Annotated in this window: 235 protein-coding genes, 2 pseudogenes, 1 CRISPR repeat array and 2 riboswitches (2 of these 240 cut by a window edge); of the genes and pseudogenes, 171 read left to right on the top strand and 66 right to left on the bottom strand. The window is 29.7% G+C overall.

Annotation, left to right across the window (positions count from 1 at the left end; genetic code table 11):
- The 3 genes from ACZ5B9_RS09325 to fabD form a co-directional block, all read left to right on the top strand.
- A protein-coding gene (locus tag ACZ5B9_RS09325) for a beta-ketoacyl-ACP synthase III (protein ID WP_464422355.1) crosses the window boundary here: on the top strand, positions 1–966 show its 3' portion. The gene continues 12 nt to the left of window position 1, outside the view; 966 of the gene's 978 nt are visible here — the last part of the coding sequence; its start codon lies off the left edge, out of view; its stop codon occupies positions 964–966.
- A 49-nt stretch (positions 967–1,015) separates the two neighbouring features.
- Entirely contained in the window at positions 1,016–1,381 is a 366-nt protein-coding gene (locus ACZ5B9_RS09320; protein WP_464422354.1) for a hypothetical protein, read from the top strand.
- A gap of 89 nt (positions 1,382–1,470) precedes the next feature.
- Positions 1,471–2,367 carry an ACP S-malonyltransferase gene (gene fabD / locus ACZ5B9_RS09315; RefSeq protein ID WP_464422353.1) on the top strand — a complete coding sequence of 299 codons (897 nt, stop codon included), beginning with the start codon at positions 1,471–1,473 and terminating at the stop codon, positions 2,365–2,367.
- A 220-nt stretch (positions 2,368–2,587) separates the two neighbouring features.
- Here the strand turns inward: fabD and ACZ5B9_RS09310 are convergent, their stop codons facing one another.
- The 18 genes from ACZ5B9_RS09310 to ACZ5B9_RS09225 form a co-directional block, all read right to left on the bottom strand.
- Entirely contained in the window at positions 2,588–2,875 is a 288-nt protein-coding gene (locus ACZ5B9_RS09310; RefSeq protein ID WP_464422352.1) for a ubiquinol-cytochrome C reductase, read from the bottom strand.
- Between the two features lie 55 nt (positions 2,876–2,930).
- A complete protein-coding gene (locus tag ACZ5B9_RS09305; protein WP_464422351.1) occupies positions 2,931–4,046 on the bottom strand; it encodes a hypothetical protein in 1,116 nt (371 codons plus the stop codon).
- A 75-nt stretch (positions 4,047–4,121) separates the two neighbouring features.
- A complete protein-coding gene (locus tag ACZ5B9_RS09300) occupies positions 4,122–4,547 on the bottom strand; it encodes a hypothetical protein (protein WP_464422350.1) in 426 nt (141 codons plus the stop codon).
- A 58-nt stretch (positions 4,548–4,605) separates the two neighbouring features.
- A complete protein-coding gene (locus tag ACZ5B9_RS09295; RefSeq protein ID WP_464422349.1) occupies positions 4,606–5,382 on the bottom strand; it encodes a hypothetical protein in 777 nt (258 codons plus the stop codon).
- 137 nt (positions 5,383–5,519) lie between these two features.
- Positions 5,520–6,287 carry a hypothetical protein gene (locus ACZ5B9_RS09290; protein ID WP_464422348.1) on the bottom strand — a complete coding sequence of 256 codons (768 nt, stop codon included), beginning with the start codon at positions 6,285–6,287 and terminating at the stop codon, positions 5,520–5,522.
- 16 nt (positions 6,288–6,303) lie between these two features.
- The gene (locus ACZ5B9_RS09285) at positions 6,304–6,966 is read right to left on the bottom strand and encodes a DUF6683 family protein (RefSeq protein ID WP_026747980.1); all 663 of its coding nucleotides are present in this window, start codon (positions 6,964–6,966) and stop codon (positions 6,304–6,306) included.
- Between the two features lie 33 nt (positions 6,967–6,999).
- On the bottom strand, positions 7,000–7,734 hold the full coding sequence (locus ACZ5B9_RS09280) for a hypothetical protein (protein WP_464422347.1): 735 nt from the start codon (positions 7,732–7,734) through the stop codon (positions 7,000–7,002).
- An 85-nt stretch (positions 7,735–7,819) separates the two neighbouring features.
- Positions 7,820–8,632 carry a TraX family protein gene (locus tag ACZ5B9_RS09275; protein ID WP_464422346.1) on the bottom strand — a complete coding sequence of 271 codons (813 nt, stop codon included), beginning with the start codon at positions 8,630–8,632 and terminating at the stop codon, positions 7,820–7,822.
- Between the two features lie 21 nt (positions 8,633–8,653).
- Positions 8,654–9,433 carry a DUF6683 family protein gene (locus ACZ5B9_RS09270; RefSeq protein ID WP_464422345.1) on the bottom strand — a complete coding sequence of 260 codons (780 nt, stop codon included), beginning with the start codon at positions 9,431–9,433 and terminating at the stop codon, positions 8,654–8,656.
- Between the two features lie 111 nt (positions 9,434–9,544).
- On the bottom strand, positions 9,545–10,315 hold the full coding sequence (locus tag ACZ5B9_RS09265) for a DUF6683 family protein (protein ID WP_464422343.1): 771 nt from the start codon (positions 10,313–10,315) through the stop codon (positions 9,545–9,547).
- Positions 10,316–10,416: 101 nt separating this feature from the next.
- Positions 10,417–11,178 carry a DUF6683 family protein gene (locus ACZ5B9_RS09260; RefSeq protein WP_464422342.1) on the bottom strand — a complete coding sequence of 254 codons (762 nt, stop codon included), beginning with the start codon at positions 11,176–11,178 and terminating at the stop codon, positions 10,417–10,419.
- Positions 11,179–11,279: 101 nt separating this feature from the next.
- Positions 11,280–12,059, bottom strand: a complete 780-nt coding sequence (locus tag ACZ5B9_RS09255) for a DUF6683 family protein (RefSeq protein WP_464422340.1) — start codon at positions 12,057–12,059, stop codon at positions 11,280–11,282.
- Positions 12,060–12,156: 97 nt separating this feature from the next.
- Positions 12,157–12,987 carry an amino acid decarboxylase gene (locus tag ACZ5B9_RS09250; protein WP_464422338.1) on the bottom strand — a complete coding sequence of 277 codons (831 nt, stop codon included), beginning with the start codon at positions 12,985–12,987 and terminating at the stop codon, positions 12,157–12,159.
- Complete coding sequence (locus tag ACZ5B9_RS09245) at positions 12,974–13,387, bottom strand: flagellar biosynthesis protein FliQ (protein ID WP_464422336.1); 414 nt, start codon at positions 13,385–13,387, stop codon at positions 12,974–12,976. Before ACZ5B9_RS09245 ends, ACZ5B9_RS09250 begins: the two co-directional genes overlap by 14 nt.
- 84 nt (positions 13,388–13,471) lie before the next feature.
- Positions 13,472–13,735, bottom strand: a complete 264-nt coding sequence (locus ACZ5B9_RS09240) for a hypothetical protein (protein ID WP_464422334.1) — start codon at positions 13,733–13,735, stop codon at positions 13,472–13,474.
- A 74-nt stretch (positions 13,736–13,809) separates the two neighbouring features.
- Complete coding sequence (locus ACZ5B9_RS09235; RefSeq protein WP_464422333.1) at positions 13,810–14,088, bottom strand: hypothetical protein; 279 nt, start codon at positions 14,086–14,088, stop codon at positions 13,810–13,812.
- A 27-nt stretch (positions 14,089–14,115) separates the two neighbouring features.
- A complete protein-coding gene (locus ACZ5B9_RS09230; RefSeq protein WP_464422332.1) occupies positions 14,116–14,649 on the bottom strand; it encodes a hypothetical protein in 534 nt (177 codons plus the stop codon).
- Positions 14,650–14,892: 243 nt separating this feature from the next.
- Complete coding sequence (locus ACZ5B9_RS09225; protein WP_464422331.1) at positions 14,893–15,411, bottom strand: DNA methyltransferase; 519 nt, start codon at positions 15,409–15,411, stop codon at positions 14,893–14,895.
- Positions 15,412–15,644: 233 nt separating this feature from the next.
- Between ACZ5B9_RS09225 and ACZ5B9_RS09220 the strand changes: the two genes are divergently transcribed.
- Positions 15,645–16,241, top strand: coding sequence for a lysostaphin resistance A-like protein (locus ACZ5B9_RS09220; protein ID WP_464422329.1), 597 nt, complete (start codon positions 15,645–15,647; stop codon positions 16,239–16,241).
- A gap of 58 nt (positions 16,242–16,299) precedes the next feature.
- Here ACZ5B9_RS09220 and ACZ5B9_RS09215 read toward each other — a convergent pair whose 3' ends face one another.
- The 7 genes from ACZ5B9_RS09215 to ACZ5B9_RS09185 all read right to left on the bottom strand — a co-directional run bounded on the left by ACZ5B9_RS09215 (position 16,300) and on the right by ACZ5B9_RS09185 (position 21,298).
- A complete protein-coding gene (locus ACZ5B9_RS09215; protein ID WP_464422327.1) occupies positions 16,300–16,911 on the bottom strand; it encodes a PepSY domain-containing protein in 612 nt (203 codons plus the stop codon).
- Entirely contained in the window at positions 16,908–18,272 is a 1,365-nt protein-coding gene (locus ACZ5B9_RS09210; RefSeq protein WP_464422326.1) for a sensor histidine kinase, read from the bottom strand. Before ACZ5B9_RS09210 ends, ACZ5B9_RS09215 begins: the two co-directional genes overlap by 4 nt.
- Positions 18,259–18,942, bottom strand: coding sequence for a response regulator transcription factor (locus tag ACZ5B9_RS09205; protein ID WP_464422325.1), 684 nt, complete (start codon positions 18,940–18,942; stop codon positions 18,259–18,261). The genes ACZ5B9_RS09210 and ACZ5B9_RS09205 overlap by 14 nt, the downstream gene beginning before the upstream one ends.
- A complete protein-coding gene (locus ACZ5B9_RS09200; RefSeq protein WP_021769237.1) occupies positions 18,942–19,166 on the bottom strand; it encodes a hypothetical protein in 225 nt (74 codons plus the stop codon). The genes ACZ5B9_RS09205 and ACZ5B9_RS09200 overlap by 1 nt, the downstream gene beginning before the upstream one ends.
- Positions 19,157–19,840: a DUF2628 domain-containing protein gene (locus ACZ5B9_RS09195; RefSeq protein ID WP_464422323.1), complete on the bottom strand. Its 684-nt coding sequence runs from the start codon at positions 19,838–19,840 to the stop codon at positions 19,157–19,159. The genes ACZ5B9_RS09200 and ACZ5B9_RS09195 overlap by 10 nt, the downstream gene beginning before the upstream one ends.
- Before the next feature lie 58 nt (positions 19,841–19,898).
- On the bottom strand, positions 19,899–20,486 hold the full coding sequence (locus ACZ5B9_RS09190; RefSeq protein ID WP_464422321.1) for an ABC transporter substrate-binding protein: 588 nt from the start codon (positions 20,484–20,486) through the stop codon (positions 19,899–19,901).
- Positions 20,487–20,674: 188 nt separating this feature from the next.
- A complete protein-coding gene (locus ACZ5B9_RS09185) occupies positions 20,675–21,298 on the bottom strand; it encodes a hypothetical protein (protein WP_464422319.1) in 624 nt (207 codons plus the stop codon).
- A gap of 277 nt (positions 21,299–21,575) precedes the next feature.
- Here ACZ5B9_RS09185 and ACZ5B9_RS09180 point away from each other — a divergent pair, with 277 nt between their 5' ends.
- From ACZ5B9_RS09180 to dapB, 34 genes are all read left to right on the top strand, one after another.
- A complete protein-coding gene (locus ACZ5B9_RS09180) occupies positions 21,576–21,809 on the top strand; it encodes a hypothetical protein (protein WP_464422318.1) in 234 nt (77 codons plus the stop codon).
- A gap of 367 nt (positions 21,810–22,176) precedes the next feature.
- A complete protein-coding gene (locus ACZ5B9_RS09175) occupies positions 22,177–22,398 on the top strand; it encodes a hypothetical protein (RefSeq protein ID WP_464422316.1) in 222 nt (73 codons plus the stop codon).
- Between the two features lie 358 nt (positions 22,399–22,756).
- Complete coding sequence (locus tag ACZ5B9_RS09170; RefSeq protein ID WP_464422315.1) at positions 22,757–23,206, top strand: prepilin-type N-terminal cleavage/methylation domain-containing protein; 450 nt, start codon at positions 22,757–22,759, stop codon at positions 23,204–23,206.
- Entirely contained in the window at positions 23,206–23,652 is a 447-nt protein-coding gene (locus ACZ5B9_RS09165; protein WP_464422313.1) for a prepilin peptidase, read from the top strand. The genes ACZ5B9_RS09170 and ACZ5B9_RS09165 overlap by 1 nt, the downstream gene beginning before the upstream one ends.
- Before the next feature lie 14 nt (positions 23,653–23,666).
- Positions 23,667–24,125, top strand: coding sequence for a type IV pilus modification PilV family protein (locus tag ACZ5B9_RS09160; RefSeq protein ID WP_464422312.1), 459 nt, complete (start codon positions 23,667–23,669; stop codon positions 24,123–24,125).
- Positions 24,126–24,151: 26 nt separating this feature from the next.
- Positions 24,152–24,610: a hypothetical protein gene (locus tag ACZ5B9_RS09155; protein WP_464422311.1), complete on the top strand. Its 459-nt coding sequence runs from the start codon at positions 24,152–24,154 to the stop codon at positions 24,608–24,610.
- 16 nt (positions 24,611–24,626) lie between these two features.
- Positions 24,627–25,223 carry a hypothetical protein gene (locus tag ACZ5B9_RS09150; protein ID WP_464422310.1) on the top strand — a complete coding sequence of 199 codons (597 nt, stop codon included), beginning with the start codon at positions 24,627–24,629 and terminating at the stop codon, positions 25,221–25,223.
- Between the two features lie 53 nt (positions 25,224–25,276).
- Positions 25,277–26,686, top strand: a complete 1,410-nt coding sequence (locus ACZ5B9_RS09145) for a hypothetical protein (protein ID WP_464422309.1) — start codon at positions 25,277–25,279, stop codon at positions 26,684–26,686.
- A 98-nt stretch (positions 26,687–26,784) separates the two neighbouring features.
- The gene (locus ACZ5B9_RS09140) at positions 26,785–27,351 is read left to right on the top strand and encodes a hypothetical protein (protein WP_464422308.1); all 567 of its coding nucleotides are present in this window, start codon (positions 26,785–26,787) and stop codon (positions 27,349–27,351) included.
- 30 nt (positions 27,352–27,381) lie between these two features.
- Positions 27,382–28,566 carry a type II secretion system protein GspD gene (locus tag ACZ5B9_RS09135; RefSeq protein ID WP_464422307.1) on the top strand — a complete coding sequence of 395 codons (1,185 nt, stop codon included), beginning with the start codon at positions 27,382–27,384 and terminating at the stop codon, positions 28,564–28,566.
- 169 nt (positions 28,567–28,735) lie between these two features.
- Positions 28,736–29,737, top strand: coding sequence for a D-glycero-beta-D-manno-heptose-7-phosphate kinase (rfaE1, locus tag ACZ5B9_RS09130; RefSeq protein ID WP_464422306.1), 1,002 nt, complete (start codon positions 28,736–28,738; stop codon positions 29,735–29,737).
- Between the two features lie 81 nt (positions 29,738–29,818).
- Positions 29,819–30,706 carry an ROK family protein gene (locus tag ACZ5B9_RS09125; RefSeq protein WP_464422305.1) on the top strand — a complete coding sequence of 296 codons (888 nt, stop codon included), beginning with the start codon at positions 29,819–29,821 and terminating at the stop codon, positions 30,704–30,706.
- A 40-nt stretch (positions 30,707–30,746) separates the two neighbouring features.
- Positions 30,747–31,790, top strand: coding sequence for a type II secretion system F family protein (locus ACZ5B9_RS09120; RefSeq protein ID WP_464422304.1), 1,044 nt, complete (start codon positions 30,747–30,749; stop codon positions 31,788–31,790).
- 308 nt (positions 31,791–32,098) lie between these two features.
- Positions 32,099–32,743 carry an O-methyltransferase gene (locus tag ACZ5B9_RS09115; protein WP_464422303.1) on the top strand — a complete coding sequence of 215 codons (645 nt, stop codon included), beginning with the start codon at positions 32,099–32,101 and terminating at the stop codon, positions 32,741–32,743.
- Between the two features lie 172 nt (positions 32,744–32,915).
- The gene (locus ACZ5B9_RS09110) at positions 32,916–33,650 is read left to right on the top strand and encodes an endonuclease/exonuclease/phosphatase family protein (protein WP_464422302.1); all 735 of its coding nucleotides are present in this window, start codon (positions 32,916–32,918) and stop codon (positions 33,648–33,650) included.
- A 23-nt stretch (positions 33,651–33,673) separates the two neighbouring features.
- Positions 33,674–34,282 (top strand): DUF1349 domain-containing protein, encoded by a 609-nt coding sequence (locus ACZ5B9_RS09105; RefSeq protein ID WP_464422301.1) that lies wholly within the window; start codon positions 33,674–33,676, stop codon positions 34,280–34,282.
- Positions 34,283–34,636: 354 nt separating this feature from the next.
- Positions 34,637–35,686, top strand: coding sequence for an N-acetyl-gamma-glutamyl-phosphate reductase (gene argC / locus ACZ5B9_RS09100; RefSeq protein ID WP_464422300.1), 1,050 nt, complete (start codon positions 34,637–34,639; stop codon positions 35,684–35,686).
- Positions 35,687–35,707: 21 nt separating this feature from the next.
- Positions 35,708–36,940: a bifunctional glutamate N-acetyltransferase/amino-acid acetyltransferase ArgJ gene (gene argJ / locus ACZ5B9_RS09095; RefSeq protein ID WP_464422299.1), complete on the top strand. Its 1,233-nt coding sequence runs from the start codon at positions 35,708–35,710 to the stop codon at positions 36,938–36,940.
- Positions 36,941–37,047: 107 nt separating this feature from the next.
- On the top strand, positions 37,048–37,920 hold the full coding sequence (gene argB, locus ACZ5B9_RS09090) for an acetylglutamate kinase (RefSeq protein WP_464422298.1): 873 nt from the start codon (positions 37,048–37,050) through the stop codon (positions 37,918–37,920).
- Positions 37,921–37,948: 28 nt separating this feature from the next.
- On the top strand, positions 37,949–39,136 hold the full coding sequence (locus tag ACZ5B9_RS09085; RefSeq protein ID WP_464422297.1) for an aspartate aminotransferase family protein: 1,188 nt from the start codon (positions 37,949–37,951) through the stop codon (positions 39,134–39,136).
- A gap of 89 nt (positions 39,137–39,225) precedes the next feature.
- Positions 39,226–39,774, top strand: a complete 549-nt coding sequence (locus tag ACZ5B9_RS09080; RefSeq protein WP_464422296.1) for a hypothetical protein — start codon at positions 39,226–39,228, stop codon at positions 39,772–39,774.
- A gap of 16 nt (positions 39,775–39,790) precedes the next feature.
- Positions 39,791–40,780, top strand: a complete 990-nt coding sequence (argF, locus tag ACZ5B9_RS09075; protein ID WP_464422295.1) for an ornithine carbamoyltransferase — start codon at positions 39,791–39,793, stop codon at positions 40,778–40,780.
- 103 nt (positions 40,781–40,883) lie between these two features.
- On the top strand, positions 40,884–42,128 hold the full coding sequence (locus ACZ5B9_RS09070; RefSeq protein WP_021769979.1) for a glycoside hydrolase family 10-like protein: 1,245 nt from the start codon (positions 40,884–40,886) through the stop codon (positions 42,126–42,128).
- Positions 42,129–42,392: 264 nt separating this feature from the next.
- Positions 42,393–43,289 carry a F0F1 ATP synthase subunit A gene (gene atpB, locus ACZ5B9_RS09065; RefSeq protein WP_464422294.1) on the top strand — a complete coding sequence of 299 codons (897 nt, stop codon included), beginning with the start codon at positions 42,393–42,395 and terminating at the stop codon, positions 43,287–43,289.
- Positions 43,290–43,424: 135 nt separating this feature from the next.
- A complete protein-coding gene (atpE, locus tag ACZ5B9_RS09060; protein ID WP_006803454.1) occupies positions 43,425–43,661 on the top strand; it encodes an ATP synthase F0 subunit C in 237 nt (78 codons plus the stop codon).
- 118 nt (positions 43,662–43,779) lie between these two features.
- Positions 43,780–44,274, top strand: coding sequence for a F0F1 ATP synthase subunit B (atpF, locus tag ACZ5B9_RS09055; protein WP_071125180.1), 495 nt, complete (start codon positions 43,780–43,782; stop codon positions 44,272–44,274).
- 1 nt (position 44,275) lies between these two features.
- Positions 44,276–44,803, top strand: a complete 528-nt coding sequence (atpH, locus tag ACZ5B9_RS09050) for an ATP synthase F1 subunit delta (protein WP_464422293.1) — start codon at positions 44,276–44,278, stop codon at positions 44,801–44,803.
- An 18-nt stretch (positions 44,804–44,821) separates the two neighbouring features.
- Positions 44,822–46,327: a F0F1 ATP synthase subunit alpha gene (atpA, locus tag ACZ5B9_RS09045; protein ID WP_464422292.1), complete on the top strand. Its 1,506-nt coding sequence runs from the start codon at positions 44,822–44,824 to the stop codon at positions 46,325–46,327.
- A 15-nt stretch (positions 46,328–46,342) separates the two neighbouring features.
- Entirely contained in the window at positions 46,343–47,203 is an 861-nt protein-coding gene (atpG, locus tag ACZ5B9_RS09040; RefSeq protein WP_464422291.1) for an ATP synthase F1 subunit gamma, read from the top strand.
- Between the two features lie 57 nt (positions 47,204–47,260).
- The gene (gene atpD, locus ACZ5B9_RS09035) at positions 47,261–48,658 is read left to right on the top strand and encodes a F0F1 ATP synthase subunit beta (RefSeq protein WP_464422290.1); all 1,398 of its coding nucleotides are present in this window, start codon (positions 47,261–47,263) and stop codon (positions 48,656–48,658) included.
- A 100-nt stretch (positions 48,659–48,758) separates the two neighbouring features.
- Positions 48,759–49,148, top strand: a complete 390-nt coding sequence (gene atpC / locus ACZ5B9_RS09030; RefSeq protein WP_026746987.1) for an ATP synthase F1 subunit epsilon — start codon at positions 48,759–48,761, stop codon at positions 49,146–49,148.
- A gap of 459 nt (positions 49,149–49,607) precedes the next feature.
- Positions 49,608–50,606: a DUF4912 domain-containing protein gene (locus tag ACZ5B9_RS09025; protein ID WP_464422289.1), complete on the top strand. Its 999-nt coding sequence runs from the start codon at positions 49,608–49,610 to the stop codon at positions 50,604–50,606.
- A 50-nt stretch (positions 50,607–50,656) separates the two neighbouring features.
- Positions 50,657–51,040, top strand: a complete 384-nt coding sequence (gene gloA / locus ACZ5B9_RS09020) for a lactoylglutathione lyase (RefSeq protein ID WP_006803462.1) — start codon at positions 50,657–50,659, stop codon at positions 51,038–51,040.
- Between the two features lie 120 nt (positions 51,041–51,160).
- Complete coding sequence (gene dapB, locus ACZ5B9_RS09015; protein ID WP_455036260.1) at positions 51,161–51,895, top strand: 4-hydroxy-tetrahydrodipicolinate reductase; 735 nt, start codon at positions 51,161–51,163, stop codon at positions 51,893–51,895.
- A gap of 245 nt (positions 51,896–52,140) precedes the next feature.
- On the opposite strand, the gene ACZ5B9_RS09010 is transcribed toward dapB, so the two are convergent.
- Positions 52,141–52,311: a hypothetical protein gene (locus ACZ5B9_RS09010; RefSeq protein ID WP_464422288.1), complete on the bottom strand. Its 171-nt coding sequence runs from the start codon at positions 52,309–52,311 to the stop codon at positions 52,141–52,143.
- 394 nt (positions 52,312–52,705) lie between these two features.
- On the opposite strand from ACZ5B9_RS09010, the gene ACZ5B9_RS09005 reads away from it, so the two are divergent.
- From ACZ5B9_RS09005 to ACZ5B9_RS08995, 3 genes are all read left to right on the top strand, one after another.
- Entirely contained in the window at positions 52,706–52,831 is a 126-nt protein-coding gene (locus tag ACZ5B9_RS09005) for a hypothetical protein (protein ID WP_464422287.1), read from the top strand.
- Between the two features lie 307 nt (positions 52,832–53,138).
- Positions 53,139–53,450 carry a hypothetical protein gene (locus ACZ5B9_RS09000; protein ID WP_464422286.1) on the top strand — a complete coding sequence of 104 codons (312 nt, stop codon included), beginning with the start codon at positions 53,139–53,141 and terminating at the stop codon, positions 53,448–53,450.
- A gap of 226 nt (positions 53,451–53,676) precedes the next feature.
- A complete protein-coding gene (locus ACZ5B9_RS08995) occupies positions 53,677–55,119 on the top strand; it encodes an acyl-CoA dehydrogenase family protein (protein ID WP_464422285.1) in 1,443 nt (480 codons plus the stop codon).
- Positions 55,120–55,175: 56 nt separating this feature from the next.
- Here the strand turns inward: ACZ5B9_RS08995 and gltS are convergent, their stop codons facing one another.
- The gene (gltS, locus tag ACZ5B9_RS08990; RefSeq protein WP_464422284.1) at positions 55,176–56,417 is read right to left on the bottom strand and encodes a sodium/glutamate symporter; all 1,242 of its coding nucleotides are present in this window, start codon (positions 56,415–56,417) and stop codon (positions 55,176–55,178) included.
- Positions 56,418–56,738: 321 nt separating this feature from the next.
- On the opposite strand from gltS, the gene ACZ5B9_RS08985 reads away from it, so the two are divergent.
- From ACZ5B9_RS08985 to ACZ5B9_RS08970, 4 genes are all read left to right on the top strand, one after another.
- Positions 56,739–58,199 (top strand): glycoside hydrolase family 32 protein, encoded by a 1,461-nt coding sequence (locus ACZ5B9_RS08985; protein ID WP_464422283.1) that lies wholly within the window; start codon positions 56,739–56,741, stop codon positions 58,197–58,199.
- A gap of 27 nt (positions 58,200–58,226) precedes the next feature.
- Positions 58,227–59,528: a 16S rRNA (cytosine(967)-C(5))-methyltransferase RsmB gene (gene rsmB / locus ACZ5B9_RS08980; protein ID WP_464422282.1), complete on the top strand. Its 1,302-nt coding sequence runs from the start codon at positions 58,227–58,229 to the stop codon at positions 59,526–59,528.
- Positions 59,529–59,664: 136 nt separating this feature from the next.
- On the top strand, positions 59,665–61,422 hold the full coding sequence (locus tag ACZ5B9_RS08975; RefSeq protein WP_464422281.1) for an NUDIX domain-containing protein: 1,758 nt from the start codon (positions 59,665–59,667) through the stop codon (positions 61,420–61,422).
- Positions 61,423–61,464: 42 nt separating this feature from the next.
- A complete protein-coding gene (locus ACZ5B9_RS08970; protein ID WP_464422280.1) occupies positions 61,465–62,169 on the top strand; it encodes a M48 family metallopeptidase in 705 nt (234 codons plus the stop codon).
- A gap of 105 nt (positions 62,170–62,274) precedes the next feature.
- Here ACZ5B9_RS08970 and ACZ5B9_RS08965 read toward each other — a convergent pair whose 3' ends face one another.
- The 3 genes from ACZ5B9_RS08965 to ACZ5B9_RS08955 form a co-directional block, all read right to left on the bottom strand.
- The gene (locus ACZ5B9_RS08965) at positions 62,275–62,667 is read right to left on the bottom strand and encodes a carbonic anhydrase (RefSeq protein WP_464422279.1); all 393 of its coding nucleotides are present in this window, start codon (positions 62,665–62,667) and stop codon (positions 62,275–62,277) included.
- Positions 62,668–62,785: 118 nt separating this feature from the next.
- Positions 62,786–64,435, bottom strand: coding sequence for an NAD(P)/FAD-dependent oxidoreductase (locus ACZ5B9_RS08960; protein WP_464422278.1), 1,650 nt, complete (start codon positions 64,433–64,435; stop codon positions 62,786–62,788).
- A 168-nt stretch (positions 64,436–64,603) separates the two neighbouring features.
- Positions 64,604–65,839 carry a BaiN/RdsA family NAD(P)/FAD-dependent oxidoreductase gene (locus tag ACZ5B9_RS08955; protein WP_464422277.1) on the bottom strand — a complete coding sequence of 412 codons (1,236 nt, stop codon included), beginning with the start codon at positions 65,837–65,839 and terminating at the stop codon, positions 64,604–64,606.
- A 473-nt stretch (positions 65,840–66,312) separates the two neighbouring features.
- Here ACZ5B9_RS08955 and ybaK point away from each other — a divergent pair, with 473 nt between their 5' ends.
- The 3 genes from ybaK (at position 66,313) to ACZ5B9_RS08940 (ending at position 68,638) form a co-directional block, all read left to right on the top strand.
- Positions 66,313–66,813, top strand: a complete 501-nt coding sequence (gene ybaK / locus ACZ5B9_RS08950) for a Cys-tRNA(Pro) deacylase (protein WP_464422276.1) — start codon at positions 66,313–66,315, stop codon at positions 66,811–66,813.
- 23 nt (positions 66,814–66,836) lie between these two features.
- Entirely contained in the window at positions 66,837–67,385 is a 549-nt protein-coding gene (locus tag ACZ5B9_RS08945) for a sugar O-acetyltransferase (RefSeq protein ID WP_464422275.1), read from the top strand.
- Positions 67,386–67,897: 512 nt separating this feature from the next.
- Complete coding sequence (locus ACZ5B9_RS08940; protein ID WP_464422274.1) at positions 67,898–68,638, top strand: hypothetical protein; 741 nt, start codon at positions 67,898–67,900, stop codon at positions 68,636–68,638.
- Positions 68,639–69,032: 394 nt separating this feature from the next.
- On the opposite strand, the gene ACZ5B9_RS08935 is transcribed toward ACZ5B9_RS08940, so the two are convergent.
- On the bottom strand, positions 69,033–69,743 hold the full coding sequence (locus tag ACZ5B9_RS08935; protein ID WP_464422273.1) for a hypothetical protein: 711 nt from the start codon (positions 69,741–69,743) through the stop codon (positions 69,033–69,035).
- 539 nt (positions 69,744–70,282) lie between these two features.
- Here ACZ5B9_RS08935 and ACZ5B9_RS08930 point away from each other — a divergent pair.
- The 6 genes from ACZ5B9_RS08930 (at position 70,283) to ACZ5B9_RS08905 (ending at position 76,570) form a co-directional block, all read left to right on the top strand.
- Positions 70,283–70,864, top strand: coding sequence for a TMEM175 family protein (locus ACZ5B9_RS08930; protein ID WP_464422272.1), 582 nt, complete (start codon positions 70,283–70,285; stop codon positions 70,862–70,864).
- Between the two features lie 44 nt (positions 70,865–70,908).
- A complete protein-coding gene (locus ACZ5B9_RS08925) occupies positions 70,909–71,625 on the top strand; it encodes a YjjG family noncanonical pyrimidine nucleotidase (protein ID WP_464422271.1) in 717 nt (238 codons plus the stop codon).
- 221 nt (positions 71,626–71,846) lie between these two features.
- Positions 71,847–74,162 carry a patatin-like phospholipase family protein gene (locus ACZ5B9_RS08920; RefSeq protein WP_464422270.1) on the top strand — a complete coding sequence of 772 codons (2,316 nt, stop codon included), beginning with the start codon at positions 71,847–71,849 and terminating at the stop codon, positions 74,160–74,162.
- 109 nt (positions 74,163–74,271) lie between these two features.
- The gene (locus ACZ5B9_RS08915; RefSeq protein WP_021743025.1) at positions 74,272–74,637 is read left to right on the top strand and encodes a Rid family detoxifying hydrolase; all 366 of its coding nucleotides are present in this window, start codon (positions 74,272–74,274) and stop codon (positions 74,635–74,637) included.
- 118 nt (positions 74,638–74,755) lie between these two features.
- Complete coding sequence (locus tag ACZ5B9_RS08910) at positions 74,756–75,763, top strand: DNA adenine methylase (protein ID WP_464422269.1); 1,008 nt, start codon at positions 74,756–74,758, stop codon at positions 75,761–75,763.
- Positions 75,764–75,781: 18 nt separating this feature from the next.
- Complete coding sequence (locus ACZ5B9_RS08905; protein WP_464422268.1) at positions 75,782–76,570, top strand: TRM11 family SAM-dependent methyltransferase; 789 nt, start codon at positions 75,782–75,784, stop codon at positions 76,568–76,570.
- A gap of 185 nt (positions 76,571–76,755) precedes the next feature.
- Here the strand turns inward: ACZ5B9_RS08905 and ACZ5B9_RS08900 are convergent, their stop codons facing one another.
- On the bottom strand, positions 76,756–77,502 hold the full coding sequence (locus ACZ5B9_RS08900) for a hypothetical protein (RefSeq protein ID WP_464422267.1): 747 nt from the start codon (positions 77,500–77,502) through the stop codon (positions 76,756–76,758).
- Positions 77,489–77,716 (bottom strand): helix-turn-helix domain-containing protein, encoded by a 228-nt coding sequence (locus ACZ5B9_RS08895; RefSeq protein WP_464422266.1) that lies wholly within the window; start codon positions 77,714–77,716, stop codon positions 77,489–77,491. The genes ACZ5B9_RS08900 and ACZ5B9_RS08895 overlap by 14 nt, the downstream gene beginning before the upstream one ends.
- 168 nt (positions 77,717–77,884) lie before the next feature.
- Between ACZ5B9_RS08895 and cls the strand changes: the two genes are divergently transcribed.
- The 34 genes and pseudogenes from cls to ACZ5B9_RS08725 all read left to right on the top strand — a co-directional run bounded on the left by cls (position 77,885) and on the right by ACZ5B9_RS08725 (position 112,593).
- Positions 77,885–79,495: a cardiolipin synthase gene (gene cls, locus ACZ5B9_RS08890; protein WP_464422265.1), complete on the top strand. Its 1,611-nt coding sequence runs from the start codon at positions 77,885–77,887 to the stop codon at positions 79,493–79,495.
- Between the two features lie 36 nt (positions 79,496–79,531).
- Positions 79,532–80,608 (top strand): tRNA pseudouridine(55) synthase TruB, encoded by a 1,077-nt coding sequence (gene truB / locus ACZ5B9_RS08885; protein ID WP_464422264.1) that lies wholly within the window; start codon positions 79,532–79,534, stop codon positions 80,606–80,608.
- 32 nt (positions 80,609–80,640) lie between these two features.
- On the top strand, positions 80,641–82,221 hold the full coding sequence (locus ACZ5B9_RS08880; RefSeq protein ID WP_455036273.1) for a hypothetical protein: 1,581 nt from the start codon (positions 80,641–80,643) through the stop codon (positions 82,219–82,221).
- A gap of 64 nt (positions 82,222–82,285) precedes the next feature.
- Positions 82,286–82,855 (top strand): crossover junction endodeoxyribonuclease RuvC, encoded by a 570-nt coding sequence (gene ruvC, locus ACZ5B9_RS08875; RefSeq protein ID WP_021769389.1) that lies wholly within the window; start codon positions 82,286–82,288, stop codon positions 82,853–82,855.
- Between the two features lie 49 nt (positions 82,856–82,904).
- Positions 82,905–83,366 carry a tRNA (cytidine(34)-2'-O)-methyltransferase gene (locus tag ACZ5B9_RS08870; RefSeq protein WP_036071052.1) on the top strand — a complete coding sequence of 154 codons (462 nt, stop codon included), beginning with the start codon at positions 82,905–82,907 and terminating at the stop codon, positions 83,364–83,366.
- Between the two features lie 23 nt (positions 83,367–83,389).
- Positions 83,390–84,259: a thymidylate synthase gene (thyA, locus tag ACZ5B9_RS08865; RefSeq protein ID WP_464422263.1), complete on the top strand. Its 870-nt coding sequence runs from the start codon at positions 83,390–83,392 to the stop codon at positions 84,257–84,259.
- Positions 84,260–84,375: 116 nt separating this feature from the next.
- A complete protein-coding gene (locus tag ACZ5B9_RS08860) occupies positions 84,376–84,897 on the top strand; it encodes a dihydrofolate reductase (protein WP_464422262.1) in 522 nt (173 codons plus the stop codon).
- Positions 84,898–84,934: 37 nt separating this feature from the next.
- Complete coding sequence (locus ACZ5B9_RS08855; protein WP_021769393.1) at positions 84,935–85,495, top strand: TetR/AcrR family transcriptional regulator; 561 nt, start codon at positions 84,935–84,937, stop codon at positions 85,493–85,495.
- Between the two features lie 137 nt (positions 85,496–85,632).
- Positions 85,633–86,307 carry a lysophospholipid acyltransferase family protein gene (locus ACZ5B9_RS08850; RefSeq protein ID WP_464422261.1) on the top strand — a complete coding sequence of 225 codons (675 nt, stop codon included), beginning with the start codon at positions 85,633–85,635 and terminating at the stop codon, positions 86,305–86,307.
- A 64-nt stretch (positions 86,308–86,371) separates the two neighbouring features.
- Positions 86,372–88,273, top strand: coding sequence for a methionine--tRNA ligase (metG, locus tag ACZ5B9_RS08845; RefSeq protein WP_464422260.1), 1,902 nt, complete (start codon positions 86,372–86,374; stop codon positions 88,271–88,273).
- 93 nt (positions 88,274–88,366) lie between these two features.
- Complete coding sequence (locus ACZ5B9_RS08840; RefSeq protein WP_464422259.1) at positions 88,367–89,755, top strand: SLEI family protein; 1,389 nt, start codon at positions 88,367–88,369, stop codon at positions 89,753–89,755.
- Positions 89,756–89,887: 132 nt separating this feature from the next.
- Positions 89,888–90,385 carry a TlpA family protein disulfide reductase gene (locus tag ACZ5B9_RS08835; protein WP_464422258.1) on the top strand — a complete coding sequence of 166 codons (498 nt, stop codon included), beginning with the start codon at positions 89,888–89,890 and terminating at the stop codon, positions 90,383–90,385.
- Positions 90,386–90,485: 100 nt separating this feature from the next.
- Entirely contained in the window at positions 90,486–91,406 is a 921-nt protein-coding gene (locus ACZ5B9_RS08830; RefSeq protein ID WP_464422257.1) for a DDE-type integrase/transposase/recombinase, read from the top strand.
- A 207-nt stretch (positions 91,407–91,613) separates the two neighbouring features.
- The gene (gene rpsO / locus ACZ5B9_RS08825; RefSeq protein WP_021769398.1) at positions 91,614–91,877 is read left to right on the top strand and encodes a 30S ribosomal protein S15; all 264 of its coding nucleotides are present in this window, start codon (positions 91,614–91,616) and stop codon (positions 91,875–91,877) included.
- 73 nt (positions 91,878–91,950) lie between these two features.
- A complete protein-coding gene (locus tag ACZ5B9_RS08820) occupies positions 91,951–92,814 on the top strand; it encodes a lysophospholipid acyltransferase family protein (RefSeq protein ID WP_464422256.1) in 864 nt (287 codons plus the stop codon).
- A gap of 89 nt (positions 92,815–92,903) precedes the next feature.
- Positions 92,904–93,305, top strand: coding sequence for a hypothetical protein (locus tag ACZ5B9_RS08815; protein ID WP_036071057.1), 402 nt, complete (start codon positions 92,904–92,906; stop codon positions 93,303–93,305).
- A 12-nt stretch (positions 93,306–93,317) separates the two neighbouring features.
- The gene (gene rny / locus ACZ5B9_RS08810; RefSeq protein ID WP_021769401.1) at positions 93,318–94,892 is read left to right on the top strand and encodes a ribonuclease Y; all 1,575 of its coding nucleotides are present in this window, start codon (positions 93,318–93,320) and stop codon (positions 94,890–94,892) included.
- Positions 94,893–95,097: 205 nt separating this feature from the next.
- Complete coding sequence (locus ACZ5B9_RS08805) at positions 95,098–95,877, top strand: TIGR00282 family metallophosphoesterase (RefSeq protein ID WP_464422255.1); 780 nt, start codon at positions 95,098–95,100, stop codon at positions 95,875–95,877.
- Positions 95,878–95,894: 17 nt separating this feature from the next.
- Positions 95,895–96,818, top strand: coding sequence for a 50S ribosomal protein L11 methyltransferase (prmA, locus tag ACZ5B9_RS08800; RefSeq protein ID WP_464422254.1), 924 nt, complete (start codon positions 95,895–95,897; stop codon positions 96,816–96,818).
- A gap of 121 nt (positions 96,819–96,939) precedes the next feature.
- Complete coding sequence (gene cmk / locus ACZ5B9_RS08795; RefSeq protein ID WP_464422253.1) at positions 96,940–97,605, top strand: (d)CMP kinase; 666 nt, start codon at positions 96,940–96,942, stop codon at positions 97,603–97,605.
- A 325-nt stretch (positions 97,606–97,930) separates the two neighbouring features.
- Entirely contained in the window at positions 97,931–98,212 is a 282-nt protein-coding gene (locus tag ACZ5B9_RS08790) for an HU family DNA-binding protein (protein WP_464422252.1), read from the top strand.
- 207 nt (positions 98,213–98,419) lie between these two features.
- On the top strand, positions 98,420–99,568 hold the full coding sequence (locus ACZ5B9_RS08785; protein WP_464422251.1) for a 3-deoxy-D-manno-octulosonic acid transferase: 1,149 nt from the start codon (positions 98,420–98,422) through the stop codon (positions 99,566–99,568).
- A gap of 62 nt (positions 99,569–99,630) precedes the next feature.
- Positions 99,631–100,455, top strand: a complete 825-nt coding sequence (gene trmB / locus ACZ5B9_RS08780; RefSeq protein ID WP_315287348.1) for a tRNA (guanosine(46)-N7)-methyltransferase TrmB — start codon at positions 99,631–99,633, stop codon at positions 100,453–100,455.
- An 87-nt stretch (positions 100,456–100,542) separates the two neighbouring features.
- Positions 100,543–102,087 carry a methyltransferase regulatory domain-containing protein gene (locus tag ACZ5B9_RS08775; RefSeq protein ID WP_464422250.1) on the top strand — a complete coding sequence of 515 codons (1,545 nt, stop codon included), beginning with the start codon at positions 100,543–100,545 and terminating at the stop codon, positions 102,085–102,087.
- Between the two features lie 304 nt (positions 102,088–102,391).
- Entirely contained in the window at positions 102,392–103,447 is a 1,056-nt protein-coding gene (locus tag ACZ5B9_RS08770) for a mechanosensitive ion channel family protein (RefSeq protein WP_464422249.1), read from the top strand.
- A gap of 44 nt (positions 103,448–103,491) precedes the next feature.
- The gene (locus ACZ5B9_RS08765; protein ID WP_021770321.1) at positions 103,492–104,142 is read left to right on the top strand and encodes an MBL fold metallo-hydrolase; all 651 of its coding nucleotides are present in this window, start codon (positions 103,492–103,494) and stop codon (positions 104,140–104,142) included.
- A gap of 27 nt (positions 104,143–104,169) precedes the next feature.
- Entirely contained in the window at positions 104,170–104,610 is a 441-nt protein-coding gene (gene dtd / locus ACZ5B9_RS08760) for a D-aminoacyl-tRNA deacylase (protein WP_464422248.1), read from the top strand.
- Between the two features lie 27 nt (positions 104,611–104,637).
- Positions 104,638–105,444: an NlpC/P60 family protein gene (locus tag ACZ5B9_RS08755; protein WP_464422247.1), complete on the top strand. Its 807-nt coding sequence runs from the start codon at positions 104,638–104,640 to the stop codon at positions 105,442–105,444.
- A 318-nt stretch (positions 105,445–105,762) separates the two neighbouring features.
- Positions 105,763–107,090 (top strand): annotated as a pseudogene (locus tag ACZ5B9_RS08750) (ISLre2 family transposase).
- A 39-nt stretch (positions 107,091–107,129) separates the two neighbouring features.
- Positions 107,130–108,032 (top strand): DDE-type integrase/transposase/recombinase, encoded by a 903-nt coding sequence (locus ACZ5B9_RS08745; protein WP_464423950.1) that lies wholly within the window; start codon positions 107,130–107,132, stop codon positions 108,030–108,032.
- 217 nt (positions 108,033–108,249) lie between these two features.
- Complete coding sequence (locus tag ACZ5B9_RS08740) at positions 108,250–109,248, top strand: aspartate-semialdehyde dehydrogenase (RefSeq protein ID WP_464422246.1); 999 nt, start codon at positions 108,250–108,252, stop codon at positions 109,246–109,248.
- A gap of 6 nt (positions 109,249–109,254) precedes the next feature.
- A complete protein-coding gene (locus tag ACZ5B9_RS08735) occupies positions 109,255–110,820 on the top strand; it encodes an ABC transporter substrate-binding protein/permease (RefSeq protein ID WP_464422245.1) in 1,566 nt (521 codons plus the stop codon).
- Complete coding sequence (locus tag ACZ5B9_RS08730) at positions 110,820–111,560, top strand: amino acid ABC transporter ATP-binding protein (protein ID WP_315287338.1); 741 nt, start codon at positions 110,820–110,822, stop codon at positions 111,558–111,560. Before ACZ5B9_RS08735 ends, ACZ5B9_RS08730 begins: the two co-directional genes overlap by 1 nt.
- 241 nt (positions 111,561–111,801) lie before the next feature.
- Positions 111,802–112,593, top strand: a complete 792-nt coding sequence (locus tag ACZ5B9_RS08725) for a viral A-type inclusion protein (RefSeq protein WP_464422244.1) — start codon at positions 111,802–111,804, stop codon at positions 112,591–112,593.
- Between the two features lie 156 nt (positions 112,594–112,749).
- Here the strand turns inward: ACZ5B9_RS08725 and ACZ5B9_RS08720 are convergent, their stop codons facing one another.
- The 4 genes from ACZ5B9_RS08720 to ACZ5B9_RS08705 all read right to left on the bottom strand — a co-directional run bounded on the left by ACZ5B9_RS08720 (position 112,750) and on the right by ACZ5B9_RS08705 (position 117,414).
- Complete coding sequence (locus ACZ5B9_RS08720; protein WP_464422243.1) at positions 112,750–113,778, bottom strand: glycerol dehydrogenase; 1,029 nt, start codon at positions 113,776–113,778, stop codon at positions 112,750–112,752.
- A 202-nt stretch (positions 113,779–113,980) separates the two neighbouring features.
- On the bottom strand, positions 113,981–114,607 hold the full coding sequence (locus ACZ5B9_RS08715; RefSeq protein WP_464422242.1) for an HAD family hydrolase: 627 nt from the start codon (positions 114,605–114,607) through the stop codon (positions 113,981–113,983).
- 187 nt (positions 114,608–114,794) lie between these two features.
- Positions 114,795–116,507 (bottom strand): proline--tRNA ligase, encoded by a 1,713-nt coding sequence (locus ACZ5B9_RS08710; RefSeq protein WP_464422241.1) that lies wholly within the window; start codon positions 116,505–116,507, stop codon positions 114,795–114,797.
- Between the two features lie 124 nt (positions 116,508–116,631).
- A complete protein-coding gene (locus ACZ5B9_RS08705; RefSeq protein WP_006803550.1) occupies positions 116,632–117,414 on the bottom strand; it encodes a hypothetical protein in 783 nt (260 codons plus the stop codon).
- A 131-nt stretch (positions 117,415–117,545) separates the two neighbouring features.
- On the opposite strand from ACZ5B9_RS08705, the gene ACZ5B9_RS08700 reads away from it, so the two are divergent.
- Both ACZ5B9_RS08700 and ACZ5B9_RS08695 read left to right on the top strand, forming a co-directional pair.
- Positions 117,546–118,865 (top strand): hypothetical protein, encoded by a 1,320-nt coding sequence (locus tag ACZ5B9_RS08700; RefSeq protein ID WP_464422240.1) that lies wholly within the window; start codon positions 117,546–117,548, stop codon positions 118,863–118,865.
- A 127-nt stretch (positions 118,866–118,992) separates the two neighbouring features.
- On the top strand, positions 118,993–119,421 hold the full coding sequence (locus ACZ5B9_RS08695; RefSeq protein WP_464422239.1) for a hypothetical protein: 429 nt from the start codon (positions 118,993–118,995) through the stop codon (positions 119,419–119,421).
- A 160-nt stretch (positions 119,422–119,581) separates the two neighbouring features.
- On the opposite strand, the gene pcp is transcribed toward ACZ5B9_RS08695, so the two are convergent.
- The 7 genes from pcp to ribH all read right to left on the bottom strand — a co-directional run bounded on the left by pcp (position 119,582) and on the right by ribH (position 125,700).
- The gene (pcp, locus tag ACZ5B9_RS08690) at positions 119,582–120,223 is read right to left on the bottom strand and encodes a pyroglutamyl-peptidase I (RefSeq protein ID WP_071125134.1); all 642 of its coding nucleotides are present in this window, start codon (positions 120,221–120,223) and stop codon (positions 119,582–119,584) included.
- A gap of 24 nt (positions 120,224–120,247) precedes the next feature.
- Entirely contained in the window at positions 120,248–121,189 is a 942-nt protein-coding gene (locus ACZ5B9_RS08685) for a DUF979 domain-containing protein (protein WP_455036550.1), read from the bottom strand.
- On the bottom strand, positions 121,189–121,869 hold the full coding sequence (locus ACZ5B9_RS08680; protein ID WP_455036549.1) for a DUF969 domain-containing protein: 681 nt from the start codon (positions 121,867–121,869) through the stop codon (positions 121,189–121,191). Before ACZ5B9_RS08680 ends, ACZ5B9_RS08685 begins: the two co-directional genes overlap by 1 nt.
- A gap of 148 nt (positions 121,870–122,017) precedes the next feature.
- Positions 122,018–123,238: a bifunctional 3,4-dihydroxy-2-butanone-4-phosphate synthase/GTP cyclohydrolase II gene (locus tag ACZ5B9_RS08675; RefSeq protein WP_464422238.1), complete on the bottom strand. Its 1,221-nt coding sequence runs from the start codon at positions 123,236–123,238 to the stop codon at positions 122,018–122,020.
- A gap of 37 nt (positions 123,239–123,275) precedes the next feature.
- Positions 123,276–123,953 carry a riboflavin synthase gene (locus ACZ5B9_RS08670; protein WP_464422237.1) on the bottom strand — a complete coding sequence of 226 codons (678 nt, stop codon included), beginning with the start codon at positions 123,951–123,953 and terminating at the stop codon, positions 123,276–123,278.
- A gap of 73 nt (positions 123,954–124,026) precedes the next feature.
- Positions 124,027–125,142 (bottom strand): bifunctional diaminohydroxyphosphoribosylaminopyrimidine deaminase/5-amino-6-(5-phosphoribosylamino)uracil reductase RibD, encoded by a 1,116-nt coding sequence (gene ribD / locus ACZ5B9_RS08665; protein WP_464422236.1) that lies wholly within the window; start codon positions 125,140–125,142, stop codon positions 124,027–124,029.
- A gap of 93 nt (positions 125,143–125,235) precedes the next feature.
- Entirely contained in the window at positions 125,236–125,700 is a 465-nt protein-coding gene (gene ribH, locus ACZ5B9_RS08660) for a 6,7-dimethyl-8-ribityllumazine synthase (protein ID WP_464422235.1), read from the bottom strand.
- 293 nt (positions 125,701–125,993) lie between these two features.
- Positions 125,994–126,131, bottom strand: a riboswitch (FMN riboswitch).
- Between the two features lie 215 nt (positions 126,132–126,346).
- Between ribH and ACZ5B9_RS08655 the strand changes: the two genes are divergently transcribed.
- The 5 genes from ACZ5B9_RS08655 to ACZ5B9_RS08635 all read left to right on the top strand — a co-directional run bounded on the left by ACZ5B9_RS08655 (position 126,347) and on the right by ACZ5B9_RS08635 (position 135,451).
- Positions 126,347–127,651: a leucine-rich repeat domain-containing protein gene (locus ACZ5B9_RS08655; RefSeq protein ID WP_464422234.1), complete on the top strand. Its 1,305-nt coding sequence runs from the start codon at positions 126,347–126,349 to the stop codon at positions 127,649–127,651.
- A gap of 224 nt (positions 127,652–127,875) precedes the next feature.
- The gene (locus ACZ5B9_RS08650; RefSeq protein ID WP_464422233.1) at positions 127,876–131,856 is read left to right on the top strand and encodes a PAAR-like protein; all 3,981 of its coding nucleotides are present in this window, start codon (positions 127,876–127,878) and stop codon (positions 131,854–131,856) included.
- Positions 131,857–132,026: 170 nt separating this feature from the next.
- Positions 132,027–132,188: a hypothetical protein gene (locus ACZ5B9_RS08645; RefSeq protein WP_464422232.1), complete on the top strand. Its 162-nt coding sequence runs from the start codon at positions 132,027–132,029 to the stop codon at positions 132,186–132,188.
- A 193-nt stretch (positions 132,189–132,381) separates the two neighbouring features.
- Complete coding sequence (locus tag ACZ5B9_RS08640; RefSeq protein ID WP_464422231.1) at positions 132,382–134,547, top strand: transcriptional regulator; 2,166 nt, start codon at positions 132,382–132,384, stop codon at positions 134,545–134,547.
- A gap of 22 nt (positions 134,548–134,569) precedes the next feature.
- Entirely contained in the window at positions 134,570–135,451 is an 882-nt protein-coding gene (locus tag ACZ5B9_RS08635; protein ID WP_464422230.1) for a hypothetical protein, read from the top strand.
- A 293-nt stretch (positions 135,452–135,744) separates the two neighbouring features.
- Here ACZ5B9_RS08635 and ACZ5B9_RS08630 read toward each other — a convergent pair whose 3' ends face one another.
- A complete protein-coding gene (locus ACZ5B9_RS08630) occupies positions 135,745–136,257 on the bottom strand; it encodes a hypothetical protein (RefSeq protein WP_464422229.1) in 513 nt (170 codons plus the stop codon).
- A gap of 282 nt (positions 136,258–136,539) precedes the next feature.
- On the opposite strand from ACZ5B9_RS08630, the gene ACZ5B9_RS08625 reads away from it, so the two are divergent.
- The gene (locus tag ACZ5B9_RS08625; RefSeq protein ID WP_015769847.1) at positions 136,540–136,737 is read left to right on the top strand and encodes a cold-shock protein; all 198 of its coding nucleotides are present in this window, start codon (positions 136,540–136,542) and stop codon (positions 136,735–136,737) included.
- Between the two features lie 323 nt (positions 136,738–137,060).
- Complete coding sequence (locus tag ACZ5B9_RS08620) at positions 137,061–137,918, top strand: histidinol-phosphatase (protein WP_464422228.1); 858 nt, start codon at positions 137,061–137,063, stop codon at positions 137,916–137,918.
- A gap of 76 nt (positions 137,919–137,994) precedes the next feature.
- On the opposite strand, the gene ACZ5B9_RS08615 is transcribed toward ACZ5B9_RS08620, so the two are convergent.
- On the bottom strand, positions 137,995–138,747 hold the full coding sequence (locus tag ACZ5B9_RS08615; RefSeq protein WP_464422227.1) for a lipopolysaccharide biosynthesis protein: 753 nt from the start codon (positions 138,745–138,747) through the stop codon (positions 137,995–137,997).
- Positions 138,748–138,900: 153 nt separating this feature from the next.
- Here ACZ5B9_RS08615 and ACZ5B9_RS08610 point away from each other — a divergent pair, with 153 nt between their 5' ends.
- Genes ACZ5B9_RS08610 through rlmD form a run of 5 tightly spaced genes read left to right on the top strand, consistent with a single transcriptional unit; the run spans position 138,901 to position 144,660 of the window.
- Entirely contained in the window at positions 138,901–140,046 is a 1,146-nt protein-coding gene (locus tag ACZ5B9_RS08610) for a pyridoxal phosphate-dependent aminotransferase (RefSeq protein WP_464422226.1), read from the top strand.
- A 29-nt stretch (positions 140,047–140,075) separates the two neighbouring features.
- Entirely contained in the window at positions 140,076–142,016 is a 1,941-nt protein-coding gene (locus ACZ5B9_RS08605) for a DNA adenine methylase (RefSeq protein ID WP_464422225.1), read from the top strand.
- A gap of 7 nt (positions 142,017–142,023) precedes the next feature.
- Positions 142,024–142,959 (top strand): hypothetical protein, encoded by a 936-nt coding sequence (locus tag ACZ5B9_RS08600; protein WP_464422224.1) that lies wholly within the window; start codon positions 142,024–142,026, stop codon positions 142,957–142,959.
- A 33-nt stretch (positions 142,960–142,992) separates the two neighbouring features.
- Positions 142,993–143,205: a hypothetical protein gene (locus ACZ5B9_RS08595; protein ID WP_464423948.1), complete on the top strand. Its 213-nt coding sequence runs from the start codon at positions 142,993–142,995 to the stop codon at positions 143,203–143,205.
- Positions 143,206–143,220: 15 nt separating this feature from the next.
- Positions 143,221–144,660 (top strand): 23S rRNA (uracil(1939)-C(5))-methyltransferase RlmD, encoded by a 1,440-nt coding sequence (gene rlmD, locus ACZ5B9_RS08590; RefSeq protein ID WP_464422223.1) that lies wholly within the window; start codon positions 143,221–143,223, stop codon positions 144,658–144,660.
- A 102-nt stretch (positions 144,661–144,762) separates the two neighbouring features.
- Here the strand turns inward: rlmD and nagE are convergent, their stop codons facing one another.
- The 7 genes from nagE to ACZ5B9_RS08555 form a co-directional block, all read right to left on the bottom strand.
- Entirely contained in the window at positions 144,763–146,193 is a 1,431-nt protein-coding gene (gene nagE, locus ACZ5B9_RS08585) for an N-acetylglucosamine-specific PTS transporter subunit IIBC (protein ID WP_464422222.1), read from the bottom strand.
- 328 nt (positions 146,194–146,521) lie between these two features.
- Positions 146,522–147,484 (bottom strand): transketolase family protein, encoded by a 963-nt coding sequence (locus ACZ5B9_RS08580; RefSeq protein WP_464422221.1) that lies wholly within the window; start codon positions 147,482–147,484, stop codon positions 146,522–146,524.
- Positions 147,485–148,333 (bottom strand): transketolase, encoded by an 849-nt coding sequence (locus ACZ5B9_RS08575; RefSeq protein ID WP_464423946.1) that lies wholly within the window; start codon positions 148,331–148,333, stop codon positions 147,485–147,487.
- Positions 148,334–148,384: 51 nt separating this feature from the next.
- Positions 148,385–149,734, bottom strand: a complete 1,350-nt coding sequence (locus tag ACZ5B9_RS08570; RefSeq protein ID WP_464422220.1) for a PTS ascorbate transporter subunit IIC — start codon at positions 149,732–149,734, stop codon at positions 148,385–148,387.
- A 23-nt stretch (positions 149,735–149,757) separates the two neighbouring features.
- Positions 149,758–150,027, bottom strand: a complete 270-nt coding sequence (locus tag ACZ5B9_RS08565) for a PTS sugar transporter subunit IIB (protein ID WP_006803591.1) — start codon at positions 150,025–150,027, stop codon at positions 149,758–149,760.
- A gap of 46 nt (positions 150,028–150,073) precedes the next feature.
- Positions 150,074–150,505, bottom strand: coding sequence for a PTS sugar transporter subunit IIA (locus ACZ5B9_RS08560; RefSeq protein ID WP_464422219.1), 432 nt, complete (start codon positions 150,503–150,505; stop codon positions 150,074–150,076).
- On the bottom strand, positions 150,499–152,556 hold the full coding sequence (locus ACZ5B9_RS08555; RefSeq protein WP_464422218.1) for a BglG family transcription antiterminator: 2,058 nt from the start codon (positions 152,554–152,556) through the stop codon (positions 150,499–150,501). Before ACZ5B9_RS08555 ends, ACZ5B9_RS08560 begins: the two co-directional genes overlap by 7 nt.
- A 297-nt stretch (positions 152,557–152,853) precedes the next feature.
- Here ACZ5B9_RS08555 and ACZ5B9_RS08550 point away from each other — a divergent pair, with 297 nt between their 5' ends.
- The 10 genes from ACZ5B9_RS08550 to ACZ5B9_RS08505 all read left to right on the top strand — a co-directional run bounded on the left by ACZ5B9_RS08550 (position 152,854) and on the right by ACZ5B9_RS08505 (position 158,448).
- Positions 152,854–153,189 carry a hypothetical protein gene (locus tag ACZ5B9_RS08550; RefSeq protein ID WP_464422217.1) on the top strand — a complete coding sequence of 112 codons (336 nt, stop codon included), beginning with the start codon at positions 152,854–152,856 and terminating at the stop codon, positions 153,187–153,189.
- 195 nt (positions 153,190–153,384) lie between these two features.
- Positions 153,385–153,819, top strand: a complete 435-nt coding sequence (rplM, locus tag ACZ5B9_RS08545; protein WP_018450228.1) for a 50S ribosomal protein L13 — start codon at positions 153,385–153,387, stop codon at positions 153,817–153,819.
- Between the two features lie 13 nt (positions 153,820–153,832).
- Positions 153,833–154,231 (top strand): 30S ribosomal protein S9, encoded by a 399-nt coding sequence (gene rpsI / locus ACZ5B9_RS08540; RefSeq protein WP_018450229.1) that lies wholly within the window; start codon positions 153,833–153,835, stop codon positions 154,229–154,231.
- A gap of 138 nt (positions 154,232–154,369) precedes the next feature.
- The gene (locus ACZ5B9_RS08535) at positions 154,370–154,564 is read left to right on the top strand and encodes an EexN family lipoprotein (RefSeq protein ID WP_464422216.1); all 195 of its coding nucleotides are present in this window, start codon (positions 154,370–154,372) and stop codon (positions 154,562–154,564) included.
- 75 nt (positions 154,565–154,639) lie between these two features.
- Positions 154,640–155,005 carry a hypothetical protein gene (locus ACZ5B9_RS08530; protein ID WP_464422215.1) on the top strand — a complete coding sequence of 122 codons (366 nt, stop codon included), beginning with the start codon at positions 154,640–154,642 and terminating at the stop codon, positions 155,003–155,005.
- Positions 155,006–155,026: 21 nt separating this feature from the next.
- Positions 155,027–155,116, top strand: a riboswitch (TPP riboswitch).
- 147 nt (positions 155,117–155,263) lie between these two features.
- Positions 155,264–155,575, top strand: a complete 312-nt coding sequence (locus tag ACZ5B9_RS08525) for a thiamine-binding protein (protein ID WP_071125113.1) — start codon at positions 155,264–155,266, stop codon at positions 155,573–155,575.
- Complete coding sequence (locus ACZ5B9_RS08520; protein WP_455037426.1) at positions 155,547–156,302, top strand: ABC transporter permease; 756 nt, start codon at positions 155,547–155,549, stop codon at positions 156,300–156,302. The genes ACZ5B9_RS08525 and ACZ5B9_RS08520 overlap by 29 nt, the downstream gene beginning before the upstream one ends.
- A 46-nt stretch (positions 156,303–156,348) precedes the next feature.
- Complete coding sequence (locus ACZ5B9_RS08515; RefSeq protein WP_464422214.1) at positions 156,349–157,323, top strand: ABC transporter substrate-binding protein; 975 nt, start codon at positions 156,349–156,351, stop codon at positions 157,321–157,323.
- Between the two features lie 27 nt (positions 157,324–157,350).
- Positions 157,351–158,109 carry an ABC transporter ATP-binding protein gene (locus tag ACZ5B9_RS08510; protein ID WP_464422213.1) on the top strand — a complete coding sequence of 253 codons (759 nt, stop codon included), beginning with the start codon at positions 157,351–157,353 and terminating at the stop codon, positions 158,107–158,109.
- 69 nt (positions 158,110–158,178) lie between these two features.
- Positions 158,179–158,448: a GNAT family N-acetyltransferase gene (locus tag ACZ5B9_RS08505; RefSeq protein WP_464422212.1), complete on the top strand. Its 270-nt coding sequence runs from the start codon at positions 158,179–158,181 to the stop codon at positions 158,446–158,448.
- A gap of 101 nt (positions 158,449–158,549) precedes the next feature.
- On the opposite strand, the gene ACZ5B9_RS08500 is transcribed toward ACZ5B9_RS08505, so the two are convergent.
- Positions 158,550–159,140 carry a histidine phosphatase family protein gene (locus ACZ5B9_RS08500; RefSeq protein WP_464422211.1) on the bottom strand — a complete coding sequence of 197 codons (591 nt, stop codon included), beginning with the start codon at positions 159,138–159,140 and terminating at the stop codon, positions 158,550–158,552.
- Between the two features lie 179 nt (positions 159,141–159,319).
- On the opposite strand from ACZ5B9_RS08500, the gene ACZ5B9_RS08495 reads away from it, so the two are divergent.
- From ACZ5B9_RS08495 to ACZ5B9_RS08485, 3 genes are all read left to right on the top strand, one after another.
- Positions 159,320–159,940 (top strand): EndoU domain-containing protein, encoded by a 621-nt coding sequence (locus tag ACZ5B9_RS08495; RefSeq protein WP_464422210.1) that lies wholly within the window; start codon positions 159,320–159,322, stop codon positions 159,938–159,940.
- Between the two features lie 20 nt (positions 159,941–159,960).
- Positions 159,961–160,395, top strand: a complete 435-nt coding sequence (locus ACZ5B9_RS08490) for a hypothetical protein (RefSeq protein WP_464422209.1) — start codon at positions 159,961–159,963, stop codon at positions 160,393–160,395.
- A 187-nt stretch (positions 160,396–160,582) separates the two neighbouring features.
- Entirely contained in the window at positions 160,583–161,488 is a 906-nt protein-coding gene (locus tag ACZ5B9_RS08485) for a magnesium transporter CorA family protein (RefSeq protein WP_464422208.1), read from the top strand.
- Positions 161,489–161,642: 154 nt separating this feature from the next.
- Here the strand turns inward: ACZ5B9_RS08485 and fabV are convergent, their stop codons facing one another.
- Complete coding sequence (gene fabV, locus ACZ5B9_RS08480) at positions 161,643–162,836, bottom strand: enoyl-ACP reductase FabV (RefSeq protein WP_464422207.1); 1,194 nt, start codon at positions 162,834–162,836, stop codon at positions 161,643–161,645.
- A gap of 175 nt (positions 162,837–163,011) precedes the next feature.
- Entirely contained in the window at positions 163,012–163,755 is a 744-nt protein-coding gene (locus tag ACZ5B9_RS08475) for an SDR family oxidoreductase (protein WP_464422206.1), read from the bottom strand.
- Between the two features lie 331 nt (positions 163,756–164,086).
- Between ACZ5B9_RS08475 and ACZ5B9_RS08470 the strand changes: the two genes are divergently transcribed.
- The 15 genes from ACZ5B9_RS08470 (at position 164,087) to ACZ5B9_RS08400 (ending at position 175,769) form a co-directional block, all read left to right on the top strand.
- Positions 164,087–164,794: a GntR family transcriptional regulator gene (locus ACZ5B9_RS08470; protein ID WP_464422205.1), complete on the top strand. Its 708-nt coding sequence runs from the start codon at positions 164,087–164,089 to the stop codon at positions 164,792–164,794.
- 79 nt (positions 164,795–164,873) lie between these two features.
- Positions 164,874–165,539 (top strand): deoxyribose-phosphate aldolase, encoded by a 666-nt coding sequence (deoC, locus tag ACZ5B9_RS08465; protein ID WP_464423944.1) that lies wholly within the window; start codon positions 164,874–164,876, stop codon positions 165,537–165,539.
- 261 nt (positions 165,540–165,800) lie between these two features.
- Positions 165,801–166,640, top strand: a complete 840-nt coding sequence (locus ACZ5B9_RS08460; protein ID WP_464422204.1) for an SH3 domain-containing protein — start codon at positions 165,801–165,803, stop codon at positions 166,638–166,640.
- A 105-nt stretch (positions 166,641–166,745) separates the two neighbouring features.
- The gene (locus tag ACZ5B9_RS08455) at positions 166,746–167,495 is read left to right on the top strand and encodes a DKNYY domain-containing protein (protein ID WP_464422203.1); all 750 of its coding nucleotides are present in this window, start codon (positions 166,746–166,748) and stop codon (positions 167,493–167,495) included.
- Between the two features lie 55 nt (positions 167,496–167,550).
- Complete coding sequence (locus ACZ5B9_RS08450; protein ID WP_464422202.1) at positions 167,551–168,273, top strand: endonuclease/exonuclease/phosphatase family protein; 723 nt, start codon at positions 167,551–167,553, stop codon at positions 168,271–168,273.
- Between the two features lie 19 nt (positions 168,274–168,292).
- A complete protein-coding gene (locus tag ACZ5B9_RS08445) occupies positions 168,293–169,441 on the top strand; it encodes a protein kinase domain-containing protein (protein ID WP_464422201.1) in 1,149 nt (382 codons plus the stop codon).
- 189 nt (positions 169,442–169,630) lie between these two features.
- The gene (locus tag ACZ5B9_RS08440) at positions 169,631–170,518 is read left to right on the top strand and encodes a YdbT family protein (protein WP_464422200.1); all 888 of its coding nucleotides are present in this window, start codon (positions 169,631–169,633) and stop codon (positions 170,516–170,518) included.
- Between the two features lie 111 nt (positions 170,519–170,629).
- A complete protein-coding gene (locus ACZ5B9_RS08435; RefSeq protein ID WP_369712333.1) occupies positions 170,630–171,088 on the top strand; it encodes an immunity 51 family protein in 459 nt (152 codons plus the stop codon).
- A gap of 22 nt (positions 171,089–171,110) precedes the next feature.
- Entirely contained in the window at positions 171,111–171,608 is a 498-nt protein-coding gene (locus ACZ5B9_RS08430) for a hypothetical protein (protein WP_464422199.1), read from the top strand.
- A gap of 21 nt (positions 171,609–171,629) precedes the next feature.
- Positions 171,630–172,208, top strand: coding sequence for a hypothetical protein (locus tag ACZ5B9_RS08425; RefSeq protein ID WP_464422198.1), 579 nt, complete (start codon positions 171,630–171,632; stop codon positions 172,206–172,208).
- Positions 172,209–172,293: 85 nt separating this feature from the next.
- Positions 172,294–173,475, top strand: coding sequence for a phosphopentomutase (locus ACZ5B9_RS08420; RefSeq protein WP_464422197.1), 1,182 nt, complete (start codon positions 172,294–172,296; stop codon positions 173,473–173,475).
- Positions 173,476–173,559: 84 nt separating this feature from the next.
- On the top strand, positions 173,560–174,033 hold the full coding sequence (locus ACZ5B9_RS08415) for a hypothetical protein (protein ID WP_464422196.1): 474 nt from the start codon (positions 173,560–173,562) through the stop codon (positions 174,031–174,033).
- Complete coding sequence (locus tag ACZ5B9_RS08410; RefSeq protein WP_464422195.1) at positions 174,021–174,422, top strand: hypothetical protein; 402 nt, start codon at positions 174,021–174,023, stop codon at positions 174,420–174,422. The genes ACZ5B9_RS08415 and ACZ5B9_RS08410 overlap by 13 nt, the downstream gene beginning before the upstream one ends.
- Positions 174,423–174,446: 24 nt before the next feature.
- Positions 174,447–175,097 (top strand): NUDIX hydrolase, encoded by a 651-nt coding sequence (locus ACZ5B9_RS08405; RefSeq protein WP_464422194.1) that lies wholly within the window; start codon positions 174,447–174,449, stop codon positions 175,095–175,097.
- 30 nt (positions 175,098–175,127) lie between these two features.
- Positions 175,128–175,769: an EexN family lipoprotein gene (locus ACZ5B9_RS08400; protein ID WP_464422193.1), complete on the top strand. Its 642-nt coding sequence runs from the start codon at positions 175,128–175,130 to the stop codon at positions 175,767–175,769.
- Between the two features lie 125 nt (positions 175,770–175,894).
- Here ACZ5B9_RS08400 and hpf read toward each other — a convergent pair whose 3' ends face one another.
- Positions 175,895–176,215: a ribosome hibernation-promoting factor, HPF/YfiA family gene (gene hpf / locus ACZ5B9_RS08395; RefSeq protein WP_006803647.1), complete on the bottom strand. Its 321-nt coding sequence runs from the start codon at positions 176,213–176,215 to the stop codon at positions 175,895–175,897.
- A 337-nt stretch (positions 176,216–176,552) separates the two neighbouring features.
- Here hpf and ACZ5B9_RS08390 point away from each other — a divergent pair, with 337 nt between their 5' ends.
- The 9 genes from ACZ5B9_RS08390 to purN all read left to right on the top strand — a co-directional run bounded on the left by ACZ5B9_RS08390 (position 176,553) and on the right by purN (position 188,335).
- Positions 176,553–177,221 (top strand): DNA-3-methyladenine glycosylase, encoded by a 669-nt coding sequence (locus ACZ5B9_RS08390; protein WP_464422192.1) that lies wholly within the window; start codon positions 176,553–176,555, stop codon positions 177,219–177,221.
- A 713-nt stretch (positions 177,222–177,934) separates the two neighbouring features.
- On the top strand, positions 177,935–181,741 hold the full coding sequence (locus tag ACZ5B9_RS08385) for a phosphoribosylformylglycinamidine synthase (RefSeq protein WP_464422191.1): 3,807 nt from the start codon (positions 177,935–177,937) through the stop codon (positions 181,739–181,741).
- A 193-nt stretch (positions 181,742–181,934) separates the two neighbouring features.
- Positions 181,935–183,050 carry a hypothetical protein gene (locus tag ACZ5B9_RS08380; RefSeq protein ID WP_464422190.1) on the top strand — a complete coding sequence of 372 codons (1,116 nt, stop codon included), beginning with the start codon at positions 181,935–181,937 and terminating at the stop codon, positions 183,048–183,050.
- 79 nt (positions 183,051–183,129) lie between these two features.
- A complete protein-coding gene (gene purE / locus ACZ5B9_RS08375; protein ID WP_464422189.1) occupies positions 183,130–183,609 on the top strand; it encodes a 5-(carboxyamino)imidazole ribonucleotide mutase in 480 nt (159 codons plus the stop codon).
- An 11-nt stretch (positions 183,610–183,620) separates the two neighbouring features.
- A complete protein-coding gene (locus tag ACZ5B9_RS08370; RefSeq protein WP_464422188.1) occupies positions 183,621–184,349 on the top strand; it encodes a hypothetical protein in 729 nt (242 codons plus the stop codon).
- A 25-nt stretch (positions 184,350–184,374) separates the two neighbouring features.
- Positions 184,375–185,091, top strand: a complete 717-nt coding sequence (gene purC, locus ACZ5B9_RS08365) for a phosphoribosylaminoimidazolesuccinocarboxamide synthase (RefSeq protein WP_464422187.1) — start codon at positions 184,375–184,377, stop codon at positions 185,089–185,091.
- Between the two features lie 147 nt (positions 185,092–185,238).
- Positions 185,239–186,690: an amidophosphoribosyltransferase gene (gene purF / locus ACZ5B9_RS08360; RefSeq protein ID WP_464422186.1), complete on the top strand. Its 1,452-nt coding sequence runs from the start codon at positions 185,239–185,241 to the stop codon at positions 186,688–186,690.
- A 35-nt stretch (positions 186,691–186,725) separates the two neighbouring features.
- The gene (gene purM, locus ACZ5B9_RS08355; RefSeq protein ID WP_464422185.1) at positions 186,726–187,724 is read left to right on the top strand and encodes a phosphoribosylformylglycinamidine cyclo-ligase; all 999 of its coding nucleotides are present in this window, start codon (positions 186,726–186,728) and stop codon (positions 187,722–187,724) included.
- On the top strand, positions 187,712–188,335 hold the full coding sequence (purN, locus tag ACZ5B9_RS08350; RefSeq protein WP_464422184.1) for a phosphoribosylglycinamide formyltransferase: 624 nt from the start codon (positions 187,712–187,714) through the stop codon (positions 188,333–188,335). The genes purM and purN overlap by 13 nt, the downstream gene beginning before the upstream one ends.
- A gap of 525 nt (positions 188,336–188,860) precedes the next feature.
- Positions 188,861–190,319: a CRISPR direct-repeat array (repeat unit 37 nt; unit sequence GTTAAAGTAGAGTATCCATTAAAACAAGGATTGAAAC).
- A gap of 139 nt (positions 190,320–190,458) precedes the next feature.
- Here purN and malQ read toward each other — a convergent pair.
- Positions 190,459–191,949, bottom strand: a complete 1,491-nt coding sequence (gene malQ / locus ACZ5B9_RS08345; RefSeq protein WP_464422183.1) for a 4-alpha-glucanotransferase — start codon at positions 191,947–191,949, stop codon at positions 190,459–190,461.
- Positions 191,950–192,211: 262 nt separating this feature from the next.
- Here malQ and ACZ5B9_RS08340 point away from each other — a divergent pair, with 262 nt between their 5' ends.
- The 8 genes from ACZ5B9_RS08340 (at position 192,212) to ACZ5B9_RS08305 (ending at position 200,401) form a co-directional block, all read left to right on the top strand.
- Positions 192,212–192,940 (top strand): HAD family hydrolase, encoded by a 729-nt coding sequence (locus ACZ5B9_RS08340; RefSeq protein WP_021769026.1) that lies wholly within the window; start codon positions 192,212–192,214, stop codon positions 192,938–192,940.
- A gap of 102 nt (positions 192,941–193,042) precedes the next feature.
- Positions 193,043–194,023, top strand: coding sequence for an NAD(P)-dependent oxidoreductase (locus ACZ5B9_RS08335; protein ID WP_464422182.1), 981 nt, complete (start codon positions 193,043–193,045; stop codon positions 194,021–194,023).
- A 105-nt stretch (positions 194,024–194,128) separates the two neighbouring features.
- Positions 194,129–194,773 (top strand): HIRAN domain-containing protein, encoded by a 645-nt coding sequence (locus ACZ5B9_RS08330; RefSeq protein WP_315288608.1) that lies wholly within the window; start codon positions 194,129–194,131, stop codon positions 194,771–194,773.
- Positions 194,774–194,907: 134 nt separating this feature from the next.
- Entirely contained in the window at positions 194,908–195,345 is a 438-nt protein-coding gene (locus tag ACZ5B9_RS08325; RefSeq protein ID WP_021743260.1) for a hypothetical protein, read from the top strand.
- 311 nt (positions 195,346–195,656) lie between these two features.
- Positions 195,657–198,797, top strand: coding sequence for a DNA polymerase I (gene polA, locus ACZ5B9_RS08320; protein ID WP_464422181.1), 3,141 nt, complete (start codon positions 195,657–195,659; stop codon positions 198,795–198,797).
- A 100-nt stretch (positions 198,798–198,897) separates the two neighbouring features.
- Positions 198,898–199,608 (top strand): AzlC family ABC transporter permease, encoded by a 711-nt coding sequence (locus tag ACZ5B9_RS08315; protein ID WP_464422180.1) that lies wholly within the window; start codon positions 198,898–198,900, stop codon positions 199,606–199,608.
- 38 nt (positions 199,609–199,646) lie between these two features.
- Complete coding sequence (locus tag ACZ5B9_RS08310; protein WP_464422179.1) at positions 199,647–199,994, top strand: AzlD domain-containing protein; 348 nt, start codon at positions 199,647–199,649, stop codon at positions 199,992–199,994.
- A gap of 59 nt (positions 199,995–200,053) precedes the next feature.
- On the top strand, positions 200,054–200,401 hold the full coding sequence (locus ACZ5B9_RS08305; protein ID WP_006803784.1) for an inorganic diphosphatase: 348 nt from the start codon (positions 200,054–200,056) through the stop codon (positions 200,399–200,401).
- A 16-nt stretch (positions 200,402–200,417) separates the two neighbouring features.
- Here ACZ5B9_RS08305 and ACZ5B9_RS08300 read toward each other — a convergent pair whose 3' ends face one another.
- A complete protein-coding gene (locus ACZ5B9_RS08300; RefSeq protein WP_021743886.1) occupies positions 200,418–200,927 on the bottom strand; it encodes a DUF1439 domain-containing protein in 510 nt (169 codons plus the stop codon).
- Positions 200,928–201,204: 277 nt separating this feature from the next.
- On the opposite strand from ACZ5B9_RS08300, the gene ACZ5B9_RS08295 reads away from it, so the two are divergent.
- From ACZ5B9_RS08295 to ACZ5B9_RS08270, 6 genes are all read left to right on the top strand, one after another.
- Positions 201,205–201,942 carry an amino acid ABC transporter permease gene (locus ACZ5B9_RS08295; RefSeq protein ID WP_464422178.1) on the top strand — a complete coding sequence of 246 codons (738 nt, stop codon included), beginning with the start codon at positions 201,205–201,207 and terminating at the stop codon, positions 201,940–201,942.
- Entirely contained in the window at positions 201,935–202,663 is a 729-nt protein-coding gene (locus tag ACZ5B9_RS08290) for an amino acid ABC transporter ATP-binding protein (protein WP_021768337.1), read from the top strand. Before ACZ5B9_RS08295 ends, ACZ5B9_RS08290 begins: the two co-directional genes overlap by 8 nt.
- A gap of 111 nt (positions 202,664–202,774) precedes the next feature.
- Positions 202,775–203,518 carry a basic amino acid ABC transporter substrate-binding protein gene (locus tag ACZ5B9_RS08285; RefSeq protein ID WP_464422177.1) on the top strand — a complete coding sequence of 248 codons (744 nt, stop codon included), beginning with the start codon at positions 202,775–202,777 and terminating at the stop codon, positions 203,516–203,518.
- Positions 203,519–203,551: 33 nt separating this feature from the next.
- Positions 203,552–204,328 (top strand): OmpA family protein, encoded by a 777-nt coding sequence (locus ACZ5B9_RS08280; protein ID WP_464422176.1) that lies wholly within the window; start codon positions 203,552–203,554, stop codon positions 204,326–204,328.
- 143 nt (positions 204,329–204,471) lie between these two features.
- On the top strand, positions 204,472–205,299 hold the full coding sequence (locus ACZ5B9_RS08275; RefSeq protein ID WP_464422175.1) for a Cof-type HAD-IIB family hydrolase: 828 nt from the start codon (positions 204,472–204,474) through the stop codon (positions 205,297–205,299).
- Positions 205,300–205,497: 198 nt separating this feature from the next.
- Positions 205,498–207,681 carry an RNA ligase gene (locus ACZ5B9_RS08270; RefSeq protein WP_464422174.1) on the top strand — a complete coding sequence of 728 codons (2,184 nt, stop codon included), beginning with the start codon at positions 205,498–205,500 and terminating at the stop codon, positions 207,679–207,681.
- 110 nt (positions 207,682–207,791) lie between these two features.
- On the opposite strand, the pseudogene ACZ5B9_RS08265 reads toward ACZ5B9_RS08270, so the two are convergent.
- Positions 207,792–208,178: pseudogene (locus ACZ5B9_RS08265) on the bottom strand (GntR family transcriptional regulator); the annotation flags it as partial.
- Between the two features lie 102 nt (positions 208,179–208,280).
- Here ACZ5B9_RS08265 and ACZ5B9_RS08260 point away from each other — a divergent pair.
- Positions 208,281–209,201 carry a DDE-type integrase/transposase/recombinase gene (locus tag ACZ5B9_RS08260; protein ID WP_464422173.1) on the top strand — a complete coding sequence of 307 codons (921 nt, stop codon included), beginning with the start codon at positions 208,281–208,283 and terminating at the stop codon, positions 209,199–209,201.
- Between the two features lies 1 nt (position 209,202).
- Here the strand turns inward: ACZ5B9_RS08260 and ACZ5B9_RS08255 are convergent, their stop codons facing one another.
- Positions 209,203–209,616: a GntR family transcriptional regulator gene (locus ACZ5B9_RS08255; protein ID WP_464422172.1), complete on the bottom strand. Its 414-nt coding sequence runs from the start codon at positions 209,614–209,616 to the stop codon at positions 209,203–209,205.
- A gap of 225 nt (positions 209,617–209,841) precedes the next feature.
- Between ACZ5B9_RS08255 and ACZ5B9_RS08250 the strand changes: the two genes are divergently transcribed.
- The gene (locus tag ACZ5B9_RS08250; RefSeq protein WP_464422171.1) at positions 209,842–211,164 is read left to right on the top strand and encodes a 6-phospho-alpha-glucosidase; all 1,323 of its coding nucleotides are present in this window, start codon (positions 209,842–209,844) and stop codon (positions 211,162–211,164) included.
- A gap of 396 nt (positions 211,165–211,560) precedes the next feature.
- Complete coding sequence (locus tag ACZ5B9_RS08245) at positions 211,561–213,300, top strand: glycoside hydrolase family 13 protein (protein ID WP_464422170.1); 1,740 nt, start codon at positions 211,561–211,563, stop codon at positions 213,298–213,300.
- Positions 213,301–213,632: 332 nt separating this feature from the next.
- Here ACZ5B9_RS08245 and ACZ5B9_RS08240 read toward each other — a convergent pair whose 3' ends face one another.
- Complete coding sequence (locus ACZ5B9_RS08240) at positions 213,633–214,829, bottom strand: replication initiation protein (protein ID WP_464422169.1); 1,197 nt, start codon at positions 214,827–214,829, stop codon at positions 213,633–213,635.
- 288 nt (positions 214,830–215,117) lie between these two features.
- On the opposite strand from ACZ5B9_RS08240, the gene ACZ5B9_RS08235 reads away from it, so the two are divergent.
- The 8 genes from ACZ5B9_RS08235 (at position 215,118) to ACZ5B9_RS08200 (ending at position 222,821) form a co-directional block, all read left to right on the top strand.
- Positions 215,118–216,014, top strand: coding sequence for a DUF7916 family protein (locus ACZ5B9_RS08235; RefSeq protein WP_464422168.1), 897 nt, complete (start codon positions 215,118–215,120; stop codon positions 216,012–216,014).
- A 149-nt stretch (positions 216,015–216,163) separates the two neighbouring features.
- The gene (locus ACZ5B9_RS08230; RefSeq protein ID WP_021769953.1) at positions 216,164–216,490 is read left to right on the top strand and encodes a PTS sugar transporter subunit IIB; all 327 of its coding nucleotides are present in this window, start codon (positions 216,164–216,166) and stop codon (positions 216,488–216,490) included.
- A gap of 1 nt (position 216,491) precedes the next feature.
- The gene (locus tag ACZ5B9_RS08225) at positions 216,492–217,841 is read left to right on the top strand and encodes a PTS sugar transporter subunit IIC (RefSeq protein WP_464422167.1); all 1,350 of its coding nucleotides are present in this window, start codon (positions 216,492–216,494) and stop codon (positions 217,839–217,841) included.
- Positions 217,842–218,003: 162 nt separating this feature from the next.
- Positions 218,004–218,525, top strand: a complete 522-nt coding sequence (locus tag ACZ5B9_RS08220) for a GrdB-related putative oxidoreductase (RefSeq protein ID WP_464422166.1) — start codon at positions 218,004–218,006, stop codon at positions 218,523–218,525.
- Positions 218,526–218,541: 16 nt separating this feature from the next.
- Positions 218,542–219,531, top strand: a complete 990-nt coding sequence (locus ACZ5B9_RS08215; protein WP_464422165.1) for a hypothetical protein — start codon at positions 218,542–218,544, stop codon at positions 219,529–219,531.
- Positions 219,532–219,536: 5 nt separating this feature from the next.
- The gene (locus ACZ5B9_RS08210) at positions 219,537–220,616 is read left to right on the top strand and encodes a M42 family metallopeptidase (RefSeq protein WP_464422164.1); all 1,080 of its coding nucleotides are present in this window, start codon (positions 219,537–219,539) and stop codon (positions 220,614–220,616) included.
- A 27-nt stretch (positions 220,617–220,643) separates the two neighbouring features.
- On the top strand, positions 220,644–221,609 hold the full coding sequence (locus ACZ5B9_RS08205) for a N(4)-(beta-N-acetylglucosaminyl)-L-asparaginase (RefSeq protein WP_464422163.1): 966 nt from the start codon (positions 220,644–220,646) through the stop codon (positions 221,607–221,609).
- Between the two features lie 12 nt (positions 221,610–221,621).
- On the top strand, positions 221,622–222,821 hold the full coding sequence (locus tag ACZ5B9_RS08200) for a Sapep family Mn(2+)-dependent dipeptidase (RefSeq protein WP_464422162.1): 1,200 nt from the start codon (positions 221,622–221,624) through the stop codon (positions 222,819–222,821).
- 96 nt (positions 222,822–222,917) lie between these two features.
- Here ACZ5B9_RS08200 and ACZ5B9_RS08195 read toward each other — a convergent pair whose 3' ends face one another.
- From ACZ5B9_RS08195 to ACZ5B9_RS08180, 4 genes are all read right to left on the bottom strand, one after another.
- On the bottom strand, positions 222,918–222,983 hold the full coding sequence (locus ACZ5B9_RS08195; protein ID WP_232053287.1) for a hypothetical protein: 66 nt from the start codon (positions 222,981–222,983) through the stop codon (positions 222,918–222,920).
- A 392-nt stretch (positions 222,984–223,375) separates the two neighbouring features.
- Positions 223,376–223,678, bottom strand: coding sequence for a DUF6290 family protein (locus ACZ5B9_RS08190; RefSeq protein WP_464422161.1), 303 nt, complete (start codon positions 223,676–223,678; stop codon positions 223,376–223,378).
- 31 nt (positions 223,679–223,709) lie between these two features.
- Entirely contained in the window at positions 223,710–224,543 is an 834-nt protein-coding gene (locus ACZ5B9_RS08185) for a VOC family protein (protein ID WP_464422160.1), read from the bottom strand.
- Between the two features lie 63 nt (positions 224,544–224,606).
- On the bottom strand, positions 224,607–225,104 hold the full coding sequence (locus ACZ5B9_RS08180) for a methylated-DNA--[protein]-cysteine S-methyltransferase (RefSeq protein WP_464422159.1): 498 nt from the start codon (positions 225,102–225,104) through the stop codon (positions 224,607–224,609).
- A gap of 318 nt (positions 225,105–225,422) precedes the next feature.
- Between ACZ5B9_RS08180 and ACZ5B9_RS08175 the strand changes: the two genes are divergently transcribed.
- The 7 genes from ACZ5B9_RS08175 to purH form a co-directional block, all read left to right on the top strand.
- The gene (locus tag ACZ5B9_RS08175; protein WP_464422158.1) at positions 225,423–225,902 is read left to right on the top strand and encodes an SH3 domain-containing protein; all 480 of its coding nucleotides are present in this window, start codon (positions 225,423–225,425) and stop codon (positions 225,900–225,902) included.
- 33 nt (positions 225,903–225,935) lie between these two features.
- Positions 225,936–226,337 (top strand): hypothetical protein, encoded by a 402-nt coding sequence (locus tag ACZ5B9_RS08170; protein ID WP_464422157.1) that lies wholly within the window; start codon positions 225,936–225,938, stop codon positions 226,335–226,337.
- Between the two features lie 138 nt (positions 226,338–226,475).
- Entirely contained in the window at positions 226,476–226,730 is a 255-nt protein-coding gene (locus ACZ5B9_RS08165) for a hypothetical protein (RefSeq protein WP_464422156.1), read from the top strand.
- Between the two features lie 104 nt (positions 226,731–226,834).
- Positions 226,835–227,794 carry a hypothetical protein gene (locus ACZ5B9_RS08160; RefSeq protein ID WP_464422155.1) on the top strand — a complete coding sequence of 320 codons (960 nt, stop codon included), beginning with the start codon at positions 226,835–226,837 and terminating at the stop codon, positions 227,792–227,794.
- A gap of 78 nt (positions 227,795–227,872) precedes the next feature.
- Positions 227,873–228,679, top strand: a complete 807-nt coding sequence (locus ACZ5B9_RS08155; protein ID WP_464422154.1) for a hypothetical protein — start codon at positions 227,873–227,875, stop codon at positions 228,677–228,679.
- 26 nt (positions 228,680–228,705) lie between these two features.
- Positions 228,706–229,938, top strand: coding sequence for a replication-associated recombination protein A (locus ACZ5B9_RS08150; protein WP_464422153.1), 1,233 nt, complete (start codon positions 228,706–228,708; stop codon positions 229,936–229,938).
- Between the two features lie 59 nt (positions 229,939–229,997).
- Positions 229,998–230,686, top strand: partial view of a bifunctional phosphoribosylaminoimidazolecarboxamide formyltransferase/IMP cyclohydrolase gene (gene purH, locus ACZ5B9_RS08145; protein WP_464422152.1) — the 5' end (the start) only. Its footprint extends 832 nt past the window's final position; 689 of the gene's 1,521 nt are visible here — the first part of the coding sequence; the start codon lies at positions 229,998–230,000; its stop codon lies beyond the right edge, outside the window.

Genomic DNA, 230,686 nt, shown 5'->3' with positions numbered 1-230,686 from the left:
ATTTTAGGAACAGGATCTTATGTACCTGAAAAGATAATGACAAATGATGATTTGGCAAAAATTGTGGATACAAATGATGAATGGATAACAGTTAGAACTGGTATCAAGGAAAGAAGAATTGTAGATGAAAATGAAGGAACATCCGATTTGGCATTTAGAGCAGCACAAAGAGCAATTGAAGATGCTGGAATAGATAAAAATGAGATTGATTTGGTTATTGTTGCGACTATGACTCCTGATTATGGAACTCCATCGACTGCAGCACTTGTTCAGGATAAATTGGGAATAAATGCCGCGGCATTTGACTTGAGTGCAGCTTGTACTGGGTTTGTTTACGCTTACTCTGCTGGACATAGTTTTGTTAAAGCTGGAATTTATAAGAAAGTATTGGTTATCGGGGCAGAAGCAATGTCAAGAGTAGTTGACTGGACTGACAGGGGAACTTGCATTTTATTTGGAGATGGTGCAGGAGCTGTTGTACTTGGAGAAGTCGAAAATGGAGGATATTTAGCAAACCATCTTGTAGCTGACGGTTCTGGAGCATGTGAATTATTAGTGCCTGCAGGAGGTACTAAAGAGCCTGTATCTAAAGAAAAAATTGATAATAAGGATATTTATCTGAAAATGAATGGAAGAGAAATCTTTAAATTTGCAGTAAGAGTGTTCCCAGAAACTGTAGAAGATGTACTGGCACAGGCTGGAATAACTGCTGATGATGTTGATTTATTTATTCCACATCAGGCAAATATCAGAATTATTGAGTCAATTGCAAAAAGATTTAAGCAGCCGCTTGATAAATTTTTTGTAAATTTGGATAAATATGGAAATACTTCAGCTGGATCAATTCCGATAGCGCTTGATGAGGCGATAAAGGGAGGAAAACTTAAAAAAGGCGATAAGTTTGTTGCTACTGGATTTGGCGGGGGACTGACTTATGGTTCAATTTTAGTGGAATTATCAAAATAATTGGAAAAATAAAAAAATTAAAATATAAAATTAATTAGGAGGAAAAGTTATGAATTCAAAAATCTTTTGGGGACTGGTAATCGTGGTTTTAAGCTTATTTAAATTCATACCTGAGGATATTATGAAGTATATTGTGAATTATCAGGTAGTAATGATTCTTGTAGGTATTTATTTCTTAGTTAAAAAGAAAAAACATGGATGGATTTTTCTTGGAGTAGGAGCATATTTGTATGTTACTCATTATTTATGGGAAAATTTACCGTTATTTTTAGTTCCGCTTATTTTAGGAATAGTTGTTTTCGGACTTGGTATAAAGGAAAATTCTGATAAAAAGCAATTAACTAAATTTAGCAGTAAAGATATTAAAGAATCAAAAGATGAAGAAATAGTGGATGCTGAAGAAATAAAAAAATAATTATATTTATATTTTTTATTGAAATTAAAAATTATGATTATTTGACCAATTAAAAATAATTAAAAGATATGAGAATAAAAGGAGAATTTATGTCAAAAATTGCTTTTGTATTTCCAGGACAGGGTACACAGTATACTGGAATGGGGAAAAAATTATATGATGAAGTAAATGATGAAAACAAAAAATTAATTGATGAGATTTTTAAAAATAATGAAGATGTGAAAAAAGTTATTTTTGAAGGAACTGATGAGGAGTTGAAAAATACAAAATATGCACAGCCTGCAATTGCACTATTTTCAGTTGTTTTAACAAAATTATTGAAAGAAAAAGGTATAAATGCTGATTTTGTGGCTGGACACAGTTTGGGAGAGTACAGTTCCTTATATGCGGCTGGAGTTTTAAGTGAAACTGATACGCTAAAATTGATTTCAAAAAGAGGGGAAATAATGAGCAATGCTAATATTGACGGTGGAATGGCTGCAATATTAGGGCTTAGTGCAGAAGATGTAGAAAACATATGTGGTGAAATTGATGGAATTGTGGAAGCAGTAAATTATAATGAGCCAAAACAGACTGTTATCGCTGGGGAAAAAGAAGTAATTGAAAAAAATCTTGAACTATTTAAGGAAAAAGGAGCAAGAAGAGCATTGCCTCTAGCAGTCTCAGGACCTTTCCATTCATCATTAATGAAACCTGTTGCAGAAATTTTGAAAAAAGAGTTTGAAAACTACGCTTGGAATAATCCAGCAACTCCGATTATTGCAAATACCACAGCAAATATTTTAAATTCTGCTGATGAAATTCAAAATGAACTGTATAATCAGACATTTGGACCAGTAAAATGGGTAGACACAATAAATAAACTGTCTGAAAATGGGGTTACAAAAATTTATGAAATTGGACCAGGAAAAGTATTGGCAGGATTAATTAAGAAAATTAATAAAGAAATTGAAGTTATTAATATTGAAAATGTTGAAAATCTGTAATTTCAAATTTATGTAAGACTGACTTAGAAAATTTTGTCTAAGTTTAGTTTTATTATAATAATTTTTTAATAAAAAACAACAAATGAATATAAAGTAAACTTCGAGAAAAAAATAAAAGATTATTTCATAGAAAAGCAGCTTTATCAATTTAAGGCTGCTTTACTATAAATATAAAAAATACTATTGAAAATGTTTAAAAAATTCTACTCTTTTAAATCAATCATTGAATATAATCAAAAGTTTCCAAAGTTAAATTTCTATTTCCATTTCCATAAAAATATACTTTAAATATTGTTCCTTTTGAAAATTTGTAATAAGTCTGGTCAACAAGTCCTGTAAAATTAAATGTTTTTCCTGACTGAAGACTGACACAGTTTGCGAACCTTTTGCCATCTTTTGCTATACCTCTTGAAGTTACACGACATTTTTCTACCGTTCTTAAAGTTTTTTGTGCTGCAAAATTGTAAACACTTCCTAATATTAAAAATGCAAAAATAATTTTTTTCATAATAAATCAGCTCCTATCATTGTAATTTTTAGTTATTTGTGAAAATTTATAAATTCTACCATATTACTCCCAGCCTTTTTGCAAGTTGTACATAATTTGCAGGAGGCATCCAGTATTTAATAATTTTTTTGTTTTTATTGAATACATCCAGTGCTTTTTCTTTTTCGCCTTTTTTCAGATAAACATCTATCATAATTCTGAACAGTTCATTCATCGGATGATTTCTGCTACTTTCATAAACAAATTCCGGATATTTTTTTGTATCGACATTTTTATATGCTTCAATTCCTTTTTGTGCATAATTCAATATCTCTGAATATTTATCAGGATAATTATGATAAATAAAATCTGTCATAATGAGATATCCTTTTGGATAATCAGGGAAATTTTCTATTAATTTTTGCGATATTCTTTTAAAGTTAATGTTATCAGGATTTTTTACCGGCGAGTAAAGCATTAGAAGCAGTTTATAATCATCAATTTTTGCTGTTTTATTTCTTATTTTTTCCTCTTTTTCACTGATTAAAAGTTTTGTATCATCATCATTTCCCGGCGTTCTTACAATTTCTCCTATGGTTTTATCCATTCCTTTTATTTTATAGCTGTCAAGTGAAAGAATATTTATAAACTCTATATTCTCATCATAAGGAATTTTCCATTTTTTAAGCGGATAGAAGTACTCAAATTTTACAATCATTTCTTTTTCGATATATTTTGTGTCATTTTTCTTTAATTCATTTTTCAAAAAAGAAGAGATTTCCTGTTCTATTATTTCTAGCTGTGTAGATCTGCTTTTTCCTCTTACCAACGAATTAAAGTCTTTGTTTTTATAAAATTTAGACATTGTATAGTTTAAATCGGGATATTTTAATGAAACATTTACATAAGCCAGTTTTATATCCCTTCCGTTTCCATTTTTCTGCTTCGTTAGTTCAATTTTATTTATTTTATAAGTAAGATATTTATAACTTTCTTGTGAAGTACGCCAGATATTAAACCACATTAAATGATATTCACTAACTTTTTTTGTATCTTCATTTTTTGCTGCATTGATATAATCTTCAAAAGCCGATGCTACTGCCTTTTTATCATCATTTTCAGAACTCTCGCTAATTCCACAGCTTGTTATAAACATCATTGCCAGTAAAATAAATGATATAAATCTTTTCATGATTCCTCCTGATTTTTCTAATAATAAGTTTTCTTACTTGTACTAAAAAATACTATATTTCAATCAAAAAGTAAACTATTTTTTTATATTTTCTGGAGTAGATGCCACATCTTTGGAAAATGTCATTGAAATTCCTGTATCCTGATTATACTGCACTTTTCCATTTTTTACAATAATTTCATCTGATTCCTTGCCATTTCCTACAAGAATGTATCTTCCGTTGCCCTTACTTTGCATATCATAGGTTCCTGCCTTTGTTATACAGTTCCCATTAACTACATTGTTAAGGCTTATATAGGCAATATTTCCTTTGATTTCAAAATATGAATTTTCAAAACATTCCTGACCTGCCACCTTTACAGTCTGCCCTTTTGTAGTCAGCGTTTCCACATTATATTTTCCTGAAATACTGCTTTGGGAAACTTTCCCCTTTGCTTCACATCCCATACTAATTAAAATCATTCCTGCCATCATAGCTAGATTTGTTTTTTTATTTTTCATTTTTTCACCTCTGTCTGTATTTAACTATTCAAAATTCCATCAGCTATTTCTTATCCTATTAAAATAAATGTATATGTGCTTTGCTTCCATATAACAAAACGAATGTGATAATCGGCATAAAAGGTATAAAAAGAAGCATACTCTGCATTATCTTCATTTTAAAAAGCCTAAATTTTACTTTTGGAATCTGCTTTTTCTGAATTATGTCTATCATGTTGTCCACAATTTCTGAAATTCTGTTATTTTCTATCATTATATCTGTTTGCAAAGATCCTTTTAAGTTTTTCTCAGGCACAAAACAGATTTCCTTTTTTCCGTCAAGAAGATAAATGTGAGATTTAAGTCTGATTATTCGAGTGCCAAATAGGGGAAATAATTCAGTTCCCCAGTTATAGCCCTTTATATCCAGCAGTCTTCCATTTAAATAAAAATCTTCATTTATTATCTCAAGCGTATTTTTTGTTTTTTCTTTTGGATAATAATATTTGTTCCCGTATGTTATACTTATTACAACACAGCTAAGTAAAAGCAGTATTCCAATTTTTATTCCAGAAAACATTAATATTTCTGTTATGGTAAAGCAGATAATATTTAGAAGAACTGCTTTTTTCAGATTTTCAGGCACTTCATAAAATACCGTTCCTGTTTCTGTTCTTTCACGGTAAACTGTATCAGCTGCTAAAATTCCAAGTTTTATTTTCTCTTTAGCTTCATCTTCATGCTTTTGAATAATCTTACGTAAATTTTTTTTGATTTTTCTATTTTTCATATCAAAAATAATTATTATACTCAAAACTGCAAAATATATTAATGCAAAAACTAAACTATATAGCATTTTAAACTCCCTGAATTAATAAGATATTCCTTGCAATGTTATATGAATTCTGTCAGCATCCACTTTTAAAATTGTTTTCAGTACCTGTTTTTATAAAGATAATATTGTTATACACCATATATGCTACCATTATTTTACTAAAATAAATACATATATGCTTTGCTTTTATACAAAAAAACAAGTATCACAATTGATATAAAAAGTAAAAAAAGAAGTATGCTCTGCATTTTTTTCATTTTAAAAAGTTTGAATTTTACTTTTGGAATCTGTCTTTTCTGGATTACATCAATAATATCATCTATAATTTTAGAAATTCTGTCATCTTCTATTATTATATCTACTTGAGATCTTTTTAACTGTCTTTCAGGTACAAAACAGATTTCCTTTTTGCCATCAAGAAGATAAATATGGGATTTAAGTCTGATTATTCGAGAGCCAAACAGGGGAAACAATTCAGTTCCCCAGTTATAGCCCTTTATATCCAATAATTTTCCATTTAAGTAAAAGTCTTCATTTATTATTTTAAGTGTATTTTTTGTTTTTTCTTTTAAATAATAATATTTATATCCGTGTATCATACTTATTACAGCACAGACTATTAAAAGCAATATTCCAATTTTTATTCCCAAAAATATTAATATTAGCATTATGGCAAAGCAAATAAGATTTAGAACAACTGCTTTTTTCAAATCCTTGGGCACTTCATAAAATACTCTTCCTGTTTCTGTTCTTTCACGGTAAAGTGTATCAGCTGATAAAATTCCAAGTTTTATTTTCTCTTTAACCTCATCTTCCTGTTTTTGATTAATTTTACGAAGATTTTTTCTGTTTTTTATTTGTTTCACACCAAAAAAGATTAATATAACAGCAACTAAAAAATACACTAATGCAATAATTAAATTCATTTCAGTCCCCTCCGTATTAATAAGATATTCCTTGAGCTGTTATACGGACTCTATCAGCATCCACTTTTAAAATAGCTTCAAGTATTTGTTTTCCTGCCTCCCTTAATTGAGCTGTAGTCTGTGAATTAGGATTGCTCTGATTTAAGGACTGTCCCACAGCTAAAGTCATTCCAACCATAACCATCTGGTCGTACATACTTTTTTTCTCCCTGTTGCTCATTCCGTCAAAAAATCCGCTGTTTTCAAGATGAGCCTTGAACTGATCTGCCATAGGTTTCACATAGTCATCATTAAGACTTATATTGTTATATGCCATGTATGCTCCTGCTATTACAGCCGCTACTGCTGAAGACAAATCATTTGTCGGTATTCCTACAGAATGGGCTACCTGTGGGAAAGAATCATACAGCTGTTTTAATGATGCCCTTATTTCCTTTTGCTGGCTTTTTGGATAAGTTGCAACCAATGTTTCCAGTCCATCGGTACTTCCGTCCTGTGTGAAAGTAAGTGATGATTTTCCGTAAGATTTACCTTGTGAAGATGAAGTTGTATTTAAAAGTTCCTGCATTATTTCATTTTTAAACATATCGCCATAATCAGCATGAGCTTGTCCTGAAATTCCAAGTCCCAGTGCTAAAATACTTAAAAGAAATATTTTTTTCATAAATTTTGCTTTCATAACTTTTCCTCCTGTAATTTTTTTATTTTACTATTAATTTAAATTATATAATTTTTTCTTGTTTTCCTCATATTTTTTACTATTAGTAGATTTTAACATTTCATTATCCTTTTTGGCATTTTCTAAAGCTATGTTATACAAAAGGGGATTATAGTTTTCTTTTAGAAATTTTTGGTTAACTATAAAAGTCTCTACTGCTTTTTCATTATTTCCTGACAATCTGTAAGCCTGTATCAAATTTTTTTCAATTATTTCTGAAAGTACATTATTTAATACTTTAATATCCTTGTATTCCGCATAACTCTGTTTACCATGTTTTAAAATACCTATTGCTTTTTCATAATATTCAGCACTTTCCTTATATTTTTTTTCATAAAAGAGAATATCTGCCATCACTCTGTAACCATAAGAATAATCAGGAGCATTTTTTAAAAATATTTCTGTAATTTCCTTTGTTCTTTTAAATTCACGGTTTTGATAAAATGCCACAGTTACATAATTATGGTATTTCTCAAGATTTTTGCTGTCCTTTAAAAATTCCTCTTCCGCTTTTTTTATAACTTCTTCTGATGAAACTTCTTTCTGCTTTTCTATTTCAGAGCTGTCTTTTTCTGAATTCTTTTTATTTTCTTCAGTTTTATTTTTATCGCTCTGGCTTGTATCAATATTATTACCTTTTTTTGTTTTATTTTGTTCTTGTTTCTTATTGCAGCTAAAAACAGCAAAAACTATCATAGCTATCATTAAAATTTTTTTCAATTTTATCACTTCCCCAATGGATACAGAATTTTTTATGTTTTCTATTTTCCTAACAGTCCTTCTTAAACTTTTGCTTTGTAAATATTGGCTTCACTTAATTTCCATAATTCTTACCTATCAAAGAAATCAGATATATCATAAAAGAAACATAAATCGCCACTATTAGTAAAAGGTGTAATGGATAAAAGAAATAAAACATATATTTTGTAAATTTATTATGAATACCCTGCTTTCCGTTATAAAGCCATATTATCGGCAGTGAAAATATCGCAAATATCTGTGTTTTTATAAATATTTCATTTCCAAAAAAGTTAAACGGAAATTCAAGTCCAGGCATAATAAATACGTTTAGAAACACCATTAATACAGCCTGAAATATTATATTCCTGTAATCTTTCCCCCTGAAAAAATAGAATATCAGAATAATTGCAATCCCATATCCTAAATAATCACTTCTTGCAAAATGTGCAATTGCGACAGTTAAAATGCTTATAGCAGCTTTTACAAAAAATTTTATTATTTTATTCATATTTTCTGATTTTTCCGTTTTTTCCAGTAAATTCATTCCACATAAGGCAATTCCAAAAGTCCATAATACATTGTTATATGGATAAAATACCATTATTTCTCCTCTTAATGCCAGACTTGCAAAAAGATTGAACGGAATTTCCGAAATAGCTGCAAAAATAAAGATACGTATTAAATATTTTTTTCTGTTTTTAGTCCTGTAAAATCCTTCCGTAAGCATAAAGGCAAAAATAGGAAAGGCAAGTCTTCCAAGCATATTTAACCATATCTGATTAGGAAAAAATATATTCCACAGATGATCTGCCACCATAAATGCCATTGCTAGAATATGTAGTGTAAAAGAATTTATCCCTTTAGAAAATATAACTTTTTTATCCATTTTCACTCCTATTCTATTATTTTAATAAGAAAGCCCTGATGCCGTTATTCTCACTTTGCTTGCACTTACTCCAAGAAGTCCCTCAAGCACCTTTTTACCAGCCTGTCTTAATTGAGCTGTAGTCTTTGCATTTGGATTTTGCTGATTTTCGGACTGACTTACAGCCAAAGTCATCCCTATTATTACCATTTGGTCATAAATATATTTTTTTTGGCTGTCACTCATTTTATCAAATTCAGAAACACTTTGCATAGCTTCTTTAAACTGATTTGCAATAGGTTTCATATAACTGTCATTCAAACTGACATTGTTATAAGCCATATATGCTCCTGCTACAACAGCTGCCATTCCTGTTGATAAATCATTTGTAGGTATTCCTACAGAACGTGCTACTTGCGGGAATGAATCCTGTAATTTTTTCAATATAGGTTTCACTTGGGCTCTTTTATTTGAAGGATATTGAAGAACTAAATCATCTAATCCTTTTGTATTTCCATCAGGTTTAAATGTTATTTTAGCTTTTTTTGTAGAAGTAACTGTCTTAGCACTTGTCGATGAAGATGTACTTTTTTTATTCGATGATGTTTTTTTTGACATTAAATTATTATATTCGTCTTCTCCATACATTTCCTCATATCTTTCTCTATTCCTTTTTTCTTGTTCTCTTGCATTTTTGAGCCCTTGATTAGCCATCCATTGTGCATTATAATCAATAAAAAAAGCGTGAGCCTGATTTGAAATTCCAAAACTTAATGCTACTATTACTGTTAAAAATATTTTTTTTATTTGCTTAACTTTCATAATTTCTCCTCCCGAATTAAATTATATATTTTCATATTTTTTGTTTTCTATTTTTTTACATTACCACTATATACTATGATAAAAAATTTCTTATTTTTGTAATTATTTATTTTAATAAATAAGTCCTGATGATGTTATTTTCACTTTGCTTGCATTTACTCCAAGAAGTCCCTCAAGCACCTGTTTACCTGCATTTCTTAACTGAGCAGTAACTTTTGCATTTGGATTTTGCTGATTTTGGGACTGATTTACAGCTAAAGTCATTCCTATTATTACCATTTGGTCATAAATATACTTTTTATCACTGTCACTCATTTTATCAAACTCAGTTACACTTTCTATAGCTTCCTTAAATTGTTTTGCCATAGGTTTCATATAACTGTCATTTAAGCTAACATTGTTATAAGCCATATATGCTCCCGCTAATATAGCAACCATTCCTGAAGACAGGTCATTTGTAGGTATTCCTACAGAACGTGCTACTTGAGGGAATGAATCATACATTTTTTTTAGATAAATTTTTGCTTCCGCTCTCTGTTTTGACGGATAGTTATTGACAAGATAATCAAGTCCTCTTGTACTTCCATCCGATTTAAAAGTTATTTTGGCTTTTTTTGCCGGTTTTGGTTTAGACGATGTTTGGGATGAAGACGATTTACTTTTACTACTTCCTGTACTCTTAGAGTTTGAACTCTTTTCAAGAATATCGTTGGTACCAGTAACTTGATTGTAATAATCAAATGTTCTTTTTAGGGTATCTTGTTCTATTTGAAATCCAATATAATCAAAATCATATCCTGCAAATGCGTGTGCAGGCTGCGACACAAATACTCCCACTCCAATAATTGCCGTAACAAATAGTTTTTTCAAATTTATTTTCATAATTATTCCTCCCGAATTGAATTATATATTTTCATATTTTTTTTGTTTTTTATTATCATTATATACTATAATAAAACTTCTTATTTTTGTAATTATTTATTTTAATAAGAAAGTCCTGATGCCGTTATTCTTACTTCACTTGCATTTACTCCAAACATTCCTTCAAGAACTTTTTTTCCTGCCTGTCTTAATTGAGCTGTAGTCTTTGCATTTGGATTTTGTTGATTTTGAGACTGATTTACTGCCAAAGTCATCCCTATTATTACCATTTGATCATAAACATATTTTTTATCACTATCGCTCATTTTATCATAATCAGAAATACTTTCAAATGCCTCTTTAAATTGTTTTTGTAAAGGCTTCATATAGTTATCATTAAGACTGACATTGTTATAAGCCATATATGCTCCCGCAATTAAAGCAGACATTCCTGTTGATAAATCATTTGTAGGTATTCCTACAGAACGTGCTACTTGCGGGAATGAGTCCTGCAATTTTTTCAAATAAACTTTTGCTTCCGCTCTCTGTTTTGATGGATAGTTATTGACAAGATCATCAAGTCCTCTTGTGCTTCCGTCCGATTTAAAAGTTATTTTGGCTTTTTTTGGAGTTTCTGCTGTTTTTGAAGACGAAGATGATGTACTTTTACTGCTTCCTTTATTTTTAGAACTTGAATTATTTTTATTTGAATTCGCTTTTTTCTTTTTATTTTTATAATAATCAGAAATTCTTTTTTCTGCATTAGTATATAAATAAGAATCATAACCGAACTCAATTGTTAAAGCTGAATATGCCGGTTGTGATACAAATAAACCTGCGCCAATAACTGCTGTAACAAATAGTTTTTTCAAATTTATTTTCATAATTATTCCTCCCGAATTGAATTATATATTTTCATATTTTTTTTGTTTTTTATTATCACTATATACTATAATAAAACTTCTTATTTTTGTAATTATTTATTTTAAAAAGAAAGCCCCGATGATGTTATTTTTACTTTACTTGCACTTACTCCAAGAAGTCCTTCAAGCACCTGTTTACCTGCATTTCTTAACTGAGCGGTAACTTTTGCATTTGGATTTTGTTGATTTTGGGATTGATTTACAGCCAAAGTCATTCCTATTATTACCATTTGGTCATATATATATTTTTTATCACTGTCACTCATTTTATCAAAGGCATCTACACCTTGAAGCACTGTTTTTAACTGATTTTGCATAGGTTTCATATAATCATCATTCAGACTTACATTGTTATATGCCATATATGCTCCTGCTATTGCAGCTGCCAGTCCTGAAGACAGGTCATTTGTAGGTATTCCTACTGAACGTGCTACCTGCGGGAAAGAATCCTGCATCTGTTTCAGGTATGTTCTTGCTTCCCCTCTCTGTTTTGACGGATAGTTATTAACAAAATAATCAAGTCCTCTTGTATTTCCGTCCGATTTAAAAGTTATTTTGGCTTTTTTTACTGGTTTTGGGGCTGTAGTTGAAGTTGTTGAACTTCCCGTTGTTTTTGTAGTTGTTTTTTTAGAATTTGATTTTTTCTTTGAAGAATAATCTCCTTTTTTAATGTGGCTTATTACTTCACTACCAAGTAAATAATTTCTTGTACTATTTATCACATTGTTTGTATAGTTAAAACTGTCTGACATATCATAATAAAATGCCTGTGCAGGCTGTGATATAAATAAACCTGCCCCAATAACTGCTATAATAAATAGTTTTTTCAAATTTATTTTCATAATTATTCCTCCTAAGAATTTTATTTTTTTATGATTTCTATTATTTAATTATACTGTATATTTTTTAGATTAAAAGAACATTAGAGTTTTTTATTTTCTATTTATTTTTTGATACTTTTTTAAATATAAGATTACTCTCAGGAACTCCAATATAAAGAGTTTGCTCATTATCCATAAGCGTTATTACATCGGCATTACTTAAATCGTATAAAAAATCTTTATCACTGTCGCTCAGTTCACTCTCTTTTTTCAGCAAGTTATTTAAATTATCTATTTCAAAAGAAATCCTGTGATTTTTTAAGAAATATTTTCCCGAATATTTTTTTCCATTTTTTCCTGTTATGACAACATTTCCTTTATCAAGTTTTATTGAAATTTTACTGTTTTTAAGTTCAAGCCCTGCAATATTTACAAGTGTCCATTCATTAGCCATTATTTTTTTCTCAAAATCTTCAATATTACTAAAAAATGAAAATCTGTCTTTATATTTTTCTTTAGAATATTTTTCCATATTATTTAACATAAAGCCGTCCCCTTTTTCAAAGCTGTTTTTCAAAAAATCGGGAATATCCTTTCTGTATATGAGATATACAGTTTCATAATTTTTATTATCCACATAGACAGGATAATAGCCGTAATCAGAATTTCCTAATGACAGCATAGGCGAAAGGATTGCTTTAACTGTTCCATTTTTGAGATTCTGCACCATAATATTACTGTCCTTATATTCAGTCGCTTTGAAAATAGTATAAGTGGGAGAATGCTCTATTTTTTCAGCAAATTCCCTGTCAATCTCATTGGATACACCTACTTCTAATATATATCCCTTGTCTATTATATCTTTTTTTGAAGGTTTTCCACAGGAAATAAATATTATTCCAAAAAGTAGAAAAATTATAAATCCTGTCAATTTTTTAATTTTTATCATACTGTTTTCTCCTTCCTATCAATAAATTTACACCAAGGCCCACAAGAAATATTACATCCAATAAACCTATGGCAAAATAAGCATAATAAGTTGGTAAAAATTCTTCATCTCCTGCTGATGAAACTAAATATTTATACGATATTAAAAATATTAGTATTTTTAATATTACACCAATTATTGTTAAAATTATCAAAGCCTTTTTTCCTATTCCTGTTTTTGCATAAAAATATGATAAAAATATATTAAGCAAAATTAATATAAGATTGCCCGAGTATATACCTCCAATCATTTTCAAATTACTTAAAACTGATACTTCTAATACAGCCAGAAAAAATAGTACCAGAATATTAAAACAGAGCAGATGAATAAAATATAGGCTTCCAAAAAATATTTTTTTCATTTTTCCTCCTTATTCAAACACTAATTAATCAGTCATTTTTCAATTTTATGATATGTAATATAGATTAAAATAAAATGAGAGTTTTTACTTTTCTTTTTTCTTTCCATAGATATAAAACCAGGCTACAAGAAATATAATTGATGGCAGTAATGACATAGTATAATTCCCTTTTCCAGTGTGCCCTATTACTTCACTACCAAGTATATAATTTCTTGTACTGTTTATCAGATTGTTTGTATAGTTAACATTGTCTGACGTATCATAATAAAATGCTTTTGCAGGCTTTGATACAAATACTCCTGCTCCGATAATTATTGCAATAAATAGTTTTTTCAAGTTTACTTTCATAATTTTTACTCCTTGCTTAAAGTTATTTTTTAATTTTGTGATATGTAATTCTAATTAAAATAAAATGAAAGTTTCTACTTCACTTTTTTCCTTTCATAGATATAAAACCAGGCTGCAAGAAATATAATTGAAGGCAGTAATGACATATTGCTGTTTGTTTTATTGCTATTATTAAAAACTTTGTTGTAGTTATCAAAAGTTTGCTGTAAAAGATTTTCCCTTAACGTATCGCTTGGCAAATTTGTAGGATCCATATAATAATCATACCCCATAAATGCATGTAACTGTTGTGATATAAAAATCCCTGCTCCAATAATTGTTATAACAAATAATTTTTTAAAATTTAATTTCATAGTTCTTTCCTCCTAAAATTTGATTTTTTACATTTTCTGTCTTTTAATAAAACTTATTACAAAAAAAACTATTCCTACAGCTAAAAGAGGAGTATTTTTTATTAAAATTCCAATAGCCAGAGCGTATATTCCTCCCCATGCAAATTTTTTAACGAAGCCATGTTCCTCTATCTTTTTATCAATTTTCGCTTCCATTTCTTTTAGCGTCAAAACCATATTATCAACCTTTTCTGCCATTTCCTTTTTATTTTCCCAAAGTATCTCGTCATCTTTTGTCACAAATCTCCAGCCACTTTTCAAAAGCATATTAATATAAATCTTATTATATAAAAAACTAAATACCATCAATATCAGAAACATTAGTATAGGCGACATCATATGAGATATAGCCGTTATTGCCAAAAGTATCCAGCCGGTCTTCCAATCTTTCCTATAAAACGGAACAAGAAAACCGAAAAAGAAAGTTATCCAGGAAAATCCAATTTTCACTATCTTTATCTCTTCTTCTTTGCTCAATGTTATTTCTTTTTTGAAGTAGCCATTTCCACTATTCATTTTCATATCCAAAATCCTCCCATCATTTATTTAAAAATCTTATTTCACTTTAACAATATGCTTTTTAGATTAAAAGAATATTAGAGGAAAAAATTGTTTTTATTTTTTGAATAACAAGATTTGTAATTTTCTGAATGTGAAATGCAATAAAAAAATGTTTAATAAAATTATACAAAAGAAATGAAAAAATTAAATACAGGGATTTACGAAAATGAATAATCCCTGCAAAAATGGAAAAATTGAAAAAATTTAGTAAACTACCTTCAATCCTTCCTCTTCCAGTTCCTGCTGTCTTATTTCCAGAAACTGAACATTTATCATATAGAGAATTTGAAAAAGTTCATCATTTGTGCTGATTGAATTATCTATAAAATCTCCAATAAATAACATATCCTGAAAAGCGAGTGCCTTATTTGTCGGAAGCTCCAGTAAATAATAATCTCCTTCTTCTTTATTTATTGTCTGTTTTGTAAGATATTCAACTGCATAGTCTGAAGCTGTTATATAACGGTACATATCACCATCATATTTACACCTCATTTGAAATACGACAAGCCTTCTTTCCTTTAATGCTTTAACAATTTCAGGATTTGCCACTTCAGGCGGTATTTCCTCATTTTTATATTTTTCTGTATCTTCATAAATTAATCTCGCTTTACTGTTTGTTTTTAGTTCTTTAGGAATATAGCACATAATTTTTTCAATCTGTTCCGCAGAGAGACTTGAACTAAAAAATATAAGTGCTAGTACAATAATTATTTTTTTCATTTTATTTCCTTTCATATGTGCAACATAAAGTAAAAATTTGATTTTAAAGTTGTTTAAATACATTATATAACAGAAAAAGGTTTTTCTCAAATAAAATCTTTAAAAATAGCTGAAAGTTACTTTACTACAAAATAAAATAAATAGAAATAGAATAAAATATCTCTCATTTTATTTTAATATTCTAATGGTAGATTATTTTACAAGAATAATTCATGAAAGGAAGAACAATCAGAATGGAAAAAAATATTAATAAATCTAAAATGAAAGAATTGAGACTGCTGATATTGAATACAGCCTGCTACTCAGCATTAATTATAACATCTGTAATAATTTTACTTACCGTTTTAAGTTCTTTGTTATCAAAAAAGATAATTCTTGCCGATTATTCAAAACAGTCTTTTGAAGTTAATGAACTGCTTAAATTCCTAGTATTTTACCCTATTGGGGAAGAGCTTTTATTGAGAGGACTAATACTTCAATTTTTAAAGAAAAAGACAAAATATGCCAATTTAATTCAGGCTGTAATTTTTGGAATACTTCATTTGAATCCAATTAAAATTATATACACAACAATATCAGGTATCTTTTTCGGAAATGTACGGCTAAGACCCAATCCAATCTGGTGGATAATTTTATTACATTCGACATTCAATCTTGTTTCGATATTCCTATACAAACCTTTTATGATTATAGTTGAAAAAATATTTTATCTTCAGAATATGCCAATAATAACATTAACTATCGTATTTATTCCACCTTTATTCATATTTGATTATACTCTTAAACAACTTAAAAATAAATTTAATTATGAAAAACTTTACAAAGTATAATTTTTTAACAAAAAATACCCTCTTCAGTATATCAAACTTTAGAGGATATTTTACTTTACTAATTCTCATTTACTTCCCAGTTTATTACTTCACCTGTTATAGCATCAATGTCGAATTTGTATTCTGTATTTTTATACACTATTCTTCCTTCATAAATCATTTTTCCTTTTTCATTATCCAGTTGAATATTTGTAACATTAATTTTTTTCGCACCAGTAATCCGTGCAACTGCTATTTCTTTTGCTTTTTCCATTCCAATATATTTTGGTGTTTTTCTTATTTCTGTATCACTGCCATTTGTATTAATGATTTTACCATCATCTCTTATTGTCGTTGAAGCCGATACTCGGTCTTTTTGGCTGTAACTCAGAACTTTTCCTGTATTCGCATCAATGTTATATTTGTATTTTTTCCGTTCTGTATAAAATTCTATTTCATATATAAATTTCTTATTTTCTTTATCCAGACGAATTTTAGTCATTTTTGCAGTATTTTTTGCCACTTTTGAATGGTCTAACGCAAGCTGCTTTGCCTGTGCAATCGAAATTTTTACATCAACATTCAGAACTCTTACTGTTTTAGTCTCTTTAGCTGAATTTCCATTTGCAGAAACTCCCATTACTGTAGTAAAAAATACTATAAGTAATTTTTTCAAAAAATTATTTTTCATTTTCCCTCCTTTTTCAACTTAAATACAAACGAACTTCCTTTTCCAATTTCACTTTCCACATAAATCTCTCCGTTATGTGCCTCTATAATCCATTTTACCATTGATAATCCAAGCCCTATATTTTCTGTTGTTCTGGAACTTTCCACCTGATAAAATCGCCCCCATATTTTAGGTATATTTTCTTTTTCTATACCGATTCCATCATCAATAATTTTACATATTGCAAAATCTTTATCCTGCGACAGTTTTATCCATATATTTCCATTTTCACAACCATAGTTAACTGCATTTGAAATTAAATTTACAAAAATTCTCATGATCATGGTCTCATCGCCAACAATAAAAATATCTTCCTCTATTTCAGAATGAATTTTTATATTTTTATTGTCTGCATTATGTTGCTGACTGTCAGCAATAAGATGTGCCATTTCACTTATATTTATTTTATCAAAATTAAGTTTCTGATTTCCTCTGTCCATTCTCGATAAAGTCAGAAGCTGTGAGATTAATTTTGACATCTTTTTAGTTTCATCAAGCACAGAAGAAATTGTATTTCTAGCATTTTCTATTGAAGTGAGATTTTCAAGACCGTATTCACATTCGGAAATTATAATTGACACAGGTGTCCGCAGCTCGTGTGAAACATCTGATGTAAACTGTGCTTCTCTTTCAAAGGAACTTTGCAGTCTGTCAAACATTGTATCAAATGTATTTGCCAAAGTGTAAATTTCATCATTTCCTTCTCCAATATTAATTCTTTGTGTCAAATCATTTCCCTCATTAATTTTCTCCGCAGCTCCCCTTATTTTTTCTATAGGTTTAAATGCTTTTTTTGTTATAAAGTATCCACTTATTGCTGAAAATAACAAGAAAAATGGTAATACAATCAGAGAAATTAAAACAATTGTTTCAATAATATTTTCCACTTCTGTTGCAGGAGCAATTCCACGAATATGAATAATACCATAGCCTGAAAAATTCTTTTTGCTGTCAAAAATATACCATTTTTTATTTTTATGTTTTATAATTCTTACATCATTTTTATCGGAAAAAGTTTCATCATATTCAAAATCCAATGGAATATCCCCATAAATAAATCCTGTTTCATCATCATAAACCGACAAATGAACATTATTATTAAAAATAATAAAATCATTGTCAATCGTAAGTTCACCATCATAAACTTCAATTTCATCGAATGCCGAGACTACAGAACTTTTCAAATTTTTATAAGCGTTTGCCCGTACAAGATTTTCACTAATATAAATTATTGTTATAAGAAATATGACTATAAGGCTTATCATAAGACTGATATACCAGAAAGTTATTTTGGACTTTATAGAAAGTTTATTCATTTTCATTATCGACCCTTAGGACATAACCCAATCCACGAATGGTATGAATAAGTTTCGGAGTATAGTTGTCATCGATCTTTTTCCTCAAATATCTGATGTAAACATCTATAACGTTGGTTCCACCTTCATAGTCATAATTCCATATGTGATCTTCTATTCTTTCTCTTGATAAAATTTTTCCTTTATTTCGTATCAAATATTCCAAAATCGAATATTCTCTACCTGAGAGTTTTATTAATAAATCATCTCTAAAAACTGTCTTAGCATCAAGATCGATTTTAAGATTAGCTACTGTAATTACATTGTCGGCATTTCCAGAATTACGTCTTAAAAGTACACGAATACGAGCCATAAGTTCTTCAAAGATAAAAGGTTTCACAAGATAGTCATCTGCACCGTAATCTAACCCTTTAACTTTATCATCTATATTGTCTCTTGCTGTTAAAAGTAATATCGGAACTTTATTTTTCTTTGCTCTTATTTTTTTAATTACTTCAAATCCATCAAGTTTTGGAAGCATAATATCTAGAATTATTGCATCATATTCAGTCCCTTCCACGTATCTGACTGCCTCCTCTCCGTCAAAACAGCTGTCAACTCCATAATATTCCTTTTTAAGCTTTTTTGTAATAAGTTCGTTCAACTTCTTTTCATCTTCTACAACTAGTAATCTCATTATCTTTCACTCTCTTCCATCTCCAGCAGAACACACCGATTCTCTTCACAAAATAATTTTAATTGCTCCATTTTTTCTTTTTTTTCACATTTTTTCTCACTTTCTGTGAACGGTTCATTTTTATTATACCTCATAAATGCTGTTAAAAACAGAGAGAGAATAAAAAGTTTTTTTATTGTGTTTCTGTAATTTCCAGATTTAATTAAATATTTTCTTATTTCCATTTTATTTTATCCTTATTTTTTACAGCTAAAAATGCTCCGCCACCTGTCAGTCCAGCTCCTAAAAGAATTAAAACAATATTTGCCGTGAAAACTCCTAAGATAAGAGAAACAAGCCCTCCACCAATTGATCTTGCAACAAATTTCTGTATTGTGCGATTTTTATGATTCATTTCCGTATTATTAGGATTTCCATTAAAAGAACTATCAATATTTGCATTATTTGTATCATAAAAATCATTATCATTGTTATTTTTTTTAAATTCAATAACTTCTATTTTTCCAGACTCTTGTTTTTTAAAATTTTCTGTTTCTTCTACCATCCTTTCTTTATTGCTTCTATGGGAATTATTTTTATCATTAAAAAGTATTCCATTTTTTTTCAAAACCTGCGCATCTTCTTCTGTAAACGGATGCCATCCTTGTTTAATAAGCCTTCTAGCATACATTTTATTATATATAAAACCAAATACCATCGGTAGAACAAATATCAACGGAAAAAATATCATACTTGCCATACCAATTACGACAAAAGAAATTCCAGCCACCATATAATCCTCTTTAATTAACGGATATATAAATCCTAAAAAAAATGCTCCCCATGAAAATCCAAATTTGATTTCTTTTCTTAAAACTCCGTTTTCGAGAACGGCTCTTTTTCCATTTATCTGTTTCATTAATAATCATCTCCTTTTATTCTATTATTTTTCAATATATGGCTAACTTAAGAAAAAATTACCATAATCTCATGCTTTCTGTACGTATATTATTTTTATTCCAGTAATTAGGATTTTTTGTTAAAATAGCTCTTTCGTTACCATATTCTTTCAAAATATATGGGCCTGTTGATAAAATTTTTTTAGAATCCATGTTATAGACAAAATATTTATCCTTATCTGAAATTTCTTTATTTTTGGGTGCATTTACAGGTTTTGCAAACTCTTTTAAATAGAATTTTGACACATCTTCCCATTTTTCCATATTTATTTTGTCTTTAAGTTCCACTTCTAATATTTTATCATTCACAGCTTTTATTATCAAATACTTATCTTCATAAAAACTTTTACTGTTTTTCCATTTACTGATTGTTCTCAGGAAATCTTCCGAAGTCATAGGCGTCCCATTGAAATATTTAAGATTATCTCTTAAATAAAAGATAATCTTTTTATAATCCTGTGAAATTTCCCATCTTTGTGCTAATCCTGCTACAATTTCACCTTTTTCGTTTTCTTTTGTCAGTCCTTCAAAAAGTAGCCTGTTTACTTCTGTATCTGAAGTATTAATGTTACTATATGATGCATTACTAAATGACAAATTAATCACAATATCAGATTCCTTTTTCCCAACAGAATTATCACAGGAAAAAATATTATAAAACTTATTATAAATATAATCAATTTTTTCATAATAATAAACCTTTCCGTATCAACTTTTCCTTTTATAGTCATTCAAAATCTACATCTATAACTGGCTTTCAGCGTTAACATATATAATCTTGAAAAAGGGAATTTCTATTGTATCGGTTTCCAGGTATATGCTATTTTTAATAATTCATCAATGTTGGATGTTTTTCCAATAATATCAATTAAATATACATTTCCATTATAATCAATATAATTTTTTCGAAAAGATATCCCAGTTGAATAATCAATAGATACTTGATAACCATTATAACCATTAATCTGAATTTTCGATAATTTAAGTTTTTCCTGCTCTTCCTCTGTTTTTGACATTTTGTTCAATGCTTCATTCGCCACTCCTTTGGCGTTCATATTTTCAACAGGTGTAAGATACAAAGTAATAGAGCTTTCATCATATCCAATATAAGTTATTTCTCCCTGACCTCCTGTATTTTCAAGCTGTTTCCATCCATTTCCAAGCGAAATATAACCTACTGTTCTGTTCCCAAATCTTGTCGCCTTTGCATCTGTTATCTGGTAATCCGTTTTTTCAATTTGTGATCCAGTTTGATTTTTATTATCATTCTGGGACTGTATACTTTCACCGTTTCTTTTATTCCGTTCAATATTTTCATTTGAATTTTTACTGTCAAAATCTGTATTTGAAATATTTCCACAAGACAGCATAATCATTCCTAAACTTATACTTAATAAAACTAATTTATGTTTTTTCATAACTTTCAACCTCTTTCTCAAATTTTTAAATATTGAATAGTATCTATACCTTTAAAGACATGGTATTATTAAAAGATTAAAATAAAATGAGAGTTTTAATTTTTATTCGTTATGAATTATATTTTAAATTTTTGATATAAAAATAGGATTTACAATTTATTCTTAAGTTAAATCTTTTATAAAAAATTAAATAAAAAATAAATAAGAAAACTAAAATGAAAATATTAAAGATACATGGTATAATATAAAATTTTATGAAATTTAGGAGAAATTTGGTATGAAAAATTTATTCAGAGAGTTGTTCTTAGGTTCTTTAATGTTGATTATAAATGCATGCGAATTATTTAGTCCAAAGGAATGGGTAAGGTTTAATAGAGAGGAAAATATGAAAGGAGAAGTGTGTCATAAGAATATTTGGACTGATGAAATAGAATGTAGGTATAAGAGACCATATTGCTTAAAAGATTCTAGTGGAGAAGTTTTAGAATGCAGTTCAAAACCTTATAATTAAAGATATTGTATTATCAATAAAAAAATGGAAGGAGACTTTTATGAAAGGCATTATTAAATTTTTGGTTATCGCAGTAATGTTTACTTTATTTGTTATTGGATGTAATACTGCGGGATATAGAAAAACATGCGATGAAAAGAACCGTTGTAAATACATACCTTATCTCTATAATAGAGATTAAAAAATGTAATATGTGAATGCGAAAAGGCTGATTTGGAAGTAAATTTCTAAGTACAGTCTTTTTTTATAATAAATTTCTAATCAAAAAAAAATGAATAAGGAAAATAAAATTGGAATATCAAAAACATAAGTTATACTCTAATAAAAGAAAAAATAAAAAAAATTATAAAATTTAGGAGGATTTGTTATGAAAAATTTACTCAGAGTATTGTTTTTGATTTCTTTAATGTTAAGCATAACTGCATGTGAATTGTTTAGTCCAAAAGAATGGGCAAAATATGAGAGAGGGAAGGCGAAAAGAGGGTATACTTGTGATTATCATAGAGATAGAGGATATGAATGTTACGATAAAAGACCATTTTGTAAAAGGGATTCGACTGGAGAAATCACAGAATGCACGGCAGATTAATTTTATTATATCAGAAAAAATGATAGAAAATTTATTAAAAATATTACTAAACTTTTAATTATTTCAGTAGTATTTGTGTTATTTATTGTTGGATGTGCCGATGTGCCGAATACTATGGGGAACAGAAAAACGTGTGATGAAAGAAATCGTTGTGAATGTTCACGGTATAAGTATGATAGATAGATATTAAAAAATATGTGAAAAGACTGGCTTGGAAAGCAAATTTCTAGGTACAGTCTTTTTTTGTATTATAAAAAAATTTAATAAATTTTAAAAATAATTTAATTTATATATTGACTTTTATTTAAAAATATAGTATAAATTATTAAATAAAAATTAATAAAAGAGGTGGTTAATTATGGATAAGGTTTCAAAAAAAGAAAAGAGTAAAATTGAAAAAATGAAAAAAAGGGAGAAAATCAAAGGATTAAAGGAAAGGGAAAAAGGGTTTACGCTCGTAGAGGTGATACTAGTAGTAGCGATTATTACGATAATATCGGCAATTGCAGTGCCACAAGTTGGGAAGTATTTGAATAAGGCTAATAGAAGTAAGGTAATTGGAGCAGTTGCAGAGCTTAATAATACGACAACTTCTTGGAGCATTGATCATGGTGGAGATGCACCTAAGAATTTACAGGATATTTTAACAGAGCATGGGAATCTTAATAAACTTGGAATTGGGCTGGACAGCAACGGGAAATTTAAGATTGGAAATATTGAAGGAAATGTAGTTTATCAGGATGGAGAGGTTTTTGCCAAAGTATCTGCAGGAAGCAAGGCATTTGCGGGGGAAGAAATTAGGAAATAATGAATATTGTGTTTGAAATTGTAAAATATTGTATTTTTTTTAGAATTATCTGGATTGATTTAAAAAAAAGGATTATTCCTGAAGAAAGTTTTGTTATTTTGCTTGTATTAGGATTGATATCAGCAATTCAAAATACCAATTTAGAAGGTTATTATTTGGGAATTTGTGCTTATTCAATGCCCATGGTAGTGCTTTATATTTTAGAAGATTATTTTGGAAAAACGCTGATAGGCTTTGGGGATGTGAAACTTATGATGGGGATTGGCGGTATTTTGGGATATTTGGGAGTGGATAAGATTGTAAATTTTTATATGATTTTGTATATCTTTTCCGGAATAGTTGCTTTTTTATTTTTATTTTTGAAAAAGTGGAAAAAGTATGAATATATTCCATTTGCACCGTTTATCATCGTAAGTTATGTTGTTTTTGAGATTTTTGGCAAATAAAAGTTGGGGAAAAAATGAGAAGGAATAGTGGAGAAACATTAATTGAGAGTTTGATTTCGATGTTTTTTGTAACAGTTATCATTGTGCCAGTTGCAAATTTATTTTTACAGACATTTAAAACAGACGTTAAAGTCGATAATTTAAATGAAAAGAATGTAAATATTGAAAATATGGCTGAAATATTAAAGGCAAAAAAATATAATGAAATTGTGAATTTCATTGGGAAATATGAGATTTCAAAAGTGGAAGATTTTTATAATAGATTTGCAGTTGAGAAAAAATATCAAGTTTTGAAAAATTTGGAACAAAAATGGGATAAAAAGGGCAAGTTTCAGGAAGATAAAATAAATGTCGAAATAAAGAGGACGGAAGGGTATTTTGTAAATGAGCTTGGACAGAAGGAATATATTTTTGAAATAAATATTGATAAAATAAGGGATTATTATTTTCCAAATATTGATGAAAATAGTTAAAAAATTAGTTTGTAGGAGGAAAATAAATGAAAAAAAGAGAAGGATATTTATTAGTGGAAATATTAATAAGTATGTTTATATTTTCTGTTCTTGTATTCGTAATTTCTGTGTTCTTAAAACGTGTAGTTATTGTAGAAAAGGCAAAGAAGGATAATCAGAAAATGTATGAGAAAATGTATTTTTCGATGGATAAAATTGTTTTGGATATAAAGAACAGAGATATTCAGAGATTTTCATATGAGGGAGAGAATAATAATATTTTTGTTAAAGAAAATCAAATAGTTTTTAAATTGAATGAGCTATTTTACAAAATTGAATTTGATAAAGGAAAATTGTATATTTCTGATGCAGAAAATTTAAAAAAGTTTGGAAGTAGAGCAGAAGTTGGGAAATTTCGTGAGGCAAAGTTTGAGAAAGTGGGAGAAGTACTTATTATTAAGTTAAATAGTGATAAAAATGATAGTGTTAGGGCTGTGAGAATTTAAATTGAGGTTTTGGATAATGGGGAATAGATATTTTAGGTTATTGAAAAATATAAAACTTGGAGGAAAAAATAAGAATATAAAAAAAAATGAGGGAGCTAGCCTTGTTTATGTTTTGGTAATTTTGTCAATAATTTCAGCATTTTCAATTAATTTTGCTTACTATGTTCGACAGAAAAAGGAAATGGTGTTTTTGAAAAGCCAAAAGGAAAATAATGTCGAGAAGAAATATTTGATACAGAAGGAAAATCAGAATGTAGAACGAATTTTGAATAAAGGGGTTTTATTTGATGGGAATACAGTTTTGTTAGATAGGAGAGAGCGATATTTTGATAGTGCTTTAAAAAAAGATGGGCAAGCTGTTGAGATAAAAAATTTGATTTTTTTAGCAAAAGATACTGAAAGTGTTGGGAATTACAAGGTTAAGTCAATAAGGGACAGCAATGATAATGAATATTCATTACCGCTTGAAGAAAATAAGGTTTATAGTGAATTGAAACTTATTTTTGCAAGGAAAATTTTGAATGAAGAGATATTGTTTCAGGAAAAGGTAGAATTTAGGAGATTAAGTTCACTAGAAGTGGAAATGAAGGTTTTGGAATCAGGTTTTTTATAGAACTGTTCAAAATGGAATGCTTAGAAATAAGATAAAATATTAAAGGGGGAGTGATGGGAGACAGAATAAAAATATATATAAGAAGTAAAAATAAGATTTATATATATTTTAACGAAGAAATATATTTTTTTGAAAATCAGGAACTAGAAATGGCTTTAGAATCGTTTATTGAGGAAAATCAGACTGAAAAAAATACTAAAGTAACTGTAATTTTACATTTTTCATATTTTTTATTTAGTAATTTTGGAGAAAATGTGGAAGAATCTGATAAAAAAGAAAATAATATTGAAAAGTTAGCGAAAAAATCTGTGAAATTGGAAGATGTTTCGGAAATTTTTAAGAAAAAGATTAGTTTTGTAAATAGAAAATTAGTTATAAATCATTTTGAAAATCAATTTTTAGATATTTATTTGGATAAAAGGGAGATTAATAAAGTAAAAAATTTCCTGAAAAAATATTCTATGGTAATTTCGGAGCTGAAAATAGATTTTGATGCTGTTTATAATTATTATAAGGACGGAAATTTTGAAATAAATCAGAGTGAAAATTTTGAAAATGAAAATAATTTTTTGAAAAATGAAGAAAATTTTCAGAATGTGATAGGAAATTTTGAAATTGTCCAGAAAACAGGAATTATTGAAAATTCAGATATTGATAGAAATTTTGGTGAAATAGAGGAAATTGATATAAATGAAGAGAGTAGCGATAATCAAGAGATTTTTAGCAATGGTGTAAAGTCAGGGAATAAAAGTGATAGAATAGAGATTTTGCAGATTGGGGAAGAAAATAGCCTTAGAATTTTAATTGTGGATGAGAAAATTACTGAAATAGAAAAAATTGAGTTGAAAACTGAGGATGTGAATGATTTTGAAAACTTTGATTTTGGAGATATGAAAGTTGTCGGAAGTGGAGAAAATGATGTAAAAGTTATATTTACAGGGGCTGAACTTTCGGATAGTCCTGATTTTGTGAATAAAACGGCAATTTTTGATAAAGAGAGTGTAAAAAATATAAAATTTTCTGATGTTGTTATTGCTGGAATTTGTATCATTGCGTATTTTGGGATTTATAATTCAATTCCACTTCAGAAAAAAACTGTTGAAAATGAAATTATTCAGAAGGAGATAAAATCGCTGGAAAAGGACTATTTAAATAAGAAGGCTGAGGAAATTCCAGATTATTCAAAGGAGCTTGCTACATTTCGTGAAATTGATGGTGCGATAAAAAGGCGAGAGTATTATTCGGTTATAAAATTTTTGGTTGAGAATAGCAAAAATGGGATTGACTATACAAAAATTAATTATGAGAATGCAAAGTGGACTGTACAGGGGGAGATGGAGAATTTTAATAATTTTGAGAGATTTGAGAATAATATTTTGAGAAAATATCCGAATTCTGAATTGGGGTATTTGAAGGATAATGATACAGCGACTGTTTTTGAATATGTGGTTGAGTCTTTTTAAAATGAAATGTGTAAAAATTAAATAGATTTAGGATTTTAGGTAAATAATCGAAACTTGAAGTTTTTTTGATTGAATAAAAAAATATAGGAAGAAATAAAATGATAAAATTGAATTTGAAAATATTAATACTTTTGGCTGGGATTGTTTTTATGATGGTGAATATTAATAAAAAGTATGGGAAGTATAAGGAAGTTTTGAGTAACAGGAAGATTTTGATTGAGAATAAAAGGAATCTGGAAAGTAAGATTGTAGATGTAATGGAGGAGAAAAAGTCAGAACGTGAAAGAATTATGGGAGAATATAATCAAATATTGGCATTAACTCAAAGATTGTCGTTTTTGTCGATAAAAAATGAATCTGAATTTAAAAAGATGATTTATGTGTTTTCGCATGACAGCGGGCTTAAAATGAAGGAAATCTCAAAATCGGAAAATGTGTGGGAACGCAATGGGTATAGGCTCAAATATATTCATTTTACGATGTATGGAAGTCTTAATGATTTTGGGAAGTTTATTTATTTTGTGAATAAAAGCAGAAAATATATTGATACTTCCAAAATGTTTATGGAACTCACGAGCGATGGATTTAAAATTTCGCTTGGCTTTATAGAGAAAGTTATAGACAAAAAGAAAATTAATGCTGAAAATAAAGGGAAAATTGCATAAATCACATATTTGAAAGTGGGGATTAAAATTTTGAAAAAAAAGAGAAGTTACAGATTGTTAATTGTTTGCTTTTTGGCTTTTTTGCTTGCTTTGAGTAATATTTTTGGAGCGAAAGCGGCTGATTATGTGAATAAGAGCGATGTGGAAAATGCTAAAAAAATATTTATTTATGAAGTTCCGAAGAAAGTGCAGGCTGAAAAAAAGGAAAATAGTGATAATAAGGGGAAAAACAGTAATAAAAAGGATAATAAAGATAATAATCCTGTAACTAAAAAAGAGGAAAATAAGAATCAGGGACAGAATCAGAATAACGCACAGCAGACTGTAAAGGAAGTTAAAAAGAAAACTGGGGAAGTTGACTTGGAATACAGAAATGTGAAAGATATTACCGAGGCACTTAATGGATTTTTTGGATTTGAAGTTATTGGAATTGATAATAAAGTAATTTTTAGTGGAGATGAGAGTAAAGTTGAGGAGATGAAAAGGATTATAAAGTCGCTGGATAAGGAAAAGGAGCAGATTATAATAAAGGGAACTATAATTGATACAAGTTCAAATCTTTTTGAGCGCCTTGGAATTGACTGGAGCATAAATAGTAATAATTCTAATGCGACTAAGGATAATCTGGTGGCAAAATTTTTGAATGGAGAAGTTTCGATTGCGTCAATTTTTTCAAAAGGAGGACGATTTTTAGGAATAGATTTTAACTTGCTGAAGGAAAATGGAGATATACGGATTGAGGCTATGCCGACACTTATGATTATGGAAAATGAGGAAGGGGAATTAAAGGTTACGGAGGAAGTGCTTGTTGGAGAAAAAAAGACTACAAAGAAAGATACAGAATATGTAGAGCCAATTTTTTCTGAAGCAGGTATAGTCTTTAGGATAAATCCTGAAATTAGAAAAATTAATGGAATAAAGAAAATTCTGCTTAAAATTGATACAGAAATAAGCAACTTTAAGCTAACTTCAAGCTATAACGCATCTTCTGGAGCTAAACAGAAGAATCAGACTAAAACAACAATTACGTTGAATAATGGTGGCTCAACTTTTATTGGAGGGCTAAAGCAGGATGTGAGCAAGGAAACGATAAGAAGAGTGCCGGTGTTATCAAAAATTCCTATAATTGGTCCACTGTTTAAATATCGACGTACTAATAGGGAAATGAGGGATATTTATATTGAAATTGAGGCAGTAATTCAAGATAAAACTTAATAAAAAAATAATCATTTTAAACTTTTTTCAGTTCAAATGAAAAACTTTACAAATTATACTGAAAATTTCCAAAATATGTAGTATAATATTAAATAAAGACTAAAATTAAAATTATAATTATAATTTAAAACAGTAAATTAATGAATTTGAATTTAAGGAAAGGATAAAGATGATTTCAATTCAAAGGCTTGAAGAAATAATAAAAAAATTTAGTAGTGTTAGAATAGCTGTAATTGGTGATATGATGCTAGATGAGTATCTAATTGGGAAGGTTAACAGAATTTCTCCTGAAGCGCCTGTTCCAATTGTGAATATTGAAGAGGAAAGATTTGTGTTAGGGGGAGCTTCAAATGTGGCGAATAACTTGACTTCGCTTGAAGCAAAAGTTTTCGTTTACGGAATAATTGGCAATGATGCAAATGGAGAAAAATTTATAAAGGAGCTTGAAGATAAAAATGTGAATCCTGCTGGAATTGTGAAGGATGAAACCCGTCCAACAATTATTAAAAGCAGAGTTTTGTCACAAGGTCAACAGTTACTTAGATTGGATTGGGAAAAAGATGCTGATATTTCAGAAGATATTCAAAATCAGCTTTTGGAAAACTTTGAAAAAAACATTGAAAATATTGATGCAGTATTGATTTCTGATTACAATAAAGGATTGCTTACAAAACATTTATCAGAAAGAATTATAGAAATAGCAAAAAAACATAATAAAAAAGTAATGGTTGATCCAAAACCGCAGAATTTTAAAAATTATGTTGGAGCAACTTCAATGACTCCAAATAGAAAAGAAATTTTGGATTATTTTGGAATGAAAAAATTTACGAGCGAGGAAGAAATTGCTGAAAAAATGGCTCAGTTAAAGGATGATTTAAAACTGGACAGCGTTGTGCTTACTCGAAGTGAAGAGGGAGTTTCGCTGTTTAGAACAAAACATAAGAGGATACCGACTGTGGCAAGGGAAGTTTATGATGTTACAGGGGCTGGAGATACCTTTATATCGACATTTTTACTTTCGATATGTGCTGGAGCGGATTTGTATGAGGCTGGGGTAATTGCAAATATGGCATCTGGAATTGTAGTGGCAAAAATAGGAACAGCTACTGCAATGCAAGATGAAATAATAGAATTTTACAAGGATAATGACAATATATTAAAAAATATATAAAAATGAAATGTCCTTTAATTTAAAGGTTTTTTAAAATAAAAAAATACAAATAAAAATTTAAAAAGAAAAGGAAGTGAAATTATGGCAATTATTGCGGCAGTTGAAGCTGGGGGAACAAAATTTATATGTGGATTGGGAACTGAAGACGGAAAAATCATTGACAGAGTAAGTATTCCAACTACAACTCCTGAAGAAACAATGGCACAAGTTATTGAATATTTTAAAGACAAGGAATTTGATGTAATGGGTGTTGGGAGCTTTGGACCGATTGATCCTGTAAAAGGCTCTAAAACTTACGGATATATTACAAAAACTCCAAAGCCTTACTGGAGCGATTATGATTTGATAGGAGAGTTGAAAAAACATTATGATGTTCCAATGGAATTTGATACTGATGTAAATGGAGCGGCGCTTGCGGAAAGCTGGTGGGGTGCTGGAGAAAATTTGAAAAATGTTATGTATATTACTGTTGGAACTGGAATTGGGGCTGGAGCAGTTGTTGATGGTAAAATGCTTCAAGGTTTGACTCACCCTGAAATGGGACACATATTCTTGAAAAGACATAAAGACGATAAATTTGAAGGAAGATGTCCTTTCCATAAGGATTGTATGGAAGGAATGGCAGCAGGGCCTGCAATAGAGGATAGATGGGGTAAGAAAGGATTTGAACTTGCCGATAGGGATGAAGTTTGGGACATGGAAGCATATTACTTGGCTCAGGCTGTTGTAAACTACATTTTAATTTTATCTCCACAAAAAATAATTATGGGTGGGGGAGTTATGAAACAAAAGCAGCTGTTTCCATTAATTAGAAAATATGTGTTGGAATTTTTAAATGGGTATGTTCAAAAAGATGAAATTTTAGAAAAAATTGAAGACTATATTGTTTATCCTGGACTTGGGGATGAAGCAGGATTTGTTGGATCAATTGCATTGGGGAAAATTGCGTTGGAAAATAACAGAAAATAATAATTGATTTGTAATTAATCAAAGGGGAGGGTTAATTAAAATGATAAGTATTATAAAGAGCAAGGAAAGCGAACTTAGTGAAAAAGACTTGCTATCATTTACAAAAAGTGTATATTATTTATTAAATGGCAAAATTTCGCTAATTGATACACTTGGAATTGTTGCACAGAATTATAGTGGAGATTTGAAAAGTAAGATAATTCGCACAAAACAGCAGATTGAAAAGGGAGTTTCTCTTCATAGGGCTTTTTCAAAGATTACTGCAAATAAGGAATTTATGGAAATGATTAAAATTGGGGAAGAAACTGGAAATTTGGAAATAGTCTTTAAGAATCTGTATGAAAAGTACGAGTTTAATCAGAAAATAAAAAAAGATGTCAAAAATTTGAGCATTTATCCAGTAACAGTTATAATTACAGCATTAATTATTGTATTCATACTGTTAAAATTTGTAGTGCCTAAATTTGTGGTAATCTATTCTGATATTGGTCAGGAATTGCCAAAAGTTACGCAAATTGTGATAAATATTAGTAAAATAACGGATAAATATGGTATTTTTCTTTTAATTGCCATAATTTTTTTATTTTTTGGATTAAAAAATTGGAAAGGAAAAAATGAAAAGAATTTTGAAAAAATTTTTTTAGAAATGAAACTGATTGGGCAAATGTATAAAAATATTTGCATATTGAATTTTACAAGAAATATGTATTCTCTGACAGATGCCAATGTTCCATTGATTCAATCCTTAAGAATGTGTACAAATTCCAAAAGTTATATTTTAAATGAGGAACTGAAAAAAATTATTTTGAAAATAGAAAAGGGTGAGAGTATTCAAAAATCCTTTAAAAATACGACTTTTTTTGATAATGAATACGTAAGTTTCCTTGCAATTGGAGAAAAGACCGGCGAAATGAAAATATCATTTTTTAATTTGAATGAAATTTATTACGAAAAAGTTAGCGAGAAAATAAAATGGTTTTTAAAAATGTTTGAGCCGCTTTCAATAATTTTTATTGGAGTAATTATTGGGCTTATTGTGTTTTCAGTTATGCTGCCTATTTTTAAAATGGGAGAAATGCTGTAAATATTAAATGAAAAATATGAAAGATTAAAGTTGGAAATTAGAATTTTAGATTTAACACAAATAATGATATTCTTTGTTAAAATACAGGATTTATTACGAACTATTCTAATAAAGGGGAGACAGGGCTTTTATTATAAGTGAATAAAATAAATATAACATATGTTTTTAAAAATAGGAATAAATTGTTTGGTTTATCTAAAATAATTTGGATTATAATAAAGATAGTTTAAAATAAGTATGCTGTTTAAATTTTACAGATTTAATTTTAAATGGATGTCAATATACAATAAAAGAAAAAAGGGAAATTTATGATAGAAAATTTTATAGAATCATTGAAATATGCACAGAATTTGTTTAAAATAAGGAATGAAATTATACAGGATATAAAAAACGAAAGTTTGGAACAAAATGTGCCGATTATTACAGATGAAGTGCTAAATTATATGATTTTTACTGCTAGAAATATAAAGGCTCGAAATATTTTGGAAATTGGTACAGCGACAGGCTATTCAGGGCTATTTTTAGCACAAATTGCTAATGAAAATGGTGGATTTTTAACAACAATGGAAATTGATGAAATTCGTTATGGAAAAGCTGTGGAAAATTTTAAGAAACTTGGATTATTTGAAAAGAATAAGATGATTTTTGGAGATGCTTTGGAAGAAATTCCGAAACTTGATAAGAATGTGAAATATGATTTTATTTTTATTGATGCGTCGAAAGGTCAGTATTTGAAGTTTTTTGAAATGAGTTATGAACTTCTCAATGAAAATGGAATTATTTTTATTGATAATCTCATGTTTCGTGGGCTGGTTGCGGCAGATAAGGAAGAAATTCCAAAAAGATATAAGACAATTGCAAAAAGGCTCAAAGAGTTTATAGAAAAGTTGAATGAAGAGTATAATTTTGTACTGCTGCCGTTTGGAGATGGAGTTGGGATAGTAAAAAAATAAATATTCAGTATTAATCACTCAACTTAAAAATTGGATTAAAGATATGAGAAAAGCAATGGATTGCCTATAGATGGAGTCTAGTTTTCCACTTTTGTTTTAAATTGGAATTGTTATAAATAGGTTTGAATTTATAATATAATTTTGTAAATATGAGAAAGAGAAGTGAGGAGAAATGAAATTTCTTTTGTATAATATTCGATACGGGACTGGAAAATATTTGAATCAGCCGTTTAAACATATGCGAGGGTATTTGGGACGTTCTGTAAGGCATATATATCGGATTGGGAAATTTATTAATAAATATAAGCCTGACATTGTGGGACTTGTAGAAGTTGATCTTGGCTCGTTTAGAATGTACAGCAGAAATCAGGCTACGCTTCTTGGAAGAATTACTAGAAATAATAATGTTTATCAGTACAAATATGAGGAAGATTCTAATTATATGAAGTTCCCGATGGTAAGAAAGCAGGGAAATGCTTTACTTTCGAAAAAACCTGTTTTACGGGAAGAATTTCATTATCTGGATATTGGAATGAAAAAATTGATTATTGAGGTGGAAACGGAAGATATTGTGGTGTTTCTAGTTCATTTGGCACTTGGTGGAAAAACAAGACAGAAACAGATTGTACAGCTTTACAATTTTGTGAAAAACTGCAAAAAGCCAGTTATAGTCGCTGGAGATTTTAATGTGTTCTGGGGAGAAGAGGAAATTGAAATGTTTTTACAGGCTTCTAACCTGCAAAATATAAACATAAGGAAAGAGCCAACTTTTCCGAGCTGGAATCCAAAGCGGGAACTTGACTTTATACTTTGTTCAAAGGAAATAAAAGTAAAAAGTTATGAAGTTATACAAACTCAGCTTTCAGATCATTTGCCAATATTAGTTGATTTTGAAATTCTAAAATAAGAAAAATAGGAGGAAATTAAATAATGGTAATTAATGCAAAAGATTGGAAATGGATTAGGGAGCCTAAAGATTATGTGATTACTAATGAAAAAATTGAAATTATAACAAGTCCACATACAGATTTGTGGCAACAAACATATTATCATTTTAGAAATGATAATGCACCTGTTCTTCAAATTGAAGCAGATGAAAAATTTTTCTCTTTTATTGTAAAGACAGAGTTTGAGAGTAAGCATAGGTTTGATCAATGTGGTGTAGTTATGTATTTAGATAGTGAAAATTGGTTAAAAGGTTCTATAGAGTTTGAAAATGATAAATTTCAGCATTTAGGGAGTGTAGTTACTAACTTGGGTTATTCTGATTGGGCTACTACTGTTATTAATGCCGATATTAAGTCAATGTGGTATCGTTTTAGCAGACGTGAAGATGATTATTGCATAGAATGTTCACAAGATGGAGTAAACTTTACTCAAATGAGAATTTGCCATATGTGGAAAGCTGACAAGAAAATTTCTTTTGGAATTTATGCATGCAGTCCAGAAAATTCATCATTTAAGGCAACATTTACAAATATGGAAATAACGGAATGTATGTGGAAGGCTCATGATGGACAAAAGCCAGATGAAATATAGAACATAAATTTTATTAATGGTAACATTTAAAACTTATATATTTGATATATTGATTTTAGATTATTTTTCTGCTATAATAGATTTATCAAAAAATAAATTAAAATGATAGGAGGAAAAGATTATGAAAATGATAAGAAGGATAAGGGATAATAAATTTACACAATTAAATTATAAACCCTTGTCAGATGGTGTATAATCATTTTTATAATGGATTCCTGTTTTACATAAAAATTTTACTTTTGCCAATGACTTTTGGGTTGTTGGTTCTTTGTTTTTATATACAATTTGTATAATTTTATTTAGAGCCTGTAAAAAGGGCTTTTTTTTATAAAAAAATGTAGGGAGATGATAATTATGATAAAAGTTGGAATTATTGGAGCGACTGGGTATGCTGGGCAGCAGCTTGTATGGATATTGAATAACCATAAAGAAGTGGAGATTGAATTTATTTCTTCATATTCAAATGCTGGAGAGAATATGGGCGAAGTGTATGCAAATTATAAAAAATATTTTGAGAAGAAATTGATTTCGCAGGAAGAGGCTGAGGAAAATTTTGGAAAAATTGATGTGCTGTTTTTGGCATTGCCGCATGGATTGTCGGAAAAGATGACCAAGAAGGCGCTCGAAAATAATGTAAAAGTTTTTGACTTGGGAGCAGATTTCAGGCTGGATGACTCGGAAACTTATGAAAAATGGTATGATGTTAAGCATGAGTTTCCTGAAATTAATCAGAGTGCAGTTTATGGCTTGCCTGAGCTGAATAGGGCAAGAATAAAGGAAAGTCAAGTTGTTGCCTGTCCCGGGTGTTATCCGACATCGGCGATACTGGGAGCGGCGCCGCTTTTAAAAAATAAAGTTGTAAAAACGGATAAAATAATAATTGATTCAAAATCTGGAGTTTCAGGAGCAGGTAGAAGTGCCAAAATAGATACGATTTTTACAGAAGTAAATGAAAGTTTTAAGGCTTATGGAGTCTTAAAGCATAGACATACGCCTGAAATAAAGCAGGAAATGGATAAATTATCAGAAAACGATATGAATGTAGTGTTTACTCCACATTTATTGCCAATAAATAGGGGAATTCTTTCAACAATTTATCTGGAAGTAAATGAAAAATGGAAGGAAAGCTTGACAGAAGAAAAAATTTATGAAATTTATAATGATTTTTATAAAAATGAGTATTTTATAAGGGTTACTGAAAATTTGCCAGAGATAAAAAATGTGAAAAATAGCAATATTTGTGAAATTGGTGTCCGTTATGACTCAAAAACTGGAAATATTGTTGTAATTTCTGCGATTGACAACCTCATAAAAGGTGCAGGAGGGCAAGCTGTTCAAAGTATGAATATTATGTTTGAGCTTGAAGAAAATATGGGGCTGGAATTTTTATCAATGTATATTTAATTTTTAAAAGGAGTGATTTTTATGAAAATAATAAAAGATGGTACAATTACTAATGTTAAAGGGATAAAGGCGGCAGGAATATCGGCACAGTTGAAAAAAAGCGGGAAAAAAGACTTGGCATTGATTTATAGTGAGAAAAAGGCAGTTTCGGCTGCAGTGTTTACAAAAAATCTTGTAAAAGCGGCTCCGATTATTTTAAATATGGAAAATATAAAAAATGGAAATACACAGGCGATTATTGTAAATAGTGGGAATGCTAACTCGTGTACTGGAGAAACTGGACTTGAAAATGCTAAAAAAATGACGGAATTTGCAGCAAATGAGCTGGGACTCAAAAAAGAGGAGATTTTAGTGCAGTCTACTGGAATTATTGGAGTTCAGCTGGATATGAAAAAGATAGAAACTGGAATTAGTAAAATTTGCAAGGAAATATCGGAAAATGGGGGAAATGATGCGGCAACTGCGATTATGACGACGGACACTTTTACAAAACAGATTTGTGCAGAAATTGAAATAGATGGAAAAACAGTAACAGTTGCGGGAATGGCAAAAGGTTCTGGGATGATACATCCAAATATGGCTACAATGCTGGCTTTCACAGTAACGGATGTAAATATTGAAAAATCGTTGCTGCAAAAAATATTTTCTGAAATTACGGACAGCACATTTAATATGATTTCAGTTGACGGAGATACAAGCACAAATGATATGGCCTGTGTTATTGCTAATGGGGCTTCTGAAAATAAAAAAATTGTAGATGAAAATTCTGAAGGATACAGCAAATTTAAAGAGGCACTTTATTTTGTGAATCAGGAGCTGGCAAAGCTGATTGCAAAAGACGGGGAAGGGGCGACAAAATTAATTGAAGTTACTGTAACTGGCGCAAAAAGTAAAAAAGACGCACAAAAAGTTGCAAAATCAGTAATAACTTCAAGCCTTTTCAAAGCGGCTGTATTTGGGGAAGATCCAAACTGGGGAAGAATCCTTTGTGCTGTAGGTTATTCTGAAGCGGAACTTATTGTTGATAAAGTAAATATTTTTCTTGGAAATGATATTAATGCTTTACAGAAAGGAGTCCAAGTTGCAAAAAATGGCATGGGAATAGAATTTGACAACGAAAAAGCTGTTAAAATTTTGAAAAATGAGAAAGTTGAAATTTTGATTGAACTGAATGATGGAGACTTTTCTTCGACTGCGTGGGGATGTGACTTGAGTTATGATTATGTGAAAATAAATGCGGAGTACCATACTTAATAATTTTTATAATTTTGAGACTTACTTGTCTGTTAGATTTTTTAATATAGTTAATTTTTTTTAAAATTAAAGAAATGAGAAAATTTTGATAAAAAGAAAGGGAAAATATGATTTCAAATTTAGATAAAGCAAAAATTTTGGTAAAAGCGTTGCCATTTATAAAAAAGTATCATAATAAAACGATTGTGATTAAATATGGTGGAAGTGCGATGGTCAATCCTGCTGCACGGGAGCAGTTTATTCAAGATATAGTTCTTATGAAATATGTTGGGATAAATCCTGTGATTGTGCATGGTGGCGGGCCTGAGATTAATGAAATGCTTCAAAAAATTGGAAAAGAGAGCAAATTTATTGATGGAAATCGTGTAACTGATGAAGAAACTGTGGAGATTGTGGAAATGGTGCTTTCTGGGAAAGTAAATAAAGGAATTGTTGCGGATATTAATAAATATGGCGGAAAAGCTGCTGGACTTAGTGGAAAAGACGGGAATATGGTGTTTGTTGAGAAGAAGTTTGCTGAAGTTGACGGAGAGAAAATTGATATTGGGTTTGTTGGAGAGATTAAGGAAATTAATACGGAAGTAATCAAATTGTTGGAGGCAAATGATGTGATTCCTGTGATTTCATCTATTGGAGTTGACAAGAATGGTCAGACATACAATATTAATGCCGATTATGTGGCAGGCGCGATTGCTGGGAAATTACAGGCAGATAGATTGGTATTTTTGACAGATGTTGATGGAATTTTACTTGATTATAATAATAAACAGACACTTATTGATGAAATTGATGTGGAAAAAGTGAACGATTTAATTGAACGAAGAATTATTAGTGGTGGAATGTTCCCTAAAGTTACGACTTGCCTAGATGCGATTGAAAATGGTGTGGAAAATGTAGTTATTTTAAATGGGAAGCTGGAACATTCATTATTATTGGAGCTGTTTACAGAGGAAGGAGCTGGAACTTTAATAAAAAAATAAATTAAATTTTAGAAGGGAAGGAAGAAAAATGTTATTAAATGTGTATAACCGTTATAATAAAATATTTGAAAAAGGAAAAGGAACATATATTTATGACAATGAAGGGAATGAATATTTAGATTTTGTATCAGGAATATCGGTAAACTGTCTGGGGCATGCAAGTCCAGTAATTATAAATGCTTTGACTGAACAAAGTAAAAAATTGATACATATTTCAAATCTTTATTACAGCGAGCCCCAATTAGAGCTGGCAAAAAAACTTACACAAAACAGTGCGATGGAGAAAGTATTTTTTACGAACAGTGGAACAGAAGCAATTGAGCTGGCAATAAAAATTGCTCGCAAATACGGCAATAATTTATCGTATGATGAAAATGGAAATAAAATTATTGACAAAACTGAAATAATTTATATGAAAAACTCATTTCATGGACGTTCCACAGGAGCATTAGCAGTAACAGGACAGCCTAAGTATCAGAAGCCTTTTGAGCCTTTGATTTCCAATGTTACACAATGTAATTTTAATGATGTGGAAGATTTGAAGGCAAAAGTGAGCGAGAAAACGGCAGCCATAATTTTGGAGCCGATTCAAGGGGAAAGTGGGCTGGAAAGTGCAACGCCTCAATTTATGCAGGCAATAAAGGAACTGAGTGAAAAATATAACGCACTTGTGATTTTTGATGAAATTCAATGCGGAATGGGAAGAACTGGAAAATTGTTTGCTTATGAAAATTTTGAGATTATTCCAGATATTGTCACTGTGGCAAAGTCGCTTGGTGGCGGTGTTCCAATTGGAGCAGCTCTTACAAAGGGTAAGGCAAACGATGTTTTAGAGCCTGGAGATCATGGTTCAACTTATGGAGGGAATCCGCTAGTCTGTGCTGTTGCAAATGCTGTTTTGCATGAATTGATTGACAATAAACTGGTTGAAAAGGATGTTGTGGAAAAAGGGCAGTATTCTCTTAAAAAATTGGAAGAATTGAAGGGGAAATATAATTTTATTGAGGAAATTCGTGGGAAAGGTCTGCTTTTGGGAATAAAATTTGATGAAAGCAGAGTCTTGGGAAAAGATGTTGTTTTAAAAGCATTGGAAAATGGTCTGCTGTTAGTTGGAGCTGGAAATAACGTTGTAAGATTTTTTCCGCCATTTAATGTGAGCAAGGAAGAAATTGATGAAGCAATTTTAATTTTGGACAAATTTTTAAAAATAATTTAATTTTTTTTTAAATAATATTGTAAATTAGAAGTTATTGAGGTAAAATTATATTGAATAAATGAAAAATTATAATTTAAAGGGGAGATTTTATGAAAATTTTTAGAAAAAGTGTGATAATAGTTGTTTTGGTAAGTTTGGTAAGTTTTGGTAATGTAAATGTTGAAAGTAAGATTGCTCAAATTAGGAAAGATTATGCAAGTACTAATACTATAAAGAATTATATTGTGAAGCAAATTGAAGATGATGAGCAGAGTATAGAGGGCGGCATTGTAAAATATTATTCACAAAATGGAATTGTTAAAAAAATTGTAGTTGAGCATTATGGAGAAAGCTGGAATGGATTGACTGAGTACTACATAAAAAATGGGAAAGTTTATTTTATTTTTGATAAAACTGAAAAATATAATGTTCCGTATTATGTGAACGCTGACTGGTATAAAAGAGATAATATGAAAGTTGGAGAAGTTTTTGACAGCAGAAAATCAAAAATTTCTGAAAAGAGGTACTATTTTGATGAAAATATGAAATTGATTCGGTATGTTGGAGAGAATAAAAAAATTGTTGAAAATGTGCAAAAATTGAAGGAAATTGAAAAAAATGTGTTAGATGAGTATTTTAGAATAAAAAATAAAAATTAAGAAAAGAGGTAAAGGCATGTTAAAAGGACGTTCGTTTTTAAAATTATTAGACTTTACAACAGAAGAATTACAATATTTATTGAATTTAGCGAAAAAATTGAAGGAAGATAAGAAAAATAAGACTGAAGAGAAAAAGTTGACTGGTAAAAATATTGCATTGATTTTTGAAAAGACTTCGACACGGACTAGATGTGCTTTTGAGGTTGCGGCTTATGATCAGGGGGCGAATGTTACTTATATTGGGCCTTCTACTTCTCAGATGGATGATAAGGAGTCGATTGAGGATACTGCAAAAGTTTTGGGAAGATTTTATGATGGAATTGAGTATCGCGGATATGGACAGAATTTGGTAGAAGCATTGGCGGAATATTCTGGAGTACCTGTGTGGAACGGGCTTACGACTGAGTTTCATCCGACACAGGTTTTAGCGGATTTTTTGACTATTTTAGAGAAAAAGGGAACTTTGAAGGGAATTAAGTTTGCGTATCTTGGAGATGGAAAAAATAATATGGCAAGTTCACTTATGATTGGCACGGCAAAATTTGGGATGGATTTTACAATTGTTGCTCCGAAACAATATTTTCCAGATAAGGAACTGGCTGAAACTGCCTTGAAACTGGCTGAAGAAAATGGAGGGCGTGTTTCATTTACCGATGACCGAATTGGTGGAGTTAAGGATGCAGATGTGATTTATACGGATGTCTGGGTGTCTATGGGAGAATCTTACGATGTATGGGATGAAAGAATAAATAGACTTTCGTATTATCAGGTAAATAATGATCTTGTAAAACACGCAAAGGAGGACTATTTGTTTATGCATTGTCTTCCTGCATTTCATGACTTGAATACAAAAGTTGCACAGAAAATTGAAAAGAAGTACGGAATTAAGGAAATGGAAGTTACTGATGAAGTGTTCAGAAGTAAAAATTCGGTTGTATTTGATGAGGCTGAAAATAGAATGCATACGATTAAAGCGGTTATGGTGGCAACTTTGGGAGAAGAATAAGAAAAATTGAAAAAATGTAAAAAAATAAGGATAATGTATTGAAAATTTAGGAAAAATGTACTAAAATGATATTGAAGATTTAACATTCAGAAAGGAGATATTGGTGAAATCAATTTTAAAAAAAATATCATTATTAGCAATTACAGTTTTAACGGCGGCGACATTAAATGCCTCTAATATTATAATGGGAAACAACCAAAATGCGTCAAAAGTTAATAATCAGAAAGTAACAAGAAACAGCGAATTAAGAGGAGTATGGGTAGCAAGTGTAAGCAATATTGACTGGCCATCTAAGAAGGGACTTAGCGTAGAGCAGCAAAAAAGAGAATTTTTGACAATTCTTGACAATGTAAAAAAATGGAATATGAATGCTGTGTTTGTACAAATCAAACCAACAGCTGATGCTTTTTATCCTTCTAAATATTCGCCATGGTCTGAGTATTTAACAGGAACACAAGGAATAAACCCTGGATACGATCCATTAAAGTTTATGGTAGAAGAAGCACACAAAAGAGGAATCGAGTTTCATGCATGGTTTAATCCATACAGACTTTCTACATCAGGGTCAAGAGACAGATTGTCAAAAGATAATATTGGACGTAAAAAACCTGAATGGACAGTGGCTTATGGTGGGCAATTATACTTAAATCCAGGAATTCCTGAAGTTAATGATTATGTTGTGAATAGTATTGTTGAAGTTGTGAAAAATTATGATGTTGATGGTGTTCATATGGACGATTATTTTTATCCATACAAAGTTAAAAATCAAGAATATCCAGATTCTGCACAGTATCAGAAATATGGAAGTAAATTTGCATCAGTTGGAGACTGGAGAAGAGATAATGTAAATAAATTAGTTGAAAAATTGCATACTTCTATAAAAAAAGAAAATAAAAATGTGGAATTTGGAATAAGTCCGTTTGGAGTATGGAGAAATGCTTCCACTGATCCCTCAAGAGGTTCTGCAACAAAAGCTGGAGTTCAAAATTATGATGATTTATATGCAGATATTTTATTATGGATGAATAAAGGCTGGATAGATTACGTGGCACCGCAAATTTACTGGAATCAAGGGCATAAATCAGCTGAGTACAATACGCTTGTAAAATGGTGGAGCAAATATGCAGGGCAAACGCAAACAGACCTTTATATCGGACAAGCCGCATACAAAGTTAATGATTGGCAAAATGCAAAAGAATTAATAAATCAGGTAAATTTCAACAGAAATTACCCAGAAGTAAAAGGAAGTATATTCTTTAGCTACAAATCATTACTGACAAATCCTAAAAATGCTACAAACAGCTTGGCACAAGGGCCTTATTCTAATAATGGCAATCAGGAATTTTAGTATCTGAATTTAGAAAAAATCAGTATTATTGAAGTTGTTATGACTTTGGTGATACTGATTTTTTTTGTAAAAAGAATTAGAACGTGTAAAAAGTAATATAAATAATTTGTTATTTTTATAGATAAATGTTCTAAAAATCCTTTAAATAAAGAATTTTTTCCAATATTAATAAAATTTGCAAAATGAATTTAATTGGAGTATAATAATTATATGTAACAAAGAATATTAAATCTTTGCTCAAAGTTGAGAGAAAGGAGGGAGATAATGAAAAATAAAATTTTTAAATTTTTTGGATTCTTATTTCTTATGATGGTTTTTGTAAATGTGATTTTATCAATTATTTCGACATTTTTACCAGTAAAATTTGAGTCTCCAAGTTCGGTTGTAGAAGCACCGCATTATTTTAATTTTGTTTTTGGGAACTTTAAATTTTCATTAAGTCAGACAGTTCTTGATACATGGGCAATTATGATTATAATTATATTTATTGTAAGAGCTGGAACAAAGAATATAAGTGTCGAAAAACCTGGAAAAATGCAGATTGTTATGGAAGAATACTATCATTTTATTGAAAATACTTTTTTGACTACTTTTGGAAAACACAAAAAAACTTATATACCGTTTTTTGCGGCATTGTTTGCATTTATAATGTTTTCAAATTTAAGTACTTTCTTATTTCCGTTTATTATGATGGTAGTAAAGGAAAATGGGATTAGAACGGTAAAACCGTTTTTTAGAACGCCAACAGCAGATCCAAATACTACAATTGGATTATCACTTGTTGTAATTGTTGTCTTTTTGGCAGTTTCTATAAAGCAAAAAAGTCTAAAAGGGTATATAAAATCGTTGTTTGAGCCAATGTGGTTTATGTTTCCATTAAATGTAGTTGATATTTTTTCAAAAGTGTTAAATACTTCAATGCGGCTTTTTGGAAATATGCTTGCGGGACTTGTAATTGTAGGACTGTTATACAGCCTTGTTGGACGTGGATTGCTTCAATCAATGACAAATAATATGCTGAAGGGAAGCTTTTCATTTTCGGTTGGATGGCCGATGTTAATACAGCTTTATCTGGATTTATTTATTGGAATAGTGCAGGCATTCGTATTTACAATACTTTCATCAGTTTATATAGGTGAAGCGTTGGGAGAAGAGGAATAAAAACAGATTTGTAGTTCTTTTATATGTTCAAAGTCAACGAAATTAAGATTTTGTATAAATAAGAGAATTATAATTAAAATATAGTTTTTTAAAATAAAGAAAATAAAAAATAATATAAATTAGGAGGATTAAAGAATGGAAGGAATAGTTCAAGCGGCAGCTTTATTAGGAGCAGGAATTGCAGCGGTAGGAGGAATTGGAGCAGGATTAGGGCAAGGAATAGCAACTGGTTATGCAGTAGAGGCAGTATCAAGACAGCCTGAAGCTAAACAGGATATTATGCAAACATTAATCACAGGGCTTGCGATTACAGAATCATCAGCAATTTATGCGTTGGTAATAGCTTTCTTATTGATTTTCTTAAAAGGATAATAAAAAATATCCAGTATTTTTAGAATCAGAAAAAATAAAATAATATTGTTATGAAAATTATTATAAAGTAAGAATTAAAAAGAAACAAAATAGGGTTAATGTAAATTAAGGAGAAAAAATGAATGAAGGAGCAAAATTAGTAAACATCGATTTTACGATGGCTATTCAAATAATAAACTTTATAGTGTTAATCTATTTTTTTTCACGAGCTTTTGCAAAAAAAATTGGTAAAGTGCTTGAAGACAGAAAAAAATTAGCGTTGTCTGAAATGGAAATCGTTGAGAACGAAAAGGAAAAACTGGAAGAACAGAAAAAATTAATGGAAAAACTGAAAAAAGAATCCAAAAGACGTGCGAATGATATTTTGATAAAAGCTGAAAGACAGGCGGATGATAGAAAAGATCAGATTATATCGCAAGCTATGAGCAATCGTGAAAGAATGATGATGAAAGCGGAAGCTGATATTGAAAAAATGCGACAAAATGCCAAATTTGAACTTCAGAAGGAAGTTGGGGAAATGGCAGTTGAACTTGCAGAAAAAATCATTAAAGAAAATATTGATGATAAACAAGATGAAACTATAAATAAGTTTATTAATGAGATAGGAGATTAGAATGGCTAATGATGAGATTGCAAAAAGATATGCAGCGGCAATTTATAATATAGCAAAATCTTCTGACAATATAAATGAAGTTCGGGAAGTATTAAATATTCTTATGGAAAACTACGAGGAAGAAGAGGAATTTAGAAAAATTTTGGAAGATCCTTTGAAAAAATTTCCAGAAAAAGAAAAATTTTTAGAAAAATCATTTGATCATGTGACAAAAGAAGCGCTTGGAATAGTAAAATATATTGTGAGAAAACAGCGATTATCACTTGTCAGTGATATAAAAGAATATTTTTTAAAACTTTACTACGAAGAAAACAATAAACTTCCAATAACCGCTATATTTGCAAAGGAGCTATCAGAAACACAAAGAGAACAGTTAATAAAAAAACTTGAAAACAAATATGGTAAAAAAATCGTTTTGAATCTTAAAGTTGATAAGGAAATAATCGGTGGAGGAATTTTAAAAATTGGAAATGAAGTTATTAACGGTTCAATAAAAAATCAGATTGAGGAAATAAAGAAAAATTTTTAGAAACGGAGGTGCTTTTCTTTGAGAATCAAGCCAGAAGAAATAAGTAAAATAATCCGAAGCGAAATTGAAAATTACAAAAGTTCACTGGATATTTCCAACACTGGAACGGTCTTGGAAGTGGGAGATGGAATTGCTAGAATCTACGGATTAAGTGACGCTATGGCAGGAGAGCTTTTGGAGTTTGAAAATGGAACTGTCGGAATGGCACTAAACTTGGAAGAAAGTAACATTGGAGCAGTAATTTTTGGAAAAACACAAGGAATAAAAGAAGGAAGTATAGTAAAAGGATTGGGAAAAGTAGCTGAAGTTCCAGCTGGAAATGAGATGCTTGGAAGAGTAGTTGATGCGCTTGGAAATCCTATTGATGGAAAAGGGACAATAACAGCTGATAAATATATGCCAATTGAGAGACAGGCGTCAGGAATTATCGCAAGAAAACCTGTTACACAGCCTATGCAGACAGGAATAAAGGCAATAGACGGAATGTTTCCGATTGGAAAAGGACAAAGGGAATTAATAATTGGAGACAGACAGACAGGTAAGACGGCAATTGCGATTGACTCTATTATAAATCAAAAAAATAACGATGTTATATGTATTTATGTCGCAATTGGACAGAAAAGATCTACAGTCGCACAAATTTATAAAAAACTGGAAGAAACAGGGGCTTTGGAATATACAATCATTGTTGCGGCAACTGCTTCGGAATCTGCACCACTTCAATATTTGGCACCATATTCAGGGGTTGCCATGGGTGAATATTTTATGGATCAGGGAAAAGATGTACTGATAGTTTATGATGATTTATCAAAACATGCGGTAGCTTACCGTGAAATGTCGCTATTGTTAAAACGTCCACCAGGAAGAGAAGCCTATCCTGGAGATGTTTTCTATCTTCACTCAAGACTTCTTGAAAGAGCCGCAAAATTAAGCGATAAACTAGGCGGAGGTTCAATTACAGCACTTCCAATTGTAGAAACACAAGCTGGAGATATTTCGGCATACATTCCTACAAACGTTATTTCAATAACAGATGGACAAATATTCCTGGAAACAGATTTATTTAATTCAGGATTCAGACCAGCGATAAATGCAGGAGTTTCTGTATCACGGGTTGGAGGAGCGGCACAAATTAAGGCTATGAAACAAGTTGCTTCGAAAGTAAAACTGGAACTTGCCCAGTACAATGAATTATTAGCATTTACACAGTTTGGATCAGATTTGGATAAAGCAACTAGAGATCAGCTTAACCGTGGATCTAAAATTATGGAAGTATTAAAACAGCCACAATACACTCCATTTAAAGTTCAGGAACAAGTAATTTCATTTTACTGTGTAACAAATGGATATTTTGATGATGTTCCGACTGAAAAAGTCAGAACATTTGAAAAAGATTTGATAGAAGCACTTAAAAATAATTCAGAAATTTTAACTGAAATTCGTGAGAAGAAAGAATTAGACGATGAAATGAAAAGCAGACTAGATGAATTTATAAAAAACTTTAAAAAAGAATATGTGTGGTAAAGCAGGTGAAATAATATGTCAGCAAATATGAAAGAAATAAAGGAACGTATTGACAGTGTAAGAAATACAAGCCAAATAACAAACGCAATGAATATTGTTTCTTCTACAAAATTTAAAAAATTTCAGGTTTTAACTCTAAAATCTAGAAACTATGCATATGCTGTAAATGAGGCTTTTGATAATTTAGTTGCAAGTCTTAAGGGAAATAAATTTGTAATTTTTGATGGAAAGCCAGAAGTTAGAAGAGTCGGAATTATAGTAATGACATCAGATCGTGGGTTATGTGGAAGCTTTAACTCAAATACTTTTAGAAGGCTTGAGAGCATGAGAAAGCAGTTTGAGAAGGAAGGAAAAGATGTTTCAGTTGTAACAATTGGAAGAAAAGCAAAAGAATATTGTAAAAATCGGGATATTAATGTGGATAGTGAGTATACACAGATGATTCCAGAAACAATGTTTGAAACTGGTAAAAAAATCAGTGAAGATGTAGTGCAGTTTTATTTAAACGATTTTTATGATGAAGTCTATATGATTTATTCAAAATTTGTATCAGCAGTTGAGTATAATATTCAGGTGGAAAAATTACTTCCAATAGAAAAAAAGGAAGGATTGCCAACAAAGGAATATGTGTTTGATCCGTCAGAGGAAGAAGTGTTGAACTCATTTGTTCCACAAGTTTTGAATATAAAATTATATCAGTCGTTACTTGAAAATTCGGCAAGTGAGCATTCAGCTAGAATGTCGGCGATGAAACAGGCTAACGATAATGCTTCTGAAATGATAAGAAATTTGGAAGTGCAGTACAACCGTGAAAGACAAGGAAAAATAACACAGGAATTAACAGAAATTATTGGCGGTTCTTTAGGAGTACAGTAATTTATTTTTAAACTGAAGAACTTGAGAATAAACTAAGAAGGAGGTTAAAGGTAACCGATGAATAAAGGTAAATTAGTGCAAGTTATTGGGCCAGTTATAGATGTAAAATTTGAAAAAAAATTGCCTGATATTTATAATGCGCTTGAAGTGTATAAGGAGAACGGAGAAAAATTAGTAGCTGAAGTTCATGCCCACAATGGAAACAACGTTGTAAGAGCAGTTGCAATGTCTGGAACTGAAGGATTAAGACGTGGACTGGAAGTTATCGATACTGGTAAACCAATTCAAGTTCCCGTTGGAAGAGCTACATTGGGAAGGATTTTCAATGTACTAGGGGAAACGGTTGATGATGGTGAAAAATTGGATGCAGATGTGTTAAGGGAGTCTATCCACAAGGATGCACCATCATTTGAACAGCAAGGAACAGATTCTGAAATACTGGAAACGGGAATAAAAGTAGTAGATTTGCTTGCTCCATACTTAAAAGGTGGAAAAATTGGACTGTTTGGAGGAGCAGGAGTTGGGAAAACGGTATTAATTCAGGAATTAATTAATAATATTGCCAAAGGGCATGGAGGACTTTCTGTATTTGCAGGAGTTGGAGAGCGTACACGTGAGGGACGTGATTTATATAACGAAATGACAGAAAGTGGAGTTATTGATAAGACAGCATTAGTGTATGGACAAATGAATGAGCCACCTGGAGCAAGATTAAGAGTAGGACTTACAGCACTTACAATGGCGGAATATTTTAGAGATAAGGAAGGACAAAACGTACTTTTATTTATTGATAACATATTCAGATTTACTCAGGCAGGATCAGAAGTATCGGCTCTACTTGGAAGAATGCCATCAGCCGTAGGATACCAGCCAAACTTGGCAACTGAAATGGGGGCCTTGCAGGAAAGAATAACATCAACGAGCACAGGTTCAATTACATCAGTACAAGCTGTATATGTGCCAGCAGATGACTTGACAGATCCGGCACCAGCAACAACATTTGCCCATTTGGATGCAACAACAGTATTATCAAGACAAATTGCATCACTTGGAATTTATCCAGCAGTAGACCCGCTTGATTCAACTTCAAGAATACTTGAGCCTGAAATTGTTGGGAATGAGCATTATAAAATTGCAAGGGAAACTCAGAAAGTATTACAAAGATATAAGGAATTACAAGATATTATAGCAATTCTAGGAATGGATGAGCTGGATGAAAATGATAAATTAACAGTAAATCGTGCTAGAAAAATCCAAAGATTCTTTTCACAGCCTTTCTCAGTAGCAGAACAGTTTACAGGAATGAAAGGTAAATATGTACCTTTAAGGGAAACAATTCGTGGATTTAAAGAAATTCTGGACGGACTTCATGATGATTTGCCAGAACAGGCATTCTTATACGTTGGAACAATTGAAGATGCAGTTGCAAAAGCACGAGAGTTGATGAGCGAGTAATTTAAAATAATGTGTAATGAAAACAGGGACGATGTTTTTCCTGTTTTCCAATAAGAAAGTTTAGATAAAATAAGCATACTTTGGAATGGAAGGAGGCTTTATGGCAACGGAATTTATTTTGGAAGCAGTAACTCCAGAAAGGCTGGTTTTTGAAAAGCCCGTTGAATTTGTTAAATTACGTACGGAAGGCGGAGATATTGGAATACTTGCAAAGCATATTAACTACATTACACCAATTGGTGCAGGGGAAATGCTTGTTCGTGAAAAGGATAATAAGGAAATGACATATTATCTGGAAGGGGGCTTTCTAGAAGTTCGTCAGGATAAAGTTGTTATTTTGGGAGTGAATATCGTTGAAGCAACTAAGGCGGAAGCAGAACGGATGGCAAGAGAAGTTGCCATTGAAAGAGCAAAAAAGCAAAAAATAAAAGAAGATCAGGATATTTTAGGCTCAAAAAAACGGATTCAAAACAATTTAAGCAGGAAATAAATTTTGAAATTCTAAAAAATGTGGTATAATATGTATAAAATATAGTTAATTAATTTTAAAATTGATTATTTAATTATAATAAATTTGTTTAAACTCTAAAAATTAAAAGATTTATCATAGAGTATTCAGTTAAATATTTTTTATATAATTCATCTGTTTTTCTTTTTTATGAAGTAAAGGGGAACAGTTATCATCCCCTTTTTTTCGCAATATTAGTTATTTCAATTTTTCAAATTATAATATCTGAAGATTTTGGCGAAACTGCTACGCACGAATCCTCGCTTGTCTAAGCATTTTTTAGTTTAAGTGAAATAGTTAATTTAACTAAAATAAATAAGAAGTAAAATAATTTAAAGAATAAAAGATTATTTAACTGAATAATCAAAGGATAAATCTGTATTTTTAAACTAATATTTGAATAAATTTAACAATAAAAAATAATGTAAAGGTGGAATGGGAATGGAGAAATTGAAAAAAAATAGAACGAGAACATTTTATAGAAATTATGTTAATGAAAAATTAGTTGGGAATAGAAATAAAAAAGAATTGAAAAAATTAGAAAGATTTATTTCAATGGAAGTTATCGAAAGGGAAACTATTGAGAAAATTTTGATAAAATACTTTTTTATTAAAAGAAGCAGAACGTTTTACAGAAACTTTGCTGATAGAAAATTAGTAGGAAATCTAGGTAGAAAATATAGAAGAATTTTTACAGCTTTAGATTTTAATTATGAAAAAATTTCGCCAGAACAAATAAGACGTAGATACGTAGAAACTGAAATTAACCGTTCAAAATTTGCAAAAGGTGCGGAATTTGACGGTAAATCAAATCACGAAGATATTTACTTTGACAAGGCTCCATTACCAGCAGCGTATTTTACAGATGAACTTGTCCTAATGCCAAAAAATCCTACAACACTATACATTTATTGGGAAATTCGTGATGATACCTATGAAAGATTAGCTGCAAATAACGGAGTTATTGATAATGTAGTTATAAAAATATTTAAAGACGGACACGAATATAGAAAAATTATAAGACACGAAAGAATTGGTTCGCATTATATTACTGAAATTGATGTAAATCAAAATTATGAAGCGTCTATCGGATATGAAGATCAATATGGAAACTTTTCAGAAGTAGCACACTCAGTAGAAGTCATCACACCAAATGATAAAGTTTCTGATAATATTGATTTAGTATGGGGAACAGTGAAATTCGATCCAAGCACAAATCAGCTTATAAAATATATAAATACTCCAGTTTCAACACCAGAAGGAAGGGAGCTTTTAGGAGTACCTGCAGATTATGATGTAGATGAAAATAATGAATTTATAATTGAAGTTATAGAAAGATTGACAAAAGTAGGAGCTTCAGAATCATTAATCGAAAGAAAAGTGATAAAAGGAAAACTTCCAAATCTTAGACTGGATATGGGTGGATCAAGAAGCAGTTAGAACATTTTTATAAATGTTTTTATAAAAATTAGAATTAAAGGAGATTTAAAATGGCTATGTTAAATATGCTGCACGCTTGTTTACGTGTAGAAAATTTAGAAAAATCTATTGAATTTTATGAAAAGGCATTTGGATTTAAGGAAGATCGACGTAAAGATTTTCCAGAACATAAATTTACTATTGTTTATTTGACTCTTCCGGGAGAAAGTTTTGAAATTGAGCTGACTTATAATTACGGTCACGGTCCATATACAATTGGTGATGGTTTTTCACATCTGGCAATTGCTTCAGATGACTTGGAAGGAGATAATGAAAAACATAAGGCAATGGGATACAAGACAACAGATCTTATGGGCTTGCCTGGTAAACCTGGACATTATTATTTCGTAACGGATCCAGATGGTTACCGTATGGAAGTAATTCGTGCAGAATAAAAATTAGCAATAAAACATATTTAAAGCAAATAATAGAAATATCATAAGAAAAGACCGAGATTTTCGGTCTTTTATAGTAAAACTATTTATACAAAATTTTAACAACTGCAAGGAGAAAATATGAAGATAATAGTATATGGTGCTGGAGTTATGGCACAGTATGTAAAAGAATCAGTAATAAATTCTGGGAATGAATTTGCTGGGCTGGTTGATCCGCTTGGAAATGGGGATTTTGAAAATCTGAAGGGAAAAGATGTGGATTTTGATGCGATTATTGATTTTTCACATTTCAGTTTGCTGGAGGATGTACTTGAAGCGGGAATTGATAAAAAAGTTCCAGTTCTAATTGCTACAACTGGACATTCAGAAGAACAGCTTGCAAAAATTCAGGAAGCATCAAAGCAAATACCGATAATTAAAGCGACAAATACTTCAGTTGGAGTAAATATCGTAAATGAAATTGTAGCCTTTGCGACAAAATTATTAAAGGATTTTGATATTGAAATAATTGAAAAGCATCACAACAGAAAAATTGACGCACCAAGCGGTACAGCAAATACTTTACTTGAAGTTGTCAAGGAAAATCTGGATAATGATGGAAAAGACTACAGAACAATTTACGGAAGAGAAGGGCACAGTAAACGTGCTGAAAAGGAAATAGGAGTTCACGCTATACGTGGCGGAAATATAGTCGGAGAACATACCGTAATTTATGCAAAAAATGATGAAATTATCGAAATAAAGCACGAAGCATTATCAAGAAAAATGTTTTCAGACGGTGCAGTTAAAGCTGTAGAATTTCTTGCTGGAAAAAAAGCAGGACTGTACACAATGAAAGATGTACTTGGTTTATAATAAAAAAAACTCTAGTTTTTATTAGACTGGAGTTTTTCTTTTTCCAATTATTTTGTATCTTCACAATAAACATTTCCATTATATTTCTCATAACAGGTTCTACCTCTTTCTTCTCGGCTCTGATTATATTCTTCCCATCGTGAAGGACTAAAAAGTTCGCAACTAGCCACACTTACCCAACTAAAATTAAAATTAGAATTTTAAAAATGTTTTTCATAAAATACCACTCCTTGTATTATTTTTAATTATTTTGTATCTTCACAGTAAAAATTACCATAACAATCCCTGTGACATGTTCTACCTCTTTCTTCTCGGCTCTGATTATATTCTTCCCATCGTGAAGGACTAAAAAGTTCGCAACTAGCCACACTTATCCCAACTAAAATTAAAATCAGAATTTTGAAAATATTTTTCATATAATATCACTCCTTATATTATTTTTAATTATTTTGTATCTTTACATTCAATATTATTTCGTATTTTAATAGTAGAAATTAAAAAATTTGTGTAATTTATAAAATATCCTCTAATTAAATTTAATCATTAAGTATCGATATAAAGGATTTTTATTTAGATTTTGAAAAATTACTTGTTGCTAATAAATATTTTTTCATATTACTATGTTTTTTCTTTTTATATAAGCAAGGGAAATCAATCGATATTTCCCTTCATTTCGCAATAATAGTTATTTTAATATATTAAAAATTTTTCTAATTAAGGGATAAAACTTAATATTTTCAAATGATTAAAATATAATTTTTACTTTTTAAACAGATTCTAGTATAAAGTAATCCGTCGGAGCATTTTTCTGTGCTGGCAAAACTGTTTGAGCATAGCGAGTTTTTTGGCAGTGCAGAAAAATGTCGTAGACTAGCCATAGGTTGTAGGATTTGCGGCAATGAGCAATCCTACGAAAATAAAAAAGAAAAAATATAGTAATATGAAAAAATATTTATAAATAAAATTACAAAAATCTTTTAAGATGAATACTTAAAAACTAAATTTGATTTTTTTAACAAACCTATCAAACTAATTATTATAGAATTTAAAAATATTCTACTATTTATATAATTATAACAAATAAAATAAAAAAAGTCAATATATACGGTAAATAAAATACTATATAAAAATGAAAGTTTTTTAAACTTTTTTATAAAATGGTATTGACATAATAAAAAATGTGTAGTATTATACTATTGAAAATAAGAGAAAATTGATTACTGTAAAAAAGGAGAGATTTATTATGAAATCTAAAATTAAAGTTTTATTATTAACAACAATTATTGCTTCTAGTTGTATTAGCTGTACTTTTGCACAGGCAGGTAAAATAATTGGAGGTGAAGATGGAAGAACCATGGGAATGGTAATGGATAGTGGAGTGACACTAGGAAACAGTATAGGAAGAAGTATAAAAGGAGCAATTTCCAATAAAATGTCAAAAACCCCTAAAACTCCAAAAGCACCAAAAACTTCTGCAACAAATATAAACACTAATACCGCAAAAACTGTAAATTTAAAAAATACAAGTACAACTACAAATAAAAACAAAAAATAAAAGTTAGAATGTTGATAATAGTTTGAATAGAATGACAGCAGCCAGTAAACAGAGAAGTTATATTGGCTGCTTTTTTATTTTATGATAAATTTAAAAATTATATTATTGTAATTTTGTTAGGAATTGTTATTTCTTTTCATATGTGCTATAATAACAGTTGTTATATAAACAAATTATTTTATAACCAAAGTATTTTGATTGTAACTACTTGATTAGGAGGAGAAAAATGAATAAATTTATAAATGAAAATTTATTGAAAATGAATACGGAAGAATTTTTGTCTAATATAAAAAAGGTGTTTAACGATGTTTTTTCAGACGGAAATATTGAGAAGATAAATCTAATGAACTATTTATCAGAAAATAAATGGTTAAGTATAAAAAAACGTGGACTCTTATTACCTTTTCTTTCTGAAAAATTTGGAGGAAGAAAGGATAGTCAATTTGAAATTCAGGAAGTTCTTAGAATAGCTGGGAGTTATGGAGTGCCAGTTACACTTAGAATGGGAATTGAAGGAGCTTTAGTGTTGCAGCCGCTTGTTGAATATGGAAATAAGGAACAGATTGAAAAAGGTCTGGAAATGATATTTAACGGAGAAGGCGGAGGACTGGCTATAACAGAGCCTGAGACTTCTGGATCTGCCATAGCAAAAGAAATGCAGTCTTACTACGAATATATTGATGAAAATACAATTCATGTTAAAGCTGATAAATATTGGCAGGGAAATTCTCAAAGTGATTTTTTATTAATTGCAGCAAAGGAAAAGAAAGAAGGAAAACTTTCAAAGGTAATTAGCTTAATTTTAGTTCCAAGAAAATATATAACTTATGATGTGTTAAATTCAGAAGGGCTGAAAGCAGTGAGATATGCTGTAAATCATGTAGATGCTCATATTCCTGCAAAATATGTAATAAAACTTTCAGAAAGTAAAGCAAATTGCCTTAGAGAATTTCAAAATATATTCATCCGAAGCAGATTACAGCTAGTTGGAATGACACATGGAATCATGGAATATATTATAAAAAATATAAAAAAATATGCCAAATCTGATATTCCATTTGTGAAAAGGGAGCTGGACGAAATAGAAACAGCTTACGGCGTGTCAAAAATTATGTATAATTACACTTGCAATAATGTTTATCCTGAAAAATCGGTGTCAGACAAACTTATGGAAGCAAATATTATAAAGAGCCTTGCTACTGAGTACACATACAATGCTGCAAAAACAGCACAAAAGTTATTGGGGGCAAAAGGATTTGAATCTGGGCATCCGATGAGCAATGTGGCAATTGATTTTAGACCGTTTACTATCTTTGAAGGTCCAAACGACATGCTTTATGCTGAAATTTATGATCAGTTTTCAAAAGCTACGGCTGTGGAGAAGAAGGAAGGAATTAGAGTAGACAAAAATTCCACAATCTATGAAAGATTTATTTCAGATAGACGATTTTCAAGTATTTCTGTTAGCGGTATCCTGAATAAAGCAGATGATTTGACAAACTTTTTAAAAAAACATGCTTTAAATGAAATGAATCAGATAACAAAAGTTTTTGTTGGGAAAATACTGGCAAGATTGTTTCTTTTAATTCAAACAGAATCGGATAATTTGGTAAAATTCTTGATAAGGGATATTAGAAAAGATATTTTAGATTTTGAGTATAATAGTTAAATTAATAAAAAAAGAAGGATAACTAATAAAAGCTATTCTTCTTTTATTTTATTCAGTTATTTAAAAAACTGCGTAAATATTGTAATGATACTGATATTGGCAAAATCAATAAATAATGAACCGACAATTGGAATTACGAAAAATGCCATTTTTGAATAAATATATTTTTCTGTAACTGCTTTCATGTTTGAAATTCCGTTTGGAGTTGCTCCAAGTCCAAATCCACAATGTCCTGAAACCATTACTGCCGCATCATAATCAGATCCCATTGTTCTAAATGTAACAACATTTAAATAAATATAAATCAATATAACTTGTGCAACTAATAAAATAATTACAGGCAATGCTAAATCAATTAATTCCCATAATCTTAGTGTCATTAGTGCCATTGAAAGAAATAGACTAAGTGCCACATCTTCAAGAATGCTTATTTCTTTTGTCGGAGCATTCATAGCCTTTACATTGTCTGATAAATTTCTAATAATTGCAGCAACAATCATTGGTCCAATGTAAACAGGGAAATGTGCTTCAAAATTTGTAAAGCTCATAAGATAATCAATAAATATTGATAAATATGAACCAATTCCCATTGCAATTAAGATATAGAAAAACGCCATTGAAAATCGTTCCCCATCAAGATAAGGCTTTTGTCTTTTTAACACTTCTTCATCAATATCTTCATCTCCATGCTGAATACCGTCTTTTACAAAATGTTCAGGCAATAATTTGTGTTTTTTAATAAGTCTGCTTGCGATAGGTCCTCCCATAGCAGATCCTACAATAAGACCAAAAGTTGCAGAAGCAATGGCAATAGCATTTGCTCCTTTGTATGCAGGACCGAGAGCTTCAATTGTTGGAGCTACAGCGGCGGATGTTCCATGTCCTCCAGTCATTGGAGTAGATCCTGTCATTAGTGCCAGTAATGGCGGAAGTCCTACAAATTTTGAAAGTCCAACTGCAACAGCATTTTGCAAAATACATAATCCTGCTGCAACAAATAGGAAAATAAGTACCTTTTTTCCACCTTTTTTCAATACTTTTAAACTTGCGTTAAATCCTACACTTGTAAAAAACATAACCATAAAGAATTTTTGCAATGTATCAGTAAACTTTACTTCAGCTATATTTGTCTGTCTTAAAATAAAAACAAGTATTGAAAATAGAAAACCACCAATAACAGGTGCTGGAATACAGTATTTTTCAAAAAATTTGATTTTTTTTCTAAGTTTCATTCCAATTAACAATAAAATAACTGCTAGACCAATTGTCTGAATCATATCCATGTTAATTTTAACCATAAATAATTCACCTCACTATAAATTTTTTTTGTAATGCAACATTATACTATAAATTCAAATAAAGTGCAAATCTAAATCAAAAGTTATTTTTTTAGCTCCAAAATTATAAAAAAAATAACAATAATTTAAAAATAGAATTGCAAAAATTTGGAAAAAGCAATAAAATATGGTAAAATATAGTAAATTTGAGAGATTTTCTCTAATTTTTAATTTACTTAATTTTTAAAAGTTTGAGATTAAAGAAGTTTGGAAATAGATAATATAATAAAAAAAACGCAAATAGATAATAAAAATCTGATGATATGAAAGGTGGCTTGAAATATGGATTTTACTAAAGTTAGAGAAGATGAGGAAAAATCAATTTTGGAGAAAAAAGAAATTGTTGAAAAAGATTTTTGGCGACAAAAATATCATATTCAAGGAATTGTGGGATTAATTAACGATCCAAATGGATTTTCGCAGTTTAATGGAAAATATCATATGTTTTATCAATGGAATCCATTGGGAACTAATCATAAAAATAAAACTTGGGCTCATAGTGTGAGCGGTGATTTATTACATTGGGAAAGGCTGAAAACAGCTTTGCGACCTGATACTTGGTATTCTAAGAATGGGGTTTATTCTGGGAGTGCGATTGTAGATGATGAAAAACTTTATTTGTTTTATACAGGAAATGTGAAAGATTCTGATGGAAATAGGGAATCTTACCAATGCATAGCAGTTTCAAGCGACGGAGAAAATTTTGAGAGATGGGAGCCAAGCATTGTAAATCAGCCAGATGGATATACACGGCACATAAGAGATCCAAAAATCTGGAAAAAAGATGGTAAATTTTATGCTGTAATTGGTATTCAAAGTAAAAATTTGGAAGGGAAGGCAGTTTTATACAGTTCAGAAAATATAAAAGATTGGAAATTTGAAGGAGAAATTGCTGGGGCAAATCATGGAAAAATTAAAGACTTTGGATTTATGTGGGAATGTCCTGATTACTTTCAGTTAAAAGATGAAAAAACTCGAGAAATAAAGGATTTATTGGTTTTTTCGCCGCAAGGATTAGAGCCAGAAGGAGATTTATACAATAACAAATATCAGACAGGATATTTATTTGGAAAATTAGATTACGAAAAACCTGAATTTGAAATTTTATCAGACTTTGTGGAAATTGACAGAGGAAATGACTTTTATGCACCACAGTCAATGGAAGATGATAAAGGAAGAAGGCTTATTGTAGGCTGGATGGGAATTCCAGAAGAAGAAGACTTTCCAACTGTAAAAAATGAATGGCTTCACTGCTTAACTTTACCAAGAGAACTTAAAGTAATAGGTGGAAAACTTTATCAAGTGCCAATAAAGGAAATGGAAAGCATCCGTGGAGAAAAAATTGAATTTAGCGGAAAAGTTGCTGGAGAAGTAAAAGTTGGAACAGGAGCAACTTATGAATTAAAAGTTAAATTTAAAGATTTTAATTCTGATTTTGGATTGAAATTACGAACTGGTAAAAGTAGTGAAACAGTTTTAAAATTTGATTACAAAGATAAAAAATTTGTGTTAGACAGAGCAAAAGGTGAACAGCCTGATAAAAGATTAAGAAAAGTCTATTTAGGAGATATTTCGGAGCTGGAACTTACTATATTTGTTGATAATTCTTCTGTGGAAGTGTTTATTAACGGCGGACAGGAAGTATTTTCTTCACGAATATTCCCTGAAAAAGATGCAGATGGAATAATTGTATTTGCAGATAAGGATGTAAATGTGGAAATAGAAAAATGGGAATGGAAATAAAGTTTTTTTTAATAAGAGAGGAAAAAATTGATAAAGAAAAAGAATATAAAATTAGACATAGTAAATTTACTGGATGAAATTCAGAACGGAAAATACAGTAATATCCAGTTAAATTACTATTTTTCTAAAAATAATTATACAAAAAAAGAAAAAATGTTTATTACAAATGTAATAAATGTTGTGATAAAAAATTTGATTTATATTGATTATCTGATTGGGAAAAGTGTTAGGAATGTGAAAAAGAGAAAGATAAAACAGCTTTTGAGAATTTCGGTTGCACAATTGTTTTTCATGGAATCAGATAATGCGGGGGTTATTTTTGAGGCTGGGGAGATTACAAAAATTTTGAATGCACATCAAGTTGGATTTGTGAATGCGACTTTGCAGAACATTTTGAAAAATAAAGAAAAATTTGATGAGGAAATTCCAGAAGACAATAGGGAAAGTATTGTTTTGTCGTACCCACAATGGTTTGTGAATAAGATGAAAATTGATTATCCTGATGATTATTTGGAAATGCTTAAATCTTATAAAAAAAGAAGTTATTTGTCAGTTAGATTTGATAAGAATAAAATTACGAGTGAAAAATTTGAGGAATTGCTGAAAAATATTAAGACAGAAGTCTTATTTTCTGTTGGTAAAGTTTATTATTTATCAAATGCGAATATTTTTGATACGGAAATTTATAAGAATGGGGATGTTGTGATTCAGGATGCATCGTCTTATCTGGCTGTGAGAAATTTAGGCGTGAAAGATGGGGAAACTGTACTTGACGCCTGTTCTGCTCCTGGTGGAAAATCCCTTGCAATTTTACAGCTGTTTAATCCGAAAAAGTTGATTTCTACTGATATTCACGAGCATAAAGTGAAATTATTGAATGAACTTAAAAATAAATATGGTTACAGCAATTTTGAAGTAAAATTGAATGATGCCGCACAAATTGAGAATTTAGACACAATGTTTGACAAGATAATTTTAGATATGCCTTGCAGCGGGCTTGGAGTTCTTCGGAAAAAGCCTGAAAAAATATATGAGCTGACTGCAAATGATATAAAAAATTTAAAGAAACTTCAGAAAAAAATATTTGAAAGTGCATATAAATCTTTGAAAAATGGCGGAGAAATAGTTTATAGCACTTGTACATTTTCTAAAAATGAGAACACTAATAATATTCAGTATTTTCTCGAAAAATATGAGGATTTGGAAATTATGCAAGTAGAGATTCCTGAAAATATTGAAAATATAAGAGATGAATTTGGGGGAGTTTATATTTCGTATAAAAATAAATACATGGATGGGTTTTATATTGCAAAATTAAGAAAAAAATAAAAGAGTTTTGAGTATACCAAACTAAGAATAAAAATGGGACTAAATATTTTAGAGCAAGTTTACAAAATAAAAATAAATTTGAAAATGAATTATTCTATAAAAGTACAGAAAAAATGATTGAAAGGACATATTTGGGATGCGATTTAATTTGGATGATGATGTAAAATTCATATTGGAACAACTGAATAGAAATGGAAAAGGATTTCTTGTCGGTGGAGCAGTTAGAGATAAAATATTAAATAAAGATCCTGGCGATTATGATTTTGCAACTGATATAGAATATTCAGAATTGAAAAGAATCTTTGCTGGTTATAACCCAAAAGAAATGGGAGCTCATTTTGGAATTCTTATGATAAATGTTAATGGAAAAAGCTATGAAATAGCAAAATTCCGTAAAGAAACAGGAGTTTACAACAGCAGATACCCAAAAGATATTAAGTTTGTAAAAACAATTGAAGAAGATTTGGCAAGAAGGGATTTTACGATAAATTCTATTGCTTACAGCGAACAGACTGGAATAGTTGATTTGTATGGGGGAAGGCAGGATATTAGACGGAAAGTGATAAGATTTGTAGGTAAGCCAAAGCTTAGAATAGAAGAAGATGCTCTTAGAATTTTAAGGGCTTTTCGATTTATTTCAAAATTAGGATTTAATTTGGATAAAAAAACAGCTGAAGCCATTTACAAAAAAAGAAAATTTTTGACTAAAATATCTAAAGAAAGAATTTTTGACGAGTTAAGTAAAATTCTTATGGGAAAATTTGTTAAAAAAGCTTTTATAGAAATGAAAAAATTACGGGTTTTAGAAATGATAATTCCCGAATTTTATTATACTTACAATTTTGATCAGAATAATCCCAATCATCCAGACGACTTGTTTAATCATATTATAAAAGTTATTCATCTTTGTGATTATGATTTGGTAACTAGATTTGCGGCACTTTTTCACGATTTGGGTAAAATAAATGTAAAAATTATTGATGCAAAGGGTATTTTTTATTTTTATGGACATGAAAAGGAAAGTGCATTAATAGCAGAAGAGGAATTAAAACAGCTCAAGGCATCCAATGATTTTATAAATTCAGTAAAAAAAATTGTAAAAAATCATATGTTAATTTATCAAGATGTTTCAGATAAGACGTTGAAAAAGTTGATTATTGAAATGGAAGAAAAAAATCTAAAAAGACTTTTTAATTTATTTTCTGCAGACTTAAATTCTAAAGGACTTAGGACAAAAAAAGAAAATGAAGAGATTTTACAAAATTTTCGGGAAAAAATTGAAAATATAAAGAAACAGGGTAAAATACCACAGTTTAATGATTTAGATATAACAGGGATTGATTTGATAAATCTTAAATTTAGTAACCGTGAGATTGGAGAAGTAAAAAATAGATTGTATGAGCTTGTGCTTGGCGATGAGATTGAAAATGAGAAAGAAGCATTATTAAAATATGTTGTCAAGCATTACAAATTAAATGATAACTTTGAGTATGAAAATTCATGCGGTGCAATTGTTTTTAATGAAAATACCGAAAAAATTCTGCTTGTGAAAATGCACAATGGTAACTGGGGCTTTCCAAAAGGGCATATCGAAAAGGATGAAACTAAGGAAGAAACGGCAATTCGTGAAGTTCTTGAAGAAACAAATGTAAGAATAAAAATAATTCCTGATTTTGAAAGAGAAATAAAATATATTCCAAATGAGAAAACTATTAAGAAAGTTACAATTTTTATGGGAATTACGCAAGATGAAGAGGTTACCATTGATACTTTTGAAATTGAGGATTTTAAATGGTGTACTTATGAGGAAGCATTAAAGCTGGTTACTTATAAGCTTCAGAAGGATGTGCTGGAAAACGCAAGAAAAGTATTTATAAAGTCGAAGACAGGTTAGAGCTTTAATAAAAATAAATGTAAGAGGAAAATAAAGTAAAAAATGAAAACAGAAAAAATTTTAGGTTATGAAGTTCACAGAAAAAAAGTAAAAAATATAAATTTACGAATAAAGCCCAATATGGAAATCTATATTTCTGTACCAATGAATTTACATCGTGATTACATTGAAAATTTTATCCGATCTAAAGAAGGCTGGATAAAAAGTGTTTTGAAAAAAGTTGAAGATGTTAAGGAAAAACAGAAGGGCTTTGAGTACAAAACTGGTGAAATTCATAAATTTTTGGGAAAAGAATACAATTTAACTGTGAAAACTGGGAGTTTTAATGGTGTGAATTTAATAAATAATGAAAAAAATCCAAATATAATTTTAACAGTTAATGAAAATATTTTGGAAAATATTGACGAAAAGAAAAAAATTATGGAAAAATGGTATTTTGAAAATGCAAAAAAATTATTTCCGCAATTTATGGAAAAATGGCTAAAAATATTGGATGAACATGTGGAGAAAGTAGCAATAAAGCCTATGAAGACTAGATGGGGTTCGTGTAATTATGTAAAAAAGTATATAAATCTTAATACGGAGCTTATAAAAAGAACACCTTTTGAGATAGAATATGTGGTTTTACATGAATTGACTCATTTAAAATATCCAAATCATGGAAAAGGTTTTTATAATTATGTCGAACGATATATGCCAAATTACAAGATTGCTGAAAAAATGCTAAATGCTAAACATTATTACTAATTTTAAAGCAAAAAAAATGAGTAAAATTACAATATTTAAAAATATTCTTTACTAATTAAAAGAGGAACTATCGCTTAAAGACAGTTCCTTTATTTTTTTATTGACTTAATTAGTATCTGTTATATCATAATCCGCTAAAATTTCAATTTCTCCATTTTCATAAACAAAAAGTCCAGTAACAGCTTCATGAGGCAAGTCGCTATGCATTTTCTCGGCTGCTTTACGAATATATCCTTTTTGTGTTTCATCATTAGTTGGACAACCAGCGCAGTCACTATGTCCTGCCACAAAGATATGGTCAGATTTATGTTTATTAACTGAAATTAAAACAACCTTATCTTCTATTTTTTTTAAATACTCCTCATCACTAACAATTTTATTTACAGCTCCTGCATCAGTAATGGTATCAACAAAAGTATATCTATAATTACTTCTGATATATTCATTCAAAATATGAATAAATCTTCCATCCATACAGCATACTAAAGTACAAAACATAATTTCCTCCCTCGTTCAAACAACTATAGATTTTTAATTGTTACAAGTTTGAAGTTATTTGAAATATATCTTAAAGATGTTGAAATTATAGCATATTTAATGGTAAAAATCAAAAATTTTAGCTTAATAAATTTTCTAGAAAATATTCAATCACATACTCTGCACATTTTATCCCATCAACTGCCGCCGACATAATTCCGCCTGCGTATCCTGCACCTTCTCCACAAGGCATAAGTCCTTCGATATTTGAGAAAAATCTTTCATTTCTAGGAATTTTCACTGGAGATGAACTACGGCTTTCGACACCTGAAAGAATTGCATCATAACTGGCAAATCCTTTTATTTTTTTATCCATTAAGCTAATTCCTTCTTTTATTGAATCGTTTATGAATTGTGGAAAAATTTCATTTAAGTTTGCAAATTTGTAGCCTGCCAGATAGCTTGGTTTCACTTTTCCTAATTTTGTTGAAGTTTTATTATTTAAAAAGTCGCCAAATAGCTGAATAGGGGCTTTGTAACCCTTTCCACCAAGTTCAAATGCTTTTTCTTCCAGTTTTCTTTGAAATTCAACTCCAGCCAGAACGCTTTCTCCTGAAAAATCCTCAGGAAATACATTTACTAAAATTGCAGAGTTTGCATTTTCCAAATCTCTTTGTGAATAGCTCATTCCATTTACGACAAGTCTGCCTTCCTCACTTGAAGATGGTACAACGACACCTCCAGGACACATGCAGAACGTATAAACTCCACGTCCATTGCTTGTCTTTACATTTAATTTGTATTCTGCGGCCGGCAATTTATCAGCAAATTTTCCATATTGCGAATAATTTATCATACTTTGAAGATGCTCAATTCGGACTCCTACCGAAAAAGTTTTCCGTTCCATTGCAACGTTTTCTTCGTTCAGCATAAAGAAAGTTTCTCTTGCACTATGCCCAATTGCGAGAACTACAATATTTGTTGGGATTTCATAAATTTTATTTTTATCAGAATTTTCTACATTTTCAACTAAAATGCTTTTTATTTTATTGTTTTCAGAATTAGATTTTTCATAATTTATTTTTGTTAATTTTGTGCTAAATCTGTATTCTCCCCCAAGACTTTCGATTTTATGCCTGATTTTACGCATTATTTCGATTAATTTATCGGTTCCAATGTGAGGCTTTGACATATAGTTGATTTTGGGATCAGCACCAGCGAGAATTAGTTCATCATAAACCTTCTGAATCCGAAAATTATTTGTATTCGTGTTTAGTTTCCCATCTGAAAATGTTCCAGCTCCTCCTTCTCCAAACTGTACATTTGAATATTTATCAAGTTTTCCAGTTTTGAAAAAATTATAGACATCCTTTTCACGCTCATCTACATTTTTTCCTTGCTCAATGATAATAGGCTTTAATCCAGCTTCAGCAAGCACAAGTCCAGCAAAAATTCCAGCGGGACCGCTTCCAACAATAATAGGACGTTTCACATTTTCAGTTTCTGTAAAGTTCTCAATTTTTTCCGTAGAATAAGGTTTTTTCTCAATTTTTCGCACATTTTTTACATTTTCAAATCTTTTCTTTTCCGTTTCCTCATCAAAGTTAAAGGAAATATCCACCGCATAAACAAATACGACATTATCTTTTTTTCTGGCATCAATTGCCTGTCCTGCGATTTCAAATGACTTTACTTCATTCTCATTAATTTTGTAAAGTTTGTAAACTGTTTTTTTTAAATCATTTTCGCTATGTTTTACAGGCATTTTTATATTATTTATTCTAATCATTTTTCTCCTTATTAGTTTAGTTGTTTTTAAAAGTTGACAATATTATTTTTCATTTTAAATAGTAAATTTGCTATAAATCTATTTTAGCAATAAAGTTAAAAGTAAATAATTTATAAAATTTATTATTAAGGTATCTAATTTATTGACATTTTAAATTATACCGTTTTTTTAAAGATTTTTTCCTAAAAAATATCCAGAAGTCCATGCCCATTGTAAGTTAAATCCGCCACATTCACCGTAAACATCCAGTATTTCCCCAGCAAAATACAGATTTTTAACTTTTTTTGATTCCAGATTTTCCAGATTAACTTCACTTAGAGGAATACCTCCAGCAGTAACTTGAGCTGCTTTAAAGCCATTTGTATCAATAATTTTTATTCTATATTTTTTTAAAGTTGTACAAATTTTGCGAATTTCGTTGTCTGTAAGTTCATTTATACTTTTTGATAATTTTTCAATTCCTGCCGATTTTGTCAAAAATTGTCCCAGTTTTTTATTGACAACTCCATTAAAAAATTGTTCCATTGTAAAATCCTTTAATATTGTCCGACGTTTTTTTAAAATTTCAAAAATTTCATTATAAGTAAATTTTGGCATAAAATCAATTTCAAATTCCACGTTTCTGTAAATTGGGAAAACATACGAAATGTTAAAAACTACATTTCCAGAAATGCCAAAATCAGTAAACAGCAGTTCACCATCATAAGTACAAATTTTTTCTTTTTCACCGTTTCCATTTTCTCCAAAAGCCGTAATTTCCACATCCGACTTAATTCCTTTTAAACCTTTAATTTTTTCTTTTTCTGCCTTTAGCTGTACAATAACAGGCGTTAATTCCGTAACAGTATGCCCAAAGGTCTTTGCCAGCTCATAGCCGCTCCCGTTCGAACCAAGTTCAGGATACGATTTTCCACCAGTTGCAATGACTACTTTTTTGGCAATTATTTGTTTTTTATCTTCAGAAATTATCTTAAAATCAAACATTTCCTTTTCAATTTTTGTAACATAAAAATCTGTAATTATCTCTATTCCAAGACTTTGTGCATAAAATCTAAGTCCATCTACAATTGATGCAGCCTGTCCACTAAGTGGATAAACTTTTCCACGGTTTTCCTCATTACAAATAATTCCGACTTCATCTTCAAAAAATCTCATTGCATCTTGTGAAGTAAAACTCTTTAAAATTTTCTCAATCGGCTGTTTCATTTTTTCGATTCCAAAATAATTTTTATTGGAAGCATTTACATTTGTCAAGTTACATCGTCCATTTCCAGTTGTAAGCACTTTTTTCAGAACTCTGTCCTTTCTTTCCAGAATGACAACATCCCTTCCGTTTTTCTTTGCAGTAATCGCTGTCAAAAAACCTGAAGCGCCACCTCCAATTATCGCTACTTCTCTTTTCATATTATGATTCCGTTCTCCTAAATATTTATGATAAATTTTTTAAATTTTATTAATTTTTTGTTTAAATGATAATTTATAAAATAAAAACGAGCCGTGTGCTCGTTTTTTTGTATGAAAGAAGTCTAAATGTAGAGATGGGGCGTCTCTATTAGACAGTTATTTATATCACATATATGTATATTTGTCAATATTCTAAAAAAATTCAAATATTTTATGATTTTGATTAATATTTTTTTATTTTAATTTTTATTTTAATAAAATTCTTCTTGATTTTAGTTTTAATAAAATGATTTTATTATGTTTAAAAAAAAGAAACATGAAAATTTATAGAAAAATATTTATAAACAATAATCTATTTCATAAACTTGAATAAATAAAAACTATAAGTTAGAGTAAAAAATTTGATTTTTGAAAAAAAATAAAGTACAATTTAAGTAGGAAAATAAGGGAAAATATGATTATGGGGGTATAAAATGAAACATAAAAAAGAAAAAATTGTAAAGACAAATGCACTAAGACAGCTGGATAAACAGAAGATCCCATATACTATTCATACTTATGAGTGGAGCGAGGATAAAAGCGGAGGGCTTGGTGCTGCTGAAAAGTTGCCTGAATTGGCGGATAGGGTTTTTAAGACTATTGTGTTAAAGGGAAAAAGTAAGAATTTGTACGTTTGTGTGATTCATGGAGAGGCTCATCTTGATTTAAAGAAGGTAGCAAAGGCTTGTGGGGAGAAAAATATTGATTTATTGCCATTATCAGAATTGGAGAAGGAAACAGGATATATTCGTGGAGGCTGTTCTCCTGTGGGAATGAAGAAACTGTTCAGGACTTTTTTTGACAAGGAAATTGAAAAATTTGACAAAATAATGGTTTCGGCTGGCAGACGAGGACTGCAGATGGAAGTGGAAACAAAAAAGCTGATTGAAGTAGTGAAAGGGAACATTGTGGATTTGACGATGGAAGAAATTTAGATTGTGAAGGGATGATGGTTTTTATGAAAGAGAAAATTAAAATTGGAAAAGAAGAAATCGAAAAAATGAGGGAAAATAGTAGAGATGTTACGAAACTTACTCTTGAACTTAATACAAAATATAATTCGGCACAGGAAATTGTGGAGCTTATGTCAAAAATTACAGGTAAAGAAGTTGATAAAAGTTTTGCTCTTTTTCCGCCGTTTAATACAGATTATGGAAAAAATATTATTTTTGGTAAAAATATGTTTATAAATGCCGGGTGCGAGTTTCAGGATCAAGGGGGAATTGCAATAGGAGATAATGTTTTAATAGGGCATAATGTCGTTCTAGCTACATTGGATCATAACATTTGTGTGAGTAAAAGATCTGAACTGTTTGCAGCGCCAATTGTTATTGAAGATGATGTGTGGATTGGAGCAAATGTTACAATTACATCTGGCGTTACCATTGGGAAAGGCTCTATTGTAGCAGCTGGGGCGGTTGTTACGAAAGATGTTCCAGAATACAGTATTGTAGGAGGAGTTCCTGCTAAAGTGATAAGAGAATTGACAGAAGAAGAGAGAAAGTAATAGATGAACAGTAAAAATTTAAAATAGCGTCTTTTTAGAAAAAGTTTAAATAACTAATTTTTATAACCGATGGATTATATAATAGAATGCAATAAATATAAATGCGATATAATAAAAAAGTTACTAGTATTTCATTATTTTGATTCTAATCGGAATATCGTCAGATATATATAAAAATGAAATATTCATGAAAACAATTCACAGATGAGAGAAGCAGATAAAAAACTCAAAAAAGAAAAATTAAGTTTTTTAGAAAATAGGTTATAAGAATAAAATAATCCAAGTTTATAATGTAATTAAAACTTAGGATTTTTTATAAAAATGTGAATATTTTCTAGAAGAAGAACTTTTAACATTAGAATTTTAAAAAAAGAATATTAGAAATAACTTTACATAACTATACTAATATGGTATTATATAAACGAAAATAATAGAAATACACATCATGGGAAAATACTGTTCGTTTTATTACTAATTTAAAAATTTTTTATTAAAAGAAGGAGCTGAGTGTCGTGAAAAAAGTGACAAAAAAAGCATTTGGGATTTTAGCATTAGTTGTATTATCAGTGCCTGCTCAAGCAGGGTGGTTATCCAATCTAGGACAGAGAATAGTAAATGGTGCAGCGAATACTGTACAGACTAACATTTCTGGAAAGGTTAACAAAGCAGTAAATGATGTCATGGATGGGAAAGTTGGAAATCAGCCTAGTGAAAAAAAGACAAATCAGAAATCGAAAGAAACATCTACTGCACGAACACAAGATTCAAAAGTTTCTGCTAAAACTGCTGAAGAAGCTGTTGAAGGTAAAATAACGTCGACTACTAAGAGGGGAAGAGCTATACCGTATACTAATAATTATGAAGACATAGATCTTGGTATAACAAAATTTAGAGGAGAACCAATTTTTGGTCAAAGTTTAAAAATTGGACAAACCAAATCATCTATAGATCAATTTTTAGATCCTGGATATTATTTGATTTCTATCAGTGCAAGTTCTTATAGTGATCATATCAGTGCTATATATGAACATGAAGAAAAGGGAATTCAATTTGGATTCGGTATTATTACAAGAAAAAGAATATATGATACTGGTAATTATAAAATTGTTGGTGGTCAGAATGGACTTTTATACATTGTAGAAGTTTTGCCAAATACACAAGGACATTTAGAAGTTAATTTGGTAAATAGTCAAAGATTAATGGGATCTGGAAATTTATCAATTTATAAAATCCCAGGACCTACATTAAAGTAAGACAAAAAGAGCTGTCTCAAAATGATTAAAATTTTGAGTTCAGCTTCTTTTTTTTGTTATAAAAAGAATAGAAATATTGTAGTCATACCACCTATTTACTTTCTAACAAGGGATCTTGCCCCCTTGCTAAACAGAATTATAAAAACTCCCCTGTTTTAATGGGGAATAGTATAAAAAGTAGAAAAAATTGTGCAACTTTTAAAAACCTCAAACTCTTGATACTGTTAGAGTTCGAGGTTTTAACTGTCAAATTTGAGAATATATCATACACATTTTTCTTTGTTAAATTATATTTTATTTTTGTTACATTAAACACAAAAAAAACATACATATATTTCATATGTATGTATAATTCTACCTTTTTGGGGTCAGTACTGGTATGTTATTAGATTGACTAATAAAATTTATGAGTTTTTGGATCAATATAAGTTGCCTGTTTAGTCGGTGTATTTAAGAATTGTGAAGCACCTATATGTGTTGTTTCCATTATAGCGAATAAACTATTGCTTTGCTGTTCCATATATGCAGTTGATACAATAAATCGCACAATTGCCTTTTTAACAGGTTTACCATTAGAGTATTTCGTTTTTACTTTAAACTTTATGCTATCCCAATATTTAGGATAGTACACTGTTCCATTATCATAAACATAAAAATGCCATGCTCCAGCATAAATATCCTGCCTATTGTTTATAAACTCTACGGCATCACTTGAATAATATGGTATCAGAGCGGCATACGACATTGACCCTAAATATTGAATTATAGCTATGTACTCTTTACCGGGTTCAACTTCGACTTCAACAGGATATACTTTTAAATCACGAGTGTTTCCAGGCCTTAACGAACCTGTTCCATCAGGTCCCAACTCTACCGGCATATTAACTGTTAATGGCATAGAAATATCTTTTCCGATTATTTCATAAACAAATTTTTTCTCTGCACGAACACAATTAAAGAAAAGTTCCTTCTCCTTTTCACTTCTCCATACATTATTTGGAAGAAGTGCATGGCTAATAGGGCTATAATTTTTTTGAAACTTTGCATTTGATACTGAACATTCTTCAGCTCCTGCAAAAACTGCAGTATTAATACAGGTTAACAAAAATATTATTTCTAAAAAAATCCTTCTCATAGATTTCATAACAGCACACTCCTTTATTTAATTTTAAAATTTCTAAGTTACTAATAAAATGACTTGTATTTTTTTACGATATGTACCTCTATCACTTTTATTTATATAATATCATATTAGTGTGTCCATGTAAAGCATTTCTCAATTAATTTTAAGTGTTGCCTTTTTCTTCTTTTTGTTGTTTTTTGTTTACAAACCATATTAGTTTTCTCCTTTGATTTCTTGTAGTGAATTAATCATACCACAGAAAACTTTTATAGTTTTTATTTTATTTCTAAATAGTAACACTTTATTTTACAAATTTTAGATTAATTTTTTTGTATAACTTAGATAACTTTTTTCGATGTTTTTCAGTTTTGTAGTTTAACTGCTAGTTTTTTAGTTAATAAAAATATGTATCAGCTGATATTGAAAATTAAAATATCAAAAAATAATACATGGACTGGATTTTATTAGCCCTTTTTAGTATAATTATTATTATGGATTGAAATGAAAGGAGAAGTAGTAAGATGAAAAAGGACAGATTAGTAGGCTTTTTTGATGGAGTTATAGCGATTATAATAACAGTTCTGGTATTGGAGCTGCCTAAAATAAAAGGTACGACATTGGCAGCCGTTTGGGAAAATAGAGTGAATTATTTTGCATATATAACTACATTTACGCTGTTTGTAATATTTTGGGATACTCATCATATGATATTTGACAAGGTTGAGAAAATAAATTCTAAAATAGTTAAAATACAGATGCTTCTATTGTTTTTAAATACTTTGTTTCCATATATAACATTGTGGGTTTCTGAAAATCCTTACAGTTATTTGGTGGAATGTGTGTATATATTTTTTCTATTAGGAGAAAATACTATTTATTCATGGCTTTGCAATGAACTTGTGAAGGCAGATCCTGAGAATATAAAGCTAAAGAAAACAGTAATAAGTCTTAAAAGACACAAAATAACAACGATTTTACAAATTTCTTCTTTTGTAATAGGTTTATTTAATCCAATGCTTATGCTAATAATAGGATTTATTTCATTGTCAATATGGTATATTCCAATGCCTAAACTTAAAAAAAGAAATTTTAAAAAACATTAAAAAATGATGGAAATATTTTAGATAAAATAAATAAAGGAGAAAAAATGAACTACAAACTTGTATTAATAGACTTGGATGACACACTTTTTGATTATCCAAAAACTGAAAAAACAGCGTTTAGGAACACTTTTGAAGAATTAGGATTTTTTGTGGAAAGTAAATTAAGTAATGATAAAAAAGAAGAAATTTATGAAAAGATAAAAGATAGATACAAAGATGTGAATTTCCAGTTATGGAAGGATTTAGAAAAAGGGGCTGTGGATAAGGATAGATTAAAGATTGTAAGATTTGAAAAAATAATTGAGGAGTTTGATTTGAAATACGATCCGTATGAAATGAGCGAACTTTACCTGAAAAAACTAGGAGAAGGGATTTTTCCATTTGAAGCAACTGAAAAACTGTGTAAATACTTACATTCAAAATACAAAGTTGGAATTGTAACTAATGGAATAAAGGAAGTCCAGTATTCACGAATAGAAAATTCAGCAATTGCCAAATATATTGATAAAATCATCATTTCTGATGAAGTTGGTGTAAATAAGCCTGATAAACGAATATTTGAATATGCAATGAATTATTTTGAAATAATGGATAAATCTGAAGTTATAATGATAGGTGATTCGTTAGGAGCAGATATAAAAGGTGGACAAAACGCTGGAATTGATACTTGCTGGGTAAATTTGAGAAATAATGTGAATGATACTGGGATAATTCCAAATTATGAAGTAAATAAATTGGAAAAATTATTTGAAATATTATAATTTACTCAAAACTTTAGTGAATTTATAAGAGAAAAAAAATTTTCTTATAGTAAAATGACTAGAGAGTCAATTATTTAAAAAATTAAAAAATAAATAAAAAAGTAATTATTAAACCAAACAATCTAATACAAAATTAAAAAAGGGAACTGCATTAATGATTATAGATAAATTTTTATAAATTAAGTTTAATAAAAAATCAATAAAAGAGGAGGATGACATAAATGACTGAAAAAAGAAAAAGTTTTTTGCTTTTAATTATTTTTCTTTTGGTAAATAGTTTTGGGATTTCTGAAAATTTAAAAGATGAAAATTATTTTGCACTAAAAAAAGATGAACAAAATTTCATAGAAAATAAAAAAGACAGCGAAAAAGAAGTTTTGGAAAATGAACTCAAAATAGAATTGGACAGAAATATTTTAAATAAAGAAAAAAAATTAGAAAATAATAAAGATATAGCTTTTCAGGAGAATAAGAGAATTGGGCTGGTGCTTAGCGGGGGAACAGCGAAAGGGCTTGCTCATATTGGGATATTAAAGGTGCTGGAAGAGGAAAAAGTGCCTATAGAATATGCGACTGGAACGAGTATGGGAAGCATTATTGCGGGAATGTATAGCGTCGGATATACTCCGCAGGAAATTGAGGAAATTGCAATTAGCATGGATTGGCTGGGACTTTTTAACGATAAAATCGAGAGAAAGGACAAGGGGGCTATAAGAAATTTAATTGAAGATAGGAATAGTACGGTAATTCCAATGAAAAACTTTATGCCGAAATTGCCTAGCGGAGTCGTTGGAGGAAAAACTGCTAGTCAAAGGCTAAATGAAATTTTTTATGGAGCAATTGGAATACAGGATTTTAGAAAGTTTCCGAGAAAGTTTGCAGCAGTTGCTACTGATTTGGAATCTGGAGAAGGTGTTATGATTGATAAAGGCTCGATTGCAACGGCAATTAGGGAAAGTTTGTCATTGCCATCAATTTTTGCACCGATTCGGGATGGAAAAAGGCTTTACATTGACGGGGGAGTTACACGGAATTTGCCTGTGCAGGATGTGAAAGTGCTTGGAGCAGATTATACAATTGGAGTGAATGTAGGAGACGGATTTACAAAAAGAGATGAGAATAAAATGAATTTGGTTGACGTAATTACAGATTCGACAACAATTGCTGGAAGGCAGGAAGTGGAGCGTCAAATTCGTATGCTTGACTTATATATGAAACCAGATTTGGAAAAATTTGAGTCTTATGATTTTTCAAAGGTAAAGGAGCTTATTGCGGCTGGAGAGAAAATTGCAAGAGAAAATATAGATGAAATTAGAAAATTATCAAATCCTGAACTTTATGAAAAATTGGAGGAAAAACGGAAAGAGTTTAGACGGACTTGGAGCGATGAGTACAATATTACAGGAGTTGTGATAGAAGGGAACAAAAAATATAAAAAAGCATATTTTGATAAATTTTTGCCTAAAAAACTTGGTGTTTTAAGCAGGCTGGATATGGAAAAAATTGTTAATAATATTTATCAGAACGGTGATTTTACAACGGTGTATTACGAAGTGAAGGACAATGATTTGGTAATAAATGTGCAGGAAAAACCGAGTGACTATTTGACACTTTCGGGAAATATAAATAACGAAGACTTGGCTACGGTAAATGTTGGTTTTCAGGGAAGTAAAATTATAAATAATACGAATGTCAGATATTCAGTAACAGGAACAGTTGCAAATGAATATGGGGCAAGAGGTAAGGCTACCGCTGAACTTGGAAAAGATTCAAAAGCCTTGATTTACAGCGAATTTGAATACAAACGTGATATTATAAAAAATCAGAAATACAATAACGGATATTTCAACTTTGAAAACAGAAAATTCAAAATTGGAGCAGGAATTGGATTTGAAATGTATAAAAATCTGTTATTCTCAATTGGTGGAGGCTATCAGATTTCAGATGTGACAAAACATCAGAATAATGCTGAAAATGTAAGAAAATCATTCCCATACTTTGAAGCCCAGCTAGATTACGACACAAGAGACAGTATAAACTTTGCAACAAGAGGAGTGCATTTATTTTCAAAATATACATTAGCAAATGCAAAAAAGGCTAAATTTAACTCGTTAAGTGCAGGTGGAGAAATTAATATACCGATTGGCGAAAGAATTACAATTACTCCAAAAGTATCATATCTAACATCTTATGGAGATGACATTCCAGAAACTTACAGACCTAAAATGGGAGGAATACGAACAGCTGACAATTCATTGGAATTTGCTGGAATGCCAGCAGATAAAATTCGTGGAAACAGTATTTTTATTGGAAGCCTGAAGGCTCAATATAATGTATCAAAACTTGTATATTTAGACACAACTTACTCAAGGGCAAACATTTTTCAAAAAGCCTACAGCTTCGGAAATGAAGAAAAGGAAAGCTATAAATTTGGGTTTGGAGTAAAAGCCTTGTCAATTCCGCTTTATTTTGGATTTGCAAAAGTTCCGGGAGAAAGCTGGAGATACATTATAAACTTTGGATATTCGCCAGAATAATAATTTTGGGAATAGTAAGCAAAGTGAAAGAAAAATCTTTTTGATATTGAAAAAATATGATAGAATAAAATTGTAAAATTTAAAAAATACGAAAAATTAGGAGGAAGAAATGAAAAAAATACCAGAAGCAGTTGGACCATATTCAGCTTTTAGAAAAGCAGGCGACTTTTTGTACATCTCAGGACAAATCGCAATAAATCCTGAAAATCAGCAAATCGAAGCTGTTACAGTAGAAGAACAGGCAAGACAAGTTCTTGAAAACTTGAAGGCAATCTTAGAAAACAACGGATTAACAACAAAAAACGTTATAAAAACAACTGTATTATTAGACAACATCAACGACTTCGGAGCAGTAAACAGCATTTATGCAGAATACTTTACTGAACCATATCCAGCAAGATCAGCCTTTGCAGTAGATAAACTACCAAAAGGAGTTTTGGTGGAAATTGAAGCGATAGCTTATTTTGGAGAATAATATTTTGTTTTTTTGTTAAATTTGGCAAACTTGGAGAAAATCTGAGTTTGCTTTTTTGGTTTAGCCATTGTCTTTTTCTTTTATAAATGATATAATTACAAAAAATAAAGGAGAGAATATGAATTATATAGGTTCAAAATATAGCTTAATCAATTTTTTGACAGAAACAATAGAAACTGTTGTAGAACATAAAAACAACAAAAAAAATTATATATTTGCAGATTTATTTGCAGGAACTGGAGTGGTAGGTTCAAAATTTAAGGAACTGGGATACAATGTTATTTCAAATGACATACAATATTATAGTTATGTTATTAATAAACATTTAATAGAGAATAGTGAAAATATTGGGATTTCTAGTGAAACTTTGGAAAAACTTAATAATATGGAAGGTATTGAAGGATTTATTTATAATAATTATTGTTCTGGCGGGAGTGAAAGAAATTATTTTTCTGATTATAATGGCAAAAAATGTGATGCTATGCGAATTGAAATTGAAGAATTATATAATGAGAAAAAAATATCACAAGGACAGTATTTTTATTTATTAGCAAGTTTGATAAATTCAATTGATAAATATGCAAATACAGCTTCTGTTTATGGAGCTTTTTTAAAGTGTTTAAAAAAATCAGCAAGTCGTGAATTTGTATTGGAATTGTTACCAAAAGTAACTGGAAAAATTGGAAAAGTTTACAATAAGAACATAAGTGAATTGATTAAGGAAATAGAAGGGGACATTTTATATTTAGATCCCCCATATAATTCAAGACAATATTGTTCAAATTATCATGTATTGGAAACAATAGCACGATACGATAATCCAGAATTATTTGGAAAAACAGGACTTAGGGATTATTCGGATCAAAAAAGTGAATTTTGTTCCAAAGTGAAAGTTGAAAAAGTATTTGAAGAATTAATAAAAAATGCAAAATTCAAATATATTTTTTTAAGTTATAATAATGAAGGAATTATGACGCTAGATGTTATAAAAAAAATTATGGAAAAATATGGGGAATATAAAATTTTTACTAAAGAATACAAGCGTTTTAGGGCAGATAAAGAAAATTCTAGAAATCACAAGAGTAATTCAACAATTGAATATTTGCATTGTTTAATAAAAGGGTAAAAAATTTAAGGGGGAAATATGGCAAAGTATAATGATATTGATAATAGTAAATGGAGAGAATATGAAGATATAAACACAGATTCTTTGTGGATAATTGATAAAAGAGACAACTCAGGAGTGCATAGTGGACATTATCATGGTAATTTTGTTCCTCAAATTCCAAATCAGCTGTTTAAAAGATATACTAAAAAAGGTGATTGGATACTGGATTCTTTTATGGGAAGTGGCACAAGTATTATTGAAGCAAAAAGATTAGGTAGAAATGCCATTGGAATAGAATTGCAAAAAGATGTAGCTATGGAAGCATTAGAACGTATAAAAATTGAAAAAAGTTCAAGTTCTCAAGGAAAAATATGTGTAGGGGATAGTAAAAATATTGATGTATTTAAGATATTAAAAAAATTAGAAATTGATAAAGTCCAGTTTGTAATAATGCATCCGCCTTATTGGAATATTATAAAATTCTCTGAAAATAATGATGATTTGTCAAATGAGGAAACTTTGGGAAAATTTTTAGAATCTTTAGGACAAGTTATTGACAATACAACAAAGCATTTAGAAAAAAATAGATATTGTGCAATAGTTATTGGGGATAAATATGAAAATGGACAAGTTGTACCACTGGGATTTTATTGTATGAATTTATTTCTACAGCGAAATTTTTTGTTAAAAGCAATTCTTGTTAAAAATTTTGAAAATACAAAAGGAAAGGCTAATCATCAGGCTCTTTGGAGATACCGTGCTATAACTAATGATTTTTATTTATTTAAGCATGAATATATATTTGTATTTAAAAAAATAAAATAATTATAGAATAAAAAATCACCTTTAAAAGTACCAGAAGTATTATTTTTAAGGTGATTTATTATTTGTTTGGAAATATTTAAATATTTATACTATTCTTTGTTTGAATAGTAGATGTTTTATAAATTTTGAATTACATATTGTGTTAGAAAAAAATAAAATTTTTACTTTTAAATAGGAGTTTGGTATTAGATAAGATTTTCATCAATTAATTTTACAATTCCTTTCATATTAAATCGAAATTTAAAACAGTTTCTATTATTATGAACTTGAAATTCTCCAATAGAAATATTTTCATATTTTAAAGTTGTGGATTCATTCCAACTATCTAATCCTTTAGTAAATTTAAATTTATCTTTATTCCAATTTGGAAGTTTACCACTTTTACCCCAAACTTTGTAATTGTGTAGAGGTTCTTGTCCATTTTCTAAATTAAAAAGAAGGATTAAATAATCACAATCAAAAATATTTTTCCAATACATATTTATTAAACAATCAATATGTTCAATTGTTATTTTTTTGAAAATATGTCCTCTGTTTTCGTAATTATCTTCTATATTATTTTGTTTAAAATATTCTGTTATATCAAATGATGGGAAAATATTATTAGACTTGAGATATTCAAAATAAGTTTTATCGGTTGGCTGTCCAATATTTTGAGGAGAAGCCTTTCCAATATTATTTTTATTTGTTTTAACAGATAGAGATTTATTACCAAATAATTTAAAATCTATTGGGTTTTGATCTTCAGCAATATGTTCTATTGGATTTGGAATATTTTCTTTGTTAAAGATTTCCACAATTTTTTCTTTACTTAATAAATTAACTATATTGTTATCTGCTCTTAAAGCATACTCAGGATTAATATTAATATCAAAAGCTTTTGCAATGGCTACTTCAGCCGATATTCCGATAGTTTCGTTATTGTTCTTCATTTTTATCACTCTCCATAAATAATTTATAAGTTTCAATTTCAAGAGCATCTGCTATTCTTTGTATATTTTCTAACGAAATACTTCTTTTATAACATTCAATAGAACTGATGTAAGTTCTATGAAGTTTACATTTTTCTGCGAATTTTTCTTGAGATAAACCTAGTTTTTTTCTATATTTTTTTAAATTATTTCCAAACACTTTTACTATATCCATAATATCCTCCATTAAATTTTATTATATCAAATTTTTAATTTAATTTTTGAATACAATAAGTATCAAAAATAATTATAATAATATTGAAAAACTTTGACAAAAGTGATAGAATTAAACAGTATAGTAATAATAATATATTAATTTTATAAAAAGACAAAGGGGGATAATATGCTGCATGGACTGGCTATAATTATTTCAAGCTGGATAATTCCGTTTGAAAGGCTGCATTATCTGATAATTATTGTTTTGACAGTATCGGTACTGTTGTCGGATAAATCGCCGAATGCGATGCTTGCCTGGATTTTTACAATTTTTACATTTCCACTTGGTGGAGCGGTTTTGTATCTTTTGTTTGGGATTAACTGGAGAAGGAATAAGATAATTTCTAAGAAGATGAAGGGGGAAGAAAAAAAGCTGTATTCAAGGATTTTTAATTTTATGCAGCGGGATGTGTCGGATATTTTTAGATCACAGGACTTTTTTTATTATAATCGTCTTGAAAATGTAGACGGAAATACCGAAAAAATGAGTGAAACTGAAATAAAAACCACAATACGGAATCAGATTGATACAATGATAAAAAATATTAATTTAGGCAGTCAGCAAAGTGAACTTGTAAAAATGCTGTATGAGGCTGAAGGGACGTTTTTGACAAATAATGATTCGTATAAATTGTTTTTTCATGGGAAAGAGGCATTTGATTCGATTATTTCTGATATAGAAAATGCAAAAAGTATGATTTATATGGAATATTTTATTTGGAAGGCTGATGAACTTGGGGAAAGAATAAAAAATGCACTTTTGAAAAAGGCTAAGGAAGGAGTTAAAATAAAATTGCTTTTTGACGGAGTGGGAACTTGGAAATTGCCTAGAAAATATAAAAAGGAACTTAGAAACGCTGGAATTGAGATAAGATGGTTTTTAGATGTTAAATTTTTTATTTCCAAGATGAATTATCGTAATCATAGAAAAATAGCGTTAATCGATAATAATATAGTGCATACTGGCGGCATGAATGTAGGGCAGGAATATATAGACGGTGGAAAGAGATTTGATAGCTGGAGGGATACAAATATTCGGATTACAGGAGAAATAATTGGACAGTATCTGGCAATTTTTGTTACAGATTGGCTAAACAGCGGTGGAAAAGACGATTTTATTGAAGATATAAAAAAAGAGGCAGTTCACGAACTGGAAGAGCAAAAGCCGATAGACAGGCATGAAAAGTTGGAATATCTGATGCAGGTTTCCTCAAGCGGGCCTGACACCGAATGGACAACTTTGAAATATCTGTATTCTAAAATGATTGCAACGGCGAAAGAGGAAGTGCTGATTCAAAGTCCATATTTTGTACCTGATTATGATTTGATTTCACAACTGAAAATGGCGGCTCTTTCTGGAGTCAAAATAAAGATAATGGTTACAGGAGTGCCAGATAAGAAAATGCCTTACTGGATAGCAGAAACTTATTTTGCGGAATTAATTGAAGCGGGAATTGAGATTTATCGTTATACAGCAGGATTTTTACATAGTAAAAATATTATTGTGGATGAAAAAATATCAACACTTGGAACGTGTAACTTTGATATGCGAAGTTTTGAAATAAACTACGAGGTAAATTCGGTATTTTATAACGAGAATATCAGTAAGGACTTGAAGGAGCAGTTTATAGAGGATTTGGAAGTATGTGAAAGATTCGATGAGGCAAGATTAAAAAAGGTGACTTTTATGAAACGGCTCAGAAACTCTGTATTTAAACTGATTTCACCGATAATGTAAATAAATTATGGCAATTGTAGGAAGGAAGGGAGTAAAATGGAAAAAAATTTTACTAAGGATGGACTGATTCTTTTAAATAAAAGTAAGGGGGTAAGTTCGTTTGGGGCAATAAATCATTTGAAAAAAGTGATAAAGGCTAAAAAAGTAGGACATGCTGGAACCCTTGACCCAATGGCTGAGGGACTTATGATTGTTATGATTAACGAAGCTACAAAATTTTCTGATAATTTGATGAAAAAAGACAAGGAATATTATGTAGAAATGGAGCTTGGATACAAAACAGACACTTACGATCTGGAAGGGACAGTTATTGCAAAATATGATTCTGAAATTAATATAAGTGATTCTGAAATAATACAGGCTGTAAATAGTTTCAAAGGCAAGATAAAGCAAGTTCCGCCGATGTATTCCGCAATAAAGATTGAAGGGCAGAAACTTTATGATCTGGCAAGAAAAGGGATCGAAGTGGAAAGAGCCGAAAGGAATGTAGAAATATCAGAAATTAGAGAAATAAAAGTAATGCGTCCAGATAAAAATTCAGAAAATGCTCAAAATATTAAAATTTCATTTTATGCAAAAGTTAGTAGTGGTACCTATATCCGTTCATTAGTTTATGATATTGGAGAAAAATTGGGAGTTTTTGCCACAATGACAAGACTTGTGAGAACTAAAATTGGAAGATTTGATATTGAAGATGCGATTACTTTGGAAAAGGCTAAAGCTGAAATTGATAAATTGAAGAATCTTATGGAAGGAAAAACAGAAAATGAATCTTTCTGGGCTACAAAGAATGATTCAGCTATAAGGGCTGAAAAAATTCGAGAAATAGTTTGTTTTGTGGAAATAGAGTATGTGCTGGACTATTACGGGATAAATGTTTCAAATGTGAAGTATGGGAAGCTGAAAAATGGGATGACGGTAATTGACACGTTTAAAAAATTTGAAAATATAAGCAAAGAAGCCAGTAAAGGGGCAAATGTAAGAGAAAATCAGAAATTTAAGATATATGTTAGAAATAAGAATACAAATGTAAGAGAATTTAAGGGGATTGTGAAGATTGTAAATATTAGGGGAGATAGGATTTATTTGAAAAGAGATAAGTACTTTTTGTAACTTGTAGAACTGAAAAGTGGTGATAATAATATATGAAGAAGTCAAATAAATATGTATTTGATATTGAAGTTTTTCCAAATTATTTTTGTGTGGTGTTAAAAAAATTAAATGATGATAAAATCCTAATTATTGACTCAGATAATTTTAACCGTCAGAAAAAACTTTTTTACGATATAGTTTCTAAAAATGTGCTAATTTCCTATGCAGGACACGGATTTGATGATATTGTAATTAATAATCTTTTAAAATATAGAAATACAAATGTAAACAGGAAAAAATTAAATAATGAATTAAAAATAATAAGGAACATGCCCAAGGATGAGTATAAGAATGAAAACCATGAGTTTTACTCGTATGACTTGGCGTATGAATATAATTTGAATCTAGGTGTAAAAGGATTTGAGTTTAATTGTGGGGATAATATTGAGGAACAGGATTTTGCCAATTTTAATTACGTAATTAAAAAAAATATATATGATGAAATTGTGGATAAAGTGATTGATTATTGCCTGCAGGATGTACTGGCAACAGAAAAAATGTACAATTTTATAATAAAAGAAAAAAGTAACTGGGATGAAAAGGAAAATCTTTTGAATATAATTACAAATGGAAGTTACAGTAACAATATGAAGCTTAAAAAGAAAATAAAATATTTAAATTATAATAATGATAAATTAATAACTTTGCTTTTACATGGTGAAACTTCTTCTTCCAGTCAGCCAAAAATAAATTATTCAGTTAAAATGAAAATGAATGACTATAATAATTATTTGCAGGAAAAAGTGTACAAATTATCAATAAAAAAAGACTATTTATACGAATGGCTCATTGACAATAAACTTTTTTCTGGAAAAGATAAAAAAATAATAAAGAAGATACCAGAAGAACTTTTATTAAAGTCTTCATTTTCAAAAGATATACTAAATAGATACAGGACAAGTATTGTAAAACGGATAAAAAGAGTTTTTGCAAAAGAAAATATAGATGTAATTGCAACATCAGAAAATAATATCTTTATAACAAATGTAAATGATGAAATTTTAAATAAAATAAAAATTCAAATAAATGAGAAGTATAACAATATTTTTGATATAACTGATGTAGATAATTTTTTGAAAAATAAAAATTCCATTTTGTATAAAATAAAGGATAAAATAAAGGGAACAAATGAATATCGTTACAATAAGCTGATTATGCCAAAAAATCATATATGGATAGCAGAAGTGCTGAAATTATATTTTTGGGAAAAAAAAGATGTGATGACGGCTGTAGAGGAAATTTTTATAAAAAATCCAGATATATTTTTTATGTATGCATCGGTTTACGAAGATATTTACGCTTGTGATAAAAACGGACAAATGATGTTTGAAAGCAAGGAAGTCCTTGATAAATTTAGAAAATACCGATTATATTTTGCTACAACTGGAATGAACAAAGTAGTTATTCAAAAACAAGAAAAATATTATGAAAAATACGGATTTGGTGATATAAACAGTAGTCTTTATAAAGTAAAAAAGGTCGAAACGAGCGTAGATGAATTTGATAATTATGCTGATATTGATTTGAACAGTTATGTGGATTATGCCAAAAATTATATAGAAAAAAATTTTTAGTGAAATTTGCATACATCCGTTGAGTATGATATAATAAAAAACACAATATTAGACTAGGAGAAATATGAGAATTTTGGGGATAGATCCTGGTACAGCGATAGTGGGATATGCCATTGTAGATTATGAAAATGGAAAATATACGCCACTTGATTATGGCTGTATTTTTACGGATAAAGATGAAGATATGCCAATAAGGTTAGAAAAAATTTATGATGGATTGGAAAATATAATAAAATTATGGAAACCGACTGATATGGCTATCGAGGACTTATTTTTCTTTAAAAATCAAAAAACAGTAATAAAAGTTGGACAGGCTCGTGGAGTCATAACTTTAGTAGGGCAGAAAAATAAATTGAATTTATACAGTTACACTCCGCTTCAAGTAAAAATGGGAATTGCAAGTTATGGTAGAGCTGAAAAAAAACAAATTCAGGAAATGGTAAAATTAATATTAAAATTGGAAGAAATTCCAAAGCCTGATGATGCCGCAGATGCACTTGCCATCGCAATTACCCATATTAATTCAAAAATAGGATTTGGCGGTTTTGATAGAGGAGATAACATTACCAAAAAATTAAATAAAATTACTTCTAATCGAATAAAACTTGAAGATTACAAAAAATTGATGAAATAAATAGATTTGTATGGTAAAATAAACTTAAATAGAAAGAATGGTAGATAAAATGAACATAGTTCTATTAAATCCAGAAATTCACGTAAATACAGGAAATATAGGAAGAACTTGTGTCTTAACAAACACAAAATTACATTTAATAAAACCTCTCGGTTTTGAACTGGATGATAAGAAAATAAAGCGTGCAGGGCTAGATTACTGGAAAGATGTACAGCTTTTCGTATGGGAAAACTGGGAACACTTCTGGCAGGAAAACATCGAAAACAGTAATGCAAAAATCTATTTTGCAACAACAAAAACAAAACAAAGGTACACAGATGTAAAATTTAATGACAGCGATTATATAATGTTTGGGCCTGAATCACGTGGAATACCAGAAGAAATATTAAATAAATATAAGGAAAATAATATTACAATCCCAATGCTTCCGCTTGGACGTTCACTGAATTTGTCAAATGCTGTGGCGATTGTTCTGTTTGAAGCTTTGAGACAGAATGGTTTTGAATATTAATTTAAAGAAATTTAGGAGAGAAAATGAAACAATATCTGGATATGGTTAAGTATGTACTTGACAATGGAGTGAAAAAAGAAAATAGGACAGGAGTTGATACAATTTCTACTTTTGCTTATTCATATAAAGTAGATTTAAGCGAGGGTTATCCCCTTTTGACAACAAAAAAAATGTATTTTAACTCGATGTTGCACGAGCTGTTCTGGTATTTGTCGGGAGAAGAGCATATTAAAAACTTGCGAAAAAAGACGAAAATATGGGATGCTTGGGCGGATGAGGAAGGAAGACTCGAAACAGCTTATGGAAGATTCTGGAGAAGGTATCCAGTGCCTGAAATTTCGTTAGATGGAGAAGTTTTTGCTGATGAAAATAATCCTTGGGTAACTAGAGAAGAAAATGGACAGCTTGTATTTGACCAGATTCAGTATATTATTGACACTCTAAAGGAAATGAAAACAAATCCTAATCACAAAAATGGAAGAAGAATGATAGTTTTGGCTTGGAATCCAGGAAATGCGACAATTAGTAAATTGCCACCATGCCATTATACTTTTGCATTTAATGTTCTTGGTAATAAACTTAATTGCCACTTGACTCAAAGAAGCGGAGATATTGCACTTGGGATACCGTTTAATCTGGCTTGTTACTCATTGCTTACAATGATGATTGCAAAAGAATGTGGATATGAAGTTGGAGAATTTGCTCATACAATAATTGATGCTCATATTTATGAAAATCATATTGAAGGACTAAAGGAGCAACTGACAAGAGAGCCCTTAAAACTTCCAAAAATCAAGATTGCAGATAAGCCATTTAATGAATTGACATTTGAGGATATTACGTTGGAGGATTATGAAAGCCATCCTGTAATTAAATTTGAAGTTGCGGTTTAATCAAAAATTTATACTAAAACTTCTTTAAAACCTAAGTGGAAATCAAATTAAATTCTTATTTGGATTTTAGAGTAGTTTTAGTATAAAAAATAAGATGCAGCAGAAAGGTGATGTTTATGTTTAGCTTAATAGTCGCTGTTGGGAAAAATAATGAAATTGGGAAAAATAATCAGCTTTTGTGGCATATTCCTGAAGATTTAAAAAACTTTAAGAAAATAACGACAGAAAAGACTGTTATTATGGGAAGAAATACTTATAAAAGCATAGGTAGGGCTTTACCAAATCGAACAAATATAGTTTTATCTAGGGATTTTTTTAAAACAGATGAGAAATTTAAAGAAGATAAAAAAAAATATGAAAATGAAACTACGAAGCTGGAGTTTTATGATGATTTTCAAAAAGTTATTGAAAAGTATAAAGATTTTACAGAAGAGATTTTTATTATTGGCGGAGGGGAGATTTACAAAAAATCTCTTAAAATGGGAATTATAAAAAGGATTTATATGAGCCATATTGATTTTTCTGATACTGAGGCAGATGTTTATTTTCCAGAAATAGAGTTGGATAAATGGGTAACTTTGACAGAAGAAAACTATGATGGCTGGAAATTTTGCATTTATGAAAAAATTAATGTATAAAAATTATAAACAAATGGAAATCTGAAAAGGAGAAAATATGTCTAGGCTTAAATTTACGAAGGAAGTAGTGATTGAGGCGGGATATGAATTGATGAAAAAAGAGGGGTTTCAAAATATTAGTGTCAGGAAAATTGCTAATTACTTAAAATGTTCAACAGCACCGATTTATTTTAATTTTAGTACAGTTGATGAATTAAAGGAAGAAATTATAAATGTGTGTAAAGAGAAATTAAAAAAATATTTATATGGAAATTATTCTGAAAGAAAAATATTAAGTGGTGCGATTGGTTTTGCAATTTTTGCAAGAGAAGAAAAGGAATTATTCAGGACAATTTTTTTAGATACAACAGAAAGATTTGAAAAACTTTATGAAGAAACGTTAAATGAACTTTTGACAAAACAAAATTTATTGGAAAGTTTTCCAGCGTTGGAGGAAGAAGAAGCCAAAAAAGCTGTAAATAAAATATGGTACTTTTTATTTGGTTATGCAACTTTGCTTTGTACAAGACTTGATGATAATTATAGAAAAAATGAAACTAACGAAGTGATAGAAAGTAAAATTTCAGAAATAGCAAAACATTTTAAAATGCAAATATAAAAATGTTATTTTAAATAAGCTTTAAACAAATTTTCAAGAATCTAAAAATATAAGAAAAGTTATGATTATTTTACTTAATATTAAACTATTAATTTATTAAGGGATTTGAGGATAATTTAAAAATAATGGGAGAAAAAATGAATAAATATAAATTTTTAGGTGCAATTCTTCACATTGTATATAGAATACTTAGTTTTATGACACGAAAGGAATATTTTTATGCGGATGGAGTAGAAATGAATAGTGCAAATATTATCGTTTTCTGGCATAGAAAAATTTTTACAGTGTGTAACGCCACCAGAATTATTAAGAAAAAAGCTTCTATTGTAAGTGCGTCAAAAGATGGTGAGATATTGGCTGAACTTCTTAAAAGGGAGTGCAATGAGCTTATTCGAGGATCCTCGAATAGAGATAACATAAAAAGTTTAAAAGAAGCTATGAAATACGCTAAAAAAGATTATACACTTGGAATTGCGATAGACGGACCAAGAGGACCTATTTTTGAGCCTAAGGCAGGGGCAATTTTTATAGCACAGAAAACAGGAATGCCAATCGTTCCAGTTAGTTCTTATTGCAGTAAAAAGTGGATTTTTAAGAATATGTGGGACAAACTTGAAATACCTGTTCCATTTTCTAGATGTGTTCATTATGTTGCAGAGCCATTTTACTTAACAAAGGAAACAACTTTAGAAGAGTCAATAAAATTAGTAAAAGAAAAAATACATCAGGCTGGAAATAAGGCATTTGAAATTTACAATAAAAAATACAATAAAAACAAAAATGTTGACTTTAAAGAAGAAAGTTTTACATAAATAATAACTTTAAAAATATAAAACTACAGACATAAATATTATAAAATCAGAAGGAGGAAAAAAAATGTCAAAACCATTTTACATAACAACGCCAATTTATTATCCTAATGCCGCACCGCACGTAGGAACAGCTTACACAACTATAATATGTGATGTTGTATCCAGATACAAAAGGTTAACTGGGAAAGAAGTTGGCTTTATGACTGGAGTCGATGAACATGGACAGAAAATTCAGGAAGCAGCTGAAAAAAATGGATTTACACCACAGCAATGGGTAGATAAAATGTCTCTTAATTTCACAACTTTATGGGAAAAGTTAAATATTTCAAATACAGATTTTTTAAGAACGACGCAGGAAAGACATTTAAAAACTGTAAGAGAAATAATAAAAAGAGTGCATGACAAGGGGGATATTTACAGAGGAGAGTATGTTGGTAAATATAGTGTTTCTGAAGAAACTTTTGTTCCTGAAAATCAGCTTGTTGATGGAAAATATATGGGAAAAGAAGTTATTGATGTAAAAGAAACTTCGTATTTTTTTAAATTATCCAAATATGAAAATGCGTTATTGGAACATATTGAAAAAAATCCTGATTTTATAAAGCCAGAAGGAAAGAAAAATGAAGTAATTGCCTTTATAAAGCAAGGGCTTCAAGATTTATCAATTTCAAGAACTACATTTGATTGGGGAATACCATTAGAACTGGAAGAAGGACATATAATTTATGTATGGTTTGATGCTTTGAATATTTATCTGACAGGAGCAGGATTTTCAACTGATACAGAGCAGTTTGATAAGTTCTGGACTAATGGAACTGTAAATCATGTTGTTGGGAAGGATATTTTGAGATTCCATGCTATAATCTGGCCTGCGATGCTTATGTCAGCTGGAATAAAGTTGCCTGATACGATTGCAGCACATGGCTGGTGGACTGTGGAAGGTGAAAAAATGTCAAAATCACTTGGAAATGTTGTTAATCCAGAGGAAGAAGTTGAAAAATATGGACTTGATGCTTTTAGGTACTATCTGATGAGAGAGGCGACTTTTGGTCAGGATGCTGATTATTCTAAAAAGGCAATGGTTCAGAGAATAAATGCCGATTTGGCAAACGACTTGGGAAATTTACTTAATAGAACGATTGGAATGCAAAAAAAATATTTTAATTCAGAAGTTGTATTAAATGAAGTTGAAGAAAGTTTTGATATCGAAATTAAGGAATTATGGAAAAATACATTGATTGTTTTAGATAAGCATATAAATAATTATCAATTTTCTGAGGCATTAAAGGATATTTGGAAATTTATTTCAAGAATGAATAAATACATTGATGAATGTGAGCCTTGGAAACTTTCAAAGGATGAAAGCCAAAAAGACAGGCTATCAACTGTTATGTACAACTTAGTCGATTCACTTTACAAAATTGCAGTGCTGATTTCGCCATTTATGCCAGAAACTGCACAAAAAATGATAAATCAGTTAGGACTTGACAAAGATGTGACAAAAATACATCTGGACGATATAAAAGAATGGAAAAGTTATCCTAGTGGAAATAAATTGAATGAAGCAGTTCCATTATTTCCAAGAATTGAGCTGGAAGAAGAGCCTAAAAAAGACTACAATGAAAACTTGAAAATTGAAAATCCAATTACAATAGATGATTTTAATAAAATTGAAATAAAAGTTGTTCAAATTGAAAAAGTAGAGAAAATTGAAAATGCAGATAAATTGTTAAAATTCATTGTAAATACGGGGAAAGAGAAGAGACAGATTATTTCTGGGATTGCAAAATGGTATCCAAATGAGCAGGAATTAGTCGGAAAAAAAGCACAGGCTGTATTAAATCTAAATCCAGTTGAGTTAAAAGGTGAATTGTCACAAGGAATGCTTTTAACAACTACAGAAAAGAAAAAAACAAAATTGGTAGTTATAAATGATGAGGTAAAAATTGGAACAACTGTAAAATAAACAGTTTGAGTATGAATCTGAATTTGTAAACTAAAAAAAGAACAAAAAAGCGGGGGGAACAATTTTTAAACGAATAGGACATGTGATAAAAATATGAAAAAATGGATAAATATATTATTTGTGTTATTGCTTTCAGTATCTTGCTCAAAAACTGATACAGGTTATGATGCACTTGAAAAAAGTCTTATTGGAATTTTAGAAAAAAAAGACTACGAACATATAATGAAAAATATGAATGAATCAGCAAAATTAGGAAATGAAGATATTTACGGACTTGCCTACACTTATCTTGCTGAAAATGGAACAATGTTTTTTAATAGATATATGAAAAAAAGCAAAGGGATTGCCGAATATTATCAGGCACTTTTATTGCAGCAGACTAACGGAGATGAGACTCAAATTCTAGATTTACTTGAAAGTGCAACAAAGCAGGGGAATATAAAAGCGTATTATATGATTGGAAATATTTACGAAAATAAACTGGAGTTTACAAAAGCACAGGAATATTTAAAAAAAGGTAAAGATGCTGGAGAAATTTATGCTCTTTATTCTTATGAATACAATAAAAATATGATGAATTTTTATAAACGTATAGAAGAATTAAATAAAAAGTTAAATGAGGGAACGATTTCGACGGAAGAAAAAAAGGAACTAGGAACATTAGTTTTAGAAAAAGTTTCAAATCCTGAAAAAGCATACGACATCTTAAAGGATTTTCTGTCTGAAAATTATTCACCAGCACTGTATGCAAAAGCAAAACTTTTGGAAAATGACGATAAGGAAGAAGAAGCTGTCCAAATTTATAATCAGGTATTTTCACAAAATAAATATTATTTAGCAGCATTTGAGCTAGCATCTAGACTTGTAAAAGGCGAAAAGAATTATGATCTGGCATTAAAAATACTAGATGATACAAATTCTGATGAAGTTCTTATTTTAGGGTATAAAGGATTTATTTATGAAAATTTAAAAGATTTTACAAAAGCCGAAGAATTTTATCAGAGAGCTGCAAATAAAAACGACATTGATTCAATGAACTATCTGGGACGTTTATACGAAACTCAAAAAGAAATAAAAAAAGCTAGAAATATTTACAATAAGGCATATTCGCTGGGTTCAATTTCTGCAGGTTATAAACTTGCTTATATCTTAGAAGATATGGAAACAAGTAAGAATCCTGCAAAAGCTGAAGAAGTAGGAATAAAACAAAGTAAAGAAGCAAAAAAAATACTTGAAAGACTTGTAAATAGCGGTGATGATTATTCAATGGTTGATTTAAGTCTTTACTATCCTGAAACTGATAAAATGGTAAGAATTTTGAATTTAAAAGCTGCTGCAAAGCTTAATACGACAGCTTTTTATAATTTGGGAGTTTATTATTATAACAAAAAGAACAAGCAGAAATCAAAATTCTATTTCAAAGTTGCAAAGGAAAATGGCTATGATATTGGAGAAATTTTTGATGCTTATTTAACAAATTAAAAAATAGATTCAGAAGTTATTTCAATATTATCTTTTAGCTTAGGTAAATTATAGGAAATTCTAATAAATATAGTGTATACTTGTATAGTAAAATGTTGTTTTGAACAACAAAAAATAAATTAAGGAGAAAAAATGAAAAAAATAATTGTAATGATGTCTTTGCTTCTACTATTTGTAGTATCTTGTGGAAGTTCAAAGGAATTTAGTATTGATGTGGATGGAAAAGGAAAAGTACCTAATTTTGAATTAAAGAACTTAAATGGTAAAACAATTGATAGTGGAAAAATACTGAATAATGGTAAAAAAACATTATTCATTGTAGCGGCTGAATGGTGTCCTCATTGTAAAGAAGAAATGCCAGAAGTACAAAAATTTTATGATGCAAATAAAGATAAAGTAAATGTTGTAGTCGTGTTCACAAATAATCTATCAAGCCTTGGAAAGGTTCAAACTTATGTAAAAAATAATCAATATACATTCCCAATATATTATGATGAAAGTGGTGCAATTGCAAGAGGATTTAATGTTACAGGATTTCCATTTAATGTAAAAATAAATAATGAAAACGTTGAGGAAACTCTTGAGTTACCTGTAGATTTTGATTCATTAACAGCTAGTTTTGCAAAATAATGTTGTGAGATAATACATATGTGACAAGAATATACAAAAAAAGAAAGGTTTCTGATATAATGTAAGCCTACCAAAACCACATTAAGGAGAAACCTTTCATATGAGTAGTATATCAGAAATATACCGTGTTCGTCAACGGGCAATTGAGTATGCAATAAAACATAATAATAATTCAAAGGCAGCAGTGAAGTATAAGACATCACGTCAGCAGATAAAACGTTGGAGAGACAGATATGACGGCACAGTCCAGTCTCTTCTGCCAAAAAGCAGAAGACCTAAAAGCCATCCAAACCAGCACACGCAAGAAGAAATAGAGCTGGTTATGAAAAAGTACAGGAAATTTGGCTATGAAGGGCTGGCAAAAGTTTATGTCAAAGCAAGAAAGAAAGGCTACAGCCGTACATACGATTCAATGTGCAAGATAATAAGGAAAATGAAGGGCAATGCCAAAGAAAAGCCTAAAAAGCAGCATAAAAGAAAAAAGAAGGTTGAACAGGCGAAGTACCCCGGGGAAAGAGTACAGATAGACATAAAATATGTTCCAGAAGAATGCATACAGTTTGGCACACGTGACCAGAAGTATTATCAAATAACGGCATTAGATGAATATACAAGAAAAAGAGTGTTAAGGATAGCAGATGAAAAAAGTACCTATCAGACCGCAAAGTTTCTAGAGAACTTGGAAAAGGAGATGGGATTTGACATAAAGAAAGTTCAGACAGACAACGGGAAAGAGTTCACAAATTCTGAAAGTGATAAGAAAACGCTGTTTGAGGTGAAACTGGAGGAGAAGGGGATAGAGTACATGACAACCCGTCCATATTCGCCATGGGAGAATGGAAAAGTGGAAAGAAGCCACAGGCTTGACAGCAAGTACTATGCAGACAAGAAATTTAAAAGCAAGGAAGAACTATTAAGGGCAATAAGGAAATACAATACAAGATACAACAACATATCAAGAAAAGTACTGGGCTTTAAGAGTCCAAATGAAGTATTAAAAGAGTACAAGGAAAATCAGTAGGTTAAAGATACATTAGGAAAGAAATATTTTTTTTAATATATTTTTGTAACAAATGTTTGACATCTATACACATTAACAGCTAGTTTTGCAAAATAAATTCTTTACAAAAAAAGAAATATGTGATAGAATAACACTTGAATTTATACTATGAATATAAGTTTGCCGCTATATTCTTGGTTTAAATAATAATTATTAGGAGGAAATACAATGGCATTAAAACCAAAAAAAGAAATTATTGAAGCATTCGGGAAGAACGCACAAGATACAGGATCTGCTGAAGTGCAAGTAGCATTGATTACAGACAGAATCAACCATTTAACAGCTCACTTGAAAACACATCCTAAAGATGTACACTCAAGAGTAGGATTATTAAAAATGGTTGGTAAAAGAAGAAGATTATTAAACTACATTAAAAATAGAAACGTAGACGATTACAGAGAATTAATCGGAAAACTAGGAATCAGAAAATAGTAATTAAGATAAAAGAGCGTATTTTATGTATGCTCTTTTTTTGAAAATAAATTTTAAGGAGTTTAAAAATAAAATGGAATATAAAGTAAGTGAGAAAATAACAGGATTTTTTGTTGTTTTATTAAAAAAAGTTTTGTCAATTTTTTCTCTTAAAATGAGATATAAAATTTTTGAAAATTTTGGAATAATTGCCTATTATGCTATAAAAAAACGGCGATTACTTGCTATAGATAATATAAAAAATGCTTTTCCTGAAAAAAATGAGAAAGAAATAGAAAGAATTGCGAAAGAATCCTATAAAACAATGGGAAAAATGATTATGACTTCGATTTTTTTGGAGGAAATTACACAGAATGGCAATACAGTTGTGGAAAATGATGAGATTATGAAACAGGCTTGTGAGAATAATGAAAAGGCTGTATTAATAGTGTCACTTCACTTAGGTGGATTTGAAGCTGGAAGTAAGATGAGAAATATTAGAAAGTTTTATGCAGTATTTAGAAATCAGAAAAATAGAAAAATCAATGATTTGATGACCAAATGGCGTGAAAAAGGAGGGCTTAATTCATTACCATTACATGATAGTGATGCACTAAGAAGTGCAATAAATGAAAAATCGATCATTGCACTGGCTTCAGATCACTATGGAAAAGATGTGAATGTAACTTTTTTTGGAAGAGAAACGACTGGTGTAGCAGGACCTGTGTTACTTTCAATTAAACATAAGATACCCATAGTATTAGCTTATGCTATATTTGATGGAGATGTAATTCGTGTCAAAAATAAAAAAATTATTGAAATTGAAAAACAAGCAAAATTGAAGGAAACAATGCAGTATAATATGCAAAAAATTTATCATGAATTTGAAGAAATCATTAGAGAATATCCAGAGCAGTATATGTGGCAACACAAGAGATGGAGAAATAAGAAAAAATAAAGCAAAAAAAGCAAAAATTTTATTTTTTCTAACTTGAATATGTGGAAAAATTGTGATAAAATTAAATGACGAAGTTTTTGGAGGAAAATATGAAAAAATATTTATGTCTATTTATTTTGTTAATTCTTACAAGCTGTACTAGTTTAACTGCTTCTACTAACAAAATGTCTCGTGCAGAAACAAATGTTATTAGTACTGAGATAATGAAAGTTACTGAAGATTTGAAAGAAGCTGCCAGCTTAAATGAATATGATAAATTAAAAGAAATTTTTTTACCTACATTTAAAAATAATATTATTGTAAAAAAAATGCAAGAATACGATCTTTCGGGATTGACATTTGTTTTTTCTGATGTAAATGTCGTATCAAATAATAAGGCAAATAGCCTGATGGTAATTAATTTTGCAACAGAAAGTAATTATTATAAATTAACTTGGAAGAAAACAGATGGTAATACTTGGAAGATTTCAAATGTAGCTGAAAAAAAATAAGAAGGGAGAAAAATGCACATATCAATAACTATTCTGTTGATTGTTATTTTTTCTTTTTTGACTTTTTTTATAGCTTATTTTTTTGGAAGTTCAATATTTAAGAAAAAATATGGAGAACTAAGCGAACTGGAATTAAAAATCATTGATGCTAAAAGAAGACTTGAGACATCAAAAAAAGAAGTTGAAAGAGAAATTGAATCGTTTAGGAAAGAAGAAACATTAAAGGTAAAAGAAGAATTATTAAATGAGAAAAAAATAGCAGATGACGAGATAAAAAAAATGAAATCAGAACTTGCTACAAAAGAAGAAAGAATTGCAAAAAAAGAAGAAACATTAGAAACGAAAATGGAACGTCTAGAAGAGAAAGAAGCAAAAGCAGAAAAATATCGTGAAAAATTATCTCGCAAAGAAAAAGAATTAGACGAAATGATTGCAAATGAAGAAAAAGAACTTGAAAGAATTTCTGAACTTACTCAGGAAGATGCTAGAAAAATCATTTTAACTAAACTTGAAAATGAGCTGGATCATGATAAAGCTGTATTAATAAGAGACTATGAATATAATCTTGATAGAGAAAAAGATAGAATTTCTAAAAGAATTATTTCTACTGCAATTGGTAAGGCAGCATCGGATTATGTGGTTGATTCAACAATTTCTGTTATTCAACTTCCAAGTGAGGAAATGAAAGGTAGAATCATTGGACGTGAAGGACGAAATATTAGAGCCATAGAAGCAGCAACAGGAGTTGACTTAATAATTGATGATACACCTGAAGCAGTTGTTTTATCATCATTTGATGGTGTTAGAAGAGAAGTTGCAAGAATTGCACTTGAAAAACTGATTTCAGATGGACGTATTCACCCAACAAAAATAGAGGAAGTTGTAGCAAAAGCACAGCATGAAGTAGATGAAAGTATATTGGATGCAGCAGAACAGGCAATTCTTGAAGTTGGAATTCCAACATTGCCACGTGAAGTATTAAAAGTATTTGGGCGTTTAAAATTCAGAACATCTTTTGGACAAAATATTTTACAACATTCAATAGAAGTTGCACATATAGCGGCAGCTCTTGCAGCAGAAATAGGAGCAAATGTAGATATAGCCAAAAGAGCAGCATTACTGCATGATATTGGAAAAGCCTTTTCACACGAGCAGGAAGGTTCTCACGCCTTAAACGGTGGAGAGTTTTTAAGAAAATTTTCAAAAGAAAGTGAAATTGTAATAAATGCTGTAGAAGCTCACCATAATGAAGTTGAGCAGTTAAGCATAGAAGCTGTGTTAGTACAAGCAGCCGATTCTATTTCAGCCTCAAGACCAGGAGCAAGACGTGAAACATTATCAAATTATTTAAAACGTCTGGAACAATTGGAAGAAATTGCTAATAGTCATGAAGGAATTGAAAGTTCGTATGCAATTCAGGCTGGTAGGGAACTAAGATTAATTGTTCATCCAGATAATATTGATGATGATAAAGCTACGATACTTGCTAGAGATGTAGCAAAAGAAATTGAAGAAAAGATGCAATATCCAGGACAGATAAAAGTTACGGTTATTAGAGAAACTAGAGCTGTAGAATATGCAAAATAAATAAAAACTAATTAAAAAGAGAGCTTATCCGTTAAAAATATCTTTGAGATAATTTTTATTCTGGGGGGCTCTTTTTATAATAAAATAAGCTTAAAATTGAAAAATTAAAATATAGAAAAAATAAATTAAGAAAAACTATAAAAAAATGATAATATGTAGTATAATAAATATTAGATAAATTTGAGACGCAAAGGGATGATTTTACATGAAATTTTTAATAATTGGTGATATTGTCGGTAAACCAGGCAGAACTACATTGTTTAAATACTTGGAAAAACGAAGACAGAATTATGACTTTATCATTGTAAATGGAGAAAATTCAGCTGGTGGATTTGGAATAAATGTAAAGATTGCAAAGGAAATGTTTGAGCGAGGAGCAGATGTTATCACTCTTGGAAATCATAGCTGGGATAAAAGGGAAATTTACGCTTATATCAATGAGCAAAAAAATCTGATTAGACCAATAAATTATACGAAGGAAGCACCAGGAAACGGTTATACAATTGTTCAAAAAAATGGAGTGAAAGTGGCAGTTATAAATGCACAATGCAAAGTATTCATGCCTCCGATTGCTTGCCCATTTTTGGCAGTAGAGGAAGTTTTACCAAAGATTAAGGAAGAAACGGATATCATTATTCTTGATTTTCATGGAGAAGCTACTTCAGAAAAGCAGGCAATGGGTTGGAACTTGTCTGGAAAAGTGTCGGCAGTTTACGGAACACATACACATACACAGACAGCAGATGAGAGAATTTTACCTGGAGGAACTGCCTATATTTCAGATATAGGGATGACTGGAGGACATGATGGTATTCTGGGAATGAATAGAAGGGAAAGTATACAAAGATTTAAGGATGGAATGCCAACAAGATACTCTGTATGTGAAGAAAATTTAAGAATTAATGGTATTGAACTGGAAGTAAATGAAAAGACTGGCAAGACAGTATCAATTAAACGTGTAAACATGGGATATGACGAAATATAAAAAAGGAAAATAAAAAAATGAAATGGATAAAAGTAAAAGTAGATTATTTTTCAGATAATTTAGAAGAAACGAAGACAAAATTAGTAAATATGTTTGATGAAATTGGAATTAAACAGATAGAAGTTATTGATTATTTTTCTGAAAATGTACTTGATTATAATGCTAATTTCTCTCTAAAAAATGAGGTTTGGAGTATTATTGGATACATTGTTGACAATAGATTTGCAAATACAAAATTAAATATTATTTTTAATAATTTAAACGAATTTCAGAACTCAGATGCAGAGTTTATGTATGAAATTTATACAGCTAAATGTAATGACGAAGACTGGCAAGATGAGTGGAAAAAATATTTTCACACTGTAAACATAACTGACAATATTGTTATAAAACCAAGTTGGGATAAGTATGAACCAGAAAATAATGAAATTGTAATTGAAATTGATCCAGGTCTTGCTTTTGGGACAGGTACACATGAAACGACATCTTTGTGTGTGGAGTTTTTGGAAAAATATTGCAAAAGTAAAAAGAAATTACTGGATATAGGGTGTGGCTCAGGTATTTTAATGTTAATTGGGAAAAAATTAGGTGTGAACAAAGTTGTTGGAATTGATATTGATGAAAAAGTTCGAGATGTGGTTTTGGAAAATTTTTCTAAAAATGATATAAATGATAATTTTGAAGTGATAATTGGAAATTTGGTAGATGATGTCAGTGAAAAATATGATTTAGTTGTGTCAAATATTTTGGTGGATGTTTTGGAAAAATTGCTTGAAGATATAGAAAAAACTCTAGAAAAAGGTGCAACTGTTATTTTTTCTGGAATTTTGAGCGAAAAAGAAGAGACATTTGTGAAAAAGGCTGAAAATTATAATTTGGGACAAATTGATAGAAAAGAAAAAAATAACTGGGTGTCACTTGTTTTTAAATATAAAAACTAATTGATTTAAAGTTGAAAAATCTCGTTATTTTTGTGAAATAGTCAAAATTTTCAATTTTAAAATAATTAAAATGTAAAAATAGAAAATGGAATAAAAATAATAAAATAGAAAGTAGGAAAATATGATAATTGCTATTGATGGTCCTGCTGGAAGCGGAAAAAGTACCATCGCAAAATTGATTGCAGAGGATCTGGGACTTGTTTATCTTGATACAGGGGCAATGTATAGGCTTGTTACGTTAAAGGCTTTAAATGATGGGATTTTGGGTAATTTATACAAAATTATAAAAATGCTGGATAATTTGAGCATTGATATTAAAGAAAATGGCTTTTATTTGGATGATATTGATGTGAGCGAGGAAATTAGAAAGCCTGTTGTTTCGGAAAATGTATCTGATATTGCGGTGATACGTGAGGTTCGTGAGAAAATGGTGGATTTACAGAGAAAATTTTCAGAATCAAAAAATGTTATTCTGGATGGACGCGATATTGGGACAGTTGTTTTTCCAAATGCAGATGTAAAAATATTTTTGGTGGCAGATGCGAAAGAAAGGGCAAATAGACGATATAATGAACTTGTTGCAAAAGGCGAAAATGTTAGAATTGAAGAAATTTATGAAAATATTTTGAAAAGGGACGAAATTGACTCTACAAGAAAAGAAAGTCCATTAAAAAAAGCGGATAAGGCAATTGAAGTGGATACAACTTCTAAAAATATTGAGGAAGTAAAAAATGAAATTTTGAATATAGTAAGAAAAAAAATTAACAATATTGAAGTTAAAAAATAACATCAATTTTTAGTTTTAAATTATATTTTAAGTAAATAAGTTTAGAAAATTAATTATTCGAATACTTAATTTGTATTTTTATAAAAATTATTATACGATAATATAAATTTAATTCAAAAACGAAAACTTATTTTATCCATATATATAATTTTTTTAAGTATAAAAATTAGCATAATTTGCATTTTTTTTAAATTAGAAAATCCATAGAAATGTAAAAAAATAGAAAAAAATGAAAAATTTTAAAAAAAACACTAGACAAATATTTAAAATAGTGTATAATAGTCTAGTAATTTGCAAGAAGAAAAAAATTGGAGGTTTGATTAATATGTCAAAAAAAGAATTTGTAGATGCTTACGCAAAAGCAACTGGAGAAACTAAAAAAAGATCTGAAGAATTGGTAAACCAATTTTTAGAAACAGTTGAAAAAACTTTATTAAAAGGAGATTCAGTTCAATTTGTTGGATGGGGAACATTTGAAGTAAAAGAAAGAGCAGCAAGAACAGGAATTAACCCACAAACTAAAAAAGAAATTAAAATACCTGCAAAAAAAGTTGTTAAGTTTAAAGTAGGTAAAAAATTAGCTGACAGCGTAGCAGAAGGAAAATAATTTTTACTTCACAAACTAATGGAAAGGCTATTTCTAAATGAAAAATCATTAAGAGATAGTCTTTTTGCATAAAATATAAAATTTACAGATAGGAAAAATATGATTTTATATAATTTATTAAGAGTTTTGTTATATTTTATAATAATGATTTTATCAATTTTCAATAAAAAACTATTAAATTTTTTTAAAACACGTCTGTTTCAGAAAATGGAAAATAACAATTTCCTAAACAATAATGAAAAAGCAATACTTGTTCATTTCTCATCAGTTGGAGAATTTAATTTATCAAAAGAATTAATTGAAAAAATATTACAAGCCAGGAAAGGTGAGAAAAATCAAAAGGTGATACTTTCTGTTATGACGGATACTGGATTTTCTGCAGTTAGTAAAATATATTCTGAAGATAAAAATGTAAAAATATTTTATTTTCCACTTGATGATTTTTTTGCAATGAAAAAAATTTATAAAAAATATAAAATAGAAAAAACAATAGTTGTGGAAACTGAAATTTGGCCAAATTTGTATTATTTTGCTCAAAAAAATGGTCAATTATTTATCGTAAATGGAAGGCTGACTGAAAAGAAATTGAAGTCGTATTTAAAATTTGGATGGCTTATAAGAAAAACATTAAATTGTGCTACGAAAATAATGGTCCAAAGTATTCCAGACAAGGAAAGATATGAAAGGCTGGGAATTGATAAAAATAAAATTAAAGTTTACAAGAATTTAAAATATTCAATTAAATATAATAAAATTTCTAACGAACAGAAAAAATATTATTTGGATACAATTATAGATAAAAATAAGAAAGTAATCGTGTGTGGAAGTACGCGTCCTAACGAGGAAAAAATCTGGCTTGAGGTCTTTAAGATGATAAATATTGATAATGAATATCAATTAGTGCTAGTTCCTAGACATCTTGAGAGACTTGGCGAAATTGAGAATATTATTTTGGAAAAGTTTTCAAAAGATGATTATTCATTAATTACACAAATTGAAAAAGAAAAAATAAATTTTAAAACTCAAGATTGGAAAAAAATAATTGTAGTTGATAAAATGGGAGTCTTGACAGATTTTTATCAGCTAGCAGATTTTGTTTTTGTTGGTGGGACACTTGTTGACATTGGAGGACATTCTATCTTAGAGCCGTTGTATTATGGGAAAAAGCCAATTATTGGTGAATATTTTCAGAATATAGAAGAAATAGTAAAAGATGCCAAAGAACTAGGATTTGTGGAAATTGTAAAAAATAAGGATGAAATTATTGAATATTTGAAAAAATCTGAAAATATTGACACAAGAGAGTTTTTTGAAAAAAATAATGAAATTGATAAAATATTGAACGAAATATATTAGTTAAATTGCAAAAAAAAATTTAAAAATTATAAAAATAAAAGTTTAAGGAAAGTAATTAAAAAATGGAAAATAAAATTAAAGTTATAGGGAAAAATGGACAAAAAATTGAAATAACAGAAGCTGAAAAGGAAAAGAGAGAAAATATAAAAAAAGTAAATGATGAATTCAAAAAAATAAATGCAGAAAAAAGTAAAATTATAAATGAACAGGAGATTTGGAAATATTTTTTTGAAAAGCCAAAAAAAAATTATAACAAATATATGTGTGAAATGCTTGAATTTCCTGAGTATTTGATGTACAATAATACAGATGTAGATAAATATTGTGGCAAATGGAATGAATTTTTTGGAAATAATAATGATATTTATCTTGAAATTGGCTGTGGAAGTGGTAATTTTACTGTACAGAATGCAGAGAAATTTAAAGATAGAAACTATATTGCATTAGAATTACGATTTAAACGGCTTGTTCTTGGAGCAAAAAAGTCTAAAAAAAGAAAGTTAAAAAATATTCTTTTTGTCAGAAAAAGAGGAGAAACAATACTAGATTTTGTTGGTAAAAATGAAATTTCGGGTGTATATATTAATTTCCCTGATCCTTGGGAAGGTGAAGAGAAAAAAAGAGTTATAAATGAGGAATTATTTTCTAAATTAGATGTTATTTTAAAAATAGACGGAAAGTTATTTTTTAAAACAGATCACGAAAAGTATTATGAGGATGTTTTGGAATTAGTAAAAACACTTGAAAATTATGAAATTGTTTACCATACACGTGATTTACATAATTCAGAGAAAGCAAGCGAGAATATTAAAACAGAATTCGAACAAATGTTTTTGAGTAAACATAATATGAATATTAAATATATTGAAATAAAAAAAATTAAATAATAAATATTGAAAGGAGAGGTAATAAGAAAATGGTTTGAAAAACAGAAATAGAAAACTGTACCTCAAATTATTCTTATTATAAAAACTATGGAAAATAAAAATACATATAACGAACTGCTTTACAAATCTAATCCATTTAATTATACTATTCCAGCGTTACTAGAAGCATATGGACGTTTATATGGATTGACGCCAAAAGATTCAAGAAAAGCGAGAGTTTTGGAATTAGGATCATCATTTGGTGGAAATATTATAACACAAGCACTTTATAATCCAGAATCTGAATATATTGGTATTGATTTGACGGCAGAACAAGTAAAAAAAGGAAATGAAGTAATTGAAAAAATTGGTTTGAAAAATGTAAAATTAATTGAAAAAAACATTTTAGACATAAATGAAGAGTTTGGGAAATTTGATTATATCATTGTTCATGGTGTATTTTCTTGGGTTCCTGAAAATGTAAAGGAAAAAATTCTGAAAATATGTAATGAAAATCTTACAGAAGAAGGAATTGCATATATTTCTTACAATACATATCCTGGATGGAAAGAACCTGATAAAATACGTGAAATGATGCTTTATGCAAATAAATATTTTCCAGAAGTTGCACTTGGAGATAAAAATCAACGTGGAAAAGCATTTATTTCAATTGTAGCAGATCAGATGAAAAGTTATAACGACATCTCTGAAAAAAAAGGAGATTTTATTAGACAAATTGAAGAAATTCTAAATATGCAGGATTATTATGTGGCTCATGAATATCTTGAATATTTTAACAAGCCAATGTATTTACATGAATTTGTAGATTTAGTAAGAAAAGAAAATTTGGAATATATATCAGATGTTGCGTTAAGACTCTCAATCGCAAGTGTTTATAATGATAGTACAGTCCAAAAACTGCAACAACTTTCACAAGGAGATCATGTTATAAAAGAGCAATGTCTTGACTATATACTTGATACTAAATTTAGAAGATCTTTAATTTGTAAAAAAAGCCAAGCGGAAAAACTTAATTTTACTGAAAGTTTTTCAAATGAGATATTAGATTCATTCTTTTTCACATTAAAATATTCAGAAGGAGAATTGGAAACAATAAATGAAGAAAATATAAAAGCTATTATGTTAGAATTAGTAAAAAACCCTAATAAAAGTTTTAGAGTTCAAGATGGAATGACAATATGGAAAAATTTAAAAACACAAGATAAAAGTGAAGAAAATAAAGAAAAAGAAATTATTGCAAACTTGAGAAAATTTATTTTGAACAGTATGATTAATGGTAAAATAAAATTTTATTGTTCTGAAAATGAAACTGTGCTTTATGAAGAAAACAAAGTTTATATACCAGAAACATTTAGAAATTATTTGAGAACTCTTATTGTGGGAGAGGGAGTCAATATAGTTGGAATAGCAAATTCTAGAAATGAAATTATAAGTGATTTAAACGATGTTGATGTAATAGTTGCTGATATTTTATCAGAACCAAAACCAGAATCAGAAATTTTGGAAGAATTATCAAAAACACCTATTTACAGAACGACAATGGATGGGGAAAAAACAGAAATTGAGGCTTCGGAATACTTACCTGAAAGTATAAAGAAACTTGAATTTATAGGATATTTTACAAAAAAATAAAATAATAAGATGTGATAAGTGTAAAGAATGCTTGTCACATTTTTTATTTACAAAATGTAGTATTTGATATATTTTTTACATTATTGAAATTATTATATTTTTTCATAGACAGAATAAAAAAAACATGATATAATAAAAAGCCTGTGAAAAATTTAAGTAATTTCATTGAATATTCAAAATATACTCAAATTTTTTTAACTTATACTGTATATAAGCTTTTTTAAATCATAAATAACAGTATTTAGTGATAATTTTTGAGTTTGATTTTAAAATGGATTTAATCTAGAACTAAAAAGGAGAAACTATGAAGGAATTACAAAAATTTTTAGAATGGGATAATACAATTAAGTTTTTGAAAACAAATCTGTTTAAACTATTTATAATTTATTTAATTATAAAAATAGGAAAGGTATTTAAAAATAGAGTTGAAAAAATACTAAAAATTATATTAGAGAAAGCGAATACAGACAAAAGTCTTGCTTCTTTTTTGATTTCAATTTATTCTATTTTGTATTATTTTATTTTAATTTATGTTTCAATAGGAATTCTTGGTATAAATGCAACTTCTATTACGACTTTTTTAGGAGCAACTGGAATTGTGTTAGGGATTGCATTTAAAGAAACTTTAGGGAATTTCTGCGGTGGACTTATAATTTTGACATTTAAGCCATTTAAGGTGGGAGATACAATCGAATATAACAATTATCTTGGTACAGTAAAGAAAATTGAATTGTTTTATACAAAAATGTTAAATCCACAAAATGAACTTGTAATTATACCCAACGGAATAATTACAAATACTGAAATCAGAAATATTAAGCAAAATGGAGAACGTAGACTGGATTTGAGAATCGGAGTTTCCTACAACAGCGATATTCAAAAAGTAAAAAAAATTTTAGAACGAATTATTAAGACGGAAACAATGGATGAGATTCAAGAAACTGAGAGCAGAAAAAACTTATTAATCAAATTACAAAATAGCATATTAGAAACAAAGGAAAAAACTAAAATAAATCTTTTTTCAACAATTTTTTCAAGAAAAAAAATGCAAGAAGCTGAAAAAGAAGCAAGTAAAAATTCTAATGATCAAGTTGATGATGAAATGGAAGATTTAGAAAGTACAGTAATAGGACAAAATGTTTATAATAATGATGAAAAATTGATTTTAGCTTCCAAAAAACCAGTAATAGGCGTTGGAGAATTGGGAGAATCAGCCATAATTTTTTATGTATATGTTTACACAAGAAGTGAAAATTATTTAACATTAAAATTGAAATTAAACGAAATAATAAAAACTGAATTTGATAAGGAAGGTATTGAAATACCCTATCCACAAATGGATATACACATGATTAAATAAAATATTGATTTATAAAAAAAATTACGGATAACTAAGGAGAGACGATGGAGATAAGAAGATTTTTGAATGACAATGCAGCACAAAGTAACTGTTATGTGATTTCTTATGAAAATGACTGTTATATTGTAGATCCTGGAGAAGAAAAAATGACACAAGTTATTGACTATATCAAGGATAATAGCTTAAATTTATTGGCAATTCTTTTAACTCATGGACATTGGGATCACATTCTAGGAATCCCTTCTGTATTGGAATATAAGAAAGTTCCAATTTATATAAGTGAAGGTGGGTATGAATTTTTGTTTAATCCAGAATTGTCGCTATTGGCATGGAGGGAAGGAGAATTTGAGTTAAGCAGTGATGCTCAGATTATAACTTTGAAAGAGAATGATAAATTAGGGAAAAATGGGAAAGTAACTGAAGAAAATGTTAACAATGGACTTTTTAATTTTGAGATAATCGAAACTCCAGGGCATAGTAGAGGGGATATTTGCTATTATGATAAAGCTAACAAAGTGTTAATTTCTGGAGATACAATGTTTGCTGGAACTTATGGGAGAGTAGATTTACCTACAAGTGATCCAATTCAAATGGGAAAATCGTTAAAAAAATTATTAGCATTAGATGAAGATGTGAAGGTTTATCCTGGTCATTCTTTTGATACTACAATTGGTGTAGAAAAAAGATACTATTAAATTTAAAGATATGGAATTAAGGAAAAAATGAAAATAATAATTCAAAGAGTAAATTATGCAAAAATATTTGTGAATGATAAATTTAAAGGAGAAATTAATAAGGGAATAGTTGCATATGTGGGAGTTTCCAATAAAGATTCTGAAAAAGATATTGATTTTTGTATTGATAAATTACTGAATCTAAGAATTTTTAATGATGAAAATGACAAAATGAATTTGTCAGTGAAGGATATAAATGGAGAATTATTGGTTGTAAGTAATTTTACGATTTATGGAAATACAAAAAAAGGGAGAAGACCAAGCTATACTGATTCAGCACCAGCTGAAAAAGCAGAAAAAATCTATAATCAATTTGTTCAAAAGTTAGAACAAACAGATGTTAAATTTGAAATAGGGGAGTTTAGGCAACATATGAAAATTATTTCTGAAAATGATGGACCTGTAAATTTGATAATTGATTCAAAATAAAAATTGAGAAGGGAGAAAGTCGTAAAGATGGTAAGAAAATCAGCAATAACAATGACTTGTATGTTATTAACAGTAGGATGTACAGGGTTGCAAACAAAAGGAGTTAATGAAAGTGCAAGTGGTAACAAAAAAAGGAACAACGATAATAAGTTTTTAACATCAAATAATGTAGATAATGAAAATATTACTATTGAAGTTGTACAAAATAAAAAAAATACTAACGAGAATGAAACAAAATATTCAAAACAGGAAACTACTAAAATAGAAAAATCAAATAAAAATAGCAATGCTTATATAGATGAAAGTATAGACAATTTAAGAGTAACAAAGTTATTTGATGAAAACAAGTTAGTAGATCGTTCAATGCCAAATTCACAATTAGTATTACAAAAACTATCTGAACTAAAAAGAAAACATCAAGAAATATTAAAAAGTGGAACATTTAGTGAAAAGAAAACAATGAAATTACAAAATGAATTGTTAAAATCGTATAGTAACTGGAAAGGAACTAAATATGAGCTTGGTGGAGATTCAGAGTATGGTATGGATTGTTCAGCTTTAACTCGTAGAGTGTATCGTGAAGTATATGGATATGAATTACCAAGACGAACTGTGCAGCAAATTAAAATGGGTTCTCATGTCTCAAAAGAAAATTTAAAACCTGGAGATATTGTATTTTTTAGACCAGAGGAGAAAAATAATCATACAGCAGTTTATTTAGGAGACACACTTTTTATTAATGCATCAACGTCTAAAGGAGTTGTAATTTCGACTTTGGAAAACACATACTGGAATAAATACTTTAAATACGGTGTGAGAATAAGAGAAGTTTAATAAAATTTAAGAAATATGTATTTTTAGATACATATTTTTTATTATTTTATTTTTTGTTGTGAGATAATACATATGTGACAAGAATATACAAAAAAAGAAAGGTTTCTGATATAATGTAAATCTACCAAACCACATTAAGGAGAAACCTTTCATATGAGTAGTATATCAGAAATATACCGTGTTCGTCAACGGGAAATTGAGTATGCGACAGAGTAAAAAATATAGGGGCAAATAAATTTAATTAAATTTCAAATTAACAAAAAAGAGGAAACCAGTTACAATATAATCGCCAAATCCTATTGAAAGGTGGTTTCCTCTATGATTAGAATATCAAATTTTTCTTCACTTGTAAAGACTTTTTTTAAAAATATTTTTTCCTTCAAACTTCCGTTTGAGCAGCAGTTTAAGCTGTTTGTCTCAAAGGCCTTTGAAACGCTGTTTAGAGTTTATGTCAAAAGAGTTGACGATGCCTTTTTTCATTCCGATGAAAGAAATGATAAGTTTAAAAGCAAAGGATTTGTTAAAAGAACTGTTACCACTGCCTTCGGAGATGTAACTTTTGAACGTCGAAAATATGTAAACAAAAAAACAGGCATTCACTATTACATTGATGAAAAAATTGGACTTAAGCGGTATAGACGGCTTTCTGAGGAGATGATTTTTACTATACTTTTTGAATGTCAGCATACTACAGCTTCATTTCTTGCAAAAACTTACGGTGTTTCAAGGGCTACCGTGTATAATCTTGTCAGTTCTTTTCAAATGCCGAAACTTGATATTGAAAGATTTGAAAGAGATGATAATTCACCAGTATATATGGAGATTGATGAAGATCATATGAAGTGTAGAAGAAGTAGAAATACATATATGAGGATGATTGTAATACATCGTGGAATTGAAGAAATCTGCACAGGCAGGAACAAACTCATTGACAAGCACACAATAATGTTTCCTGCATCCGTATCGCTTGAGGAAGTGTCGGAGTATGTGCTTAACTATCTTGAAAAAAGATACAGTATGGACAAAAAGAAACTAATTGTCAACTCTGATGGAGGAATATGGACAGACAGCTTTGTAGGAGAACTTGGAATTTACAAGCCAATACACATCTATGACAAGCCATAGCTGAAATTTCTAAAAGGGACAAGGAAATATCAAAAAAACTTTACAAATGGCTAAAGGGAGATAATTTTAAAGAACTTGAAAACTTTTATGAAAATTTCAAGGAAAAGGAGAATGTGAGCCAGAGAAGAAAGGAGCAGATGAAGATGCTGCTTAACCAGCATGAGAAGATAAGGAGGATATATACTGAAGAGGATTACATAGGCTCAAGGACGGAAGCCCTTGTGTCCCACGAATGCTCAAGATTTTTGTCAAGCAGGCCGAAAGCGTTTTCAAGAAGAAAGATAATGGCAAGAGCGTTATATCACACTTTCTTTGCAAACTATGGAAAAGACAGGGAAAAGGCGTATGAATTGTACTTTAGCGGCAAAAGAACGAGTTCACTAGAAAAGGCAATAGAGATGGAATGCTTGCCAGAAATTGTTAATGAAACAGGAAAAAGCACAAATATGCCATATTTGAGAGGAGGAGAATGTCCGCTTAGGGAAGTTTTGAAAGAAATATCACAAAGTAAAATATTTTAAAAAAAGCAGTCAAAAAAGATTTGTTGTGGTATTTAATAACTGCCCCTGTATTTTTTACTCTGTCTTGAGTATGCAATAAAACATAATAATAATTCAAAGGCAGCAGTGAAGCATAAAACATCACGTCAGCAGATAAAACGTTGGAGAGACAGATACGACGGCACAGTCCAGTCTCTCCTGCCAAAAAGCAGAAGATCTGAAAGCCACCTGAACCAGCACACGCAAGAAGAAATAGAGATTGTTATGAGAAAATACAGGAAGTTTGGCTATGAAGGGCTGGCAGAAGTTTATGTCAAAGCAGGAAAAGAAGGCTACAGCCGTACATACGATTCAATGTGCAGGATAATAAGGAAAATGAAGGGCAATGCCAAAGAAAAGCCTAAAAAGCTGCATAAAAGAAAAAAGAAGGCTGAACAGGCTAAGTACCCTGGGGAAAGAGTACAGATAGACATAAAATATGTTCCGGAAGAATGCATACAGTTTGGCACACGTGACCAGAAGTATTATCAAATAACGGCATTAGATGAATATACAAGAAAAAGAGTGTTAAGGATAGCGGATGAAAAAAGCACCTATCAGACTGCAAAGTTTCTAGAGAACTTGGAAAGGGAGCTGGGATTTGACATAAAGAAAGTTCAGACAGACAATGGGAAAGAGTTCACAAATTCTGAAAGTGATAAGAAAACGCTGTTTGAGGTGAAACTGGAGGAGAAGGGGATAGAGTACGTGACAACCCGTCCATATTCGCCATGGGAGAATGGAAAAGTGGAAAGAAGCCACAGGCTTGACAGCAAGTACTACGCAGACAAGAAATTTAAAAGCAAGGAAGAACTGTTAAGGGCAATAAGGAAATACAATACAAGATACAGCAACATATCAAGAAAAGTACTAGGCTTTAAGAGTCCAAATGAAGTATTAAAAGAGTACAAGGGAAATCAGTAGGTTAAAGATACATTAGGAAAGAAATATTTTTTTTAATATATTTTTGTAACAAATGTTTGACATCTATACAACATATTTTTTATTATTTTATTTTTCATGTTGAAAAAGACGCGAGAATAGTGTATTATATATACATTAGATTTAGGGTAATTAATAATAAAATAATTAATTCTTAGGTAGATAAACCTTAATCAAAAAGTTTTTAGGAGGAAAAATAATGAAAAATTACAAAGTAGCAATTATTGGAGCAACTGGACTTGTTGGAAGAACATTTTTAAAAGTGCTGAAAGAAAGAAACTTTCCAGTAGAAAAATTATACCTTTATGCTTCAAAAAATTCAGCTGGTAAAAAAATTGAATTTAATGGAACAGAATATACTGTTATTGAACTAAAAGATGACACAATAGCTGAGGATATTGATGTGGCTTTATTTTCGGCTGGTGGAGGAGTATCGCTTGAATATGCTCCAAAATTTAAGGCAAAAGGTGCAGTTGTTATTGATAACAGCAGTGCTTGGAGAATGGATGAAAATATTCCGTTAATAGTTCCTGAAGCAAATCCAGAAGCATTAGAAAATCATCCAGGAATTATTGCAAATCCAAACTGTTCGACAATTCAGGTAATGCCTGTATTAAAAGTTTTACAGGAAAAATATGGATTAAAAAGAGTAATCTACTCAACTTATCAGGCCGTGGCAGGTTCTGGACAGAGAGGACTTGATGATTTGGAAGCTAATCTAAAAGGAGAGCCTTCAAAAGGATATCCTCATCAAATTGCATTTAATGCATTGCCACACATTGATGTTTTCTTAGATAATGGATATACAAAAGAAGAAGAAAAAATGATTAACGAAACTAGAAAAATATTAAACTTGCCAAATTTAAAAGCAACAGCAACTTGTGTAAGAGTTCCAGTTAGATATGGGCATTCAGTATCTGTAAATGTGGAATTAGAAAGACCATTTGAACTGGAAGATGTAATTCGTGCATTTGAAGAAAAAGAAGGAATTGTAGTGCAGAATGATGGTAAGGACAACGTTTATCCAATGCCGATAAATGCTCAGGATACCGATGAAGTTTATGTTGGAAGAATCAGAAGAGATTTTTCAGCAGATAATGCCCTTAACTTGTGGGTTGTGGCAGATAATATAAGAAAAGGTGCGGCTACAAACACAATTCAAATAGCTGAAACTTTAATAAAAAAAGGAGCATTATAATAAAATATGAAATTTAGTACAATAAAAAATAAAATATTAATATTATTAGTTTTTGTTGCAACTTTCATAACAGGCTATAGTGATGATATAAAAGTTGGGATGGAGTGTGGATATGCTCCTTTCAACTGGTTTCAGAATGATGCTAAAAATGGTGCTGTGAAAGTTGATGGAGGTTATTGTGGCGGATATGATGTTGAAATAGCCAAAGTTATTGCAAAAAAATTGAATAAAAATTTGGTAATTGTAAAAACGAAATGGGAAGCGTTGCTTGGTCCTGCACTGACTTCTGGGAAAGTTGATTTAGTTATAGCGGGAATGTCTGCAACGCCTGAAAGACGTCAAAGTCTGACATTTTCGAAACCATATTATGAATCAGATTTAGTAGTAGTTGTGAAAAAGAATGGAAAGTATGCAAATGCCAAATCAATTAATGATTTTACAGGAGCAAAAATTACAGGACAATTAAACACGCTTCACTATGATGTTGTTGATCAGATGAAAGGCGTACAGAAGCAAACTGCAATGGAAAGTTTTCCAGCTATGATAGTAGCATTGAATTCAGGGAAAATAGACGGATACATATCAGAAAGACCTGGAGCTATGGCAGCTCAATTTTCAAATCCTAATTTAAAATTTATTTCATTTGATAAAAGTACAGGATTTAAATACGATACAGAAGAAGTGAATGTAGCTATTGGAATGAAATTGGGAAATACAGAGCTGGAGGAAAAAATCAATAAAATATTAGATGAAGATTTAACGCCTAAAGTACGTCAACGTATTATGGAAAAGTCTATACAAAATCAGCCAAATGAAGCCTCGCGTTCATTTTTTGGATGGGTAATATTTTTTATTAAAAATAACTGGATGACTTTTGTGAAAGGTACAGTTTCAACACTGTATATTTCAATTACGGGTACAGTAGTTGGATTTTTCATTGGATTACTGGTTGCATTATTAAGATATTCAGAAGCAGAAATCGATGGACAGTCTCATAAGTATAAAAAAACTGGATTAAAATTTTTAAACTGGCTTTCTTCAATCTATATTGCTGTATTTAGAGGAACCCCAATGATAGTGCAGTCAATGGTAATTTATTACGGATTATCACAAGTATTTCATATTAATCTGTCACCAATGGTAGCGGCACTGTTTATTGTATCAATAAATACAGGTGCATATATGAGTGAAATTATACGTGGAGGGATTGATTCCATTGATAACGGACAGTTTGAAGCGGCAAAAGCTATTGGAATGACGAATTTTCAGTTGATGCAAAGTATTATTTTTCCACAGATGTTTAGAAATATTTTACCAATGATTGGAAATGAGCTTATTGTAAATATTAAAGATACATCTGTATTAAATGTAATAAGTGTTACTGAACTGTTCTTTATTTCAAATTCTGTTGCGGGAACTTACTCACGTTATTATGAAGTATTTATTATAACAAGTGTGATTTACTTCTTCTTAACGTTTACATTATCATTAATCTTAAAACAAATCGAAAAACGAATTGACGGGCCTCAACATTTTGAAATTTTGGATGATGCTGATGGGGAGGAGAAATAATGAGTAAAAAGGTTATTGAAATAAAAAATATTAGAAAAGATTTTGGAAAGAGAACAGTTTTAAAGGATGTAAACTTTGATGTTCATGAAAAGGAAGTTGTAAGTATAATCGGTTCGTCTGGAAGTGGGAAATCAACGCTATTAAGATGTATAAACTTGCTTGAAAAACCTACAAGTGGACAAGTCTTAATTCATGGAAAAGATGCGATGGCAGGAGATGTGTCGCTTGTTACGTTGCGCGAAAAAGTAGGAATGGTATTTCAGCAGTTTAATTTGTTTAATAATTTAAGTGTTCTCGAAAACTGTGTAATTGGACAAATGAAAGTTTTGAAAAAGTCAAGAGATGAGGCTGAAAAAATAGCAAAAGAATTTTTGGCAAAAGTAGGAATGGAACGTTTTGTTCATGCAAAGCCAAATCAAATTTCGGGCGGTCAGAAGCAACGGGTGGCAATAGCGAGAGCATTGGCAATGCAGCCAGAAGTTTTACTGTTTGACGAGCCGACATCAGCGCTAGATCCTGAAATGGTTGGAGAAGTTCTGAAAGTAATGAAAGACTTGGCAAAAAGTGGACTTACAATGATTGTGGTGACGCATGAAATGGATTTTGCCCATGATGTTTCGAGCCGAGTTGTGTTTATGGATCAAGGTGTAATTGTGGAAGATGACAAGCCTGAAAATATCTTTGAAAATCCAAAACATGAAAGAACTAAGGAATTTTTGAGCAGAATGTTGAAAAAATAGATTATAAATAAATTATAGAAATTAAAATTTTACAAAAAAATATAATTTAAAATTATTAAAAAAGATCTAGAAAGCCTTTAAAATTAAGGAAATTTAAAAATATAAAAATTATTACTGTTTTATAAATTATATTTAAAAAATAAGAAAAAATGAGAAAATTCCTTGAAATTTTTTTAAAAATAGTGTAAAATAGTAAAGGTTAAAAAAAATAAATAGGAATTATTAAAAATAAGGAGAAAAAATGGCTAAAAAAAATGAAACTAAATTAGCTTTGACTGAAGAAGAAAAAGCAAGAGGGCTAAATGCTGAAGAAATAAAAGGACTTTTAATTAATAAAGCAATTTTAGAAACAGCTAAAAAATATGACTTCAATGAAGAAGAAAAAGAAGAATTTGAATACTTCTTTAAAAATGAAAAAAACAAATTCTTTATTGCAAAAGCAATTGAAGATAAAATTTCTGTAAATGAAAATGATGTTACAAAACTATATACTGAGAATAAAGCAAATTTTGATGCACAAAATATTCCATTTTCAGAAGCAAGAGAAATTATTCAAAGAGATTTATTAAATCAACAACTTGTTACACTTGAAGCTGAAGAATTAAACAAATTAGTTGAAGAAATGGAAGATAAAGTAGAAATTACTAAAGAAGAAGTATTGTTCTCTAAAGGAAATTCTGAAGTATTAAAAACTTTAATTGTTGGAAAAATAATTGCTAAAAAAATGGAAGAATCAAACTTTGAAGAAAATAATAAAGATGATCTTGAAATTATTAAAGATAATGTATACATCAATTATTATTTAGATTTAGAAGTAAGAAAAAATGTAAAAGTTACTCAAGAAGAAATTGCTGAAATTTATGAAAATGAAAAAGCAAAATTAGGAAATGTAACACCAAACAGTGCATACCAACAAATTGCTAACGCATTGGTAAATAACAGAGCTATTGAAGAAAGAAATAAATTAATAAACAAAATTTCAGAAGAATATAAAATTGAAGAAATAGCAAAAGAATATACTGAAGCTAAATAAAAGTTAATAAAGTAATTATATAAAAACTTGGAAAATAATGATCAATTTATGAAATCCAAGTTTTTTAATTTGTAGAAAAAATAAGGAGTACAGTATAAGTACTCCAAAAATTATTTGAAAATTTTAAGCTAATTTAAGCAAGAAAAGAAATAAAAATTAATTTTTTCCCAATTCATCTGCTACTAATATTGCAGCAAAAACATCATCGGCAGTAACTTTGAATGGCATATTATGAATTGTTTCACCTTCAGCTGTACTTGCTTTTGCTACTTCATACAATCTTTCTTTAGAAACACTTCCCATTCCCAATTCATCCAATGTTGTTGGAAGTCCTACACTCTTACAGAACTCTACAACTTTTTTGATTTCACATAGACATCTGTTTTCTAGAACTAATTGCGTAATTGTTCCGAATGCAACTTTTTCTCCATGATACATGTGGTGCCCTTCTTCCAGAATTGTAAGTCCATTATGAATAGCGTGAGCTGCTGCAAGTCCTCCACTTTCAAATCCAATTCCACTTAAATAAGTATTTGCTTCGATTATATTTTCAACAGCTTGTGTAACTACTTTATTTTCCACCGCAATTTTAGCTTTTAAACCATCTTGGAACAGAGTATCTTTACACAATTCTGCAATTGCAATAGCGGCTTTTGTAATTCCTCCTCCAGCGATTGAAGAAGCATTTGAATCAACACAGGCTTTGGCTTCATAATAAGTGGCAAGTGCATCTCCAATTCCAGCGACAAGAAGTCTAGCAGGTGCATTTACGATTACATCAGTATCCATTATTACCATATCAGGATTTGCCTTTAAGAACAGGTATTCTTCAAATTCTCCATTTGGAGTGTAGATTACTGACAAAGCGCTGCATGGTGCATCTGTTGAAGCAATTGTCGGAACGATGAAGACAGGAATATTTTCGTAATATGATACTGCTTTTGCCGCATCAAGAGTTTTTCCTCCACCGATTCCAAATACTGCATCACATTTTTTTTCTTTTAAAATATCAATATTTCGGTTAATTTCATTTTTTGAACATTCTCCGCCAAAAACTTCAATATGGTAGTTTACTCCTTCTTTTTCAAAACTTTCAACAATTTTATCCTTAAAATTATCAAAAATAAATTTATCTACTAAAAGATATGCTCCGCTGTTACCACGTAATTTGTAATAAGTTGCCAAATTGGCAATTTAATTTTTTCCTTGAATGTATTTTGATGGTGAATTAATAATTTTTGTCATAAAAAATCATCTCCTATAAAATTTAAATTTATTTAATAATATTATAGTGCATTTTTTCACAAAGTCAATAGGAAATTTAAAATAAAAATCAGAAGGCTATTCAAATCTAATATTTGAGGTAATCCCCTGATTTTTAAATTTATTAAATTTTCAAAATATTTTTCAACTCTGCTTCTAATTTAGTGTAATCTGGCAAATGAAGTCCTCTGATTCCTTTATTTTCGGCGGCTTCAATATTTTCCTTCATATCATCAATAAATAATGTTTCTTCTGGAATTAATCCAAATTCATAAAGAAGAGTGTCATAAATTTTTTCTTCTGGCTTTAAAAGCTTGAAATAGCATGAAACTAGGCAGCCTTCAAATAATTTAAAGAAATCGTTGTGTTTAAAGACATATTCGTATGAGTCCTTGTGAAAATTTGAAAGCACATATAATTTGTATTCATAATGATCTCTTAATTTATAAAGAAGCTCAATATTTTCTTTTATAGGCTTTAACAATTCAAAAAAGTCCTTGTCAAAAAAATTATCAATTTCAGCAGCCAAATGTGGACTTCTTTCCTTAAAAATTTTCTTGGCTTCAGGATAAGTCAAAGTTCCCCTGTCAAGCATTAACCATTCCTTTGTACCAATCACATTGTCGTGAAAATCTTTTCTTTTTTCTTTTGGCAATTTTTCTTTTAAATAAGTGTCTTTGTCAAAATTTATTAAAACATTTCCTAAATCAAATACTATGTTTTTTATTTTTTTAGAATTTATATTTTCCATTTTGTTTGCACCTCCGACTACTTGTCTATCTTTTAATTAATAATTTTTCTATTTTCAACGTTTCTAATAATTGCATATTGTTTCCTAAACTTCATAATATCAAACTTTTTCCAAGTTTTTGTATAATTTTTTAAATATTTCTCAGCTTGCGGATATTCTTCACCATTAATTCTACAATCAGCAAATTTTATTCTGCCATAAAATTCTTCACAAAATTTAAAACGTCCTCAACTTTTACATCTGTACTTTCTCCAGTTTTTCTATCTTTTATTTCCACAATTCCATCAGCTGCACCTTTTCCAACAACTATTTTTAATGGGAAACCTATTAAGTCGGCATCTTTGAATTTGAATCCTGCTCTTTCATTTCTGTCATCTAGTACAGTTTCAATTTTATTTTGATTTAGTTCATTATACAATTTTTCACCTATATTTACCTGTGTTTCATCTTTCATATTGGCAATTATTACGTCAACGTGGTAAGGGGCTATTGCTTTTGGCCATATTATACCGTATTCATCGTGGTTTTGTTCGATTGCGGCTGAAATGATTCTTGACATTCCCATTCCGTAACATCCCATTTTCATAACTGCCTGTTTTCCATTTTCATCAAGAACAGTAGCATTTAGGGCTTTTGAATATTTTTCCCCAAGTTTGAAAATATGCCCAACTTCTATTCCACGTGCAATTTTTAGGACTCCTTTTCCATCAGGGGAAATATCTCCAGCTCTCGCAGTTCTGATGTCTGCAACTAAGTCGTATGCCAAATCTTCAAGATTTACGTTTATATAGTGATAATCAGCTTTATTAGCGCCTAAAGCAAAGTTTCTTACATATTTTACAGTTTCGTCAATTACAACGTATAAACCTTCTTTTTTTTCATAAGAGCCTGCATATCCAGCAACCAGTCCGAATTTTTCGCATTCTTCCTCGCTCATCATTTCAAGTTCTGTAGAAGCTCCAATTACATTTTTTAATTTTATAGGATTTACGTCTAAATCTCCACGAATTAGGGCTAGCACAAATTTTTCCCCATCTTCAAGAACTTCCTTCAGCATTACTGCCTTTACAGTTTTTTCTTTAGGGATATTCAAGAAATTAGCCAGCTCTTCAATTGTTTTTGCATTTGGAGTTTCAACTAATTCTTTTGGAAGTTTTTCTTCGTTGCTTTCCTTTAATTCAATAATACTTGTTGCTTTTTCAACGTTTGCTGCATAATCTGAAGAGTCGCTGTATAAAATATCATCTTCTCCACTTTCTGCAAGCACCATAAATTCGTGCGAAGCATCTCCTCCAATAGAACCTGTATCAGCTTCAACTGCCCTGTAATTAAGTCCCATTCTTTCAAAAATTCTTGAATAAGTGTCTTTCATGTTCAAATATTCCTCATCAAGCGACTCTTGTGTCAAATGGAAGCTGTAGCCATCCTTCATCACAAATTCCCTTCCACGCATAAGTCCAAATCTTGGACGCATTTCATCCCTAAATTTTGTCTGAATCTGATAAACGTTAAAAGGCAGTTCTTTGTATGATGAAATCGAATCTCTTACAATATCTGTAATAACCTCTTCGTGAGTAGGTCCAAGCGAAAATTCCCTTTCGTTTCTGTCTTTTAATCTCATAAGTTCAGGCCCGTAAGCAAACCAACGTCCGGATTCTTCCCAAAGTGAAGCAGGCTGCAGTACAGGCATAAGAAGTTCCTGAGCCCCAGCTCTATCCATTTCTTCCCTCGTAATATTTTCTATCTTTTTAAGAACTCTATACCCAAATGGCAAATAAGTATAAACCCCTCTCGTAAGCTGCTTAATCATAAATGCTCTAAGCATAAGCTGATGGCTCACAATTTGAGCCTCTTTTGGCGCTTCCTTATATGTTTTTAAAAATGCTTTTGATAATCTCATATTTTCTCCTTCTATATTTAATTTTTATTGTAGTGTAATGCTTATATTGTATATTTTTTTTGAATTTTTAGCAATAGTTTTTTGAATATCTTTGTGTAAATATCAAATATTTATTACAAAAAAATTAATTGGTAATTTGATATTTTTCTGTACTAGTAAGTTTTGAATTTTTATAATATTCAAATTGAGATAAATCTTTATTAACTCTGTATTCCCATATATTTTTAGGTTCTTCTAAAAATAATGAATTGTCCTTTTTGTAAATTGTAAAAGTAATCTGGTTTTTATTATTTCTTACTATTAATTTATTGTTTTCAAGAGTAAAAGTGTATTCTATTTTTTTGAAATCATTGGTAAGCGACCAGATAAATTTATTATCATTTATTTGTTTTACATAAAATGCCATATTCATTGGAATAACTACTAAAAATCCTCTATCTGTTGCATAATTTGTTATTTTGTAAGTATCTGGACTTATTAGTTTAGTGTCGCCTCCTACTATGTTTAAATTATTTTTTGATTCAGCTCTGTCAGCTTTTACATTTTTTTTATAATTGGAGTAAAAATCATTTTCATCATAACGAATCACATCGCTCGAATATTTTATTTTCCCTTTTTTATTTGTTTCATAAACTTTAAAATCCTTTTTTAACACATCAGAAAAAAATTCATAGTAGTTAATAATAGCAAGTCGTGTTGGAATAAAAGCTAAATAGTTTCCAGCATTTAACTGTGCAAAGTATGCTTCTTTGTCTTTAGAAGCATTAACAACAGTTGTAAAGGGTAAAGTTGCAGTTGACATTCGTACATTAAATTTTTCAAAATTATTGTAAGTTTGAGCATTGTCAGCACTTAAAATAACTGAAAGTAACAAAAATTGTAAAATTAAAAAAATCTTTTTTTTCATTTAAAATCCTCCATAATTTAATATCATTTTATTATTATAGCTTTATTTAAAAAGAATGTAAAGGTAGATTTTGAAATTTAAACTATTTTGAGGTATAATAAATCAAGAATGAAATAAAAAGGTGAAAAATTATGTTTTTTAAGAAAAATAAAGAAAAATTGTCAGTTGAACTGGTAGATATGGCAGTTGACACATCTGAGGTAATTAATATAAAAAATTCAAAAGTAGTTTATATAAATGGTGCAGGGAAACTTAAAGAAGTTTACAAAGAAGTTGAGGATCTAAAAAATAGTTATCTTGCTCAAATAAGATTAAATGATATTCCATTAATTCAAATAAATACAGACTATTATATTTCTACAATAGAATGTTTGCTTGCAACAGGATATGGAATAGAAAATGCAAACTGTAAAGAAATTTTAGAAATACAGGAAAAAATAAACTTGGATTTTATTTCATTGGAAGATTCTATAGAAACAATAACTCCTTTGTTAAAACTTTTAAATAATGGATTTTATATGATTGCCGATGTGGAATGTTATCCGACTGATGGGAATGGAAATTTTTTCTGGAATGTTCCTAATGATTTGGTTTTAAATCCAGCAACAGCTATGAAATGTCTGAGGGATGATGATTTTACTTATATTGGAAGACAGCCAGTATATTTATATCCAACACAGACAACGGATGCTTATAATTCTGAAAGAGTCGATTATTATATTGAAAAATTTAAAAAAATGAGCGATAACGAACCTAGAGCTATTGTGTATAATTGTGGAGAATTTATAAATTTTATAATTGATGGACATCATAAAGCCTGTGCTGCCGCTTTACTTGGAAAACCTTTAAAATGTATATTAATAAAAAAAGCTGGTTATTTTATGGAATCTGAAAAAGGTAAGTGGGTAGATAAATTGTATTTCTTTTCACTTTACGAAAAAGTAACATCTAAAAATGTTCCTAAAAAATATTTGCCGTTTAAAAAAAATGAAATGAAGATAGAAAAATTAAATGAAATAAAATTGGAAGATGGAAGAGTGAATAAACGTAAATGGGAAAATAAATATTTAGATTCTGTAGAAAATTATCCATCTCTTGAAAAATATGCAAATATTGTAAATGCTTCAATTAACTTTGAATTTAAAATAACAGATGAATTAATAAAAAAATATGTGAATATTTTTGATGAAAATAGTCAGGAAATGATGAAAAAAATTATTTATATTTTGATGTATACAGAAAGTCTGGAAAAATTACAGAAAATTGTTATAAAATATGCTAAAAATTCATTAAATCATAAAATTGATAAAGATTTAAAATTAATGATTTATAATATTTTATTTCAAATGAAGAATAATTCCGAAGTAGAGCAGATATTTATTGATTATATAGTTTATAATGAAGATAGGGATGATCCTGTTTTGGAATTGATTAATTCTTACTGGAAATAGAAAAATCATTATTAAAATATAAGTTTTAAGATTTGGAAATTTGTAAAACATGTGGTATAATTACCTTAGAAGAATAGTAAAATTATTTTAAAATTACTAAAAAAATTATAAAAAGGAGAGATTTAAAATGAAAAAACTTATTTTATTGGGATTATTGGCATTTTCAGTTTTTGGAGTAGCAGAACCTTCTAGGGATGAAAGAGGTGTGCTGTTTATGAGTGAAGAAGAATGGACAGAATTTTATAACAAAGATGGTCAGGAAGTAGCCGCTTGTGTGCCAATTGGATCTATGATTATGGAAGAAAGCTACATAAAAGATGGTAAGAAAATGACACATACTTTGGCAGAAGTACAAAAGGGTATTAAACAATTTAATGAAATGTTAGGTGAAGCTGGACTTCGTGATATCAATGGAGGAAAAGATAAAATCCATGAGTTTTACTATGCGGCAGTATGTAAAAGACCTACACAAAAGCAATATGATTTAGTAGGTTCTCCAACATTCAAAAAAACAATGGAGAGAATTTTTGAAACTCATAAAGCTATAGAAGATTAAAAAAGTAATTTTTGTGATATTTAAAATAAAAAAAGTTATAAATCTGCTTTAAGTTTATTTTATTAAGGCAGATTTTTATATTGCCTTATTATTTTTTAGATTTAAAAAGTATAAAAAAATACGGACTAAGTTAATTAAATAGTCCATATTTTAATTTATCTTAATGTAAAGCTCCGCCTACTTTTTTTATGTCTTCATTATTTTCAACAATAGCCTCAATAGCTGCAGTTAATCCCTTAACAACAGTATTTGAGTCCATTGATGGCATATTTTTTTTGTCTACAACTTGCTCAGGAAGGTATGGGATGTGAATAAATCCTGCTCTTTTATTGTTGTATTTTTTGTTTACAAGATAAAGGATACCGTATAAAACATGGTTACATACAAAAGTACCAGCAGTATAAGAAACAGAGGCAGGTATATTATATTTGTGAATGTTGTTAACCATAGCTTTAACAGGTAAATTTACAAAATAAGCATTCTCTCCATCCGGATAAATTGGTTCATCAATAGTTTGATTTCCTTCATTGTCTGGGATTCTAAAATCATCAAGATTTATTCCAATACGTTCAATAGATATGTCAAATCTTCCACCAGCCTGTCCAATTGATAATATAACATCTGGATTGTGTTCTTCGATAGCTTTTTCAATTTTTTCAATAGATTTTTTTCTTACAGTTGGTATTTCAAGTTTTATAATCTGTGCTCCTGCTATTTCATTGGGTAGTTTTTTTACTGATTCGATAGCAGGATTTACTGGTTCACCTCCAAATGGATCAAAACCTGTGACAAGAATTTTCATTTTATTTTTTCTCCTTTCAGACAATTATTTTATTCCAAATAAAAGTAGCATTAGAATAATATGAACAACAAATAATGCTAAAGCCATAGGTAGTTGTGTCTTAATAATTCCATTTTTATTTTTTATTTCAAGTATTGAAGCTGGAACAATATTAAAGTTTGCAGCCATTGGGGTTATAAGAGTTCCACAGTAACCAGCAGTCATTCCTAGTGCACCGATAACAGCAGGATTTCCTCCGTGTTTTAAAATAAATGGAATACCGATTCCAACAGTAATTACTGAAAATGCAGCAAAAGCATTTCCCATAATCATAGTAAATACAGCCATTCCGATAGCATAGATAACAATTCCGATAAATATGTTACCTTGTGGAACTACTGATGATATAATTTGAGAAATAACATCTCCAACTCCTGCTTTTGTGAAGACAACACCAAGTGCAGCAAGAAGTTGTGGTAAAAGAGCAGTTGCTCCAATTTGCATAAGTAATTTTGACGTATCGTCAGTTGTTTCACTAAATTTTGGTTTGATAATTAGCATTGCAACTAAAAGTGCTACAAGAGATCCACCACCGATACCGATTGCAGGTGGAATTGCAGTTTTTCCGATTTTAAATTGCAATATTAGAAAAGCAGCAGTACCTATTAATATTGCAGGAATAAAAATTTTGTTTTTTAATCTTTCACTTTGTGCAAGTTTAAATTGAGCAGTTACATTTTCAAAACTTCCCATTTGTAATTGTTTTGTAATAGTAATTAAAGCTAAAATGATAAGTAATCCACCAGTAACTTTATATGGAATAATTTTTCCAAAAATAAATGTAATTCCTAGAATAAACCAGAATAAGAATGTTCCAATTTTGGCTTTTTCATTTTTTAATCCTCTAATTGCAGTGGCAACACTTACAAGTCCGCAAAGAATATAAATAATTTCTGCTATATTGCTTAAAGTTTCTTTTAATGCCATTATTTATCCCCACCCTTTCCTGCTTTTATTTTTTTGTCATATATATACACTTGAATAAATGTAAATATTATAGCAACAATTCCAATTAGAGTAGAAAATAGAGCCAATTTTTCTAATGTAACATCATATCCATTTTCTTTTAAAGTTGTTTGAATTAATAAAAGTCCAGATGCACCGATAAATATGTTTTGTGCAAAAAAGTTACCATAATTTTCAATAGCGGCACTTAAACTCTTTAAATCTTCATTTTCCTTTTCAGTCAATTCCTCTTTTTTGTGAGATTTTGCTGCGGCTTCAGCCATTGGGAAAATAAGAGGACGGATAAACTGCACATGTCCACTGATTCTAATTGATAAAGCACTCGCAATTGAACGAATAACCATATAAAGTCCTAAAATTCTACCAGCAGTAGCATTTTTAAGATTTTCAATGAGTGTTGCGCTTCGTTCTCTTAACCCATATCTTTCTAAAATAGCTATAACAGGCAAACTAATCAAAAAAATGGACATAAGTCTATTGTCAACAAAAGCCTTTCCAATAATTTCAAGAATTTCTCCAAAGCTCATATGGGCAGCAAATCCAGTTCCAATTCCTGCAACAAGTACAACTGCCAGAACATCAAGTTTTAAAGTGAATCCTACTACGATAATAACAATACCTATAAGTATCCACAAGTTCATAAGTATTCCTCCTAATTTTGTATTTTCTAAGTATTGTTATAATTTTACCTTTAAAAACAAAGAAATGCAATAGCTTTGGAAAAAATGTTATTAGAAATTATTAATTTTATATATAAATTGTATTGTTTTATATAAAAATAATTGTAAGTTAAAAATTTTGTTTCAATAAATGTCCCATTTTTTCTTTCTTTACCTTTAAATAACTTTTATCCATATCATTTGCAGTAATTTCAATTTCTGTACGTCCAGCAACTTTAACTCCGTATTTTTTAAGTCCTTCAATTTTCTTTGGATTATTAGTTTTTAAGATAATAGATTGTATTCCAAGATCCTTTATAATTTGCGCTGCCACAGCGTAATCCCTTAAATCATCAGAAAATCCCAATTTATGATTTGCTTCAACAGTATCATAGCCTTCATCCTGAAGCTTGTATGCTTTTAATTTGTTCAAAATACCAATTCCACGTCCTTCTTGACGTAGATAGATTAAAAGACCTTCTCCACTTTCTTCCAGTTCATATAAGGCTCTATGAAGCTGTTCTTGACAATCGCACCGTCTTGAACCAAAAACATCACCTGTCAGGCATTCAGAGTGAAGTCTGACAGTGACATTCTCTTTATTTTTTATTTCCCCTTTCATAACTGCAATATATTCTTTATGTTCAATTTTATCACTATAACCTGCAAAAATAAAATTTCCAAATTGTGTTGGAATATCAACAACTGCTTCATTTTTAACTAATTTTTCGTTTTTTTTTATGTAAACAATCAAATCATCAATTGTAATTAATTTTAAATTATGTTTTTGGCAAAATTCAAATAAGTCATTTCGACGAGCCATTTCCCCATCTTCCCTTAAAATTTCCATAATTACGCCTATATCAGAAAATCCAGCAAGTTTAGATAATTCAACAGCGGCCTCAGTATGTCCTTTTCTTTCAAGAACGCCACCTTCACGTGCAATTAGCGGGAATATATGTCCTGGTCTTCTAAAGTCTTTTGCAGTTTTTAGAGGATTTGCCAAGTCTTTTATTGTTTTTAGTCTATCGCCTGCAGAAATCCCAGTAGTTGTACCTTCCAGCGAGTCAACTGACACTGTAAAAGCAGTTCCGTAATAATCAGTGTTGTGCTGAACCATTGGGTTTAGTTCAAGCTCTTCTGCACGTTTTTTGGACATTGGGACACACATAAGCCCACGTGCCTCATTAATTATAAAATTTAAAGTTTCATAAGTTACTGCATCAGCCGGAATTACAAAATCCCCTTCATTTTCCCTGTCCTCATCGTCAACAACCACTACTGGGATACCATTTTTTAAATCTTCAATGGCAGCTTCAATGCTGTCAAAATTCATCTTTTTTTCTGACATTTAAAATCACTTCTTTCTTCTTGTTTTATATTTTTAATTAAAATCCATGTTTTTGTAAAAATTCCATTGTTAAATTGGATTTTTTGCCTTTATTTTCTGTATTTTCAAAATTGTCAAACTTTAATATTTTTTCAACATATTTTCCAAACAAATCTGTTTCAATATTTACAAAATCTCCAGTTTTTTTCATTCCAACGGTAATATTTTCAATTGTATGTGGAATAAGTGAAACCGAGAAAATTCCAGCGTTATCGTCTACATCAATTACTGTAAGGCTCGCTCCGTCAATCGTTACACGTCCTTTTTCAACAATGTATTTCATATTATTTTTATAATTTTTATCCAGCTGGAATTCGTACACTTTTGCAATCCCTTTATCTGTGATTGATACAATTTTAGCCTCACAGTCAACATCTCCCATTACGAGATGTCCGCCTAAAAAAGTCGTAAGTGTAAGTGACTTTTCAAGATTGACAATGTCTCCAGCCTTAGCACGTTTTAAGCCGCTTCTTTCAATAGTTTCAAACATCACATCGGCAGTAAAGTCGTTTCCATTTAGTTTTGTAACAGTCAGACACACGCCATTTACAGCGATACTGTCTCCAATCTGTGCTTTTTCAGCGACTTTTTTCCCCCTTATTGTAATTTCGATACTTGCAGCTTTTTTTGCAATATCAATAATTTTTCCAGTTTCTTCAACTAAACCAGTAAACATAATTTTCTCCTGATTTTTAATTTTTTATTCTAAATGATAGTAGAAAGTTTAGGTTGTATTTATAACCAATCTACTAACTATAATTTTTTTGTAAAAATTCCATTCCAACATTTTCACCATAAACATTATATTTTACGTTTTTCAAAACGATAGATTCATTCATATTTTTTTTATCAAATCCAGCAATAAAAGATTTTCCTTCAGTATCGCCTAAAATTTTATTAGCAATAAAAATCTCCCCAGCATCAATAACATCTTCTTCAAATGCCTGTGAAATAAGTGATTGACCACCTTCCAGCAAAATTGAGTCAATTCCTAATTTTCCAATTTTTTCAAGAATTTCTTTAAAGCTGAATTTTGTACCATTTAAAAATACAAATTTAACCTTGTTATTTTCAGAAAAATCGAACTGCTTTTCAGAATTTTTATTTTTTTCTGATGTAACAATTATCGTCTTTTCATCAATATTTTCCTTAATAATATTATGAATTTTTTCAGTCTTTAAATGCGGATCAATAATTATTCTGTATGGATTTACACCGTTTTCAATTCTCGCAGTAAGGCTTGGATTGTCAGCTAAAACAGTGTTTATGCCAACCATTATTCCCATAAATTTATTTCGGTAAAATTGCACTTTTTCACGTGCAGCTTCGTTCGTAATCCATTTGGAATTGCCTGTTTTTGTAGCAATTTTTCCATCTAGAGTAATCGCACATTTTAAAAATAAATATGGTAATTTTGTCAGAATATATTTGAAAAACACTTGATTTATTGCATCACATTCGGTTTTTAAAACATTTTCAGTAACTTCAATTCCAGCATTTTTCAATATTTGTACACCTTTTCCAGTCACTTTTGGATTTGGGTCAGATGAGCCGATAACACATCTTTTTAGTCCCAAATTTACAATTTTTTCTGCACAAGGCGGTGTTTTTCCATAATGCGAGCAAGGTTCCAATGTAACATAAATCGTAGCATTTGATAAATCTTCAGAATTTTTTGAAGCTTCGCCTAAAGCGTAAACTTCGGCGTGAGCTCCTCCAAAATACTTGTGATAGCCAGTTCCAATAACTTTTCCATCTTGAACGACAACAGCTCCGACCATTGGGTTGGGATTTACTGATCCAGCACCTTTTTTTGCCAGTTCAATTGCCATTCGCATATATTTTTCATCAATATTTTCATTCATTTTATTTTCCTTTATTAAATTCACAATGCTGTCAATTAATTTATAATTTGATTTTTATTATTATTTTATGGAAATCTTACAAAAAAATATTTTTTATCCAATTTCTTTTATTAAATTAATCATTTCGATTGCGGAAAATGCAGCATCTGCCCCTTTATTTCCAGCTTTTGTTCCAGCTCTTTCAATAGCTTCTTCAATATTGTTTGTAGTTAAAACTCCAAAAATTACAGGTAATTCACTTTGTAATGAAATTTGGGCAACTCCTTTTGAAACTTCTGCACAGACATAGTCAAAGTGTGGTGTAGAACCTTTTATAACAGCTCCAAGAGTAATTATTGCATCATATTTTTGTGTATTTGCTAATTTTTTTGTAATCAATGGTATTTCAAAAGCTCCTGGAACCCAGGCAATATCAATATTTTCTTCAGAAACATCATTTCTCTTCAATACATCCAAAGCTCCGCCAACTAATTTGGAAGTAATAAACTCGTTAAATCTTCCAGCTACAATCGCTATTCTTACATCTCTTCCATCAAATTTTCCTTCAAAAGTTCTCATTTTCAAATCATCCTCTCGTTATCTGTATTTTTAATTCTCTTTAAAAACAAAAATCATAACTTATGAGTCTGGTTTCAAAGAGGTTTGACGTGCTAAAATTAAAAAATAAAATTTAAAGGCATTATTTTCTAATAAAATAAAAAAGCCAAGAACGTTATGATTCAAGGCTTTTTTAATATTTAAAAGGTAGATGATATATAATATAATTTAATTAATGCTGAATGTATCAAAATTATTCAAAATATTGCAGATAAAATACAATAAAATTGAAAAATAATTTTAAACAGCCAACAATTTCACTTCTACCATCTAGACTATAACTATCGGTACTGGAATCACACCAGTTCATGTCGTTTTCATTTTATTTAAAATAAAAACAACTCGTGGACTTTACCACCGGTCGGGAATTTCGCCCTGCCCTGAAGCTTTAAATTTATTTCTAAATTAATAATATCACTTTTTTACTATAATTACAAGTACTTTTTCAAAATAATGTAAAATTTTTTTAAAAAATCATTTTTTTTATTGACAAAAGTTAAAACATAAGGTATTATTATATAAATTAAAATAAAATGAATAAATATAAAAATATTTATATAGAATAAATTTTTTGTTAATTAAAAATAATAACATAACAGGAGGCAAAATGAGAAAAATACTGGGAATACTAATTTTTATAGTATTTATGGCTTGCAGTAACAGTAAAAGCGAAGAGTTGAAAGAAAACAGGAATGCAAATGAACAAATGGCACAAATTCAGACAAGTTCTAAAAATTCAAAAAGCTGTACAGAAGTAGGAAAATACAGTATTAACGCTGAAAGAATAGAATTGAAAAATAAAGAACTGGAAGAGATAAACTGCATTGCAAATTACAAAAATGTAAAAATTCTTGATTTACGCTGGAATAAAATAAAAGATATAAAACCGCTGGAAAACCTAAAGAAGCTGGAAGTATTGAAAATAAATTTCAATCAGATAGAAAATATAAAACCGTTATTAAATTTGCCAAATTTAAGGGAACTATGGATACATAACAATAAAATAAGCGATATTCGGGGAATTGGAAAATTAACAAAGCTGGAACATTTAGATGTAAGTTTTAATCCGTTAAAAAATGGAGTTGAGGAAATTTCTCGATTAAAAAACTTAAAAAGGCTGGAATTACGTGAAGTTCCAAAAGAAATAGTGGATTATGTATATGAAAATTATCGTAATTTTATGATTCCTGAAAAAATATTTATTGAGCAAAGATACCCGGAACTTACTGCAAAGAGGGAAAATGTAGCAAAATATCCTAATTTTTCAGAATTTGAGAACAAAATAAACGGCTTTGAAACAGTAAAAGTAAAGGAACTTTCTACAAAGGAAATTGCACTGGATAAACTTCCAAAAGAAGTTTACAAGATAGTTGATGAATATAATAAAAATTCTGAAGAAGCAGATGATAAAGTCGAAAGTGTAATATTTTTTACAAATAAGAATTATTCAATGTACACACTTATTTATCCGTATGCTTATGCTGGGCAATCAAACAGAGAGACAATTTTTGTAAAAAATGGGAAAGTAATTGGAAAAGATACAGTAGATTTGGGTTATCAATTAGAAAGTATTGACGGAGATAATCTATTTTTATCAATAGTTGCGGCAAGTGGTGCGGCAAATTATGCAATAACAGATATGAAAAGTGAGCAGATGTGGCGTGAAGAATTTAGGGATTTCGGACTAATATTACCTAAGAGAACTGGTAAAATTTTTATAACAGCTTCAAAGGAAAATGTTGTTAATGTAAGGGAAAGTTATGGTACAGACAGTTCAATAATTCATAAATTAGCAAATAATGTTGCAGTTGAGGAAATTTCAAATGAAGAAGGCTGGAAATATGTGTATTTTTATAATAAAGATGGGGGATATTATATGAAGGGGTATATACATAAGAGCCAGTTAAAATAGTTTATAAAAAGTAATTATAAATAAGAATTTTATACAATTCTCTGTTTAAATAGTAAATATTTTATAAATTTTAAATTATATATTATTAGTTTAAAACTTTTTATCGATAGTATAATTTCTGTTTTTTAATGAGATTTAGTATAAAAGAAAGGATGTGATAGCTTTTTTAAAATTAATAAAATTAGTCTTATGAAAGTTTTAAAATTAAAAGGGGGAAATTAATTGTGGTAAACAGGAAATTTAATGGGGCAGATATTGGGGATAGTGCGGTTGAATTTTTTGAAAAATTGGCTAAGCTGGAAAGTGGAGGAAAATATGATTTAGCAGACCAAAAATATTATATTGGAAAATATCAAATAGGAACAGATGTTTTGATGGACATGGGGTGGCTTCCAAAAGGCTCGACTTGGGCAAATGCGAGATTTATAGGTGAAGGTGCCACAAAATGGAAGTTAACAGGAAAACAAAGTTTTTTGAATACTCCAGCAGCACAAGATGAAGTAATTATGCGTTCTGTAAAAATGAGATGGGCAACTTTGAAAAAACATAAGGACAAAATTTGTAAAAATATAGCAGTTCCTAAAAATGCAGTTTACAAAGCGCCAGGAAAAGTAACTGCTTCTGAAACCAAAGTAAAAACAATAATAATGAAAAAAAGAAATCAAGGCTATAAAGCAGAAGATTTGAGAGGAAAAAGTTTTTTGCTTACATCATCTGGAATGCTTGCTGCCTCGCATTTATGTGGACAAGGTGCAATGTCTAATGCTTTGGAAAATAACTTTAAAGGAGTATGGGGAATACCAGTAGATGGAAATGCCATGCCTTCTCTACTTTATGCTGAAAATTTAGCAGGACATGACTTATCAGTAATTATTGGATTCAAGGATAATTGTGAAGTTGGACATAAAGTTGTGGAGAAAAATCATACTCAGACTGATAACAAAAACATAAATAAACAGGCTGCAGTTCAGCAGAAACCTAAAACTAATGTTTCAAACAATTCTCAATCAAAATCAGGACAAATACAAAAACCTGCTTCAACCTCAAATACTATAAAAATAGAAAATGTTGAAAATACCAGCAAAGTGGGAGTATTCACATTTAATGGACAGAAATTTGAGGAAGTTTGGAATAGCGAAGAGTATAAAAGAGACAGAGCTGAAAATGGGAAAGCTCCTGAATTAGCTTTTGTAAATCCTGAAGAATCTATTCTAAAGAGACTGCAGGCTAAATTTCAAGATGAAAATCTTTATAATCAGGATTATGTAAAATATTTGGAAACTAAGACTGGGAAAAAGGTGCTGGAAGAGAATAATGAAGATATAAATATTATTTTAAAAATGTATGATGAGGCAACCAAAGATAACGGGAATATTGGAAATGTGATAAGACAGCATGGGTTTGATGTCTTGAGGGGAAGAGAGGAGAATAATGAAGTTTTACGGATACAGGATATAGTTTATTATATTTATTCGTACCCTATTCCAAATAAAACTAGCATAGAGTCGCTGGAATACGTGCTTAGCCAATATTCAGCAAAATATGTGAAATTTCCTGATAAAAAGCCTGTAAATAAATTTAAGAAGCAAAATGATTATGTGGATAAAATACAGGGTGTGATTAAGATACATGTGAAAGATGAGGAAGTTAAGATTGAAAAAAATCAATTACCTGAAAAATATGATAAATACATGCAAGGAATAAAAGATGTTGACGAAATTGTTATAAAAGTTACTAAAAAACAGCCATCAGAATTGCAAAAGACAAGATGTGAAAATTTGATACGAGAACTTGGAGAAAATGATTTGGAATATGAAAAAACTTATTTGATGGATGAAAACGGAGTTAGGCAATTTCCTTTGTCAAGAAGGCTGATTGATAATATAATAATTGAATTTTTGAAGGTTCAGACTGGATTTAAGGAAGAAAATGAAATTAAGTATTTTGATAATCATAAATACAAAGATAGTAATATAGTGAGAAATTATTTATTATGGTATATAAAAAAACATAAGGGAATAGATTTACCTTCAAAAAGTGAAATGGGACTATTTGACAGGCTTCAAAAAATTGGAAAAGATATAAGGGTAACTACTGTTCTTAATGACTGGATAACTTCAAAATCAGCAATAAAAGTACGGAATATCAGACAAATAAGTAATTTGATAGATGAAGTTTATGAAAATTACAGGGATAATTTGGACTTTGAAAAGGATAAAAGCATTATTTTGGGATTATTTAAAGACAGTAAAGAATTGCGAGATTATGCATCAAATATTGATTCTATGGACTTGTATTCGTTTTATAAATCATTTTATGATTTACAGAATATTATAAATCCTACTGGAGAATTATTTGTAAATACTAACTGCATGTTAAAATGCACGCTTGGAAAGGATATAAGCAGGTTAACAATAAATGAAGATAGAGTTATGCTTAGAGGAGCAAAGCAGGCAAATATAAATGACACAAATATTCAGCCTTTTAAATCATGTAGTGCTATCGGGATTTGTCAGCCGGCATTAATAGGGACATGGGAGAAAAATACAGATGTAAAAGTAAGAGACAAGCCTGCATTGCTGGATATTTCGACTATACAATGTATGCACGGTGGAATAATAAGTGTTGATGATGCTGGACAAAAAGAAGTAGGAACAGCAGTTACCAAAACGAAAGAAGTTAAGGAAGCTGAGAGAGATGCAGATTGTCAATATAAGCTGTTAATAAATATTTGTAGCGATATAAATAATAATTTTATGCAGACGCAACTAAAAAAAGAGGCACAGAAATATGCTAAATGGAAAAAATATAAAGCTGGGGTAATGGACAATATGCGTTCTTACTTTGCAAAGGATGTAAAAAATATGCTTGGAATGAGAAAATTAACTGATTCCGAAAAGAAAGATAAAGAAAATTTCATAACGAAAAATAAGGCAAAAATGCAAATTGCAAATCAGGAAGTTACTTCAGAAAAGGAAAAATATTTAAGGCAAAGGATATTTTCTGTTTTTAAAGAAGCGTATAAAAGAACAAAACAAAAATCAGCACCTAAATTTGATACAAAAGGAGTAATAAAAAATCACGGATTAAGCCTATGTGATTATGAAAGAAAAAATTTTTATTCTGCAAAAATGCTTCCAGTAATAACTTATGGTTATTTAATGCGGGCTGGAAATTTGACTATAACAGAAAATTCCAAAAGATTAATCGAATCAGAATTAAATAACGATATAAATACCACAAACACAGGACAGATAAAATTGCAGAACTATAAAATACAAAGCAATGTAAGACAGACAAAAACAATTCCAAAACAAAGAATAAAATCATCAGATGTAGCAAATTGGATTGGAATTGGGAAAATGCTTTATACATCTATAAAACATGCTCCAACTGCAAATGATATTTTAAATGGAATAAGAAAAAATGGGAGAAGTGTGGCAGTATGTCCGTTCAGTCAAGGAGAGTGGGATGAGACTCATAGATCATCAAGTAGGATAAGTATGAATAATGGTGTTCAGAAGAAAGTTGAGAATGGCTCTGGGAATCAGATTAATGGAAATGAAAGTAAAAATTTACAAAATAATACACAAACTATAAAAGATGGATTAAAAAAGACTTCTGATGTTAAGTCTGTGGGACAGACAAATAACCCTTCAAATAATTCAGATTCAAAACAGATTCAAACCTTAAAATCAAAAGAAAGTGAAAAGAAAAATTGTTCAACTTGTCCGCATGAGAATCAAAAATTGGATTGTAGAGATACTTGGGATAAGGTTACTAACGAAAGAATAGAAAAACTAGATCCTAGAATAAGATGTACAGTAAAACATTTGATAAATTTTATGGAAGATAAATATAAAGTAAGAATGAGAGTCACAGATGGATATAGGAGTCACGCTCAGCAAAATGAACTTTATAAAAAAGGAAGAACAACAAAAGGACCTGTAGTAACATGGGTTAAAGCAGGGTATAGTTATCATAATTATGGTTTAGCTGTTGATGTCTGTACAATAGAAAATGGAAAAGCATATTGGAGAGAAAAAGATTATAAGTTATTTAATAATGAAGCTGTAAAATTTGGTGCAGAATGGGGAATTAAGTTTAAAGACAAACCACATTTTCAATTTAGATTTGGTAAGACAGCAAGTCAACATTATCAAGATTATAAAAGTAGAGGAAACAAATTAAGTTATACGCCTTAAAAAATATAATAATTAGATTATTTTATGCTTTTTTAGTATATTTCTGAATATAAGATAGTAAAACTGATAAAAAATAAATTCAGATATAAGAAGAAGAAAAATATCTAGATTATAAAAATAGCTCTACTAGAGATTAAGGCGAAGTTACTAATGAAAATGGTAAACTTAGAATGTATTTTGAGAGTGGAAAATTACATTCTGAAATAATTTACAAGAATGGAAAAAGAAAGTATGTTGAATATTATGAAAATTTGAAAATAGAAGGCTCTTTGATATTTCATGAAAATGAAGATATAAGCAGTGAGGGATCAAGTGTTTACTATACAGAATAAAACTGAAAATAATAATATTGACAAAAATTTAATTATAGTGTATTATTATAGTAATTAAAAATAAATTAAAAATAAAAGAAAGGGGAAAATAAAGTTATTTGGAATATTGTATAAAAGTAGTTTAAATGAATTGCAAAAAGTTGATAGCCAGTAATTAATTTTATATGATTCTAAGAATAATTTTAAAAGGAAAATGGGGAATAAGAATGTTATAAATCAGACTAATCGAACTATTTTATTTGAGGAAATTAATCCAGAGAAAATGGATATTTTAACGCTTATTAATGATGCGAGGGATATGGATTCGCTGGATGATGAGAATGTTATTGAGATTAACAGGCATCTTTTGATTGGGAGCTTTGAGGAGTTTCTGGAAAAATTTGATCCAAAGGTGTACAGTTATTTTGATGCAGAGAGTCAGAGCATTAAGTATATTTTGAAAAAGCCGGAGGGAGTGCCTGAGGATCTTGTGACAGAAATTAAGATTAATAATGGGAATACGTTTTTTAAGATGCTTAGTACTTTGATTGAGGCTAGAAAGTCACAAGGTAACAGGAATGTGGATTTTAAGTTTGAAAATATTTTGGAGTTAATTTCGCCGAAAAAGGTTATCGAGGATATTAAGCAGACGAGAAAAGAGATTGCGTATATTTATCAGAAATACGAAGAACTGGATGATGAGAATCCTAAAAAGCTGGAATTAGGAGATAAACTTAACTCGAAATTTGAAGAAGCTTCAGAAAATTACAGCAATGTGCTTGGAATGTTGCCGCTTGCGATTGAAGACATAAAAACTCGGCTTTTAATCGGAACTGATACGAATAATTTTAAGTCAGAGAAAATAAAGCTTGGAATGCTTCAAGTGGGAGAAAAAGGAGAGCTTGAAGTAATTGAGTATAAGCAGGAAAATCAGACGGCTCTTGCAATGATTGAAGAAAAAAATACAACAGCTTTAGTTGAGGCTTTTAGAGATGACTATGAAAATGTGACCGATGAGCCAAATAAATATATTAGCGATTTGGTTGTCAGAACATTTGTACCGCTTGCAAAGACATTTGTGGATGTTGACCCTGAGCAGGAAGTTGAAAATTATAACAATTATTTGGCGTTTTATAAATCGGCACAGGAGGATTTTATAAAAATTGCGAAACCTCTGATAGAGAAAATATTGGGTGTGAAAATGTTTTTTGAGCAGTATGATGTGAGAATGGGGCTTATGAAACCAACGCTTTTGATTACAAATGTAAAGCCTGAAATGATTGTAAAAGCTGGAAATAAGGATAAATTGAGAGCATTTTTGAACACAACTAATGAAAAGAATGATTTTGATAATACAGTATGGTTTGGAATTTATCCAAATGTTGATTTGGAGATGAAAAAATCTGAGAAAAAAGTCCGTGAAAGATTTATGGGGAGTAAAAAAGATGAGAAAACTGAGAAAAATACAGTTGAAGTTTTGACAAATTTAATGACTGTGCTGGCAGAATATAGAGTCCAAGTATTTTTTAATTTTGAAGGGAAGCCTGAAACTTCGTTTGACAATCTTGCTACAATGGGTGTGGATAAATATATTGAAAAGACTCAAATGTTGGAAAATCAAAAATATTCTGAATATTTAATACCAGTAATTCCTAATTTTACTATAATTCCAAAGGATAAATCAGGTGTTATGCTGGATTATAAAATGAAATTTGAAGAAGAAACAGGGGTATCACTTTCAAAAGAACAGGAAGATTTGTTAAAATTCTGGATAGAAGGAGTGTATGTTGATGCGTCGTATGTTGCAGCTGGAATAATCGGAGCCACACAATGTCCAAATTATCTGAAGGAAAGATTTTCAAATGTGTCACCACAATATCCGGGAGTACGTTTTGACATTGAGGAAAAAGACAATTCTTATCATGCAAAAACAACAATGTCTAAGGAAATATCAGGATTTACAAATACAATAAAGGATAGAATAAATCAATTTAACTATGGATTTGTATTCTCATCAGATAATGCAAATGTGGCACGTGAAAAAATACGGAATATAGTTGTGTATAAAGCAAGAACTTTGTTAAAAAATCTGGATGGAGGCTATGAACCGCTTTATAAGACGCTTACAACGACGTATATTGAAAGAACGTTAAGATTTACAACGACAGACTTCAAGGAAGATAAGTTAAATATGTTTTTCAGTACAAATCCTGAAAGTCAGAAATCAGTCTGGTTAAAAGATACAAAATTTGTAAATGGAATTATGCAAAAAGGAGATGACTTATCCCATATAATTGATGTGGATAATGGTATTTGCCAGTTAAATATAACTTTTGCAGGAAATTTGAAAAATTTACAAGTTGAAATTAATAAAAATTAGTAAGATAAAAAATGGGGGAAAGATGATTGAGAATAAGTATCCAATATTTGGGCATGGGCAGGTGATAAGTAAGCAGGCGCTTGATTTATTGAGGGATAATCCCGTAGAATTGACAGAACTATTATATCTGGATAGAAAAGACGGGATAATTTCGGGATTTAATCTTGTTACAGATGCAGAAAGCAAACAAGTGACAGTAACAAAAGGAATTGTGAAATGTGGCGGTAAAATTTTTTGGATGAATGAAGATTATAAATTTGATATGCCTGAGATTGAGAATAGATATATTTTGAAATTAAATCTATTTTCAGATTTTCAGAAAAGAAAATTTTATGTTAGAAGTGCAGATTTTTCGTTAGAAATTTTAAATAATAGAGAAAATGTTGAAATAAAAAATGAAGATGATGTTGAAACAGGATTTGATTTATACAATCAATTAGAAATAAATTATGAAAATGTTGAAAATACTGGGAGAAAAAAAATCGGAGAAATTGAAATAACGAGGTTTATTACAAGAGTTGGAGCAGAACTTAGAAATGATTACAATAGCTTTAAAGATTTAAGGCGTGATTTTAACTTGCTGGAACTGATAAATACAAAATATTCTTCAAAACATGAATTAGGGACACTTCATCCTAAAATTTTGGAATTGTTTGGAAAAGAGGCCTCTAAAAAAACAAATTTAGATATTTTTGATGTAAATTTTTATGTAAATTGTTTAAACGGAAGTATAGAAAGAGATGTTATAGTTGCTTATATTAATTTAAAGTTAGAGATGGAACAGAAAAATTATAGTAATGAAGAGCTTTATCAATATCTAGTTAAAATTTTGGATAATTTGGGAAAAGATAGGGAAATTATTCAGAAAAAGAGAGTTGTTCCAAGGAAAATTACCATTGAATAAAAAGTTAAATTTTACAAGTGTAACTTTAATTTCAAAAGATGTAGTTAGATAGCTAAATGAAACACTAAAGCTTATAAAAAAGTTTACAATACTTTTCTATAGTAAAAATGTTTTAAAACTTAACTTAGAAGTTATGATTATTTTACTAAAACCCTAAATTTATATAATTTTTAGTAGTTTAATTTTAAATAGGTTTGAGTATAATTTTAAAAAATAAATATAAAAAACACTCAGACAGTTAAATATATAATTTACCTGCTTGAGTGTATTTCTAAAAATTAATTTTAATGGAATTAATCGACTGTGAATATAAATTGATTTCCAGAATATAAGCCTAATTTATTCTTGTTTAGCTTAAATGTATATGTTCCATCTGTTAAACTGTCGTTCTTTTCATTAAAAGTCAGATTTTTGGTATCTACTTGCATTCCATTTTCAGATTCACCTTTGTAAGTTATTTTATATTGGTTATTTTCTTTAGAAAAGACTAGAATTCTATCTTCCATTGGAATCTCCTTACCAATAAGTTTGTCTACATGCTGTAAAGTATGGCTAGTTTTTACTTCTTCAGGTTTTACTTGAGAAGGAGGCTGATTATTAGCGTTTTCGTCAATAGTTTCAGAAGATTCTACAACTGGCTGTGCTTCCTTTGGGTTAGACTGAGTATTATTAGTTGTAGCATCAACACTTTGCTGTTCAATTTGAATTTCATCCTGATCTTCATTTTGAACCGCTTCTTTTTTTCCACAGCTCATTATTGTCAATATTGCAAATGAACTGATTAATATTTGTTTTTTTAAATTCATAAATTACCACGTCCTTTTCAGTTAATTCTTAATATATATTTTATATTGTTTTTGGATAAATTACAAGGGTTGTAATGATAAATATTTGTTAAAAATTATACTTAACAAATATTTTATAATATTTGCTTAAAACAAATTAAAATTTTGAAAAAAAGGGCTATGATTTTTTGAAAAAGTGTGGTATAATAATTGCAGATAACCAAAAGCAAGTAAGTGTAACAAAAAATATATATTTGTAACAGTAACAGTTGTTTGAGGTATAAAATTTTAGGAGGTAATACTTTGTTAGGTAAAGTAAAATGGTTTAACGACAAAAAAGGATTCGGATTTATTTCAGGAGAAGATGGAAATGATTATTTCTTACATTTCTCAAAAATCAATAAAGAAGGATTCAAAACAGTTAACGAAGGTGAAGAAGTAAGTTTTGATGTAGAAGAAGGACCAAAAGGACCTCAAGCAACAAATGTAATTTCTCAATAATCGATTAATTAATTTTTTGTTTAAAGAAAAGCTGTTTCAAAATGATAAATTTTGGAATGGCTTTTTCCTTTATATGTGATTTTATTTTAAAATATAATAAAACTCTTTAAATATGGACTTATACTAAATCCCATTATAAAATAGAAACTATATTAAGGACAAAAAATTTTAATTCTTTACTAAATATAGTATGTAATTCAAAATTTATTAAACATTCGCTATTTAAACTGAGAATAGTATTAAAAATTACAATTGGCCAATTAAACTTAACTGTATCAGTTCAAAATTAAAGAAATTAATTATATAGAAAGAGAGGGAATATTATGTTAGTGGATTATCACATGCATTTTGAATATGGGAGTTATGATGAGGATTATGTAAATCCATTTTTTGAAAAGGCAAAGGAAATGGGGCTTTTTGAAATAGGAATAACGGAACACACTCATGGATTTAAGGAATTTAAGGATTTATATTATGATGAGCTGATTTTGGATGAGCGTGAAACTGGGAAGTTTCAGAAAAAATGGCTTGAGCAGAAAACAAAATTTGTCCATACATTGGATGAATACAGAGATTTTATAGATAAATTGAAATCAAAGGGATATCCAGTAAAATTTGGGATTGAAGTATGTAACTTTAAAAATCAGGAAAAAGTTAAGGAAATATTGTCTAAATATGATTTTGACTATCTGATTGTTTCAATACATTTTATTAAGGGCTGGGGATTTGATTTTAGTGCTTTGAAGCATAAATTTACAGATGAGAATTTGGTGCAGATTTGGAAAGATTATGCAAAAGAGATTGAGGATGTGGCAAATACAGGAATGTATGATATTTTAGGGCATCCGTTTAACTTGAGATTATTTAAAAATATTCCAGAAAAAAAAGATGTTGATAATCTACTTGAAAGTACGGCTAAATGCTTGAAAAAAAATGATATGGTTGTGGATATAAATACGGGAACGTTTTATCGGTATCCGATTAAGGAAATCACACCGTATAGAGATTTTATGGAGTATGTGAAAAAATATAATATTCCTGTGATTTTGTCAAGTGATTCGCATTATTCTGAATATGTTGGAATGAAAATAAAAGAAGCTGGTGAATATGCAAAGAAATTTGGAATTACTGAAATGGTAACTTTTGATAAAAGAAAGAGAAAGATGGTTGAAATAGGTTAACAATTTTAGTAATTGAAATTAGTAAAAAATAAAAATAGGGATTGCCTCAAAGTATGAGATAATCCCTTTAGTTTTGTTAATTTCGTCTTTTTTTAATATCTTCCCAATCTAATGTAGTAGAAAATTCTTTTATAAAGGCAATCAAAATTCCTAAAAATAATCCTAAAAATAATGAACCAGCCATAACTAACTTTTTATTCAATGCAGGTTTTGTTGTTGAATTTACATATTTAACAACTGGATTTGAATCGTTTTTTAATAAACGATAATATGCAAGTCTTGATATTAATGTATCTGTTAACGAATCTTTTGTAGTTCGCACATCAATGTTTTGTGTTAAAAAGTTATATTGTTGTTCTAATAATTTTATTTGTGTATTAAGAAAGTTATTTTTTCTTTCAAGCAAATAGCCTTGAGCAAGTGATGGATATTCTTTTGCGAAATTTTCACCTTCTGCTTTGTTATTTGTAGTAAATTTTACCTTTATTGTGGGATCGTTATTTTCAGACTGTGCTGTTAATCTTGTTGACATTTCCTTAAAGAATTTATCCTCTGGCAAATTTATATTTCTCAAAGTTTTTGAATTTTTTTTCAAGTAAGAGTAGAAATCAAAAGAGTTTAGTGAAAATTGTGAATTTTCTCCAATTTCAGTAAGAACTTTATCATTTCCATAAAGGGTAATGTCTGATTTAAAAGATTTATTTATAAAGACAAAAGCTGTAGAAAGTATTACGACGATTATTGCAGTTAAAGAAATTAAAGTTTTATTTTTATAAATAATCTTAATTATCATATTAGCATCAATTATTTGCTGATTTTTATTATCCATTTTATTTCCTTTCAAATTAAATTTATATCTTAATTCTATCAAAAAAAGTGTAAAATGACAATGGAAAATTTAATAAAAATTATAAAATAAATTGAAAATATGATATAATTGGTTATAAATCTGAAAATATAAAGTAAGAAAGAAGGTTTTTAAATGTATATAAATCCAATTATAGAGGGAATTGAGATTTCTGATATTAGAAAAATTCATGAAAGATTAGTAAATTATAAAAATGTGATAAATATGACAATTGGAGAGCCTGATATTGATGTTCCGCAGGAAATTAAAGAGGCTGTGGCGTATCATGCCTTAAATAGCAGAATAAAATATTCTCCTGTGGGAGGGATGCCGGAATTAAGAGAAAAAATTGCCAAATATTATAACGAGAATTTTTCAGGAAACTATAACGCTCAAAATGTTTTGGTGACAGTCGGTTCTACAGAAGGGCTTGCTTCGGTTTTGAAAACTATTTTGGCAAAAGATGATGAAGTGATTATCCCGACACCTGCGTATGTGGGATATGAGCCATTAATTACTATTTCTGAGGCGAAAACTAAATTTGTTGACTTGGAAGAAAATAATTTTGTGTTGACAAAAGAAATTTTAGAAAAAAATATTACTGATAAGACTAAACTAATAATTTTGACATATCCGAATAATCCATCTGGAATTACGCTTGAAGAAGAAGAAATGGTTAAAATTGTGAGATTTTTGAAAGATAAAAATATTTACTTGATAAGTGATGAAATTTATGCGGCAATTACTTTTGAAAAATTTACTTCCTTTGCGAAATTTTTTGATGAATTGAAGGAGCAGCTCATTATAATTAATGGATTTTCAAAATCACATTCAATGACAGGTTACAGACTTGGCTATATTATTGCCGATGAAAAATTACAGAATCAAGTGAAAAAAGTTAGCCAGTACAATGTAACAAGTGCGTCAACATTATCACAATATGGAGCGATTGCAGCCCTTGATAAATGTTCTGATACAGCGAAAATTTCTGAAATTTATAAAAAAAGAGTAAAATATTTTGTAAATAGACTAGAAAAATTAGGTTTTGAATGTTTAAAACCTAAAGGGGCATTTTATGTTTTTGCAACTTATAAGAATATTGAAAAATTTAAAAATATGAAATCATTTGATTTTGTGCTTGATTTACTGGAAAAGACTGAACTTGCGATTGTGCCTGGAATTACATTTCAAGTGGAGGGGTACGTAAGATTTTCAATTGTGCATGATATTCCAGTATTGGAAGAGGCTATAAAGAGGTTGGAAAAGTATGTTAATTTATAATAAAGTATGTAAAATGGGGGAATAATAAAATGATGGAAAATTTAAAATTATTTGAAATAGATAAACAAAATGATTATAAAGAAAAAATTAAATTAAATAACGGAATAAGGTACTTAGGAAATAAAACTTCTATTCTTTCAGAAATAAAAAAATTGCTGCATGAAAAAAACTTATTAAATAAAAATTTAATCTTATTTGATGCATTTTGTGGTACTGGTTCAGTATCTAATTATTTAAAAAAAGATTTTAATATAAAAATAAATGATAATCTTACCTGGGCCTCAATTTATACAAAAGGTAGAATTGTAGCAGGAATATGTAAATTTCAAAAGCTAGGATTTAATCCAATAGAGTATTTAAATAAAAACAATGAAGTACAAGAAGGTTTCATGTACAATAATTATTCTCCTGGAAATTCTAATAGAATGTATTTTACTGCAGAAAATGCTGGGAAAATAGATTATTACAGATTTCAAATTGAAAAATGGAAAACTGAAGAAAAAATAAACGAAAATGAATACTGCTATCTTTTAGCCTGTCTTATAGAAGCTGTTTCAAGCGTTGCAAATATAGCAGGGGTTTATGGAGCTTTTTTAAAAAAATGGGATTCAAGAGCACTTAAAGAAATAAAAATAGATAATATAAATATATATGATGAGTTTTATGGAGAAATAAATTTTTTAAATTCATATAATTCCAAAATAGAAGATATTATTAGTGAAGTGGAATGTGATATTCTTTACCTTGATCCTCCATATACTCAAAATCAATATGGAACACAGTATCATTTATTAGAAACTTTGGTACTAAATGACAATCCTGAAATAAGCAAGATTACAGGCTCAAGACCAACAGCTTCAATGAGATCGGACTGGTCAAAGGATATAAAAACACATATACTATTGGATAAAATAATACACGAAACGAAAGCTAAATATATTATTATGAGTTATAATAACAACGGATTTATGTCAAAAGAGTATATTGAAGCTATTTTTAAGAGATATGGAAAAGTTGAAACATATTCAATGAAAAAAATTCCTTATAAAAAATACAAAAATTGGAAATCTTCTAATGAAAATGAAAATTTTGAATATTTATTTTTTATTGAAAAAAAGAAAGAAGCTGATATAATTTATGAATCTCCTTTAAATTATATAGGAAGTAAATATAAAATATTAAAAGATATAAAAAAAAATGTGCCTTTCAAAATTCAAAAAATATTTGATATGTTTGGAGGCGGATTTAATGTGGGAGTTAATTTTTATGATAAAGAAATAATATATAATGATATAAATTATTTTGTAAAAGATATAGTAGCATCGTTTTATTATAATGATACTTATGAGTATATTCAATATATAAGAAAAATAATAAAAAAATTTAATTTAGAAAAAGGGAATACAGAATCATATATAAAAGCAAGAAGTTATTATAATCAGCTGCCTGATGAAAAACGTGATTCAAAATTATTATTTACTATTATCTTATATGGATATCAGCAGCAAATAAGATTTAATAGTAAATATGAATTTAATAATCCTTCAGGAATTCGTTGGTTTAACGATAAAATATTGGAAAAAATGATTAGTTTTTCAAGGCATATAAAAAAATGTAAAGTTTCTTTTAAAAGTAAGAATTATTTAGAATTAAAGGAAAAATTGGATTCGAATACGTTTTTATACCTTGATCCTCCTTATAACCTAACTACTGGAACATATAATGATGGTAAAAGAGGATTTAAAGGATGGGATAGTTTACTTGAAAAAGAACTTTTTAATTTTTGTGATGAAGTATCAAAAAGAAAAATACCGTTTATGTTATCATATGTAATGGAACATAAAAATAATGTAAATTATGATTTAATTAACTGGATAGAAAGAAATAAATACAGAATTATTCAGTTAGATAGTGTAATAGGAATTTCAGGGAGCAAAAGAAAAGAGGTGCTAATAGTAAATTATAGCTAATATACAGTTGCCACATTTTATTATAAAAAGAAATTTTCAAAAATCAGAACAGACAGGAATTTATTTTGATAATATTACTACTGAAAATATATTAAAAGATATGTGTAAAAAAATAACAGGAGTGGAGCAATTTACATTTGAATATGTTAATAACAGCTATTGTAATGATTTTATTGAAACTGGTTATAACAAAGGAAGAATGGCATTTTTAATTTATAATGGCATTGTTAATTATATCAGTTTATCTGAATGGACTGTAGTCGGAAGAAATTCAAGTGTTCAGAGTGTTCCTACAGCATTTAACATTTATTATAATTCTATATATCCGAAAAGACTTTTTTACTATTTTTTAAATACAGAAGGTAACAAAACAGAATATCAAATGTTAATTTATAGATTAATGAAAACTATAGGATTTGAATTTTTAAATGACTATGAAGTTTTAAATCAGAAAATTTATGGATTTACAACAATTGAAGATGTAATGAATATTAGTAAAGAAAATTCAAAAAGAAATAGAAGTAATAACTCAACTTATATTACAAAAGAAAAGAATAATGTGTATGAAATTTATGGAAAGACATATGGAGCTAATAAATACGATACTATTATGTTTTGCTATGCTCTTTCAACCCTTGCACAGCCATATCAAAAATTAGTGTTATATGAAATACCGGAAGGAAATTTAAAAGAATTACCTGAGCCATCAAAGGAAGTTATTAGTAAAATGAATAAAATTCAGATAATTTCTACAGATATAAAATTAGAAAAACAAATATTTAATAATAATCTTAGATCGCCACGATTTATTTTTAATATGCTGGAAAAATTTGGTGAAAAATCTTGTGCTTTATGTGAGTGTAAAGTGCCTGAACTCATACAAGGTGCCCATATTTGGAATGTATTTGATATAAAGAGAAATGCTTATTTGTCAGAAGGATAAAAATTAGAGCATGCAACGGATGGAGACAATGGCATTTGGCTATGTGCAAATCATCATAAATTATTTGATGAAAATTTTTTTACATTTAATAGTTATGGTCAAATTATATATAGAAATGATATAAAAGAACAGGATTTATCCTATATAAATAAAATTACTGAAGAATTGAAAATTTCTGAAAAATATATTACTCAGAAGTTTTTATCTTATTTAAACGAAAGAAATAAAAATTTAACTCAAATATAAAAATTGGAGAAATTGATGGAAAAAATGGAAAAGAAAAGTTTGAAAAAAGGGGACTTGTTACAGTTAAAAATTACGAATCTTGATACTAAGGGCAGAGCCTATGGCTTTTTTGATGAAAATAAAATTTATGTGAATATTAATGCTGCAGAAAATCAAGTTGTTGAGGGAATTTTTGTAAAAAGACGGAGAAAGTATGAGCTGATACATTGTAAAATTATTGACTTTGCTGGAAGGCAAAATGTGATATATGATGATATTGCAAGACAAAATGGAGGCTGTAACTATCAGTATTACACCTATGATGAGCAGCTTGAAATAAAGTCAGGGCATATAAAAAAAGAATTAGACAAGATTATTAAGTATGACTATATTTTTGAAGAGCCTGTCAGAAGTGTAAAGCCTGATAAATATAGAAACAAGATGGAATTTAGCTTTGGAAATGCTACAAAAGGAGGGTCTATAATTTTAGGACTTCATAAGCAGAACAGTTTTCACGATATTGTAGAAGTTGATGGGTTAAAATTAATGGATGATAATTTTAATAAAATTTATGTTTTTTGTAATGAATTTTGTAAAAAGACAGGTTTTGATTTTTATCACAGACTTGATCATATAGGTTTTTTTAGAAATCTTGTAATTAGAAAGGCAGAATTCACCAAACAGATTTTGGTAAATATTGTAACAACGACGCAAATTAGTGAGATAGAAAAGAAAAAATTTCAAAAAGAGTTTAAGGAAGGATTATTGGACTTAAATTTAGATGATAATTTTAAAATTACTGGAATTTTACACACATTTAATGATAATTTTTCGGATATGGTTATTTCCGAAAGTGAAACGATTTTGTATGGAGAACGTGATTTGACAGAGGAAATTTTTGGATTAAAATTTAAAATCAGCCCATACAGCTTTTTTCAGACAAATTCCCAGACAGTAGAAAAATTATACGGAAAAATCTTAACATATCTTGAAGAAATTGAAAATATTAAAATTGATGAAGCAACAGTTTTTGACTTATTCAGCGGTACTGGTACAATCGGACAAATTGTTTCAAAAAAGGCAAAGCAGGTTTACGGAATCGAATTAGTGCCAGAAGCGGTAGAAAAGGCTAATGAAAATGCAAAATTAAATAATATTCAGAATGCACATTTTATTGCAGGAGATGTCTTTGCAAAATTAGATGAATTTGACAATGACGGAATCAAGCCAGATATTTTAATTTTGGATCCGCCACGTGCTGGAGCAGGTGAAAAAACTATTATAAAACTGGTAAAATACAATACCAAAAATATTATTTATGTGTCTTGTAATCCAAAAACTTTGATGACAGATCTGATAAAGTTTGGGGAATTTGGGTATAGGCTGGTTAGGTGTTCGGTGGTTGATATGTTCCCGGTTACGCCGCATTTGGAGGTTGTTTGCTTGCTAGAAAAATCCAAAATTGAGCATTCATAAGCATAGCAAAATTAGATAAAAAAATAAAAATATTTTAAAACTGCACTTTCAATCCTGTATTTAAAGTTTAAGTGCAGTTTTTATTTTTATAGTAATATACTTTTATAATCTTTTCATTTCATTTGCAACAAATTCCACTAATGGACCAATAATTACCTGAACATCTGTTTTAGAAGGTTTTATTATTCCTGCTGCAACCTTTTTTATTTTTTTGTCGTCAATTATAGTTGAATCTTTTACTTCCAGTCTTAATCTTGTAGCACAGTTATCTATAGAAACTACATTATCTTTTCCACCTAATGCTTCGTATATAATTGCAGCAACTTCTGCGTGATTACTATTTGAAGCTTCTATTTTTAATTCTTCTTCATTATCCTCGTCTTCTCTTCCAGGCGTTTTTAAATTAAACTTATTTATCAATACTTTAAATAACAGATAATAAACTGCTCCAAATGCAACTCCTAGAACTAACAACATAAACGGATTATTAGCCATTGGCATCCCTGAAGTAAGTGAAAAGTCAATAAGTCCCGCACTAAATCCAAATCCTGCTGTCCAGTGGAACATAGATGCTATAAATAAACTTAATCCTGTTAAAACAGCATGAACTCCGTACAATAAAGGTGCCACAAACATAAATGCAAATTCAAGAGGTTCTGTCACTCCTGTTACAAATGAAGTGACCCCTGCTGCTAACATTAACGATGCAATCTGTTTCTTTCTCTCAGGTTTAGCTTCTTGATACATTGCAAATGCAGCTGCTGGCAGTCCAAACATCATGATAGGGAAAAATCCTGCTTGATACATTCCTGTAATACCTTTTACTCCTGTTCCTCCAAGGAAGTTTCCAATATCGTTTATTCCTGCTACATCGAACCAGAAAACTGCATTTAATGCGTGGTGTAATCCTAAAGGGATTAACAATCTGTTAAAGAATCCGAATATTCCGGCTCCTAAAGGTCCAAGTTTTAAGAATGTTTCTCCTAAAGTTACTAACGCTCCAAATATTATAGGCCATACAAAGAATAATACAGGAGATAATATAAGCATTACAGCTGATGTTAATATTGGAACTAGTCTTTTACCACTGAAGAATGCAAAAGCCATTGGCAACTGTGTCTTGTGAAATCTATTAAAAATTTCAGCTGCTATTATTCCTGATAATATTCCTATAAATGCATTATTTATTTTTCCAAAAGCTAAAGGAACTTTATCTACTTCCACTTTTGTCAAAACTGCAACAGCATCTTTAGATAATAACGTAGTTATTACTAAAAAACCTACTAACCCTGCTAATGCCGCAGAACCATCTTTCTCTTTAGATGTTCCAACAGCTATTCCTACTGCAAACAATATAGGAATATTGTCTAGTATAGAAGCTCCTGATTTTATTAGGAAAGCCGCTGCAGGACTGTTTGCTCCCCAACCAACAGGGTCAAGTCTGTAACCTATTCCTAAAAGTATTGCTGCAGCTGGTAATACTGCAACCGGTAGCATAAGTGATTTACCAATTTTCTGTAAATACTTCATCATTTTTAACCAACTCTCTTTCTACTTTTTTGTTTATATTTTTTTATTTATGAATATAAACTTTTTACCTTATTATTATATCTTATTTTTATTAGATGTCAATATTAAAAAACAAATTTTTTTAATGTTTTTCTATTTTTTTTCTAAGTATTTTTATCTTATTCTATTTTTTCTTATTTTGCATACTTTTCTAATTTTTAACAGTTTAATTATGTAATAAAACATTTTATTCTGTTAATCTAATGAGATTTAATGTAGAAAATAAAATATCGACTTATTAATAAACTCTAACTTAATAAATCGATATTTTTCATTTTAATTAAAATGGATTTTAATATTTTAGCAATTTCATTGCAGCTTGAAAAATATGTTCTGCAGTTAATTCATATTCATTCATCAAAAAATTCAAAGTTCCAACTTGCCCAAATCTTTCTTTTATTCCAATTCTATGTAGTTTTGCATTTCCAGTTTCCGCAATTACTTCAGCAACTGCACTTCCTAAACCGTTATGAATGCTATGATTTTCACAAGTTACTATTTTTCCTGTTTTTTGTGCATACATTTCAATTAACTCTTTGTCTATTGGATTTAAAGTGAACATATCTATTACAGCGGCATTTATTCCTTCGTTTTTTAATTTTTCTGCTGTTTTTAAGGCTTCTGCCACCATAATTCCGTTTGCTATTAAAGTAATATCTGAACCATCTTTTAATAAGTTTCCTTTTCCAATTTCAAATGTTGAGCCTTTTTCATAAATTGTCGTTGCATTTTTTCTAATTGTTCTAACCCCGTAGAAACCATCTTTTGTAGCAACTTGTTCAAGAACATTTTCAAACATTGCCGCATCTGTCACTTCCAGAACAACTGTATTGGCAAGACCTCTCATTATTCCCATATCTTCAAAAGACATGTGAGTTCCTCCATTATGTGCGGCAGTTACTCCTGCGTCAGAAGCAATTATTTTAATATTATTTTTCTGATATGCCCCCGACATAAATAACTGATCAAAGCATCTTCGGCTTGCAAAAGCTGTAAAAGTATGTGCGAAGGGGTATTTACCAGCAATGGACATTCCAGCTGCAACACCTATCATATTTGCTTCCATTATACCGCAGTTTATAACTCTTTCAGGATATTTATTCTGTATCTTGTCAGTTGTAATTGCGTTCATTAAGTCAGCTTCAAGAGCTACAATTTTATTATGTTTTTCCAGTAATTCACAAAGTTTGGAAGAATAAACTTTTCTCATTTCTATTTCATCTTTTTTTGGAGTTCCATTATAAATTTTTATCATTTATTCCACCTCGCTTTCCAAATCCTTTATCGCCTTTTCGATTTCTCGCTTTAGTTCATCAGTTAATCTTAGATGATGTGAATTTTTCAATTTTTCAATGTATTCGACACCTTGCCCTTTTATAGTGTCAAGTATTACAAATAGTGGTTTTTCATTATTTTTACGAGGCACTTTTAAAATATCATACATTTTTTCAATATCATTTCCTTTTACAGTAACAGCATCAAAGCCGAATGATTTCATTTTTTCCTCAAAAGAGAATGGCTTTATTATTTCATCCAAAGCACCGTCCAGCTGTTTTTTGTTGTAATCGAGGAACACCGTTAAATTATTTAAGTTATGGTGAGCAATAAACTGAAATGCCTCCCAGCACTGTCCTTCATTTATTTCTCCATCTCCAACAATACAGAATACCCTATTAGATTTTTTATCTATTTGTAAGGCTTTTGCAATTCCTGTGGCAATTGAGATTCCTTGCCCTAGAGAACCTGTTGTTGCATCAATTCCTTTTGTTTTGAGTCTATCCGGATGGCTTGGCAAATTTGTTCCATTCTGATTTAATGTGTAAATTTCTTCAAGCGGGAAAAATCCTTTTAAAGCTAAAGTTGTGTACAGTGCAGGGCCTGCATGCCCTTTTGACAGCACAAAATAATCTCTGCCTTCCCAATGTGGATTTTTAGCATCAACATTCATAATGCCGCCATACAGTACTGCTAATATTTCAACGATTGATAAACTCCCGCCGTAATGCCCAAAACCTAGATTAGTAAGGGATTTTAGTGTATTTATCCTAATATTGGCGGCTAATTTTTTCATTTCTTTCACCTTTTCATTATAATCACTATTTATTTTTTGCTCCTTCCAAATGATAGTCAATTGTTATTCAGTTTTAACAATGATTTATTCTGATTTTTTTGAAGGTACAAATCCAAAGACTACTAAAATAGCAGTTATTCCAACGATTATTCCAGAAATTACTGCTGGAGATATATGTTTTGCCATATTTCCCAATACAATTCCAACTGTTACAAAATCTGCATCAGAGAATGTAGTGTTTGCAAATCCTAAATTTCCTAGCACTGGTAATAAAATTACAGGCAGGAATGTTAATAATAGTCCATTTGCAAAGGCTCCAATTGAAGCACCTCTTCTACCACCAGTAGCGTTTCCAAATACACCTGCTGTCGCTCCGCAGAAGAAATGAGGAACTACTCCTGGCAAGATAAGAGTCCATTTCAACATACCAAGCATAAATAATCCAATAACTCCTCCTAAAAAGCTGCATAAAAATCCGATTAATACAGCATTTGGTGCATAAGGGAATACGATTGGGCAATCTAACGCAGGTTTTGCATTTGGTACAAGCTTTTCAGAAAATCCTACAAAGGCTGGAACTATTTCTGCAAGAACAAGTCTAACACCTGATAAAATAATATAAACTCCCGCTGCAAATGTTATAGCCTGAATAATTGCAAATACTAAAAAGTTATCTCCGCTGCTTAATTCCTTTTCAACATATTCTTTTCCTGCAACTAATGCCAGAATTAAGTAAATTATCATCATAGTTAATGAAATTGAAATAGAGCTGTCTCTTAAAAAACTTAAATTTTTAGGCAATTTCATTTCTTCAGTTGATTTTGAACCTTTTCCAACTAAAGATCCGACAAATCCTGATAAAACATACCCTATTGTGCTGAAATGCCCAAATCCAACATCGTCACTTCCAGTAATTTTTCTAACGTAAGGTTGTGCCAATGCAGGAAATATTGCCATTACAAGTCCTAATGTCAACGAACCAATGATTACTAATAAAGGCCCTTCAAATCCGCCAACTTTTAATATTATTCCAATCATGCATTCCATATATAAAGTGTGATGTCCTGTCAGGAAAATATATTTTAACTTTGTAAATCTTGCGATAAATATATTCCAGAACATTCCAAGTGCCATTATTAACGCTGTTATTGTTCCGTATTCTTTTAATGCCAATGAAACAATTGCTTCATTATTAGGCACTATTCCTTGAACGTGAAATCCTTGTTCAAACATGCTTCCCATAGGTGCCAGCGAGTTTACAACAAGTCCTGCTCCTCCACCTAGCACTAAAAATCCTAAAATCGTCTTAATTGTACCTTTTACTATATCTGTAGCTGGTTTTTTCTGGACTAGTAAACCAATCATAGCTATTAATCCAACTAAAATTGATGGAACTTTTAAAATGTCTACAATAAGAGTTAATAAGCTTTTCATTTTTACCTCCTGAATTTTATATTTTATTTTTTGAAATAATCTGTTAATTTTTCTTCCAGTTCAGGCATACTGATAATGCTGTCTAAAACAATTAACTTGTCAGCTGGAACTGTTGCGCTTTCTGCAATGTCCTTTCCCATTACAAATACATCTGCTGCTCCTGGAAGTGCTGATGCCAAGTCGGAATGTTCAACTTCAGCTTCTACGCCAATTTTTTTAAGAACCTTTTTAATGTTCATTTCCACCATAAAGCTGCTCCCTAATCCTGATCCACAAACTGCCATAATTTTCATAATAATCTCCTCCTAATTTTTTTATAAATTATTTTTATTTTTTAAATCAATATTTTTTTATAACTTCTAATATTTCATTATAATCTTTTGAATTTATAAGTTTTTCAATGCTTTCATCATCCTGAAACAACTCCATTAACTGCATAAGAGTTTCCAAATGGCTGTTGGCATCTTTAGTTGCCAGCACAAATACCAGCCGTACTTTGGAATCCCCATAATATACTGGATTGTTGAGTTTTAAAAGGCTCACTCCAGTGCCCGATGTACCGTCTTCAGGTCTTGCATGCGGCATTGCCAAATTATCTCTTAAAATAACATAAAAGCCTAGTTTTTCGATGCTTTCTATCATAGCGTTGATATAATTTTCCGTTATTATGTTTTTTTCTAACAAAGATTTACTTGCAATTTTTATACTATCTTTCCAGTCGATTACAGAATCTATTATTTGAATGTTACCATCAAGTATTTTTTCTAACATATAAGTTCCTTTCTGAAAAATTCTTCTAATTCTTCATATTTAGTTATCTTTGAGATTTTTTCAATAAAATTATATTTTGTAATTAATTCAAATAAGTCGTTTAAAATTCCTAGATGCTCTGTTTTGCTGGCAGCTGCAAAACTTAAAAATATGTTTGCGCCTTTTCCATTTGGAAATAGAACTTTTTCTTTTACAATTAATAATGAAATCCCCGTTTTTAATACATTTTTTGAAATTGGTGCATGTGGAATTGCCAGTCCTTCCTCAATAATAATATAAGCTCCATGTTTTTCAATTAATTTTATCATTTCTACTGTATAATCTTGCTTGATAAATCCGTTTCTTTCAAGTATATCTCCAGCTTTAACTATTGCTTCCTTCCAATCTTTAACTTTATCCACAAATTGGACATTATTTTTACTAAGCATTTTCTTTAAAATAATTCCTACTTCTGACAAATCATCAATAACTTTATTTTCAAGTTTATTTTTCAATTCATTTATAAGTCTATTTTCATCTGTTATGGTTGTATTATTTTTTATTATGTCCATTATTTGCTTTAAAGAAATTTTTGTTATATTTTTTCTTATTCCATATTTTGATAAGAGGATAAAATCTTGTTCTTTAAGCAATGGATTTATTTTTATAACAGGAATATCATAGTTTTCTTCTAAATTGATAGTAGATAAAATTAAATCAATATTTGCATAATTGGGCATTGAAGTCTTTATTAAGTAGTATGGCAGAACATCTACAATATCCAAATCATAATTTTCCTTTAAACTTTGTTCAAGTACTTTTGAACTGCCATAACCTAGTCCGCAAATTAATATTACTTTTTTGGTTTTTTCAGAAGTGTTTCTTTCGATGGAAGCCTTTATATGAAAGCCCATAAGAGCAATTTCATCTTCTGGAAACTTTACTTCAAAAAGCCCTTCAATTTCCTCGACAGCTTTATTTACTACTTCCAAAATAGGATCTTTTTCTAAAATAAGTTCTTGAAAAACTGAATTTGTAATTTGAATATTATTTTTTATTCTATACATAGCAGGCTTTATATGGTATAAAAGTCCATTGTATAATATTTCATCACGTGTCAAGTCAGTTTTTACAATTTTGCTCACTTTAGAAATCATTTTTTTTATAATCAGTTCTTCATTTATCCAGCCTTTAAATGAATTATTTTTTAGACTGTTTATATTTATTCCCATTATCAAGTCAGTTATTTCAATTAACATTTCAGATTTTATTTTATTTTTATTCAGAATTTTTTGTAAAATCTTTTCAATTTTTTGATATTCTTCTGTGTGAATTAAAAATTTTTTTGCAATCAAATCTGTTTCATTTTCATGAGATTTTTCAAAGTTTAGCAGTAACAATACATAAGAAAATATTTTATTATAGCTTTCTTCATTTATATTTAAAAACATCACCTTTTCAATTTCTACAATAAATTTTTTTGCATTTTCAATATTTTTTTGTTTAATATATTTGAAAAAATAACGAAAAACTTGTGTTTTGATCACTTTTGAAAAATTTTTATTATTAAGGGAATCAAATATTTGCTCCAAAAGGTCAATTTTTTTTATGAGAATTTCTCGAAAATTACCATTAAGGCGATAACCGTTAGCATTTTTATAAACTAGCTCGATTCCTTGCATTTTAAATTCTTCTGACATCAGTTTCAAATCTTTTTTTATTGTTGTTCTCGAAATTTCAAGTTCTTTACATATTTTTGTAATATTAAGCCCTTTTTCGTCAAAAAATAATATTAACTTCAAAATATTTATTCTATCTTCTATAGATAGTTTGTTAATTTTTTCCAAAATCTCAAATAGATTGTTAAAATCCTGATTAGTATCAAGATAAATACTGTTTTTAACTTTTTTAGTAATCTTATAGTCAAGTAACCGTAAAATACTGTCAATATTATTAATATAATATCTAGCGGCCCTGTCTGAAACGCCATATTTTTCAGATATTAATTTGAAATTATATTTTTCTCCTTTAATAAGGTTATTTAATACTTCAGTTTCCCTATAATTTAACATATTATTCACCTTTCTATAATAAGGATACCTCAAAAATTTAAATAATCAATCTAAATTCCATTTCAAATATATTTGAAAAAATGTTACCATCTGCATAATTTTATTATTTCCTTATTTTTTTTAAGTTTATTTAAAATCACGGAAAAAACATTACTTTAAAAATTGACATTATAGAAAAAATGTGGTATAATAATGTTGTGTTAAAAGGATATTTTGGATTTGAATATTGCTTTAATCAAATAGGTAAAATGTCAAGAATTATATTTTCAGTGAAAATAAATGGAAGGAATGATAAATATGAAAAAAATATTAGTGTTAGCTATAATAGCTTTAGGAATTAGTACAAATGTATTTGCTTGTTTTGGTAATAGTATGATTGAGAGTATAATGGCTGATAAAATTATTCGTTCAAAAGAACTGGAAGACATAACAAAAAAAGAAATGAAACTTATTAAAAAATGTCGTATGGAAGATTCGTTAGCATATAAAATTGCCAGTTCAAAAACTCCAGAGGAAATAACAGAAAAAGAGATGAAACTTATTAAGAAACATGGATATGAGTTTTTGTTATCAGATGAATTTAGAAAAAAAATAAAAAAAGAGATGAGTAAAAATCTTGAGAAAATGGAATGACCAGATTTTTATAAAGATTAAAAGTAAAAAGGGTATTTTTTATGAATAAAATCTTTTAAATTTCTTCAAATGGAAAAATATCAAGGAAATTCACTTGACAAGTAAAAAGAAATAATATATAATTAATTAATATGAGCCTTTCCCACAAAGGACCGTTATTCTATAAAATAGAGAATAAAAACAGGAGGAAACAAAGTGAGTAAATACACTGTAATGCAAAAAAAAGAAGAAGTTGTAAGAAACTGGTATGAGATAGACGCAGAAGGAAAAGTACTTGGAAAATTAGCTACTGAAATCGCAGTTAGATTAATGGGTAAACATAAGCCAAGCTACACACCACACGTTGATGGAGGAGATTTTGTTATCGTATTGAACGCTGATAAAATTGCTGTAACTGGGAACAAATTATTAGACAAAAAATATTACAGACATAGTGGATATCCAGGTGGATTGAAAGTAAGAAGTTTAGAAGAAATGTTACAAAAACAACCTACTGAAGTAATCAGAAAAGCTGTAGAAAGAATGTTACCTAAAAACAAATTAGGAAGCCAAATGATTAACAGATTGAGATTATTCACAGGAACAGAACATACACATACAGCACAAAAACCAGAAAGAATAGAGTTATAGGAGGTAAATTTTCGTGGCAGAAAAAATTCAATATTTAGGAACTGGAAGAAGAAAAACTTCAGTAGCAAGAGTAAGATTAGTACCAGGTGAAACTGGAGTAACAATAAATGGAAAAGATATGAGAGAATATTTTGGTGGAAGAGAAATCTTGGCTAAAATAGTAGAACAACCATTAGAATTAACAGAAACTTTAAACAAATATGGAGTAAAAGTTAACGTAAATGGTGGAGGAAACACAGGACAAGCAGGAGCAATTAGACATGGTGTTTCAAGAGCTTTATTAGTAGCTGACGCTGAATTAAGAGGAGCTTTAAAAGAAGCAGGATTCTTAACAAGAGATTCAAGAATGGTTGAAAGAAAGAAATACGGGAAAAAGAAAGCAAGAAGAAGCCCACAATTCTCAAAAAGATAATTGTATTATTTTATACGCCCTTGGAAACACTGGTTTTCAGGGGTTTTTATTTGGTTAGAAAAACAATCAAAAATAAAAATTTTGAAAATTTGAAAAAATAAGGTATAATTAACTCAAATAAATGATGTTGGAGAATGTATGCAAAAGATAAAATTATTATTTCTAATTGTAATATCAATGTTAATTTTCACAGCTTGTGGAAATAAGTACAGTGTTGAGAATTTAAAAAAAGATGATAAATTGTTGAAGGAAACAGTTTTGAAATGTAAGGAAAAACATGATGAAAAGATTTGTAAAAATGTTGAACAAGCACAGAATGAATTGGCATTATAGGCTTGGAATAAGGTAAAACCTGAAATTAAGACAAGACTCGATAGAATTGCTAAAGCAATGGAAGCTGGAGATTTTATGGCAGGAATGAGTGAAGTTCCAGAAAAATATTTCAAGTACCAAGCTGACAAAGCTTCAATATCAGTGGAGCAATTAAAAGAAATGTCAAAGAAAATGTTTGATAATTTTACAAAAGGAGTAAAAGTTACCCAAAATAGCTATGATTTTGAAAATGTAAAAGTTGGAAGAACTGAAACAGGAAGAAGTTATGCTATTATTCCTACAACAGTTGCAATGGAAGTTAATGGACAGGCAATAGAAACAAAAGGTAAATCAATGGCATTTGAAGATGAAAATAAATGGTACATTATTAATTTTGATAAAGATTTTATATTTTTTATCAAAGGTGTGTATCCCGATTTAGCAGAAGTAAAAGTAGATTAGTTAAAAATTTAGACAATTTAACAAAAAATACTGGGGAGCAATTTTGCTGAGAATTAAACCCATATAACCTGTACAGGTAATGCTGTCGGAGGGAGTATTTTATATAAAATAAGGAATAATTTTAAAGTTATTTTGCATATCTTTTTAAATTATTTTAGAAAATTTATAGAAATATAGAATCTCCTTGTGATAAGGGGATTTTTTTATACAAAGAAATTTTAAATAAAAAAACAGTTTTAAGGAAAGGGATGATGAATTATGGAAAAAAAAGAAATTAATGCGAGTATTGCAATTCAGGTATTGCCAAATGTTGTGGGAAATGAGGAAATTGTAAGAGTTGTTGATGAAGTTATTGAATTTATTAAAAGCAAAGGGTTAAAAATGAATGTTGCTCCATTTGAAACAACGGTAGAAGGGGATTTTGACGAGCTTATGGAAATTGTGAAGGAATGTCAAGTTGTGGCTGTGAAGGCGGGGGCTGAGGGTGTAATGTCGTATGTAAAAATAAATTATAAACCGAAAGGAGATATTTTAAAGATTGATGAAAAAATTTCAAAATATAACAGATAAAATTGCACCAAGTATTATTATTGCTGTATTATTGATAATTTGGCAAATTTTGTCAATGGTGAATATTATTCCAAAATTTATGCTGCCGTCGCCATTTGAAGTTGTAAAAGCGTTTGTTTATGATTTTCCATTGCTTATGGAGCATACAAAAATTACTTTGCTTGAAGCATTTTTGGGGCTTGGTCTGGGAATAATTCTGGGCTTTGCCGTGGCGGTTGTTATGGACAGGTTTGAGTATGCGTTCAAAATGATTTATCCTGTGTTGGTTATTACTCAGACAATACCTACAGTTGCGATTGCACCGCTTTTGGTACTTTGGCTGGGATATGGAATATTGCCAAAGATTACGCTTATTGTTATGACTTCGTTTTTCCCTATAACTATTGGGCTTCTGGATGGATTTCGCTCTGCTGACAAGGATATGTTGAATTTGTTAAAAACGATGGGAGCAACGCCATTTCAGAACTTTGTTCATGTCAAATTGCCAGGTTCATTAGGATATTTTTTCGCAGGGCTTAGAATTTCGGTTTCATATTCTATAATTGGAGCGGTTGTGGCTGAATGGCTCGGTGGATTTAGCGGACTTGGAGTTTATATGACAAGAGTCAGAAAATCGTATTCATTTGATAAGATGTTTGCGGTAATTTTTCTTATTTCTGCAATAAGCCTGCTGCTTATGTATCTTGTAAAAAAAATACAGAAATGGTGCATGGTTTGGGAAAAGTAAGTTTTAAAATAAAAAATTCAAAATAAAGTGAAGAGAGGTATAAAAAATGAAAAAAATTTCAAAAATTTTAATTTTATGTTTAATCTTGGTTTTGGCTGTTTCGTGTGGAAAATCTAAAAGTAATCAGAAAATAAAAATTGTACTGGATTGGGTGCCAAACACTAATCATACAGGGCTTTATGTGGCAAAAGACTTGGGATATTTTAAGGAAGCAGGATTGGATGTGGAAATTGTGCAGCCACCTGAAGGGAGCACAACGGCACTTATTGGAGCTGGAGGAGCAGAATTTGGAATAAGTTTTCAGGATACATTGGCAAAATCATTTGCAAAGGAGAATCCTGTACCAGTAACAGCTGTCGCTGCAATTCTTCAGCATAATACATCTGGAATTATTTCATTGAAGGAAAAAGGAATAGACTCGCCAAAAAAACTGGAAGGTAAAAAATATGCCACTTGGGAAGACAATATTGAGCAGGCTATCTTGAAAAAATTAGTAACAGATGATAAAGGCGATTTTTCTAAAGTAAAATTGATCCCTTATACTATAACAGATGTTGTAACTGGCTTAAAGACTGATGTTGATGCTGTCTGGGTTTATTATGCGTGGGATGGAATTGCTACAGAAAGAGCAGGACTTCAGACAAATTTTCTAAAAATTCGTGACTATGGAGAAGAACTTGACTATTACAGTCCTGTAATTATCGCAAATAACGACTTTCTGAAAAAAAATCCTGAAATTGCAAAAAAAGTTTTGAAGGCAATAAAAAAAGGGTATGAATACGCAATGAAAAATCCAGAAGAATCAGCAAAAATTTTGGTAAAAAATTCTCCAGAGCTTGACATAAACTTGGTAACAGCCAGCCAAAAGTGGATTTCTAAAGAATACCAGTCTGATGCAAAAGAATGGGGAATAATTGATACAAGCCGTTGGAACAGATTTTATGAGTGGCTTTACAAAAATAAGGCTGTAGAGCGTGAAATACCAAAGGATTTTGGATATAGTAACGAGTATCTGAAATAGAAAATTTATCAAAAGGAGAAATATTAAGTGAAGAAAGACAAAAAGCTTGAAATAAAAGATATTTCCATTTCTTTTGAAAATAAAAAAGTTTTGGAAAATGTTTCGATTGATTTGTATGAAAATGAGCTGGTTTGTATTCTAGGAGTGAGCGGTGCTGGGAAAACGACGTTGTTTAACATTATTGCAGGACTTTTAAAGCCTGATTCTGGAAATGTGAAAATGAATGGAGAAGATATAACTGGAAAATCTGGAAAAATAAGCTACATGTTGCAAAAGGATTTGCTTTTACCTCATAAAAAAATTATTGACAATGTGGCACTTCCGCTTGTAATAAGAGGTGAAAATAAAAATAAGGCACGGGAAATTGCAAAGCCGTATTTTAAAGATTTTGGATTGGAAGGTACAGAAAATTTGTATCCAAGTAAACTGTCAGGGGGAATGAAGCAAAGGGCGGCATTGCTTAGAACATATTTATTTTCCAGCGAAGTTGCTCTCCTTGATGAACCTTTTAGTGCATTGGATGCCATTACAAAGCATAAAATCCATAGCTGGTATCTGAACATAATGAACAAAATTAAGATGTCAACTTTGTTTATCACTCATGATATTGATGAGGCGATACTGCTTTCCGACAGAATTTATATTCTGGCAGGAAGTCCAGGTAAAATTGCCGCACAAATAAATGTTGACTTGAAAAATAGTCAGAACAAGGGCTATAATAATGAAGAAATTATAATGTCTGAAAAATTTATTGAATACAAGCGTGAGATATTAAAATATTTGTAAATTTTTTTATTTGATTTTAAAACGATTTTACTATATAATAAGATAAAATATTGAAAGGAAGTTTGAAAAATGGAAATAAGACATGTAGTAAATGAAGGATTTTTTATATTTGGAGAAAATGGAGATGAACTTGCAAAATTGACTTACAGAAAAGAAGGGGAAAAATTGTATTTTGAATCAACTGTAGTTTCTTCCGAATTAAGAGGTCAAGGAATTGCAGGGAAATTGTTTGATGCTGGTGTGGAGTACGCAAGAGAAAATGGTTATAAAATTGTGCCGATTTGCAGTTACATTGTGAAAAAGTTTGAAAGTGGAGAATATGATGATTTAAAAGCATAAAAGGATTATTAGTTCATTGAAAAATGCTAAAAATAAAAAGCCTTAAAATAAAATTTTTACAAAATTATGTAGAGTAAAAGTTTATTTAAGGCATTTTTTAGTTATATTTCTTTTGTAAAATCGTGTTTAATAAGTTCAATAAATGTAAATTTACCATTTTCATACTCATATTTGAAAATGGCACAGTTTGGAAGGCCTGTAAATGGAACATCTGGAGCATGCTTTAAAAAGAAAGTGTAGCAGGCACCACCGTGGCTCACAGCAAGAACAGTATTATTCCCATCCTTTTCCATAATCTGAGTCAAAGTTTCGTGCATTCTTTTCTCAACATCCTTGTTACTTTCTCCACCAAAATTTACAAAAAAGTCCCCATAAGTTCTTTCATTCGGATGTTTTGGATTCAGATCCTCACTTTCTCCTTCAAACAATCCAAAATTCCATTCCTTTAATCCTTTTAATCTTTCATATTTCACCTTATTATCAGTTACAATTTCAAGTGTATCACAAGCCCGTTCCTGAGTAGAAGAATAAGCTGCATCAAAAATAATCCCATTATCCGTAAAATATTTTCCAGCCACTTTAGCCTGTCTGATTCCCTCGTCAGTCAATGGAGAATCACAGCTCCCTTGAATTTTTTTCCGTAAATTGAATAAAGTCTGGCCATGCCGCATTAAATATAAAGTCTTTTTCATAATTAATCTATTCCTTTCTATTTTTATAGATATTCTACTACTCTAGCCACTGATTATTTTTAACATTATTATACCATATTTTCTCATAATTATTAAATTTAGAAAAAATTTACAATATTGATTTTAAAATATAAGTCTGATATAATTAATAAGCATATAAAAAAGGAGGAAATTTATAAATGAATAAAAATAAAATCGTAAAAATATTGCTGTTATTCGTTATTATATTGTTTGGACTAGGAAAACTGTATTTAAGCAGAAATAACAGTATAAATGCAAAGGAAAATTCTTCAAAGGAATTTGTTGCGCAAAATAAGAGAAATAGCAAAAAGAATGCTATTAAACAGAAAAATATAGAAAATAAAAATGGAAAACGTACTCGAAATACTTCAAATCAAGGAAATAGAAAATATCAAATTGATTATGATCATGTAATTGGTGGAGATGAAAATTCCCAAGGGAAAGTTACTGGTGGACATTCACTTTTGCGTGGAGATGTGAGAATTGTGAAAAAAATTGGAAATCCAGCTAAAAATGGAGTGTATAGAGCAAGTATTGAAGTAAAGAAAAAAGATGGAACTTGGCAGGCAAAAACTTCTAATGGTGGAGTAAATACGATGTTTCCAGAAAACTGGGATGAAGCGAGAATTATTGACGAGATAAACTCAGCTTGGGAAAATAGAAAAGATGTTAAAGGCAGAGATAACAATATGTGGCAGGGAATAAGCAAAAGTGGAGTTGTAATCCGTGGTTACAAAAGCCCTAGAATAACGGCTTATCCAGTTTATGAAAATCGTTAGATTTTAGAAAGGAGGAAATGATGATTATAAAATTTAGTTATTATTACGATGAAGATTTTGGATTGACTGCATTTCCAGAAATAACATTTTCTGAAAAAGAAATAACAAAAAATAAAAAAAATAAGAATTTAGAAAAAAAGAAAGAAGAGTATACAAAATATCTAATAACTGGAATAATGGAAGATTTTCCAGATGTGGAAATAATTGATATTTTTTTGCCACAGCTAGAAAAAGTTGAAGCTGGGAAAATGCAAGAAACTGTTTGGGATGGACAGGCTTTTCAACATAAAATTAATAAAGAAAAAGTAGAATTTGAGCATACAATTTTTGGGATTTGTGAGGAATATCCGCTGTGGGATTGTAAGTTTGAAGAATATAGAAAGGTTTTTGAAGGCTGGAAAAAGTTTTTGGAAATGGAAGTTGATTTAAAAAGTGAAGTTGCAGTGGAGATTTAAGAAATAAAAAATATAGTAATATGAAAGAATATTTATTAATTAAAATATGTGAAAAATAATAAAAAACAATTTAGTTGAATGATTATGAATTAGCTATAAAATAACCCTATTATAAAAATTTATTCCTATTTTAAGTGGGGTTTAGCATAGTATAAATAGAGAAAAATAGAAGATTAGAAAGGTAATTATGATAAAAAGAATAGATACGAAAAGTGGTAAAATAATTTCTTATGTTTACAATTTGAAAGATGAAGATTATAAGATTTTATCAGAAAGATTAGAAATTGAAGAAGATAAAATAAAAAATGTTATTGATGAGGAAATTTTTACTCCAAGAATTTCAAAATCGGACTGGGAAATTTATAAACTATATTATCCAACTGTTAAAAAATCTACGAAAGATAAAGAATTTACATCTTATGAAATTAATCCAATTGTAATTTTTTTTAAAGAAGATAAAATTGTTATTTTAGATGATGATTATTACAACGATTTCTATCAATTTGTTGAGGAATATGCCAAGTTAAGAAATGACGTTCTTGAAGAAAATCGTTTTTTTCTAAATATGCTTCATAAAATTTCTCAAAGTTTGTATAAATATGTGAGAATTTTGATTGGAGAACACGATAAGATAGAAACTGTTTTGAGAGAACAACAAAGTAACGAGAAATTAATTTCTCTTTCAGAAGTAGAACAAGGATTTTATGTTTATAATATTGCATTGAGAAATTTGGATTATGTTGTTGAGAATTTGAAAGAAGATGAGCAGTTTGAACAATATGAAGAATATATGACAAGAATTTTGCAAGAGATAAATTTTACACTTGATTTATCCTCTTCATACTGTGAAATTTGTAAAACAACGAGAGAGACGTATTCATCATATATTGGAAATAATATGAATATAACAATGAAGCTTTTGGCAGCAGTAACGATATTGATTACTGTTCCAAATATGATTTTTGGATTTTATGGAATGAATGTGAAATTGCCATTTCAAGAAGCAGGATTTTTTGCATTGGGAACAATTTTTGTAATAATGATGGTACTGATGGTAATTTTATGGAAATATTTAAAAAAGAAAGTTTTGTAATATAAAAATATAAAAAATCAAAATAAAGTCATATAAATACAACTATAATTTTAAAGTAAATTTATTATACAATATAATAAAAGACTATCTTAAAGAATATTTTTTCTAAAAGATAGTCTAATTTTTTGTTGTTTGTTTTTGTAAATTTTTAAAATTAAGGTTTTAATTTTGCTAATTCATCTAAGTCAATATCAGCATCATAATCCACATTGTCAAAATCAAATCCATTTAACTGCATAAATTCTTCTCTTGCTCCAGCATAATCGCTTATTTCCTTAAAGTTATCTGGAGTAACTTTATCCCAAAGAGCTTCTACTTCAGCTTGAACGTCTTCACGCATTTCCCAGTTATCTGGACGTAATCTTCTTTCTTCGTCAATAACAGGATTGTTTCCATAAACCATCTGAGTCAAAAGTCTGTGTTTTTGTTCGATTGTACCTTCGTGGATACCTTTTTCCTTCATTACTTTGTAAAGCAATGCTGCGTATAATGGGAAAATAGGGATAACTGCACTTGCTTTTGTCATTAGAGCTTTACTTAATGAAACGTATGCTTCTCCATTGTATTTTTCTTTTAAAAAGTCATTTAAAACATCAGAAGTATGTTCCAAATCTCTTTTTGCGGCTCCAATTGTACCTTCCTTATAGATTCCATAAGTTACTTTTGGGCCTAAATATGAGTAAGCTACTGTTTTGAAGCCTTCAGAAAGAACACCGCCTTTATCAAGCGCCTCAATCCATAATTTCCAGTCTTCTCCACCCATAACTTTTACAGTGCTTTTGATTTCTTCTGGAGTTGCGACACCCATTGTTGTTTCTTCCATAACTTCTTTTTCAAAGTTGATAGTTGGACCTGTAATGTCCTTTGTTGTAGATTTTAATGCTGAACGGTAAGTTACACCGTCAATTGGATCAGTTCTGACTGCACTTGCTAAGCTGTAAATTAACAAGTCGATTTTTCCACCAAATTTTTCTTTAATGAACTTTATTACATCATCTTTCATTTCCATTGAGAAGGCATCGCCAATGAAGTTTTTAGAAACTAAGCCTTCTTTTTCAGCAGCTTCGTTAAAGGCAATTGTATTCCACCAGCCAGCAGAGCCTACTCTTTTTCCTTCTACACCTTTTTCAAATGCCACTCCGATAGTTTCAGATCCAGCACCGAAGGCAAGGGAGATTCTTGTGGCAAGTCCGTATCCAGATGAAGAACCGATAATTAGAACTTTTTTTGGGCCTTCATATTTATCTTGTGATTTTACATAGTCAATTTGCCTTTTTACAAATTCTTTTGCTCCAATTGGATGGTTTGTAAGTGCTAAACCACCTTTTAATCTAGGTTTTATAACCATTTTTTCTTTTCCTCCTAAAAAATTATTTATTATAATTATTTTTCAATTTTAAAAAAATCATACATTTAAAATGATAACATATTTTATCATGTATTTTCAAGAAATATTTTAATTTAAATAAAAATAAATAATTTTGGAAATCAAAATAATTTTTTGGAGAAAAATTTTTGTAAAATTATAACTGTGCAGTAGGATAAAGCGTGATTTCGTTCATGCTAACTTCTTCTGGCAAATCAATCGCAAATTTTACAGCTTCGGCAACTATTATAGGATCTGCTCCAATTGTGTCGTAAAGGAATTCGATTCTTTCCTTAATTGCTTTATTTGTGATACGTGTTGCAAGTTCAGTTCGGAATGCTCCTAAATATAGAGTTGTTGTACGGACATTCATTTTTTCGTTGGCACTTTCTTTTCTCAGTACTTCCATTAGTGCTTTTACACCGTGTTTTGTAGCACAGTAAACTCCTGCTCCAAGATATGTGTTTAGTCCAGCAACAGAAGATGTGCTAATAACATGTCCAGATTTTTGCTTGATAAAATGTGGAAGTACAGCTTCAATACCGTTTAATACACCTTTTAAGTTCACATCAATCATTTCGTCCCATTCGCTATTTTTTAGTTCTGACAATGGTGCATTTGGCATTAATCCTGCATTATTAAATATAACATCTATTTTTCCATATTCAGAAATTGCAAAATCAACCAATGCTTTTACTTCCTCTCTTTTTGATACATCTGTCACTTTGTAAGCGGCTTCTCCTCTTTTTTCCTTTATTTCAGCAACAGTTTCCTGTAATTTGTCTTCATTTCTTGCGGCAAGTACAACTTTTGCTCCGCTTTCTCCTAATAATTTCGCAGTAGCCCTTCCAATTCCTGAAGAAGCTCCTGTAACAATAACGACTTTGTTTTTTACAGCCATTTAAATCATCTCCTTTAAATAATTAATTTTTACATAATGAAATTATAACATATCTTTCTAAAAAGTCAATAGGTCTATATATATCTATTACAAAAAATAAATGGTATGTTATAGTTGTTATTTTTAATATTTTAAAGTATAATTATAATAAATTAACTTTAAAAGTTTCAGTTATTTCATTCAAATTATAAAAAAGAAATACGATGTTAAAGGGATTATAGCATTTCAGTTTAGAACGAGAGTAGAAGGTTAGATATAGACAATTTCTTGTTTTTATCGATTTTTGCTTCAAATTTTAAAAGGATTGACTATAATTTTGGAAAGGTAAAGAATGAGTAAATATAAAGAAGTATATAACAATATAAAAAAACAAATTAAAGATGGAAAATTAAAGCCAAAAGATTATTTAAAAAAGGAAGCAGATTTTGCCAAAGACTATTCCTGTTCAGTGCTTACTGTGAGAAAAGCGCTTGCTTTACTGGAATCGGAAGGATATATTCAAAAAATAAAAGGTAAAAGATCAGTTGTGGTTGAAAAAGGGGATTTGAAAAATATTTCGCTTACTTCAATACAGACATTTCAGGAATTGAATAAGATAAAAAATATAGATGTCAAGGCAAATTTAGTTAGTCTATATATAGTACAAGGTGTCGAGGAACTGATGGAAAAATTTAATGTTTCTAAAACAGCTGATTTTTATAAGGTTGTCCGTACTTATTCCTTGGATGGCGAAACTGTTCAGTATGCCACTTCTTATTTTGATAGAAAAATAGTTACTTATCTGAATGATGAAATAGCCGGCAAGTCTATTTATGAATATCTGGAAAATGAACTAAATTTAAAAATATCATATTCAAGACGGGAAATAAAGTTCAGAAGTGCAACAGATGAGGAAAGAAGGCATATAAATCTTGAAAATATTGACAGAGTTGTAGTTATTGAAACTTACGCCTACTTATCTAACGGAAATCTTTTCCAATACGAAACAATAACTTATCATCCTGATAAATTTACTTTTACTGCAATTGCTAAAAGATAGTTGCTAAAAGGGAAAAAACTCGGTATACTTATAGTGAATAAAAATAATAAACAATAAATCAAGGAAGGGAATGGTAATGATGAAAATAAACAAATTTATTGACCACACAATTTTGAAAGCAATGGCTACAAGGGAAGATGTAAAGAAACTCTGCGACGAAGCAAAAGAATATGGATTTTATTCAGTTTGTGTAAATGGAGCAAATGTTGAATATGCTTTTAGTCAAGTTAAGGACAGCGATGTGAAAATTGCGGCGGTAGTTGGATTTCCTTTGGGAGCGATGGCAACTGATGTGAAAGTGTTTGAAGCGAAAAAGGCTATTGAAGATGGAGCTTCGGAAATTGACATGGTTATTAATATTGGAGCATTGAAGGACAAGGACTATGATTTAGTGGAAAACGAAATTAGAAAAATAAAAGAGGCAATTGGAAACAATGTTCTAAAGGTAATAATTGAAACTTGCTATTTGACAGATGATGAAAAAGTAAAAGCGTGTGAATTGTCGGTTAATGCAAAGGCAGATTTTGTAAAAAGTTCAACAGGATTTGGAACAGGAGGAGCTACATTTGAAGATGTAGAACTTATGAAAAAAACAGTTGGGGATAAAGCAGAAGTAAAGGCAAGTGGTGGAGTGAAAGACCTTGAAACTGCAAAAAAATATATTGAATTAGGAGCAACAAGACTGGGAACAAGTTCAGGAATCGCTATTGTAACAGGACTGGAAAGCGGAAAAACAGGGTATTAAATTTTAGTCAATAAAGAGGAACATAATAATAGACTTTTTTTAAACTATATATTTTTATAATTTAATAAAAGAAGGATTATGAAGCAAGGGGTTAGTACCCCTTGTTAAAGTAAAAAATTGGATAACAGATATTTATGCAGCAAGAAATTAAGAACTTTTATCATAAAGAGAAGAAGTTTAAAATTGAAAATAGTATATTAATTAGGTATATAAACTTTTGCAAATAGCTGTCAGTAAAATGTAAAGGAGAAGTGAGTATTTATGAAATTTAAAAATTTTAAATTTAGAAATATTTTCTTTTGTTGTTTTCTTCTGCTAGTTTCTATGCTTTCTTTTGGGCAAAATAGGAAATCTGATGAGATTATTTTGACTGATGATGGAGTAATTTTGGATTTGAAGGGAACATTTAAAATTAATTGGGATAAAAGTGATTCAGATGTGCCCTGTTCTGCAATAGAATATGGGGAAATGCTGTTTTATCCTGATAATAAGGATATTGTGAATGGGAAAGCGATAGTTTTGAAGCCTAGGGATTTTGATTATCATAATTGGGATGAAAGCAGAAATGCTGAAAAGGAATTTGCTGATATGGAAAAGGCTAAAGTTGAAATATTAAAAAAAACTTTTCCAGAAGAATTTGAAAAAATGGAAAAAATTCAAAAAGGGGAATTACAGTCTCCGGTAAGAGTTAGAATAAAAAAAGTAACTCCATATACAGAATGTGATTTTACAACAGTTTATGCTCAAGTTACTGAAATAAAGAAAATTGATGGTACAAAATCAAAAATTACAAAACTTGAAGTGAAAAAGTTGGATGAATCAGATGATTTTGATGAACCGCATTTAGATGAAGCGGGTTACCTTCGAGAATACAGGGTAAACTCAAAGGATGGATATGCAAATATGCGTGAAAAACCGACTAAAGATTCAAAAGTTATTTCAAACTTAGATAATGAAACGATTGTAAGATATATTACAAAATATGGTGACTGGTATTATGTTTACTTTGCTGACTATCCTTCTGACCTTGAGAAAGAGTGGAAAGTTAAAGAATATAGAGGATTTATCCATAAGAGCCAGTTGAAAAAATATGTTGATTAGAGTGTTTTTGTAAAAAAAAATTGAAAAAATTTGTTAAAGATAAAAAATATTAAGTTGGGAAACAAGTTTATTAAATAAATTTTGGATTTGAAGAGAGGATCACTTGTGAAAAAAATTTTTTTGAAAATAGTATTATTATTAATTTTGGCAAATGTGGGTTTTGGAGATGTTATTCAAATTTTAGGAGATAGTTATTCAATATACAAAGGAAATGTTTATTATGGAAATGAAATTTTGGAGGGAGCAAATCCGAAAACTGCTGAGTTGATAGGATTTTCTCTTTTAAAAGATGATAAGAATGTTTATTACATGGGTGAAAAAATAAAATATGTAAAAATTAAAAATTTTGAGAAATTAGGTCAAAATTATTGGAAAAATGATAATAAAATTTATTATCGGGATAAAAAAATAGAAAATGCTGATATTATGAGTTTTAAAGTTTTAAATGAAGATTATGCAAAGGATAAAAATCATGTTTATAGCGGAAATGAAGTAATAGATCCTTCTCCATTATTGGGAAAAATTAAAAATCCTGAAACATTTGAATTTTTGCCAAACGGAATAATATATGCTACATTATATGGAAAAGATAAATACAATGTATATTATATAAACAATACAATGTCAAACTGTTTTGATTCATACTATTTTATTTATGAAGTAAAAGGAATTAATAGAGATAAAGTAGAAGTTCTGAATAAATGGTTTATAAAAGATGATAAAAATATTTATTTTAAGGGAAAAATTTTAGAAGGTGTAGATTATAATACATTTGAAGTGCTTCCAAATGGAGATGGAAAAGATAAAAATAGAAGTTATGAATATTTGACTAAAGACGAGTTGAAATGGTTTTAATCAACTGGAAACTAATTGCTTATACAGATAAAATAAAAAGGGTAGGAAATAAAAAATGGAATTTAGAATAATGACTTACAATATTTACGGAGCAAGGCTTGCTAATGGTAAGAAATTGGCAAAAAGCATAAAAAAATATAAGCCTGATTTTGTTGCGTTGCAGGAAGTTGATAAAAATACGAAAAGAAGTAATTTTCGTGATGTAACGCAAGATTTTGCACTTGAACTTGGGTATAATTATTATTATTTTCAAAAGGCAATGGATTTTGATAAGGGAGAATTTGGAATTGCGTTTGTTTCAAAATATGATGTGAAAAATATATATGTTCACGAGCTGCCATCTGCTGGAAATGAAAAAAGACAGGTTTTGGCAGCACAAATTAGTTCAAAGTATAAAAAACATATCTTGGTTATAAATACTCATTTAGATTATGAACCTACAGTAAAAAGTACCCAAATTAACGATTTGATGACAGTTATAGATTATTTTAAGGGAGATATAAAATTTCTATGCGGTGATTTTAACCTCTTGCCAATAACAGAGCATTACCAGAAAATTGCTGAAAATTGGAATGACACTTATTTTGAAGGCAAGGACTTGGAAAATAAATCAAATCTTGAAAACAGAAATCTTGAAACACAGAGAATTGATTATATAATGGCCAAAAAAGGTGAAAATTATAGAACTAAGCAAAGTTTTTTTATAAATGATGATTCGCAGGAATGGACAAAGCTGTCGGATCATTTGCCGTATATGGCGGTGTTGGAGATTGAGTGAAGAAGGAAAGTGTAAAAAAATGGAATTAGCAAAAGGTGAAAAAAATTTTTTAAAAAATGTTGTAGAAGATTTAAGAGAACTTGGGAAACTTTCAATTAAATACAAAGAAATATATGAATTTGAGGATGAAAATTTAAGTTTAGTATGTAGTTCTTTCCAAAATTGGTTGAATAATATTTTTACATATATGAACTCTCAGCTACAAGCTAGATACTTTCACGCAAATGATTCAAGAGATTTTATGGAGTTAAATGAAAAAATAGAAGAGTTTGTTTCAAATTTATATAAACAAAAAATAGCATTACGGAAAGAATATAGCGATAAAATAGCAGAAATAAATACATTTATTTCTAAATATAATGGAACAAATGTTCCAGAAAGTTTTTTAAAAATTGATATAATAAAAACAGAACCAGTATTTTATTTTGAGGAAACTATAGTAAAAAAAGATAAAAAAATAAAATTGGAAATTATCGGCGAAGGTGCATATGCTAAAGTGTATAAATATTATGATGAAGATTACGAGGAATGGTTTGCAATGAAAAAATTAAAAGGTGAAGATTCAAAAGAGATAGAACGTTTTAGAAGTGAATTTAGTACAATGAAAAAATTAAATTCGCCTTTTGTAGTCAAAGTATACAAATATTTAGCATCTCAAAATAAATATATTATGGAGTATTTAGATACAACATTATTTGATTATATTCAAAAAACTAAACCAAATATGGAAAAAATTAAACAAATAATTCGCCAAATTTTAGGATGTTTTTTATATTTATCACAAAATGATATTTTGCATAGAGATATAAGCCCGTATAATATATTAATTAAAAAATATGATAGTAATGTTTTGATAAAAGTAAGTGATTTTGGATTAGTGAAAACAGAAGAAAGCTTTTTAACTTCAACAAATACAGATATAAAAGGTTCATTAAATGATCCTCAGTTAAGGGTGGTAGGATTTAAAAATTATGAAATAAGGCATGAAACATATGCTTTAAGTCAATTAATAACATTCTTGTTAACTGGAAAAAGAAATTTTTCCAATATAAAGAACAAAAAAATTAAAGCTTTTATAGAAAAAGGAATGAGCGATTTAGAAAATAGATTTCAAAATATGGAAGAATTTTCTACAGAAGTAAAAAAATTATTAAGAGAATTAAATTAATTGTACTAGACGGTATGGTAACAAGAAAATTGTCAGAGTACTATTTGAAAGACTGTTTGTAAACTACTAAAATTAATTTTCAGATTTTACAGTAATAAGATACTTGTAAAATGTGGAATTTTGGAGGCGATTGGAGAGAAGAAAGGGAGAAAGTATAGGAAGAAATAATAAAATACGGAGATAAATTGGATGAAAATAAAATATTCAAAATTTGAAATTAATATGTGGGATATATTTTTTCTAGTAATATGTTTAAGTCATTTATTAGGAGGAATTGATATTTTATTTAATAAAAAAGAAAAGGTTGGAATAATTTTTTTGGCTATTGGAATAAGTTATTTTGTATACAGATTTCTTTTGGTAATGATTATTAAAAGCAAGATGAAATTTGATTTTTCTGATTATGAAGTGAAAATAAAAGGTCTATTTTTTAAGAAGACTATTGCGTATAATGATATAAAAACTTTGACAGTGAGAAAAAATATATTAGGATCGTATGATATTTTTTTAAACTTTGATAGCTCAATAAATATTTATAAGTATTTCTGTAATTTAATAATCGATGTTTCAATAGAAAGTAATCATAAAAAAAGTTATATTTTTTGTGACATAAAAAATAAAGATGAGATTTTGGAATATTTGTTGGAGAAAATAGATTATCCAAAAAAAGAAATTCGTGAAAAAGTGAATGGAGAAAAATTATATGTGAAATATTCAATTTTTGAAAGATTTCGTATGTTGTGTTGTTCAATATTTAGTATAGTATCAATTTTTTCGGTTGGAATTGCTTGGGGGGATTTAGAATTAATGATTGAATTATTTGTAATAATAATATTATTACTAGTGATGACTATGATAAAATTTTTTAGAAAAGATTATATTATGAAAAGATATAGTAATTACAGTATATCAATATTTGAAAAGAAAAAAGGAATTTATATTATGGATGATTTTTTTGAAACAGATAAAAAAGTGATAGTTAATTATGAAAATACAAATTTTAATAGTGTAAAATTTAATTTCTATTATTTTCAAAATAATATTATGCCTAAAAATTATAAAAAATATGATAATTAAAATTATAAAAACAATGATTTACAGGAATGAATAAAGTTATCAGATTATTTATCATACCTGGCGGTGTTGGAGATTGGTTAAAAATAAAATGAAGAAAAGAAGGAGAAATTTATGAAATATGTAGCAATTGATGAGCAAGATGAAAAAGGGTTTGAGGAATACATTGAAAGTTTGAAAAAAAGTGGAATGGAACTTTCAGAAGAAGAAATACAGGAAATAAAGAATGATATTAACGATCAAGTAGCCTTTTGTCTAATGAATAATGATAAAAAATTTGATGAAATTTTTGAAAAAGTATCTGAAATTAATGAAGAAGCCTATTTAAATGGCCATGGATGGGCGGCTTTGATTGAAAGTTATTTGGAGAATAATTATCCAGAACTTTATGAAGATTATGATTCTGATCCTGAAGCTGGGGGATATGTCGGACGCTATTTTGGAAATACTAAGGAAAACTGGGAAAAAATACGGAAAGTGGCTGAAATAGTTGAGGATTTGATTGAAAATGAAGATAAAATTTATAAATATATTGAGGAAAATGGAGATGATATTTTTTGGGATTCATTTTAAGTAAAAATAGAAATGAGGGAAAATGAAGATAGCGTTTAATGTAAATGATAATAGCGATATTGAGGATTTTGAAGTTGACTGGCTTGGGAAAAAAGTGTACGTATCAATGGAAGAAGCTGAAATTTATGATAAGGAACTGGAAAAACAGATGTCTCTTATTCTTGATAATGTAGAAGAATGGGATGTCAAAATAAAGAATAGCATTGTAAAAAAATATTTAGGTATGGCAAACAGCCGTTTAAAAGAGAATAAATTGTCTGTTCCACTGGAGAAGGTTATTCAAAAATTGGGAAATAGCTTAACTAAATACGATGTAGAAAATGCTAGAAATGGAATTATTACAGAAAACTTTTTCTTTCAAAATTTAATAATTGATGAAATAATGCCATATTCTATTAGTCAATTTAGTGTGTGGGCTTACGATGAAGTACTTTTTGATGGATATATGTTTATAACTGATGCTGAGATTTACGAGAAAGTTGTTTTTGATGATTTGACAAATATTTATAAAAAATCATAATTTTGAAAAGGAATTATCACAATGAAGAATAGGGATTACATTGAAGGGTTTATTGAAGGTGTTTCAATGTGTTGGAATAATGGAATGAAGGTTTGTCCTGAATATACGGCAATATACATTGATACATTTTTTATTGATAATGATAAAAATAATGATTTGAATGAAATAATAAAGAAAAAATTATTGCAATATTATGAAAGTAGTTCATCTGAGAAAAAAGATAATAATATTAGAAAAAAATTGGAAAAATTGAATATTGTTTTCAAAAAAAATAAAAAATACGAAAATCTGATAAAACAAAATGAAACAAAAGCTGACTATGATAGGATTTCTGAATTTATTAAATTGCAAACAGAATTTACTGTTGAGGAAATAATTGAAAACTTAGAAAATAAAGTAGATAAAAAGGAACAATACTGGAATGTAAGATGTTTTTTCAATCAAATAACACATTGGTTTGGTGAGCCTGGAAATTTTTATGTAGCGATAAAGAAATATGAAGCTATTTTAAGTGAATTTTATGCATACAATGTTTTTTCAGCAGGAATGATACGGTACAAAGAATATTTATTAATGATTGTTTATGGCTCTGATGAATGAAAGAAAAAAAACAGGTAATTTATTTGCTTTTAAAAAATATAAAAGGTATAATATTAGTAAATAAAAAAGAAAGGGATAGATAGAAATGAAAAAAATAGAAAGAATTACATTAATTGTACTGGACAGTGTTGGAGCAGGAGAATTGCCTGATGCAAACTTATTTGATGACTGTGGGTCAAATACCTTAGGAAATATGGCGAAAGCTTATGGGGGAATGAGCTTGCCTAATATGGGGAAATTGGGGCTTGGAAATATTACTGAGATTGAAGGGACTCCAGCTGTTGAAAGTGCTGAAGGGGCTTATGGAAGAGCGATTGAAGTGTCACATGGAAAAGATTCCACAACTGGACACTGGGAAATTGCCGGAGTACCATTGGAAAGACCGTTTCCAAACTACCAAAATGGATTTTCAGATGAGGTTATAAAAGAATTTGAAGAAAAAACTGGAAGAAAAGTTATGTTAAACAAGCCACTTTCAGGAACTGTCGCAATTGATCAATATGGAGAAGAGCAGATAAAAACAGGTAACTGGATAGTTTACGGTTCGGCAGATCCTGTATTCCAGATTGCCGCAAATGAAGAAATTATACCGTTAGAAGAACTTTACAAAGCGTGTGAAATTGCACTTGAAATTTGTAATGAGAAATCACCTGTAGCAAGGGTAATTGCAAGACCTTATGTTGGTAAAAAAGTAGGAGAATTTAAGAGAACTGCAAACAGACACGACTTCTCTATTGACCCTCCAAAAGAAAGCATGCTTGAAAGATTGGAAAAAGCTGGACTTGATGTAGTGGGAATTGGTAAGACAAGCGATTTGTTCAATGGAAAAGGAATTACAGATAACAGAAAAGCTAATCAGGACAATCTAGATGGAATAAAAAAAACAATAGCCGCATTGAAGGAAGATACAAAAGGATTGATTTTCACTAACTTAGTTGATTTTGATGCTGTTTACGGACATAGAAGAGATGTAGAAGGATATGTAAAGGCTCTAATCGAATTTGATAACTGGCTTCCTGAAATCCAAAAAAACTTGAAAGATGATGAAATTCTGATTATCACAGCTGATCATGGAAATGACCCTACATTCAAAGGAACAGACCATACAAGAGAATATATACCTATAATGATTTGTGGTAAAAATGTTAAAAAGAATGTAAATATTGGAACAAGAAAAACTTTTGCTGATATTGCGGCAACTGTTGAAGAAATTTTATTGGAAACTGAAAAAGAAGGAAGTTTTGCAAAAGAAATTTTGGAAGACTAAAAATAGATAAATATGGGTTAATTGAGGTTAGAAATTAGATGAAATGAGAAAATAATGCTAAAAACACCTTTTGGAAATATACGAATGTTTTTAGATAAAAAGGAAGTTGAGTTTAATTTTTCTAAAATTCAAAATTCTAAATCTTTTTTGAAAACTGAAACATATTTATTGAAGTATGAATTTAAAAAGGAAAAAGTATATAAAATAAACAAACATTTTTTAAAATGTATTTTAGAAACAGATTTTGAATATGAAAGTTTTGTTGAAACTGGAGAGAGATTGGAAGCAATCTCTTTTGAAGTTAATAGAGGGAAATTAATAATTGGGACAACTTCTGGATTGTCTATGGCAGAGTCTGATGGGAATAATAATGATTTTGATGTTGAGTATTTGGAAAATGGAATTGAAATTGTAATTTTGGAAAAAACAAGGAATCAAATTTTTAGTTTTGGAGTTTCTTTTCTAGAAAATGTAAATGTAGAAAATGAAGTTCAAACATGGCTTGCAGTTGATTATGCAATAAATTTAAAAGAAAGGGTAAATAAATGCCAAAATTAATAATAAACAACCTAAATATAAAAGAAAAAAATGCTGATAAAAATCGAACAACTGGTTACAGAGTAAAAATAGATGGTGGAAATCCGATAGAGTTTAGGAAAAAATATTTGGAGATTCAAGTTTCAAAAGGGGAGCATGAAGTTACAATATTTAGGACTGGACTTAAAAAGGTTGTGAAGAAAATTAAGGTAGTGGGGAGAGATGCCAAGGTCTCTGTAAGGATTGATGTTAGTTTGCCGATAATGATGGTAATACTTCAATTAATAATAAATAATTTTATTTTACAAAAACCATCTATTTTGAGAACAATTATTAGTGTTATCTTTTTAATTTTATTCTTGTATTTGATGTTTATGAGAGAAGTAATAAAAGTCAATGTTGAGGAGTAAAGTTTTGATGGAGGGTGATGATTGATGAAAGATGGAAAAAAATCGGAGAAAAAATTGGAAGAAGAAAAATGGCTAAATTGGGCGATTGAATTGCAAAGTCTGGCTCAGGCGGGACTTGCGTATGGAAAGGATAAGTTTGATATCGAGCGATTTGAGAGAATTAGAGAGATTTCAGCAGAGATGGTAGCTCACAAGACTGATATTTCGGTAGAAAAAGTAAAAAATCTGTTTTGTAATGAAGTTGGATATCAGACACCTAAAATTGATACTAGAGCTGTGATTTTTGAAAATAATAAGATTTTACTAATTCAGGAGAGTAATGGAAAATGGGCATTGCCAGGCGGATGGGCAGATGTACATCTTTCAGTTAAGGAAAACGTATTAAAGGAAGTTAAGGAGGAAGCTGGAATTGAAGCAAGTGCAGAAATGATTGTAGCCTTACTGGATGTAACAAAAAATCAAAGGAAAGCAATTCCTTATGGTATAACAAAAATTTTTGTGTTGTGTAAATATGTTAGCGGAAAATTTGAGAAAAATATAGAAACGATTGACAGCCGATATTTTGGAATTGATGAATTGCCAGAGCTTGCAACTAATAAAACTACCGCTGAGCAGATACGAATGTGCTTTGATGCAAATGAAAATAGAGATAATTGGAAAGTAATTTTTGATTAAGTTAAAAAATGAATAAGGAGAAAAAATGTTATGAAAAAAGTTAAAGCTATGCTGATTTTAACAGCGTTTATTGGATTATTAAGCTGTGGAGGTAATTCAGCGGATGATTTAAAAAAAGATGAAAAACTTCTGAAGGAAACAATGCAGAAATGTAGTACAGGAAAATTAAAATTAAATGACAAAAATTGTGTTAATGTAAAGAAAGTACAAGCTGAAATGGCAAAGGAAGTTTGGGATAAAAATAAATCTGAAATTGAGGCTAAGGTAAAAAAGAATGAAAAATATATAGAAAATGGACAATACGAGCATATGTTTGATTTGTTTCCAAAAAAAGTGGCTGAACATGTAGGAAAAGCTAACGGAGTTACTGCAAAGGAATTTGTAGAAGAAATATCTAAATATGCACCTGAAGAATATGGAGATGGAAAACTGATATTAACAAGAGATTTCAGCAAAGCAAGAGTAAATCAAACTTTCGTGGGGAGAACATACGCAGTTGTACCACTTAGTTCCCAGTTTAAGACAAGTGATGGTAAATCTGAAGAAGGTAAAAGCGAAACTTTAATATTTGAAGATGAAGGGCAATGGTATATGATAAATATTGATAAAATATCAATACCAGTATTAAAAGAAGTATATCCTGATTTAAAAGAGTTAAAGGAGTTGAAATAATACAGTTAATTCTTGCTAAATAAAATATATAAAAAAGACTAACCCTAAAACTTGATAAGTTCTAAAATAGTCTTTTTTTATATATCACACTTTTTTACTTTTAAAATATTTTTTAAAAATTATAATTAACGAGAACCTTTTTTATTATAATCTTTTTGTTTTTCTTTATATTTTCTAACTTGTCTTTCCAGTCTGTCAGATAAGTCGTCAATCGCTGCGTATAAGTCTTTATTTTCAGCTTCTATTTTTATTTTTGTACCACTTGCATAAACTAATCCATCAGCTTTGTGAACAGGACCTTCAGACTTGGTATCTTCGACTGTTAGAACAACATCGATTTCTGTGATAGCATCTGAATACTTAGAAATTTTGCTTACTTTTTCTTCAGTATAATTTTTAATTGCATCTGTAATTTTAAGTTGTTTTCCGCTAATAATGATTTTCATAAATCATCACATCCTTTCATCTATGTCAATAATATTGTACCTTGAAAATCCTAAATGTCAATAGCCGAAATAAAATAATTAAAAATTCTTTATAATAAATGATTAAAAAAACATCTGTTATTTATTAAATTGTATTAGATAAACTGGCATATAATAAGATTTATAAAGTAATTACAATGTTATGTAATTTCAAATTTTTTAATCTATATTTTAATATTAAAAAGATTAAGTATATAATATAAAAATTTAAATTAGTGTTTATTGAATTTGAAATTATTCAATAAATTATATATAATGTAAATTATTGATTTATAAAATGGAAATATAAGGTGAAAAAATGATAAAGTTTTTTAAGCAGGATACAATTTCGCTTGCAAAAGATTTACTTGGGAAATTGATACTTGTGAAAAAGGATGATGAAATATTAGGTGGATATATTGTGGAAACAGAGGCTTATTTGGGATCAGTTGACAGGGCTTGTCACGGATTTGAAGGCAAAAGAACTCCAAAGGTTGAGGCTTTATTCGGAAAAGCTGGCACAGTTTATATTTATACAATGCATACGCATAAAATGCTTAATATTGTCAGCTGTGAAGAAGGAAATCCGCAGGCAGTACTGATTAGGGGAATTGAGCCAGTGATTAATGTTGAAAGAATGGTTGAAAATAGAGGAAAATCTGGGATTCTAGTTAGCAATGGTCCGGGAAAATTGACAAAGGCTATGGGAATTAGTGACAAATTTAATAAGAGTAATATTTTTGAAATTACTAAAAATTTTCATAAAATAACGCAAGAATTGATTTATAATAGTGAAAATATGAATGAAAATCTACTTTATGTTGATTTTGAAAATAGTAAAATTCCAAAGAAAATTGAAATTTCGGCAAGAATAGGAATTCCAAATAAAGGAGTTTGGACAGAAAAGCAATTACGATATTTTGTGGCAGGGAATAAATATGTTTCAAGAAGGAAAAAATCTGAATTTAATGATAATTGCTGGAAATAATTTTTTAGGTATTGAAAAAATAGTAAAATTTTGTTATACTTTTATTAAGTGGAAGATTTTACGAAAAATATCAAAATTTTAAGTGAAGTATTTATTATTGTTTGTAAAGTTAAATTTGTTGTGGAGGAAAGATGAAAAAAAATTTTTTTGTCAGAAGAGCAATCAAGATATTTTTTACAGGACAAATTGTAAAATTGTCTGCTTTGTTATGTATAAAATGTAAAAAAATTAAATATATAAATTTATGTCAGAAATCTAGGTGAATTTTGTTTACTTAGATTTTTTTTGTTTTTTTATATTGCTTTGATTAATAATAGTTATTTTATTTATTATTTATAACAATCTTTTTTATGCAGAGGTATCATACGCCATACTTATGCAATCCCACTTTACGCAAAACTTTCTTAATAAAAGAAAAAGAAAACTCGCTTTTGGGAATAAATTATTTTAATATCAAAAAATAGATTTTTTTAAAATGTTTTGCAAAAGCTCAAACAATTCTTTTTCTTCTAACGAAATGTTGCTTGGTATTTATTTTAGTCAAATAAACTATTATGATTAAATGTCAAAAAATACTTAGATAAGTCTAATTTTTAAAGGAGATGGCAACTGTTTAGGATTGTTTTATAAAAATAATTACTTAATAAAAAATAATATGGGTTTCAATTAATTAATATAAATAAAAAATATAGCAGAAAGAAGGAGAGAAAAAAATGAATTATAGAATCTTTGTGGAAAAAAAAGAAGATTTTAGAGTGGAAGCACAGAATTTGTTTAGTGACTTGAAGGAAAACATCGGGATAGATGGGCTTGTTGATGTAAGAGTCTTGAATATTTATGATGTGTTTAACTTGGGTGAAAATGATTTGGAAAAATTGGAAAGAACTGTATTTTCAGAAATAAATGTTGACAATGTTTTTAGATCATTCGATGAAGTGTTTAAGGAAAAAGATTCAGAAAATGTGTATTTTTCAATGGAGTTTTTGCCGGGGCAATATGATCAGAGGGCGGATTCTGCAATTCAATGTATAAATTTATTGATTGACGAAGATAATAATATTAACGTAAAAAGCGGGAAATTGATAATTTTATACGGAAAAATTTCTCCTGATGAACTTGCGAGAATAAAAAAATATTATATAAATGAGGTTGAGGCGAGGGAAAAAGATTTAAATGTTCTAAGTGAAAATGTTGAAACTGAAAATACGGATGATGTTATAGTTTATGAAGGATTTACTGAAAAAACAAAAGAGGAAATTGAAAGTCTTAAAAATGAATTGGAACTGGCGATGACTGTGAATGACTTGCTGTTTATTCAGGAATATTTTAAAAATGAGGAAAAAAGAAATCCTACAGAAACTGAAATTCGAGTGCTGGACACTTACTGGAGCGATCACTGCCGACACACAACTTTTGAAACAATTATTGATGATATAAAAATTGAAAATGAAACTTATAAAAATGTTATTGAAAAGGCTATTAATGATTACTTGGAAAGCAGGGAGTACGTTCATGCTGACAGAATTTCTAAAAAACCTATGACACTTATGGATCTTGCTACAATTTTTGGAAAAGAGCAGAGAAAAAATGGGAACTTGCCAGATTTGGAAGTTTCGGATGAGATAAATGCGTGTTCGATTTATATTGATGTGCCAATTGAAAGAATTAATGAAAATGGGAAAAAGAATACAGTTACTGAAAAATGGATTTTGCAGTTTAAGAATGAAACTCATAACCATCCAACAGAAATTGAGCCGTTTGGAGGAGCTTCTACTTGTATTGGTGGAGCAATCCGTGATCCGTTATCTGGAAGAACTTATGTTTATCAGGCTGTAAGAATTAGCGGTTCTGCTGATCCAACTGAAAAAATTGAGGATACAATGGCTGGGAAATTGCCACAAAAGGTTATTACACAAGTAGCTGCACACGGATTCTCTTCTTACGGAAATCAGATTGGGCTTGCAACAACTCACGTGAATGAAATTTACGATGAAGGATATAAGGCTAAAAGAATGGAATTGGGATTAGTTGTGGGAGCGGCACCTGCTGAAAATATTATTCGTGAAAAGCCTGAAAATGGGGATATTGTAATTTTACTTGGTGGAAGAACTGGAAGAGACGGAATTGGAGGAGCAACTGGCTCATCTAAGGAGCATACAACTGAATCTTCTGAAAAATCAAGTGCCGAAGTGCAAAAAGGAAATGCAATTGTTGAAAGAAAAATTCAAAGACTTTTCAGAAATAGAAATGTTACAAAATTAATTAAGAAATGTAATGACTTTGGAGCTGGAGGAGTTTCAGTTGCGATTGGAGAGCTTGCTGATGGGCTTGAAATTGACTTGAATAAGGTAAGAGTGAAATATATTGGGCTAAATGGTACGGAACTTGCTATTTCAGAATCGCAGGAGAGAATGGCAGTTGTTATTGAAAAACAAAACTTGGATAAATTTATAGAATTTGCAAATGAGGAAAACCTGGAAGCGTATCAAGTAGCCGAAATTAATGATTCTAACAGGCTTGTTATGAAATACAATGGAAAAGCGATTGTAGATATTTCAAGAGATTTCTTAAATACAAACGGAGCAGCCTCAAATATCAATATTACAATTGAAAATACGCCAAAACTAAACTTGAACAGAGAAATTGAAGGAAATGATTTTAGAAGCAAATTTATAAATAACCTGAAAGACTTGAATGTAGCTTCACAAAGAGGATTGGTTGAAACTTTTGATTCAACAATTGGAGCAACTACTGTATTGATGCCATTTGGTGGAAAATATCAGTTGACTCCTGCGGAAGTTTCGGTACAGAAAGTGTCAGTAATTAATGCGGAAACAGATGTCGCCTCAATGGTTGGATATGGATACAATCCTTATGTTGCAAAACAAAGCACATTTCACGGTGGTGCTTACGCTGTGATTGAGTCAATGGCAAAAGTTGTTGCTGGTGGAGGAAACTACAAAAACATCAGATTTACATTCCAGGAATATTTTGAAAGACTGGGACAGGATTCTAAAAAATGGGGTAAACCATTATCAGCATTATTAGGAGCATTGCACATTCAAAAAGCTTTTGGATTGCCGTCAATTGGTGGAAAGGACTCAATGAGTGGAACATTTAACGAAATTTCTGTACCGCCAACATTGGTATCATTTGCAGTAAGCGTTACAGATGCCGAAAATGTAATTTCTAGTGAATTTAAAAAGGCTGGAAACAATGTGTACTTAATTACAACGCCAAATGATGAAAATGATTTACCAAAACTTGATGAATTAAAGGAAAACTTTGACTTTATAACTGAAAATATAAAAAATAAAAAAATTGTATCTGCTATGGCTGTGAAAAATGGTGGAATAGCAGAAAGTATTGCAAAAATGACATTTGGAAATAAACTGGGTGTGGATATTTCGGCACAAGTTGATGAAAATGACTGGTTTAAAGTAAATTACGGAGCATTTATTGTGGAAACTGCTGAAAATATTGAGCATAAAAATGCGATGTTGCTCGGAAAAGTGACTGATGAAGCCAAAATTAGTATAAATGGAATAACTTTTGAATTAGATGAGTTAATTGGAAATTGGGAAAGCAAACTTGAAAAAATCTTCCCAACGAGAAAAGAAGTGGCAAAAGAGCATGAAATTGCACATTGTGAAGGCTTAAAATATGAAAAATTGAAAAAAATTGAACATGAAAATATAATTAGCAACATTTCAAATACTTATTCAAAACCGAGAGTATTTATCCCAGTATTTCCAGGAACAAATTCAGAATATGACTTGGAAAGAGCATTTAACCGTGAGGGAGGATTTGCTAAAATAGGAGTATTTAACAACTTGTCACATAACAATATTTTAAATTCGATTGATAATTTTGTTAAAGAAATTAATAATTCACAGATTTTAATGCTCCCTGGAGGATTTAGTGCAGGAGATGAGCCAGATGGTTCTGCTAAATTCATGGTTGCTGTTCTAAAAAATAAAAAAGTAAAAGAAGCTGTGGAAAATTTACTAAAGAGAGATGGACTAATCTTAGGAATTTGTAACGGTTTCCAAGCATTGATAAAATCGGGATTACTTCCTTATGGAGAAATCCGTGAATTGAACGAAACTTCACCAACATTGACTTTTAACACAATTGACAAACATATGTCAAAAATCGTGCAGACAAAAATTATTACAAACAACTCGCCTTGGCTTTCTGATATGAAAGAGGGAGATATTCACTCTGTTGCCATTTCTCACGGCGAAGGAAGAATAATTATTACAGAAGAACAATATAAAAAATTATTTGAAAATAATCAAATTGCAACAAAGTACGTTGGTTTAGATGGAAACTCAACAATGGATTCCCAATTTAATCCAAACGGCTCATATTATGCAATTGAAGGAATGCTTGCTCATAATGGTAGAATTTTTGGGAAAATGGGACATTCTGAAAGAAAAGGCAAGAATGTTTACAAAAATATTTGTGGGAATAAAGAGCAGAATATCTTTAGAAATGGAATAAAATTTTTTAAATAGAAAAAAATTATGTTATGGGATAGAATCTTGAATTAATATTGATTCTATCTTTGCATAGTAAAACTGTTTTAAAACAGAACTCAAAGGCTATGACTATTTACTCAAACCCTAATGTCTAATTTTTAATAGTTTAATTTTAAATGGGTTCGAGTATAACTTAAATAATTTTAATTTTTTGTAAAGGAAGTTTGGTGTGAAAAAAATAAATAAATTTCTGTTTTTAGCTATTTTACTGTCGTTAGTTTTATCAAATTGCCAAAAGAAAGAAGAAAAGTCGACAAATACTCAAAATAAAAAGGTTGAAAATGTGAGTAATCAGGATGTTCTACGTGAAATCTCACTTGATGAAATGCTGGATTTTGAACATATACCTAAGAATTGGAAGGAAGAATTCAGAGAAATTGCTGAAAACATGCCTAATTATGATAACAATGTTACTAAAATAATTTTGTATTTTTATGAAAAAGATTTTTTTTATGATTACAAAAAGATATTTTTAGATGATAATAATAATTTTGTAAAACCTGATGAAAAGCAAATAAATGACTTTTTGAAAATGGCATCAGAAAAAAATTTTTCAGATTTTGACAGTGTAATTCAAGTGCTGGAAAAGGAAAATAAAAATGATAAATTGTTTGGTAAATTAACGGGAAATTGGATTGAATCGTTAAAAATTTGGAAGTCGAAAGCAGATAACTTGGAAAATTATTATCAATCAGGAGATTATAAAAAGGACAATTTTGCAAAGGGAAAAACTTTAAATTCTGAATATTTAGAAAGTATTAAACAACGTAAGGAAAAATATAGGGAATTAAACAAAATATTTATTTTTAAATTAAAATATTTACTAAAAAAAACGGCTGTTTTTTATGCAAATCAGCAATATGGAAATAATACACCAATAGGTGATTTGTTTAAAGAAAGTTTACTGATTGATATATTTTACTATAAATTGTACGATTGGAATGAAATTTATAATACAGAAGAGGTATTTGAAGTTCCAGTTGAAGAAAAAGACAGGGAAAAATATTTACAAGATTTGAAAAAAATTCAATCAGAAATAAAAAAATTATCAGATGCGATGGAAAATAAGGAGTATGAATTTATAAACTCCAAAACAATAATAAACAAAGAAATCTATCTTTTGGCTAAAAAAGAAAATAAAGCAAATTTAGAATTAATTAATCAAATAATGTCTGATATGGAAAATAAGAAATATACAGATATAAATCCAATTGGAATACTTCTTATGAAAAGAAATCAGGAAATAGAACAAGTTATAAGAAAACAACTTGCAAGAAGCAGATAGTGATTCAAATAAAAATAAAGCTGATTTTTATATAGATAAGTAAAAATAAATAAAGAAGAAATGAAGGGAGAATTAAAAAATGAAAGTAGCAATATTTTTTGGAAGTCAGTCAGATACTGAAAAAATGAGAGGTGCAGCAAACTGCCTGAAGGAATTTGGGATTGGGTACGAGGCTTATGTCTTGTCGGCTCACAGGGTTCCTGAAAAATTGGAGGAAGTTCTTGCAGATGTGGAAAAAAGAGGGGCTGAAGTGATTATCGCTGGAGCAGGGCTTGCGGCACATTTACCAGGAGTTATTGCTTCAAAGACAATTCTTCCAGTTGTAGGCGTACCTTTAAATGGAGCGATTGGAGGACTTGATGCACTTTATTCAATTGTACAGATGCCAAAGTCTATTCCTGTGGCAACGGTTGGAATTGATAATTCGTATAATGCAGGGATGCTGGCTGTGCAGATTTTAGCGCTAAAATATCCTGAAATTAAGGAAAAACTGATTAATTTCAGAAAAGAGATGAAAGCTAAGTTTATTAAGGAAAATGAAGAAAAGGTAGAATTTTAAAAAAGATACTTATGAATAATAAAATTTATGAACTTTATAAAAAAGAAATATTTTTGACTCAGGAAGAGTTAAATGAATTTAAAAAGAAATATATAAACGAAGAGAATAAGGTTTGCGGAAAAGATACTTTGAAAGGAAATTTAAGAGATAACATAAGTTACAGTAATTTTGAAAAAGATAAAAATTACTATTACTACTTCTTTAAAATGAGTGAAGGAAAATACACTGCTATCAAAGTTAATAAAAAATTTCCTGAAGAAATTGAAATAAATAGTGAAGATGATAAAATCCGTAGAGAAAATTTAAGAATAGTAGGAGAAGCTATAATATATTATTATAGTGAAATTGTAAAATATTTTCAAATAAAAGTAGCTTCATTAGATTTTGAAAAGCTGTATGGAGATTATTCTGAAGAAGGATTAAAGAAAATAGAAAAAATAATACAGGAAATTACATTGTTTTATGCAAAAATGTATTACAGATATCCTATCCGTGAAGTAAGAAGCGCTTCAACAGAACTGCATGAAGTTATGGAAGAATATAATATTGATGAGCAGTTTACTGAACTGGAGAAAATAATATCCCTTATTAGAGATGTGACATCTTATCAGTTAGAAAGAAAACGGGAGAAGGAAAAAGAGAAAGAAGATAAAAGAAGTGAGAATTGGAATAAAATTTTTGCAGCTATAGGGGTAGCTTTGGCAGTTATTGAAATAGTTCAAGGTTTTTTGATAAAATAAAAAATATAAATGGAGGAAATAAAAAATGGAAAAAAGAGAACAAATTTACGAAGGAAAAGCAAAATCAATTTTTTCAACAGATAAAGCGGATGAAATAATTATGTATTTTAAGGATGATGCAACAGCTTTTAATGGAGTTAAAAAGGATCAATTGGAAGATAAAGGGATTTTAAATAATAAAATTTCTACATTGATTTATGGATATTTGATAAAAAATGGCGTGAAAACTCATTGGATTGAAACTTTGAACGAAAGGGAACAACTTTGTAAAAAGGTGGAAATTGTGCCTTTGGAAGTAATTATTAGAAATAGGGCGACTGGAAGTTTTGTGAAAAGATATGGAGCTGAAGAAGGAAAAATTTTTAAAAGACCTACATTTGAGCTGTCGTATAAAAATGATGATTTAGGAGATCCTTTATTGAATGATGATCACGCTTTGGCACTGGAATTGGTAACTGAAGAGGAATTGGCTGGGATTAAGGAGCAAACTTTTTTAATAAATGACTTGCTTTCAAAATTGTTTGATAAAATGAACTTAATTTTGGTGGATTATAAAATTGAGTTTGGAAGAGATAAGGATGGGAATATTTTGCTGGCAGATGAAATAAGTCCAGATTCAATGAGATTATGGGATAAGGATACACTTAAAAAATTGGATAAGGATAGATTTAGACAGGATTTAGGAGATGTAATGGGAGCATATCGTGAAGTTTTACGTCGTTTGGAAGAAGTGTTGAAATAAATTTTTTAGGAATTTTAAAGCATACATTAGTAAGAAAGTCTCGAATACTTGTTATCAGATAAACGGGAGATAATTTTTTTATAGTAAAAATATCAATAAAATTATAAATTTAGAATAGTTTATAATAAAAATGGAGGAAAATTACAAATGATTAAGAGTTTGAATGAGGAATGTGGAGTATTTGGAGTCTATGGACACCCTGATGCGGCAAGACTTACTTATTACGGGCTTCATAGTCTTCAGCATAGAGGGCAGGAAGCGGCAGGAATTGTAGTAAGTGACGGAAAACGTGTAAATGGACATCGTGGGCCTGGATTAGTGTCAGAAGTATTTAATGATGACAGAATATTTAACCGTCTGGAAGGGAATAGTGCCATAGGGCATGTGCGGTATGCAACTTCTGGGAGTAGCAGTGAACGTAATATTCAGCCATTTTTATTTCAATTTTTTGATGGAAGCATTGCTTTGGCACACAATGGAAATTTGATTAATGCAAGGACGTTAAAAAGAGAGCTAGAAGAACACGGTGCAATTTTTCATTCTTCATCTGATACAGAAGTATTGGTTCACTTGATAAGAAGAAGCAAGGAAAAAGATTTTCTGAGCCAGTTAAAAGATGCATTGCGTCAAGTAAAAGGTGGATTTTCTTTCGTAATTCAAACTCAGACAGAATTGTATGGGGCAGTAGATCCATTTGAATTCCGTCCTTTAATTTTAGGGAAAACAAAGAATGGAGCATATATTTTGGCAAGCGAAACATGTGCATTGGAAATTGTTGGAGCAGAATTTATTAGAAATATAAGATCTGGAGAAGTAGTTATTATTAATGAAAACGGATGCAGAATAGAAAAATATACTGAAAATACTTCAACTGCCATTGCGGCAATGGAATATGTGTATTTTGCGCGTCCTGATTCGGATATTTCTGGAGTAAATGTTCATAAGTCACGTAAAAGATGTGGAAGAAGATTGGCACAGGAAGCCCCAGTTGAACATGCAGATATTATAATTGGAGTTCCAAATTCATCATTGTCAGCAGCAAGTGGATATGCAGAGGAAATCGGAAAGCCTTATGAAATGGGATTAATTAAAAATCAATATGTAGCACGTACTTTTATTCAGCCGACTCAGGAATTACGTGAACAAGGTGTCAGAATGAAATTATCAGCTGTAAAAAGCATTGTAAAAGACAAAGTTGTAGTTATGATAGATGATTCGATAGTTCGTGGCACAACTTCAAGCCGTATAGTTCAGCTCTTAAAAGAGGCGGGAGCAAAGGAAGTGCATGTCCGTATCGCCTCTCCAGAATTTAAGTTTCCCATTTTTTATGGAATAGATGTTTCAAATTCATCAGAATTAATTTCGGCAAATAAAACGGTTGAGGAGGTAAGAGAGTACATAGGAGCAGATTCTCTTGCATTTCTTAGCATAAATGGGCTGATTGACTCCATAGGGCTTGATTTTGATGCACCTTACACAGGGCTTTGCATGGAATGTTTTAATGGAGATTATCCAGCGGGATTGGGCGATTATGAAGAAGAGTTTTATGATTCGTTGACACCAATTCAAAAAGAGGCTTTGAAAAAATTAGAAAAATAAAAATTAAAGACTTTGTATAAAAATAGGAGGAAAAAATGTCAATTTCTTATAAAGATTCGGGAGTAGATAAAGAAGAAGGATATAAAAGTGTAGAAAAAATAAAAAATGGTGCAAAAAGTACGTATAATGCCAATGTTATGAATGATTTGGGAAGTTTTGGAGCATTGTATAAACTTGGAGATTATAAAAAGCCTGTGCTGGTTTCTGGAACTGACGGAGTTGGGACAAAATTAAAAGTTGCATTTGAAACAGGAATTTACAACACAGTTGGAATAGACTGTGTGGCAATGTGCATAAATGATATTCTGTGTCACGGAGCGAAACCGTTATTTTTCCTAGATTACTTGGCTTGCGGGAAATTAGACTCAAATGTGTCGGCTGAAATTGTAAGCGGAGTTGTGGAAGGATGCTTACAGTCAGAAGCTGCCTTAATTGGTGGAGAAACAGCTGAAATGCCAGGATTTTATACTCCAGGTGAATACGATATTGCAGGATTTGCAGTAGGTGCAGTAGAAGAGGATCAAATTGTCAATGGCTCAGATGTTAAGGAAAATGATGTTTTAATTGCAATTCCATCAAGCGGAGCACACAGTAACGGTTTTTCATTAATTAGAAAATTATTTACTGATTTTACTGAAGTTTACAATGGAAAAATAATTGGAGAGCATTTATTGACTCCAACAAAAATTTATGTGAAACCAGTTCAGGCTGTAATGAAGGAAGTAAAAATTAATGGAATGGCTCATATTACTGGTGGAGGACTAATCGAAAATGTGCCAAGAACAATACCTGATGGACTTTGTGCAAATATACAAAAATCAAAAATTCAAATTCACGAGTTATTCAAGCACGACGCATTTTCAAGAGTAAGCGAAGAGGAAATGTGGGGAACATTTAATATGGGTGTAGGATTTGTATTGATTGTAGACGCAAAAGATAAGGAAAAAGTAATTGAAATTTTACAAAAAAATGGCGAAAATGCTTATGAAATTGGACATATTGGGAAAGGTGATGAAAAAATATGTCTAAAATAATTGAAAATTCAAAAGATAATCCAAAAAATAAAAAAACACGAATAGCAGTGTTTATATCAGGCTCAGGCTCAAATTTGCAGTCAATTATTGACAACATTGAAAATGGTAATTTAAACTGTGAAATTTCCTACGTAATTGCCGACAGGGAATGCTTTGGACTGGAAAGAGCTGAAAAACATGGAATAAAAAGCATAATGCTAGATAAAAAACTATTTGGAAATAAATTATCGGACGAAATAAGTGCAATTTTAGAAAATGATATTGAAAAAACAGACTATGTTGTACTTGCAGGTTATCTATCAATTTTATCAGAAAATTTCATAAACAAATGGAATCGTAAAATTATAAATATTCATCCATCGCTTCTCCCAAAATACGGTGGAAAAGGAATGTATGGAATAAAAGTTCACGAAGCCATAATCGCAAACAAGGAAAAAGAAAGTGGCTGCACAATCCATTTTGTAGACAATGGAATCGACACAGGCGAAATTATAACAAATGTGAAAGTTCCTGTTTATGAGAATGATACACCTGAAATTTTACAAAAAAGGGTTCTGGAAAAAGAGCATATTTTGTTAATTGAAGGGATTAAGAAATTGCTGGGACAATAAATTTTGAAAAGTAAAGGAATGAGTTAAATATGGATTTAGAGGGAATACTAGTAGTTGTTGTGATGATTGCCGGAGGATTAACTGGTTTTTTGATGGTAAAGTTTATTCAGAAAAAATTAAAGGATAAAAATGAAAAGAAATAAAAATTAAAAGTGCAGTACTAAATTTTGTTTAAACATAAAAATATTTTTAATAACAAGGGGCTTGCCCCCTTGCTTAAGATTCACAACAAATTCATTACTCAACTGATAGGAACTAGAAGTTACTTATACAAAAAATCAAAAAAAATTTTGAAAAATCAGAAAAATATGGTAAAATAAGACTGTAGAAAAAATTCCTACCACTATAAGAAATGAAAAATGAGGAGAAAAATCCACTCAAAGTCAATAAAAATGAGTATTAGGAGTTACGGAAAATGCTAAAAAAACAGCAAAAAATGATAAAAATTAAGCAAAAAAATGTGATTTTAATATCTGAAAAAATCTCTGTAACACTAATAAATAAAGGATTTTCTCAAAAAGACGGGTTAAAGTAGAGTATCCATTAAAACAAGGATTGAAACGTTACAGATTGTCCTAATGACGAAGTTATAGCTGAGTTAAAGTAGAGTATCCATTAAAACAAGGATTGAAACCAAGGTACAGAAATTGAATATCTACACCTCTTTTAGTTAAAGTAGAGTATCCATTAAAACAAGGATTGAAACAAATGGATATTTTTACGATCCAGCTTATTATGAAGGTTAAAGTAGAGTATCCATTAAAACAAGGATTGAAACCTCCCATTGCAAAGACCACTAATAATACAGATCCCCAAGCTGTTAAAGTAGAGTATCCATTAAAACAAGGATTGAAACTTTTCGTGACCCCATAGAGATACAAGTTCGTCTTTAACGTTAAAGTAGAGTATCCATTAAAACAAGGATTGAAACATACAGTGGAATCTGGTCGTTTAATTCCTGTTATGAGAGAGTTAAAGTAGAGTATCCATTAAAACAAGGATTGAAACCATACCGTACTTCTATGACGGTATGGGTACAAACTGGTTAAAGTAGAGTATCCATTAAAACAAGGATTGAAACTGCTGCAGTGGGAGCTCTAAGTGCAGTTTTTTTAAGGTTAAAGTAGAGTATCCATTAAAACAAGGATTGAAACAATGGGTAGATTCCCAACATACGTTAGAATTAATGGAATGTTAAAGTAGAGTATCCATTAAAACAAGGATTGAAACTTAATGGGAGAAATTTATGATGCTACTAATGGTGCTAGTGGTTAAAGTAGAGTATCCATTAAAACAAGGATTGAAACCTTCTCTAGATGTAAGCTGTTCTAACATTTCTGTCAACTCGTTAAAGTAGAGTATCCATTAAAACAAGGATTGAAACATTAGACCTTTAATTATACAAAGATAGTTCCTTTTAAATCGTTAAAGTAGAGTATCCATTAAAACAAGGATTGAAACAAGAGAAGAATTGAAATTAAATGAAGTTAACTTAAGTTAAAGTAGAGTATCCATTAAAACAAGGATTGAAACCGTTTAACCAGTACACGGCACCGTCTCTTAACTCGATTGTTAAAGTAGAGTATCCATTAAAACAAGGATTGAAACCTTTCTTCATTAGAAAACGGTCTTTCACACCATGGAAAGTTAAAGTAGAGTATCCATTAAAACAAGGATTGAAACTTATTTATCTAGTTGCTGCATATACCATTACAGCAACTGTTAAAGTAGAGTATCCATTAAAACAAGGATTGAAACTTGCCCCCTGGGTTAGGGACTACTTTAACGAAGTAGTCCGTTAAAGTAGAGTATCCATTAAAACAAGGATTGAAACTCAGTATATCCTTCATTAAGTAGTCTTTCTCTAAAAATTAAAGTAGAGTATCCATTAAAACAAGGATTGAAACCTTTTCAAGCTCATTTCTTACTTCTTGTTCTTCGAGATCTGTTAAAGTAGAGTATCCATTAAAATAAGGGTGAAAACAACTTTTTTATAAGGTTGTTTTTTTGATTATTGTCAAATATGAGAAAAAAAGCAAAAAAAATAGAGAGTCAATACAAATTTTGTATATTCTCTCTATTTTATTTATTATAAAGTGTATAATTTCAAAAAAGTTTTCGAATTATCTTGAGTAAATTTTTGTTAATTTAGAAATTCTTTCTGCCAATTCGTCTGTCAATACGCCGTCTTTTAATCTCCATTGCCAGTTTCCGCTAGCAATTCCAGGGGTATTGATTCTAGCTTCGCTTCCTAATCCTAAGAAATCTTGAATTGGAGCGATTGCCATGTTTGCAACTGAACTCCACGCACCTCTTAGGGCATCCCAGTGGATTTCGTCGTCAGAGTGTGAATTTAGATAATCTCTTGCAACTTGTTTATCTTCTTCTTTTGCTTTTGTGAACCATCCGATTAGCGTATCGTTATCATGAGTTCCTGTATAAACTACGCAGTTTTTTGTATAAGTATGAGGCAAATATTCATTTTCTTCGTTAGAATCAAATGCGAAACCTAAAATTTTCATTCCTGGGAATCCAGTTGCATCTCTTAAATCAATAACTCCTTGTGTCATTAATCCTAAATCTTCTGCAATAATTGGTAAATCTCCTAGTTCTTCTTTTATTTTGTTAAATAAATCAATTCCAGGTCCTTTTACCCATTGACCGTTTATTGCAGTATCGTCTCCATAAGGAACTGCCCAGTATGCTTCAAACCCTCTGAAGTGATCAATTCTTATGATGTCGCACGTAGAAAGGTTGGCTCTAACTCTGTCTACCCACCATTTGTAGTTTAACTCTTTTAATTTGTCCCAGTCGTATAGAGGATTTCCCCAAAGCTGTCCTGTAGCACTGAAATAATCAGGCGGAACACCAGCTACTTTAACAGGTTTTAGTTCAGGATCGAATAGGAAAATTTCTGGATTTGCCCATGCGTCTGAGCTGTCTACTGCAACGAAAATTGGAATATCTCCGATTATTTTGATTCCATTGTCGTTAGCGTATTTTTTCAAGTTGTCCCATTGAGTAAAGAACAGGCATTGAATAAAGTTGTTGTATTCAATATCATCAGCTAATTCTTCTCTATATTTATTAATGGCAGCTTCTTCTCTAACTTTAATGTCATGCGGCCATTCAGTCCAAGGAAGTCCATTGAAGTGATTTTTTAAAGAGATAAACAGGCTGTAATCATTTAGCCAAGCATTATTTTCAGCTTTAAAAGCATCTAATTTTCCTCTTAAATAATCATTTCCATTAGCTTTAAAGTTATAATAAGCTTTTCTTAACAAAGGATATTTTTGATTATAAATAGCACCATAATCAATATATTCTTCATTTCCTCCAAAATCAACATCTCTAAAATCTTCCTCAGTCAATAAATTTTGCTCGATTAACAAGTCAAAATCAATTAAATATGGGTTTCCAGCGAATGTTGAAAAGCATTGATAAGGCGAATCCCCATACCCAGTTGGTCCAAGCGGGAAAATTTGCCATAATTTTTGATTTGCTTTTTTCAGGAAATCTACAAATTTGTATGCTTCTTTTCCTAAACTTCCAATTCCATATTTTCCAGGAAGTGAAGTAGGATGTAACAAAATTCCAGAACTTCTCTCAAACATTTCTATATCCTCCTTAAAATTTATTAATAAAATTAATTTGATTTCTCATACTAAATATACTATATTTTATTTGAATTGTCAACATATACGTAAATGTTCTGAAACAAAAATTTTTAAGAAATATTTTTATATAATTTTTATCAAAGTTTGATTATTTTTCGGTTATACAGTTTTTCTTTCCTATTTTATTTGAATTTGTGAGAAAAATAGGGTAAAATATAACAATAAAAAAATATTAAAATCAAAATAAGGGGGAACGCAGATGAAAAAAAATGTAGCGGCATTTTTTGATATAGATGGAACAATTTACAGGGATTCTTTACTGATTGAGCATTTTAAGATGCTTGTACAGTATGAATATATTGACATGATGACTTGGGAAGGGAAAGTTAAGGAAAAATTTTCCAAGTGGGAAAACAGAACTGGGGATTACGATGATTATCTAGATGAGCTTGTTCAGACTTATATGGATGCATTAAAGAATTTTAGCAAGGAAGATATGGATTTTATTGCTAAAAGGGTAATGAAACTAAAAGGGGACAAAGTTTACAGATATACACGTGAAAGGCTTAAATATCATAAGGAAAGAGATCATAAAGTTATAATTATTTCTGGAAGTCCAGACTTTCTTGTAAGCAAAATGGCTGAAAGATATGGAGTCAAAGATTACAGGGCTTCTATTTATGAAGTTAATGAAGATGGTATTTTCACGGGGAAAGTAACTCCAATGTGGGATGCCAAGAGTAAACAGAAGGCAATAGCAGATTTTTGTAAAATGTACGAAATAGATTTGACAAAATCGTATGCTTACGGAGATACAACAGGCGATCTGACAATGTTTAAAAACGTAGGGAACGCCATTGCCATAAATCCTGCTAAAAAATTATTGCAGAAAATAAAACGAGATAAGGAATTGAAAGAAAAAGTTATGATTGTTGTAGAAAGAAAAGATGTTATCTATAAATTAAAAGCGGATGTGGATATTATATAAATTGACATTAAACGAATATATTTTTCAATCAAAAATATAATTTGATAAAATAACTTTTTATAAATATGTAAAAATTAAATTAACTAAAGAAAGATGATAATTATGGATAAAAATTTAAAGATAGTTTATTTAGACAGAATTACGGCAGGGCCTATTGATTTGAAAGAAAAATTTTCTAAATACGGTAAATACATTGAGTATGAAGATACTGATTCTAGCGAAATTGACGAAAGAATAAAGGATGTGGATGTTGTAATAACGACCCGGATAAGATTGGGGAAAAAGCAATTTGAGAAGGCTGAAAAACTTAAATTGATACTTGTTACAGCGACAGGATTTAATCATATTGATGTGAAAAGCGCAAATGAGTTTGGAATAAAAGTAGCGAATGTTTCGGGGTATTCGACTAATTCTGTGGCACAGCTTGCGATTACTTTTTTATTGAATGAATTGACACCTGTTAATAGGTATTTTGAGGAAGTTAAGGAAGGAAAATGGATAAATATTGCTGTTCCTGAATATCAGAAATATCCTATAGATGATGCGGCTGGGAAGATTTTGGGAATTGTGGGATTTGGAAATATTGGGAAAAGAGTTGGAAAGATTGCTGAAACGCTTGGAATGAAAGTTATAGTTGCTAAAAATACTGGAAAAGAATATGGCAAAAGTGAAACTGCAATTGGAGAAGATGGAATTTTACGGTATGAATTGGACGAAGTGCTGGAAAAATGTGATATTTTAACGCTTCATGTCCCGCTGACTGATTCGACACGGAATCTTATAAATCTTGAAAAAATGAAAAAGATGAAGAAAAGTGCGGTAATTTTGAATCTTGCAAGAGGACCTGTAATAAATCAGGAAGATTTGTATTTTGCATTGAAAAATAAAATAATAAAATCAGCGGCTGTTGATGTTACAAGTGTTGAGCCAATTGAAAAAAATTCTAAATTATTTGAGCTGGATAATATTTTAATTACACCTCATATTGCTTGGAAATCTGAAAAAAGCATGATAAAGCTGATGGACGATGTTGAGAAAAATTTAAAATTGTTTCTCGAAGGAAAGCTGGAAGGCTTAAAATAAGGAAAATTTTTCAAAAATATTACAGAAAATTCTGTACTAGACTAATATTTTAAAAAATGCTTTTTACAAAAAATTTTACTAGGAATGCGAGAGAGGTGAATGATAATGCTGATAAATAATTTTAGTGGTATAAAACTTGAGTTTGATGGACTTTATTATGGTGGAAATTATGAAATTGAAATTTTTCCAGATGGAAGATTTTATTATTCATACATTGAAAATACATCAGTTGAGCTAAAAAAAGGCTCTTTTCAGATTAATCAAAAGGAAATTATGATTTTTGAAGAAATGATGGACTATTTTGAACTTTTGAAAAATCAGCGAAATTATATGATAAATGAATTCAATTTTGGGAATGGAGTGCTTGTTATTCAGAAAAATAACGGACGTGAGGAAAAAATTAGGCTTGGCAAGGAAATGATGTTTGAATATGCCAAAACATTAATTGATAAATATACAAAAAAATCAAAACGTCTATTTTTACTGGATACTTATTTGGAAGGGGCTAAATATATCAGAAATTTTGCAATTAAAATTAAAGATGAAGTTCAATTGGATTTATTCCGTGAATTTAACGGCATTTCCCTAAATGCAGTGGCTGTATTTAATTCCAATAAGGAAAAAGTAGGATATTTGCCAAAGAATCAAAGTGAAATTATCGCAAGAATGATTGATGCTGGGAAAAAGTTTATTGCAGTGCCGATTCCTTATGATGAGGAGATAGCTCTTAAAATTTACCTTGTAGATTGATTAATAAAAAATTAAAAATTAATATTGACAAATAAATATTTTTGAGGTAAAATAATATCAGATAATTAAAATTAAATTAATTTAAAAAATAGTACTATTATTTAATTGTCAAAAATAAAACAGGGGGAATAATTATGGGATTCAGATTGAGTGTAAAAGGGCAGGAAAATGAAATTTTACTTGATAAGGAAAGCATTCTGGATGTAAAATACATTTCTGAAACGCCTGATGATTCAAATGCGAGAGCAACAGACTTGGGAGTAATCTTGGAAATTCGTGGAAAAATACTGGCAGCAGCAAATGGAGATACGGAAGACGACACAAGAAAAGTAGCACAATGGTCGTTAGTACCATCAGAAGCAAGCGACGCTTATAGACAAGCCAGCCTTGAAATAATTTCAGCAGGACAGATGGTAAGAAAAATCGACATGACAAACGTATTTGTAGTTGATTATATTGAAGAATACGGAAATCAGGCTGGAACTGGAACTTTTTCACTAAAAATAAAACAGAAGAAGGAAAAAGTAAAGGAAGTGGCAATCGAAGGCGGATATGCAACACAGGAAGCCTAATTTAGCAAATTAGAATTTTGAAAATTCTAAAATATATCAAAAATATAAAAACATTTTTGAACTTTGGAAAATTTTTGTAAGTAAAATTATATAAAAGTAAAAATAATCTCTTTTTTCCTAAATTTTATCTAGGATTAGAGGTTATTTTTTTATTAAAATTATAATTATCGTATTATACTATTTTCCATTTAAATAGGAATAATATAAAAGGATTGAATGAATATTAAATTTGAGAAAAAATGTAAAAAATGGTAAAATATATAAATATAAATATTGTTAAAATTTAAATAAAGAAAAGAGGAATAATTAAGTTGAAAAGAGCGGTTATATTGGATACGAGTGCGATTATGTATAGAAGCCATTTTGCACTAATGGGAATGAGAAATAGTAACGGAATGTCTACTGGAGCGACATTTGGGTTTATTAATACGCTGGAAAGCGTGATTAGAGAGTTTAAACCTGATTATTTAGTGGCTTGTCTAGATGTTAAAAGGAGTGAACTAGATAGAACTGGGGAGCTGGAAACATATAAAGCACATAGGGAAAGTATGCCTGAAGAATTGGTTATGCAGATTGATACTATTATGAAGGTGTTAGATGGGTATAGAATTCCGAAATATAAGAAGGCTGGGCAGGAAGCGGATGATGTTATTGCCACTTTTGCCACTAAATTTTCTAATGATGAAGATGAGCAGATTGAGGTTTTTGTAATAACTGGGGATAAGGATTTGGCACAGCTTGTAGATGGGAAAATTAACATTGCCTTACTTGGCAAAGGGGATAAAAATTCTGCATTTAAACATATAAAGACTGATGAAGATGTAGTTGAATATTTGGGAGTTACGCCTGATAAGATTCCTGATTTGTTTGGGCTTATGGGGGATAAATCGGATGGGATTCCAGGAGTTACTGGGATTGGTCCTAAAAATGGGGTAAAACTTATTACGACTTATGGAAATTTGGAAGGAATTTATGAAAATATTGATGAGATAAAGGGAAAACAGAAGGAAAAATTACTGACTGACAAGGAAAATGCCTTTATAAGCCGTGAACTTGCAACTGTGAAGCGAGAACTTGATGTTGAATACGATAAAACTAAATTGAAATTTGAGGAAAAGGATTTTGACAGTCTTTTAAAACTTTATGAGGAGCTTGATTTTAAAAGATTTTCTAAAGCTGTGGAGGAAGAAAAGGAAAGATTTTTGCAAAATGGAAAGCAAAAAGAACTTACTGAAGAAGAAAAGCAAATTTTAGAAAAAAATAAAAAAATTAATGAAGAAAAATTGGAAAAAGAGAGACTTGAAAGAGAAAAAGTTGAAAAGCAGGAATTGGAGTATAATAAGGAAAATCCGATTTTTGATGGAATTTCACATTTTTATGAGCATGTAGAGTACGAACATAATTCAGAAATAGACAAAAAAATTGATGAAATTCAGGTTTTAAAAGAAAAATTGGCAATAGAATATGAGGCTCAGAAGAAAAGGGCAGAAGAGATTGCGTTAGAAAATCAGAAAACTGAAAAAACTAAGAAAATTAAAGATGAAAAAGTGTATTTTGAGAAAAATTATGGAAAAGTTGTGAGCTGGAGTGATGCTTATTCCGTGATTGAGAAAATGGATAAAAAAGTGGCTATTTTTGAGAATATGCTTGGAATTTCCATTTGTGATGAAAAAACGAATATTGTGCTTTTGGACAGTGAACTTCAGGATATTTTGCAAAATGGAAATCAAAAAAATTCAGAGGCTGGAGTACAGATTAATTTGTTTAGTTTAAGTGATAATGCTAATGAGCAAAAAGATAATAAAAAAAATATTGAGAATATTTATAAATTATTGAGTGGGAAAGAAATTATTGCCTATAATGTGAAAGAGTATATGAAAAGTGGGGAAAGTGAGTATTTTGGATATTCTGTTGGAGGCAAAACTTATGGGATAAATAATGACAGGTTTGGAATAAAATGTACTGAATACTTTGATATTTTGCTTGCAAGATATGTACTTGGGACGGAAAGTTTGCAGGAAATTGAAGAAATAATTCTGGATGAGTTTGGTGTTGAGATTGCAACTTTTGAGGAGCAATTTAAAAAGGAACGAAGAAAGAAGGATTTTAGCGATGTTTCTGATGATGTGATTTGTGAGTTTTTATCAAAGAGGACATTTTTTATTTATAAATTGGAAACAATTTTTAGAAACAGATTGCAAAATGAGCAGTTTCTAAATATATTTGACAAGCTGGAAAGTCGATTAATACCAGTATTGGCACAAATGGAAGAAACTGGAATAAAAATTGATAAAAAATATTTCAGTGAATTTCAGAATGAACTGGAAGAAAAGATAAATATGCTTCAAAGTGATATTTATAAACTTGCTGATGGGGAATTTAATATTGATTCGCCACAACAATTAGGGGAAGTTTTGTTTGAAAAATTACAGATTCCATCAGGTAAAAAGACAAAAACTGGATATTCAACAAATGTGGAAGTTCTGGAAATGATTGCTAGCAATACGGAACTCACGGAAGAAAAACGGATGATTGGGAAAAAGTTGCTAGAATACAGGGCTTATAAGAAATTATTGTCAACATACATTGAGCCAATTCCAAAACTGGCGGATAAAGATGACAGGATTCATACGACTTTTAACCAAAATGGGACATCTACTGGACGGCTTTCGTCAGCAAATCCAAATTTACAAAATATTCCTGTGAGAACAGATGATGGAATAAGGATTCGTACTGGTTTTGTCGCAAAGGGAGGGCATAGCTTGATTTCATTTGATTATTCACAAATTGAATTGAGAGTTTTGGCTGAACTGTCAAAAGATAGGCATTTAGTGCAGGCATATCAGGATAATCAGGATTTGCATAACTTGACGGCAAGAAAGATATTTTTCAAAACAGAAGAAGATGAGATTTCACGGCATGAGAGAAGTATTGCAAAAGTAATTAATTTTAGTATTCTGTATGGAAAAACTCCGTTTGGATTGTCAAAGGAACTGGGAATTACAGTTCAGGAGGCTTCTCAATATATTACGACATATTTTGAGGAATATCCTAGAGTTAGAAAATTTTTGGATATTGTGACAGAAACGGCTAAACTTCATGGTTTTGTAGAAACTTTTTATGGTACGAGAAGATATATTAGCGGAATTAATGCTACAAATAAGAACATACAGGCACAGGCTGTAAGAATGGCGGTAAATACTGTCGTTCAGGGAACAGCGGCAAATATTATAAAAAAAGTTATGATTGAACTTCATGAGGAATTTAAAAATGATGAAAATATAAAAATGCTTCTTCAAGTTCACGATGAACTGATTTTTGAAGTTCGTGACGAATTTGCTGAGGAATATATGAAAAAAATTGAAAATATTATGGAAAATACTGTTAAATTTAAGAAAGTTCCGTTAAAAGCTAATGGAAGTGTGGCTAAAAATTGGGGATTATTAAAATAATCATATATTTTATATATGATAGAAATATATATTATATATTTGACTAATTGTTTTGAAATTGTTAGAATAATACTATATAAGGAAGGAATCAGAACAAAAAATGTCACAAATAAGAAAACTGGAAAATTATTTAAAGGGATTAAAAGACGGTACTGGAATCGGAATTGCCTATATTCCCTTTGGAGTTGCAATCGGACTGATTTCAGCCAAAAGTTTTTCCCAAATTTTGCCAATGATTGGGCTTACATCGTTTGGAATGTATGCAGGAGGGGCTCATTCATTACTGTTAAAGATACTTTATGTGATGAAGTCGCCTCCAGTTGAAGTGATTTTATCTATTATTCTTATCAATTTAAGATATTTATTGTTAAATATTGTTATTTTTAGACAGCTTGGTGAAAAAACTCCTATTTTTCAGAAGTTTCTGGTAGGCGTGGGACTTACGGATGAAACGGTAACATATCTGATATTGAAAAAGGCAACAAATGCCTGGTATATGATCGGAGTAAATACAATTCCATATTTTTGCTACTGTTTTGGTACAATTTTTGGAGCGATATTTGGTGAAAAATTGCCAGAATCACTTATGACTAGTATGAATTTTGTGCTTTATTCAATATTTTTCAGTATGTTAATAATGGCTTTAAGCCAAAATTTTAAATATATAAGAATTGTTTTGCTGGCACTTATTATAAAAATGGTATTTTCATTTTTGCCTATTTTAAATAAGGTAAGTTCAGGATGGGTTATGATTTTAACGATGTTTTTGGCAAGTTTTATATATGCACAGCTTTATTATAGAAAATCCTGAAAAGCAGGAAAACGATTAAATTAATAAAGGGAAAGGAAGTGATAAGATTGAATTATAACGAAAATTTAGGGATTTTAACAATGATTTTGATGACACTCATAATCATGACGGTAATACTGAGGACATTGCCAATATTTGTAAAAATTCCAGAAAACAACCTAAAAGTTAATAAGTTCTTTGAAGCACTTCCTTATACAGTACTGACAGTATTAGTATTTCCAGATATTTTCACTTCTACTGGAAGTACAAATTTTGACATAATAAGAGTTTTGATCGGAATGGCAATCGTGGCATATTTAACTTTTAGGAAGACAAATCTGGGAATAATAATAATTGTTTCTATTGTAGTGATATATTTTTTAGGAATGTTAAAAGGAAGTTTTTAAACAAAAACAGAAAATTTTAAAGAAATATAGATTAAAATTGATATTTAAAAAGGATTTTTATGAGTTTAGATAATTATAAAAAATTTTTAGGACAAAAAATACATGTAAAGATGGATAGAAAAATGGGAGAAAGACATCCTAAATATAATTTTATATATCCAGTAAATTATGGATATATTCCAAATACTATTAGTGAAGATGGAGAAGAAATAGATGTGTATATTTTGGGAGTTTTTGAACCTGTTGATGAATTTTGTGGAATATGTAGAGCTATTGTGTATAGGTATGATGATGAAGAGAATAAACTTATAGTAATTCCAGATGGGAAAAATTATACAGTTTCCCAAATGGAAGTACTGGTTGAATTTCAGGAACGTTTTTTCAAACATAAAATTTTAACTGAATAATAATTAAAATTATTTTTTATTTAACAACTGTCAATTTATTATTTTCAATTTTTATATCCTTTATCATTTGAAATTTTTCAACTCCTGATAAATTCAAAATTTCTTTTTTTTCAAGCTGACTAAAAGCATAATTTAACCCTGTTCTGATAATAGGTTTTTTATCAAGATCAATTTCTTTATTTTCTTTTGTAAGTCTTACAATTTGGAAGTCCTCGAGATAAAGATTTGATTTCATTGGATCATAACGAATGTCAGTTGCAAAGGTCATTGTTCCGCTAATCTGATCATTTAATGCATCATTTAGGTATTCTGCTTCAATAATTAACTTATCATTCTCAAAATGTACTTTTGGATTAAATAGTTTAATTTTTCCAAGAGGATAGGATTTTTCTATTGGAAATTTCGAAGCAACAGCACTTTTTACCATAGAATCTGGAATTTTTAACTGATTTTGAGTGTAAATGTAGTAACCTAAGCCTGCAATTAATACAATAACTGAAAAAAATAAAAATTTAAATAATTTCATAGTTATAACTCCTTTTTAAATTATGTTCTGTTTTGGAATTTTTGTTAGATTTGTAAATATTATTTCCAAAATCAAGTAACTATATCACTTAATTATTTAAAAAGATTTTGAAAAAATATTTAATAGTCTTTGAAGAGGGCTAAATAGAAGAAAAGGAATGAGTTAGATAATAAAATAAAATTTTTTTATTGAAAAACCTATAAATATTAGGTATAATAATATTATAATAACTAGAATATAAGGAGGATATGAACAAAATTAAAGTTCATTAAATATAATGGAAGAATTGGAAAAAACACGAAAAATAGTAAAAACCTCATTTTTTATAGCAGTTGTAACTGTTGTGGTGCTTCTTGTGTTTCCGTATGATATGAAACCAAAAGAATGGGAAATTTATGCAAGCAGCTACTTTGTAACTACGTTAGGACTAACAGTTGGAGGGGCTGCTATTGGTATTCTTTTGGGAATGTTGTTAGCATTTTTTAAATTTCAAAAGACAAAAAGTGAAACTGTTAATATGATAAAAGATGTTGTTATTGATGAATATGTTGATATAATGCGTGGTACACCAATGGTTCTACAGCTTTTGACACTATCTTTTGTAGTTGTGATATTTAATAATTACTGGATTGCATTAATTGCTTTAGGACTTAATAGTGCGGCTTATGTGGAGGAGACAATTCGTTCTGGAATTGAAAGTATAGACAAGGGACAAATGGAAGCTGCAAGAGCGACTGGTATGCCTTATAGAATGGCAATGAATGAAATTATAATGCCACAAGCAATAAAAAATATTTTACCAGCACTCTTGAATGAATTTATAAACTTATTTAAGGAAACAGCTGTTGTAGGATATATTAGTGTTGTAGACATTACAATGAACAGTAAAAGTTTACAAGCTGTGTATTATAGTGTAAAACCAATATTGTTTACTGGTTTGGTTTATTATATCAGCGTAAAATTATTCTCATTTATTGGGAAACGATTGGAGATGAGATTAAAGGAAAATGATTAAGATAAAAAATTTGAAGAAGAAATATGGAGAACTGGAAGTGCTAAAAGGAATTAGCACTGAAATCAAAGAGGGGGAAGTAATTTCAATTATAGGGCCTTCTGGAAGTGGAAAATCAACATTTTTACGTTGTATAAATAGACTTGAAGAACCTACATCTGGAGAAATTAAAATAAATAATACAAATATTTTGGAACATGGAGTGGATATAAACAAAATTCGTGAAGAAGTTGGAATGGTGTTTCAGCACTTTAATTTATACCCTCACAAAACAGTATTGGAAAATATTACTTTAGGACCAATTAGACTGAAAAAAATGTCAAAATCTGAGGCAGAAAAATTGGCTGTAGAATTATTGGAAAAAGTAGGACTTGCTGATAAAAAAGATGTTTATCCAAACAAGTTGTCTGGTGGTCAGAAACAAAGGGTTGCGATTGCAAGGGCATTAGCAATGAATCCAAAAGTAATTTTATTTGATGAACCAACATCTGCACTTGATCCCGAAATGATAGGGGAAGTTCTGGAGGTAATGAGAGAACTTGCAAATGCTGGAATGACGATGATTGTTGTAACACATGAAATGGGATTTGCTAGAAATGTTGCAAATAGAGTATTTTTTATGGATGAGGGATATATTTTGGAAGATGCAAAACCACAGGATTTATTTGATAATCCAAAAACAGAAAGAGCAAGGGAATTTTTAGATAAAGTGTTAAATCATTAAAAAAATCACTTTAACTAGATAGTGGGAAAATGATAAGTATTTAGGATAAATTAGTAATTTTAGATAAACATAAATAAAAATGAAATATAAAAATGGAAAGCGAGGAAGGTTATGAAAAAAGTATTTTTAGTATTGACATTGGTAATTTTTGGACTTGTGTCGTGTGGAAAAAAAGATAGTGGGCAGAAAAAATTAAGAGTGGGATTAAATGCAGTTTTTGCTCCGTTTGAATATGTTGAAAATGGTCAAGTTGCTGGATTTGATGTAGATATGATAAATGAAATTGGGAAAAATCTTGGATATGAAGTTGAAATTATAGACCAGTCTTTTGATGGTCTGATACCAGCATTAAAAGCAGGGAAAATTGATATTATTGTATCTGGTATGAGTTCTACTGAAGAAAGAAAAAAATCAGTTGATTTTACAGATGATTATTTTATTTCAAAAGAAACTTATATAAGAAAAAAAGGAAATACAGCAGTTACACCATCTACATTAAGTGGTAAGAAAATAGGAGTTCAACTTGGAACAATTCAGGAAATAGCAGCAAAAGCGATTAACGGAGCAACTGTTGTTCCAAACGAAAGCACAGTAAATACAATTTTGGATTTAAAAGCTGGAAAAATAGATGTGATTATTCTTGAAAAAGCAGTAGCTGAAGAATATATGAAAAAAAATCCTGAAATGGAAATTTTTGATGAAAAACCAGCTAAAATTGGAATGGCAATGGCTGTAAATAAAGGTAAAAACCCTGAATTAATAAAACAAATAAATGCTGAATTGAAAAAAATGAGAGAAAATGGAAAATATGATGAATTAATTAAAAAATATGATTTAGAAAAAAGCCAAAAATAAAATAGCTGACTGAAAAGGGAGGAAGAATAAATCATGAAAAAGCCAACATTAGTTGCAGTTTCTTCAATAGTAGCAATGGCTGTACCAACGGTATCTGAAAAAATAACAACTTCTGATATGAGAAAAGATATAATTCGTGCGAATGTGGCAGATATACAACAGGACGTAAAAAATGATGTCCCTACACTAGATACGCCAAATCCCCAAAAGACAGTATCAGCAGAAGAAAATCCAGATTTAATAACTGTTACATTAACACAAGATGGTACTGGAACGCAAATAGTTGATAAAAAAACATCAACACCAATAGCAGCACCAGAAAAGACTGAGCAAAAATCATCAATTGTTCCTCAACAAGATCCAACAGTAACATCAGTACAATCTGAACAGATATCTTCTGATATTCAGAAAAATCCAATAAATAATCCGGAAAGAGTAGAAATTTCAAAATCAGAAATAATAACGTTGAGAACAAATGATTTGAGCTTTCATAAAAATAGCGTCGATATAAACAAGGAAGCATATTCTGTTTTACGCGATATAAAGGATTATATTGAAAATAATGATTTTATTGTATCAATAATTGGATATACAGATGCTAGGGGTGCCTCTTCATATAATAAAAGATTATCTCTTAGAAGGGCTGAAAAAGTAAGTTCAAAATTGATAGAATTAGGACTGTCTAAAGATAGAATTTTGGATATAATAGGTCGTGGAGAAAGTAATCCAATTAAAACAAATGATACAGAAGAAGGAAGAGAAGGAAATCGAAGAGTAGAATTTAGATTTTTGAAAAAAGGGCAAGTATAACAAGTCGAATTATTTATTTGTTATGGGGAATTATTTCTAGTTTTGGGATAATTCCTTTTAAGTTTATATAAATAATTATTATAATTAAATAAATTTTTTATAAAAAATATTAGTAATACAATTTTGAAACGGAAAGGAAAACAATGATAAAATTAATTGCAATTGATATGGATGGAACTTTATTAAATGAGAAAAAACATATTGATAAAGCACAAAAAGAAGCTATTCACGAAGCAATAGAGGCTGGGATAAAGATCGTTCTTTGTACAGGCAGACCTTTATATGGAATTTTTCCATTTTATGAAGAACTTGAGTTACATGAGCTGGATTTGGAAGGGTATGTTATACTGAATAATGGATGCTCAATTCATAGAACTCACGATTGGGAGTTGATAGATTCGGCTAAGATGACTGCTGATGACATCGATTATTTGTATAAATGCAGTGAAAAAAAGGAAGGTATAAATTTTACATTAGTTGATGAAAAACATTATTTTAATATCGGGAAAAAGCCAACTGATGAGCTTATTATGGATGCAAACTTTGTGTTTTCTGATATTACAGATATAACTTTGGAAGAAGCTAAGAGCGGAAAATACAACATTGTTAAAGCGATGTATTTGGGAAACCCTAAAAAAATGGCAGAGTTTCACAGTAATTATGAAAATATTTTAAAAGAAAATTACAGCCAAGTCTTGAGTCAGCCTTATGTTTATGAAGTATTGCCAAAAGGAAATAATAAAGGAACTGGTTTAAAGGCTTTGGTGGAAAGATTGGGGATAAAACAGGAAGAAGTAATGGCAATTGGAGATGGAAACAACGATGTTGAAATGCTTGAATATGCAAATTATGGTGTTGCAATGGGTAATGCTTCTGAATTAGCAAGAAATGCAGCTAAATATACAACTGATACTAATGAAAATGATGGAGTGGCAAAGGCAATTAGAAAATATGCTTTAAATAAATTATAATTATCATATAGATAATTGTAAAATCAAAAGCTTTAAAAAAATAAAATAGTCTCCAGTAACAAATTTACAGTTTAGAGTTGAAAGAATAGATTTTGTTGGGTATTTAAATGAAAATGGAAAACCTTGTGAGAAAAAACGCTAGAAAATGTTTTTTAAATTTTTATAAATAGCTAAAATAAAAATAGATAAGGAGGAAAAATGAGAACACTGTTACTGCTAAGGGGAACAGTTGGAAGTGGAAAAAGTACCTTTATTAAGAAAAATAGTTTGGAGCCATACACTCTTGAAGCTGATAAGTTTAGACTTTTAATTTCAAATCCTAAATTGACAAAATTTGGAGATTTTGAGATTTCGCAGAAAAATGACAGGCTGGCTTGGGAAATGCTTTTTAACTGTCTGGAAGAAAGAATGAAAAAGGGAGAATTTACAGTTGTTGATGCGACACATACTACAAAAAAAGCGATGAATTCCTACAAGGCTCTTGCAGACAAGTATAAATATACAATTTATTATTATCAGATTGATACCCCACTTGAAGAGTGTATTGAAAATAATAAAAAGAGAGAAAACTATAAGCAGGTTGCTGAAAATGTTATAAGCAGAATGTTTAGGAATATTCAAAATGAAAAACTTTCAGGAAGTTTTAAAAGAATTTTTGACATAAATGAAATTATAAATTTTTATGTTGATGATGTAACGGAAAAATATGATAAAGTTCGGATAATTGGGGATATTCATTCATGCTTTACAGCGATTTCTGAAATTGTGAAGAATTTTGACAAAAATACCTTGTATGTATTTTTAGGAGATTTTTTGGACAGAGGAATTGAGCATAAACAGACACTTTTGTTAATGCTGGATTTATATAAAAAGGAAAATGTTATAATGATTGAAGGAAATCATGAAATTCATCTGGAAAATTTTGCCAATGATTTTAAAATTAACTCAAAGGAATTTTTAAATGTAACTTTGCCAGCAATTTTGGAAAATGAAAAAAATATAGATAGTTTTAAAAGGGAAATTAGAAAATTTTATAAAAAATTAAGACAATGTTATGCCTTTAAATTTCACAATCATAAAATTCTTTGTACACATGCAGGGCTGTCTTTTGTACCTAATTTAGCACTTGTATCGACTAACGAAATGATAAACGGTGTTGGAAGCTTTGAAACCGAAATTGGAGAACTTTATGAGGAAAATTATTTGAAGGGAAAATGTCAGAATTTTGTGCAGGTTCATGGGCATAGAGGTGTAAATTCGACTGAACATTCAATTTGTCTGGAAGGGGAAGTTGAGTATGGAGGGGAACTGAAATATTTGGATGTAATGCCAGATAAAATTTTGCAAAAATCAGTTATAAACCCTGTTTACGATAGAGATTATTTGCAACACGAACTGGAAAAGGCAAAAGAAAACAAGCAGATAAATTTGACAGCCGATGAAGATGTGAATAAATTGATTGTAAGTAAACTAATCAGCGTTAAAAATACAAAACCGAACTTATATTCATTAAATTTTGGAAGAAACGTGTTTCGGAAAAAGTTGTGGAATGATTCGACAATTAAGGCACGTGGACTTTTTGTGGATGCGGAAACAGGAAAAGTGAAAATAAGAAGCTATAATAAATTTTTTAATTACGGAGAAAATAAATATTCTACTAGAGAATATCTTGAAAACAACATAGTTTATCCAGTTACAGCTTACGAAAAATACAATGGATTCTTAGGAATACTTTCAGTTATTGATGAAAAATTTGTATTTGCAACCAAAAGTGTAACAAATGGAACACATGTCAAATATTTTGAAACTCTTTTTGAAAAAGCAAGTAAAAAGATGAAAGATGAGATTTTCAGAATTTGCAGTGAAAATGATGTTTCCATAGTATTTGAAGTGGTTTCAAACGAAGATAGGCACATAGTTGATTATTTTGGAAGAGAACATCTTTTTATTTTAGATGTTATTGATAATAGCTTGTTTATAAATGGTGTGCATGTGGATAATAATTTTAGTGAAAGATTTTTAAAAGAGCTGAATTTTGATGATGATGTTGTTAAAATGAAAAAGGAAATCAAAAAATGCAATAACTTTGACGAAATAATTGACTTGATGGAAAATTATGATAATTTTGAAAATGCTGAAGGTATTGTATTTTGTGCTCAAAATGGACTTATGTTTAAATACAAGGCAAAGCACTATAGTCTTTGGAAAAAACGGCGTGGAATTCTGGAATTTTATAGAAAAGATTTCAATAGAGCAAAACTTGCTGGAAGATATAAGGACGAACAGGAGTTTATTGAATGGCTTATTGAACTTGATAATGATAAAGTTGAAAATGCTCATATTATTGACTTAATGAATGAATATGAGAGTAAGAAAAAATAATTAATAATAAAATATGGGCTTGATCTAGGAGAATGTCTTAGTGTAGCCCATAATTTTTATTATATTTTATTTCTTAGGAGTTTGTTGTTTAAAAATTATTGAAATTTAAACTATCTTTTTGCAATTGCACTAAAGGTGAATTTTTCAGGATGATGAATTATGGTTTCGTATTGAAATAGTGTGCCATTTGAAAGATAGGCATGAGTTTCAATAACCACAACCATATTTATATCCTCTAACTTAAAATATTTCTGTTCTTCAGAAGTAATTTTTCTAAAACTAATATCTCTACGTGAATAAGCTATTTTTAGGTTAAGTTCTTTTTCCAGATATTCATATATTGATTTTTTTGCTATTTCTTCATTTAGAAAAGGTACAATTTTTCTATCAAAAAAACTCGTAGAATAATTTAAAACTTCTCCATTTAAAGAATTGGTACGGACAACTTTATAAAAATCAGCACTTTCAGGTACTTGAAATTCTTCCATTAGTTTTTTTATGTTGTGAGATAATACATATGTGACAAGAATATACAAAAAAAGAAAGGTTTCTGATATAATGTAAGCCAACCAAAACCACATTAAGGAGAAACCTTTCATATGAGTAGTATATCAGAAATATACCGTGTTCGTCAACGGGCAATTGAGTATGCAATAAAACATAATAATAATTCAAAGGCAGCAGTGAAATATAAAACATCACGTCAGCAGATAAAACGTTGGAGAGACAGATACGACGGCACAGTCCAGTCTCTTCTGCCAAAAAGCAGAAGACCTGAAAGCCACCCAAACCAGCACACGCAGGAAGAAATAGAACTGGTTATGAAAAAATACAGGAAATTTGGCTATGAAGGGCTGGCAGAAGTTTATGTCAAAGCGAGAAAGGAAGGCTACAGCCGTACATACGATTCAATGTGCAGGATAATAAGGAAAATGAAGGGCAATGCCAAAGAAAACATTAAAAAGCCGCATAAAAGAAAAAAGAAGGCTGAACAGGCGAAGTACCCTGGGGAAAGAGTACAGATAGACATAAAATATGTTCCGGAAGAATGCATACAGTTTGGCACACGTGACCAGAAGTATTATCAAATAACGGCATTAGATGAATATACAAGAAAAAGAGTGTTAAGGATAGCAGATGAAAAAAGCACCTATCAGACCGCAAAGTTTCTAGAGAACTTGGAAAGGGAGCTGGGATTTGACATAAAGAAAGTTCAGACAGACAATGGGAAAGAGTTCACAAATTCTGAAAGTGATAAGAAAACGCTGTTTGAGGTGAAACTGGAGGAGAAGGGGATAGAGTACGTGACAACCCGTCCATATTCGCCATGGGAGAATGGAAAAGTGGAAAGAAGCCACAGGCTTGACAGCAAGTACTATGGGGACAAGAAATTTAAAAGCAAGGAAGAACTGTTAAGGGCAATAAGGAAATACAATACAAGATACAACAACATATCAAGAAAAGTACTGGGCTTTAAGAGTCCAAATGAAGTATTAAAAGAGTACAAGGAAAATCAGTAGGTTAAAGATACATTAGGAAAGAAATATTTTTTTTAATATATTTTTGTAACAAATGTTTGACATCTATACATTGAAATTCTTCCATTAGTTTTTTTACTCCTTGAACAATGTATAAACTGATTAAATCAGTTTCAAGATGAATATTTTGAAGCTTGTTAATTTCTTGTACAGTCTGAATGGAAGTCAAAGAAATATTTTCTAGATTTTTTTTCTCAAGTATAATAGATTTTTTACCTTTTATTTTTTGAATATAGCCTTCTGCTTCTAGCATGGAGAGAGCTTTTCTTACAGTCAGCTTGGAAAAATTATAATCTAGTGCCAAATCGTCTTCTTTTTTTAGAAAATCTCCAGGCTTTAGTTTATCATTTTTAATTTTATCTTTTATATCGTGATATACTTTTTCGTATTTATTCATTCATTTATATAAACCTTTCTTATAAATTTTAAGTTCGATTTTAAGTATTATTACTATGATTATACAATAAATAATAATAAATATCAACAAAAAAAGGTTTATATAATTCTTTTGAAAAATTAAAAAGATTTATATAAAAGTATTGACATTTTAAAAAATTGTGATATAATAAATAATAAAAATAGGAAATAAAATTAATAAAAATAGAAATGGAGATGATTATTTATGAAGAAATTTTCAATTGTAGTAGCTGGTGGAGGGAGTACATTTACTCCAGGAATTGTGTTGATGTTACTTGAAAATTTAGATAAATTTCCGATTAGACAAATAAAATTTTATGATAACGATGCAGAAAGACAAGAAGTTATAGCAAAAGCTTGTGACATTATTATAAAGGAAAAAGCACCTGATATTAACTTTGTTTACACAACAGACCCTGAAACAGCATTTACAGACGTTGACTTTGTTATGGCACATATAAGAGTTGGAAAATATGCAATGCGTGAAAAAGATGAAAAAATACCTTTAAGACACGGAGTATTAGGGCAAGAAACTTGCGGACCTGGAGGAATTTCTTATGGAATGCGTTCAATTGGTGGAGTTATCGAGTTAGTTGATTATATGGAAAAATATTCGCCAAATGCATGGATGTTAAACTATTCAAACCCTGCAGCAATCGTAGCAGAAGCAACTAGAAGATTACGTCCAAACTCTAAAATATTAAATATTTGTGACATGCCAATTGGAATTGAAATAAGAATGGCTGAAATGCTTGGGCTTAAATCAAGAAAAGATATGGTAATTAGATACTTTGGATTAAATCACTTTGGATGGTGGACAGACATTAGAGATAAAGAAGGAAATGACTTAATGCCTGCGTTAAAGGAAAAAGTTGCAAAAGTTGGATATAATGTACCAATTGAAGGCGAAAACACAGAAGCAAGCTGGAATGACACATTTACAAAAGCAAAAGATGTATTTGCAATCGATCCAACAACATTGCCAAACACATACTTAAAATACTATTTCTTCCCTGACTATGTGGTAGAACATTCAAATCCTAACCATACAAGAGCAAATGAAGTAATGGAAGGAAGAGAAAAATTTGTATTCGGAGAATGTAGAGCAATCGCTGAAAAAGGAACAGCAAAAGATAGCAAACTTCACGTTGACGATCATGCTTCATATATAGTTGACCTGGCAAGAGCAATCGCTTATGATACAAAAGAAAGAATGTTATTAATAGTAGAAAATGACGGAGCAATTTCAAACTTTGATCCAACTGCAATGGTTGAAGTGCCTTGTATAGTAGGTTCAAATGGACCAGAAAAAATTGTCCAAGGTAAAATCCCTCAATTCCAAAAAGGATTAATGGAACAACAAGTATCAGTTGAAAAATTGGTAGTAGAAGCATGGATTGAAGGTTCATACCAAAAATTATGGCAAGCAATCACATTGTCAAGAACAGTACCAAGTGCATCTGTTGCAAAAGCAATATTAGATGACTTAATTGAAGCAAATAAAGACTTCTGGCCAGTGTTGAAATAGATTACATCTTAATAATTTTAAAATGAAAATAAATTTTTAGTGCTTGAAATGTTAATTAGTTTATGATATAATTACTTTAAGAAAATAAAAACCAACTGTTTCATTTGGAAATAAAAAATTTGCAGAAGAAAAGGCTCTATTCTTTATTGAATGGGGTCTTTTTTTATGATATAATTACCGAGTTAGTTCTGCAAAATTAACAAACAAATGGGACAGTTGAGAGGTGGTAAAAATGAATTGGGATTTTACTATTTTGATAACTATAGTCATTTTGTTTTTGATTATTAGTAAAAAATAGTTAAAATTCATCATCGGCATCACCTTAATGCCTGTTAATCTGTATATTTAGATTGGCAGGTTTAAAAAAATGACTTTATTAAATATGAAGGAGAAAATATGGATACAAAAAAATTAGATAAAAAATGGTGGAAGAAAGAAATTGGATATCAAATATATCCAAGAAGTTTTTATGACAGTAACAATGATGGAATTGGAGATTTAAATGGAATTACTGAAAAATTGGACTATCTAAAAGAACTGGGGATAACTCTTATTTGGATTTGTCCTGTGTATAAGTCGCCAATGGATGACAATGGATACGATATTTCTGATTATTATGATATAAATCCTGAATTTGGAACAAAGGAAGATTTAGAAAGATTAATTGTAGAGGCGGAAAAAAGAGGAATAAAGATAATTTTAGATTTAGTAATTAATCATACTTCAGATGAGCATGAGTGGTTTTTGGAAGCGTTGAAAAATCCTGAAAGCAAGTATAGAAATTATTATATTTTTAAAAGAGGAAAAAATGGACTGCCACCAACAAACTGGAGAAGCCATTTTGGAGGTTCTGCTTGGGAAAAGGTTGAAGGGGAAACTGATGAAAATGGGAATGAAATGTATTATTTACATTTATTTTCAAAGAAACAGCCTGATTTAAATTGGGAAAATCCTGAAGTAAGGGAAGAACTTTATAAAATGGTGAATTACTGGCTGGAAAAGGGAATTGCAGGTTTTAGGGTAGATGCTATAAATTCAATAAAAAAAGATAAGGATTATCTGGATTTACCTGTTGATGGTGCAGATGGGCTTGCACATAATATAAAGTACACTTTGAATCAGTCGGGAATTGAGGAATTCTTAACAGAACTGGCAGAAAAAACATTTAAGAAGTATAATTGTATGACTGTAGCTGAAACACCTTTGCTGGAATATGAAAGATATAATGATTTTATTGGTGAAAACGGATTTTTTTCAATGATTTTTGATTTCAGCTATTCTGATTTGGATATGGCGAAAGAAGGTTTTTACTATTCAGTGCAGGATGTGAAAGTGAAAGAATTAAGAAACAAAATTTTTGAGAGTCAGCTAACACAGCAGAAATATGGATGGGGAGCACCATTTTTGGAAAATCATGACTTACCTAGAAGTTTGAATAAATTTTTAGGGAAAAAAGCAAATGAAATAAATGCAAAATTACTTGCTACATTGTTTTTCTTTTTACGTGGGACACCATTTATTTATCAGGGACAGGAAATAGGAATGGACAATTTTGAGAGAACTGACATAGCACAGTTTGATGATATTGCCAGTAAAGATCAGTATCAACGAGCATTGGGAGAAGGATTTTCGCCTGAAGAAGCACTATATTTTGTAAACAAAAGAAGCCGTGACAATTCAAGAACACCTTTCCAATGGAATAGCACTAAAAATGCAGGATTTTCAAAAGATGAGAATATAAAAGCATGGATAGAATTGACTGGAAGTCACGAAAAAGTAAATGCCGAATCTCAAATAAATAATGAAGATTCAATTTTTGCCCATTATAAAAAAATGATTGAACTACGGCAAAATGGAAAATATTCAGATTGTCTGACTTTTGGAGAATTTATTCCAGTAGACTTAGAAAATGATAAAATAATTGCGTATATAAGAAAATATGAAAATCAGAAAGTTCTTTGTATTAATAATTTTTCTGAGAAAAAACAGGAAGTGGAATTAAATGAAATCGCTAAAAGTATTAGTGAAGAAGAAATCAAATTGGGCGATGTTCTGATTAATAATTATGAAAATGCTGAAAATAATGGAAAGGTATTAGTTTTAGAAGGATACCAAAGCTTGTTAGTAGAAATTTAACAATAAAATTTAATGTAAGATTTTTTAAAAAATAGAATTAAAAATAATTAATATTGTTTGATTACTTGCAGAGAAATGAAAATAAAAACTGTCTTTTATTCTTAAAATAGAAATATTGGACAGTTTTTATTATTTTCGATTTATAATTAATTTAATTAATTAAAATTTTGTTTAATATTATAATTTTTAGTTTTATAGAATTACATGGTATTTTGGTCATATAGGATAGTAAAACTTTTTTTAAATCAAACTCAAAAGCTATGACTGTTTTACTCAAATCTTAAATTTGTGTAATTTTTAGTAATTCCATTTTAAATGGATCGAGTATAATATTAAATTTCATTTTCTAGTTTCATTTTTTCAATAATATTGCTTGGAAGATATATTTCAATAATGGATTTCTTGCTAGAATAATATTTTACAAAAATTCTGATATATTTATTTGAAAATTCAAAAGAGTCCTTATCGTTAAAATAGCTTATGGAATCAATGTTTCTTAATTTAAAGTTATGCATAAGTTCTTCAATTTTTGGATAATGTCTTTTAATTTTGTTAAGTTTTCTTGTAAGAGTGTAAAATAGTACTATCGGAGATTTAACGGATTTTGATACATTCACAAAAAGTTTTAGATTGTTTGAAGCTAGATTAAGCATAAGAGATTTTTTTAAATTTTTTTCAAAATCTTCAGAAAAAGAATTTTTTACATAATCTATATTATCATAGACATATTTATATCCTCTCTTTGTTACGTATAGAACGAGTAAATGATAAATTTCTTCAGGATTAGAAATTTTTTCCTTAATAAGTTCCAGCATTTTATAAATTTTATTATCATAAGGCTTGTAAGACTGTCTTGATTTATTAATAAAAAAATTTATTGAAATAATTTTATTTGTTGCTTTTTTACTTTCTTTTATCTTTTCATATTCAACTAAAAAATCTGTAAAAGTGTTTATATCTGATATAGCTTTTTTCAAAATATGTTTTTCAAAATCAAAAAATCTTTCATATTTGTTATCCGTGTTTAAATACATTTTTACTAATGAAACAGGTAAAGTAACTTCGTTTTTATTTTTTAAATTTTTGATAATATTATTATAAAAATTGAATGAGAAGGAATCATTCATAAAAATAAATTTTTCAATATCAAGAAGAGAGAAAAAATTTTTTTTGAGAGAAAAACAACTTTTAAATTCTTCAGTAAAAAATATCTGGCAATAGTCAGAATGCAAAATAAAGGATGAAATAATTCCAAAAGAACCTGAAAATTGAGCATCTGTAGAAAAAAGTATGTATTTTTCTGATAGAGTTTTAAAAAATGTTGTGAGATTGTCAATTGAATCAAATTCAAGTGTAGAAAGAATTTCTTCAAATCTGATTTCAGCTTTTTTTAAAAATAAAGAATCTGAAATAATTCTAAAAAATAGTAATTTGAGAAATATTTTTTCATTTTTTGTTATTTTTTTTGAAAATTCAAGTTTGATATTGGTTTGAAGATTTGTAAATTCTTCTGAAAAATAGATATTCATTTTATTCTCCTTAACAACGAAAAAAAAATTATATTTTTCGTCTAATTTTTATAATTAATTTTATTATTTATAAATTATATTTATTTAAACGAAAAACATAAATAAATTTTCGCTTTTTTATAATTATACTTTAAATAAAGGAAAAAATCAACTAAGATAAAAATAAATAATATAAAAAATATTAAATTAATAATTAAAATTTTTTTTGACAAAATGAAAAATGTGGGGTATAACGATAGTGAAAAATAAAAATATTTAAAGATAAAATTAAAATTGGAGGAAGAACAAATGGGAAAGAGGTTATTAAGCTGTTTTACTAGTGATTTTAATAAAATGTCAGGCCAAGACTTGAAGAATGCTATTAAGGCAAGTGAAGGAAGAACAGTATTATCAGAAAATGTTGCAGGAAGAAGAAGTGTTACAGGTGATGTTACAAATAGTGAACTGGCAAGAGCTTTTGGAGCAGACCTTATACTGCTGAATGGAATTGACGTATATAATCCGGTTATAGATGCTCTTCCTGAGTCAGATGAGCCGATAAAGCTTGTAAAAAAACTTACAGGAAGACCTGTAGGACTTAATCTGGAACCTGTGGATTTGAAAGCTGACATGATGGAAGAAATAGAGATTATTCCTGAAGGAAGAATATGTTCAGAAGCTACATTAAAAAAGATAGAAGAAATGGGATTTGATTTTGTGTGCCTGACAGGTAATCCTGGAACAGGAGTTACAAACAGTCAGATTGCTGAAGGAATAAAACTGGCTAAAAAGTATTTTTCAGGAATGGTAATAGCAGGTAAAATGCACTCTGAGGGAGTTGACGAACCTGTTGCAAATTTAGATGTTGTAAAAGAATTTATTGAAAGCGGTGTAGATGTCATCATGCTTCCAGCTGTGGGAACAGTACCTGGATTTACTCAGGGTGAAATGGAAAAAGCTGTAAAATATATCAAAGAAAATGGAGCACTTTCAATGTCTGCAATAGGAACAAGTCAGGAAAGCTCTACAAGAGAAACAATAAGACAAATAGCAATAATGAATAAAATTGCAGGAGTGGATATTCAGCATATTGGAGATGCAGGATATTCAGGAGTTGCAAATTATGAAAATATAATGGAACTCTCAATAGCAATAAGAGGTGCAAGACATACTATAAGAATGATTGCTGCTTCAAATGATAGATAAATAAAAATATAATAAATAAAAATATATAGCAATTCTAGTTTAAAGCAAGAGTAGGAGGTTAGGTTGTATCTATAGCCAATCCATTGTTTTTTACATATCTTTACTCCAATTTTTAAGTGGATTGACTATATATAGCAGAGGAGGATTTTATGAAAAGAATATATTTGTTTTGTAGTGCGGGAATGTCTACAAGTCTAGTTGCTAGAAGGATGCAGGAAGTTGCTGATAAACACAGTCTTCCCGTTGAAGTGAAAGCTTTTCCTGACAATAAGATAGATATTATTGTTGAGGAATTTCATCCTGATATAATTTTGTTGGGACCACAAGTAAAGTTTAAACTTGAAGAGACAGCTTCAAAATATGAACCAAAAGGTATCCCAGTAGCAGTAATTGATCTTGAAGATTATGGAAAAGTTGACGGGGAACGTATATTAAAAAGAGCAATAAAAATACTAAAAGAAAAGGCGGTAAAATAACATGTTTGATAAATTAGAGAAGGTTTTAGGACCTTTAGCTTCTAAATTGAGCAGTAATAAAGTTTTAGCAGCAATTCGTGATGGATTTCTTGTGGGAACACCGTTAATTATAGCAGCTTCAATATTTTTAGTTATTGGTAATTTCCCTATTGAAGGATATGAAAAATTTGTTGCACAGTTTTTAGGTGAAGGATGGGACGGATATCTTAATGCTGTTATCCGTTCAACATTTGGAGTAATAGCACTTCTTGGTGTTATTGGTATTGGATATTATTATGCGAAAGCAAAGGGAGTGGAAGGGATTTCAGGAGCAGCTGTATCATTAGTAGCCTTTCTTATCATAAGTCCTCAATCTCATGATTTGTTTGTAAATGCAGAAGGAAACGCTTTTAGAGGATTTGCACTTAGAAATTTAGGAACAGAAGGTTTATTCCTTGCAATGATTACAGCATTACTTGCTGTAACTGTATTTGCTGCAGTTAAAAATAAAGGATGGACAATAAAACTTCCTGAAGGAGTGCCGCCTGCAGTAATGAATTCATTTGCAGCATTAATACCAAGTATGTTTGTAATGCTTCTGTTCTTTGTGTTAAGACTTTTCTTCTATTTCTTTACAAAAGATCAGTATGCACATGATTTTATTTATAAAGTTCTGCAAGGTCCTCTTGAAGGTTTAGGAAAGAATTTCTTCTTTGAACCGATTTATCAGTTCTTATCAACATTATTCTGGTTCTTTGGTATTAATGGTCCTGCTGTTACAAATACAGTTTTCTCCCCATTACACCTGGCTATGACAACAGGAAATCAGGAAGCATTTGCGGCTCATATGCCATTACCTCATATATTTACAGGTTCATTCTCTGATTTCTTCTGTAACTTCGGTGGAGGAGGAAGTACACTATCTCTAGTGTTACTGATGATCTTTAAAGGTAAGTCAGAACGTATGAAAAAATTAGGAAAATTATCTATAGTACCTGGAATTTTTGGAATAAACGAAATGGTTATTTTTGGACTTCCAGTTGTATTAAACCCAATTATTGCGATTCCATTTTTATTAACACCGCTTGTTAATACAATTTTAGGTACACTTGCAACAGTATTACATATTATTCCTCGTACTACAGGAACATTATTACCTTGGACAACGCCTTTATTCTTTTCAGGATGGCTTTCTACAGGAAGTATAGTTGCAGGACTTTTCCAGATAGTACAGGTAGCAATAGGATGTATGATTTACTATCCATTCTTTAAAATATTGGATACTCAATATCTAAAAGATGAGACAAAACCTATAGAACAAAATGAAAAAGATGATTTGGAAGATATTTCACTTGATGATATCTCTTTCTAATATATAATTTATAGAATAAGGCTGTTTCAAAATTAATTATAAATTTTAATTTTGGGGCAGTTTTGTTCGTTATGGAAGGAAATTTAAGATAAAGAATATTATTGTCGATAAAAACATTAGAACAATATAAGTAAAATTTTTTAGCAGTAAAGGAGACAGACAATGAGAATAGTTTTATTTTTTGATCAGATTCAATCTGGAACAGGCGGGAAAGAAGGAGCTAATGTGGAACTTGCCCTTGAAAAGGGTGGAATGGGTTCATACATGATGTTTTCAGAATATATAAAAAATATAGGTGGAACAGTGCTTGCAACAACATACTGCAGCGACAGCTATTTTAAGGAAAATCAGGAACTTGTCCTTGAAAAAATGACAGGTCTTCTGAATAAGGTAAAAGCTGATATTCTTTTGTGTGGACCATGTTTCAACTATTACAACTATGCAGAAATGTCCTCTATTTTAGCAGAACACGTAAAGAAGGAAACAGACTGTAAACCTGTAGTTGTATGTTCAGAAGAAAATAAGGAAATAATAGATAAATATAAAAATAATCTGGTAATGATAAAAATGCCAAAAAAAGGTGGAGTAGGATTACGTGAATCACTTCAGAATATGGCAAAAGTAATAAAAAAAGTTTATGATGGAGCAGATTTATCTGAAGTAAATGATTACATATATAAATAAAAGAAATGGAGTAGGTATGAGATTAGAGGAATTATGTCAATTAAAGGGAGTTTCAGGGGATGAAAAGGAAGTACATGATTTTTTGTACAATGAATATAAAAAAAGAAATCTTTCAATAATAAAAGATAGACTAGGGTCCATTTTTGGTCTTAAAAAAGGAAATGATTCATCATATAAAATAATGATAAGTTCCAACATGGATGAAAGTGGAGGAATGATTTCAGACATCAGAGAAGATGGATTTATGGAATTTTTAACAATAGGACTTTATGAAAAGAATCTGTTTGAACAGAGAACAGTAAAAGTACTTAACAGAAGACATGAAGAATATATAGGATTTATAGTAAAAAATGAAAATGAACTTTTACTTGATACAGGATATGGAAGCAAAGAGGAAGTTTTAAAAGCAGGAATTCAGATTGGAGATATTTTTTTACTTGATGTCCCAACTTTATGCCTTCCGGAAGGAGAAATACTTTCTAAAAATCTTTCTAACAGGGCAGGACTTGAGGTTGGCCTTACTATTCTGGATAAACTGGAAGAAGGGAACGAAAATCTTCCATTTGATGTAGCAGTAGGCGGAATATCCCATTCGGTAACAGGTCAGCGTGGTGCAATAACGGCAACGACTGCTGTAAAACCTGATATAGCTATTGTTATTGATACAGCATATGTAAAAGAACCCAAAGAAAATGCCATATATATTCGTAGTTTTGATAAGTCAATGCTTCCAAATCAAATGTTAAAACAGGAATTTTATGAAGCTGCACAGAAAAAAGGATATATTCCTAAAGGGCATGTTCAGCTGGAAGCAACAGACGGCTCATTTATCCATAAGTCATTGGAGGGAACTCCGACAGTTGTACTTGTACTGCCTTTAAAACATAAACAGGCTCTTTTAAATTCGTTAAAAGTAAAGCACATAAATAATCTTAGTGATGTAATTATAGAGTTTATTAAGAGACTGACTGCTGAAAAAATAGAAAAATTCGGATTTAAAGGGTGAGAAAAATGAATTTTGATATAAAATGGGAAGTTTTGAAGGAGCTGACAGAAACTTATGCAATTTCAGGATTTGAAGAAGATATTGTCAATATATTGAAAAAGCATATAAATTTTCCATGTTCTCAGGATGGCCTTGGTTCCTGCCTTTTTACAAAGGAAGGAGATGGAATTTCCATAATGATAGCAACTCATATGGATGAAGTAGGATTTGTCGTAAAGGAAATAGATGAGCAGGGGTACCTGTATTTTCAGAATGTAGGAAATATGTGGTCGCATGTTCTGCTCAATCAGAAAGTGGCAGTTATAAATGAAAAAAAGAATATTTATTATGGTGTTATTGGTGGACCTGCAGTCCATTCAATAAAGGAAAAGGAAAGAGAAAAGGTATTGCCAATTGATAAACTGTATATTGATATGGGAGTCAGCAGTAAAAAACGGATTGAAGAACTGGGAATAAGAGTAGGAGATATGATATGTCCGTATGGAGAAATGATAGAGCTGAATGAAGAAGGATACCTTGCAGGAAAAGCCTTTGACAATCGTGTGAGTGTAGCGACAGGAATATGGCTTATGAATATACTGAAAAAGGAAAATATAGGTAATAAGGTTACTCTCGCGGCAACAGTACAGGAGGAAGTGGGACTTAGGGGTGCAAGAACAACAGCACATAAAGTATTTCCTGACCTGGCAATAGCTGTGGATACTACTTTGGCAGGGGATACTCCCTTGAATAAAAACAATATAAAGCTTGGAAAAGGAGTAGCTATTAATGTTATTGATTCAATGACCATAATGAACAGGGGACTGCTTATTTATATTGAAAATCTATGCAGAAAGAATAACATTCCTTATCAGCTGAGCTGTTTTACAGATGGTGGGACTGATGCAGGAAATATTCACAAGTCAGGAACTGGAATACCTGCAACAACTTTATCCATACCTATGAGATACATGCATACTCATCTTGGAGTTGTACATAAGGATGATATTATTGCGACATTGAAACTGCTGAAACTGATAGTAGAAGATCTGACTCCTGAAAAGTATGACAGAATACTGAAGGAAAACTATAATTACAGTGAATAAGATGAAAAAACTTGAGGAGGTAAGAAGATGTGGGGAATAATTGCAACATGGTGCATGGCACATGATGGTGTCAAAGAAGCCTCAGAAATACTGAAAAATGATGGAAAAGCGGGAGAAGCAATAGAAACAGCAATAAAAAATGTTGAAGATTTTCCTTTTTATAAATCTGTTGGTTACGGCGGACTCCCAAATGAAGAAATGGAAGTCGAACTGGATGCAGCATACATGGATGGAAGCAACTTTGATTTTGGTGCAGTATGTGCCATTAAAGATTTTGCCAATCCTATATCTGTCGCCAAAGATTTAAGTAATTTAAATGAAAATAGCATGCTAGTAAGTGAAGGCGCAGAAAAATATGCACATAAAAGAGGTTTTGAAAGAAAAAATATGCTTACAGAAAGGGCAAAAATACATTATAGAAACAGATTGAAGGATATGACACATATAAAAGAAATAGAGATAAAACCTTATTCAGGGCATGATACAGTTGGTATGGTGTGCCTTGATAAGGAAGAAAATATAGTTGCAGGAACTTCTACAAGCGGACTTTTCATGAAAAAGAAAGGAAGAGTGGGAGATTCCCCTGTAATCGGTTCAGGACTTTATGCGGACAGTGAAATTGGAGGAGCAAGTGCAACAGGTCTTGGAGAAGATATAATGAAGGGGATAATTTCATATGAGATAGTAAAACTTATGGAAAGTGGACTCTCTCCTCAGAAAGCATGTGAAAAGGCTGTATTCACTTTTGAAAAAAAATTGATAAGAAAAAGAGGAAAAGCAGGAGATATTTCTGTAATTGCCATGAATAACAAAGGAGAATGGGGAGTAGCTACAAATATTGAAAATTTTTCCTTTGTTGCAGGAAATGAAAGGACTCCTGTAAAAGTATACAGGACAAAAAGAAAAGGCAATGAAATGATACACGAAGAAGCGACTGAAGAATGGCTACAGGAGTATATCAATGAAAGAACTAAACCTCTTATAGAAAAGTAAGGCAGGTAGAAAATGGATAAAAATACGGATGATAATAAAAAATATGATAAAAATAGGAATATTTCCGATGAGGAAATAATATTGAAAATAAAAGAAGAAGTGAAAAAAATACAGCCTGAATTAATAGAGAAAATACGTGAATTAGTTTCAATTTACAGTATTCAGACGGAACCTGAAGAAAATGCTCCATTTGGAAAAGGGCCTGCTGAGGCACTGGATAAAGCTCTGGAAATATCAGAAAAACTGGGATTTAATACAGCGAATATAGATAATAAAATAGGTTATGCAGAATATGTACCGGAAGAAATAAGGGATTATGAGGAATATATAGGGATTTTTGGACATGTAGATGTTGTTCCTCTTGGTGAAGGGTGGAAGTATCCTCCATTAGGTGGAAAAATAGAAAATAATCGCATATATGGAAGAGGTGTTCTAGATAATAAAGGTCCCATTCTGTCAAATCTTTTTGCACTCCATATTCTGAAAAAATTAGGAATAAAATTTGATGTTCCTGTAAGAATAGTTTTCGGAACAAATGAAGAAACAGGATTTGCATGTGTAAAACATTATCTAACAAAGGAAAAAGCCCCTATTTTTGGCTGGACTCCTGACTGTAAATGGCCAGTTGTGTACGGAGAAAGGGGAAGGCTTAAGGTAAGAATATATTCTGAAATGAAAGATTTAGAGAAATTATATGAATTTGTAAATGGATATATTTTATCAGCACCCAGTAACGGTGTGAAATTAAAAATAAATTTTAAAGATGATGATTTTGGAGAAATGATATTAAGAGGATACAGATTTGGAATTTCTGAAAACAGACATTTTTTTGAATTTGTAATGAGTTATCCTGCAATATGCAAAAAAGAGCAGCTTATGGATTTAATCAGAAGTAATTTGACGGAAGGAACGGAGCTGGAGGAAATTTCCAACTGGAATCCAGTTTTATATGATAAAAGTTCTGAATATGTGCAGACTTTACAGAAGGTATATAATTATGTTACAGGCTTTAATGCGGAACCTGTCACAACGACAGGAGGAACTTATGCAAAGATAATTCCTAATATTATTGCATATGGTCCAAGTTTTCCAGGTCAGAAGGATATAGCACATTTACCTGATGAGTGGCTTGATCTGTCAGATTTAAAGAAAATAACAGAGATTTATGCACTTTCATTATATGAAATAAGTAAGTTGAAAAATATGAAATAGAATAGAAAAAAACTGTCTTTTATTCTTAAAACAAGAATATTAGACAGTTTTTATTATTTTCAATTCTCAATTAACTCAATAAATTTAGAAATAATTCTAAATATAAATTTTATCCCTTTTATCTATTTGAACAATTAAAATGACTAATTCATCCTTTTCAATTTTTGCAATAATCCTATAATTTTCAACTCTATATCTCCAAAATCCTTCTTATACTAACCCCTATTTAAAAATCGTAATTAAAATTTTATAATAATTAGTTTGATAGTCTTGTTAAAAAAGTCAAATTCTAATTTTTAAGTATCCATCTTAAAGACTTTTGTAATTTTATTTATAAATATTATGATTAATAAATGCTTTTTCTTATTTCATTTATATGTTTTTTTAACGTAAGGGCATCAGACGCCATGCCCTTACAACCCCGCTTTACGCAAAACTTTCTTATAAAGAAAAAATAAAACTCGCTTCGTAAAAACTACGCTCAGACAGTTATTTTTCCTTTAACGAAATTTTACTTATTTAATTGTTTTTCAGCTTTTTGTCTGATGATAACTTTATATTTCATTTTCCAATACCATTTTTTTTACTAAATCTTCAAATGAAATTGCTTTTTCCTTATTTAACTTATATTCTTTATAAGCTTCAACAGCCAATTTGCAGTCCTCTTCATCTTCGATTTTTTCAAGAATTAAATCTAATATTACTTGGTTTAAATTGATATTGTTTTCCTTAACATAGTTGTTTATTTTGTCTTCTATGTCTGGATGAGCATTTATAGAAACGGTTATTATAAAGGTCACACCCTTTCTTATTATTTTTGTTAATAAAATTTTGACATAAGAAATAATAAAAAGCAATGAAAATATTATTTCTTCTATTTTACTCTATTTATTTGGTTTCTTTGGATACAAATAATTTTATTCTATTTGGAGTGTCAATAGTTACTGTATTTTCTTTTATATTTGGGAAAGTTTTTTCAAATTTTTCTTTAACTAATGATAGATGTATTTCTTCAACACCTGTAGAATTATCATTTTTAGGAATCTTTCTTTTTCCGTTCCATTGATTCATACCAAATTGATGATGATATTTACCTGTCGATAAAAAATATGCTTTTGGTAATTTCGATACTGTTTCAAGTCCTAATGCCTTTATATAAAAGTCTTTATCATTTTCAAGATTAAATGTTTCAAGATGAACATGTCCAATTTTAGTATTTTCAGGGATTTCAAAATCAGGAAGATTGTCCGAAATTCTCAATAAATCCTCTAAATCTATAGTTTCTGTCCCCATTATAACCTGTCCATTTTCCCATTTCCAAGTATTAGAATCTCTATCTGCATAAACTTCAATACCGTTTCCTTCAGGATCTGTCAAATAAACGGCTTCACTTACATTGTGATCCCCTACTCCATCTAATTTGATTAGCTCTTTTGCACAGTTTCTTAAAAAATTTCCTAAATCTTTTCTCTCAGGCAGCAAATAAGCAATATGAAATACATTTGTTTCGTTATCGTTTTTCAATACTTCATTTCCAAAAGAAATCATTTTTATAAGAGGAACTGTCTTAGTTCCCAATATAATTTCTCTTTTTCCGTTTTCTTTTTTATCATTTAAAACTTTCATTTTTAGTAATTTTAAATAATAATCTCTCATTTTTTCGATATTTTTTACTCTTAAAGTTATAAAATTAAAATTTAATCCATAATTTTTATTATTCATTAATATTCCTTCTTTCAAAATTTCAAAATTCAAACATACTATAATTAATTTATTGATAATCTACTATTTTATTTTAATACCTTCCAGTTCCAATAAAAACTCCTTTATATGAAGTCCGCCACCATATCCGACTAACTTTCCGTTCATGCCAATTACACGATGGCAAGGAATAAAAATTGAGATTTTATTTCGATTGTTTGCCATTCCGACTGCACGGACTGCTTTTTCATTATTGATTGCGATTGCGATGTCCTTGTAGGAACGGGTTTCACCGTAAGGAATTGTTTCAAGAGCGTTCCAGACTGAAATTTGAAAAGGAGTTCCTTCTTTTAGAAGTGGCAAGTCAAAATTTTTTCGTTTTTTGGAAAAGTATTCAAATAACTGATTTTTTGCCTTTTTTATTAACTTGGTTTCTTTAATTTGAAAATTATCATCATTTTTAAATTTTTCAATTTCATAATTCCAGATTACATCAGTAATATGAGAATCATTTTCTGTTGTGGCAAGTCCAATTTTTCCAATTGGAGTATCAGTTTCATAAAAATAGACATTTTTTTTCATTATTTCAGCCTTTCAATTTTTGAATATTTTATACTTAAAATTTATTGATAAAATTAGTTTTGATTATAATAAACTGTTAAATTTTTTATTATAGAAACATTATAGTATAATTTTATAGAAAAGTAAATATAGCATAATAAATTTTATAATAATTTTTTCATTACTTCTAGTTTTTTTGAATAATATGTGTTATAATAATAACGTAAAATAAATTAATTTTATTTTTTACAGATTTTAAAAAACTGTTATTACATAATTGTATCAGATATAACAAAGAAAAAAGACAGTTAATAAAAAACGTTGAAGGAGTTGAAACTTATGAGAAAATGTAGAAAGTTAATGTTAATGTCGATATTTTTGGCATTTTGCAGTTTAGGATTTTCTAAAACGTATTTTCAAGTATATTTAAATGATGCCTCATTAGCTAATCTTAGGGAAAAACCTTTAGGCAGTTCAAAAATATTAGCTGGATTGGATATGTTTGAGGAAGGCGAATTAATTAGAAAGGAAGGTAACTGGTATTACATAAAACATAGAACAGAATCAGGGAAAATACTATATGGGTATATTCATAAAAGTCAAGGCTACCTGATGGAGACTTATGTTGTTTCTTCAAAGGACGGATATGCAAATATAAGATGGGAACCTTCTTCAAGTGCAAAAATAGCTGAAAAAAAAAATGGAAAAATATTAGAGGTTTATGAAGAAAAAGGAGATTGGCTGTATATTACATACGGAGATTCTCCGCATATACCAGTAGCATACGTACATAGAAGTCAAGTTAAGAAAGAGAAATAATATATTGTAAAATTTAAGATAGGATGATGTGAAATGAGAATATCGAAAAAATTATTAACAATAATAGGAGTATTAATTTTAGTTGCAGTCGTAGCAGTAGCGGTAGAGAATAATACGATGAAAAAGACTACAAAAAAGATAGAGGCAGAAGATACTATGAAAAAAGAGTCGTTGGAAAAAATGGAAGAAAAATTCAACAATTACGCAAGATATGAAAAATATGAAGAACTTTTTGACTATTTTTTTGAAACATTTTATCCTGAAATGAAAAGACAAAATTATTCTAAATTACAACATTTTATAGAAGCAACTTTTTTTATAAACGATCAGCTGAAAGATGAAAATGAAAAACTGTATAATAAAAATGTAAAAAGATTTAAAAAAGCAGGACTAGATTATGCATATTCTTCAAAACATAAAGAAATGAAGGATTAAGGAGTGTTGAATTTAAGATTTAACTAGAAAAATTTCTAATTTGAACATTGAGCAGAAATTTTTAAACATAATTTTGAATCAATAAATTATAAAAATAAAGAGAGGAAGATTAAAATGAAAATATGAAAAAGATTATTAATGGTAACGGTAATATCAATTTTTACTGGAGTTGCAGGAAATGCTATGGCAAATGGAAGAATATGTTCCGGAGTTCTTTCAAATGGAGATTATTCGGGAAGATTCAGAGTGACTGCAAATGGGAATTTAAGTTATTATACTGAATATTTTGAAATAGAGAATGGAGAAATAAGAATTTATCCAACTTTCAATTTTCAGACAAGGGAACTGGCTTTTGATATAAGGGATAATAATGTAAGAGTTTCATGTGAGTAATAAAAACTCCACTAAAGAAGAAAATTTGAAATGAGAACTTTGATATTTTCAGAGTTCTCTTTTTATGATATAATGGGAAATAAATTAGATGAGGTTTTTCAGTTATGTTGAATAAGTCATTATGGGAAAAGAAAATATTTTGGGATAGTTTTCTTTTAAAAAAGATTATCAATAGAAAATTAAAATTGTGGCTGTATAATCAATATAAAAAAGAAGAAACAGATAGTGGAGAAGAAGAGGTAATAATTAAGGAAAATTTAAATTATGAATTACTTTGTGACATTTTAAACAATACAGAAAAATATGTAAAAGTCAAAAATGGAAATTCAGAAAATAAGTTTTTGATTTATAATGAGACAGCAAGAGAAGGTGAACCGTTTATTGTGGCAATACTTAAAGATATTTATGCTTTTTGCGTATTTTTTTATATAAGTAAAAAAGAAGGAAAGTACATTGTTAAGAATAAATGGTTTGATGAAATTGAAATTGAAGATATGGAAAAATTTTTGAATAATTTGCAGGAGTGTAACGTAAATCTTGATGTCCCTGAATTTGTAAATTTGAAAAGATATTATTATAATGAATTGACGTTAATTGAAAAAATCTTAAAGAGATATTTTGGTACAGGGAAAATTGAAGTCAAACTAGATGAAAATATTAAAATTAACCGTAAATACAGTGGAATAAAATTAGGAGATCACATTGAAAAAGTAATTCCTGCGTCAGAGAAAAGAAATCTAAAAAAATATTATCAGTATTTGCTGTATGAAGACAAGGAACAGAAATATTCATTATTTGCAAATCCAAAAACTGGAAAAATTGTAAAGATTGATATAAAAGATGAGAAGTATTTTCCAGCAGAAGATTTGAAAATTGGTGATTACTTAACCGAAGAGAAAATGGTGAAATATGAAATTTATTACGATGAAGATGATGAAGATGTGTGGCTTAGTGAAGTAATAAAAGAATTGGCAATAGTAACAGAACTTATTGGGGAGTATCCTAATCAGAAAGAAAAAATACTGTGGTATATTTGGTTTGATTGTAAAGAGTACAGTTTTTAAGAGAAAGAAATCATACTTAAAATTGTAAATGTTGATTTACAAAAATTCAAAAAAATTTAGAATATAATGGAGGTTTTCATGAGAAATTTTGAAAAGAAAGTGGAAAGAGATTTTTTTGATGTTTTTTTAGGAATATTAAAAATAACAGGAATATTTATTTCTACATGGATTGTGTTATTAGTACAAAGAGCAATCTTTAATTATTATTACTATATCAATGTATTAAAGTTGAATTATGGCAATGAAAATGCTGGGATGATTCCAACGTTAGTAGAGGCGGTATTTAGTTTTACTGTTTTGGTTATACTAACTGTTATTTTTATAAAAATGATGAAAACAAGATTTGGCGCAAATAATTTGATAAAAATAATGCTGTGGACTTTTGCTATGATGGTTATAATAATTTTCTTGCTTGGAGGAGGATTTGCTTTTTCTGTGTCAAAGAATTCTGAAATAATAGATTTGAATTATATGATTTTAATATTTTTTAAAAAAGGAATTTTAAATGGAATAATGGGAACAGAATTAGTTGGAATCTTGCTGACAGTATCCTTATTTTCTATCAAAGTATATGAAAAAAATAATGGAAAAAGTATATTTTCAATTATTTATACAGCTATAAATTCAATAATCTTAATTATAATGTATTATTTTATCTCTATTTTTATGGATATATATATATATCAAACTATAGCAGGTACAAAGAATGATTATATTTGGAAATTTATGATAGAAATAATAAAGAGTACAGATCTATCTAAAGCAATCTTTAATTATTTTTTTTATGTGGTAGTTTTGATTATTGTAATTTTTACAACAATATTAATTTTAAATATTTTTTCAGATAATAAAAAATCGCAATTAAAAATAAATAACACTAAATAGAAATTATAAAAAAGGAAATATAAAAAATGAATTTATTTGACGAAGTATATGAAGATAAAAAGCCGCTGGCATTTAGATACCGTCCCAAAAGTCTTGATGATTTTTATGGACAGAAGAGATTGGTTGGAGAAAATGGGATTTTGAGGAAGATTATTGAGCGAGGAAACTTTATGAATGCGATTTTCTGGGGAGCACCGGGAACAGGGAAAACGACGCTTGCAGAAATAATCGCTGTTAAAATGAATTACCATTATGAATATTTGAATGCTATAAAAGCCTCTGTAACTGATATAAAGAATATTTCTGACAAGGCACACAGCAGCTTTCACACAAATGGACAGCAGACGCTATTATTTTTGGATGAAATTCATAGATTTAACAAGTTGCAGCAGGATTCACTACTTGAAGATTTGGAAAATGGAAATATTATTTTGATTGGAGCGACTACTGAAAATCCTTATTATAACTTGAATAATGCGTTGTTATCAAGATGTATGGCATTTGAATTTAAGAAACTGAGAGAGGATGATTTGCTTAAAATATTGAAAAATATTAATGAAAAGGAGAATTTTGGAATTTCAGATGATATTTTAGGATACATTTCAGAAATAATCGAAGGAGATGCAAGGCAGGCTATAAATATTTTGGAACTTATAACAAATGTTGGAGTGGAGTTTACGCTGGAGGAAGTAAAGGAAATTTTGAATACAAAAAAATCATATCACAGGACAGAAGACAAGTACAATACAATTTCAGCAATGATAAAAAGTATTCGTGGGAGCGATCCTGATGCGGCTGTCTACTGGATGGCGAAAATGCTTTCTGGCGGAGAAGATATTTTATATATTGTAAGAAGACTTGTAATTTTGGCTTCTGAAGATATTGGACTTGCAAATCCGCAGGCTTTACCAATTGCTGTGGCAGGACTTAATGCGATAAAGGAAATTGGAATGCCCGAAGCTAGAATCATCTTATCTGAAGTGGCAATCTATCTTGCAATTTCTCCCAAGAGCAATTCAGCCTACAATGCTATAAATTCAGCACTAAGCCACATTGAAAATGAAAAAATTCAGGAAGTGCCAGTTCATCTCACAAAAGTTGGAGCAAAAGCCTACAAATACCCGCACGATTATGAAAATCATTATGTAGAGCAAGTTTATATGAATGAAAAAATGAAATTTTATGAACATGGAGAAAATAAGTTTGAAAAGGTGGCGGATGAGTGGCTGAAGAAGATTAAGAAAAATCCCAAGCCTTGATAAATACAAGGGTTTGTGATAAAATAAATTAACAAAATATATTGGAGGAATGATGCCGAATGAAAAAAAGAGCTTTGATTAGTGTTTTTGATAAGACTGGGATATTGGAATTTGCACAGTTTTTAAATCAAAAAGGTGTGGAAATTATTTCTACTGGAGGGACTTACAAGTTTTTGAAGGAAAATGGGCTTTCTGTAATAGATGTTTCAGAAGTTACTAATTTTAAGGAAATGCTGGATGGAAGAGTGAAAACATTGCATCCAAATATTCATGGTGGAATTTTGGCGATTAGGGACAATAAGGAGCATATGGATACGATTGCGAAAGAAGGAATAGAGACGATTGATTATGTTGTTGTTAATCTTTATCCGTTTTTCAGGGAAGTTCAGACAGATAAGACTTTTGATGAAAAAATTGAATTTATTGATATAGGTGGGCCTACAATGCTTCGTTCGGCTGCAAAATCATTCAAAGATGTTACAGTTATCTGCGAAACAGAAGACTATGAGAAAATTATGGAAGAAATTGAAAATAATGGGGAAGTTTCATTTGAAACGAAAAAAAGATTGGCTGGGAAGGTGTTTAATTTGACATCAGCTTATGATGCGGCTATCTCTAATTTCTTGCTGGAAGAGGAATATCCAAAATATTTGAATGTTTCGTATGAAAAGAAATTTGACTTGAGATATGGGGAAAATCCTCACCAATCGTCTGCATACTACGTTTCAACTACTGAAAATGGAAGTAT

It is taken from the genome of Leptotrichia sp. SK-5 (assembly GCF_055387215.1).
This window is presented reverse-complemented; position numbering and strand designations above follow the sequence as displayed.

Bases quoted from the DNA above. Each gene is read 5' to 3' on its own strand.
- ACZ5B9_RS09320 (WP_464422354.1), top strand. From the start codon at position 1,016: ATGAATTCAAAAATCTTTTGGGGACTGGTAATCGTGGTTTTAAGCTTA.
- fabD (WP_464422353.1), top strand. From the start codon at position 1,471: ATGTCAAAAATTGCTTTTGTATTTCCAGGACAGGGTACACAGTATACT.
- ACZ5B9_RS09310 (WP_464422352.1), bottom strand. From the start codon at position 2,875: ATGAAAAAAATTATTTTTGCATTTTTAATATTAGGAAGTGTTTACAAT.
- ACZ5B9_RS09305 (WP_464422351.1), bottom strand. From the start codon at position 4,046: ATGAAAAGATTTATATCATTTATTTTACTGGCAATGATGTTTATAACA.
- ACZ5B9_RS09300 (WP_464422350.1), bottom strand. From the start codon at position 4,547: ATGAAAAATAAAAAAACAAATCTAGCTATGATGGCAGGAATGATTTTA.
- ACZ5B9_RS09295 (WP_464422349.1), bottom strand. From the start codon at position 5,382: ATGCTATATAGTTTAGTTTTTGCATTAATATATTTTGCAGTTTTGAGT.
- ACZ5B9_RS09290 (WP_464422348.1), bottom strand. From the start codon at position 6,287: ATGAATTTAATTATTGCATTAGTGTATTTTTTAGTTGCTGTTATATTA.
- ACZ5B9_RS09285 (WP_026747980.1), bottom strand. From the start codon at position 6,966: ATGAAAGCAAAATTTATGAAAAAAATATTTCTTTTAAGTATTTTAGCA.
- ACZ5B9_RS09275 (WP_464422346.1), bottom strand. From the start codon at position 8,632: ATGGATAAAAAAGTTATATTTTCTAAAGGGATAAATTCTTTTACACTA.
- ACZ5B9_RS09270 (WP_464422345.1), bottom strand. From the start codon at position 9,433: ATGAAAGTTAAGCAAATAAAAAAAATATTTTTAACAGTAATAGTAGCA.
- ACZ5B9_RS09265 (WP_464422343.1), bottom strand. From the start codon at position 10,315: ATGAAAATAAATTTGAAAAAACTATTTGTTACGGCAATTATTGGAGTG.
- ACZ5B9_RS09260 (WP_464422342.1), bottom strand. From the start codon at position 11,178: ATGAAAATAAATTTGAAAAAACTATTTGTTACAGCAGTTATTGGCGCA.
- ACZ5B9_RS09255 (WP_464422340.1), bottom strand. From the start codon at position 12,059: ATGAAAATAAATTTGAAAAAACTATTTATTATAGCAGTTATTGGGGCA.
- ACZ5B9_RS09250 (WP_464422338.1), bottom strand. From the start codon at position 12,987: ATGATAAAAATTAAAAAATTGACAGGATTTATAATTTTTCTACTTTTT.
- ACZ5B9_RS09245 (WP_464422336.1), bottom strand. From the start codon at position 13,387: ATGAAAAAAATATTTTTTGGAAGCCTATATTTTATTCATCTGCTCTGT.
- ACZ5B9_RS09240 (WP_464422334.1), bottom strand. From the start codon at position 13,735: ATGAAAGTAAACTTGAAAAAACTATTTATTGCAATAATTATCGGAGCA.
- ACZ5B9_RS09235 (WP_464422333.1), bottom strand. From the start codon at position 14,088: ATGAAATTAAATTTTAAAAAATTATTTGTTATAACAATTATTGGAGCA.
- ACZ5B9_RS09230 (WP_464422332.1), bottom strand. From the start codon at position 14,649: ATGAAAATGAATAGTGGAAATGGCTACTTCAAAAAAGAAATAACATTG.
- ACZ5B9_RS09225 (WP_464422331.1), bottom strand. From the start codon at position 15,411: ATGAAAAAAATAATTATTGTACTAGCACTTATATTTTTTAGTTCAAGT.
- ACZ5B9_RS09220 (WP_464422329.1), top strand. From the start codon at position 15,645: ATGGAAAAAAATATTAATAAATCTAAAATGAAAGAATTGAGACTGCTG.
- ACZ5B9_RS09215 (WP_464422327.1), bottom strand. From the start codon at position 16,911: ATGAAAAATAATTTTTTGAAAAAATTACTTATAGTATTTTTTACTACA.
- ACZ5B9_RS09210 (WP_464422326.1), bottom strand. From the start codon at position 18,272: ATGAAAATGAATAAACTTTCTATAAAGTCCAAAATAACTTTCTGGTAT.
- ACZ5B9_RS09205 (WP_464422325.1), bottom strand. From the start codon at position 18,942: ATGAGATTACTAGTTGTAGAAGATGAAAAGAAGTTGAACGAACTTATT.
- ACZ5B9_RS09200 (WP_021769237.1), bottom strand. From the start codon at position 19,166: ATGGAAATAAGAAAATATTTAATTAAATCTGGAAATTACAGAAACACA.
- ACZ5B9_RS09195 (WP_464422323.1), bottom strand. From the start codon at position 19,840: ATGAAACAGATAAATGGAAAAAGAGCCGTTCTCGAAAACGGAGTTTTA.
- ACZ5B9_RS09185 (WP_464422319.1), bottom strand. From the start codon at position 21,298: ATGAAAAAACATAAATTAGTTTTATTAAGTATAAGTTTAGGAATGATT.
- ACZ5B9_RS09180 (WP_464422318.1), top strand. From the start codon at position 21,576: ATGAAAAATTTATTCAGAGAGTTGTTCTTAGGTTCTTTAATGTTGATT.
- ACZ5B9_RS09175 (WP_464422316.1), top strand. From the start codon at position 22,177: ATGAAAAATTTACTCAGAGTATTGTTTTTGATTTCTTTAATGTTAAGC.
- ACZ5B9_RS09170 (WP_464422315.1), top strand. From the start codon at position 22,757: ATGGATAAGGTTTCAAAAAAAGAAAAGAGTAAAATTGAAAAAATGAAA.
- ACZ5B9_RS09165 (WP_464422313.1), top strand. From the start codon at position 23,206: ATGAATATTGTGTTTGAAATTGTAAAATATTGTATTTTTTTTAGAATT.
- ACZ5B9_RS09160 (WP_464422312.1), top strand. From the start codon at position 23,667: ATGAGAAGGAATAGTGGAGAAACATTAATTGAGAGTTTGATTTCGATG.
- ACZ5B9_RS09155 (WP_464422311.1), top strand. From the start codon at position 24,152: ATGAAAAAAAGAGAAGGATATTTATTAGTGGAAATATTAATAAGTATG.
- ACZ5B9_RS09150 (WP_464422310.1), top strand. From the start codon at position 24,627: ATGGGGAATAGATATTTTAGGTTATTGAAAAATATAAAACTTGGAGGA.
- ACZ5B9_RS09145 (WP_464422309.1), top strand. From the start codon at position 25,277: ATGGGAGACAGAATAAAAATATATATAAGAAGTAAAAATAAGATTTAT.
- ACZ5B9_RS09140 (WP_464422308.1), top strand. From the start codon at position 26,785: ATGATAAAATTGAATTTGAAAATATTAATACTTTTGGCTGGGATTGTT.
- rfaE1 (WP_464422306.1), top strand. From the start codon at position 28,736: ATGATTTCAATTCAAAGGCTTGAAGAAATAATAAAAAAATTTAGTAGT.
- ACZ5B9_RS09125 (WP_464422305.1), top strand. From the start codon at position 29,819: ATGGCAATTATTGCGGCAGTTGAAGCTGGGGGAACAAAATTTATATGT.
- ACZ5B9_RS09120 (WP_464422304.1), top strand. From the start codon at position 30,747: ATGATAAGTATTATAAAGAGCAAGGAAAGCGAACTTAGTGAAAAAGAC.
- ACZ5B9_RS09115 (WP_464422303.1), top strand. From the start codon at position 32,099: ATGATAGAAAATTTTATAGAATCATTGAAATATGCACAGAATTTGTTT.
- ACZ5B9_RS09110 (WP_464422302.1), top strand. From the start codon at position 32,916: ATGAAATTTCTTTTGTATAATATTCGATACGGGACTGGAAAATATTTG.
- ACZ5B9_RS09105 (WP_464422301.1), top strand. From the start codon at position 33,674: ATGGTAATTAATGCAAAAGATTGGAAATGGATTAGGGAGCCTAAAGAT.
- argC (WP_464422300.1), top strand. From the start codon at position 34,637: ATGATAAAAGTTGGAATTATTGGAGCGACTGGGTATGCTGGGCAGCAG.
- argJ (WP_464422299.1), top strand. From the start codon at position 35,708: ATGAAAATAATAAAAGATGGTACAATTACTAATGTTAAAGGGATAAAG.
- argB (WP_464422298.1), top strand. From the start codon at position 37,048: ATGATTTCAAATTTAGATAAAGCAAAAATTTTGGTAAAAGCGTTGCCA.
- ACZ5B9_RS09085 (WP_464422297.1), top strand. From the start codon at position 37,949: ATGTTATTAAATGTGTATAACCGTTATAATAAAATATTTGAAAAAGGA.
- ACZ5B9_RS09080 (WP_464422296.1), top strand. From the start codon at position 39,226: ATGAAAATTTTTAGAAAAAGTGTGATAATAGTTGTTTTGGTAAGTTTG.
- argF (WP_464422295.1), top strand. From the start codon at position 39,791: ATGTTAAAAGGACGTTCGTTTTTAAAATTATTAGACTTTACAACAGAA.
- atpB (WP_464422294.1), top strand. From the start codon at position 42,393: ATGAAAAATAAAATTTTTAAATTTTTTGGATTCTTATTTCTTATGATG.
- atpE (WP_006803454.1), top strand. From the start codon at position 43,425: ATGGAAGGAATAGTTCAAGCGGCAGCTTTATTAGGAGCAGGAATTGCA.
- atpF (WP_071125180.1), top strand. From the start codon at position 43,780: ATGAATGAAGGAGCAAAATTAGTAAACATCGATTTTACGATGGCTATT.
- atpH (WP_464422293.1), top strand. From the start codon at position 44,276: ATGGCTAATGATGAGATTGCAAAAAGATATGCAGCGGCAATTTATAAT.
- atpG (WP_464422291.1), top strand. From the start codon at position 46,343: ATGTCAGCAAATATGAAAGAAATAAAGGAACGTATTGACAGTGTAAGA.
- atpD (WP_464422290.1), top strand. From the start codon at position 47,261: ATGAATAAAGGTAAATTAGTGCAAGTTATTGGGCCAGTTATAGATGTA.
- atpC (WP_026746987.1), top strand. From the start codon at position 48,759: ATGGCAACGGAATTTATTTTGGAAGCAGTAACTCCAGAAAGGCTGGTT.
- ACZ5B9_RS09025 (WP_464422289.1), top strand. From the start codon at position 49,608: ATGGAGAAATTGAAAAAAAATAGAACGAGAACATTTTATAGAAATTAT.
- gloA (WP_006803462.1), top strand. From the start codon at position 50,657: ATGGCTATGTTAAATATGCTGCACGCTTGTTTACGTGTAGAAAATTTA.
- dapB (WP_455036260.1), top strand. From the start codon at position 51,161: ATGAAGATAATAGTATATGGTGCTGGAGTTATGGCACAGTATGTAAAA.
- ACZ5B9_RS09010 (WP_464422288.1), bottom strand. From the start codon at position 52,311: ATGAAAAATATTTTCAAAATTCTGATTTTAATTTTAGTTGGGATAAGT.
- ACZ5B9_RS09000 (WP_464422286.1), top strand. From the start codon at position 53,139: ATGAAATCTAAAATTAAAGTTTTATTATTAACAACAATTATTGCTTCT.
- ACZ5B9_RS08995 (WP_464422285.1), top strand. From the start codon at position 53,677: ATGAATAAATTTATAAATGAAAATTTATTGAAAATGAATACGGAAGAA.
- gltS (WP_464422284.1), bottom strand. From the start codon at position 56,417: ATGGTTAAAATTAACATGGATATGATTCAGACAATTGGTCTAGCAGTT.
- ACZ5B9_RS08985 (WP_464422283.1), top strand. From the start codon at position 56,739: ATGGATTTTACTAAAGTTAGAGAAGATGAGGAAAAATCAATTTTGGAG.
- ACZ5B9_RS08975 (WP_464422281.1), top strand. From the start codon at position 59,665: ATGCGATTTAATTTGGATGATGATGTAAAATTCATATTGGAACAACTG.
- ACZ5B9_RS08970 (WP_464422280.1), top strand. From the start codon at position 61,465: ATGAAAACAGAAAAAATTTTAGGTTATGAAGTTCACAGAAAAAAAGTA.
- ACZ5B9_RS08965 (WP_464422279.1), bottom strand. From the start codon at position 62,667: ATGTTTTGTACTTTAGTATGCTGTATGGATGGAAGATTTATTCATATT.
- ACZ5B9_RS08960 (WP_464422278.1), bottom strand. From the start codon at position 64,435: ATGATTAGAATAAATAATATAAAAATGCCTGTAAAACATAGCGAAAAT.
- ACZ5B9_RS08955 (WP_464422277.1), bottom strand. From the start codon at position 65,839: ATGAAAAGAGAAGTAGCGATAATTGGAGGTGGCGCTTCAGGTTTTTTG.
- ybaK (WP_464422276.1), top strand. From the start codon at position 66,313: ATGAAACATAAAAAAGAAAAAATTGTAAAGACAAATGCACTAAGACAG.
- ACZ5B9_RS08945 (WP_464422275.1), top strand. From the start codon at position 66,837: ATGAAAGAGAAAATTAAAATTGGAAAAGAAGAAATCGAAAAAATGAGG.
- ACZ5B9_RS08930 (WP_464422272.1), top strand. From the start codon at position 70,283: ATGAAAAAGGACAGATTAGTAGGCTTTTTTGATGGAGTTATAGCGATT.
- ACZ5B9_RS08925 (WP_464422271.1), top strand. From the start codon at position 70,909: ATGAACTACAAACTTGTATTAATAGACTTGGATGACACACTTTTTGAT.
- ACZ5B9_RS08920 (WP_464422270.1), top strand. From the start codon at position 71,847: ATGACTGAAAAAAGAAAAAGTTTTTTGCTTTTAATTATTTTTCTTTTG.
- ACZ5B9_RS08915 (WP_021743025.1), top strand. From the start codon at position 74,272: ATGAAAAAAATACCAGAAGCAGTTGGACCATATTCAGCTTTTAGAAAA.
- ACZ5B9_RS08910 (WP_464422269.1), top strand. From the start codon at position 74,756: ATGAATTATATAGGTTCAAAATATAGCTTAATCAATTTTTTGACAGAA.
- ACZ5B9_RS08905 (WP_464422268.1), top strand. From the start codon at position 75,782: ATGGCAAAGTATAATGATATTGATAATAGTAAATGGAGAGAATATGAA.
- ACZ5B9_RS08900 (WP_464422267.1), bottom strand. From the start codon at position 77,502: ATGAAGAACAATAACGAAACTATCGGAATATCGGCTGAAGTAGCCATT.
- ACZ5B9_RS08895 (WP_464422266.1), bottom strand. From the start codon at position 77,716: ATGGATATAGTAAAAGTGTTTGGAAATAATTTAAAAAAATATAGAAAA.
- cls (WP_464422265.1), top strand. From the start codon at position 77,885: ATGCTGCATGGACTGGCTATAATTATTTCAAGCTGGATAATTCCGTTT.
- truB (WP_464422264.1), top strand. From the start codon at position 79,532: ATGGAAAAAAATTTTACTAAGGATGGACTGATTCTTTTAAATAAAAGT.
- ACZ5B9_RS08880 (WP_455036273.1), top strand. From the start codon at position 80,641: ATGAAGAAGTCAAATAAATATGTATTTGATATTGAAGTTTTTCCAAAT.
- ruvC (WP_021769389.1), top strand. From the start codon at position 82,286: ATGAGAATTTTGGGGATAGATCCTGGTACAGCGATAGTGGGATATGCC.
- ACZ5B9_RS08870 (WP_036071052.1), top strand. From the start codon at position 82,905: ATGAACATAGTTCTATTAAATCCAGAAATTCACGTAAATACAGGAAAT.
- thyA (WP_464422263.1), top strand. From the start codon at position 83,390: ATGAAACAATATCTGGATATGGTTAAGTATGTACTTGACAATGGAGTG.
- ACZ5B9_RS08860 (WP_464422262.1), top strand. From the start codon at position 84,376: ATGTTTAGCTTAATAGTCGCTGTTGGGAAAAATAATGAAATTGGGAAA.
- ACZ5B9_RS08855 (WP_021769393.1), top strand. From the start codon at position 84,935: ATGTCTAGGCTTAAATTTACGAAGGAAGTAGTGATTGAGGCGGGATAT.
- ACZ5B9_RS08850 (WP_464422261.1), top strand. From the start codon at position 85,633: ATGAATAAATATAAATTTTTAGGTGCAATTCTTCACATTGTATATAGA.
- metG (WP_464422260.1), top strand. From the start codon at position 86,372: ATGTCAAAACCATTTTACATAACAACGCCAATTTATTATCCTAATGCC.
- ACZ5B9_RS08840 (WP_464422259.1), top strand. From the start codon at position 88,367: ATGAAAAAATGGATAAATATATTATTTGTGTTATTGCTTTCAGTATCT.
- ACZ5B9_RS08835 (WP_464422258.1), top strand. From the start codon at position 89,888: ATGAAAAAAATAATTGTAATGATGTCTTTGCTTCTACTATTTGTAGTA.
- ACZ5B9_RS08830 (WP_464422257.1), top strand. From the start codon at position 90,486: ATGAGTAGTATATCAGAAATATACCGTGTTCGTCAACGGGCAATTGAG.
- rpsO (WP_021769398.1), top strand. From the start codon at position 91,614: ATGGCATTAAAACCAAAAAAAGAAATTATTGAAGCATTCGGGAAGAAC.
- ACZ5B9_RS08820 (WP_464422256.1), top strand. From the start codon at position 91,951: ATGGAATATAAAGTAAGTGAGAAAATAACAGGATTTTTTGTTGTTTTA.
- ACZ5B9_RS08815 (WP_036071057.1), top strand. From the start codon at position 92,904: ATGAAAAAATATTTATGTCTATTTATTTTGTTAATTCTTACAAGCTGT.
- rny (WP_021769401.1), top strand. From the start codon at position 93,318: ATGCACATATCAATAACTATTCTGTTGATTGTTATTTTTTCTTTTTTG.
- ACZ5B9_RS08805 (WP_464422255.1), top strand. From the start codon at position 95,098: ATGAAATTTTTAATAATTGGTGATATTGTCGGTAAACCAGGCAGAACT.
- prmA (WP_464422254.1), top strand. From the start codon at position 95,895: ATGAAATGGATAAAAGTAAAAGTAGATTATTTTTCAGATAATTTAGAA.
- cmk (WP_464422253.1), top strand. From the start codon at position 96,940: ATGATAATTGCTATTGATGGTCCTGCTGGAAGCGGAAAAAGTACCATC.
- ACZ5B9_RS08790 (WP_464422252.1), top strand. From the start codon at position 97,931: ATGTCAAAAAAAGAATTTGTAGATGCTTACGCAAAAGCAACTGGAGAA.
- ACZ5B9_RS08785 (WP_464422251.1), top strand. From the start codon at position 98,420: ATGGAAAATAACAATTTCCTAAACAATAATGAAAAAGCAATACTTGTT.
- trmB (WP_315287348.1), top strand. From the start codon at position 99,631: ATGGAAAATAAAATTAAAGTTATAGGGAAAAATGGACAAAAAATTGAA.
- ACZ5B9_RS08775 (WP_464422250.1), top strand. From the start codon at position 100,543: ATGGAAAATAAAAATACATATAACGAACTGCTTTACAAATCTAATCCA.
- ACZ5B9_RS08770 (WP_464422249.1), top strand. From the start codon at position 102,392: ATGAAGGAATTACAAAAATTTTTAGAATGGGATAATACAATTAAGTTT.
- ACZ5B9_RS08765 (WP_021770321.1), top strand. From the start codon at position 103,492: ATGGAGATAAGAAGATTTTTGAATGACAATGCAGCACAAAGTAACTGT.
- dtd (WP_464422248.1), top strand. From the start codon at position 104,170: ATGAAAATAATAATTCAAAGAGTAAATTATGCAAAAATATTTGTGAAT.
- ACZ5B9_RS08755 (WP_464422247.1), top strand. From the start codon at position 104,638: ATGGTAAGAAAATCAGCAATAACAATGACTTGTATGTTATTAACAGTA.
- ACZ5B9_RS08740 (WP_464422246.1), top strand. From the start codon at position 108,250: ATGAAAAATTACAAAGTAGCAATTATTGGAGCAACTGGACTTGTTGGA.
- ACZ5B9_RS08735 (WP_464422245.1), top strand. From the start codon at position 109,255: ATGAAATTTAGTACAATAAAAAATAAAATATTAATATTATTAGTTTTT.
- ACZ5B9_RS08730 (WP_315287338.1), top strand. From the start codon at position 110,820: ATGAGTAAAAAGGTTATTGAAATAAAAAATATTAGAAAAGATTTTGGA.
- ACZ5B9_RS08725 (WP_464422244.1), top strand. From the start codon at position 111,802: ATGGCTAAAAAAAATGAAACTAAATTAGCTTTGACTGAAGAAGAAAAA.
- ACZ5B9_RS08715 (WP_464422242.1), bottom strand. From the start codon at position 114,607: ATGGAAAATATAAATTCTAAAAAAATAAAAAACATAGTATTTGATTTA.
- ACZ5B9_RS08710 (WP_464422241.1), bottom strand. From the start codon at position 116,507: ATGAGATTATCAAAAGCATTTTTAAAAACATATAAGGAAGCGCCAAAA.
- ACZ5B9_RS08705 (WP_006803550.1), bottom strand. From the start codon at position 117,414: ATGAAAAAAAAGATTTTTTTAATTTTACAATTTTTGTTACTTTCAGTT.
- ACZ5B9_RS08700 (WP_464422240.1), top strand. From the start codon at position 117,546: ATGTTTTTTAAGAAAAATAAAGAAAAATTGTCAGTTGAACTGGTAGAT.
- ACZ5B9_RS08695 (WP_464422239.1), top strand. From the start codon at position 118,993: ATGAAAAAACTTATTTTATTGGGATTATTGGCATTTTCAGTTTTTGGA.
- pcp (WP_071125134.1), bottom strand. From the start codon at position 120,223: ATGAAAATTCTTGTCACAGGTTTTGATCCATTTGGAGGTGAACCAGTA.
- ACZ5B9_RS08685 (WP_455036550.1), bottom strand. From the start codon at position 121,189: ATGGCATTAAAAGAAACTTTAAGCAATATAGCAGAAATTATTTATATT.
- ACZ5B9_RS08680 (WP_455036549.1), bottom strand. From the start codon at position 121,869: ATGAACTTGTGGATACTTATAGGTATTGTTATTATCGTAGTAGGATTC.
- ACZ5B9_RS08675 (WP_464422238.1), bottom strand. From the start codon at position 123,238: ATGTCAGAAAAAAAGATGAATTTTGACAGCATTGAAGCTGCCATTGAA.
- ACZ5B9_RS08670 (WP_464422237.1), bottom strand. From the start codon at position 123,953: ATGTTTACTGGTTTAGTTGAAGAAACTGGAAAAATTATTGATATTGCA.
- ribD (WP_464422236.1), bottom strand. From the start codon at position 125,142: ATGAATGAAAATATTGATGAAAAATATATGCGAATGGCAATTGAACTG.
- ribH (WP_464422235.1), bottom strand. From the start codon at position 125,700: ATGAGAACTTTTGAAGGAAAATTTGATGGAAGAGATGTAAGAATAGCG.
- ACZ5B9_RS08655 (WP_464422234.1), top strand. From the start codon at position 126,347: ATGAGAAAAATACTGGGAATACTAATTTTTATAGTATTTATGGCTTGC.
- ACZ5B9_RS08645 (WP_464422232.1), top strand. From the start codon at position 132,027: ATGTATTTTGAGAGTGGAAAATTACATTCTGAAATAATTTACAAGAAT.
- ACZ5B9_RS08640 (WP_464422231.1), top strand. From the start codon at position 132,382: ATGGGGAATAAGAATGTTATAAATCAGACTAATCGAACTATTTTATTT.
- ACZ5B9_RS08635 (WP_464422230.1), top strand. From the start codon at position 134,570: ATGATTGAGAATAAGTATCCAATATTTGGGCATGGGCAGGTGATAAGT.
- ACZ5B9_RS08630 (WP_464422229.1), bottom strand. From the start codon at position 136,257: ATGAATTTAAAAAAACAAATATTAATCAGTTCATTTGCAATATTGACA.
- ACZ5B9_RS08620 (WP_464422228.1), top strand. From the start codon at position 137,061: ATGTTAGTGGATTATCACATGCATTTTGAATATGGGAGTTATGATGAG.
- ACZ5B9_RS08615 (WP_464422227.1), bottom strand. From the start codon at position 138,747: ATGGATAATAAAAATCAGCAAATAATTGATGCTAATATGATAATTAAG.
- ACZ5B9_RS08610 (WP_464422226.1), top strand. From the start codon at position 138,901: ATGTATATAAATCCAATTATAGAGGGAATTGAGATTTCTGATATTAGA.
- ACZ5B9_RS08605 (WP_464422225.1), top strand. From the start codon at position 140,076: ATGATGGAAAATTTAAAATTATTTGAAATAGATAAACAAAATGATTAT.
- rlmD (WP_464422223.1), top strand. From the start codon at position 143,221: ATGGAAAAAATGGAAAAGAAAAGTTTGAAAAAAGGGGACTTGTTACAG.
- nagE (WP_464422222.1), bottom strand. From the start codon at position 146,193: ATGATGAAGTATTTACAGAAAATTGGTAAATCACTTATGCTACCGGTT.
- ACZ5B9_RS08580 (WP_464422221.1), bottom strand. From the start codon at position 147,484: ATGATAAAAATTTATAATGGAACTCCAAAAAAAGATGAAATAGAAATG.
- ACZ5B9_RS08570 (WP_464422220.1), bottom strand. From the start codon at position 149,734: ATGAAAAGCTTATTAACTCTTATTGTAGACATTTTAAAAGTTCCATCA.
- ACZ5B9_RS08565 (WP_006803591.1), bottom strand. From the start codon at position 150,027: ATGAAAATTATGGCAGTTTGTGGATCAGGATTAGGGAGCAGCTTTATG.
- ACZ5B9_RS08560 (WP_464422219.1), bottom strand. From the start codon at position 150,505: ATGTTAGAAAAAATACTTGATGGTAACATTCAAATAATAGATTCTGTA.
- ACZ5B9_RS08555 (WP_464422218.1), bottom strand. From the start codon at position 152,556: ATGTTAAATTATAGGGAAACTGAAGTATTAAATAACCTTATTAAAGGA.
- ACZ5B9_RS08550 (WP_464422217.1), top strand. From the start codon at position 152,854: ATGAAAAAAATATTAGTGTTAGCTATAATAGCTTTAGGAATTAGTACA.
- ACZ5B9_RS08535 (WP_464422216.1), top strand. From the start codon at position 154,370: ATGCAAAAGATAAAATTATTATTTCTAATTGTAATATCAATGTTAATT.
- ACZ5B9_RS08530 (WP_464422215.1), top strand. From the start codon at position 154,640: ATGGCAGGAATGAGTGAAGTTCCAGAAAAATATTTCAAGTACCAAGCT.
- ACZ5B9_RS08525 (WP_071125113.1), top strand. From the start codon at position 155,264: ATGGAAAAAAAAGAAATTAATGCGAGTATTGCAATTCAGGTATTGCCA.
- ACZ5B9_RS08520 (WP_455037426.1), top strand. From the start codon at position 155,547: ATGAAAAAATTTCAAAATATAACAGATAAAATTGCACCAAGTATTATT.
- ACZ5B9_RS08515 (WP_464422214.1), top strand. From the start codon at position 156,349: ATGAAAAAAATTTCAAAAATTTTAATTTTATGTTTAATCTTGGTTTTG.
- ACZ5B9_RS08505 (WP_464422212.1), top strand. From the start codon at position 158,179: ATGGAAATAAGACATGTAGTAAATGAAGGATTTTTTATATTTGGAGAA.
- ACZ5B9_RS08500 (WP_464422211.1), bottom strand. From the start codon at position 159,140: ATGAAAAAGACTTTATATTTAATGCGGCATGGCCAGACTTTATTCAAT.
- ACZ5B9_RS08495 (WP_464422210.1), top strand. From the start codon at position 159,320: ATGAATAAAAATAAAATCGTAAAAATATTGCTGTTATTCGTTATTATA.
- ACZ5B9_RS08490 (WP_464422209.1), top strand. From the start codon at position 159,961: ATGATTATAAAATTTAGTTATTATTACGATGAAGATTTTGGATTGACT.
- ACZ5B9_RS08485 (WP_464422208.1), top strand. From the start codon at position 160,583: ATGATAAAAAGAATAGATACGAAAAGTGGTAAAATAATTTCTTATGTT.
- fabV (WP_464422207.1), bottom strand. From the start codon at position 162,836: ATGGTTATAAAACCTAGATTAAAAGGTGGTTTAGCACTTACAAACCAT.
- ACZ5B9_RS08475 (WP_464422206.1), bottom strand. From the start codon at position 163,755: ATGGCTGTAAAAAACAAAGTCGTTATTGTTACAGGAGCTTCTTCAGGA.
- ACZ5B9_RS08470 (WP_464422205.1), top strand. From the start codon at position 164,087: ATGAGTAAATATAAAGAAGTATATAACAATATAAAAAAACAAATTAAA.
- deoC (WP_464423944.1), top strand. From the start codon at position 164,874: ATGAAAATAAACAAATTTATTGACCACACAATTTTGAAAGCAATGGCT.
- ACZ5B9_RS08460 (WP_464422204.1), top strand. From the start codon at position 165,801: ATGAAATTTAAAAATTTTAAATTTAGAAATATTTTCTTTTGTTGTTTT.
- ACZ5B9_RS08450 (WP_464422202.1), top strand. From the start codon at position 167,551: ATGGAATTTAGAATAATGACTTACAATATTTACGGAGCAAGGCTTGCT.
- ACZ5B9_RS08445 (WP_464422201.1), top strand. From the start codon at position 168,293: ATGGAATTAGCAAAAGGTGAAAAAAATTTTTTAAAAAATGTTGTAGAA.
- ACZ5B9_RS08440 (WP_464422200.1), top strand. From the start codon at position 169,631: ATGAAAATAAAATATTCAAAATTTGAAATTAATATGTGGGATATATTT.
- ACZ5B9_RS08435 (WP_369712333.1), top strand. From the start codon at position 170,630: ATGAAATATGTAGCAATTGATGAGCAAGATGAAAAAGGGTTTGAGGAA.
- ACZ5B9_RS08430 (WP_464422199.1), top strand. From the start codon at position 171,111: ATGAAGATAGCGTTTAATGTAAATGATAATAGCGATATTGAGGATTTT.
- ACZ5B9_RS08425 (WP_464422198.1), top strand. From the start codon at position 171,630: ATGAAGAATAGGGATTACATTGAAGGGTTTATTGAAGGTGTTTCAATG.
- ACZ5B9_RS08420 (WP_464422197.1), top strand. From the start codon at position 172,294: ATGAAAAAAATAGAAAGAATTACATTAATTGTACTGGACAGTGTTGGA.
- ACZ5B9_RS08415 (WP_464422196.1), top strand. From the start codon at position 173,560: ATGTTTTTAGATAAAAAGGAAGTTGAGTTTAATTTTTCTAAAATTCAA.
- ACZ5B9_RS08410 (WP_464422195.1), top strand. From the start codon at position 174,021: ATGCCAAAATTAATAATAAACAACCTAAATATAAAAGAAAAAAATGCT.
- ACZ5B9_RS08405 (WP_464422194.1), top strand. From the start codon at position 174,447: ATGAAAGATGGAAAAAAATCGGAGAAAAAATTGGAAGAAGAAAAATGG.
- ACZ5B9_RS08400 (WP_464422193.1), top strand. From the start codon at position 175,128: ATGAAAAAAGTTAAAGCTATGCTGATTTTAACAGCGTTTATTGGATTA.
- hpf (WP_006803647.1), bottom strand. From the start codon at position 176,215: ATGAAAATCATTATTAGCGGAAAACAACTTAAAATTACAGATGCAATT.
- ACZ5B9_RS08390 (WP_464422192.1), top strand. From the start codon at position 176,553: ATGATAAAGTTTTTTAAGCAGGATACAATTTCGCTTGCAAAAGATTTA.
- ACZ5B9_RS08385 (WP_464422191.1), top strand. From the start codon at position 177,935: ATGAATTATAGAATCTTTGTGGAAAAAAAAGAAGATTTTAGAGTGGAA.
- purE (WP_464422189.1), top strand. From the start codon at position 183,130: ATGAAAGTAGCAATATTTTTTGGAAGTCAGTCAGATACTGAAAAAATG.
- ACZ5B9_RS08370 (WP_464422188.1), top strand. From the start codon at position 183,621: ATGAATAATAAAATTTATGAACTTTATAAAAAAGAAATATTTTTGACT.
- purC (WP_464422187.1), top strand. From the start codon at position 184,375: ATGGAAAAAAGAGAACAAATTTACGAAGGAAAAGCAAAATCAATTTTT.
- purF (WP_464422186.1), top strand. From the start codon at position 185,239: ATGATTAAGAGTTTGAATGAGGAATGTGGAGTATTTGGAGTCTATGGA.
- purM (WP_464422185.1), top strand. From the start codon at position 186,726: ATGTCAATTTCTTATAAAGATTCGGGAGTAGATAAAGAAGAAGGATAT.
- purN (WP_464422184.1), top strand. From the start codon at position 187,712: ATGTCTAAAATAATTGAAAATTCAAAAGATAATCCAAAAAATAAAAAA.
- malQ (WP_464422183.1), bottom strand. From the start codon at position 191,949: ATGTTTGAGAGAAGTTCTGGAATTTTGTTACATCCTACTTCACTTCCT.
- ACZ5B9_RS08340 (WP_021769026.1), top strand. From the start codon at position 192,212: ATGAAAAAAAATGTAGCGGCATTTTTTGATATAGATGGAACAATTTAC.
- ACZ5B9_RS08335 (WP_464422182.1), top strand. From the start codon at position 193,043: ATGGATAAAAATTTAAAGATAGTTTATTTAGACAGAATTACGGCAGGG.
- ACZ5B9_RS08330 (WP_315288608.1), top strand. From the start codon at position 194,129: ATGCTGATAAATAATTTTAGTGGTATAAAACTTGAGTTTGATGGACTT.
- ACZ5B9_RS08325 (WP_021743260.1), top strand. From the start codon at position 194,908: ATGGGATTCAGATTGAGTGTAAAAGGGCAGGAAAATGAAATTTTACTT.
- ACZ5B9_RS08315 (WP_464422180.1), top strand. From the start codon at position 198,898: ATGTCACAAATAAGAAAACTGGAAAATTATTTAAAGGGATTAAAAGAC.
- ACZ5B9_RS08305 (WP_006803784.1), top strand. From the start codon at position 200,054: ATGAGTTTAGATAATTATAAAAAATTTTTAGGACAAAAAATACATGTA.
- ACZ5B9_RS08300 (WP_021743886.1), bottom strand. From the start codon at position 200,927: ATGAAATTATTTAAATTTTTATTTTTTTCAGTTATTGTATTAATTGCA.
- ACZ5B9_RS08295 (WP_464422178.1), top strand. From the start codon at position 201,205: ATGGAAGAATTGGAAAAAACACGAAAAATAGTAAAAACCTCATTTTTT.
- ACZ5B9_RS08290 (WP_021768337.1), top strand. From the start codon at position 201,935: ATGATTAAGATAAAAAATTTGAAGAAGAAATATGGAGAACTGGAAGTG.
- ACZ5B9_RS08285 (WP_464422177.1), top strand. From the start codon at position 202,775: ATGAAAAAAGTATTTTTAGTATTGACATTGGTAATTTTTGGACTTGTG.
- ACZ5B9_RS08280 (WP_464422176.1), top strand. From the start codon at position 203,552: ATGAAAAAGCCAACATTAGTTGCAGTTTCTTCAATAGTAGCAATGGCT.
- ACZ5B9_RS08275 (WP_464422175.1), top strand. From the start codon at position 204,472: ATGATAAAATTAATTGCAATTGATATGGATGGAACTTTATTAAATGAG.
- ACZ5B9_RS08270 (WP_464422174.1), top strand. From the start codon at position 205,498: ATGAGAACACTGTTACTGCTAAGGGGAACAGTTGGAAGTGGAAAAAGT.
- ACZ5B9_RS08260 (WP_464422173.1), top strand. From the start codon at position 208,281: ATGAGTAGTATATCAGAAATATACCGTGTTCGTCAACGGGCAATTGAG.
- ACZ5B9_RS08255 (WP_464422172.1), bottom strand. From the start codon at position 209,616: ATGAATAAATACGAAAAAGTATATCACGATATAAAAGATAAAATTAAA.
- ACZ5B9_RS08250 (WP_464422171.1), top strand. From the start codon at position 209,842: ATGAAGAAATTTTCAATTGTAGTAGCTGGTGGAGGGAGTACATTTACT.
- ACZ5B9_RS08245 (WP_464422170.1), top strand. From the start codon at position 211,561: ATGGATACAAAAAAATTAGATAAAAAATGGTGGAAGAAAGAAATTGGA.
- ACZ5B9_RS08240 (WP_464422169.1), bottom strand. From the start codon at position 214,829: ATGAATATCTATTTTTCAGAAGAATTTACAAATCTTCAAACCAATATC.
- ACZ5B9_RS08235 (WP_464422168.1), top strand. From the start codon at position 215,118: ATGGGAAAGAGGTTATTAAGCTGTTTTACTAGTGATTTTAATAAAATG.
- ACZ5B9_RS08230 (WP_021769953.1), top strand. From the start codon at position 216,164: ATGAAAAGAATATATTTGTTTTGTAGTGCGGGAATGTCTACAAGTCTA.
- ACZ5B9_RS08225 (WP_464422167.1), top strand. From the start codon at position 216,492: ATGTTTGATAAATTAGAGAAGGTTTTAGGACCTTTAGCTTCTAAATTG.
- ACZ5B9_RS08220 (WP_464422166.1), top strand. From the start codon at position 218,004: ATGAGAATAGTTTTATTTTTTGATCAGATTCAATCTGGAACAGGCGGG.
- ACZ5B9_RS08215 (WP_464422165.1), top strand. From the start codon at position 218,542: ATGAGATTAGAGGAATTATGTCAATTAAAGGGAGTTTCAGGGGATGAA.
- ACZ5B9_RS08210 (WP_464422164.1), top strand. From the start codon at position 219,537: ATGAATTTTGATATAAAATGGGAAGTTTTGAAGGAGCTGACAGAAACT.
- ACZ5B9_RS08205 (WP_464422163.1), top strand. From the start codon at position 220,644: ATGTGGGGAATAATTGCAACATGGTGCATGGCACATGATGGTGTCAAA.
- ACZ5B9_RS08200 (WP_464422162.1), top strand. From the start codon at position 221,622: ATGGATAAAAATACGGATGATAATAAAAAATATGATAAAAATAGGAAT.
- ACZ5B9_RS08185 (WP_464422160.1), bottom strand. From the start codon at position 224,543: ATGAATAATAAAAATTATGGATTAAATTTTAATTTTATAACTTTAAGA.
- ACZ5B9_RS08180 (WP_464422159.1), bottom strand. From the start codon at position 225,104: ATGAAAAAAAATGTCTATTTTTATGAAACTGATACTCCAATTGGAAAA.
- ACZ5B9_RS08175 (WP_464422158.1), top strand. From the start codon at position 225,423: ATGAGAAAATGTAGAAAGTTAATGTTAATGTCGATATTTTTGGCATTT.
- ACZ5B9_RS08170 (WP_464422157.1), top strand. From the start codon at position 225,936: ATGAGAATATCGAAAAAATTATTAACAATAATAGGAGTATTAATTTTA.
- ACZ5B9_RS08165 (WP_464422156.1), top strand. From the start codon at position 226,476: ATGGTAACGGTAATATCAATTTTTACTGGAGTTGCAGGAAATGCTATG.
- ACZ5B9_RS08160 (WP_464422155.1), top strand. From the start codon at position 226,835: ATGTTGAATAAGTCATTATGGGAAAAGAAAATATTTTGGGATAGTTTT.
- ACZ5B9_RS08155 (WP_464422154.1), top strand. From the start codon at position 227,873: ATGAGAAATTTTGAAAAGAAAGTGGAAAGAGATTTTTTTGATGTTTTT.
- ACZ5B9_RS08150 (WP_464422153.1), top strand. From the start codon at position 228,706: ATGAATTTATTTGACGAAGTATATGAAGATAAAAAGCCGCTGGCATTT.